We start from the raw sequence: 230686 nt of genomic DNA on the forward strand, positions 1-230686 counted from the left end.
TCGCGGGACTGCGCGGCGACCCGACGTTCGACGGCCTCGCCGGCGTCCTGACCCGGGGGAACTCGGGGTGGGCGCCGCGCTCGGCAGCCCTGATCCTGGTCTGCACCACCGATGACCCCGACGACGCGAAGGCCCACACGTACGGGGCCGTCGACTGTGGACTGGCGGTGGCGCAGATGATCCTGCAGTCCGAGGCCCTCGGCTTCAATGCCCATCCGATGGCCGGTTTCGACGCCGAGGCAGCCCGCGACATCTTCGGGATCCCCGCCGACAAACGACCGCTGGTGCTGCTCGGAGTCGGCGCGCTCGCCGACCCGGCGTCCCTTCCCGAGGAGATCCGCGCCCGCGACGAGAAATCCCGCACCCGGCTCCCGCTGTCCGAGGTCGCGTTCGCGGGCCGCTGGGGACGTCCCGCGTTCCCGGACTCCACAGGCGCCTGACCGGCGAATGTGACGAACGAGGCATATGAGACAGAAGTGACGTGTGGTACTTGTTCTCCATGACTGTCACACCTCAACCTCGAGGACTCCTCCGCCGACTGGGAGCGCACCTCGCGCCCGTCGCCGCCGTCACCGCACTGACAGCCGCGGCAGCACTGTCCGTGCCGGCGGCCGCCCACGCCGACGAGCCGTTCAGCCTCGAATTCGACGGCGCCGCCGGCACTCTCCCGTCGGCGCTGCAGCACGAGACCGGCGCCGGCGGCTGGGGCAACAACGAGGTGCAGAACTACACCGCCGATCGGCTGAACTCGCGGCTCGACGGCAACGGCAACCTGCTCATCGAGGCGCGCCGCGCGGCGACCGGCGGCTGGACGTCGGCCCGGCTCACCACCAAGGACAGCTTCGAGTTCACCTACGGGACGATCTCCGCGCGCATCTCCCTGCCGCAGGGTCGCGGGTTGCACCCGGCGTTCTGGCTGCTGGGGAGCGACATCGACTCCGTCGGGTACCCGGCGGCCGGCGAGGTCGACATCGCCGAGACGACCAACTCCTCCGACTGGGTCCACGTGGGCGTGCACGGCCCGACGGCGCTGGGCACCGCGATGGGATCACTCGATCTCTCGCTCGCCGATCTCCTCCCCGGACTGCCGCTGCCGGGGCCGCTCGCCGGCCGCTGGGAGCGGGGCCACGACCTAACCGGCATCGATCCGGGCGACTTCCACGTCTACGCGGTGACCAAGTCGTCGTCGCAGATCCGTTTCACCATCGACGGGAACGCGGTCTACACGATCAACCGCTCCTCGCTCACCGGCGACGAACGGTGGGTCTTCGACAAGCCGATGTACGCACTGCTCAACGTCGCGGTCGGCGGCATCTGGCCCGGGCGCCCGTCGTCGACGACTCCGAGCCCGGCGACGATGAGGGTCGACTGGTTGCGCTACACCCCGTCCACCCCCGCTGCCTGAGCTGAGGAGCGCCCGTAGCTTGCGGACGGTGGCAACAACTCCGCCCCGAGCCGACCGGCCCGGGGCGGAGTTCTTGTATGCGGTTGCGGGACAGTCGCTTACGCGACCAGCACCTGCTCGTCGTCGGTGACCGACGCCCGCATCGTCTTGTCCTTGGTCTCGACGATCTTGATCGTGCACACGACGCTGAGTGCCGACAGACCGGCGAGCAGGACACCCACCCAGATCGCACCGGGACCCGCGATCAGCGGGGCGGCGATCAGCGGCGGGATCGCCCCACCGAGGATGCCGGCCAGGTTGTAACCCATCCCCGCACCGGTGTAGCGGTACCGCGCCTCGAACAGTTCGGGCAGAAGCGCACCGGCCGGACCGTAGGCGATGCCGAAGATCAGCAGCGTCCCGAAGAGTCCGACCACGAACGCGAAGCCGCCGCCGATCTCGAGGATCGGGAACAGCACCAGCGCCCAGGGGATCGCGACGCTGCACGAGGTGAGGATGACCCGGCGACGACCAACGCGGTCCGACCACACCGCCGACGCCGCGGTCGACAGTCCGAACACCACGGCCGCGCCCATCCCCGCGGTCAGCACGAAGGTCCGCGACAGTTCCAGTGACTTGGTGCCGTAGTTCGTGAGGAACGCCGTGCCCATGTAGAACAGCGAGAACAGGCTCGCCAGCGCGCCGCCGGCGATGAGGATCTCGCGCCACTGGTGGCGGAAGGCGTCGAGGAACGGCAGTGCCGGACCGTCGACCTCGGGACCGCCGATTGTCCCGCGCTGCTGCGCTTCTCGGAACACCGGCGTCTCCGCGACCGCGAGCCGGACCCACAACCCGACGGCGACGAGCGCGAAGGACAGGATGAACGGGATGCGCCAGCCGTAGTCGAGGAACGCCGAACTGGTCTCGCCGAGCGTCAGGCTCGCGATGAGGAACGTCAGGCTCGACAGGAAGAACGCGAAGGCCGGGCCGAGTTGCGGGAACATCGCGTACAGCCCCCGCTTGCCCGGTGGGGCGTACTCGGCGGTGAGAAGCGTTGCGCCCGCCCATTCGCCGCCGACGGCGAAGCCCTGCAGGAACCGCAGGAAGACGAGGAGGATGGGCGCCGCGATGCCGATCCCGGATTCGGCGAAGCCGAACACACCGGTCTCGTAACCGGGGAGAAGACCGATCGCGACCGTCGCCAATCCCATGATGAGCAGGGTCCACACCAGGGTGCGTTTACGGCCGATCCGGTCGCCGAAGTGACCGAAGAGCATCGCGCCGACCGGCCGCGCGAAGAATGCCACGGCGAAGGTGGCAAAGGACGCGATGGTCCCGGTGACCTCGTCGGCGGCCGGGAAGAACACCGTCGGGAACACCAGGGCGGCGGCGGTGCCGTAGATGAAGAAGTCGTAGAACTCGATCGTCGTGCCGATAGAACTCGCGGCGGCCACGCGTCGAAGGCTCGTGCGTTTACCCTCCGGCGGTTCGGTCACCGGCGGTTCGGCGGGGATGGTCGTCACTGGCGTTAGCCCTTTCTGCAGACGGCCGCGTCGGGGTGGCGGCTCGAGATCCCGGGCATCATCGGTCCGGGTGCCCCTGTCCGCCGCTCGGATGATTTGGGTCACTCCGGCTGCGCGGTGAGAGGCATGTCATAGTCTGGAGCCCGTGTCGGTGAGGCGGCACCCCCCGAAGAGGGGGACGTCATGACCCGGCCTCACCTGCAGCTTTGGCCACCTCGTCGCCGGGGAGTACAGTCGAGCGCATGCAGCGCGCACTCCTCCTCGGTTGCCGCGGCGGGGTCTGAAACGACCGGCCCTCCGTCGCGGGGCCTCATCACGCGCCGGTCACTTTCCTTCCACACACGGAGAATGACCACCATGGCACCAGCAGACAGCTTCACTTCCGGCGCCAGCCGAATCGTCGAGCCCGCAGGCCCGATTCCCGCCGGACAACCCTCATGGAACCCGCAGCGCAGCTCCGCGATGCCCGTTCATCGTTATCGCCAGTTCGCCGACGAGGTCGAGAAGGTGGCGGTTCCCGACCGCACCTGGCCCGACAAGGTCATCACCACCGCCCCGATGTGGTGTGCGGTCGACCTGCGCGACGGCAACCAGGCACTCATCGACCCCATGAGCCCGGCACGCAAGCGCCGCATGTTCGACCTCCTCGTCCGGATGGGCTACAAGGAGATCGAGGTCGGCTTCCCGTCGGCCAGCCAGACCGATTACGACTTCGTCCGCGAGATCATCGAAGACGGCGCCATCCCCGACGACGTGACGATCCAGGTGCTGACCCAGTGTCGTGACGAACTGATCGAGCGCACCTTCGACGCCTGCCGCGGGGCGGCCAACGTGATCGTCCACTTCTACAACTCGACGTCGGTCCTGCAGCGTCGAGTCGTGTTCCGCGCGGACAAGGCGGCGATCACCAAAATCGCGACCGACGCCGCGCACAAGGTCCTCGAGGTACAGCAGAACTACCCGGACACCAACTGGCGGTACGAGTACTCGCCGGAGTCCTACACGGGCACCGAGCTGAGCTTCGCCAAGGAGGTGTGCGACGCGGTCACCGAGATCATCGCCCCCACCCCGGAGCGGCCGATGATCATCAATCTGCCCGCGACCGTCGAGATGGCCACTCCCAACGTCTACGCCGACTCGATCGAGTGGATGCACCGCAATCTCGCGCGGCGCGACTCGGTCATCCTGAGCCTGCACCCCCACAACGACCGCGGAACCGCCGTCGCCGCAGCCGAACTGGGCTACCAGGCGGGCGCCGACCGCATCGAGGGATGCCTGTTCGGCAACGGCGAGCGCACCGGCAACGTCTGCCTGGTGACCCTCGGCATGAACATGTTCAGCCGCGGCGTCGACCCGCAGATCAGCTTCTCCGACATCGACGAGATCCGCCGGACGGTCGAGTACTGCAACCAGCTCAACGTCCCCGAGCGTCATCCCTACGGCGGCGACCTGGTCTACACCGCGTTCTCGGGCAGCCACCAGGACGCGATCAACAAGGGCCTCGACCAGATGAAGGTCGACGCCGACAACGCCGACTCCGACGTCGACGACATCATCTGGGCCGTCCCGTATCTGCCGATCGACCCCAAGGACGTCGGCCGCAACTACGAAGCGGTCATCCGCGTCAACAGCCAGTCCGGCAAGGGCGGCGTCGCGTACATCATGAAGGCCGACCACGGCATGAACCTGCCGCGTCGTCTGCAGATCGAGTTCAGCCGGGAGATCCAGAAGATCACCGACGGCGAGGGCGGCGAGGTCAATCCCAAGGAGATGTGGGACGTCTTCGCGGAGAACTACCTGCACCCGATCTGGCCGCTCGAGCGCATCCGGCAGAAGGTGGACGCGGCCGAGGTCGACGGCGGCGACGACCACATCACCGCCGTGGTGAAGGTCGAGGGCAACGAGCGGGAGATCTCCGGCTCCGGCAACGGTCCGCTGGCGGCCTTCGTCGACGCGCTCGGCGCCGTCGGCTACGAGGTACGGGTCCTCGACTACAGCGAGCACGCGCTGACCGCCGGCGGCGACGCCAGCGCAGCGGCGTACGTCGAGACCGAGGTCAACGGCGAGACGGTCTGGGGTGTCGGCATCGCGTCGTCGATCACCACCGCCAGCCTGCGTGCAGTCGTCTCGGCGGTGAACCGCGCTTACCGGGTCACCTCGGTTCCGGTCGCCGACGGCGAGGCAGCCCCGGGCACCTGGGCGCCCTGACCCTCCCCCTTCGAAGACCCGATTCCGTCCCGTCGATCGCGCCGATCGGCGGGACGGAATCGTTCTGACGGGAACAAAACGGACCAGAGTTTCATTTAGAGGGCATGAAGAACATCGGTTTCCTGTCGTTCGGTCACTGGTCGGACGCCCACGGGTCCCAGGTGCGGTCCGGCGCGGACACGCTGCTGCAGTCCATCGACCTCGCGGTGGCCGCCGAGGAGCTCGGCGCCGACGGTGCGTACTTCCGCGTCCATCACTTCGCACGGCAACTCGCATCGCCGTTCCCGCTGCTTGCGGCGATCGGCGCCAAGACCAGTCGCATCGAGATCGGCACCGGCGTCATCGACATGCGCTACGAGAACCCGCTGTACATGGCCGAGGACGCCGGCGCCGCGGATCTCATCTCCGGCGGCCGGCTGCAGCTCGGGATCAGTCGTGGGTCCCCCGAGCAGGTCATCGACGGCTACAAGTACTTCGGCTACGTCCCGCCCGAGGGGTCGACCGATGCGGACATGGCGCGACAGCACACCGAGGTGTTCCTGAAGGTCATCGAGGGCGGCGGTTTCGCCACGCCGAATCCCCGTCCGATGTTCCCCAACCCGCCGGGACTCCTGCCCATCGAGCCGCAGTCCCCCGGCCTGCGGGACCGCATCTGGTGGGGCGCCGGGACCCGGGCGACCGCGGAATGGACTGCCCAGCAGGGCATGAACCTGATGAGTTCGACGCTGCTGACCGAGGACACCGGGGTGCCCTTCCATCAGTTGCAGGCCGAACAGATCCAGCGGTTCCGCAAGGCGTGGGCTGATGCCGGGCACCCGCGCGAGCCACGAGTATCGGTGAGCCGCAGCATCTTCGCAATTGTCGACGACCGCGACCGCGCCTACTTCGGACGTGGTGGTGCTGAATCGGATCAGGTCGGTGTCATCGACAACAGTGTGGCCCGATTCGGACGCAGCTACGCCGACGAGCCGGACAAGCTCATCGAGCAGTTGCGTGAGGACGAGGCGATCGCCGCGGCCGACACACTGCTGCTGACGGTGCCGAATCAGCTCGGCGTGGAGTACAACGCCCACGTGCTCGAGTCGATCCTGACCCACGTCGCACCCGCTCTCGGCTGGCGTTGACCACCAGGTGCTCACCGGCGGCTGACACCAGAACCCTCCGATCAGATCGGCACAGGCATCAATTTGGTCATCGGCTCACCCCCGGTACTCAATTGGCGGGCGGAGCGGTGCCGGTCTGAGCCGTCAAGTGATACCGCTCGGCGAGGGTGGCGAACGCAGCGATGAGTTCGGGAGGCTCGACGACTTCCATGGCCGTTTCGAAACGACCGAACGAGGCGGCCAGCGCCCCCCACGACCAGGATCCGATCTCCAAACTGCACCTGTTCTCGGCGATGACACGAACCGCTCCGTCTCCGGCGAAGGGAAGGACGTCCCGGGCCGGCAGGTCGAGGATGACAGTGCCTCGACACGGCCACTCATTGACGTCTTGCCCTTTGAAGCGTGCGGAAACGAACTCGTGGACGTTGCCGCCGGGGACCTCGCGCGGGGTGAAGCGAGGACCCGTCGGTGCGCGTGGCAGGACTCGGTCGACGCTGAACAGTCGCCAGTCGGCGCGGTCGAGGTCCCACCCGAGGAGGTACCAGCGCCCGTACGAGGTGGCGATGCGATGGGGCTCGACGCGCCTCGGTGGTGTCGTTGAGTCGTCTACTGGCAGGGCGCCGCGGGGCAGGTAGTCGAAGCGGAGCACCTCCTGCGCGCGGATCGTGTTGGTGAGCGTGACAAGGGTGTCGGGTGACACGTCCATCGGTGTGCTGGTGCCGGGGAGATCGCTGATCGCGGTGACATCGAGGGCGTCCAACCGGTGCCGGAGACGTGACGGCAGGACTTGGCGGATTGTCGCGAGGGCGCGGGTGGCTCCCTCCTCGATCCCTGCGCCGGAGGTAGACGCGGTGTGCAGGGCCACGGCGACAGCGATGGTCTGGTCGTCATCGAACAGCAGTGGGGGAAGGTCTTCTCCCGGTACGAGGCGGTAGCCGCCGTCGGGGCCCATGCTTGCCTGGATCGAGTACCCCATCTCGCGAAGTCGATCGATGTCGCGCCGGACGGTCCGGTCGCTGATACCCAGTCTCTCGGCGAGCAACGAGCCCGACCATTCGCGCCGAGTCTGTAGCAGCGAGAGAAGAGTCAGAAGTCGCGTTGTCGTCGTCGTCACAGTTCGAACCCTATGCCGAGTCTAGGACTGATCCCGTCCTACACGGTTGGGACTGTGGTTTCACCGGGCCACCGGAACCGCCCCGGGCCTGAGTAACCACTGCCACCGATGGCGGGAACCAACACGAGGAGCACGAATGAGCATCCAGACCACCACGCATCTGAACTTTCGTGGAGACGCCCGCGCGGCGCTCGACTTCTACCAGTCTGTCTTCGGCGGACACAGCGTCATCAACACCTACGGCGAATTCGGGATGCCGCAGGAACTCCCGGGAGCCGACAAGGTGGTCTTCGGGCTTGTGGTCGCCGAGAACGGGTTCCGCATCATGGGTTACGACATCCCCGGCGAGCAGGGCGGCACCGTCATTGGCGGCACTTCGACACGCCGAGAGAACAACACCACTCTGACCGATCAGGCGTTGTTCGTCTCGATCAACGCAGACACCCTCGATGAGGCGCAGGTCTATTGGGACAAGCTCGGCGACAGCGCCACCATCGTCGAGCCGCTGGCGGCGTCCGAGTGGAGCGCCGGCTTCGGCATGCTCACCGACCGCTTCGGCGTCACCTGGAGCGTGGGCGTCACCACCTCCTGATCCGGCCCCTGGTCAGGCCTCCGCCCGGCCGACTGGACAGTCGTTCGAGCCGGCCGCGAAGCGGGCGGGCTCACCGCCCGCCTCGCGGCGCCAGCCACACTCCACACCACATTCACGCAAAGGAGCCATTGACGCGTTCGGCAACGGATCGTCTTCGGCCGCTATCGGCTACCTGGTCGCGCAGACCCTCACTGTCGCCATCGATCCGAATATCCCGCGGCCGCTCTCTACACCCTCATCAACGCGCCTACTTTGTCGTCTGCACCGTCGTGGCGAGCAGCATCCTCGCCGTGTGGCAGTGACACGAACCAGCGAACACCAAGGAACGGGAGAATTCCGTGAAAACAGGAAGCCTCGGCCGGACCGGCATTCACGTCAGCCGCTATTGCCTCGGCACAATGATGTTCGGCCCCGCAGGCAACGCAGATCCCGACGACTGTCACCGCATCATCCGTCGCGCACTCGACGCGGGCATCAACTTTGTCGATACCGCTGACGTGTACGGCTACTCCGAGACCGAGACCATCGTCGGCAAACCCCTCAAAGGCCGGCGCGACGACGTCGTCCTCGCAACAAAATTCAGCGGCCAGATGGGAGAGGATCCGAACAGGCGAGGAGCTTCGCGGCGGTGAATCATCACTGCCGTCGAGGAGTCATTGCGCAGGCTGCAGGTCGACCACATCGATCTCTATCAGATTCACCACTTCGACCCGGCGACGGACCTGGAAGAAACTCTGTCGGCGCTCTCCGACTTGGTCACCAGCGGCAAGGTTCGCGCCGTCGGCTCATCGAGCTTCCTTGCCTCCGACATCGTCGAGCCCAGTGGGCCAGCGAACGACGCGGCCTCGTGCGACTCCGGACCGAGCAGCCGAGCTACTCCATCCTCTCTCGCGAGATCGAACGGGACGTCCTCCCGGTCTGCGAGCGTTACGGAATGGGGGTGATCACCTGGAGTCCCTTGGCGTGGGGCCTGCTCACCGGGAAGTACCGCGATGGTCAGAACGGGGCCGACTCGCCGAGCCGGGCTCAGTGGGGGCCGCGGCACATGACCGATCCGGACAAGTACGCCGCGGTGGAGAAACTAGCGGATGTCGCCGCGTCCGCCGGGATCTCGATGACCCACATGGCGCTGAGTTTCGTCACCACGCACCCGGCCGTCACCGCGGCCATCATCGGCCCACGGACCACCGAGCAACTCGACGATCTGTTGGCCGCCGCAGATACGGTACTCACCGACGAGGTGCTGGACCGTATTGACGAGATCGCCACGCCGGGAACCAACATCGGATGCACCGACATCGGATACACCCCTTCGTCTTTGACGGTCGCCTCGCAGCGGCGTCGCGCCGCCGCCGACCGATCATCGGCCTGATGTCGGCGAACTGGACGCCGAAGTCCGCGCGTTGCATCGGAAACCATCAGTCGCAACGCTGACAGGACGATGCCGACGGATCCGGTCGCAGACGAGGTCGTCCGTTGGCGAAATTCGGCCTCGTTTCTGCGCGGGGTGCCGAAACCGCCACATCGCGACGACTCGCTGACCTAACGTCACCGGGGTGTCCGATGCCCGAGGGACATCCCGACGAGTAGTCGAGACACACACCAAGCCCCACCGCGAACGGAGAACTCTCATGTCGGAAGTCATCGTCGTCGCCACCATCTCCCCCAAACCCGGCGAGGAACAGGCCGTGCGGGAGGCCCTGCTCGCCGCGATCCCCGAAGTCCACGGCGAGCCGGGATGCGGGAAGTACGCGTTGCACGAGGCCATCGGCGACTCGACCGACCTGGTGATGATCGAGCGCTGGGAATCCACGGAGGCCCTGGCGACGCACGGCTCCGCTCCGGCGCTCACCACGCTCGGCAAGGCGATCGGGGGCCTGCTTTCCGGACCGCTGGACGTCCGGACCTTCACCGCCGTTCCTGCAGGTCAGCCGGACAAAGGCACCATCTGACCCACCGCGACATCTGCCCCCACCCGACCTGTCGGGTGGGGGCTTCGCGCATTTCCGCGGCCAGTGTTGTTGATTCCCCTGCCGGGCGCGTGCTAGACCGGTATAACGATCGTTAGATACAGTACGCCGCGCGAAGCGGTGCGCTGCGCCGTGACCCGCTCCCGAGAGGAACCCACATGCCCGAAGCCGTCATCGTCGACGTCGTCCGCCTCGCGTCTGGAAAGGGCAAGCCCGGTGGCGCGCTGTCGGAGACCAAGCCCGTCGAGCTCCTCGCACAGGTGCTGCGCTCCCTGGTCGAGCGCAACGACCTCGATCCGGCACTCGTCGACGACGTGATCGGCGGCTGCGTCGGTCAGGCCGGCGAGCAGGCCCTGAACATCTCGCGGACCGCGCTGCTGTCCGCCGGCTTCCCCGAATCCGTACCCGCCACCACCGTCGACCGGCAGTGCGGATCGAGCCAGCAGGCCGCCCACTTCGCCGCGCAGGGCATCATCGCCGGCGCCTACGACGTGGTGATCGCCGCCGGCGTGGAATCGATGAGTCGCGTCCCGATGGGCTTCACCACCGCCGGGCGCAGCCCCTACGGCCCGAGCATCGAAGCACGGTACCCGGATGGACTTGTCGGACAGGGCATCTCCGCTGAACTGGTCGCCGCCAAGTGGAAGTTCGACCGCGACACGCTCGACGCCTTCGCCGCGCAGTCCCACCAGCGTGCCGCCGCGGCGGCGGGCGAGGGCTTCTTCGATCGCGAGATCCTGCCCATCGACGTCGCTGACGCCGACGGCAAGACGTTCACGCACAAGACCGACGAGACGGTGCGCGCGACCACCACTCCCGAGGGCTTGTCGGGCCTGAAGCCGTCGTTCTACAGCGAGGACTTCGCGGCTCGCTTCCCGGAGATCAACTGGCACATCACCCCCGGTAACTCGTCGCCGCTGACCGACGGCGCGTCGGGCGCACTGATCATGAGCGACGTCATGGCCTCGAAGCTGGGCCTGACCCCCCGCGCACGGTTCCACTCGTTCTCGGTCGCCGGCGACGATCCGATCTTCATGCTGACCGCTCCCATCCCGGCCACGCACAAGATCCTCGCGCGCTCGGGACTGTCCATCGACGACATCGACGCCTACGAGGTCAACGAAGCCTTCGCCTCCGTGCCCCTGGCCTGGGCCCACGAGTTCGGCGCCGACCCGGCCAAGCTGAACCCGCGGGGCGGCGCGATCGCGCTGGGCCACGCGCTCGGATCGTCGGGCACCCGCCTGCTGGGCACGCTCGTCAACCATCTCGAGGCGACCGGTGGCCGGTACGGCCTGCAGACCATGTGCGAGGGCGCGGGCATGGCCAACGCCACCATCATCGAACGTGTCTGAGCCGGCCCGGGCGGTTCCCGCCCGGAAATTCACGATCGAGACCGACGGTCTGGACTGGCGGCTGCGCGAACAGGTTCCGCTGCCGGCCACTCTCGTCGCGGCGAAACACGCGTTCTATGAACGCGGTTACCACGGCACCTCGATCCGCGACATCGCCTCGCGAGCGGGGGTGTCGCTGCCGACGCTGTACTACCACCACGACAACAAGCTGGGGATCCTGGTCGAACTGCTCGAGGCGGCGATGACCGCTGTGCTCGCGTGGGTGGGTGCGGCCATCGAGTCCGGACGGACGCCGAGCGAGCAGCTGTCCAACGCGATCGAGTCGATCGTCCTGCACATGACCAACGACGTCGAACTCGCCAGCGTGGCAAGCGAGTTCCGCCACCTCGACGTCGAGGATCCGCGACGGGAGACCTACGTCGCGATGCGGACCGAGACCGAGGAGCTGCTCGCCAGTGTCATCGAGCGTGGCGTCGAATCCGGTGAGTTCCACTTCGACGACGACGTGAAAGACGTGCTGCGCTACCTGTTCGGCGCATGCCAGGCGATCACCACCTGGTACCGCCCCTCGGGTGCCCGGACACCGGCCGAGGTCGCGGCGTCGTATGCGCTGCTCTCACTGCGCGTCGTCGGCGCGCGCGACGCCGACCAGAACGACAACTGACCGACCGACAACTCCTGAACGACGATCGAGTAGAGCAGAAAGGCAGAAGCCATGAAACGCACCATCTTCGAAGACGAGCACGAGGCCCTGCGGGAAACCGCGCGGCAGTTCCTGCAGCGCGAATGCGCCCCGTACACCGAGGAGTGGACGCGAGCCGGTCAGGTCGATCGCATCGCATTCAAGAAGGCCGGTGACGCAGGTCTTCTCGGATTCAACATCCCCGAGGAGTACGGCGGCGGCGGTGCCATGGACGACTTCCGGTTCAACGCCGTGGTGGTCGAGGAGTTCGCGAAGTTCGACGGCGCGGCACCCGGCCTCAGCCTGCAGAACGACGTCGTCGCACCGTACTTCGTGCACCTCGCCAACGACGAGCAGAAGAAGCGCTGGATGCCCGGGATCGCCACCGGCGAGACGATCCTCGCCGTCGCGATGACCGAGCCGGGCGCTGGCTCCGACCTGGCGGGCATCAAGACCTCGGCCAAGCTCGAGGGCGATCACTATGTCCTGAACGGCAACAAGACGTTCATCTCGTCGGGCATCAACTCCGACCTCGTGGTGGTGGTCTGCCGGACCAACCCCGATCCCGAGGCGGGCCACAAGGCGTTCTCGCTGCTCGTCGTCGAGCGCGGCATGGAGGGCTTCGAGCGCGGTCGCAAGCTCGACAAGATGGGCCTCAAGGCCCAGGACACCGCCGAGCTGCACTTCAACGACGTGCGCGTCCCGGTCGAGAACCTGCTCGGCCAGGAGGGCATGGGCTTCTACCACCTCATGCAGAACCTGCCGTCGGAGCGGCTGTCGATCGGCATCGGCGCCATCGCCGGTGCGCGTGCGATCTTCGACGAGACCCTGCAGTACACCAAGGATCGCAAGGCCTTCGGCCGTCCGATCGGCACCTTCCAGGCGAACCGCTTCAGCCTCGCCGAGATGGCGACCGAGCTCGACATCGCCGAGGTCTACATCGACCGCTGCCTGCAGGGCGTACTCGATGGTGAACTGAACGCCGTCGACGCCTCGAAGAACAAGTGGTGGTGTACCGAGCTCGCCAAGCGGGTCATCGACAGCTGCCTCCAGCTGCACGGCGGCTACGGCTACATGAACGAGTACCGGGTTGCCCGCGCCTACACCGACGCTCGTATCCAGACGATCTTCGGTGGCACCACCGAGATCATGAAGGACATCGTCGGCAAGAGTCTCGGCGTCTGAGTTCTCGAAATCGTCGACAGCCCGAGGCACAAGCCCCGGGCTGTCGGCGTATCCGGGCCCGCTCAGGTGGCGTCGGGCCGTCAGCCCTGTTCGGCACCCACCGCACGCAGGTGATCGACGACCTGCTGCACGGCCGCCCGCGAACGCGGCCGGGCCAGCGCCTCGTAGACCCGTGCGGCGCGAACTCCTTTGAGCACCAGTCGTTTCACCTCCGGGTGCCGGACCGCGAAACGCGGCATCAGCGCGATGCCGTGGCCGTGGGCCACGAGCGCCTCGATGGTGGTGAAGTCCAGCATCCGCTGTGTCACCCGGGGCGCCACCCCGGTCGCCGCCGAGATCGATTGCAGCACATCGTCGACCGGGAAGCCGCCCTCGACGCTGATCCAGTCGTGATCGGCGAGTTCGGTGACCGCGACCTGGTCGCGCACGGCGAGTTCGCTGCCGGCGGCGACGATCACGTCGACGGGTTCACGCATCAGCTCAGTGACCCGGACCCGCGGGATGTTGATCGCCGGGGTCCGTTCGTCGCGGTGGGTGACCACGATGTCGTGGTCGGCGAGAGCCGGTGCCGCGTCGTGGTATCCGACGTCGAGATGGACCGCATGTACGTCGATGCCCGATGCGGTGGCCCGCTCCAGGACCGCCGGCAGCAGCAGGGTCGCACCGGACGGGAACATCGCCAGCCGGACACGCGCCTTGCCGGACCGGTACGACGACATCTCCTCCTGCGCCCGGTCCACCGCAGCGATCACGTCGTCGGCGCGCAGTACCAGGGCACGTCCCGCCTCCGTCAAGCGGATTCGGCGGCCGTCGGGTTCGAACAGCGCCACGCCCGCCTCGTCGGCCAGGACCTTCAGCTGCTGCGACACCGCCGACGGGGTCATGTGCATCGCGTCGGCGACGGCGCCGATCGATTCCCGATCGGCGAACTCCCGCAGCAGACGCAGACGCCGGACCTCCATGCGACAACGGTACTCAGCCCGGCATCACCGGCCGGCGGTGCCATGGGCCACCGCATTTCGGCCGGTCAGGAATGTCCGGGCCGTTCATACGGTTGTTGGGGGCATGGCATCCCAAGACATCACCCTGGAAACCTTCGAGGACACCATCGCCTCGGACGGCATCGTCCTGCTCGACTTCTGGGCCGGCTGGTGCGGTCCGTGCCGCCAGTTCGCGCCGGTCTTCGAGAAGGCATCCGAAGCACACTCCGACATCGTGTTCGGCAAGATCGACACCGAGGCCGAGCAGCAGCTCGCCGGCAGCCTCGGCATCCGCTCCATCCCCACCCTCATGGCTTTCCGTGACGGCATCCTGCTGTTCAATCAGCCCGGCGCGCTGCCCGCGGCGCAACTCGAGGAACTGATCGGTGCCGTCGAAGGTCTCGACATGGACGAGGTGCGCGCGAAGGTCGCCGCCGCGCAGGAGTGAGGCGCAGAATATTCAGTAAAACTGAATGGTCAATCCGTCTAAATTAGATTGTTCTTCACTTCGACAGCGTTGACCATGGGGCCATGTCCACTCGTGATCGCCTTCTCGCGTTGTTCGTCGTCCTGCTCTGGGGACTGAACTTCATCGCGATCCGAGTCGGGCTGGACCACTTCCCGCCGTTTTTCCTCGCCGCGATGCGATTCGCGGTGATGGCGATACCGGTCATGTTGTTCGTGCGGTTCCCGAAGGTGCGCCTGAAGTGGTTCCTGCTGTACGTCGCCGGCTTCGGCAGCGTGCAGTTCATCATGCTGTTCCTGGCCATGGATCTGGGCATGCCGACCGGGCTCGCCTCGCTGGTCCTCCAGACCTCGGCGCCCTTCACGGTCATGCTCGGCGTGCTGTTCCTCCGCGAACGGATGACGACCGGACAGATCCTCGGCCTGGCGGTCGCGGTCCTCGGCATGGCGGTCATCGCGATCGACCGGATGCGCGGCAGCGACCTCGGCGTGGCCGCTCTGCTCCCGATCGGTCTCACCGTGCTCGGTGGTCTGAGCTGGGCAGCGGGCAACATCGGGGGCAGACTCGCCCGTCCCGACGACTCCTTGCGGATGACGTTGTGGATGGCCGTCGTCGCCACTCCGCCGCTGTATGCGGTGAGCCTGATCGTCGAGGGCCCGTCCGCCGGCTTCGACGCGCTCGCCACGCTCGGTACCGAGAGTGGACTCCGTGCCCTGGGTGGCCTCGCCTACCTCGCGATCTTCGGCACCGTCATCGGTGCGGGTCTGTGGACCACGCTGCTGGGACGCAACGACGCAAGCCGGGTGTCGCCGATGTCGCTGCTCGTGCCCGTGGTTGGGATCTCGGCAGCATTCTTCGTTCTCGGCGAAGTCCCCAGCGTCGGGGAGATCGTCGGTGCGGTCATCGTCGTCGCGGGGTGCGCTGCCGGGGTGATGGCCCGGCCGCGAGCCCGTAGGCGCCCGACCGTTCCAGGTGCCACGCAGAAGCCGGCCGATTCCGTGTCGGCGGTGACGGGCGCTCGGGAGGGCGCCCGAACACCGGTGCGCTCAGGCGGCTGAGCTGGACCCGGCCGGCGGAAGGGCCCCGCGCACCACCGCGCACAGACGGTCGACCGCGGCCCGGGCCCCCGGACTGATCAAGGTCATGTTGACGAACCCGTGGATCATCGCGCCCTCTCGCCGGACCGTGACCGGCACGCCGGCCTCCTCGAGCCTGCGCGCGTACGCGAGGCCCTCGTCACGCAGCGGGTCGAAGCCGGCGACCATGACATGCGCAGGCGGGAGACCGCTGAGATCGTCGGCAAGCAGTGGCGAGCAGCGCGGGTCGCTCCGCTGCGCGGCGTCGGGCAGGTAGCGATCGGTGAACCAGTCGATGCCGTCGGCGGTGAGGAAGTACCCCGACGCGAACTCCCGGCGCGAGGGTGTGTCGGCGGCCTGGTCCGTCACCGGGTAGATGAGCAGCTGGAAAGCCGGGGTGACCGCTTCGCCACGGACCTCCCGGGCGACGACGGTCGCGAGATTTCCGCCCGCGCTGTCACCGGCGACGACGATCCGCGCCGGATCGAGACCCCACCGCGGCGCCACCTCGACAGCGAAGCGCCACGCCGCCACCGCGTCCTCGACGGCCGCGGGGAACGGGGCGTCGGGGGCCAACCGGTAGTCGACGGAGAGCACGTCGAGGCCGGTGCCATGTGCCAGACGCCGGACGAAGGTGTCGTGGCTGATCCGGCTGCCGGTGACGAAGCCGCCGCCGTGGAAGTAGACGAGCAGCCCGGCCGAGTCGGTGGTGGAGCGATACCGGGTGGCCGGGATCGGGCCGGCGGGTCCGTCGATGACGAGGTCCTCCTCCACCGCCATGGGCGGCAGCGCCTCGGCCATGGCGGCGCCGACCTCGTCGGTCTGCGCACGCGACTGCGCCACCTCGCCCTGGAAGGGATTCAGCCCGGGCACGTTGTCATTGGCCCAGCCGATCGCGGCAAGCTCGGGGGCGACCCGCTCACCGTCGGAGTTGACCGGTGCCCGTCGCCCCAGAACGGCCAACGCTCCGGCCGGGATTCGTGCGACGCCGAGCAACAGTCCGCGTTGCACTCGGGCGGGCAGGGACAGGCGCAGATGGGTGTCGCGACTCACAGCCGCCGAGCCTACGCGGCGTCGGCGCACGGCACGACCACTCCCGTCGGATCGGCCTGTGACACACTCGTGCGCATGCCCGACCGACTCTCTTCCGCCGGTTCTGCAACCCGTACGAACACCCGTGTTCCCGCCCGTACCGCCATCGCCCTGGGTGCTGCGGCCGCGGCCCGGTGGGCGTCGCGCACCGCGGGACGGGGCAAGGGGTCGATGATCGGCGGTCTGGTCGCCGCGAAGATCGACCCCCAGATCATGGGTCGGCTCGCCGCGGGCAAACGCACCGCGATCGTCACCGGCACCAACGGGAAGTCGACGACCACACGGATGACCGCGGCCGCGATGGCCGAACTCGGCGAGGTCGCCACCCAGGCCGACGGCGCCAACATGGACGCCGGCATCATCGCGACGCTGACCCTGAGCCGGACGGCGCCGTTCTGCGCGCTCGAGGTCGACGAACTGCACGTCCCGCACGTCAGCGACGCCGTCGACCCCGAGGTCCTCGTGATGCTCAACCTCTCCCGGGATCAGCTCGACCGAGTCGGGGAGATCAACATGATCGAGCGTCGGCTGCGTGAAGGCATCGCACGTCATCCCGAGACCACGGTGATCGCCAACTGCGACGACGTCCTGGTGACGTCGGCCGCCTTCGACGCCCCGGACGTGGTCTGGGTCGCCGCCGGCGCGAGCTGGGTCGGCGATTCCGTCAGCTGCCCCCGTACCGGCGAGCCCATCGTCCGTTCCGAGGAGGGGTGGCGGTCGACCGGCGACGACAACTTCCGCCGCCCCACCCCCGACTGGTGGTTCGACGACGAGAACATCTACGGCCCCGACGGTTTCAGCGCTCCCCTGGAGCTCGCGGTGCCGGGCAGGGCCAACCGCGGCAACGCGACCCAGGCGGTGGCCGCGGCCGTCGCGATGGGCGCCGACCCGCGCAACGCGGTGGCCGCCGTCGGCACCGTCGGCGAGGTCGCCGGCCGGTACGGCATCCACCAGGTCGGAAACCACTCCATCCGAACACTTCTCGCGAAGAACCCGGCCGGATGGCAGGAAGCGATGTCGATGATCGACCAGGACGCCGACGGGCTGGTGATCGCGGTCAACGGCCAGGTGCCCGACGGCGAGGACCTGTCCTGGTTGTGGGACGTGCGCTTCGAGGCATTCGAGACCATGCAGGTCGTCGCGGCCGGCGAGCGCGCCGCCGACCTGTCGGTCCGGCTGCTCTACGCGGGCGCCGAACACACCACCATCCCGGATCCCATGGCCGCCATCGCATCCTGCCCGCCGGGACGCGTCGAGGTCCTGGCGAACTACACGGCGTTCCGCGATCTCGGCACCGCCCTGGAACGCGCAGCACGATCACGGAAGGCGGAGCAGTGAGCGAATCGACCCTGCGGATCGGCCTCGTCCTGCCCGACGTCATGGGTACCTACGGGGACGGTGGGAACGCCCTCGTCCTGAAGCGCCGCGCACTGATGCGTGGCATCGACGCCGAGGTCATCCACATCACCCTCGACGATCCGGTCCCCGACTCGCTCGACGTCTACACCCTCGGTGGCGCCGAGGATTACGCGCAGCGGCTCGCCACCCGGCACCTGACGCGCTACCCGGGTCTGCAGCAGGCGGCGGCGGCCGGACGGCCGGTGCTGGCCATCTGCGCCGCCATCCAGGTGCTCGGCCACTGGTACGAGACATCGGCGGGCGAACGCGTCGACGGCATCTCCCTGTTCGATCTCACGACGGCGCCCCAGGCGGAGCGGAGTATCGGCGAATTGCTCGTCGATCCGACCCTCCCAGGACTGTCACAGTCCCTCACCGGTTTCGAGAACCACCGCGGCGGAACGACTCTCGGGTCCGACGCGGCCCCACTGGGTCGGGTACGGCACGGCGTGGGCAACGGCGTCGGCGACGGCACCGAGGGCGTCGTCCAGGGCAGCGTCATCGGCACCTACATGCACGGTCCGGCACTGGCCCGCAACCCCGAACTCGCCGATCACCTCCTGGCCACCGCGCTCGGCGTCGAATCCCTTGCCCCGCTTGACCTCCCCGAGGTAGACCGGCTCCGCCGGGAACGCCTCGCCGCGGGACGGCGTCGGTAACGTCGACGACGGCCTTCCGCTGACCGAGGGCTCCCTCAAGCACTCTCGATCCCCGCCGACCGCGCCGCCGCGGTGAGTACGTCGACGACCATCTCCACAGTGAGCCGTCCGGTGAAGGTGTTCTGCTGGCTCACGTGGTAGCAGCCGAAGACCTCGAGTTCGGCACCGTCGCGGACGAGGGTGGTGGAGACACCGTGACCGAACTTCGGCATCGGCTTCGGGACCGTCCAGCCGAGCCTCGCGAAGGTACGAAGCGTTGACTGCCAACCGAATCCACCGAGTGTCATCACGGAACGGACCGTCGGCGCGAGCAACTCGAGTTCGGCGTGCAGCCAGTACGAACAGGTGTCGCGCTCTTCGACCGTCGGCTTGTTCTGCGGTGGTGCGCAGTGGACCGGTGCGGTGATCCGCGTGTCGAACAGCTCCAACCCGTCGCCGATCGCGACCGAGAGCGGCTGGCTCGCAAGGCCGGCGCGATACAGCGCCGAGAACAGGACATCGCCGCTTCTGTCACCCGTGAACATGCGCCCGGTCCGATTCCCACCGTGCGCCGCGGGGGCGAGGCCGACGATCAGCAGTCGCGCATCCGCCGGACCGATACCGGCCACCGGCCTCCCCCAGTACTCCTCGTCGGCGTACGCGCGTCGCTTCTCCTGCGCGACCAACTCCCGCCATTCGACGAGGCGCGGGCATGCACGGCACTCGATCAGCTGCGCGTCGAGCTCCGCCAGATCACGGAAGCGTCGTCGGGTGGCCATCCCTCGACACTAACCGCGGCGTCCGCTCGGCATCCCGGTCGGCCGACGGGACCGTCAGTCCGAGACCCCTCAGTCCAAGCCGGCTCAGTCCAGTACGACGCACCGTTCTCGCGTGCGATCCACGCCGAACCAGCCGCGCTCGAACTCCTGCCACGCCTGAAGATGACCTCGCGCGTCCTCGCCGTCGCGGGCGACCGTCCGCTCGAGCCGTTCGCTCGGGGTCCCGCCGTCGAGCCACAGCGCGTGGGACAGGCGGCCGGCGATCCGGCGCCGCGCCGACGACACCCCTTCGATGATCAGGAGCGGCTGCCACTCGATCCACACGCGGGGCCCGGGGGCCGGGACGCCGTCCTGCCACACGCGGGGCCGGTACCGGTAGTCGCGTCGTCGGGTGAAGGGGTGCAGCACATCGGTTTCCAGCTCCGGCCACCACGCAACCGGATCGTCCCACGTCGCGAAGTCGTCGGTGCGGACCAGGGTCACCCCGACTCCCCGAGCGCGCAGGTCCGCGACCAGGAGATCGGCGATCGTCGACTTGCCCGCTCCGGACGGTCCGTCGATCGCGACGATCCCGGCGTCGAGGCGAGCGGCCAGTTCGGTCACACGGGCGCGGGTCTGCGGGCTCACCAGATCAGGGTGGGTCACCGACCGGCCGCCCCGGACGCGAACGCCGAGGGCAACCGGGTGAGCGGAGCCGTGATCGGGGCTTCGGGGACGCGCTGCACCGAGGTCCGGCCGGTGCGGAAGTACTCGACGATGGCGTCGTCGAGTGGCTTGTTGGCGCGACCGAGCTGCGCGTGGTCGCCACCACCGACGGTGATGAGGTGGCTGCGCATGAGTTCACGCATCTTCAGCGACCCGCGATACGGGGTCTGCGGGTCGCCGACGCTCTGGATCTGCAGGGGCGCCACCGCCAGCCCGCGGTTGCGGATCTCGACCGGCCGCGCAAGCGCCGGCGCTCCGGCACACGCGAGGCCGGACTCGTAGGCGAGACCAGGCGCTTCGAACGGATCCCCGGTCACGTAGTTCGCGACGAACGCCTGGAAGCCGAGCGACGGCTGCGCGGGGACCTGGTTCTCGTTGCACAGGACCGCGGCCTGCATGTCCTGCGAGACCTGGGCGGCCTCGAGCGCGGCGGGGCCCGGGGTGGGCAGCTTCCGGCCGGGGGTCGCGGTCATCAGCGCCACCGTCGGCCAGGAGTTGCGATCAGGAGCGAGCGCGCGGGTGAGCACCAGTAGCTGCGACGTCAGCTGTAGCGACCCGGGCCGGAGCAAGGTGAACACCAGGTTCTCGAACCTGGCACGCGCGTCGGCGGTCAGATCGGTTCCCGCGATGTACTGCTGCGCGACCGCCCGCAGGCCCGGCGGCACGTCCCCGACCTGCGCGGGAGGTGCCAGCAGCGATGGCGGCACACCGGCCTCGGCACTGACCCGGTCGCTCCACTTCCGGTACACGGCGAGTGGCGTCGTGCCGAGATGGTAGATCCGGTCGTGGCGCGCGATCCACGCCATCATCTCGTGCACCCGCGCCTTGTAGCCGGGTGTCTGCACGGAGAGAAGGCTGTTCCACACCACGCCCGGGTCGAAACCGGAGTCGAGGACCATCCGGTCGACGCGCTGCGGGAACAGTGTCGCGTACGTCGACATCAGCAGGGTGCCGTACGAGATGCCGTAGAGGCTGACCTTCGGTTCGCCGAGCAGCCGCCGGACGACCTCCATGTCACGGGCGGTGTTCTCGGTGGTGAGCGTCGCCCCGAGGCCCGGCGTACGCGCCTCGCAGCGATCGCGATTCAGCTTGCCCAGCGCCGTCATCAGTTCGGGCTCGTCGCCGGTGATCGGATCGCAGCGCAGCGGTGTGCCCGACACCAGACCACGCGGCTGCACGGCCACCAGATCCCATTCGTCGAGCATGGCCGCCGGCGGGCGCAGCTGACTGAACATCGCGATGCCGTCGCCGCCCGGGCCGCCCGGGTTGCCCATCACGACACCGCGACGCCGGGATTGGTCGCGCGCCTGCATACGGCTCACGCCGATCTCGATGGTCTCGCCGTTCGGCTCGGAGTGGTCGAGCGGAACTTCGACCGTCGCGCACCGGACCGTCGCCGGTACGCCGTGCACCGCGGGGCATGCCTGCCAATCGAGCGCCGGCGCAGCGGATGCTTCGGGCGGCTGCACGCCTTGTACGGCACCCACCAGGCCGCCCGCGACCACCACCGTCAGGCCTGCTGCAACACCCCGGACACGACGACGCCACCCACTACGCGAGATCACCACATGACCCTAGCCGTCCGGTTTGCCGGGTACGACGGCCACCGACCTCACGCCAGGATGCGACGACCCGACAGTGCACGACCCAGGGTGAGTTCGTCGGCGAACTCGAGGTCGCCGCCCATCGGCAGCCCCGACGCGAGCCGGGTGACCGACAGGCCGGGAAAGTCCTTCAGCATGCGCTGGAGGTAGGTCGCGGTCGCCTCGCCCTCGGTGTTCGGGTCGGTCGCGACAATCACCTCGGAGACGTCGACGCCGTCTTCCTGATTGGCCAGCCGACGCAGCAGTTCACGGATACGCAACTGGTCCGGGCCTATCCCGGACAACGGGTCGAGAGCACCACCGAGTACGTGGTAGCGCCCGGTGAACTCCTTGGTCCGTTCGATCGCGTGCACGTCTTTCGGCTCCTCGACGACACAGATCTTGCTGGCGTCGCGGCGGGCGTCCGAACAGATCCGGCACAGCCGATTGGCCGAGACGTTCCCGCACTCCGCGCAGAAGACGACGTCGTCGCGGACCCGTCCCAGCGCGGCGACGAGGCGATCGATGTCGGACTTCTCCCCGGCCAGCAGGTGGAACGCGATGCGCTGGGCGCCCTTCGGACCGAGGCCCGGCTGTTTGGCCAGCTCGTCGATCAGGTCCTGGATCGGTCCCTCATACATGCTGATCTGCGTCCACGGTGTCCGGGATTCCTACTCGTCGTTCGGCGTCGTACGCGGGGTGGGCGTACTCAGCCGCCCAATCCGGGGAGACCACCGCCGAGACCACCGGCGAGCGGCCCCATCTTCTCGCTGGCAAGCTGCTCGCGCTTCTCCGACAGGTCGGCCAACGCACCCAGCAACAGGTCCTGCAGGGTCTCCACGTCGTCGGGATCGACGACCTTCGGATCGATCGACACGGCGGTCACCTCACCGGTGCCGTTGCCGGTCACGGTCACGAGCCCGTTGCCCGCACTACCGACCACCTCCGCCGCCGCGATCTCGTTCTGCGCCGACAGGAGCTTCTCCTGCATCTGCTGCGCCTGGGCCAGCAGTCCGGCCATCGGGTTCTCCCCGCCCTGGCCGCCGCCGAACAACGCGCTGGGATCGAATGGTTGCGTCACCCGGCCCAGGGTAGTCGCAGCGTCAGCGCAGCAACCGATCGACATGCGCGGCGATGTCGTCGACGGTCGACTCCTCGACGGCGGCCACCTCGAAGGACAGGACCTCGTCGCCGAACAGCCGACCGGCGCGCGCGGTGAGCGCGAACTCGAATCGGTCGTCGATGCGACGCCACTGCGTGATCCCGCCGTAGACGGGCGCACTGGCTCCCGTGGTGACGCAGTATTCGTCGGCGCGCGGCCCGCCGACCAGATCGCGCTGGATCTGGAAACAGGCCAGCGACTCGTCGTCGATGAAGACCACGGCCTCGCAGCCCAGGTCGGGATGCCGTTCGTAGGACGCGCGGATGGTCATGGCGCCAGGGTAGATCGTGGCCCTATCCCGACCACCGGGCGTCGGCTCTCGAACCGGCGCTCCTCGCCGGTCAGCGGGTCGGTGAACTCCAGCGCCCGGGCGACCAGGCGTAGCGGCCGGGTGAAGTCCCCGTGATCGGGAAGCGCGGCGAGTCCCGGCCGCACGTCGGGGTAGAGCGGGTCGTCGACGATGGGCACCCCGAGCGACGCCATGTGCAACCGGAGCTGATGGGTGCGGCCGGTGTGCGGCACCATTCGGTAGACGCCGAGGCCGCCGACGACCTCGGTCAGGGTGATGTCGCTGATGGCGTTGACCGGCCCGTCCACCACGAGGGCGCGCAGGTCGCCCGCGGTCTTCTCGATCCGGTCCCGCACGGTCACGGTCGACGCCAGCGCCTCGTCGGCCGGCGCGAGCGCGAGGTACTCCTTGCGGGCGGTCCGGGACGCGAACAGGTCCTGATAGGCCGCGCGCACCTCGGGCCGCAGAGTGAACAGCAGCACCCCGGCGGTGAGGCGGTCCAGGCGGTGCGCCGGCGAGACGGTGTCGGAGCCCAGTTCTCGACGCAGCCGCACCAGCGCGGTCTCGGTCACGTGACGGCCCCGCGGCATCGTGGCGAGGAAGTGCGGCTTGTCCACCACGACGATGTTCTCGTCGTGGTGGATCACCGGCAGGTCGAACGGGACCGCGATCTCGTCGTCGAGGTCGCGGTAGAGGTACAGCGAGACATTGCGGCTCGACGGCGCGGCCAGATCCGCGGGTCGGCCGTCGGCATCGACGATCTCGCCCGCGGCGGCGCGTCGACCCAGATCGTCGGCGGTCAGCCCCGCCAGCACGGGCGCGGCCAGCAGCGCCTGACCGACGGTCAGCTCCGGCCCCGAACGCAACACCACGCGCGTGGCGTCGACGCCGTCGCGCATGGGCAAGGGCGACGGCCTTGCCCGGCCACGGCGGCGCCGGACGGGATCGGTCGATCCCGCGCCGGTCATCGCACGCTGTCGGGTGAGCAGGTCATCGAGCGCCGCGGTCGGAGATGCCGAGCCGTCAGCTCTCGAGGCGCTTCTTCAGGTTGCCGAGGACCTCGGCCTGAATCCGGTTGAGACCCTTCGGCGCAAATGTCTTCTCGAAGAACCCACCGATGCCGCCGGCCCCTTGCCACGTGGTGGTGGTCGTGACGCGCGAACCGCTGCCCGATGCCGCGACGGAGTAGGTGGTCACCATCGTCGAGTTGGCGTCGCGCTCGGTGACGGTGTCCGGGGTGACGCTGACGGTCGCCTGCACGTCGCGCTGCCGCTTCGACGTGGCCTGCAGAATCCAGTGCACGACGGTGCCGTCGCCCTTGCCGCCGCTGATCACCTTGTAGTCGCGGTACTGCTCCGGGAGGATGGCCGGCCGCACGACCTCATAGTCGGCGAGAGCTCCGACCACGGCGTCCGGGGCGGCGGCGATGTCGAGCGACTGCGATGCGGAAACCTGACCCACGATTGGACACTCCTCAGTTACGAAACGATTGGCGGGCGAACTGATCAAGTCCTAGGCTAACCGGGTGACCAACGGGCTCGAGATGGGGGGAGCGGCATTCGACCAGGGGGTTGCCGACCTTCTGGCCAGCTATCGTGCCATCCCGCCGCAGGCAACCGTGCGTCTTGCGAAGAAGACGTCCAACCTCTTTCGTAAGCGCGCCGCCAATCCGCATCCGGGACTGGACGTCTCCGGGCTCGACCGGGTCATCTCGGTGAATCCCGAAGCGCGGACCGCCGACGTCGCCGGCATGTGCACCTACGAGAACCTCGTCGCGGCCACTCTGCCGTACGGCCTCGCACCGCTGGTAGTCCCACAGCTCAAGACGATCACCCTCGGCGGCGCGGTCACCGGACTCGGCATCGAGAGCACGTCCTTCCGCTCCGGACTGCCCCATGAGTCGGTTCTCGAGATCGACATCCTCACCGGCGACGGCGAGATCCTGACCGCGACGCCCACCAACGAACATGCCGACCTCTTCTTCGGTTTCCCGAATTCCTATGGCACGCTCGGCTATTCGGTGCGGTTACGCATCGAGCTGGAGCCGGTGAAGCCGTATGTGGCACTGCGCCATCTTCGGTTCACGAGCATCGTCGACCTCCAGTCGGCGATGGACACGATCGTCACCACGAAGTCGCACGACGGCGAACCGGTCGACTACCTCGACGGAGTCGTGTTCTCCGCCAACGAGTCCTATCTGACGCTCGGCCGCCAGACCGGCGAGGACGGACCGGTCAGCGATTACACCGGGATGGACATCTTCTATCGATCCATCCAACAGAAGACGACCGATAGGTTGACGATCCACGACTACCTCTGGCGCTGGGACACCGACTGGTTCTGGTGCTCACGCGCCTTCGGCGCACAGAATCCGCGAATCCGGCGCTGGTGGCCGAAGCGGTACCTCCGCAGCAGTTTCTACTGGAAGCTGATCGGTCTCGACCAGCGATTCGACATCGGCGACCGGTTGAACGCCCGCAAGGGACTACCGGCGGGTGAACGCGTCGTGCAGGACATCGAGGTTCCCATCGACCGGACCGCCGACTACGTCGAGTGGTTCCTCTCCGAGATTCCCATCGAACCGATCTGGCTGTGCCCCCTCCGGCTTCGCGAGCCCGCCCTCCCCGGCGCCGATCCGGTACGCCCCTGGCCGCTGTATCCCCTTGCCCCGCAACGCACGTACGTCAATGTAGGCTTCTGGTCCGCCGTGCCGGTCACCCCGGGCGATCCCGGGCACACCAACAAGACCATCGAACGCAAGGTCGCCGAACTCGACGGCCACAAGTCGCTGTATTCAGAGAGTTTCTACACGCCGGAGGAGTTCGACGAACTCTACGGCGGAGAGAGTTATCGGCTCCTCAAGAAGCGGTACGACCCGCGGGGTCGTCTGCTGGACCTCTACTCGAAAGCGGTGAAACGCCAATGACCACGTTCAAGGAGAGTTCGGCGTCGAGTGTGGACTCGCACGCCGGCAAGATGACCCTCGCCGAGATCTTCGAAACACTCCTCGGCGGAAACCTGTCGATCCGGATCACCGCCTACGACGGCAGCAGCGCCGGACCCGTCGACGCCCAGTACGGCCTCGACCTGAAGACCCCGCGCGGAACAACGTATCTGGTGACCGCACCCGGCGATCTCGGACTCGCGCGCGCCTACATCGCAGGCGATCTCGAACTCATCGGCGCGCACCCCGGTGATCCGTACCCCGCGCTGAAGGCACTGGCCAGCAACCTGCAGTTCCACCGCCCCTCCCCCCTGTCGCTCGCCCACATCGCGCGGTCGCTGGGCATCGATCACTTCAAGCCGATCGCACCGCCGCCGCAGGAGGCCTTGCCGCGCTGGCGTCGATTTGCGGAAGGACTGCGGCACAGCAAGTCTCGTGATGCCGAGGTCATCCACTACCACTACGACGTCTCGAACACGTTCTACGAGTGGGTGCTCGGACCTTCGATGACGTACACCTGCGCCGTCTACCCGGAACGCGACGCATCGCTGGAAGCCGCGCAGGAGAACAAGTACCGCCTCATCTTCGAGAAGCTCCGCCTCAAGCCCGGCGACCGCCTCCTCGACATCGGATGTGGCTGGGGCGGAATGGTCCGCTATGCCGCGCGTAGGGGTGTCCACGCGATCGGGGCGACGCTGTCCGCCGAACAGGCACAGTGGGCCCAGAAAGCGATCGCCGACGAAGGGCTCGGCGAGTTCGCCGAGGTCCGGCACAGCGACTACCGCGACGTTGCCGAGAGCGGCTTCGACGCGGTGTCGTCCATCGGGCTCACCGAGCACATCGGTGTCCACAACTACCCGTCCTACTTCGGGTTCATGCGCGACAAGCTCCGTCCCGGCGGCATGCTGCTGAATCACTGCATCACGCGCCCCGACAACGCGAGCCGCAGCAAGGCGGGATCGTTCATCGACCGCTACGTCTTCCCCGACGGCGAGCTCACCGGCTCCGGCAAGATCATCTCCAAGCTGCAGGACATCGGCGGCATGGAGGTCATCCACGAGGAGAACTTCCGCGAGCACTACGCGATGACGCTGCGCGACTGGAACATCAACCTCGTCGAGCACTGGGACGAAGCGGTGGCCGAGGTCGGCGAGGGCACCGCGCGGCTGTGGGGCCTCTACATGGCCGGTTGCCGAATTGGCTTCGACCGCAACATCATCCAGCTTCACCACGTGCTCGCCACCAAACTCGACGAGGACGGCGGCCACCAGGTGCCACTCCGGCCGTGGTGGGACGCCTGAGCCCGACCCGCCTCTGAAAACCGCCCTCAGAAATCGGACACGCGGCGTATCGTCGTCGAACCTGTTGCGCGGGGCGGTTTTCAGACAAAGCTTCCCGAGCGCACCCGGTCACTCGAGCGGCCGTGCCCCCAGCTCCGATTTGAGTAGTTCCAGCGCCACCTGGTCGGGGTCGAGCCGCTGCTCGGGGCTGCCGGTGCGTGCATCGGCCACCATCTCCGCGCGTTCGTCGTGCGGGATGTCCTCGTCGGCACGTGGCGGCTCGGGCTCCTCCGGTTCGGCGACCGGCTCCGGTGTGGGGGCCGGCGTCGCCGACTGGTCACGCGCGCGGCTCGGACGTGAGTACGACTGCCGAGCCTTGGCCGCTTGCTTCGTCGGCGGCGCGGTCGACGTGGCGGAGGGTGCGGCGGCGCCCGGCGCCTGGTGCACGGTACGCACGTCGAGTTCGGTGCCGAAGACCTCGGTGAGCGCCTCGCGGATGATCGTCACGGCGTGCGGTGCGGACAACCGCCCGACCAGCACCTCGACCGGATGCGAGAGCACGACGGTCGTCCCGTCGACGTCGGCGATGACCGCCGCCGACAGCATCGGCTCGAGACTCTTCGACCGTTCCCGCACCGCGGCCCGGATGTCCTGATACCGCTTGCGAACCGAGTCGGCGTCGAGCCCGGCGGTCGCCTCGGGCTCGGGCTCCGGTTCGGGCACCGGCTCGGGCTCGGGCCGACGGGCACGGACCGGCATCGCGTCGGGTGGCGGGACGTCGTCCTCGTCGACGGGCTCATCGGGCAGCGGGATGTCGTCGTACGCCGCGGTCGACGCCGGTTCGGCAATCGGTTCCGGTTCGGGCGCGGACGGGGTCCGATGGCGCGACGGCGGTTCGGGCGCGGACGGGGTCCGGTCGGACCGTGCCGGCGGCTGAGTCGGCGGCGTCGGCGGGGCGGGCACCTCGATCAGAGATGCCGTCTCGTCGTCCGATGAGGCGTCAGCGGCCGGCGCCGGTTCGACCTCTGCCGCCTCGGCACTCGGTTGGTCGGCGATCAGTTCGTCGAGCATCGACTCGTCGTCGGCGGGCTCCTCCGCGGGCAGCACGGCCTCCGCCTCGGCCCCCGAACCCGTTGCGACGCCGGTCGAGTCGGGATCAACCGCCTCGGGCGCCGCGTCTGCCGTGACCGCTTCAGCAACGACGGGTTCCGGCGCAGGAGTCTCCACCACCATCTCTGGCGCAACCGGCTCAGACACCACCGGTTCCGGCACCCGGCCGGCGTCGGGTTGCGCGGCGTCGGCCTCGACGGCTTCCGCGGCCGCGCGCTCGGACGCCTCAGCAGCCTTGGCCTCTTCCATCGCCTTGCGCTGCGAGGGTCGAACGAACTTCGGTTCCGGTTCCGGTTCAGCCGGTTTCGCGGGTACCGGGATCGACGTCGTGCCGATCCCCGACTCGAGTCGTTCGAGTCGCTGCAACAGAGCTGCGTCGTCGTCGGAGACCGCGGGCAGCAGCATCCGCGCGCACATCACCTCGAGCAGGAGTCGCGGCGACGTCGTGCCGCGCATCTCCCCGAGCGCGTTGTGCACGATCTCGGCGAACCTGGTCAGCGACGCGGGCCCAAGGGTCTCGATCTGGGCGCGCATGCGGGCGAGCTGGTCACCCGGCGCCTCGACGAGTCCGCGGTCCGCGGCGTCCGGAACAGCCTGCAGCAGAATCAGATCGCGCAGACGTTCCAGCAGGTCGACGGCGAACCGTCGAGGATCGTGCCCGGCGTCGACCACCTTCTCCACCGTGCCGAACAATGCCGAACCGTCGGCGTCGGCGAGAGCGTCGACCGCGGTGTCGATCAGCGCCACGTCGGTGACACCGAGCAGCGCGAGTGCGCGTTCGTAGGCGACACCCTGGTCGTCGGCGCCGGCCAGCAGCTGATCGAGGATCGACAGCGAGTCACGAGGCGAACCGCCACCCGCCCGGATGACGAGCGGGTACACCTCGGACGCGACGGTCACGCCCTCGCGCTCACAGATCGTCTCCAGGAGACCGCGCATGACCGGCGGCGCGAGCAGCCGGAACGGGTAGTGGTGGGTGCGCGACCGGATGGTCGGCAGCACCTTCTCGGGTTCGGTGGTCGCGAACACGAAGATCAGATGCTCCGGCGGCTCCTCGACGATCTTGAGGAGCGCGTTGAATCCCGCGTTCGTCACCATGTGCGCCTCGTCGACGATGAACACGCGGTAGCGCGACTCGGCGGGCGCATAGAAGGCGCGGTCACGCAGCTCGCGGGTGTCGTCGACACCGCCGTGACTGGCGGCATCGAGCTCGATGACGTCGAGGTTGCCCGGACCCCCCGGCGCGAGCGCCACACAGGAGACACACGTTCCGCACGGTGTGGAGGTGGGGCCCTGCACACAGTTCAGCGAACGAGCCAGGATCCGCGCCGACGACGTCTTGCCACAACCGCGGGGACCGGAGAAGAGATACGCGTGATTGATGCGACCGGAATCCAGGGCACGGCTCAACGGATCGGTGACGTGCTCCTGCCCCACGACGTCGGCGAAGGTAGCCGGGCGATAGGTGCGATACAGAGCCACGCGTCGAGACTACCGGCGACCCGTGACAGTCGATGAGTGTGCCTCACACTGGTGCAGCGGGCCCCTGATCGGGTGTCTCGGTGACGGGTTCGCCATCGGTTCCGACCAGGTCATCGGCCATCCCGCGGGTGTCTTCCGAAGGACGCAAAGTGTGCCCGGACGTGCCTCGCGAGTCGCGCGGCCCGGACTCCTCGCCACCCGTGTCCGGCCGTCGTGTGCCCTCACTGCCGGTGCCGCCCGCATCGCCGGTCGGCAGCCCGCCCTCGGCGATCACCGCAGCCGCGACGCCGGGCGGGATGATCGGGTCGGCGGGCGTCGGCGTGGAGTAGCCACGGCTGCCGACCATCCGCAGGCCGACGACCGTCGCGACGAGCACGCCGAGGTAGGCCCACAGATAGGGGCTGACCGTGAACCAGTTGAGCCACGTGATGCGGGTCTTGACGTACAGCCCCGTGTAATAGCCGTCCGGGATCAGCGCCGGTACATGCGTCGGCCACGAGAACGCGAGTAGCACCAGTGCCGCCACGCCCACGCCGGCCCACACCCGCGGTGCCCGCGGCTGCCGGGCGTCGAGAACGAGGTGGATTCCGATGACCAGGATCGGGATGAACCACACCCAGTGGTGGCCCCACGACATCGGCGACACCACGCAGGCGGTCATCCCGACGATGCTGACGGCAAGGAGTTCCTGACCTTTGCGATGGGCGTACGTCGCCACCGCGAAGCCGACCGCCAGCACTGCCAGCACCAGGGCGAGCCAGAGCAGCGTCGGCGGATTGTCGGTGTCGAGGTGGTTGGCCAGCATGCCGCGCAGGGACTGGTTACCGCGCAACTGAGCGGAACCGACCCGGTCGGACTCGAACAGTTTGCCCGTCCAGTACGACCACGAGTCCCCGGGCAAGGCGGCGAACCCGATGAGCATGGTGGTGGCGAAGCCGCCCACCACCCCGGCGAGGGCGCGCCAGTTCCGTTGCACGAGGAAGTAACCGGCGAAGATGAGGGGCGTCAGCTTGATCCCCGCGGCGACTCCGGTCCAGAACCCCTTGAGGCGTCCACCGTCCGGGCGCGCCAGATCGGCCACGATCACGAGCATCAGGAACACATTGATCTGCCCGTACCAGATCGTCGTACGAACCGGCTCGAACAACATCGCCACCGCCACCAGCGACGCCGCGATCACGCGCAACGGCCAGGTCACCGGCCGGCCGAGGCTGCGGAAGCTCAGCATGATCACCAGATAGAGCGCCACGACGATGCCCGCCGACCACAACATGCGGGCGACGTCGAAGGACATCCAGGCCAGCGGACTGAACAGCAAGGCGGAGAACGGCGAGTAGGTGTAGTCCAGGTCGCCGATCATCTTGACGTCGTAGAGACTGACGCCGTTGGCGACCGCCCGGGCACCCGCCTGATACACCGAGAGATCGATCTGGTTGTGCAGCAAACCCCAGAATTGGGCGCCCAGGGGTACGACGACATCCTGGAGTGCCAGTGCGATGACCCCCACGACGGCGAAACCGGTTGCGAGAAGAACCGGCCTGGGCAGATTCACGATTTGAAAGCCTGTCACAAAGTGGCGCGCACGCCAGCGCACTCGCCGGAGAATGAGAGCAATCTAACGCCGGGATCGGCGTGTCGGGTCAGCTGGAGCGGGCGAGCAGGGTCTCCGCCGCGGCCAGCAGCACGCACGTGGACACCCCGTCCATCGCAGCCCGCAGGTCGTCGGTGTTCGGGAACGTCGGTGCGAGTCGGATGTTCTGATCGTGCGGATCGGTCTTGTACGGGAACGCCGATCCGGCGGCGGTGAGCGCGATACCGGCTTCTTTGGCCAGCTCGATGGTGCGTCGGGCCGCGCCGTCGACGACGTCGAGGCTGATGAAGTAGCCGCCCTCCGGCTCCGACCACGACGCCACCTTCGACTCCGTGAGCCGGTCCTCGAGGATGTCGAGCACGAGCTTGAACTTCGGGGCGAGGATCTCCCGGTGGCGGGCCATGTGCGCCCGCACACCGTCGGCGTCGCCGAAGAACTTGAGGTGACGCAGTTGATTGACCTTGTCGGGTCCGATGGTCTTCAGCGACAGGTACTTGCTGAACCAGGCCAGGTTCTCCGGCGACGACCCGAAGAACGAGACGCCGGCGCCGGCGAAGGTGATCTTCGACGTCGAGCCGAGGACGTACACGCGGTTCGGGTGCCCGGCCTGCGCCGCCATCTCCAGGATCGGCAGCGGCGTCGGCGGGGTCTCCACCAGCGTGTGGACGACGTAGGCGTTGTCCCAGTAGATCCGGAAGTCCGGCGCCGCGGACATCTCGAGCAACCCGCGGGTGACCTCCTCGGAGAAGGTGACGCCGGTCGGGTTCGAGTAGGTGGGCACCGCCCACATGCCCTTGATGCTCGGGTCGGCGGCGACGAGTTCGGCGCACACCCGCACGTCGGGACCGTCGGGCAGCATCGGCACCGGGATCATCTCGATGCCGAAGCTCTCGGTGATCGCGAAGTGGCGGTCATAACCGGGCGACGGGCACAGGAACTTGATCGTCTGACGTCCCCACGGCTCGTCGGAGTCGGCGGTGCCGTGCAACAGCCCGAAGACCGTGAGGTCGTGCATGATCTCGAGGCTCGAGTTGCCGAGCGCGAGCAGGTTGTCGGGGTCGACGGCGAGGAGTTCCCCGAAGATGCCGCGCAACTCGGGCAGTCCGTTGAGTCCGCCGTAGTTGCGGGTGTCGGTGCCCGCGCCGTCTCGGAACTCGTCACCGGGCAGCGACAGGAGACCGTTCGAGAGATCGAGTTGCTCGGGGGCCGGCTTGCCGCGGGTGAGGTCGAGCTTGAGACCCAGCGCGCGCAGCGCCTCGTATTGCTTGGTCAGTTCCGTCTGGGTGTTCCGGAGTTGGTCGGCACTCATCGAGTGAAAATTCAACGTTGGCCCTCTCGCGGCTCGACGCCGGTGCGGGTGGCCGACGCCCCTGACCTGAAACTTCGTATCGGGAAAATAGGGGACCCCGCGCACCCGAGAGAGCCCGTTGACCCTTGCTGCCTTCCGGCCCTGGGGGAGTTCACAGGATGCACGCCGCGCGGGATCCGTCGTCCAGTGTAGCGAGGGGTTCCGGCGGCCGGAGCCGGGGTCCTCGAACCGGTCCGCGCGGCTCGATCGCACTCGGCCCGCACGCTCGGGGATACGACGAAGGTCCGCGGTGTCACCCGGAAAGACGGGTGTCACAGCGGACCTTCGGTGGCGGAGGATAGGGGATTCGAACCCCTGAGGGCTGTTAACCCAACCCGCGTTCCAGGCGAGCGCCATAGGCCACTAGGCGAATCCTCCAACGTCGAGATGATAGCCGCCGACGGCGCACTCACCCAAACCGTCCGGCCGTCGAGTGTGACCGCTAGGGTCGACGACATGGCCGATTCCTCCCCTGTCGTTGTCGTCGGAGCCACCGGAGGGCAGGGCGGCGCCGTGCTCGACGCGCTGCTCGAGGCCGGTTTCCCGGTCCGCGCCGTCGTGCGGGACGCGGTGTCGAGCAAGGCGGCACGCCTGGCCGACCGAGGCGTCGAACTCGCCGTCGGCGACATCGTGAGCGGGTCGGGCCTCACCGAGGCGTTCACCGGGTCCGCGGGTGTGTTCGCGCTCACCACCCCGTTCGAATCCGGCGTCGAGGCCGAGATCGGTCAGGGTCGTGCGCTGATCGAAGCCGCCACGTCCGCGTCGATCCCCTACCTCGTGTTCTCCTCGGTGGCCTCGGCCGATCGTCAGACCGGCGTGCCGCATTTCGATTCCAAGTTCGAGGTCGAGCAGATGTTGGCAGCCACCGAGATCCCGCACACGATCGTCGGCCCGGCCTACTTCTTCGACAACCTGCTCGGCGGAGCCGACGCGCTCGCGGCGGGCGTGATGCCGATCGCGATGCCCGCGGACAAGCCGCTGCAACAACTCTCGCGGCGCGACCTCGGCCGACTCGTCGCCACCCTGTTCGCCGCGCCCGACGTCCACGTCGGCCAGCGCATCGACCTCGCGTCCGATCAGCCGACGCCCGAGGAGATGGCGCGCATCATCGGCGACGTTCTCGGCACCACCGTCACGGCGGAGTCCTACGATCCCGAACGTATCGAGTCCGAGGACATGCGGGCGATGTTCACGTTCCTCGGCGACCGCGGGTACGAGGTCGACATCCCGACGCTGCACCGCCGGTTCCCTGATGTGGGCTGGCAGAGTTTCGCGACCTGGGCGGCCGAGGCGCTGCGCCGCTGACCCATACGGAACCCAGGCATCAGCCGTCGGAGCGTCGGTTGCCCTGCTCATCCCAGTGCTCGGCGACCTTCTTGCTCGGCTGTACGCGCGGCGGCTCGCCCGGCATCTTGGGATAGCTGGGCGGATAAGGCATGTCGCCCAGGCCGTTTGCGTCGTCGGCCTGGACCATCTCCAGCAGTTTCTCGACGCCGCGCCGGTGGTCGGCGATGTCGGCCCATGGGTCGCCGCGATCTTCCAGGAGCTTCGGGACGGTCGCGATGGTGCAGTCGTCCGGATCGACGTCGGCGAGTTCGTCCCACGTCACCGGCGTCGACACCCGGGCGCGGGCGCTGCGTCGAACGGAGTACGGGGATGCCATCGTGCGGTCGCGGGCGTTCTGGTTGTAGTCGATGAAGATCCGTTCTCCGCGTTCTTCTTTCCACCACGATGTGGTGACCGCGTCCGGGTCGCGGCGTTCGAGCTCGCGGGCGATCGCGATGACGCAGCGTCGGGTCGCGATGAAGTCCCAGAGCGGCTCGATGGGCACGTACACGTGTACTCCCCGACCGCCCGAGGTCTTCACGAAACCGGTGAACCCGAGTTCGTCGAGCAGCGGCTTCAGTCCTTCGAGCGCGACCCGCCGCACATCCTCGAAGGTCGTGCCGGGTTGCGGATCGAGGTCGATGCGAAGCTGATCGGGATGGTCGTTGTCGGGATGCAGGGTCGGCCAGGTGTGGAAGGTGACGGTGCCCAGGTTCGCGCCCCACACGAGATCCGCGGGCACCGTGGGTCGGATCGCATCGCCAGTTCGCTTGGAGGGGAACACGATCGGGGTGGACCGCACATGCTCCGGCCGCTTCTTCGCGATGTGCTTCTGGTAGATCTCCTCGCCCTCGACGCCGTCGGGGAAGCGCTGCAGAAAGGTCGGGCGGTCGCGGGTGGCGCGCATCAGCGGTCCGTCGCCGCTGTCGTCGGCCCTGCCACCCGTGTCGCCGAGTGCTACGGTGCGGTAGTACCCGACGAGATCGCGCTTGCGGCCGCCGTTCTCGCCGAGTTCGGGGAAGTAGATCTTGTCCGGGTTGCTCATCCGGACGGCGACCCCGTCGACGTCGAGTTCCTCCGCGGGCGAACGAGATGCCATGGTCATTCTCCTTCGAGGACGTCGTGGAGATCGTAGGTCAGCGGGACGTCGAGCTGGTCGTAGCCGCAGCTCCCCGGTTCTCGATCGGGCCGCCAGCGAAGGAATTTCACCGTGTGCCGGAAGCGATGGTTTTCCATCTGGTCATATGCGAACTCCGCGACCAGCTCCGGACGGATCGGGATCCACTCCCCCGATTTCTCCGAACGCCACCGCGTGGGCTCGCCCGGCGACGCCCTCTCCGGGTCCAGCCGCATCGGCTCGAACATCTGCTGCAACTCGATCCGCTTGGCGTCGGAGAAGGCACCCGCCCCACCGACCATCCGCAATTCGCCGTCGTCGCCGTACAGTCCGAGCAGCATCGACCCGATCCCGGTGCCCGACTTGTGGATTCGATACCCGAAGATCACACAGTCCGCGGTCCGTTTGTGTTTGAGCTTCAGCATCTCCCGCTTGTTCTCGACGTACACGCCGTCGAGTCGCTTGGCGACGACACCGTCTAGCCCGGCACCTTCGAAGGCGGAGAACCAGTCCTCGGCGACCGCGGGGTCGCTCGTCACCCGGCTGACATGCACGCGACGGTCCCGCCCGCCCGGACCGACGGCCCGCAGCAGCGCTTCCCGGCGCACCTCGAAGGGTTCGCCCATCACGCTCGTCGACTCCAGCGCCAGCGCGTCGAATCCGATGAAGATCGCCGGTGTCTTCTCCGCGAGCATGGTGACGCGCGATTCCGCCGGATGGATGCGCTGCGCGAGCGAATCCCAGTCGAGCCGATGCGTGTCGCCGATCAGCGCCGGCACCCCGATCTCACCGTCGAGGACCACCTTGTCGGGCAGTTCGTCCTTCACCGCCGCGACGATCTCGGGGAAGTACCGGGCCAGGTCCTTGCCGCCTCGCGATCCGATCGTCACCTCGTCGCCGTCGCGGAAGACCAACGCGCGAAAACCATCCCACTTGGGTTCATACGACCACGCCACCGAACCGTCGGGCTGCGGCGGCACGCTGGTCACCGCCTTGGCCAGCATCGGCGCAACAGGCGGCATGACCGGGAGATCCATGAAACTCATCGTTCCTCACTCGTCGACGGGACCGCAACGCCTACGCGCCGCCGCACACCCGGCGTGTCGTCGTCCGTGCCGTTACAGGCAGACCGGCCGCGGCGCGGATTCTCATCGCCGACCGGTAATCTCGACGCGGTGTCGACGCAGCGAGCGGGCCGGTACGCGCCCTCCCCCTCCGGGGACCTCCACGTCGGCAATCTGCGGACCGCCCTGCTCGCCTGGCTCTTCGCGCGGACCACCGGCCGGCGGTTCCTGATCCGGATGGAGGATCTCGACCGAGCCGTCGAGGGCGCGGATTCCCGGCAGTTGTCCGATCTCGCGGCCCTGGGCCTCGACTGGGACCCGCCCGTCGTCCACCAGACCGACCGGCTCGAGGCATACCGTGCCGTCCTCGACGACCTGCGCGACGCCGGCCGCACCTTCGAGTGTTTCTGCACCCGCCGAGAGATCCTCGACGCGCCGTCCGCACCCCATGCGCCGCAGGGCGCCTACCCGGGCACGTGCCGCGACCTCACCGCCGCCGAACGCGACGAACGCCGTGCCACCCGGCCACCCGCGATCCGGCTGCGGGCCGACGTCCGGGAGTACGGCGTCGATGACCTGCTGCACGGTCCCTACATGGGCGCGGTCGACGACTTCGTGCTGCTGCGCAACGACGGCACCCCGGCCTACAACCTGGCCGTCGTCGTCGACGATGCCGCGCAGGGCGTCGACCAGGTCGTCCGCGGGGACGATCTGTTGTCGTCGGCGCCCCGGCAGGCCTACCTGGCGGCGCTGCTCGGGAAGGCCCCACCGACGTACGCGCACGTCCCGATGGTGCTCAACGCCAACGGAATCCGGCTCAGCAAGCGGGACGGGGCGGTGACCCTGGCCGACCTCGCCGCCGCAGGGGTGGCGACGTCGACCGTGTTGTCCCGCATCGCCCATTCACTGGGGCTCGGCGGCCGGGACGAGCCCGTGCGCGCAGAGCAACTGGCGAACCGGTTCGACCCCGCCGCGCTGCCGGCCGAACCGTGGTTCCTGACGGCCGACGAGTGGACCTAGCGGCCCACCCTGCGCCCCGACCGCCTCCTACGCCGTGGTCGCCAGCAACCGCTGGAGCACGTCGTTGATGGTGATGAGTCCGACCGCGCGGCCCCCATCGGTGACGAGCGCGAGGTGGGCGCGCTGTTCCCGCATGGCGGTGAGCGTCTCGTACACCGGCTGCGCCGACTCGACGCTCAGGACCGGGCGCATGAGATCGGCCGCCGTGGTGCCGGGCGACGCGGCCAGGCTGTCGCGCACATGCACGACACCGCGGACCGGCGCCCCGGACGCATCGTCGCGCACCAGCAGCCGCAGGTGGCCCGAGGTCCGGCCGGCCGTCTGGATCTCATCGGCGTCCGCGGCCGGACCGACCACGGCCAGATGGTCGTTGGGGGTCACGACGTCGCCGACGGTCAACGACTCCAGTTCCAGGGCACTCGTCAGGTGGGCGTGGTACCGCTCGTCGAGTGTGCCCACGGTGGCCGAGTGCTCCACCAGGTGGCGGAGGGCGTCGCTGTCCTGCCCGGTCGCGACCTGGTCCACCGGCTCGACGCCGACGCGCTTGAGGCACCAGTTGGCGAGGTGGTTGAGCTGGACGATGAACGGACGGGTCACCCACATGAAGGCGCGCATCGGGATCGCGAGCATGATCGCCGACTTCTCGGGGTGGGCGATGGCCCACGACTTCGGCGCCATCTCACCGACGACGAGGTGCAGGAACGTCACGATGACGAGGGCGAGGACGAAGCCGATCACGTCGGCCGACCAGTACGGCAGACCCCACCCGGCGAACAGCGGCGTGAGCCAGTGGTGCACAGCGGGTTTCGTGACCGAACCCAGTGCGAGCGTGCACACCGTGATGCCGAGCTGCGACCCGGCGAGCAGCACCGACAGTTCTGATGCGCTGCGCAGAGCTGCGCGGGCGCTGCCGCTGGTCGCAGCCGCGTCTTCGAGCCGGTGCCGACGCGCGGCGATGAGGGCGAACTCGACCGCGACGAAGAAGGCGCTGGACGCGATCAGGGCCACGGTGACAGCCGCGACGACCCACGGGTTATCCATTGTCGCTCTCCTCTCCGTTCTCGGCCGGGTTCTTCTTCTCGCCCCGGTTCGTGTCGTCCGGGCTCTTCTCGCCCGGGTTGTTGTCGTTGTGTGCCACGCTCATCGACAGCAGAGCGGGGACGCGCTTGTCGACTTCGAGGACCGTGGCCCGCACGGTGCGGGGTGGCGCCTCGTCGTCTTCGAGCAGGGTCGACGGATCGGGATCGATCTCGATCGTCACCGTGTCCCCGACCTCCGGGAGTCCGACGAATTCGGCGATCACCAGTCCGGCCATCGTCTCGTAGTCGCCTTCGGGGAGGTCCCAGCCGACGGTCCGGGAGACCTCGTCGACGTGTGCGTCACCCCGCACGCGCCATCCCTCGGGGCTCTCCTCGATCGCGACGGTCGCCTCGGAGTCGTGTTCGTCGTCGATCTCGCCGACCAGTTCCTCGGCGATGTCCTCGGCGGTCACGACCCCGGCGAAGCCGCCGTATTCATCGATGACCACCGCCATCTCGTCATGTGCGTCCGCGAGGGTCTCCAACACCTCGGGCAGCGGGAGCGTCGAGGGCACCACCACCGCGGGACGACACAGGTCTACCGCGGTGGCCGACGAATCAGCCTGCGGCGGTTGTTTTTTCAGCGCGTAGCTCCACTCCAGGAGGTCCTGGAGGTGGATCACGCCGCTTACCTCGTCGTCACCGCCGGCCAGCACGGGGTACCGCGTGTGGCCGGTGCTCATCAGTGTCAGCACCTCACCCGCCGCCAGATCGGCGTCGACATGATCGGTGTTCGGTCGCGGGATCATCGCGTGTTCTGCGGTGCGCGTGGGGAATTCGAGCACACGGTCGAGCAGGACGGACAGCTCGTCGGGCAGGTCACCCGCGTCGCGGGACTCGGCGACGATGTGCTCGAGGTCGCGCACCGACGCCGAATGCTCGACGTCGTGCACGGGCTCGATGCGCAGCGCTCGCAGCAGCAGGTTCGACGACTTGTCGAACAATGCGATGAGCCAACCGAATACGGCCAGGTAGATCGTCGTCGAACGGGCGAGCCACCGTGCGACCGGCTCGGGCCGGGCGATGGCGAGGTTCTTGGGGAACAGCTCACCGAAGACCATCTGCACGACGGTGGAGAAGATGATCGCGATGATCGTGCCGATCGCGACACCCACGCCCACCGGGATACCCACGCCGCCGAGCAGCTCGCCGACGCCGGAACCGATCAGGGGTTCGGCCACGTAGCCGACGAGCAGGCCGGTGACAGTGATGCCCAGCTGGGCGCCGGAGAGCATGAAGGACGTGCGGCGGGTGACCGCGAGCGCGCGTCTCGCGGCGGCGTCACCGGTTTCGGCACGGGCTTTGAGGCGGGACCGGTCGACCGCCATGTAGCCGAATTCCTGGGCCACGAAGTAACCGGTGAGGGCGGTGATCAGGAAGACCACCAGGATTCCGAGTCCGATTCCGAGGAGGGTCAGCATGAGACCGTCCCGGTGTCGGGGCCGGGCGGAACACCCGGGTCATTCAATTCACAACAGGGGGCCGACTGGTGTCGTCGGCGTTTTCGGCGCTTTCCGCGTCTCATCGTCTCTCTCGCTGGTGCTCGGGTGTTTCATACCGGGTGCCGGGAGCAAAGGCATGTGCGTAAATGTCCGGTATGTGGTCCCAACGTACCGAATGCGCTCCGAGTTCCGCGACATGCCCGGCGATCCTTCTCCGCGGAGTGCGGACCGACGCATTCGGCCGATGAGCGACCCGTCGATACGCGACGAGGTCGCCGCAGCCGCTCGACGGCTGGCGGCCGAAGGTCTGCTGATCGGCACCTCCGGCAACGTGTCGGCGCGTGCGGGCGATCACGTCGCGATCACCGGAACCGGGGTCGTGCTCGCGAACTGTGCCGCGACCGACGTGACGGTGGTGTCCCTTGCCGGCGACGTCGTCGACGGGCCGATCGCGCCGTCGTCCGAGCTGGACCTGCACCTCCGCGTCTACGAGGAAACCGGCACACAGGCGATCGTCCACACCCACGCACCCTTCGGGACCGCGGTCGCCTGCGTCAGCGGACTGACCTCGTTACCGGTGCTTCACTACCAACAACTCGGCCTCGGCGGTGCCATCCCGGTCGCGCCGTACGCCACGTTCGGGAGCCCGGAGCTCGCCGGGATCGTCGCCGACGCGCTGGTCGACACCCAGGTCGCGCTGATGGCGAACCACGGTTCGGTGGCACGCGGCTCCAGCCTGGCCCACGCGGTGGAGAACGCCCTGCTGCTGGAGTGGCTCGCGACCCTCTTTCACCGGACCAGCAGCATGGGCCGGCCTCGCGAACTCACCGAGGACCAACAGCAGTCCACTGTCGCCCAGGCGATCCGGCTGGACTACGGGACACCCAAGGAGAACCGGACGTGACACCCTCACCGCGGCTCGAACCGCCGACGATCGCAACCGTGGGCGTCCATGTGCTGGACATCCACGTCGTCGGGATCGAGTCCATCCCGGCGGGGTCCGACGGCGCGCTCGTCCAGTCCATCGGTTTCTCCGCCGCCGGCACCGCGGGCGGAACCGCGCTCGTCCTCAGTCGGCTGGGCGCCACGGTCCGGACCCACGGAGCGATCGGCGACGACACGATCGGGCGTTCGCTGACCGCACTGCTGGACGCCGAAGGCGTCGACACCGGCGGCCTGGTTCCGAAGCCCGGGGTCCAGACGTCGTCATCGGTCATACCCGTGCAACCCAACGGGGACCGTCCCGCGTGGCACTGCATCGGGGCGAATGCGCAGTTCACGCTCGACGACCTGGGTGCAGACGCGCTGACCGGGCTCGACCACCTGCACCTCGGCGGCCCGGAGTTCCTCGGCGGCGCGGTCGCCGCCGTGCTCCTCGGCCGGGCGCGCGACCGCGGGATCACGACGTCGGCCGATCTGCTGTCGGGTGGCGACCCCGGCCTTCTCGAGTGGATCGCCGACGCACTTCCCCACCTCGACTACCTGCTGCCCAACGACGAGCAGACCCGGGGACTGACCGGAACCGACGACCTCACCGACGGCGCACGGGCGCTCCTGGACCGCGGTGTCGGTTGCGTGGCGCTCACCCGCGGCGCCGACGGCGCGCTGGTCGTGACCGGCGACGATGTGGTCACGGTGCCGGCGTTCGAGGTGGACGTCGTGGACACCACTGGTTGCGGCGACTCGTTCTCCGCCGGGTTCTTGACCGGCCGCCTGCGCGGGCTCGGTCTCGCCGACTCCGCCGAACTCGGTTGCGCGGTGGCCGCGCACGTCGCCCAGGGCATCGGGACCGGGGCGAACTCGTACGATCTCGCCGCGATCGAGTCCTTCCGGCAGTCCCGCGCCGCGGGCTGAGCGCGCCTCCTCTCGGTTTGGTGAACCCCGCCTCGGGTAGGCGATCACCATGACAGACAACAAGGAAATCAACGGCTCCACCGTCGTGATCGCCGGCGCGTCGAGCGGATTCGGACGCGGCGCCGCGGTGCGACTCGGAGAACTCGGCGCGAACGTCGTCGTCGCGGCGCGTCGAACCGCGGTCCTCGACGAGGTCGTCGCAGAGATCACCGGCAAGGGCGGGTCGGCGCTGGCGGTGCCCACCGATGTCAGCGATCCGCGTGCCGTCGCCCATCTCGCGTCCGCCGCGCTCGAACGGTTCGGGTCGATCGACGTGTGGGTGAACAACGTCGGCGTCGGCGCGGTCGGATACTTCTGGGACATCCCGATCGAGGACCACGCTCGCCTCGTCGACGTGAACCTGAAGGGCCTGATCTACGGCGCACATGCGGCGCTGCGCGTCTTCCGGTCGCAGGGTCGCGGCACACTCATCAACGTGGGCTCGGTCGACAGCGAGGTACCCATCGCACTCCAGAACACCTACGCCGCAACGAAGGCGGCGGTTCGGAGCCTCGGGCACTCGATCAGCGAAGAGCTGCGCATGGCCGGCGACGACGCCATCAAGGTCGGCACCATCATGCCGTGGGCCGTGGACACCCCATGGTGGGTCCACGCCGCCAACTACACCGGACACGAACCGCGGATGTCCGCGATGGACGATCCGCAGATCGTGGTCGACGCGATCGTGGCAGCCTGCACCGACCCGAAGCTGGACCAACCGGTCGGCTACAAGGCCAAGGCCGCCAACGCTTCTCACCATCTCATGCCCGGGATCACCGAGCGGTCCTCCGCGGCGACGGCGAAGTCCGAGACCGAGAAGGGGACACCGGTCGAGCCGCACGCGGGTGCGATCCACGACCCCAACCCGGACAGCACCGGGGTCGCCGGCGGCATCCGCGAACGGATGGTTGCCGAGGACTCGCGCTGACGCCCGTCCGCCGTCGCTCGTTGTGGTGCGCCGCCCTCTGTTGGTCGAGCACCGCCGCAGTGTCCCGCTGGTCGAGCCGCGTCGAAGTGCCCCGCTGGTCGAGCAGCGCCGCAGTGTCCCGCTGGTCGAGCAGCGTCGACCGAGCGAAGCGAGGACGCCGCGTCCGTCGAGGCCACCGAGGCGACGCGTAACTCCTGTCGGTGCGGCGTGATTCGATTGCCAGACCACCCCGAGAAATCCAGAGACCACCCTTGACTCGCACGTATGTTCGAGTATCGTGGAGGTATGTCATCGGGGGCGGGGGCCGGATTCACATCGGTGGACCCATCGCAGGAGTCGGTCGAGCCGCGCTTTCGTCCCGACCACGAACTCTCCGCTTCTGAACTCGTCGAGGTCCTGAATCACTGCGCGGGCTTGGCAGCAGCGTCCGCGCATCGAATGATGGTCGTTGCCAGCCTCATTCACGACGAACGCGAGATGGATTACGCGCAGCGCCGCGCCGAGACGCACAACGGCGAACTCGACTCCATCGAAGCCTTCGAGCACCTGTCCGCGCGAGTGGCCGCGGGCGAGAACCCCTACGAGCAGTTCGGGCCGAACGGGCTCGAGCAGGCCATCGCCGAAGTCGGTGCCACCCTCACGGTGACGCCGGCCGAGGCGAAAGATCTCATCGAGGCCGGCGACGCACTGCGCTACCGACTCTCCTTTACCGGACACGCACTCGCGTGTGGTCGAATCGACAAGCGCCGCTTCCTCATCGCGCTCAAGCGCACCGATCTCATCACCGACGACGAAGAGATGCAGACCGTGGACGCCCATCTGGCCGAGGCGATCTTCGCCCGCGCACCGATGTCGACGGCGCGGTTCACCGCCATGGTCGATTCCATCGTCGCCAAGTGGGCGCCCGACGCGGTCCGTCGACGCAAGGAACGCGTCAAGGGTGATCGCAAGGTGACGGTGAGCCCCGATCGCTTCACACCCGGGCAGTCCCGGATCTCCGGCACGCTGCCCAATGCTGATGCCGCCGAGTTCGACGCCCGCCTGACGGCGATGGCCACCGCGGTCCACGCCGGTGACCCTCGAAAGTTGGCCAACCGCCGAGTCGACGCTCTGAAAGCGCTCGCCCGGGGTGAAGCCGCCATCACCTGCCTCTGCGACGACTGTGTCATCACCGCAACCGAACCCGACACAGCACCAGACCTCGACGCAGCGACAGTGGATACCGCCGAGCCGCCTACATCAGCTGCTGAGATGGTGGATGCGGACAACGACGTCGACCCGTCAGCCGACGTCGTTGTCGATGACCCGGCCGCGCCGGCCGCCTCGGCGTCGGACTCACCCGCGCCGCGCGCGACTTTCCACATCGTGGTGAACCTGTCGACCCTGATCGGCCTCGACGACGACCCCGCCTTCCTCGACCGCCACGGCATCATCGACGCCGACACCGCCCGAACACTCCTCGCCGAAGCCCGCCGCACCTACATCCATCCCGCACCCGACGCACCCGACGGTTCACCGCCTCCCGACGCGGACAGTTCGACAACGCGATACACCCCCTCGAAGAAGCTGCAGGCGCTGGTGCGCGCCGGCGAACTGTGCTGCACCTTCCCCGGCTGCAACGCCCCGGTCTGGCAGATCGATCTCGACCACACCGAACCCTTCGATCACACCGACCCGCGTCGCGGTGGCCCGACCGATGCGCGCAACCTCAAACCGCTGTGCCGGTTCCATCACCGCATCAAGACCTTCACCAGCTGGCAGGACCACCAAGACGAGTCCCGCACCGCCTGGTTCACCACCCCCACCGGGCACATGTTCGTCGGCAACGCCTTCAGCGGACGCGACCTGTTCAACAAGCTCTTCCCCAGACGGTCACCCGATCACCCCGCCCGAGACAGACTCAACACCCAGCGCGACAACGACTTCCGACGCCACCAACGCGCCGAGAAGCGCTGGAACGACGCCAACCCGCCACCGTTCTGAGCAATGGTCACGCCTACCGGGGACCTCCGTAGTAACGCCGGAGGAACTCGTCGCGGTACTCGGTGTATGTGCCGTTCTCGATGGCCTGGCGGGCCCGGTCGACGAGCGTGACGATGAAGGACACGTTGTGCAGCGTCGCCAGCGTGGGGCCGAGGCCTTCCTTCGCCTTGAACAGATGATGCAGGTAGGCCCGGCTGTACTGCGAGGTGTAGTTCTCGACCTCGGGGTCGAGCGGCCGGAAGTCACTGCGATACTTGGCATTCGTGACGTTGTACCGGCCGTCGAGTGAGTAGATCGCACCGTTGCGGGCGACCCGGGTCGGCGATACGCAGTCGAAGGTGTCGACGCCGTTCTCGATGGCGGTGAAGATGTCGTCGGGTTCACTGATCCCCAAGAGGTGTTTCGGGGAGTCCTCCGGGAGTTCGTCGTTGACCCAGCCGACGATGGTGCCGAGGTTGTCCTTCTCGAGTGCTCCGCCGATGCCGTAGCCGCCGAAGCCCTTTCCGCCGGCCGCGCGGTCCGCCTCGCTCAAGGCGACGAGGTCGCGAGCGGCCTTGCGCCGCAGATCCTCGTACTGGGCGCCCTGGATGACACCCCAGAGCGACTGCTGCGGCCGGTGTGCGCGTTCGACGCTCAGCCGATTGTGTTCGGCGAGACAGCGAATCGCCCACAACCGGGTGCGCTCGAGCGAATTCACCTGGTACTCGCGAGTGTTCATCAGGGTGGTCAGCTCGTCGAAGGCAAAGATGATGTCGGCGCCCAGCTGGTGTTGGATCTGCATCGACACCTCCGGCGTGAAGCGATGCGCCGAACCGTCGAGGTGCGACTTGAAGGTCACCCCGTCGTCGTCGACCCGCGAGAGCCGTTCTTTGCCGTTGGCGGTGAGGTCGTCGTCGGGCGTGCCGGTGGCCTCCATCGAGATGACCTTCTTGAACCCCGCGCCCAGCGACATCACCTGGAAGCCGCCGCTGTCGGTGTACGTGGGCCCCCGCCAGTTCATGAACGCGCCGAGCCCGCCGGCCGCGTCGATGATCTCCGGCCCCGGCTGCAGATACAGGTGGTAGGCGTTGGCGAGCACGGCCTGGGCGCCGAGGGCGGAGACCGATTCCGGGAGGACCGTCTTCACGGTCGCCTTGGTACCGACGGGGATGAACGCGGGGGTGTGGATCTGACCATGCGGTGTGGTGATCGTCCCCGTGCGCCCACGGGTGCCGGCGAGGGTGGTGCCGACGGCGTAGGTGGGGTCGGCGACTTCGGTTCCGGTACTGCTCACGTCCAGCATCTTCGCAGGTCGGGCGCGCCCATCCCAAACCGCCGACCGACACCGGCCACCGGTGCGGTCGACGAGACCGCATTCGCTACCGTGGTGAACCATGTCGCGCAGATCTCGTCCCACCGGTCCCTCCACGAGCCGCTCTCGCCGACCGATCAGGGTCGCGGCGGCGACCCTCGGACTCGCGGCGGCGATGTCGATGCTCGTGGCCTGCGGCGCGGAACAGGACGTGACCACCGCGTCGTCGACCTCTCAGGCCGTTGCCGCGGAGTCGGGATCACCGTCCGCCGAACAACCCGCCACCTCGCCGCCGGTGGTCCCCGGTCGCAAGCCGGTGTCGACGACGACGTCGAGTGCGACCGCGTCCGACGATTCAGACACCACTTGCGGCACCATCCCGGGCCCCGACGGCGCGTTGCGAGTCATGATCCTCGCCGGCGACGTGTCCTGTGATTCGGCGCGGACCATCGCCACCCAGTACGGACCGAAGATCACCACCGGCCAGCAGCAGTCGGTGGCCGGTTGGACCTGCGCACCGTCTCAGCTCGAAGGCGTCCTCGCGGCCTGCCAGAAGGGCACCGCGGTCATCGGTTTCGCGCCGTAGTTCTTCTATGGGGCCCAGATGTTCGACAGCCCCATCGTCCCAATGGCGCATCATCGGCCACACCTCCTGGCGAGCGAGTTCTGTCGCGGTGGTGTCATCGAGCAACGTGTCGAAGGTGATGTGCGCGAGGATGTCCCGGGTGGCCACCACGTACTCGGGACTCATGTAGTTCGGGATACCTTCGCCGAAGTCGATGTTGCCGGGCGCCATTCCTTGCCCTCGGACCGGGTTCACAGGCATCGCCGATCGGTCGAACATCAGCTCGAGTGCCTGATACGCCTTGTCGATGTCGGTGGAGATGGTCGGGTCGGCTTCACGGAGGCTGCTGACGAAGTCGGCGATGTCCCGGGCCGAACCCATCATGTTGATTTCGCGCAGTTCATCGTCGCTGAGCCTGGTGTACGACCGAATGAGTCCCATGAGTACCCCCCTACCGACCAGTGAGCAGTGCCTCTACACGGCGAGCAGCCCGCACAGCGGTCCCTCACCGCAGCGCGGCCACGACCTGGTCGGCCATCGCCTTCTGGCCGCGCGCGTTGGCGTGCATCGCGGGGAAGCTGACCGCACCGAGCGTCGGCTCGACCCATCGCCGTTCGCCCGCGCAGGCGTCGTGGCCCGCGGAGACCTTGGTCATGTCGACGAAGGTCACGCGGGTGGCTGCGGCGGCGCGGCGCATGGCGTCGTTGAGGGCTTTGAAGACACGATGCAGGTACGCGGTGTCCCCGGGCGTCGTGAGCAACGACGCCGAGCAGAGCGCCGAACCCGTGGCCGGGAAGATCTGCGGATATCCGACGAGGACGACGCGTGCGCGCGGCGCTTCGCGGCCGACGAGGCGCAGGGCGTTCACGAGGTCGGGGTAGGTCGAGGATTTGATCTTGTCGACCAACGAGGTACCGAACTCGTCGCGACATGGGGTCGCCGACAGCGGCGCGGCCATCCACGCCCGCTGGCAGGCCGAGGTCGAGTTGCTGAACAGTCCGTTGTTGTTCGCGCCGATCGTGAGGGTGATCAAGCGGGTGGCCGGTCCGATCGCGCTGATCTGGGGTCCTTGCCACCGATACTGCGACTTGGTCAGGTCTTCGGTCGTCGCGCCCGCGCAACTGACATCGACGACCTCGGTCCCGCGTCGTTTGGCAACGAGGCTGGAGTAGTTGATCGCCGAGTTCGAGCAGAAGGTCGCCGCGCTCGTCGCCTGGGGGAACACCGATGCGCCTGCGCTGTAGCTGTCACCGAGATTCACGTATGCGTATCCGTCCGCTGCCTGGGCCCCGCCGGCCGTGACGAGTCCGACGAGGAGAGCGACTACGGTGGCCGCCGCGGTCAACAGGGCTCGGATGCCGAGGCCTCGGCGGGGGCTGCGGCCATACGGCACGGACATGCGGTGACTCCAGATCGTGGTACGCGTGTTACTGATGTTGCAGGTGATATCAACACTATCGGGCTGACGGCCCGAGCTCGGTGCACCCGTACCCTAGTTTCCAATCTGATACACATGTCAAGTTTCTATGACGCCGACGGCATGAGCCGTCCACCGATCGCTCCGCTCGCTTGACCCTCACGCGACGTCAGGCAGCAGGGTTGTCGATGTGAGCGAGGAAAAGCACACTTCGAAGGTGGACACCCGGGAGCTGACCGTCGGTGTCGTCGCCGGCATGGTCGGCGTCAGCATCCGCACGCTGCATCACTACGACCAGATCGGCCTGGTGGTGCCATCCGGTCGGACACCAGCCGGGTACCGCGTCTACGACGACACCGACGTCGAACGTCTCCACCAGGTACTCACCTACCGTGAGCTGGGCTTTTCCCTTGAGCAGATAGCGACCCTGCTCGACGATCCGGACGTGGACCCCATGGGTCACCTCGAGACGCAGCGCGAGCTGCTGACCGAACGGATCGATCGCCTGCTCCGGATGGTCGCCTCACTGGAGGAGATGATGAACGCAAAGAAGGAAGGCATCGCCCTGTCGGCGGCCGAGCAGGCCGAGATCTTCGGCGACCGATGGCCAGGCGAGGAGTACGCCGCCGAGGCCGAGGAACGCTGGGGGAACACCGACGCGTGGAAGCAGAGCCAGAAGCGGACCGGGCAGTTCTCCAAGGAGGACTGGCAGCTCATCAAGGAGGAGACCGACGACCTGGAACGGCGGCTCGCGGACGCGATGCGTCGCGGGGTGACTCCTGGCACCGCCGAGGCGAACTCGCTCGCCGAAGAGCACCGCGCACAGATCGGGCGTTTCTACGACTGTGATCACCACATGCAGGTCTGCCTCGCCGACATGTACGTCGCGGATCCGCGGTTCACCGCACACTACGACGAGCAGGCCCCCGGCCTGGCCGTCTACCTGCGGGAGGTGATCCACGCAAACGCGGGACGAGGGTGAAAGATCGCCACCCGCCGGTCGTCCGGGTCGGATAGGTTCGGTGTCCATGACCACCGACCCGGGCGTCCACAACAAGAGCGGTGGCGCCCGCGCCACCACCAACATCGGCGATGCGATGAACCTGCGCACCGTCTTCAACCGCGACGGCGAGGCCACCGACCTCCCCAAGTTCGCGCTGGGCGACTCGATGTTGTTGCCCGACACGGCTTATCAGATCGTCCACGACGAGGCGATGCTCGACGGGAACGCCCGCCTGAACCTCGCGACCTTCGTGTCGACGTGGATGGACGACGAGGCGAAGAAGTTGTACTCGGAGACCTTCGACAAGAACATGATCGACAAGGACGAGTACCCGCAGACGGCCGCGATCGAGGACCGGTGCTGGCGCATCCTCGCCGACCTGTGGCACAACCCGGACGTCGACAACGCGATCGGTACCTCGACGATCGGCTCGTCGGAGGCCTGCATGCTCGGTGGGCTCGCGCTCAAACGGCACTGGCAGACCCGGCGCCGCGCCGAGGGCAAGTCGACCGAGAATCCCAACATCGTGCTGTCGACGGCGGTCCAGGTGTGCTGGGAGAAGTTCTGCAACTACTTCGAGGTCGAGCCCAAATGGGTACCGATCAGCCCCGACCACCTCGTCCTCGACGGTCACGAGCTCGAGAAGTACGTGGACGAGAACACGATCGGGGTCGTCGCCATCATGGGACAGACCTACACCGGGATGTACGAGCCGGTGACCGCGATCGCGGCCAAGCTCGACGAGATCCAGGCCGACACCGGGCTCGACGTCAAGATCCACATCGACGGCGCGTCGGGTGCGATGATCGCCCCCTTCTGTCAGCCGGACCTCGAATGGGACTTCCGTGTCGACCGTGTCGTCTCGATCAACACCTCGGGCCACAAGTACGGACTGGTCTATCCAGGTGTCGGCTGGATCGTGTGGCGCGACACCGACGCACTGCCCGAGAGCATGGTGTTCCACTGCTCCTACCTCGGCGGCGACATGCCGACCCTGGCACTCAACTTCTCCCGCCCCGGCGCACAGGTCCTGCTGCAGTACTACGTGTTCCTGCGGCTCGGCCGCGCCGGCTTCACCCAGGTCCAGCAGGGTTCTCTCGATGTGGCGCAATGGCTTTCCGGACAGATCGCCCAGATCGACGGCCTCGAATTGGTCAGCAAGGGCGACACGATCCCGGTCTTCGCCTGGAAACTGAAGGCCGGGCACAGCGAGAACTGGAACCTCTACGACCTGTCCGACCGCCTGCGCATGAAGGGCTGGCTGGTTCCCGCATACCCGATGGCCGACGACCTCGCCGACCTGACCGTGCAGCGAATCGTCGTGCGCGCCGGGCTGAGTCACGACCTCGCCCGTGCACTCATCGCCGACATCCGGACCGAGGTCGACTTCCTCAATCGCCTGGAGAGCCCGATGCCACGCGAGGGGGATGGGTCACACTTCCACCACTGAGCTCTCGCCTGCCGAACCCCCTCAGTCCAGCAGCGCCTGCGCCACGCGCTCGAGGGCGGCGACCCGACTCCCCTTGACCAGCACTGCGGTCCCGTCGTCGAGGTCGCCGAGTTCGGCCGACACGCCGTCGACGTCGGAAACGTGCCGAGCGGTGTCACCGTAGTCGGCCTCGGCGACCGCGATGACCTCGATGCCCAGATCCCTGGCCTCCAGTGCGATCGCACGGTGCTGGTCTGGCGAGTCGGCGCCGAGTTCGGCCATGGTGCCGAGAACCGCCACCCGACGCGACGCGGGGAGGGTCGCCAGCGACCGCAGCGCAGCCGACATCGACGTCGGGTTGGCGTTGTAGGCATCGTTGAGGACCGTGACGCCTCGCGACGAGGTGGCGAGTTCCATTCGTAGACCGGACAATTCGGCGGCGAGGAACCCGTCCGCCATCGACTCGACCGGCACCCCGAGCCCGCCGGCGGCGGCCGCCGCCGCCAGCGCGTTGGGGACCTGGTGCTCACCGCGGGCGCCCAGTCGGACCTCCGTCGAACCCCACGGTGTGTGCAGCCGGAACGACGCGCGCAACTCGTCGTCCAGGACGATGTCGGACGCGTACACATCGGCGTCCGGCGAGAGCCCGTAGCGCAGGACACGTGCCGAGGTGCGATCCGCCATCGCCGCGACGTACCGATGGTCGGCATTGAGCACCGCGATCCCGTCGGCCGGGAGCGATTCCACCAGTTCACCCTTCGCGCGCGCGACGGACTCGATGTCACCGAACAGCTCCAGGTGCACGCCCTCGACGCGGGTGATCACGCCGACCGTCGGTTTCGCGATGGAACACAGCAGGTCGATGTGCCCGATGCCGCGGGCGCCCATCTCGAGGACCACCGCCTCCACGTCGTCGGCGGCCGCGGCGAGGGTGATCGGGAGCCCGAGCTCGTTGTTGAACGACTTCTCGCTCGCCGCGGTGCGGTAGGTGGTGCGCAGCACACCCGCGAGCAGATCCTTGGTCGAGGTCTTGCCCACCGAGCCGGTGATGCCCACCACGCGATCGGGGACCCGGGCGCGGACCCCTCGACCGAGGTCGGCGAGGGCGAGCGCGGTGTCGGCGACGCGGATGGCGGTCCCGCCGACCGGGTCGACCCTCGAGGTGAGGTAGGCGGTGGCCCCGGCGTCGAGCGCCGACTTGATGAAATCGTGGCCGTCGCGCTCGGCGACGATCGGCACGAACAGCTGGCCCGGCCGAACACTCCGCGAGTCGATGCTCGCCCCGTCGATCTGCACGTCGGGGCCCAGCAGCTCCCCGCCCACGGCCTCCGCGACCTCGCTTGCTCTGAAATGCACGGTCTCACGCTAGCCGAGTCCCCAGCACACGCCGAGAACCCGATTGCACGGGGCCGTATCGTGACAGGCATGTCTTCTCGGCTGTTGCGTCTGGTGGTTCTCTACGGTGGCGTCTCCGCCGAGCATGATGTGTCGCGGGTCACAGCGGCTCATGTCCTGGCCGCGGCCGACCGGACCAAGTACGACCTGGTCCCCATCGGCATCGCCAAGGACGGGACGTGGTTGCGCAACGACAAGGCGATCGCCGCCATCGCCGACGGCACGCCACTCCCCGACACCCTCGAGGTCGCCGGAACCGCCGTCGACCCGCTGACCGAACTGCGTGGTCACGCGGACCAGGCCATCACGGTCGTCCTTCCCCTTCTCCATGGACCACACGGTGAGGACGGCACCATCCAGGGGATGCTCGAGTTGTTCAAGCTGCCGTATGTGGGCGCGGGTGTGTTGTCGTCCGCGGTGTGCATGGACAAGGCGATGGCCAAGATCGTCGCCGAGCAGGCAGGCATCCCGCAGTGCCGCTGGGTCGAGTTCCGCGACGGTGTCGACGACCCGGAGACGATCACCGCCCGCGCGATCGACGCGCTGGGGCTCCCGGTGTTCGTCAAGCCGGCGAACCTCGGCTCGTCGGTGGGCATCACCAAGGCGCACGACGATGCCGAACTCGACACGGCGGTGAATCTCGCGCTCCGATACGACAACGTGGTCATCATCGAGGAGGCCGTCACCGGGCGCGAGATCGAGGTAGCCGTTCTCGGTGACACGGCGCCCGAGACCTCGGTGCCGGGCGAGATCAAACCCGGGAGCGAGTTCTACGACTACGAGGACAAGTACGTCACCGGCGCCGCCCAGCTGGTCATCCCCGCTGCGGTGTCCGACGCGGCGGCCGCCGAGGTCCGCGAGCTCGCGGCGAGAACGTTCACCGCGATGCGCTGCACCGGCATGGCCCGCGTCGACTTCTTCTACGAGGAGTCCGGCCGTGGCTGGCTGCTCAACGAGGTCAACACCATCCCGGGTTTCACCCCGGGATCGATGTACCCCAAGCTGTGGGAGGCGACCGGCGTGCCCTACCCGGACCTGATCGATCAGCTCGTCACGTTCGCGCTCGAGGTGCACCGCCGTCGCACGGGGTTCTCCACCGAGCACTGAGCGCGGCGCACGCTCGTGACGCCGATGTGCAGACGCGCGCATGTTCCAGGGCTCCACGAGGGTGCCGGGTTGTAGCATGCCAACCGTGACCGACTCCCAGTCTGCGCGGGCCCTGCGGGTGCTGGTCTATTCCGACGACGCGCAGACCCGCGCGCAGGTCATCGGCGCGATCGGAACCCGGCCCGACCCGGGCATCCCACCGGTCAGCTACATCGAGGTCGCCACCGCCCCAATGGTGTTCGCGCAGCTCGACGCCGGTGTCGTCGACGCCGTGATCGCCGACGGGGAAGCCACCCCGGCCGGTGGCATGGGCCTGGCCAAGCAGATGAAAGACGAACTCGATCCCTGTCCACCAGTGCTCGTCCTGCTCGGGCGTGCCGACGACCGGTGGCTCGCGGACTGGTCTCGCGCCGACGCCGTGGCCGTCCTGCCCGTCGATCCGATCACTCTTCCGCGTGCGTTCGTCGACATGATCGGAAACGCCGAACTCTAGAAAACAGTGACTCGCGCCACACACTCACACTAGGCTTGTGTTGCAGCTCACATTCGTACTGCCGGACCAGATCGGCCGACGGCACGGATAGGACGAACACCCGGGCCGGCCGCACCGAACAGATGCACTCCGGTCGCCACAAGCGAGGAGGGGTCCGCGCTTTGAACGCCTACGTCCCGATCATGGTCCTCGGGGCAATCGGCGTGGCGTTTGCCGTTTTCAGCGTCTTCATCGGCATCGCGATCGGTCCGAAACGGTACAACCGCGCCAAACTCGAGCCCTACGAGTGCGGCATCGAGCCGGTCGAACAGAGCCTGCTCTACCCGACGCGACGCACCGCCGGCGGCACGGTGGCAACCGGCTCCATCCAGCGCGTACCGGTCAAGTACTACCTCACCGCGATGCTCTTCATCATCTTCGACATCGAGATCGTGTTCCTCTACCCGTGGGCGGTCGCCTTCGACTCACTCGGGTGGTTCGGTCTCATGGCCATGCTCCTGTTCATCGTCAACGTCTCCGTCGCGTACGCCTACGAGTGGCGTCGTGGCGGACTGAGTTGGGACTGAGCGCTTTTCACCGATCCGATACGGCAAGGAGGTCACCCATGGGACTCGAGGAACGACTCCCCAGCGGATTCCTGCTGAGTACCGTCGAGGATCTGGCCGGGTTCATGCGCAAGGGCTCGCTCTGGCCGGCGACTTTCGGGCTGGCCTGCTGCGCCATCGAGATGATGGCCACCACCTCGGGACGGTACGACCTCGCCCGGTTCGGCATGGAGGCGTTCCGGGCTTCGCCGCGACAGGCCGATCTCATGATCGTCGCCGGCCGCGTCAGCCAGAAGATGGCCCCCGTCCTCCGTCAGATCTACGACCAGATGCCGGAACCCAAATGGGTTCTCGCCATGGGGGTCTGCGCGTCGTCGGGCGGGATGTTCAACAACTACGCGATCGTCCAGGGCGTCGATCATGTGGTCCCTGTCGACATCTACCTGCCGGGCTGTCCGCCACGCCCGGAAATGTTGCTGCACGCCATCCTGAAGCTGCACGAGAAGATCCAGGAGATGCCGCTCGGTGTCAATCGCGAGGAGGCCATCTGGGCGGCCGAACGTGCCGCCCTCCAGGCCACCCCGACGATCGAGCTGAAGGGGTTGCTCCGATGACCACGCCCGCAGGCCATCAGGACCCCGAGAACCCGGCACCCCCTCCGCATGACGCGGAGCAGATCGGCGTCCGGCACGGCCTGTTCGGACCGCCCGGAACCGGCGACACGTCGGGGTACGGCGGCCTGGTCCGGCCGGTCACGCTGCCGCCCAGTACGTCCCGACCCTACGGCGGGTATTTCGACGAGATCGCCGACCGCTTGCTCGACGAGATGGGTGACGGCTACGACGACGCGATCGAGAAGGTCGTGATCTTCCGGGGCGAGATGACCATCCACGTTGTACGACAGCACCTTCCCGCCGTCGCACTGACTCTGCGCAACGCGCCCGCGTTGCGATTCGAACTCTGCCTCGGCGTGAGCGGGGTCCACTATCCCGGCGACCCGGGCCGCGAACTCCATGCCGTCTATCCGCTCGCCTCCCTGACCCACGGGCGTCGCGTCCGCCTCGAGGTCGCGGCGCCCGACGCCGACCCGCACATCCCGAGCATCTGCGACATCTACCCCACCAACGACTGGCACGAACGCGAGACCTACGACTTCTTCGGCATCGTCTTCGACGGCCATCGCTCACTGACCCGGATCGAGATGCCCGACGACTGGGAGGGCCACCCCCAGCGCAAGGACTACCCACTCGGCGGAGTCCCGGTGGAATACAAGGGAACCCGCGTCGACCCGCCGGACCGGAGGAGGTCGTACAACTGATGACCGACACCCACACCCACACCTACACCGTGTCCGGACAGGACTGGGACTCGATCGTGTCCGACGTCCGCACCCGTGCCGAGCAGCAACCGGGAGACGAACGCATCGTCGTCAACATGGGTCCGCAACACCCGTCGACGCACGGCGTCCTGCGCCTGATCCTCGAGATCGAAGGCGAGACCGTCACCGAGGCCCGCTGCGGAATCGGTTACCTACACACCGGGATCGAGAAAAACCTCGAGTACCGCAACTGGACGCAGGGCGTCACGTTCGTCACCCGGATGGACTACTTGTCACCGTTCTTCAACGAGACCGCCTACTGCCTCGGCGTGGAGAAGCTCCTCGGCATCACCGACGACATCCCGGAACGCGCCACCGTCATCCGGGTGATGCTGATGGAGCTCAACCGCATCTCCAGCCATCTCGTCGCGCTGGCCACCGGCGGAATGGAACTCGGTGCCGTGACGGCGATGTTCCTCGGCTTCCGCGAGCGGGAGATGATTCTCGACCTCTTCGAACTCATCACCGGCCTGCGGATGAACCACGCCTACATCCGTCCCGGAGGTGTCGCGCAGGACCTGCCGGAGGATGGCATCGACCGGGTCGCCGAGGTGATCCGACAGCTCCCCGGCCGCCTGGACGAACTCGGAGACCTGCTGAACGACAACTACATCTGGAAGGCGCGGACCCAGGGCGTCGGTTATCTCGACCTGACCGGTTGCATGGCACTCGGGATCACCGGTCCGGTGCTGCGGTCCACCGGTTACCCCCACGACCTGCGCCGCGCCGAGCCGTACTGCGGCTACGAGAACTACGAGTTCGACGTCATCACCGAGGACACGTGCGACTCCTACGGCCGCTACCTGATCCGCGTGCGCGAGATGCGCGAGTCGATCCGCATCGTGGAGCAGTGTCTGGAACGGCTCCGGCCGGGGCCGGTGATGGTCGCCGACCGCAAGCTCGCCTGGCCGGCCGACCTCGCCCTCGGACCGGACGGACTGGGCAACTCGCCCGAGCACATCGCCCGGATCATGGGCACCTCCATGGAAGCCCTCATCCACCACTTCAAACTCGTCACCGAGGGGATGCGCGTCCCGGCCGGCCAGTGCTACGTCGCCGTCGAATCACCGCGCGGCGAGCTCGGCGTGCACATGGTCAGCGACGGCGGCACCCGGCCGTACCGCGTCCACTTCCGCGACCCGTCGTTCACGAATCTGCAGGCGGTCGCGGCGATGTGCGAAGGCGGGATGGTGGCCGACGTCATCACGGCGGTGGCCAGCATCGACCCCGTGATGGGAGGCGTGGACCGATGACCGATCCCGTGTTCGTGGACCTGAGCACCGCACCCCCGCCGGAAGGATCGGCGCCGGCACACGGCACCCCGGTCCCGCCGATCACCTTCGACGGCCCGGCCGGGTATCCCGACGAGGTCATCGAACAGCTGACGGCAGAGGCACTTCCGATCATCGCCCGCTATCCACAGTCACGGTCGGCGCTGCTACCGCTGCTGCACCTGGTGCAATCCCACGACGGCCGTCTCACACGTGCCGGTGTCGAATTCTGTGCCGCACAACTGGATCTGACACCCGCACAGGTGGCCTCGGTCGCCACCTTCTACTCCATGTACCGGCGCACACCCACCGGCGAGTACCTCGTCGGGGTCTGCACGAACACCCTGTGCGCGACCCTGGGTGGCGACGAAATCCTCCGTTCGGTTTGCGAGCACCTGGGCGTGGAACCCGGGGACACGACGGCCGACCACCGCATCACCGTCGAACACGTCGAATGCAATGCGGCCTGCGACTTCGCTCCGGTGGTGATGGTCAACTGGGAGTTCTTCGACGATCAGACCCCGGAGTCGACCATCGAGCTCATCGAGGACCTCCGCGCCGGTGTCGAGGTCACCCCGGCTCGCGGTACCGGCCCCGTGCGATCGTTCCGCGAGACCGAACACGACCTCGCCGGGGTGGCTGCGCCGTCCCCCTCCCCGCTGGCCGAGCCGCCAACTTCTCCGCTGGTTCAGCCCACCCCGCCGCTGGCTGAGCCCACCCCTCCGCTGGTTGAGCCGGCACCCTCCCCGATGGTTGAGCCGACGCCCTCTCCGCTGGTTGAGCCGGCACCTTCTCCGCTGGTTGAGCCGGCACCGAGCGAAGCGAGGCGCCGAGTCGAAGCCACCTCGCAACCACCTTCTCCGCTGGTTGAGCCGGCACCGAGCGAAGCGAGGAGCCGAGTCGAAGCCACCTCGCAACCACCCCCTCCGCTGGTTGAGCCGGCACCGAGCGCAGCGAGGAGCCGAGTCGAAGCCACCTCGCAACCACCACAACCCGACCCCGAACCCGAACCCCCCGAGACCCCGATCCTCTCCCGCCACTGGGACGAACCGCAATCCTGGACCCTGGACAACTATCTGCGCCACAACGGTTATCGAGCGTTGTCGACCGCACTGACCACTCCCCCCGACGACATCATCGAGACGGTCAAGGCCTCCGGTCTCCGTGGCCGAGGCGGCGCGGGCTTCCCGGTCGGGATGAAGTGGTCGTTCATTCCCCAGAAGGATTCCACGCAGACCGACCCGTCGGTCCCGCACTATCTCGTGGTCAACGCCGACGAATCCGAGCCGGGCACGTGCAAGGACATGCCGCTGATGCTCGCGTCGCCCCACACGCTCGTCGAAGGCGTGATCATCGCGGCGTATGCCATCCGCGCGCACCACGCGTTCATCTACGTGCGCGGCGAAGTCGCCTCGGTTCTCCGTCGACTGCGCACCGCCGTCGACGAGGCCTACGCCGCAGGCTATCTCGGCACGGACATCCTGGGATCCGGCTTCGATCTCGAACTGGTTGTCCACGCCGGCGCGGGCGCCTACATCTGCGGCGAGGAAACCGCCCTGCTCGATTCGCTCGAGGGCCGCCGGGGACAGCCGCGTCTGCGCCCGCCCTTCCCGGCGGTTGCCGGACTGTACGCGAGTCCGACGGTCGTGAACAACGTGGAGTCGATCGCGAGCGTCCCGGCGATCATCCGCAACGGCGTCGACTGGTTCCGGTCCATGGGCACCGAGAAGTCACCCGGGTTCACCCTGTACTCGCTGTCGGGGCACGTGACGCGTCCCGGACAATACGAAGCGCCGCTCGGTGTTTCGCTACGCGAGCTACTCGACCGGGCGGGCGGGGTGCGCGCCGGGCACGAGCTGAAGTTCTGGACACCGGGCGGGTCGTCGACGCCACTCCTGACACCGGAGCACCTCGACGTCCCGCTCGACTACGAGGGCGTCGGCGCGGCCGGTTCGATGTTGGGCACCAAGGCCCTGCAGATCTTCGACGAGACGACCTGCGTCGTCGGCGCGGTCCTGCGGTGGACGGAGTTCTACGAACACGAGTCCTGCGGTAAATGCACCCCGTGCCGCGAGGGCACGTACTGGCTGGTGCAACTGCTGCACCGGCTGGAGCACGAGGGCGGAACCGCCGCGGACCTCGACACCCTCGCCGATGTCACCAACAGCATCGTCGGGAAGTCGTTCTGCGCGCTCGGGGACGGAGCGGGCAGCCCGATCGTGTCGTCGCTGAAATACTTCCGCGACGAGTACCTCGCCCACCTCGACCACGGGTGCCCGTTCGACCATTCACGGTCGACCGTCTGGGCAGGAGGCGTCCGATGACACTCACCCACGGGAGCGACCCGGCGGCCGCGACCGACAACCTGGTCGGCATCACCATCGACGGTCGCGCCGTCCGGGTACCCAAGGGCACGTTGGTGATCCGCGCGGCCGAGCAGATCGGCATCATGATCCCGCGCTTCTGCGACCATCCGCTGCTCGAACCGGTCGGTGCCTGCCGGCAGTGTCTGGTCGAGGTCGAGGGGCAGCGAAAGCCGCTCGCGTCGTGCACGACCGTCGCCACCGAAGGAATGGTGGTGCGGACGCAGCTCAGCTCGGAGATCGCGGCGGGAGCGCAACGCGGGGTGATGGAACTCCTCTTGATCAACCACCCGCTGGACTGCCCGGTGTGCGACAAGGGCGGTGAGTGCCCGTTGCAGAATCAGGCGATGTCGGCCGGACGTTCCGAGTCGCGGTTCGACGGCGTCAAGCGGACCTTCACCAAGCCGGTCCCGTTGTCGTCGGAGGTCTTGCTCGACCGGGAGCGATGTGTGCTGTGTGCCCGATGCACCCGATTTTCCACGCAGGTCGCGGGTGATCCGCTCATCGAGCTCGCGGATCGCGGTGCGCTGCAACAGGTCAGCATCTACGCCGACGAACCGTTCGACTCCTACTTCTCCGGGAACACCGTCCAGATCTGCCCGGTCGGTGCGCTGACGGGGGCGCAGTACCGGTTCCGCGCCCGGCCGTTCGACCTGGTTTCGACGCCCAGCGTGTGCGAACACTGTGCGAGTGGATGTGCCCAGCGCACCGATCACCGCCGTGGAAAGGTGCTGCGCCGGCTCGCCGGTGACGACCCCGAGGTCAACTCGGAGTGGAACTGCGACAAGGGGCGATGGGCGTTCGCCTACACGTCGTCGCCCGACCGGATCACCGCCCCACTCGTCCGGGACCGGCACGGCGAACTCCGTGAGGTGTCGTGGGCCGACGCCGTGCGCGCGGCGGCCGAGGGATTGACCCGTTCACCGGGCAACGTCGGTGTACTCACGGGTGGCCGGTTGACCGTGGAGGACGCCTACGCATACTCACGCTTCGCGCGAACCGTGTTGCACACCAACGACATCGACTTCCGCGCCCGAAGCCACAGTACCGAGGAGGCCGCCTTCCTCGCCGCGCGTATCGCCGGTCACGGACTCGCGACCACCTACGACGACCTGTCCGCCGCACCCGCGGTGCTGCTCGCCGGTTTCGAACCCGAGGAAGAGTCCCCGATCGTCTTCCTCCGTCTCCGGCGGGCAGTACGCACCGCCGGGCAGCGCGTCGCGACGGTCGCCCCGTTCGCGAGCCGCGGCGCCACCAAACTCGACGCCGCGGTCTTCCGGTCCGTTCCCGGCAGCGAGGCACAGGTGCTGCAATCGGAGGAGGTGACCGCGCACGTGCGGCCCGCCGGCTCGGTCATCCTCGTCGGTGAACGGCTGGCCACCCGGCCCGGCGCGTTGGCCGCAGTCGCGGCACTGGCCGACCGCACCGGCGCCCGGTTGGCCTGGATTCCGCGCCGCGCCGGCGAACGAGGCGCGCTCGAAGCGGGCGCCTTGCCGGGCCTGCTACCCGGCGGCCGGCCACTCGACGACGAGGACGCCCGTACGGCGGTGTCGGAGATCTGGGGCACCGATCTCGACCCGCGCCCCGGACGCGACACCGCCGGGATCATCGACGCCGCGCGCTATCACGGGCTCTCGCTGGTGATCGGCGGCGTCGACGTCGACGACCTCCCCGACCCCGTCGCGGCGACCGAGGCGCTGACCGCCGCACCGTTCGTCGTCAGCCTCGAGCAACGCCTCAGCGCCGTCACACGCTGCGCGAACGTGGTCTTCCCGGTGGCTGCCGTCGCGGAGAAGGAGGGCACGTTCGTCGACTGGGAGGGCCGCCCGCGGAGCTTCACCACCGCCCTGACGGACTCGGGCCACCTGTCCGACCACCGCATCCTCGACGCGATCGCCCGGCAGATGGGTGTCGACATGCGGTGCGCCGACGTCCCGACCATCCACATCGACCTGCGACGCATCGGCGCATGGTCCGGCCGGCGGGCCCCCATCGACGCCGATGACAGGCCCCAGCCCGACCCGGCTACCGGCCAGGCGGTGCTGGCGGGGTGGCACACGCTGCTCGACGACGGCCGGATGCAAGACGGGGAACCGCACCTCGCCGGCACCGCCCGCCCGCCGGTGGCCCGGCTCGCGCCGTCGACCGCCGCCGAAGCCGGTGTCGGGTCGGGCGACCTCCTGCGCGTCAGCACCGCCGACGGCGCCATCGTTCTGCCTGTGGCGATCACCGACATGCCGGATCGGGTCGTCTGGCTCCCGCTGTTCTCACCCGGCTCGCACGTCCACGCCGCGCTTCGCGCGCAGGAGGGTGACCTCGTGGCCCTCGCGCCGGCCCCGGTCGACACCACCGACGCCGCAGGGGGTGCCGCGTGAACCTCGCCACCGATTTCCCGACCCTCGACGACTTCGGCCAGGACCCGATCTGGCTCGTCGTCGCCAAGGCGCTGGCGGTGTTCGTGTTCCTTGTGCTCAATCCGCTCATCGCCATCCTGCTCGAGCGAAAGATCATGGCACGCATGCAGACCCGCCTCGGGCCGAATCGGGTCGGCCCCAAGGGGATCCTGCAGAGCCTTGCCGACGGCGTGAAACTCGCACTCAAGGAGGGGATCATCCCCACCGGCGTCGACAAGGTGATCTATCTGCTGGCACCGATCATCGCGGTCGTCCCGGCGGTGATGGCCTTTGCGGTCATCCCGTTCGGGCCGATGGTGTCGGTCTTCGGTCACCAGACTCCGTTGCAGCTCACCGATCTCCCCGTCGGGGTGCTGTATGTCCTGGCGGTCACGTCGGTGGGTGTCTACGGGATCGTGCTGGCCGGCTGGTCGTCGGGCTCGACCTATCCGCTGCTCGGCGGACTCCGCTCGACTGCACAGGTCATCTCGTACGAGATTGCGATGGGACTCACCTTCGCCGCGGTGTTCCTCGACGCCGCGACCATGTCGACGTCGGGAATCGTTGCCGCCCAGGAACACCACTGGTACGTGTTGCTGCTGTTGCCCTCGTTCGTCATCTACGCCATCTCGATGGTCGGCGAGACCAACCGCGCGCCTTTCGATCTGCCCGAGGCCGAGGGTGAGCTGGTCGGCGGGTTCCACACCGAGTACTCGTCGTTGAAGTTCGCCATGTTCATGCTCGCCGAGTACATCAACATGGTCACCGTCTCCGCGCTCGCCACCACTCTGTTCCTCGGCGGTTGGCAGGCGCCGTGGCCGCTGAGCACGTTCGACTGGGCGAACTCCGGTTGGTGGCCCGTCCTCTGGTTCACGCTCAAGGTGTGGGCGTTCCTGTTCGTGTTCATCTGGCTGCGAACCAGTCTGCCGCGCTTGCGGTACGACCAGTTCATGAATCTGGGTTGGAAGGTCCTGATCCCCATCTCGCTCACCTGGGTGATGGTCGTCGCGATCATCCGCGCCGCCTTCGCCGGCGAGGACGCCGACCTCACCCGCGCGCTGGTCTCCGCCGGCGCCGGACTCGTCGTCACCGGGCTCATCGCCTACGCGGTGTGGCGGTTGATGCGGGTCCCCGACATCCCGGACCCGACGCAGGACTCCGCAGACCCGTCCGCCGCACCCGACGAGTTCGACCCGATGGCCGGCGGATTCCCCGTGCCGCCGATGCCCAGCACCGTGAGGGAGACCACCGATGCCTGACTTCCTGAAACCGGTGAGCGGATTGCGCGTCACCTTCGGCGGCATGTTCCAACCCACGATCACCGAGCAGTACCCCGAACAGAAACGGCCGACCGCAGCGCGCTATCACGGTCGCCATCAACTGAATCGGCACCCCGACGGTCTCGAGAAGTGCATCGGGTGCGAGCTGTGCGCGTGGGCGTGCCCGGCTGACGCCATCTATGTCGAGGGCGCCGACAACACACCCGACGAGCGCTACTCGCCCGGCGAACGGTACGGGCGCGTCTACCAGATCAACTATCTGCGGTGCATCGGTTGCGGGCTCTGCATCGAGGCGTGCCCCACGCGCGCGCTCACGATGACCAACGACTACGAACTCGCCGATGACAATCGCGCCGACCTCATCTACGAGAAGGACCGTCTGCTGGCCCCGCTGCAACCCGGCGTCGACGCGCCGCCGCACGCGATGGCGCCGGGCTCCACCGAGGAGAACTACTACCGGGGCGAGGTGACCGCCGACGGCCGCGTGACCTTGCCCGATCCGACGGTCCCGACCAAACGCGAGTCGCGGTCATGACTCCCGGTGGCACCCTGTGGCTCGCCGACGAGGTGATGCGCACCTCCACCGGTGAGGCGATCCAGTTCTGGGTTCTCGGGGTCGTCGCGGTTGCCGGTGCGCTGGGTGTCGTCTTCGCCACCAAGGCCGTCTACTCGGCGATCTTCCTGGCCACCACGATGATCGTGCTCGCCGTGTTCTACGTCGCGCAGGGGGCGCTGTTCCTGGGCGTGGTGCAGGTGGTCGTGTACACCGGTGCGGTCATGATGCTGTTCCTGTTCGTCATCATGCTGATCGGCGTCGACTCCTCGGATTCACTACGGGAGACCCTGCGCGGCCAGCGGCTGTCCGCGGTGTTGATCGGTGTCGGCTTCGGAATCCTGTTGATCGCCGGGATCGGCAGCGCCACCGTCGGTGTCGTCACCGGTGCCACCGACCCCGGCGCCGTGGCCGCGCAGAGCGACGCCGGTGTCGAGGCCATCGCCGAGCTGATCTTCGTCCGCTACCTGTGGGCGTTCGAGCTCACCGGCGCCCTCCTCATCGCCGCCACGCTCGGCGCCATGGTGCTCGCGCATCGGGAGCGTTTCGGGCCACGACTCACCCAGAAAGAACTGTCGCAGGCGCGGTTCCGCAGTGGGGTCAACCTGACCCCGCTGCCGACACCCGGGGTCTACGCGCGACACAACGCGGTCGACGTGCCGGCCCGTCTGCCCGACGGGTCGCCGTCGGACCTGTCGGTCAACGCCATCCTGGCCGCGCGGACGCTCCGCACCCGCCCCGCCGACGACCCGGGGACCGACCGGTGAACCCGGAGAACTACCTCTACCTCGCAGCGCTGCTGTTCACCATCGGCGCGGCCGGAGTATTGCTGCGACGCAACGCGATCGTCGTGTTCATGTGCGTCGAGCTCATGCTCAATGCGGCCAACCTTGCCTTCGTCACCTTCGCCCGGATGAACCAGTCGTTCGACGGCCAGGTCATCGCTTTCTTCACCATGGTCGTCGCCGCGGCGGAAGTGGTGGTCGGGCTGGCGATCATCATGACCATCTTCCGATCACGCCGCTCGGCGTCGGTCGACGACGCGGATCTGCTGAAGAGGTAGAGGAGGATTGGTGAACGCCGAACTCACTGCGTCATTGCTCTGGCTGATCCCGGCTCTGCCGCTCCTGGGTGCGGCGATCCTCCTTCTCGGTGGTCGCGCCACCGACCGTTGGGGGCATCTGCTCGGGACGGGCCTCGCGATCGCGTCGTTTGCGGTGGCGCTGATCATGTTCACCGGCATGGTGTCCCGATCTGCTGACGACCGCGTCATGTCGGACGTCCTGTTCAGTTGGGTACCGGTGGGCGAGCTCCAGGTCGACTTCGGGTTTCTCCTCGACCAGCTGTCGATGTGCTTCGTCCTGCTGATCACCGGCGTCGGCTCGCTCATCCACGTCTATTCGATCGGCTACATGCAGCACGATCCAGATCGTCGCCGGTTCTTTGCCTACCTCAACCTGTTTCTCGCGGCCATGCTCGTTCTGGTCCTGGCCGACAACTACCTGGGTCTCTACCTCGGTTGGGAAGGCGTCGGACTCGCGTCGTACCTGCTGATCGGTTTCTGGCAGCACAAGCCGTCGGCGGCCACCGCGGCCAAGAAGGCATTCGTCGTCAACCGGGTCGGCGACATCGGGCTCGCTGTCGCCCTGATGATCATGTTCGCCGCCTTTGGCTCGGTGGCCTTCACCGCGGTGTTCGACGGTGCTTCCCAGGCAGGCGAGACGACACTCACCGCACTGGGTTTCGTGCTGCTTCTCGCCGCATGCGGCAAGTCGGCGCAGGTGCCGCTGCAGTCGTGGCTGGGCGACGCGATGGAGGGCCCGACGCCGGTGTCGGCGCTGATCCACGCCGCGACCATGGTGACCGCCGGCGTCTACCTCATCGTGCGCTCGGGCCCGATCTTCGACCTCGCCCCCGCCGCCCAGGTCGGGGTCGTGGTCGTCGGCGCGGTCACCCTGTTGTTCGGTGCCGTCATCGGTTGCGCGAAGGACGACATCAAGAAGGCGCTCGCCGCGTCGACGATGAGCCAGATCGGGTACATGGTGCTGGCCGCCGGGCTCGGTCCGGCGGGTTATGCGTTCGCCATCATGCACCTCCTCACCCACGGGTTCTTCAAGGCGGGGTTGTTCCTCGGTGCGGGTTCGGTGATGCACGGGATGAACGACGAGACCGACATGCGTCGCTACGGCGGACTGCGCGCCCTCATGCCGATCACGTTCGTCACCTTCGGCGTCGGGTATCTCGCGATCATCGGTGTGCCGCCGTTCGCGGGCTTCTACTCGAAGGATCACATCATCGAGGCCGCGTTCGGAGCGGGTGGAGCGAAAGGTCTGATCCTCGGTGGCGCAGCACTTCTCGGCGCCGGGATCACCGCGTTCTACATGACCCGGGTCATGTTGCTCACCTTCTTCGGCGAGAAGCGTTGGCACGACGGCACGCACGCGCCGGCACCTCACCCGCACGAGTCGCCGCGTGTCATGACCGGCCCGATGATCCTGATCGCGCTCGGCTCCGTTGCATCGGGCGGCCTGCTGGCCATCGGCGGATCGCTGGAGACGTGGCTCGAACCCGTTGTCGGAGAACACACCGAGCACCATCTCGTCCCGGTGTGGGCCATGACGGCGATCATCCTGCTCGTGGTCGCCGTCGGCGTGGCTGTCGCCTACCGTCAGTACGCGACTCGACCGGTGCCGGTGACCGCGCCCGAGGACGTATCCGTGCTCACCGTCGCCGCTCGCCGCGATCTGTACGGCGACGCCGTCAACGAGGAGCTGCTGATGCGGCCGGGTCAGCGGGTCACCGCCGGCCTCGTCGCGGTCGAGTCCGACGGCGTCGACGCGCTCACCAGTGGTGTCGGTGATGCGGTGACCGGCGCGTCGCGTCGAATACGCGGGTGGCAGAACGGTTATGTCCGGTCGTATGCCTTGTCGATGTTCGCGGGTACCACCGTGATCGTGGCCCTGGTGATGGCGGTGAACGTCCTGTGAGCATCCCCTGGTTGACCATCCTCTGGGTTGCGCCCGCCGTCGGCGCGGCCCTTGTCCTCGCGGTCCCGGCGCACCGGGCGACCGCGGCGAGATGGTTCGCGCTCGTGGTGTCCGTGGCTGTCCTCGTCCTCTCGGTCGGTCTCGCGGCCGGTTTCGATCCCGGTGGGGAGCGCTACCAGTTCGTCGAAGACGTCAGCTGGATACCGGCGCTGGGTACGCGGTATGCGCTGGGGCTCGACGGCATCGGACTCGTCCTGGTGCTGCTGACCGCGGCGCTCCTGCCCCTGCTGCTCGTGGCCGGCTGGCGCGATGCCGAGTCGGCGGGCTCGCTGGACAATTCGGGTGGCCGCGCGCAGAAGGGCCCGCACATCTACCTGGCGCTGTTCCTCGCCACCGAGGCGATGGTGCTGATGAGCTTCGTCGCGCTCGACGTGCTGCTGTTCTACATCTTCTTCGAGGCGATGCTCATCCCGATGTACTTCCTGATCGGCGGGTTCGGCACCGGACCCAACCGATCGGCGGCCGCGGTGAAGTTCCTGCTGTACAACCTCTTCGGCGGACTCCTTCTGTTGGCTGCGGTGATCGGACTCTACGTGGTGACCGCCCAGGACGGGGTGGGCCCAGACGGTGGCGGGACGTTCGCGCTGCCGGACATCGCCGCAGCTGTCGCGAGCGGACAGATCGACGACTCGACCGGGTTGGCCAAACTCCTTTTCCTCGGCTTCCTGTTCGCCTTCGCGGTGAAAGCGCCGCTGTGGCCGTTGCATTCGTGGTTGCCCGACGCCGCCGTCGCCGCCACGCCCGCCTCGGCGGTGCTGATGATGGCCGTGATCGACAAGGTCGGGACCTTCGCGATGCTGCGATTCTGCATGCAACTGTTCCCGGACGCATCCCAGTACTTCGCGCCGCTCGTCTGCGGACTCGCGGTCGTCAGCATCGTCTACGGCGCGGTCCTGGCAATCGGCCAGACCGACGTGATGCGGCTCATCGCCTACACCTCCATCTCGCACTTCGGCTTCATCATCCTCGGCATCTTCGCGATGACCGACCAGGGCCAGACCGGGTCGACCCTCTACATGGTCAACCACGGGATCTCCACCGCCGCACTGTTCCTCATCGCCGGCTTCCTCGTATCACGTCGTGGGAGCACCCTGATCGCCGACTACGGCGGCGTGCAGAAGGCCGCGCCCGTCCTCGCCGGCACCTTTCTCGTCGCCGGGCTCGCCACCCTCTCGCTCCCGGGGCTGGCCCCGTTCATCAGCGAGTTCCTGGTTCTCATCGGCACCTTCACCCGCTACCCGGTGGCGGCGGTGATCGCCTGCTCGGCGCTCGTCCTGTCGGCGATCTACATCCTGTGGACGTATCAGCGGATGATGGGCGGACCGACGAAACCGGCCGGCGACCGCTTGTCGTCGATGCGGGACCTGGCGGGTCGCGAACTCGTGGTCGTCGCTCCGCTGCTCGCCCTGCTCATCGCGCTGGGGGTGTATCCGAAGCCGATGATCGACCTGATCGATCCGGCGGTACAGGCAACGCTCACCACTGTCGGCGTCGAGGCGCCGGACCCGGCCGTCGCCGAGTCTGATCCGGAGGGCAACTGATGACATCGACCACCCTCGTCGACGGTCCGATGACGCTGGCCGCCATCGACACCCCCAGCGTCGAATACGCATCTCTCGCACCGATGCTCATCGTCTTCGGCGTGGGGGTCGTCGGGGTCCTGGTCGAGGCCTTCGCGCCGCGCAGACTGCGGTATGCCCTGCAACTCTCGCTCGCACTCGGCGGGTTGGTCGTCGGATTGGGTGCCCTGATCGCGGTGGCGGTCGCGCAGACACACGATGGCGCGAACGGCGAGTTCGCGATGTCGGGTGCGGTCGTGATCGATCGACCGGCGCTGTATCTGCAAGGCCTGCTGCTGATCATCGCCGTCATCGCCGTCGGATTCATGGCCGAGCGCCGACTCGAGCGAGTGGTCGCACCGGTGACTATGCGAAGGCTCGCCGGGGTCGGCGGCGGAGACGACGCGATCACGCGTGGCGGCCCGGGCGGTGGCGGGGTGGACGCCGACATGTTCACCCCCTCGGGTGCCTCGGTACCCAACACCGATGCCGAGTTCGAGGCCACCCGCGCCGGAGCGGTGACGACCGAGGTCTTTCCCCTGGCCTTGCTCGCGGTGGGCGGGATGATGCTGTTCCCGGCGTGTGGGGACCTGCTCACGATGTTCATAGCGCTGGAGGTGTTCTCGCTCCCGCTGTATCTGCTGTGCGGACTGGCCCGGCGTCGGCGCCTCATCTCGCAGGAAGCCTCCCTGAAGTACTTTCTGCTGGGCGCCTTCTCGTCCGCGTTCTTCCTGTTCGGAGCGGCCTTCGTCTACGGCGCCACGGGTTCGCTGAACCTCTCGACGATCGGTGCGTCGATCTCGACGACCGCCGACAGCGGCGGTGACACCACGCTCGCACTCATCGGGCTGGCGCTGCTCGCCGTCGGCCTGCTCTTCAAAGTGGGTGCGGTGCCGTTCCATTCGTGGATTCCGGATGTCTACCAGGGCGCTCCGACGCCCGTCACCTCGTTCATGGCCGCCGCCACCAAGGTCGCCGCTTTCGGCGCGTTGCTCCGGGTCTTCTACGTCGGTTTCCCGGGCCTGCGTGAGCAATGGGAACCCGCGTTGTGGGCGGTGGCCATCGCGTCGATGGTCATCGCCTCGGTCATGGCGGTGACCCAGAACGACGTCAAGCGGATGCTCGCGTACTCGTCCATCGCGCACGCCGGGTTCATCCTGCTCGGCCTGATCGCCTTCGACGAGGCCGGACTCGGCGCCACGCTGTTCTACCTCGCCGCCTACGCGTTCACCACTCTCGGCGCCTTCGCCACCGTCGCCGTCATCCGCGAGCCCGACACCGACTCCAGTCCGTCCGCCCGTACAGTCGCCATCCACGGCACGGCACCGCTGCCGCGAAACCCGCACCTGTCCGGCCGCGAGGCCACCGACCTCACCCAGTGGTCGGGGTTGGGGCGCCGTTACCCGCTGGTGGGCGCCATGTTCTCGGTGTACCTGCTCTCGTTCGCAGGCATCCCGCTGACCAGTGGCTTCATCGCCAAGTTCGACGTCTTCGCCGCAGCAGCCGGTTCCGGCGGCGGCGTCCTAGTGGTCATCGGCGTCATCAGCAGCGCCATCGCCGCCTACGTCTACGTCCGCATCATCGTCGCCATGTTCTTCGACGACGTTCCCACCTCCGGCGCCCCGCACGTGGTGAAACCCAGTGTGCTGACGACGACCGGCATCGCCCTGTGCACTCTGATGACGGTCGCCCTCGGCATCTTTCCGCAACCGCTGCTCGACCTCGCCGACGCGGCAGCGGTGTTCTTGCGCTGACAGATGATCAGGAACGGATCCGTCAACGAAACGTCGACCACTGCGGAGTTGTGCAGGATCGTGCACGGTCACATATCGAGTTGGGGCATTTGGGTCCGGTATGCGACGCAGACTGCCCCCGCGTCAGGCACTATGGTCGCGCTACGTCGTCCAAACGCATCGTCCGACCTGCGGGTCTTCTCTAGCCGATGTCCCGTCTCCGTCAACGCTCAGCAAAAGACCGAGCGGCAACGGATATTGTGAGCGATCCATCAAAATAGGAGCGCCGCCAATGTCTGATCTCGACCCCCTCGGTGAGCGTCTACGCCTAATGGCGGTGTCTCAGGCAAAAGTGACCGATCACCGATCGGTTGCCGGAATCGTTCGGGTGGACGTTGATCACGCGGCGTATCAACGCGACCCAGCAGCGGCACGGTGCGGTCTCCTCGACCGCTACGTCGCCACCGCTCACGCGGACCGTGGCGGTCATGACGCGATTTCTATCGCCCTTACGAGATTCATCGTCGATTCTTCGGTCGACGTGAATGACCTGCTCGACCACGCGTTCGTGGAGTCTCGTGGCCTCCCCGGATGGATCGAGGACCGAGCGGACCGATTCCCGGTCAGCAACCGCACCGAAGGCGGAACCATCCAAGCCGGGCACTGGGTCGGCCCGGACGGACGGTCGCGGTATCTCGCGAACAAGGACGTGCTGTACCAACGAGCGAACGTCGTGTATCTGCTGCAGACTTCTGCAACCACCGCGTCCACCAGCACGACGGTGCAGGCAGGTTTGCAGGACATCGTGGTGTCAGCCCACCTCGAGGATTGAGAGCGACATGGTGACCCGGAACTCCGTTGTGTCCGATCTGGAGTCGGCCATGAACACCGTCATCCACTTCGTCGCCGATCCGGATGATGCCAGCTGGTACATGGGTGACGCCGAGCGACATACTCTCTACCTGCGTATGGGCGATTTCCCTGATGAGGAGGCGTTCTCGCTGTACCTCGGTCACGGCAGATGGGTGGACTTCTCAACTCCTCCGGCCACTTGGACGATCGCGACTCCGACACAATGGCCGCCAACTGCGCGTCCTCGGTTACCCAAAGGCGAGTTCCACGAGTGACACTCGCCCACTTCTCAGCTGAACCCTTCCCGCGTGCAACCATGCCATCCTGGAACCCGTGGATCTGATCAGGCACTTGCGGTTCTTCGTCGCCGTGGCCGAGGAGGGCCACTTCGGCGAGGCCGCTACGCGCCTGGAGATGACGCAGCCGCCGGTTTCTCAGGGTCTGCGTCGCCTGGAGAAGCAGCTGGGACTCCAGCTCATCCGACGCACCACTCGCGGCGCCGAACTCACCGATGCCGGACGCGAACTGCTTCCGCGCGCACGTCTACTCGTCGACGACGCTTCGAGATTCGTCGGCGAGGCCCGTCGGCTCCACGAGCGGACCGAGGTATTGCGTTGGGGTATCCCATCACTGGTCGGCCCGACGATCACGGCCACGCTGGCACGCCGCATCGCCGGGGTCGCGTCCGGACAGGACACGATCAGCTCCTCGACCGTCGATCTCATCGAACAGGTGTCGGCCGGGTCACTAGACCTCGCGGTTGTCGAAGCGCCCTGTGTCACCGGCTCTTTGAGCACCGGCCCGATCGTCGTCCTCAAGCGTTCGGTCGTGGTGCCTGCTTCGCATCCGACAGCGTCCGCCGACCGGCCGCGCCTGCGTCACCTGGCCGGGCTGCGCTTCTGCCACACGCCACGGTCGTTCAACCCGCCTGCGCACGACCAGCTGATCGACCGGCTCCGAGAGTCCGGCCTCGACCCGCAGCTGAATACGGTGACCTCCGCCGACCAACTGCTGGCCGCGGTCGCCGCCGGGCACGCCTTCGCGCTGACCGTCGATCGCGGTGTCCTCGCCGCGGTCGATGCCGTTCGCTGCCTGTCCGTCGGACCGGACGCCACCGCGCTGCGCCTTCGCGTCGTCTACCGCGAACCCGGCCTCAGCGAGGTGGCGGAGGTCGTCACCGCCGCCCTCTACCGGATCGGCAAAGCGACGTGAGCTCGTCGGCGCCCCTGCCCGAGTCGGTCCGCACCGAGCTCGACCGCGCTGTCCACGAGACCTTCGCCGACGCCGGCTGTTCGGGGTGCGTGCATGTTCGGACGATCGGTCCGGCGCCGGTCGAGTACTGCCACGACGCCGACACCCCGGTCGTCCTCGCGTCGGTGTACAAACTCGCGGTGCTGGTCTCCCTGTGCCGGATGGCAGATCGCGGCGACATCGATCTCACGGCGTCGATCACCATCGATCCCACCCGGTGGGCGCAGGGCCCGACCGGGCTCGCACTGTTCTCGGACCCGGTGGCCGTGTCCTGGCGTGACCTGGCCACGTCGATGATGACCGTCTCGGACAATGTCGCCGCCGACGTCATACTCGCCCACATCGGACTGCCGCAGATCCACGACGACCTGGTCGACCTCGGCCTCACGCACACCCGCATCGTCGGTGGTGTCGCCGAATCGCACGCACGTCTGCAGCGGGAGACCGGCACGAGCACCGTTGCCGAGGCGTTCGCCGCCCTGGCCGATCCCGACTTCGACGCCTCGGTCAGCGCCTACGACGCCGCCTACTCCAGTGCCGCGACACCGCGCGACTGCACGACGCTGCTCGACGCAATCTGGACCGATCGCGCAGCGTCCGCGGCGTCGTGCGAGTTCATTCGCCAGACGATGAGGAAACAGGTCTTCACCTCGCGCCTCGCTTCGGGGTTTCCGTTCCGACGGGTGAGCGTCGCGGGAAAGACGGGCACGCTCGTCGCCGTTCGCAACGAGATCGGCGTCATCGAGTTCCCCGGCGAAGTGCCGATCGCGGTCGCGGTGTTCACGATGAGCGCGAGATCCGAGATGGCGCTACCCGAGGTCGACCGCGCCATCGGAGAGGTGGCCCGCGTGATCGTCACCGAACTCCGAAGACCGGACGACTGAGCGGAAACTCGCCCAGGAACAGCGACGATAGCGAACCACTATCGGCCGATCGCGTGCCGAAACTTGGCATCGCTTCGTCCCGATGGGTTGGCTCGGGTCATGCGTCGATGGTGGGCACTGGTGAGTGCATGTGCGGTGATCGTGGGCACGGTGTCGGGTTGCTTCCTGCCCTCAGACTCACCTGAGGACGCGCTACGGTCGTTCGCGGCCGCGCTGCAGGAGGGCGATGCCACCAGGGCCGCGGCCCTCACCGATGATCCGGCCGCGGCAGGCGCGGCGATCACCGCCATGTTCGACGGCATGGGCCGCACGCCCAAGCTCTCGGTCGCGGCCGACCTGGTCGACGGCGAGGAGGTCAGTGGCACACTCGACCATCGCTGGCAGATCCGCGATCGGAGCGTCGGGTATCAGACCTCTGTCGTCCTCGCCGAGGCGGATTCCCACTGGAAGATCCGGTGGCAGCCCTCCGTCCTGCACAGGCAACTCCGTGCCGGAGAATCGTTCTCGTACAGCGATGATCGCGCCTATCGAACGCCGGTTCTCGACACCAACGATCGACCGCTCATGACCTGGCAGGCCGTCACCCTGGTCACTCTGCAACGCGCGCAGCTCGATTCGGCGGAGATGCTCGCCCGCGCCCTCCGACCCGTCGAACCCGGTATGACCGCCGCCGGTATCCGCGCGGCCTTCGCGGGCAACAATGCGCCGCAGCACACGGTGATCCGGCTCCGCGAGTCCGATCTCCGGCGCGTCCAGCGCTCGGTGGAGTCGATTCCGGGTGTCGCGCTCAGCGAGCAAGGCGCGCTGCTCAGCGCCACCAGAGCACTGCATTCGCCGGCGATGTCGGGACTCGAGGAGATCTGGCGCGAGCACATCGACGCCACGGCGGGGTGGTCCGTCCAGATCGTCGGCGCCGACGGCACACCCACGCATCTCGTCGACTCGGCGCAACCCGGTGTCACGCCACCGGTGCGCACGACCCTCGACCGCGATGTCCAGACCCGAGCACAACTCGCCGTCGACGGCGAACGACGCCCTGCCATGGTCGTGGCCATCGAACCGTCGACCGGAGGCATCGTCGCCGTCGCGCAGAACGACGCCGCCGACAGGTCGGGATCGGTCTCGCTGACCGGGCTCTACCCTCCGGGTTCGACGTTCAAGACCATCACAACCGCAGCCGCACTGGACGCCGGAGCCGTGCAACCGACGTCACAGGTCCGCTGTCCTGGCCGCACCACGATCGAAGGTCGGACGATCCCGAACGAAGACGACTTCGACCTCGGGACCGTGGCACTTCCAACAGCTTTCGCGCGCTCGTGCAACACGACGATGGGCGCCCTCGCGAACAGGCTGCCCGACGACGCGCTCACCGCCATGGCACGACGGTTCGGCATCGGCGCGGACTACACCGTTCCGGGCCTGACGACCGTCACCGGTTCGGTACCGAAGGCCGACTCGCCCGCCCTACGTGTCGAGAACGGCATCGGCCAGGGCACGGTGACCGTGAGCCCCTTCGGCCTCGCCCTGGCCGAGGCGAGCCTCGCGCGCGGCGAGACCGTTGTCCCCGGCTTGGTCCGAGGTCGACAGACGACCGGAGACATCACGCCGCAACCCATCTCGGACGACGTCGCCCGAGCGCTCCGAAGCATGATGCGCGACACGGTCACTCGTGGTACGGCCACCGCCCTTCGCGACATTCCCGGCCTCGGGGGCAAGACCGGCACTGCGGAGTACGGCAACAACGAGAACCCGCATGGCTGGTTCGCCGGCATCGTCGGGGACCTCGCGTTCGCGACGCTCGTCGTCGGAGGCGGGTCGTCCGCACCCGCTGTCGAGGTGACAGGAGAGTTCCTGCGGCCGCTGAGCGAGTGAGCAGCTTCCGCAGAGTGCGGGAACGGCACCGGATTCCGGGACGAATCCCGCACTCTGTCAACGGGTCGTCACGACGCCGGCTCGAGGTCCTTTCGGTACAGGGTCTTGCCCGACGCGTCGACCAGATCCACGCTCAGCACCTTGGTCCGACCGTCGATCGTCACCTCGCCGAAGTGTTGAAACCCCTCCGCCGGTGACACATTCGACTCGGTGGGCGCGTGGACGAATTCGTATTCGGCACCGAATGTGCTGTCCAACGGGCTCTCCGGGAACGCACCGGCGTGCAACGGGCCGGCGACGAACTCCCAGAACGGCGCGAAATCCTTGAAGCCGGCGCGGTCTGGCTCGTAGGAGATCGCGGCAGTGTAGTGGACATCGGCGGTCAGGAACACCACGTTCCGAACGTTCTTCGTCTGAGACAAGATGCGAGAGAACGCGATCTCACGACCAAGCGGATCGCCGGCATCACCCTGGGCCACCGCTTCCATTGCCTTCGGACCGTCCGGCGGTGTCGTGTTCTTGTCCGCCACGACGATGCTCAGCGGCAGGTCATTGGCGACGACCTTCCAGGTCGCCGTCGAACCCCGCAGTCCGTCGATGAGCCACTGGGTCTGTTCCGGACCGAGCAAGCCGTCGACGTTGTCCCCTGACCACGCATCGGGGTTCGGGTCCTTGTGGCTGCGCATGTCGAGGATGAAGACGTCGAGCAGCGGACCGTATGACACCCTGCGGTACAGACGATCCGAGGCACCGATCTCGACGGGCTGCCATTCCTGCCACGCCTGACGTCCGTTGCGCGCCAACACGTCGACGCGCATCTCGGTGTATCCCTCGCGGCCCTGCCCCTCGAGGCTCTCCCCGGGGAACCAGTTGTTGACGACCTCGTGGTCGTCCCACTGCACCAGCTGCGGGACTGATCCGACGAAGCGTCGGAAGTGGTCGTCGGTCAGGTTGTACGCGTAGTTTCCACGAAACTGATCGACGGTCTGCGCCACCTGCGCCTTCGCCGGACTGGTGATGTTCCGATAGGTCTTCCCGTCGTTCTGTTCCTGAGTCGCCTCGACCGGATTGTCGGCGTAGATAGCGTCGCCGGAGTGGATGAAGAACTGCGGATCACGGTCGGCCATGGTGGCGAAGATGGTCATCCCGCCCATATCGGGGTTGATGCCCCACCCCTGGCCGACCACGTCGCCGGACCACTGGAACCTGATGTCGCCGTCTCGTACCGGAGCTGTCGTGAAGATTCCGGTCGCCGGTTCGGAGAGCGCGCCGTCATCACCTTCGAAGGTGACGCGATAGTGCACGGTCTGGCCGGGCTCCAGGCCGGCCACCCGTAGTCGGCCGGTCCCGTCGCCGGCGGGCGTCACCTGCGGTCCGTGGAACTTCCGTGCAGCGTCGAAGGACTCGCTCGATGAGGTCTCGACGATCATGGTCGCCGGCCGGTCCGACCGAGCCCACACCAGCGCCCCTCCGCTGGTCACCTCGCCGGTGGCCACCCCGTGGGTGAGGACCGGCCGGTTCCTGACCAGACTCGGCGTCGCCGAACCAGGATTCGACGACCCACAGGCCGCCAGCGCGGGCCCGACCGGGACGAGGAGCGCGCCCGCGGCGGCAGTCCGCAGAATCGTGCGTCGGGACGTGGGACGGTCTGCTCGATGAGGTCGGGTCACGGGCGCCAGGGTGGCGCAGCACTTCCAATGGCTGGTGACAAATGGGTGACGAGAAGGTGTCCGTCTCCGAGCTCGGTGTCATCCGGCACGCGTGCCGCTTGACCGAATATGTCCGGTCGGCTCAGATGGACTGATGAGCGACGAACTGTTCGAGCACAAGACCAAGACCGAACTGACCCGTGAAGAGGCGGCGAAGAGGATCCACGAGCTCGCGGACGCCATCGGCCGTCACAACGAGGTGTCTTTCGTGGAGAACAACAAGACCGTCCGTGTCGACATCCCGGCGAAGGTGCAGCTGAAGATCGAGATCGAGCGGGGCGAAGACGAATCCGAGCTCGAGATCGAGATCACCTGGTAGGCAGCTCTTATCGACTGGGTACGTCAGAATCGGTGGACGCCAATGACGAGGCTGGGTTCGGTGTCTGTAGGGCCGACCGCTCGGTGCGCGTCAATCGCCAAGCGGCCACAGCGAAGGCTGCTTGACTGACGGCGTTGATCGACTGCTCGATCCATTGCAGCGAGAGAGTCTGTTCCTGACCGGCCAGTGGTCCGAGCGTGTAGGTCCCCGCCAGGCACACCGCGAGCAACGCCACCGTGCGCACATCCCGAACGCTCCACGCGTCGCGCGCGAGGGCCACGTAAAGTGCTGTCGCGCCGATGATCACGGCGATCAGAAACCAGCCGGCAATCGATGGGACCACCACTCCGACGACCGAGAGACCGACGAGCCCTAGGGCGAGTGTGAGTCTGCGAACACCCCAGGCCGCGGCGGCCAGGAGCAGGAAACCACAACCCATCAGCGGGAAGAGCGAATCGGCGAGCCGCGGGATGTCGACGATGTCCGTGGCGGCCAGGAACTTCCACGACGCTTTGGCGAAACCTCCGGCAAAGATCAAACCAGCGCCGATATATGCAGGTAGCCAGTCGGTTCGACGCGCGACCAGGAGTGCACCGAGCGCGCCGAACGCGACCGGCACGAAGTCGAACAGCGCCAGGGGGACCGTGACCTGTTCCGCGGGTGTCACCCTCGCCCCGCAGGCCGCGGTCGGCATCGGAGCACGGTCGGAACCCCGAACTTGTTCAGCATGCTGAACAATCTAGCTCGTCCGGCTCACCCGCGCCACCGGCGGGCGAAGCGTTCGTTCTGTACTCGGACGACTGGCCGGACCCGATGACGTCGACGCCCAAGACTTCAACACCACAAAGCACCGGAGAGCCATTCCTCTGAACAAACCAAATCGGTCCGACCTTCTGCGCCGGCAACCCGTGACGCCCTACGGTGCGGGTTCGCAGTTGTGAGCTTTACGGAATCGAGGATCTATGCGCGCCCGACACTTTTCCCTGACTGTTGCTGTCATTGCGATACTCGCGGCCAACTCCGCTTGCAGTCCCGCCGAACAGGAGACGGAGTCGCCAGAGCCCACACGTTCGGTCACCGAGGACGCGCTATCGACAACGACCGAAGTGACGACCTCACTGCTTCCAGGGACTACTGCCGAGCGCACTACCGGTGCTCCTCCGCCGACCGTCGACGAGGCGTCGATCATGCCGAACGTCGTGTGTATGAGTTTGCAGGATGCACAGAATGCTATTCAGTCCGCGGGAGTCTTCTTCTCGCGTAGTGAGGATGCCACCGGTCGCGGGAGGTCGCAGCTGGTCGACAGTAATTGGATCGTTGTCAGTCAAACACCTACCCCCGGTACACCTTTCTCCGAAGGGGAAGCGGTTCTCTCCGCAGTCAAGATCGGCGAACCCAACCCGTGTTGACCAGTGCTGCACACTTGATTCGCCTTACTGCTGTGACCGGACTGGCCCTGCTCGCGTTGACCGGCTGCGCCACCGATCGATCAACGACAGTCGAATCCAGTACACCCACCGCCGTCACGTCGGCGGCTTCCTTGAGTGAAAGCAACTCGCTGGCGCCGCCGCCGTCGCGTTCCCCCGTCTCAACGACCGCCGTCGCCCCAACAATTGCTCCCCCCGTAGTTCCCGTCGTCGCCGAAGGCGCGGAGTGCGGCCCGCGCGGAGCAACCGCGCAGTTCTCGGATGGCGCCATGGCTTACTGTTCACGCCTCGCCGGCACCGACGGTGCCGTTTGGTCTCGCTCGCCCGGTGTCGCACCGAATCCGGGCCTGCCAACGACGCCTGTTGGGCCGTCTGCGGGAGACCGCTGTATCGGCGCGGACACCGGACGCACCGCGATAGACGCTAATGGGAACTCGATCATCTGCGACAACTACCAATGGCGACTCGACACCGGCCAGGAACCCAGCCATCCGTGGGCTGATGAGCAACAGGAATGGGCCGAATGTCTCGAGACGAACAGTGTCGAGCGATGCCGTGAGATCCACGGCAACTGAACCAGTCCTCGTAACCGTTCGACCGGCCCATGCGATCGCGCAGGATGCTCCTCCGCGCCGCAACATCCAAGTGTTCCGCTCACCATGATGCAGAACGTCGTCGTTCTCGATGCTCCTCGCTACCTTCGTCGGCAACCGCACCGTCGAAGGAGCACCATGACCGAGACCGCCACCCGCCTCAACGACGTGGACATTGCCGCCGTCGGCCAACTGGTGGAAGCGATTCAGGACGACGCCGGCAAGGCCCAGACGACGTGGGCCGCGCATGTCCAGTGGAACGGTTCGTTCGCGTCGGCGGCACGGATACGCGACTTCCCGCCGGTCCCGTCCGACGAGCCCGCTGCGCTCGGCGGCGGCGACACGGCACCAAACCCGGTCGAACAGCTCCTCGGCGCGTTGGGCAACTGCCTGGCCGTCGGTTACGCCGCGAACGCCACTGTGGCGGGCATCGAACTCAAGGATCTGCGAGTCGATCTGAAGGGCGACGTCGACCTGCACGTCTTCCTCGGACTGGCGGAGGGACATGCCGGATTCGGATCGATCACCGCGAGAGTCACCATCAATTCCGACGCCCCGCGCGAGAGGCTCGATGAGCTGCACGCCAAGGTCCAGGCCAGTTCACCGGTCGGGCACACCCTCGCGAACGCGGTGCCGGTGGAGATCGTGTTGAACTGACGCCGACCGACGACACAGCAGCCGTAAGCAAGGCACACGCCCCGCCAACAACCGAAGATCTGTGCCAGAAGCGTCGGAGGTTGCCAAACGATCGTTGAAGTCATCGAGGATCACCGAATGCCAACGATGACCGCGCGTCGACTTCTTGCTGGACTCGCCACCGTGCTGGCGCTGACGATTGGTTCATTGCTGACCGGCGCGGCCATCGGGGACGCACCGGCAGGGGCGGACCCGGCCATCCACGAGGTCGACTACAGCTGCGGATCCGGGTGGTACGAGAATTCGGACGGCAACTGCGTCCCAGGGCCGGACAACTCACCCACGGGGATTCGTTGCAAGGACGGAACGTACAGCCACGCGAAGAACCGACAGGGTGCGTGTTCCCGGCACGGGGGAATCGCGGATGGTTCCGGAACAACCGGGGCCGGTAGCGATGAGAGCGGCAGCTCCGAGCTGGGGGTCGGGAGCGCAGTGATCGGCAGTTCCGTGATCGGTGCGGCATTGCTAGGCGCCCTGCTGTTCGGGAGTAGTTGACCTTCTGTCGTATGGTCGCCCCGTGACCGACCGCATCACCGACGAACGACCAGCCGAACACGAGATGACCGGTCACGCGCTACTCGACAACCCGGCTCTCGCGGCCCTCACCGGGCCACATGCGCACTTCGCTCAGCGCCGCGGTGGTGCTGTGCGGTATCACCCCGATGTCTGCCCCATGGCGGCTCTCCCCGACTCTCCGACCGCTCGAGATTGGTCGGACGCTGCCGAACTCATCGGCCCGGGTGGTTCCCTGTTCTTGCCGGTGGTCACGAATCGTCCGCCCGCGGAATGGGATACGACGATGGACCTGCCCGGTGTGCAGATGGTCGACGCCGGCGTCGACATCCGGCCTGACGATGAGGCCGCGCCGTTGACCGCCGCAGATGTGCCGGAGATGACCGACCTGGTCGAACGCACTCGCCCAGGGCCCTTCCGCCCCCGCACGATCGAGATGGGCGCCTACGTCGGAATCCGACGCAACGGCCGCCTCATCGCAATGGGTGGTGAACGGCTGAGACTTCCGGGCTACACCGAGATCAGCGCCGTCTGCACCGATCCCGACCACCGCGGACACGGACTCGCGTCCCGGCTCGTACTCGACCTCGCGCACCGCATCCGACGTCGCGGTGATGTTCCGATCCTCCACGCCGACGCCCGCAACGTCGGCGCCATCCGGCTGTACGAACAACTGGGATTCGTCGTTCGCCGTGAGGTCCTGTTCCAGATCCTGCGGGCGCCTAGCTGAACTCGGACTCAGTCAGTCCCGCGTCAACGACTTCGCCAAGGGCGCGATCTCGTCGAGATAGATCGATGCCAACACGTCCGACTCGTCGGCCATGTGCCGCACCCGATCACCCTCGGCCCGGTCCCATTCGGTGGCGACGGCATGCTCGAAGTCGTCGATTCCACTGACGCGGTCGAGCCACGCCTGCTTCTCCTGGCGCTGTTGGATGCGCGCGACGATCGACTCGTACCCCGCGAACGCCTCGAGGCGCCGCACCAGCTCGTCGAGTCGGCCGGACAGCAGGAGCGACTTCTCGACGAACGTGGACACCACCTGCGGGTCAGTGGCCAGATGACCGGCCGGCTCGGCACCCAGGAGTGCGAGTTGGTCGCGTAGGCCGACGGCAATGGTCGAGATGGCGGTGACCTCCCCCTCGAGGTCGACGCGAACGGCGTGACGGTCGAAGAAGTCGAGCCGCCACGCGGGGAGTGCACTGATGCGGTCCGCCACCGCGGCGGTTGTCCACGCGATCTGGCCGACGGGATCGGACGAGAAACGCTCTAGTTCGCCCCTGCCATGACTACGACGACGGGACAGCGCCGAGACCCCGGTTCCGCTGCCTTCTACGTCTTCGATCGACCGGCCATGCCAGAGGTCGACGGCCAAGGCGACGAAGTCGGCACCCTCGGCATCGCTGTCGACGGCCGCACCGGCATCATCACCCAACTGTTGCCGGATGGCCTTACACAACGCCCAGCGTCTGGCCTGCGCAAGCCGGGTCGTGTCGGCGAGGTCGGCCAGCGGATCGGACGAGGACGTACCGGAACCGGCGGTCGACGACGCTTTCGTCGTCGACCGCGCCGCTGACCTTCGATGCCGGAGGTCGTCGCGCATGCCGGTGAACATCGCCGAGAACGCCCCGATCAGCATGCCGAGCAGCACCACCAGCGCGGCCGCGATCACCACCACGAAAACGGCGATCACGACGTACATCATCTGTCCAGTAGACCACGGTTCACGACGACTGAGGTCGGTTCCTGCGCAGCTCAGCGAGGCGCAACGGAGTCCTTCATCACTGTGGTCCGGACCAATGGACTCACACTCGGGTGATGGACTCCGACCGACGTTCATGGGTCGAGATGAAGTCCATCTGTCGCCGAGGCCCGTGAGTCACTTCGGGTCAGACCCGGCCGGCGAGCCGCCGAGCAACTCGCGGATGTCGTCGGCGTCGATGGCGGCGCCGAAGAGGTCCCCATCGTCGACCACAGCGTCGAACAGGTCGCGCTTACGTTGTTGCAGCGCAACCACCTTCTCTTCGATCGTGTTCGCCGACACCAAGCGATAGACCGTGACCGGACGAGTCTGACCGATGCGATGGGCGCGGTCCACGGCCTGGGCCTCGGCTGCCGGATTCCACCACGGATCGCACACGAAACAGTAGTCCGCCTCGGTCAGGTTCAGCCCGAAACCGCCTGCCTTGAGACTGATCAGGAACACCTTCGACGCCCCGCTCGTGAACTGCTTGATCGCCGCGGTTCGCCGACGCGCGGTCATCGATCCGTCGAGGTAGCTGTATTCGACGCCGGCATCGTCCAGGGCGCGTTCGAGCAATCGGAGGAAGCCGGTGAACTGGCTGAAGATCAGGGCGGAGTGCCCTTCGGCGATGAGCTCGGGAATCTGCTCGACGAGGAACTCGACCTTCGCCGAGTCGATGTCGGTGTGCTTCTCGTCGACGAGCCCGGCGTGCAGGCTCAGTTGCCGGAGCATGGTGAGGGATCGGAAGATCTGGAACCGGTTGCCGTCGAAGTCGTCGAGCAGGCCGAGCACGCTCTGCCGCTCCCGCGTGAGGCGCGTCTGATACAGCTTGTCGTGCTTCGGGTTCAGGCTGATCGACAGCACCTGTTCCTGCTTGGCGGGCAGGTCCGTGGCGACCTGATGCTTCGTGCGCCGCAGCATGATCGGGCGAATTCGTCGTCGTAGCAACGCCAACCGCCCAGGCTCCGAGCCACTTTCGATCGGCTTGCGGAAATACGACGTGAACGTCTTCGCCGACGGGAACAGACCCGGCACGGTCAACGCCATCAGAGACCACAGTTCCATCAGATTGTTCTCCAGCGGCGTGCCGGTGATCGCGATCTTGATCTCGGCATCAAGACGGCGAGCGCACTGATGAGCTTTGCTGGCGTGGTTCTTGACGAACTGTGCCTCGTCGAAGAACACGGCCGACCAACTGGCCGATGTGAACTCGTCGATACCGATGCGCATCAGCGCATACGAGGTGACGACCAGTTGCGCTCCCTCGATCCGATCGGCGAACGCGATCTTCGCCCGCGCGCTCGTCTCGGTCACCGTCGCAATCCTCAGACCGGGCACGAAGCGTTCGGCTTCGACAGCCCAGTTCGAGATCACGCTGGTCGGCGCGACCACGAGAACGCGAGCCTGCGGATCCTCCTCGATGACCTTCGCGACCAGTGCGAGCGACTGGAGGGTCTTGCCCAGACCCATGTCATCGGCCAGAACACCGCCGATCCTGTTCTCCCACAGAAAGTTCAGCCAGTCGAGGCCGGCCCTCTGATAGTCACGCAGGTCCGCATGCAGCCCGGTCGGCACCGGACACGGCACCGGCGGTGTCGCAGCGGCCAGACGCTTCAGCTGGTTCCGCCACTGTGCGAGGTCGTCGACCACGGTGCCGAGTTCGAGCAGCTCGTCCCACAGAGTGGCGTTGTGCGTATCCCGGCGGACCCGCCCGCGGTCGAGTTCTCCCAGGTCGCGAGCCTCGGCCACCAGTTCGGCCAGGCGTTGCAGTTCCGGGGTGTCGAGTACGAAGTAGGCCCCGTCGGGCAACAGCATGTGTGTTGCGCCGTTCGACAGCGCCGTCAGCACCTGGTGCAGCGGCACCGCGACGCCGTCGACCTCGACAGTGATCGACAGGCCGAGCCAGTCGTTGTCATCGGACCGTTCGGCACCGAAACCGATCTCGGGGACGACCTCTGCGGCGCGGTAGTCGGGGAGGTCACCGACGATCTCTACCTCGATCCCGGCAGCCCGCAGCTCCGGGGCGACTTCGGTGACGAAACGCGCAGTGTCGACGGGCGAATAGCGGTAGCGGCGGGTCAGGAGCGCAATCGATGCCGATGCGAGAGCTTCGTCGCGACTCATCTCGGCGAGTTCCGGATCGTCTGCGAACTTGCTTCCCGGAAACCCGGCGACCTGGATCTGCCATCGATCACACACCCGAGCCGCAGCTTCGAGGTGACCACGGAGTTGCTTCCACAGGCGACGTTCGGCCACGTCGTCACCGAACCCCGAGTTCTGGCCTGACGGGAAGAATCGTCTGCTCCCGTTCACGCGGTACACGACACCCCACTCGAGGTGCGCGCCGCCGTCGTCGGCGACCCGAAGCGTGACTGCCGCGTCGGGACCGGTGATCTCCGGTCGGGTCACTGCGCCATCGGCCACGGTCACAGACATCCGACCGGCGAGGTCGGGGAGGACCTCGTCGGCGAACTCCGCGATGTCGGTGTCGGGAATTCTGACCGTCCCGGCGTCGAGCAGTGCCCGGAGGGCTTTCGACGACCCGTCGTCGACGAGCGGCGCCAGGAACATCGTGCCGCCTCGTACCAGGCTCGCTCCGTGAGGCACCGATCCGAACAGCATCAGAGCGTCGTCCTCAGACGGCCCGACGGTCGGGAAGTCGACACCGCCCGACACCACGAGACCCTCGTCGTCGCGATCGACGGTCAACGCGGCCGTCGCCGGTGGAAGCAACTCGACCTTCTTCGCGCCCGTCGACTTGTGCGCCACCAGTACGACACCATCGTCGACCGCCGCCCGTAGAGCGGTCCAGATCTCGGCGGACGCCTGGTCCAGCCGGTGAACCTGGGAGGTTCCGTACAGGTGCTTGTCCCCGGCGCAGAGGTGGATGGCACGGACTCGCGCCAGGTGAACGGGGTCGAAGTACTCAGCTGGATGGTCGGTGGTGGATCTGTAGTACTCGGTCACATATCCCGGCTCGATGGAACTCCACGTGATCCCCGTGCGTACCCAATTGCCCTTCTTGCCGTGGGTCACCAGGCGCAATGTCACCGTCTTCAGGCTCATCCACTCGGGATCGTCGATCTCGACGAGCAGACCGATGGGAGCCGATCCCGGCTCTTTCGGGGTGGCACCGGCGACGAGGTCGCCCAATAACGTCCGCCACGGCGCTGATGCATGCCCAACGTGTCGAGGCAACGCACCGATGAGTCCTGCACGCATCACCCCCAGCGCCAGAGCAACGGTGTGCTTGCAGTTGGCACCGACCGGACAGTCGCATTCAGCGACGCCGACCACATATCCGCGGGCGCCCTCACTGAAAGCGATCTCGAGTGCATACAGTTCGCCACTCGAACCGACGCAGGTCCCGGTCGCCGACATGGATAACGGGTCCCAGTCCTCGAGAGCTACGCGCCCCTGCTGTGCGTATGCCGCACCTCGGCCTATCGTCGCGACGTCGAAATGCAAGAGCAGGCCCGACTCTGCGGGCGATAACTGATCGAACGCTGCCACACGACGAGGCTAGGCCATGCTGCCGGCAGCGGGACGCCACGTCTCCAGCGCACCGGAGGCCATGCGCGTTTCTCCACAGGCTCGCCGAATCGGTACCAAGCAAGCACTTGGTTTGCTACTTTCCGGTCAATGGGATTCCTGAAGCAGACCACGCCGGATATCGACTTCCCGACATGGAGTCAGGGCACGCGTGCGGAGAAGATCAAGCCGATGGCCCGGCACTGGGCCGAGGTCGGGTTCGGGACACCGGTGGCGCTGCACCTGTTCTACGTCGGCAAGATCCTCCTCTACGCCCTTGTCGGCTGGGTCGTCGTGATCAGTACACCCGGGATCGACGGCTTCTTCGACGTCACCGACTGGTACAACGAGCCGATCGTCTTCCAGAAGGTCGTGCTCTACACGATGCTGTTCGAGGTCGTCGGTCTGGGATGCGGGTTCGGTCCGCTGAACAACCGGTTCTTCCCGCCCCTGGGTTCGATCCTCTACTGGCTACGTCCGGAGACGATCCGGCAGCCACCATGGCCACGGATCCCGTTGACTGCCGGCGATTCCCGTAACCCGGTCGACGTCATCCTCTATGGCGCCCTGCTCATCTTGCTGGTCATCGCGCTGTTCAGTCCGGGTAGCGGCGCGATCCCGGAGCTGGACACGACCGTCGGCGTCCTCCCCAGCTGGCAGATCTGGGCCGTCCTGGGTGTGCTCGCGGCGATCGGTCTGCGTGACAAAACCGTCTTTCTCGCGGCGCGCGGTGAGGTGTACGGCGCGTTCACCGTGGCGTTCCTCTTCAGCGGTGTCGACATGATCATCGCCGCGAAGCTGGTCTTCCTCTGCATCTGGCTCGGGGCGGCGACGTCGAAGCTGAACAAGCACTTCCCGTTCGTCATCGCGACGATGATGTCCAACAACCCGATCTGGCGTTCCCCGAAGATCAAACGGAAGTTCTTCGAGAACTTTCCCGACGACCTGCGGCCAGGCCGTCGATCACGATGGATCGCGCACTTCTCCACTGCGGTCGAAGGACTCGTGCCGCTCGTCCTGTTCTTCTCCCACGGCGGGTGGGTGACCGCGGTGGCGGCGACGATCATGCTGATCTTCCATTTCGGCATCCTGTCGTCGATCCCGATGGGCGTCCCGCTGGAGTGGAACGTCTTCATGATGTTCGGCATCCTGGCGATCTTCGTCGGTCACACCGACATCGGACTCGCCGACCTCCAATCACCCTGGCCGATAGTGCTCTTCGCAGTGTCCGCCGGCACGGTGATCATCGGGAACCTGATGCCGCGCAAGGTCTCGTTCCTGCCCGGCTTGCGCTACTACGCCGGCAATTGGGACACCGGCCTGTGGTGCATCAAACCGTCCGCGTCGGCGAAGATCGAACAGGGCATCGTCGCCATCGCGTCCATGCCGGCCGCACAGCTCGAACGGTTCTACGGCAGTCCCGAAGCGGCCCAGATCCCGCTCTACATGGGATATGCGTTCCGCTCGTTCAACAGTCACGGTCGGGCGCTGTTCACGTTGGCGCACCGAGCGATGGCCGGCGCCGGGAGCGGAGCGAGCGGGCCGGAAGAGAACGGCGTTGCGGAGTCGGAGTATGTACTGACCGACGGCGAACGAATCTGCAGCACGGCGATGGGCTGGAACTTCGGCGACGGGCATCTCTCCAACGAGCAGCTCATCGAATCCTTGCAGCGACGTTGTCATTTCGAGCCCGGGGAGGTCCGGATCGTACTGCTCGACGCGCAACCGATCCACCGACAGACGCAGGAGTACCGCCTCGTCGACCCGGCCGTCGGCGAGTTCGAACGCGGATACGTACGCGTTGCCGACCTGGTCACGCGACAGCCGTGGGACGACCAGGTTCCCGTCACGGTGACCTGGCGCGCCGACGACGGCCTGGCAGATCCCACCGGGTGAGTCGGGGCGATTGGGTCCGCCAGGCGAATCACAATGCCCCCACAGCTTCGGCAGCCCGGCGCCGATCACGCACCTCGGTCGACGACTCCGCCCGATTCACGACCCAGGTGGCGCCGCCCGCCATGGCAAGCCCGAGAGCCGTTGCCCACCCGAAGGGTTCGTCGTACATCGCGGTGCCCCACACCGCGGTGACGGGTGGCATCAGGAACATCAGCGTGTTCACCGAGGTGACGCCGGACCGTCGTAGGAGTATCCAGTACAACCCGTAACCGCCGAGCGTCGACAGGATCGACAGCCAGGCGATCGCGAGCCAGAAGGTGCGGTCGGTCGGCGGCACCGCCACCCCCGCGAGAAGGCCTGCCGCGGTGAAGATCACCGCGGAGACGCCGCAGTGGATCGCCAGGATGACCACGGGTGACGGCGGGTCGGCGACGCGTCGTTCGAGGAAGGTGGCGGCAACCAGCGCGGCCATACCGAGCAGCGGCACGAGGTAAGCCCACCACGGCGCGTCCGCCGACGACGTCGCGTCCGACCAGGTGACCAGTACAACCCCGGCCGCCCCGACGAGCAGACCCCACCACTGTCGTCGGTGGGTGACCGCCCCGAGCAACGGACCTGCCAGTGCGGCGACGACGAGCGGTTGGACACCGTCGATGAGTGCGGTCGTCCCGGTACTGACGCCGAGAGCGATCGCCCAGTACACCGTGACCGTGTAGCCGGCTTGCGAGAGCGCACCGATGACGACCTGGGAACCGATCGCTCGCCCGGACATCGGCGCGAGACCCCGCCGACGCCACAGGATGTACACGACAACGCCGAGCAAGAACGCCACCACCAGAAAGCGCCACATGAGGACCGTGAGCACCGGCGCCTCACCCGCGCCCAGCTTCGCGCCGATGAAACCCGACGACCAACAGACGACGAACACCGCCGACATGACAACTGTCACCCATCGCGCTGGTATACCGATCTGTGAAGTTTGCATGCCGCCGACCTTACCGATCGGTGTAGTCTTTGTCCTGTGACTGCCGAGACCACACTCTCGACCGTGGAGTGGACACCCAAGGCCCGACTCATCCTCGACGCGGCCTCGGCACTGTTCTACGAACACGGCATCCACGCCGTTGGCGTCGACTCGATCGCCGCTGCCGCAGGCGTCACCAAACGAACGCTGTATGACCGCTTCGGTTCCAAAGAGCAACTGGTCGTCGAGTATCTGCGTGCCCGCAACGCCGCCTGGCAAGAGTTCCTCCGGTCCCGACTGGACGCCGCCGATGCGTCGCCGAGCGCACAACTCGCCGCGATCTTCGACGCCACGCGGGACTGGTCGGCGGACCGCGGTCACAAGGGGTGCGCGATGATCAACGCGCACGCCGAGATCAGCGATCCCGGGCATCCCGCGTTCTCGATCATCGTCGGCCAGAAACACGAGCTACGGGACCTCTTCGCCTCGATCGCGACGAAGGCCGGCGCGCCCGACCCGCGCACATTGGCACAGCGACTGTTCACCCTCCATGAGGGCGCGCTGGTGACCGCCGGGATGGGGGTCGAGCCGGGAGCTCTCGACGCGGCTCGCGATTTCGCACTCGAGGTCTTCGACGGCCAGCAGTCGAATTGACGAACTCTTAGCGCCCGGATGCGTTCCGCAGCAACATGATGCGGAGTACATCTGATCCGGTGACCTTGTTCGACATACTGCCCTCTCTGAAAGGCGTCACCGTGACCAGATCGTTCGACACCGCGACGTGGGGAACACCGTTACGCACCGTCGGACTGGACGTCGTCGCCGGCGACCTGTCCCTCCGCGCAGAATCGCTGCACCGCAAGATCGCGTTCTACCTCGACGCCGACGGCGGGCCCGTCTGCCAATCCCTGTGCCCGACCGGGGTGTGGTACCCGACGCTGGTCACCCGGATCACGTCTGCAGTCGTCGCCCACGGCCGCGTCGTCGTCTACGTCGACGCCGCCCTCCCACTCCACTCCGCGTTGCTCGATGTCGCTTTCCCGGGGACTCATCTGGCGGGTGCGACCATGCTCGACATCACCGTCGTCGACCTGTCCCGGCATCGTCGCACCCTGTACGCCGAGGCCCCCGCGCATCTCACGGTCACCGGCACCATCGCCCTGGCCCTGTCGCCCGTGATCCCGACGCGGGCAACGGACCCGCGAACCGCCTCCCGGTCGGTAACCGCCTGACACGATCGCACACGGCACGACAACTACTGGGCAAAGAGAAGCCGAAACCGCCGCCACGGCTCATAATCGCCTGATGCAACCGGAAACGGTCTCACGATTCCTGCCCGGATTGGGAGTGCTCCGCAGCTACGAGCGGTCGTGGCTGAAGGGTGACATCGTCGCCGGGATCGTCCTGACGGCGTTGCTCATTCCCGCCGGCATGGGGTACGCCGAAGTCGCCGGGTTGCCGCCGGTCACCGGTCTCTACGCGACGGTCATACCGCTGCTCGTCTACGCCGTCGTCGGACCGTCCCGCATCTTGGTCCTCGGGCCCGACTCGTCGCTCGCCCCGATCATCGCGGCGTCGATCATTCCGCTCGCCGCGTTCGACGCCGAGCGCATCGCCTTGGCCGGCGTGCTCGCCATCGAGGTCGGTCTGGTCCTCCTGATCGGCGGCCTCCTCCGGCTCGGCTTCGTCACCGACCTGCTGTCCAAACCGATCCGCATCGGCTACCTCAACGGGATCGCACTGGTCGTGGTGCTCAGCCAGTTGCCGAAACTGTTGGGCTTCAGCGTCGATGGCGATTCGGTCCTCCAGGAGGCGATCGACATCGTCCGGGGCGTCACGTCCGGCGAGGCCGAGCTGCTGCCGACGGTCATCGGGGTGTCGTGCCTGGTCCTGATCTTCGCACTCAAGTTCTGGCGCAAAGCGATTCCCGGAGTTCTGGTCGCGGTGGTGGCCTCGATCATCGCGGTCGCGGTCTTCGGCTGGTCCGATGACCTGCCGGTCGTCGGAGCGATGCCCCGCGGATTCCCGTCGCCGTCCCTGGAAGGCGTGACCCTCGACGACGTCATCAGCCTGATCGGCCCGGCCGTCGGTATCGCGCTGATCGCGTTCGCGGACACCAGCGTGCTGTCGCGAACATTCGCCGCGCGTGCGGGTGACCAGGTCAACGGCAGCCAGGAGATGGCGGCCATCGGCACCGCGAACATCGCCACCGGCTTCCTGAGCGGCTTCGCGATCTCGGCGTCGTCCTCCCGCACCCCGGTGGCCGAACAGGCCGGCGCCAAATCCCAACTCGCCGCGGTCGTCGGGGCGCTTCTGATCGTCGTGTTCATCTTCGTCGCACCGGGAGTCACCGCCTACCTTCCGTCAGCAGCGCTGGCCGCCGTCGTGATCGCCGCGGCCATCTCGCTGATCGACATCTCCGGCGTGGTGGCGCTGTTCCGCGCAAACTGGGTCGAGGGTGCGCTGTCGATCGCCGCGTTCCTCGGTGTCGCGCTGATCGGTGTCCTGCAAGGCATCCTGGTTGCGATCGGCCTGTCGTTCATCGCCTTCGTGAATCTCGCGTGGCGACCGTACCGGACGGAGTTGGGGCGGGTTCCGGGACTGCGCGGCTACCACGATGTGACCCGCCATCCCGAGGCCGAACGCATCGACGGTGTGCTCATCATCCGATTCGACGCCCCGTTGTTCTTCGCCAACGGCGGCATGTTCGACGACTACGTCCGAGGCAAAGTCCGCGAGGCGAGAACAGCGGGGCGAGAGCTCCACACCGTGATCATCGCCGCCGAACCCATCGTCGACATCGACGCCACCGCCGTCGACGAACTCGTCGAACTGGACGACTATCTCCGTAGCCACGGCATCACCCTTGTCTTCGCGGAGATGAAGGACCCGGTGCGAGACATTCTCCGACGCTATGACCTGCGCGTCGACGGCAGACCCCGGTTCGACGACACGCATTTCGCGCCCACTACCGGCGCGAAGATCGACGAGATCACCGGGCAACCCCGCCGAGACGTCCAGAAGTCGAACGACGGGATCTGACACCGCGACATCGGACGCCCCTCAGTGCGCGAAGATCACCGGCCCGAGGAATTCACACACCGTCAGCGCCAGAGCGAGATCCAGGCGGTCGCGGTCCGCCGGGACCTCGGCGAGCGCCTTGCCGACGCGATACTTCACCGTGTTGCGGTGGAGGTTGAGCCGTTCAGCGGTGTGGAGGTGGCTTTCCTTGGTGGCGAAATACACCGACAGCGTCTCCCGCAGCATGTTCGCGTTCGGGGAGTCCTCGGCGAGTCCGCCGAGGACCTCGTGGACCCACGCCCGCGTCGACTCGAGGTCCTGCGCCAGCAGGGACACCACGGCCACACCTCGGTCGCCGAATCCGATCACCCGACTCGCCGCACCACCCGGCATGGTCGCCACCGAGTAGGCGGCGAGTGCCTGCTCGTGGGTTCTCCGGAAACCCCGTGCCCCGGATGCGGGAAGGCCCACCGCGACTCGGATTCCCGCCGGCACGGTCGAGCGCACCGCGGTCACCGACGAACCGTCGGTGACGTCCCGTCCGACCAGTGGAATCCAGGCCCAGACCGTCGACCGGTCGATCGCGGTGACGATCGGCGGGGAGCCTCCGCCCACCCGGGTACCGAGTTCGCGGGCCGCGTGGGTGAGCGCGACCAGTTCGCGGGGTTCGTCGTCGAATGACCACAGGATGAGCGCGAGGTGCCTGCGGTCGAGCGCGTAACCGGTCTCGGACTCGAAGGCCCGCTCATCGGATTCGGCGCCGTCGAGGAACGAGTGGATGGCCGCTGATTGCACGTTGCCCTCGACGCCGAGCCACCGTCGGCGTTCGTCTTCGTACGCCTCGAACACGTACAGGGAGATCCAGTCGATGTATCCGGACAACACATCGGAGATGTGCCGGGTCAACGCCATCGACTGTCCGGCGCCGAGGTCGAGATCCTCGACCAGTCGGTAACATTCACGCATCACGCTGTTCTGCCCGAGATGGTAGGCCCGCACGAGCGAGTTCGACGGCACGTCCCGTTGCGCCAGACGCAGCGCGTATTCCACTGCGGCGGTGGTCGGTTGCAGGTGTTCGATCGGAATGTCGTTCGCCAGGACGTGGATGATCGTCGAGACGTTGCCGTGCACGCTCGCCTCGAGCAACTCCACGAGCTTGGGATCGGTGTCGAGCTGATCGATCTCCCGGGCCATCATGGCGCTCAACTCGGTGACGATGTCGGACACGTTCTCGTGCAGAGTCTTCGCGATCATGGCCGCCTGCTCGAGCAGCTCGGACCCGGCCGCCGCGGGCACTCCGGCCAACCGGTCGCGCGCGGCGTCCCCCGCCGTCCACAGCGCACGCGACGGTCGCGACGCGGTCATCGTCGCGACCGTGCGTACCGCAACGCCGACTCGGCGGCGTGGTATCCGCACAACCCGTGGATACCGGCACCGGGTGGACTCGCTTGAGAGCAGATGTACACGCCCGGTACGCCGATCGCGTACGGATCGAGCGCGGCACGGGGTCGCAGGACCATCTGCAGGCCGTCGTTCGCTCCGCCGATGATGTCCCCACCCGCGAAGTTGGCGTTCGACGAGTGGAGCTGTTCGGTACCCGTGCTGACCGTCGCCACGATCCGATCACGGAATCCCGGTGCGAATCTCTCGATCTGCGCGACGATCTGCTCGGTGGCATCTCCGTCGAAACCTCGAGGGACATGCGCGTACGCGTAGATCGGATTGACCCCGCCCGCACTGCGACCGGGATCGGCGATGTACTGCTGACCGAGCAGGACGAACGGCCGTGGGACCATCACACCGGCCGCGCGCTGTCGCTCGGTGTGGGCGATCTCCGCGAAACTCCCGCCGAGGTGCACTGTCCCGGCGCGCAGGCAGTCCGGATTCGACCACGGGATGTCCCCGTCGATCGCGAAGTCGACCTTGTAGGCCGACGACCCGATTCGATAACGCCGGTACGAGCGGCGAATTCGAGCCGGCATCTCGTCGCCGAAGATCGAGAGCACCTGCGCCGGGGACAGGTCGAGCAGCGTGATGTCCGCCCGCGGCAGGTCGGCACGCGAGCTCACCCGGACACCGGTCTCGATCTTGCCGCCCGAATCCCGCAGTGCGCCGACGATCGCCGCGGTGATCGCTCCCGAACCGCCCTCGGCCACCGGCCATCCGTAACGATGCCCGCTCGCTGCGATCATGAGCCCGAGTGACGCGGTGAGCGGACGGTCCAACCGGGAGAACAGGTGTGCCGCGATCCCGCCGTACAGCGCACGGGCACGCTCGGTACGGAACCAGCGCGCGAGCACGGTGGCAGGCAGGATGGCTCGCGGGCCGAACGATGCGAGGCGAATCGGGTGACCGGGCACGTGCACGACCGGGCGGAGCAGATCGTCGCCGAGATCGTCGAAATGCTCGGCCAGATCACCGAACATCGCCTGCCAGCGCGATCCGTCGGCGCCCAGTCCCGCCGCCGTGGCACCGATCGACCGGAACAGCAATCCGGCGTCGCCGGAATCGAGAGGGTGCGCGCAGTCGGCGTCGGGCCACTTCCACGCCAGCCCGTACCGCTCGAGACCGACCTCCGCCCAGAACGGCGATCCCACGCCCAGCGGATGGAAGGCCGAACAGTGGTCGTGGATGACGCCCGGGACCGTCAGTTCGCCCGACCGGGCCCCACCACCGACGACCTCGGCCGCCTCCAGGACCTGCACGTCGACACCGTTGCGCGCCAGGTGCAGAGCGGCGGCGAGCCCGTTGGGCCCGCCGCCGACCACGACAGCTGTGGTCACTGCGGCGCCTGATCGGTCAGCCGGACCGTTGTCGCGCTGCGGTCATCGGAGCGCATCTTCGGTTCATGCACCACCTCAGGATCGGTGACGGCGCGGCGAGCGTCAACGTCGAGAGTCCAGTCGACCTGGAACGGGATGGGCCCGTTGGGCAGCCACGGTTGCTCGTTCACCGCGTCGACCACCCGGTAGGTCCCGGTCTCGATGACGCCCAGCGCCGCATCGATCACCTTGAACCGCTGCGTGCCCCGGTGAATCGGCTGGGACTCGATCCAGACCACCGTGAACTCGCCCGGCGCGAAGCCGCACCGCTTCTGCAGCGCCGCGATGAGCCGCTCGTCATGGAGATGCCCGTCACCGAAGTTGAAGGCCACCAACGAGTTACACGAGAACTCCGCCTCCCTCAGCGTGTAGGTGTCGATATCGGACCCGAGATGACGGATCATCAGCGAGTACAGCGCGCGCCCCTGGCTGTGCATCGAACGCCAGGCCAGCAGCTGGTGCATCACGACATCGGCCACCTCGGCCGGGTACGAAGCGAGGAGCTGGGTGCGGGTGTTCTTCGCGGGCCGCACGATGTGCTGGTCGAGCTTCTCCTCGGCACCGGGCGCGAAAGCCCACGTGGCCGACGCCCAGTTCCCCGCGTACTGGCGCATCGACGGGAGGAACGAGACCAGGTCCGGACGGAGGTTGCCGAGCACGGGGAAGAAGCAGAGCGCCGCGGCGATCAGCACCATCGCCCACGGCATCGACGTGTCGGTCAGCGCGTAACCGTCCCAGGCCGGGAATCCGAGGAACAGGAACACCGAGGCGTACGCGAAGAGCAGGTTCCATTCGAGCGGAACGGCCAGTGGGAACGTCGACAGGATGAAGAAGTGGAAGCACACCATGAGGACGACCGCCGCCACGGTGAGCGACTTGCTCGTCGAGAACAGCAAGACCAGCGGGGTGACGACCTCGACGATGGTGCCCAGGACGTGCCCGACGCCGCCAGCCAGCTTCGACGGCCGCATGTCCTCGGGGAAGTCGCGATAGTGCGCCCGCTTGATCTTCTTGCTCGGCAACCACGGGGTGTTCGACAGCATCGGCGGGATCACCATCGAGAAATGATGTCCCAGCTTGGAGATCCCGGCACCGACCCACACCGACACGATGAGCAGTTTGAGCGCCAGGATCATGTCGACGAACGGGAGGACGCCGAAGAAGATCATCGCCGGGAGATACTGCTCGGAGCGAGCCGCGATGAAGATGACCTTGTCCCGCAGGCCGATCACCACGAACAGCGCGATGAGCGGGTACATCAGAACGGGGTTCACCAATCCCTGGTTGTCGGCCACCACCGAGTCAAGCGAGTTCGACGCGATACCCGGGAGCGCTATCGCGACAGCAAGATTCGCGAGAATGAGCGCGTAGACCGCGATGTCGAACGCGGTGCGGGAGTCACCCTTGGTGAAGGGCACCTTGCCGGGCCACGGTGGAAGCCGGATCGTCTGTGGCCGCAGCCAGTACAGGAAGCCGCCGGTCATCGGTTTGAAATGTCCGGCCAGCGGCCCCCACGACCCTCCGATGCCCAGGACCTCCACCAGCACGGTCCACAAGACCAGCTTCTGATAGACGATCGGCTGGTTCCACCACTCGGTCACGTGCAGCGGGTTGAGTCCGGACGTCAGCGTCGCGAGGACGATCCCGACACCGCCGTAGAAGACGAAGACTTTCATCAGATAGATCAGATGAACCATCTTCGGCGTGCCGAAGCCGTGATCGGCCCAGTGGGCTCCCAGCACGCGGATCCGATCGAAGAACGGCCGCTGGAGGAATGTCTCCGGGTCCACTTGGGGAAAGTCTGGTTGGGTGAGTCCCATTGGTGCGCACTCCTTGTCGTGTGAATGGGTCGGTTGAGGTGTGGGTGGGTTGGGTGTGGGACCGGCATCGCCGGTCTCGGCGCGCGGGTCATCGGCTCGGCGTCCGCCGTGGGACGTCGAAATCGGGCCGAATCGGGGGATCAGATGGGCTGCGGACTGTGGAGACCGGAACGCAGCGCCGGTTTGTCGATCTTCCCGACCGGATTGCGCGGCAGTTGGTCGACGACGTGGATTGTGCTCGGCTGCTTGATCTTCGCCAGCCGTCCGGCGAGGTGGTCAGCCAGCTTTCCCGCATCGACCGCACGGTGTGGGTAGGCGACGACGAACGCGACGGGCAACTCGCCGTAGAGTTCGTCCGGTGCTCCCACGACCGCGCACTCGAGCACGTCGGGATGCGTCGCCAGTGCGTTCTCGATCTCCTTGGGGTAGATGTTCTCCCCGCCACGGATGATCATGTCCTTGATGCGGCCCACCAGGGTCAGGTAGCCGTCCTCGTCGAGGCGGCCCACATCCCCGGAGTGCAGCCGGCCGTTGATGACAGTCGACGCGGTCGCCTCCGGCCGGTTCAGGTAGCCGCGCATGACATTCGGCCCGCTGATGACGACTTCACCGATCTCGCCGGTGGGCACCTCCGTGCCCTGTTCGTCGACGATGGAGATCCGCTGCCCCGGAAGCGCCGGGCCCACCGTCCCGAGTTTGCGTACTCCGACGACCGGATTGCAGGCCGACGCACAGGTGCCCTCGGTCAGGCCGTAACCCTCGACGACAGGTATCCCGAAGGCGCCCTCGACCCGGTCGAGCAGTTCTCTCGAGATCGGGGCGGCCCCGCAGACCGCGAACCGGAGAGACCCGGTGGCCCCAGCTGTCAGACCGTCCTGCGACACGAGGAGCGCGTAGATGGTCGGTACGGCGGAGAAGTATGTCGGGGTGAGCCGTGCGACGTCGTCGAAGAACCGTGACGAGGAGAATCTCCCGGTGATGCTCAGCTGCCCGCCCGCGAGCATCGGCGCCAGGAAGCTCACGCAGATGGCGTTCACGTGGAACAGCGGCAGCACCAGGAGGGCATGGTCGGCCGCGGTGAGACCGAAATGCGTGACCATGGTCGACGCCATGTAGTGCAGATTGTCGTGCGACAGTCGGACACCCTTGGGTCTGCCGGTGGAGCCGGAGGTGTAGATCAGCAATGCGTCGTCGCCGGCGGCCGGTGACAGTGAGCCCCGCCAGTCCGCGCTCGGCGCCGTCGCCAGTTCCTCCACGTCGAACCGGGCACGGTCGGACCTCAGTTCTGCTGCGCGGGTCCCGATGACGACCCGTGCTCCCGAATCCGCCAGCTGGTACTCGGCTTCCTCCGGGGTGAATGCCGGGTTGACCGGAGTGGCGACCGCGCCGATCCGCCATGCCGCCATCAACGTGACCAGCAGTTCGATCCGGTTGGGCAGAAAGGTCGCCACGACGTCCCCGGGTCGAACGCCAGCACGGCCCAGTTGTTCGGCGACACCCTCGACGCGACGCGCAAATCCGGCGTAGTCGAGGGCGACCACGTCATCGCGAACACACGGGGCGTCGGCGCGATGGGTCAGGTCCCATGCGAAGTAGGTGCTGGTCACCGGGCTTGCCTCCGAGATCGTCGTGGTTGATGTGATCCAGAACACTATGAAAGCGGGAGCCGAACCGAAACGGTCGCGGAGGCCAGACTTCCTCGAGACCTTTGTGCTCGGGGGACAATCCGACACCGGACGTCGTCGGTCCGGTCGAGCTCTGCGTGCGCGGGGTCCCGGTAGCGTGTGAGGTGCTCTGCGCAGGCCCTCGCGAGCGTTCGGCGAACCCTGGGCGGGCCACCGTTGCACGACGTCACCCGACCGCCGAGGAAGCACCATCCATGACCGCGCACGCCAACGGACCCTTACCGTCGAGACGGTCGCCGGACGACGGACGCGCGCTCGACGCGGTCGCCGCCTTCGACGCCGGACTGTCCGACCAGGAGCGGCGGGTGCTGACCGAGCGCGTCTACGCTGCCAGCCCTCGCACCCAGTCGGAGGTCGCCGACCTTCTCGGGTTGTCCCGCGAGCGAGTCACCCAGATCGATCGCTCCACACGACACCGCCTGCGCTCGTTGATCGAGGCGGACCCGGCCCTCGCCGACCTGTCGGCGATGATCAACCGCCGGGCCGCTCCGGTCGCGGACGCCGCTGCGCTCATGGCCGACTCGACGCTCGCCGGGACTCCGGTGGGCGGCGTCGAGGCCCCGTGCTGGCGGGTGGTGGCCGCGGCGTCGGGTCTGCGCACGAGCGAGAACTGGATCATCCGGGGCAGCCTGCGCTCGGTCGCCGAGTTCACGAAGTCGGCGGTCGAGGCGGCGGCGCGCCCCGGCGAGGCGGCTTCGGTCATCACCATCGCGGATCACCTGGGCCTGTCCGGAGATTCGGCCGCACGGTGGCTACTGCGGGCGGGATACGAACTACTCGACGGCCACGCGATCGCCGCCCGGTCGACGACGGGCGAGATCGTCGTCGCAGCGCTCTCGATCCGCGGCGCGCCGTTGACCTTCGACGACATCATCGACGCGACTTCGGCGATCCCGCGTGCCCACAACAGTATTCGAAACGCGCTCGCCTCGGACGTGCGTATCGTCAGAACCGACCGCACCCGCTACGGCCTTGCCAAATGGGGCCTTCCACGATACGAGCCGGTCCATCTGCAGATCGATGCGATTCTCTCTGACCGCGACGGGGCCGTGCCCCTCGACGACGTCATCGCGACGATCCGCGGTCGTCACGACGTCAGCGAGGCCACAATCCGTTCGTATGCCGGTGCCGGCGAATTCCAGATCCGCGACGGCATCGTCACCCGACGCGAACGACCACATCGGCCGCGGCGGACGCCGGGACGGACGCGCGGACTGTACCGCGAAGACGACGTCGTGCATTGGGCGACGACGATAACTCCCGCGCAGTGTCGCGGAACGGGTTTCAACATACCCAGCGCTCTCGCCGGACTTCTCGGCATCGGCCCGGGTTCACCGGTCACACTCGAGACCGCGCTGGGCACACAGGCTTTCACGTGGGCATCGGTTCAGGCACGATCCGGCTCGATCAAGCGGTTCATCGATGAGCTCGAACTGGAACCGGGTACGCCCGTGTTCCTCGACTTCGGGCCGCACACCTTCACCGTTCGACGGGCCGAGCAGGCAACCGCGTCGTCCGCCGCGGACATCCTGACCCGGATCGGGCGGCAGCCGGCCCGGCTCACCAGAACCCGACTCCTCCAGGTGCTCGCCGAATCACTGTGGTTGCCACCGCAATCCGGAATCAACGACGTCGTCGAGCTCCTCGGCAGGCGTCGCGAGACCGACCTCGCGGACCGGGTCGCGGCCACACTGCGCTGAGCGTCGGGCATCGGTCAGCGAGTGCTCGGGGCACCCCAGTGGGGCTCGCCGTACGGGGCGTCGACCGCGACGCATGCGCCGGCCGACGCGCAGGCGAGGATCCGGACCATGGTGTCGCGAGTACCGAGATCGCCTTCGAAAGACACATACTCGCCACGACGCAGCCCGACGTCCGCCACCATCCGCTCCGCTTCGGCGATGAGTTGGCCGGTGGCGGCTTGTGGTTCGTGTCCGAGGTCGACGAGGCCGCCCTCGTTCCGGAGCATGTCCGCCGTCCGGAGTGCAGCGAGGACGAACTCGTCGCCGACGCGGTACATCTGACGACAGTGGCTCCGGGGCACGGCGGCTTCGACCAGATCCTCGACCTCGGTGCATTGATCGACATGAGCGAGCACGAAACCGATCTCGCACGAATGTGCCGGTTCGTTCGCTGGGCCGAGGACGATCGGAACCGTGACGGCGTCGACCTCCAGCAAGGAATACCAGGCGAGCACGAACTCCCAGCCGGTGCGGATCACGAGACCCACCCGACTGCCCGCGCGGACCCCGCAGGAGACCAGTTGCTCGGCCATCCATTCCACGGACTCGTAGAACCGTTCGAAGTCGATGACGGCGTCACCGGTGCGCACCGCGGGCAGCGAGCCATGGGTGTCGTGGGCGCCGCTCAGCAGCGAACATGAAGCCGACGTCTGACTCACACATCCCCGTATGCGTAGCGAGTTCGTCTGCCGTGCAGCCGAACTCGTGGAACTCGCGGGCGACTCCACCGTCTCGCACCGGCATGAGACCCTCACCTTGCAGAGGTTAGGCTACCTTTACCAAGCGGGTCGGTGTCAACCCCCTACATAGTTTTTCACTCATATCGAGTTTAGGGTACGTTCACCTACGATCCCACCCTGCCGCAGCTGTCGGGTCTCCCCCTGCGATGAGTCCCGACGTTCATGCGACACCCCGTTTCCGAACGGGTTGATGACACGAGGAGAGCACGAGATGACACAACGAACCCTGCGGGCCGTCGGACTGTCCGCACTCATCGGCGGATCGGTGACTGCCGCGCTGCTCGCCGGCGCCGCGTCGGCGGGCGCAGACACATTCGTCCGGCTTCCGGGCGGCACCGCGAAAGGTGAGGGCGTCCAGATCGTCCGATCCGAGGAGAGCGCGCGGGTCTCGACGTCGATGGCTGCCAACGGCGTGTCCAGAACCACCTGGGTCAGCGGCCAGATCACCTTGTACGCACCGAATCTCAAACCGGCGAAGGCAGGACCGAGCGTCGGCGCGGCCGGCGAGACCACCCTGCCCGGAAGCAACGGAACCGCCACGAACGGCGCCGCGGCCACCCTGTCCACCGGCTACATCATCGGGTGCCAGGTGAACATCAAGGGCCTGCAGGGCGGTCTGTCCGGATCGTTGACCCCGACCGCACCCTCCCTGTCGGGGACCCTGACCGTCCCGCTGGCCGCCGGCGACGTCACGTTCGTGGTGTTGAACACCAAGAACATCGAGAAGGCCGGTACTTACCACCTCGGTTACGACGACGCGCAGATCGACGTGCAGAACTGCGGCGGATACGCCCAGGCACGAGCATTCACCACGATCGAGACCACCGGCGAGGTGCACCAGAAGGTGAACCTCTACGGCAAGCCGTTCTCCATCGGCTGACCGCGAACCCGTTGTCCACCACCATGACCCGCCGAATCGGAGCTCCCATGACCGTCACCAAGCGCCGCGCCACGCGCACCCGGATCATCGCGTCCACGACCGCAGTCGCCTGCGCGGCACTGATACCCGTCCTCGATGCCGCACCCGCACACGCCGACACCACCGTCCAACTCCCCGGGCAATCCGTCACGAAGAAGTTGAAAGACGGTACGACGGTGACCATCACGCGCAGCAAAGAGTCCGCGCGGATCACCCCGTCGATGGGCGCCGCGCCCCTGCACCGCAACGCCTGGGTGTCCGGCAAGTATGTGGTGACCACGTCCGACCCGGCCGCGAAGATCGGTGTCGGCGCCGGCTACATCGCCGGCTGCCAGCTGACACTGGGCGGCAACTCGAACAGCAGGGCCGGCGCGACCGCACCCAACTTCGACCTCCAGAGCGCGACCACGACGGCCGAGACCGGCGCCGGCGTGACCATCGGGCCCGGCCAAGCGGTCAACTACGTCATCAACGACCGTGAGTACAAAGACGCGTTCGGTGCGGCCGGCCACTCGTCGTCGATCAGCTTCTCCGGCGGCAAGGGCACACTGGCGTACACCAACGAGACCATGATGGTGAACGGCTGCGCCGGTTACGCGCAGGCCCGGTCGTACGCCAAGGTGAGCATCACCACCGACAACGTGTCGCAGTCGATCGCCGTGTACGGAAAGCCGTTCAGCATGGGCTGACCGACCACCGCTCCCAGAGATGCGAAATGGCCCCCCACCCGTGAGGATGGGGGGCCATTTCTGGCGGTGGCGGAGGGATTTGAACCCTCGGTACGGGGTTACCGCACACAGCATTTCGAGTGCTGCACCTTCGGCCGCTCGGACACGCCACCGCCGAAGACTGTACCGCAGACCCGCGGTCAGACTTAAATCGGCTGCTCAGGCCCACCCCCGCCCCCTGAGGAGCGAGCTTGCGAGCGTCACGAAGGGTCCTCGCAACTCGTCTCGGCAGGCCCCTTCGAGGCTTGTCGCTATCGCTCCTCGCACCTCAGGGAGCAGGGGGCCTAGTGGCCGGTCAGCTTGTCCTTGACGTCGTCGATCTTGCCCTTGACGGCGTCGGCGGCGTCGGTGATCTTCTGCTTGCCCTCGGCCTGCGCCTGGTCGCCCTTGCCCTCGTTCTTGAGGTCCTGATCGTCGGTGAGGCTGCCGGCAGCTTCCTTGCCGCGACCCTTGAGCTCTTCGGCCTTGTTCTTGGCGTCGTCCGTGGTTCCCATGAAGCCTCCTCGGTGAGGTTCGGCGCGGCCGGGTGCCGTCCGATGTGGAAGAACTCGGCGACGACCGACGCGCCGGCTGCTCGACACTGGCGCCGCCTGGGGAGCGGACTCCCGCATCCCACCGTGCCACAGGTGTGCACTGAGCTGCATGACCGCAGGTCAGTGACCTGTCAGCGGCTGTTGAACTTCTGGGACACCTCGTTGATCTTGTCCTTGGCGGTACTGAACGCCTCTTGGACCTTCTCGTTCTCGGCGAGATCGTTGAGCTTGTCCTTGGCGGTGTCCAGCGCATCCTGGACCTGCTTGCTCTCGACGAACTCGTCGATCTTGTCGCGCGCGGTACCCAGCGCCTCCTGGACCTTGCCGCTCTCGGCGAGCTCGTTGATCTTGGCCTTGGCGGTGTCGAAGGCCGCGGTCACCTTGTCGGACGGATCGGTCATGATTACTCCTCGCGGATCGGGGATGCTGACGTCCAATCTGCCAGGACCGCCCGCCGCCGACCACCGGTCTGCACCCTGAGATCTCACCGATCTTGAGTCCTCACGACCCCGAGATGACGACGGTCACGGGTGTCGTCGGGTGGCGAAGAAGTCGACCATGAGTGCGCGGCACTCGGCTTCGAGGACGCCGCCCCTCACCTGGGGGCGATGCGACAGCCGTGGATCGCGGACGACGTCCCACAACGAACCGACGGCACCGGTCTTGGGCTCCCACGCCCCGAAGACAACCGCGTCGACCCGGGACAGCGTGATCGCTCCGGCACACATCGTGCACGGTTCGACGGTCACCGCGATCGTGCATCCCGGGAGCCGCCATCCATCACCGAACGCCCGCGCCGCGGCACGCAGCGCAAGCACCTCGGCGTGGGCCGTCGGATCGGAATCGGCCTCGCGACGGTTGGCGGCCCGGGCCAGTTCGACGCCCTCGGGGTCGAACACGACTGCCCCGATTGGTACGTCGTCGGTCCCTGACAGTGCCGCCGCGTCGAGCGCGGACCGGACCATGGCCTCCCAGGCGGGCGCACTCATCGCGCGGCTTCGTGCGGGCTCAGTGGCCGAGGGAGTCGAGAACCTTGCCCAGCTCGTCGGCGAAACCGAGCCGCGCCGCGATCATGCCGAGCTGTTCGTCGGCGTACAGATCGGTGTCCCCGACGATGATGCTCATGACCGCGTCGGGCAGTCCCAGGTCGGCGAGCAGCCCGAGGTCCCCTTCCTCCCACGGATCGATCTGATCGAGCTCGTCCGGATCGATGTCGGGGACCTCGATGTTGAGGGCATCCAATGCGTCGACCGCGATGTCGTAGTCGACGGAGGCGGTCGCGTCGGAGATCAGCAGACGCGCCCCGGTCGGCGACGGCCGGACGATGATGAAGAACTCGTCATCGACGTCGAGGAGCCCGAAGACCGCGCCCGCCGAACGCAGCTCACGCAACTGGGTCTCGGCGTCCTCGAGATCAGAGAGCGCCGACGGTTTCATCGCGGTGACCTTCCACCCGCTCTCGTCGCGGACGACCGCCACGGCGAAACCGTCGATGTCGTCGTCCACGTCCTGCGCGTTCGACCCCGACTTCCCAAATCCGGCACCGGCCATGCGACAAACCGTAGCCCCTATCACCGGTACTCCCAAGTCCCGGTTCACCGGGCATGACCGGTATGGGAACGTGTCAGGGTGACTGCCGCGCCGTCGTCCCCCGCTGTCGCCCTTCCCACGCCGGTCTGTGTGCTGGGTCTCGGCCTGATCGGCGGCTCGCTGCTGCGGGCCCTGCACGACGCCGGGCACGAAGCGTTCGGCTACAACCGGTCGGCCACGACCGTCGATGCGGCCATCGGCGACGGTTATGACGCGTCCGCGGATCTTGTTGCGACGCTTCGGCGCGCGGCGTCGTCGGACGCGCTGCTCGTGCTCGCGACACCGGTGACGACGATCGGCCCCCTGGTGACGGCCATCGCCGAGAACGCGCCCGGGCTCCTGGTCACCGACGTCATCAGCGTCAAGCAGGAAGTCGAGCGCCTACTCGCCGATCTGCATCCCGGAGGTCGATACGTCGGCGGGCATCCGATGGCGGGGACAAGTTCGTCGGGCTGGGCGGCGACCGACGCCACCCTCTTCGACGGGGCGATGTGGGCGGTCACCACCACCGATCACACCCCAGCCGACGACTGGCTCACGGTGGCCGCGCTGGCCGTGACGGTCGGCTCGCGAGTGGTGCCGGTTGCACCCGACGCGCACGATCGGGCGGTTGCTGCGATCTCGCATCTGCCACACCTGACCGCCGCGGCCACGGCCGCCGTCGGGGCCGGTGAGAGCGACCTCGCCCTGCGCCTGGCCGCCGGCAGCTTCCGGGACGGCACCCGGGTCGCGGGCACCGCACCCGCCCTGCAGCGCGCGATGATCGAGGCCAACGGCATCGCCGTGCTCAACGTCCTCAGCGAGACCATCGACCGACTCACGGCCGTGCGCGACGAACTCCGCGACCACGGAACCGCCGAAGTGCTGGTCGATGACGGGCACCGCGCGCGAAAGGCGTACGAGCAACTGCATTCCGGCGCCGCGGAGGTCATCTCCGGGGTGACGGTCGGCGACGACGGCTGGCAGCAGGAACTACGCCGGCAGGCCCATCAGGGCCGGGTGTGGGTGGGCTGACCGCCGCGCCGTGTCCCTGGGGCCGCCCGCACACGTTAGACCCGGCGTGCGAGACCCGGGTAGTCGACGACGAAGTTGTTCTCGTCGACGGTGATGGTGGTGGTCGCAAGCGGCGACACCACACGGAATCCGTCCGTGCCCGGGGTGTACGACATTGTCGCCGGCTTCACGTCTCCGCTGGGCAGGTACATGTAGGCGACGGGGATCTCGACCGCACCGGGAGTCGCCGCCGAGAGGGCACGTCGCCGGATCGGCAAGGCGTTGAACATCGGCGACAGAGCGAGGTCCACGTCTTCGGCGCCGTCGAAGTCCGAGCGGGTGGTCTCACCATCGGGACGACGGATCAGCCACGTGCCCTCGTCGTCGCGCGTGATGCCGAACTGCGTCTCACCGTCAGTGCGTACCAGGTGAACGGTGAGCCGCTTGACCACACCGGCATCGGTGGTCTGCAGTTCGTAGGACGCGGAGAACGCCTCGTGGTCGGCGGTCGCCGCGGCGATGATCCGTCCATAGGCCTTGAGTCGTGCGCCGGACACGACCAGGCGGACCTGTTCCAGTCGATCGGTGTCTTCGCCTCGCCACGTGAGCATCGTCTTGAACTCGTCGTTGGTGGCGGAGGACTGACCGCTGTCAGGGGCTGTCTGCGGAGAACTCACGTGACCACGGTAGCGAGCAACCGCCCCGATCACACATCGGACGACCTGGTCACCCGACCGATCACCCGGTCCGGGACCCCGAAGATGTAACCGTTCAGGCGATACAGGACGCGGTCCGGCGGGCCGATGACGGCGTCACGGTGTCTTCGACCACCACCTCGCCCGCCACCGTGATAGAGCAACTCACCGAGCTACCCGTTCCCGCGATGACCAGGAGGCGCAGCGGGTTGACCCCGCCGGTGAACTGGACGTTCCACGGATTCGTCGGGGCGAACTCCGAGCGCAGGCCGTTGTCGTCAACGTAGAGGATGGTGGCCTGCCCGTCGATGGTCGCCTCGTAGGTCACCGGTTTGTTCTGCGGATCGATGCGCTCACCAGGTTGGCCCGGAAGCTGCTGTCCCGGGTCGGGCGGGGTGAGGCTGGGTGGTTCGAAGGTGCGTGGGATCGGCATGGTGTCGGTGACCGGCGGCGAGTCGGCGAAGCGGTCCTGCGGTGCCTCCTCCCGCAGCCCGAGGAACCCGACGAAAGCCACCACGAGCAGCACCACCACGCCCAGGGTCAGGATCAGGGTCGCGGTGGGCACCTTGCGAATGCGTGAACCCGGTCGGCCGTCGGCGCTTTCGGCCTCTCGCTCGGCGGCCGCGACGCGTTCAGCCTCGGCACGCTCAGCGCGCTCGGCCATGGTGAGCTCGGTGTTGGTCGGCTGGCCGGGGCGGAACATCGGGGTCCCGTCCGCGGCGTACCCGAGCGGCGGATAGAGCTGCGGTGCGACGGGTTGCCCGTAGAGATCGCGAGGCGACCCGCCGGTCTGGCTGCCGCCTCCGTCGCGGCGTCGAGGGTCGTGAGCGCCGGGGTTCGGCCCCCCGTACGGCTGTCCCATCGTCGGCCTCCGGTCGGATTCTCGAGCGTCGTCGTCGACGCGGCGCGGCCTCAACCGAACCTACGGTTCGGCTCGACGCCGCGCGTCATTCCCTCTCCGACCTTACGGCGCGAAGTCGGGAGCCCACCTCGACGATCGGAAAACCGCAGGCCACGACGATGCCGCGACGACAGCGAACCAGTCGGTCGAATGAGCCCGAACACCGATGACGGAGATGGGGAAACCGTGGCCGCGCTGCCGCCCCACCCCCGTGCCCCTCGGGGGCGGCAGCCCCCTGACAGGCCCCACCGAAAAGAGTTCACCGTAGTGAACTGAAAGTACTTTCACATACAGCACCGCGGGCGGCAACAGCTGCGCGGACGTCCAGGACAAGTGATATCGGGGTCCGTTTCACCTGCGCACCCGCCGATCTCTGCCCCTTTCACCATAAGACCTGGACAGGGGCTTGCCGCAAGCCGCCCTTTCTGGTGCAGAATCGCTGTCTCACCTGCGACGACCACCCCTGCCACCTGCTGATTCGGAGTCATCTCTGTGCCCCCAGTCCCCGAAACCCCAGTCCCCGACACCGCGACGTCAACGTCCACCGCGGTGTTCGCCCTCCCCGACAGCCTGTCCCCGAAGAACGATCCGGCCCTCGTCACCGACGACACCCGACACTTCGCCTCGATCACCACGAACCTTCGACGCAACTTGGCCGACGCAGACGAGCGCCTGCAGCAGCTTTGGCGCGAAGCCGGTGGCAGGGGTCGCCGGGCCGTCGACCGCGACATGGAGATCCACCAGCTCGGCGCACGTATCCGATCGCTGCGGCGGTTCGGTCTCGACCTGTGCCTGGGTCGGCTGGTCCGCGACGGCGGGGAGATCCTTTACATCGGCCGGCTCGGGCTGACCGATGCCGCCGGCGAGACCCTGCTCGTCGACTGGCGCACCCCGCTGGCCGCGCCGTTCTTCGCCGCCACCCGCCGCGACCCGATGGGACTGGTGAGCCGACGCCGCTACCGCTGGACCCACGGCCGGATCACCGACTACTGGGACGAGGTCTTCGTCGACGACCCCGCGGTGCTCACCTCGCACGCGGCGCTCGACGAGCAGTCCGCGTTCCTCGCCGACCTCGGCGCCAGTCGTTCCCCGCGCATGCGAGATGTCCTGGGCACCATCGCCACCGATCAGGACTCGATCATCCGAGCCGACTCGCACGGGACCCTCGTCGTCGACGGCGGGCCGGGAACCGGCAAGACCGTCGTCGGGCTGCATCGTGCCGCCTACCTCGTCTACGCCGATCCGCGCCTCGCCGGTCATCGGGGCGGGTTGCTCGTCGTCGGACCTCATCGGCCGTACCTCGCCTACGTCGCCGATGTGCTGCCGAGCCTCGGCGAGGAGAGCGTCCAGACGTGCACTCTCGCCGACCTCGTCGTCGAAGGTGATTCGGCGACAACCGAAGCCGACGTCGACGTGGCACGGTTGAAGTCGTCGGCTCGGATGGTCGAGGCGGTCGATCCGGCGGTCAAGTTCTACGAACAACCGCCGACGACGCCGTTCGTGGTCGAGACACTCTGGACGGAGACGACTCTGACCGCGGACGACTGGGCGGACGCCTTCGACGCAGCCGAGCGCGGAACCGCACACAACGAGGCGCGGGACGAGGTGTGGGAAGAACTGGTGTCGATCATCGGGTCGCGACACGACGACGACGTGCCCCAGCACGCACTGCGTCGTGCGTTGGCGGCGAATGACGAACTCGCGGCGGCTTTCTCGCGGGCATGGCCGATCCTGGACGCCGCCGAGATCGTCGGTGACCTGTGGTCGGTGCCGGCCTTCCTCCGCATGTGTGCGCCGTGGCTGTCGCCCGGCGAGGTACGCGCACTCCAGCGCAGCGTCCCCGACGCCTGGACCGATGCCGACCTGCCGATCCTCGACCGCGCCCACCGCCGGATCGGGGACCCGGCAGCGTCGGCCCGACGTCGCCGGCAGCGCGCGGACCTGACGAGGGAACGCGAGCACATCGACCAGGTGGTCGACGACCTGATCGCCGCCGAGGTCCACGACGACGGCGAGGGACTCATGACGATGCTCCGGCACGAGAACCTGCGCCACAACCTCGGGGACGGGTTCGTGGGCGAGACCGCCCGCCCACTGTCCGGGCCGTTCGCGCACATCGTCGTCGACGAAGCGCAGGAACTCACCGACGCCCAGTGGCAGATGCTGATCGACCGTTGCCCGTCGAAGAGCTTCACCGTCGTCGGCGACCGCGCGCAGGCACGACGCGGATTCCCCGAGTCATGGGCAGAGCGACTTCGTCGCGTCGGTCTGCGCGACGTCACCTCGGCGGGACTCACGATCAACTACCGCACCCCGGAAGAGATCATGGATGCGGCCGCCCCCGTCATCCGCGCGGCGCTCCCCGACGCGAACGTGCCGACTTCGGTTCGGCGCGCGGGCATTCCGGTCACCTACGGCGACCGCGCGGACCTCGACACCGTGGTCGACGACTGGATCTCGACCCATCGAGACGGAATCGCCTGTGTGATCGGCGAATCCGGCTTCGCCGGGACCGACCGCGTGCGGTCGCTCACCCCCACCCTCGCCAAAGGGCTCGAGTTCGACCTCGTCGTGCTCGTCGACCCCGATGCCTTCGGCGCGGACACCGAGGGCGCGGTCGACCGCTACGTGTCGATGACCCGGGCGACTCAGCAGTTGGTGATCCTCCGCACGTAGACCCCACCACCGATTGGGGTAGTGCCGTACTCGTGTCGACGTCCCGGGCGCCGGCGAGGATGGAAGACAGCACCGGCACCTCGTCCACCCACCCAGGGTTCCGGTGCACACAGAAGAGGCCCGTCACCGGGATCGGTGACGGGCCTCTGTGGTGCGCCCGTAGGGATTCGAACCCCAAACCTTCTGATCCGTAGTCAGATGCTCTATCCGTTGAGCTACGGGCGCGTGCTATTCAGTTGTACCGCCGTCGGCCGACTGCGGTGGCGGAGGCGAGAGGATTTGAACCTCCGGTCCCGTTTTAGCGAGACAACTCATTAGCAGTGAGTCCCATTCGGCCGCTCTGGCACGCCTCCTTGGCGGAGTCCTTTCGAACTGCCGAGTCGAAAGGTTACACACCCTTCGCGTCCACAAGCAAACCGGTTGGTCAGAGCCGGTTTCTGCCTCATCGGGGTCGCGGCCTACATTGGTCGGGTGAGCCTGCGAATCCGCCCCGACCTGGACGACCTTCCCGTATACGTACCGGGCAAGACGTTTCCGGGAGCGGTGAAGCTCGCCAGCAACGAGGTCACCGAAGGTCCGCTGCCGAGCGTCGTCGAGGCGATCGGCGCGGCGGCCGCAGCCGTGAACCGCTACCCCGACAACGGGATGGTGGAGCTGACCGCAGCGCTGGCCAAGAGCCTCGGGGTCACCGAAGACGAGGTCCAGGTGGGATGCGGGTCGGTCATCCTCTGCCAGAATCTCATCCTCGTCACCAGCGGACCAGGCGACGAGGTGGTCTTCGGGTGGCGGTCCTTCGAGACCTATCCCCTGGCGACGCGCGTCGCGGGCGCGACACCGGTCCAGGTCCCGCTCACCGGCGATCTGACCTACGACCTGCGCGCGATGGCCGACGCGATCACCGACCGTACGCGGTTGATCTTCGTGTGCAATCCGAACAACCCGACCGGGACCGTGGTCGAGGCAGCCGACCTGCGGGAGTTCCTGCAGAGCGTGCCGTCCGACGTCATCGTCGCGCTCGACGAGGCGTACTTCGAGTACCTGCGCCTGCCGTCGAGTCAGGCGTACGACGCACTCGAACTCCGAGGCGAGTTCCGCAACCTCGTGGTGCTGCGCACCTTCTCGAAGGCGTACGGGCTGGCCGGGCTGCGCGTGGGTTACGCGATCGCCGATCCGGAGGTCATCACCGCCCTCGGCAAGGTTCACGTTCCGTTCTCGGTCAGCAGCGTCGCCCAGGCCGCCGCGCTCGCCAGCCTCGACGCCGGCGACCAGTTGCTGGCCCGCACCGACGCGGTCGTCGCCGAACGTGCCCGCGTCACCGCACGACTGCGCGGCGCGGGCTACCGGGTCCCCGATTCGCAGGCCAACTTCGTGTGGCTCGACCTGGGAGCGGCGTCGATGGACTTCGCGCGCGCCTGCGTCGACGCCGGGGTGGTGGTCCGCCCGTTCGACGGCGACGGCGTGCGGGTCACCGTCACCAACGCCGCCGAGGACGACGTGTTCCTGCGGTTCGCCGAGGGCTGGGACGGTCCCCGGAGCTGATCCTGGACCGCGAGCCGACCGAGCCGGTCGCCGGTCAGAGCCCCCGGCCGATGGTCGGCCACAGGGCCGCGAGGTCGCGCTCCCAGTACGCCCACGTGTGGGTTCCGATGAGGCGGAAACCGTCGGTGTAGGGCACCCCCGCGGCACGCATCGTGATGGCGAACTCGAGCGAACAGCGGTAGGCACCCAGTTCGAGCGCCGACGAGGATGCCGTGACGACGTCGCGCGGCCCCTCGTCCGGCTCGATCTGACGCTGGAGGTCGAGGGGGCCGATGGCGCCGGACCCGGCGGCGATGAAGATGTTCTTCCCGCGCAACCGGTCGAGATGAAGACTCGGGTCGTGTGCGCGCCAGCCCGCGGAGCCGAACGGGCCCCACATGTTGGTGGCGTCGCCGCCGTCGCGACCGACCGTCGTACGGACGTAGGCCTCGTTGACGGGACCGGACACCGGCGGGCAGCCGCTGAGCGAGGCGACGCCGGTGTACATCTCCGGGTGTCGGATGGCCAGGGAGAACGCGGCCTGCCCACCCATCGACAGCCCGATGACCGCGTTGCGGCCGTTGCCGTCGAACCGGTCGTCGATCAGCGGCGGCAGCTCCTTGGTGAGGAACGTCTCCCACATCGGCTTGCCGAGCGCGGCGTCCTTCTTCTGCCAGTCGGTGTAGAAGGTGCCCTTTCCTCCGGTGGGGAGTACGACGTTGACGTTCTTGTCGGCGAAGAAGCGTCCGGCGCGACCCTTCGTGATCCAGTCGCTGACCTCGCCCTCGGCGCCGGCGCCGTCGAGCATGTAGACCGTCGACCGCGGCGTCGATCCGCCGACCGGGGTGAGGACCGACAGCTTGATCCGCTCGTTCATCGCCGGTGAGAAGACCCAGATGTCGGTACGCAGCGCACTCAGCTTCTCGGATTTGGCGATGCGCGCCACCTGTTTGGGAGCGGCGTCGGCGATGGCCGGGGTCGACAGAATCCCCACCATCAGGCACACCAGACCCGCGATCAATCGCCTTGACATCTCGCCAACTCCCTCACCGACAATCCCCCCGGAGTGCACCCGGGACCTCGTCGTGTCACCACGTGCGAGTCCGCGCCGACCGGATCGGCCCGACGCGGACATCTAGACTTCCAGACTACCCGGCGTTCAGCCGAGTGGAAGGTCGTGACCACGGCATCTCACGGGCACCGGGACCTCCGAGGAAAGTCGACGATGCCCACTTCACCTTCTGTTCACCACGCGCGTTCCCAGCGGCACGAACCACCGTCGACCACGGGACTCGGTCCGAACGACTTCGCCTTCGTCGCCGAGGTCGGGGTGCGCTGGTCGGACATGGACGCGTTCGGACACATCAACCACGCGCGGATGGTCACGCTGATGGAGGAGGCGCGCATCGCGTGGCTGTTGAGCGCCGGCGAGGACTACGCCCCGCTGATCACCAGCGCGATGATCGTGCACGTCGACATCCGATACCAGGCCCAGCTGCGTCACGACGACTCGCCGCTGCGAATCGGGATGTGGATCAAGGGTTTCCGTTCGGTGGACTTCACCATCGGCTACGAGATCCGCAGCGGCGTTGCCGACGACGCCAGTCGGCCGGCATGCGTCGCGAGCACGCAGATGGCCGTCGTCGACATCGAGAAGCACACCCTGCGGCGGCTGTCCCCCACCGAGAAGGACTACCTCAGCACGTGGTCACGACGGTTCGTAGCGGGCGGGTAACTCGCGCGGCACCGCCGGCGAGATCCGCGCGATGTTGCCCTGCAACACATCTCGATAGATGCGCAACTGCTCTTCGCCGCTGCGGACCTGTTCGGTGAGCCGTTTGGCGTTGTCGACGGAGATCTCCCGGTCGCCCGACCGCGCGATCAACGCGTCGATGCGGTCGTCGAGGGTGGCCGCTTTGTTGTACTCGGCGAGGACCTGCAGCTCGACGGCCGCGGATTCGACGACATGCGCGACCTCGCCGAGCGCCTGGACACGGTCGATGAGTTCGGTCCACACCGGTCGCAGTGTCGTCTCACGCTGATCGATCTGCGCGGCGAAGGTGCGGTCGAAGCCGCCGTTGCGCTTGGCCCGGTCGAGGTCGATGCGTACCGCCCGCAACGCGATGACGTCGGCGGCGATCTCGGCGACCTCCGCGTGCAGGTTCACCTGGGTGCGCTGGACCTCGAAATGGTCGGAGCGCCAGGCGGGGTTGCCGAGGATGCGGTCGTAGTAGTGACCGGTGATGAACAGCAGCGTCTCGTAACCGTCGACGAACGCCGCGGTGCGGGGGGCGCCGGCCTGAGTCGCTCCGCCCGGCGCCTCGCACACGCCCGACAGGAACTGGTCCGCCCACTGCCCCGCCTGCGAGTTGCCCGACTTCGCGGCGACCTGCCCCACCACGCCGGCGATCCGGTCGAACGCGGCGGTGCCGGCGCGACGGACATAGCTCGACGCGTTGACGTTGGGGGTCGGGGTGCACAGCAGCCCGGAGAACAACCGGTCTCGTTCCTCGATCTCGAGATAGACGTTCTCCCGCCGCTCGCGTCGGATCGCCCGGGTCCCCGACGCGAACACACCCTTACCGGCGACGATCTGCTTGCGTGCGTCCTCGCGGCGTCGTTGCAGGCCGTTGAGCCGGTTACGCATCACGGCCGCGACCACACCGGGCACCACCGGACTCGACAACTGGTGTTCGATCTGGACGATCGCGCGCTGCAAGCGGCGCAGATCGCCGAAGCCCGCGGACATGGACGGCATCGGCCGACCGGTGGAGATCCGGCGCACCACGATGGCACGACCACCCGGGGTGAGGTATCCGGAGGCGATGAGCAGCGCCGCGGTGTCCGACAGTTCGCGCCGCTCGCCCGGTACCGCCGAACGATCGCACCACTCGCGGATCTGTTCGCTCGTGCGCGCGGGCATCAAGCGATGTCCGCGGGAACTGCTGTCGACCATGCCGCCGCCTTACCTGGAGAATCGGTGTCCGCGCCCGTCCACAGACACCGATTTCGATGCTACCCGCGGGCGACGACCACCCGGTGTGGTCGACGTCTCGCCTGCCTGTCGCACCGACGGAACACCCCCACCGGTGTCACGATGGCCACATGACAGTTCCCTCGGATGTGTCGGGACCTCGCGGCGTCGAACGCATCCGTGGTCAGATCTGGCGGAACGGCGACCCGGTGGACGGCTTCGACCTCGAGGAGATCTCCACCTGTCTCGACAATCCGGAGAAGTTGATCTGGGCGGATCTGGAATGCCCCACCCACGAGACACTGTCCCAGTTGGCGGCCGAACTCGACCTCGACCCGTTCGCGATCGAGGACACGGTCGCGGCGGCCGAACGGGTCAAGACCGTCACCTACACCGGGCACACCTTCGTGATGGTCTACGCGGTGTCGCTGCACGACGGCGAGTCGCCGGCCGACGACCGGGACGACGATGATGACGTCGGCTCCGCGGCCACCGACTTCCGCGCCTCCGCGAACGGTCGGGCGCGGATGTTCGACCTGCACCGCATCTCGATCTTCGTCAAACGGAACGCACTCATCACCGTGCGACCGACCCCGGCGCTCGACATCGACGAGGTCATGCGGCGTTGGTCGGACAGCGGGGCCACGCAATACGGGATCGGCGCGCTCGTGCACGGATTGCTCGATGTCGTCGTGGACGGACACTTCGACGCCGTGCAACGCCTCGACGACGAGATCGAAGACCTCGAGGCACTGCTGTTCGACGAGCGCATCCCCGGCCGCGAACTGCAACGCCGAACCTACGACCTGCGCAAGGACCTCGTCGTCCTGCGACGGGTGGTCCTGCCGATGCGCGAGGTGATCGCCGGCATCCAACGACGGCGGTTCGACAACCACGCGCCGCCGGAACTCGACCCGCATTTCTCCGACCTCTACGACCACGCGCTCCGGGCGTCGGAGTGGACGGAATCGTTGCGCGACATGATCACCACCGTCTTCGAGACCAACCTGACCCTCGCCGACGCGCGACTCAACACCGTCATGAAGAAGCTGACCGCGTGGGCCGCGATCATCGCCGTGCCGACGGCCATCACCGGTTTTTACGGACAGAACGTGCCGTTTCCCGGTTTCGAGCGACTACTCGGCTTCATCACCAGCACGACGCTTATCGTCGTCGTGGTCGTCGGACTCTATCTGTCGTTCCGGAAACGCGACTGGTTGTGACCGCGTCGTCGGATGTGTTGTCCTGCAACGGGTGTGACTCGTACACGGCGGGTTTCGACATGAAAGCGGTTGACCACGTGCGCGTTTGATAGCGTATGGGCCAGCCCACCGACGGAAGGCACCGATGGAGTCACCCGCGATAACGATCGACGGTCTCACCAAGCGATTCGGCAGCCTGACCGCGGTCGACGACCTGTCGTTCACCGTTGCCCCCGGTCGCGTCACCGGGTTTCTCGGACCGAACGGTTCGGGCAAGACCACGACCCTGCGGATGCTCCTGGGCCTGGTCGAACCGACCGCCGGCCGGGCACTCATCGGCGACCGCCCGTTCCGGGAGATCCCGCGACCCGCCCAGCACGTCGGCGCGGCGCTCGAGGCGTCGAGCTTTCACCCCGGGCGCACCGGACTCGGGCACCTGAAGGCACTCGCCCCGCAGGTCGGGGTCCCGACGTCGCGGTGCCGGGAAGTGCTCGACTTCGTCGGACTCGCTCAGGCCGCGGACCGCCGCGTCGGTGGTTACTCGATGGGCATGCGGCAGCGCCTCGGCCTTGCCACCGCGCTGCTCGGCGATCCGCAGATCATCCTGCTCGACGAGCCGGCCAACGGTCTCGACCCCCAGGGCATCGTGTGGCTGCGCGGGCTGCTGCGGTCACTGGCCCACGAGGGTCGAACGGTCCTGGTCTCCAGCCACGTGCTCGCCGAGGTGCGGAGCACCGTCGACGACGTGGTGGTGATCGGCAACGGCAAACTGGTCCGGGCCTCCACGCTCGCCGACTTCGAGGCGCTGGCCGAGCACGCGGTCGTCGTCCGAACTCCGTCGCGCGCGTCGTTCGTCGCACTCGCCGGCGAACGCGGGTGGCACCTCGAGGACACGCACGACGGTTTCCGGGTGCCCGGCGTGAGTGCGGCCACGGTCGGGACGGCCGCCTTCACCGCGGGCATCGAACTGCACCAGCTCGCCGACGTCGGCGCCGACCTCGAGGCGGTCTTCCTGCATCTCACGAAGTCTTCGGACGCACCGACCAGTCATTTCTCCGGCGGGTCAGCCGATCCCGGCCCGAACGGGGCACCGACGTCGCCGGGGGCCGTCCGATGAGGGCCGCCCTGATCGCCGAGTACCGCAAGTTCACCTCCACGCGGATGTGGTGGGTCCTGCTCATCGCCATGGTCGCCTACCTCGGGTTCATCGGTGCGGCCCTGGCGTTCTCGATGACGACCGAGAACGCCATGCAACAACCCACGACCCTCGTCGGCGCTGATCTGGCCCGCTCGATCTACGCCCTCACCAGCCCGATCGGTTACGTGTTCGCCCTGGTGATCGGCAGCCTCGCGGTGACCGGGGAGTTCCGGCACAAGACCATCACGGCGAGCCTGCTCGTCGAACCGAGACGCGGAATCCTGTTGGTGGCCAAGCTGATCGCCGGTATCCCGATGGGTCTCCTCTACGGCGTCCTCGGCACTCTCGCGGTCGTCGCGACGGCGGCACCGATCCTCGCGACGGTCGGGGACGGCGCATTTCTCGGCGACAGCTCCACCCTCGAGGTGATCGGCCTGTCGATGCTGGTGATGGTGCTGTGGACCGCGATGGGGGTGGCGTTCGGCGCTGTGGTGTCCAACCAGGTCGCCGCGATCGTGATCCTGCTGGCCTTCACCCAGCTCGTGGAACCGATCGCACGCATCGCGCTGGCGACCTTCGACGTCACGTCGTCGGTGTCGAAGTTCCTGCCCGGGTCCGCCGCCGACGCCCTCGTCGGCTCCAGCTTCTTCGCCACGATGGGTGGTGGCAGTGACGACCTGCTCCCGCAATGGGCCGGCGCCCTCGTCATGCTCGCCTACATCGCCGCGTTCGCGGTCATCGGTCGCTACACGACGTTCCGCCGGGACATCGCCTGACGGTGCCCGCGGCGCTCACGCCGGTCGCGGGACCGCCGACGAGAGGCTCTGCCCGATCCACGACGGCACGTCTCGTGCCACCTCCGCGGCACCGTGGATCTCGACGCGGTCGGCGGCGAGCGCCAGACGCCAGTCGATGTCGCCCCGCCAGATCTCGGTGAGAGTACGCAGATCGGTCATCACGGTGGCGTCGAGTTCGTAACCGGGGTCGAAGTCGCACACCTGCGCCTCACCACCCGCGACGACCAGCCACCATGTGCTCGCCTTGCCGATGACATCGCGAAAGACGAACTGCACCATGGTGCGTCGTCGCGGCCACCGGTCGACCGGGACGGTGCGGTGCATGTCCCACATGAGCAGATGCGGGTCGAGGTCGGCGTCGCCCAGCTCGCCGATCCAGCGGATTCCCCACGCGCTCAGTGCCTCTACGACCGTGGTGAGCTCCTCGCCCATCGTCGTCAACGTGTACACCGAACGACCGCCGACAACGCTGCGGTTGATCACCCCGGCACGTTCCAGACTGCGTAGGCGCTTGGTGAGCAGAGCCGGCGACATCTTCGGCACCCCGCGTCGCAACTCGTTGAAATGCCGACTGCCCAAAAGCAGTTCGCGGACGATGAGGATCGTCCAGCGCTCGTCGAGCAACTCCATCGCCTTGGCCACCGGACAGAACTGTCCATACGATGTCATCGCAGCCTCCCCACTGCTGGTCGAGCCGGCGCCACCTCTTGCCGGTTGAGCCGGTCGGGTGAGCTACAACCACCGCTGGGTGAGCCGCAGCCGCAACCGCAACCACCGCTGGTTGAGCCGGCACCGAGCGCCAGCGAGGCGCCGAGTCGAAGCCACCCGGCGACCACCATCGATCAGGGACGCGGGAGCCCCGGATCACAGCTCGGCGTACTCGACAACCAGCGGGGCGTGATCGGACAGCCGAAGGTCCGGCGACGCCTCCTTGTCGACCACCACCGAGCGCGCCCGCCGGGCAAGCGCGGGCGAGGCGAGCTGGTGGTCGATGCGCCACCCGACGTCCTTGACGAACGACGCCCCCGCCCAGCTCCACCAGGTGAGCGGTCCGGGACGGTCACCGTGCAGGGCGCGTACGACGTCCACCAGCCGGCGCGGACCGGTGATCTCGCCGAACCAGGCGCGTTCTTCGGGAAGGAAGCCCTCCATCTTGCGGGCCGCGCGCCAGTTGGTGACGTCGTGTTCGAGGTGTGCCACGTTGAGGTCGCCGAGGAGTAGAAACTCTCGGCCGGCGCGGCGGGCGGTGAGCCGGTTGCGCGCGAGCTCACGGGTGAACCCGGCCAGAAAGCGTTGCTTGCGTGCGTATTTGGCGCCGCCGTCGGGCGCCTCGCGCATCGAGCCGGGACGCTGCAACTCGGCCGGGAGTCCACCCTTGGGCAGATAGAGACTGGCGACCGTCAGTGGACGATCGGCGAGATCGACCTCGACGTAGCGACCCTCGTGAGCGAAAGCGGACAGCCCGCGAGCCTTCGGCGGATGGGTCAGCCAGGTGCGCACCGCGGCCGGCTCATTTCTGGTGAGCACCGCGACGCCGTTACGTCCCGCGATGGAGCCGACGTCGACCGCTGCGTGGTAACCGTCGAACTCACCGACGTCGTCGATGCCACACCGCAGTTCCTGTAGTCCGACCACGTCGGGCTGTCGTCCGGCGAGCCAGGCGTCGAACCCCCGACGGCGCGCGGCGCGGATCCCGTTGACATTGAACGACGCAACGGTGAATCCACCGGTGCTCATCATCTTTCTCCTCTGGCCTCGGTGTCGCTCAGTACTCCAGGGCAGTCAGGACGGCATCGCACTGAAAGATCCGGTCGTACCGGCCAGCGGTACGCTGTCGAAGAATTTTCAGGTCCACTAACTTCGCTATCGCAGAGTTCGCTGCTTGGTACGAAACGCCGTACAACTTCGAAGCGAGGGTGGCCGTGATCATTGGGTACCCCACCAAGTCGTCAGCGATGCGCAGTGCGACACCCTTCGACCCGCGCAGTGTCAGCTGGAAGCTCTCGCGCAGGGCGAGTAGCCGATCGACTCGGGCCACAACCTCGAGAGCCTCGGCGTGAATTGCTGCAGACATAAAGCAAATCCACGTGTCCCAGTCCCCCGTCTGTGACACGCGAAGCAATCCGTCTTGATACTCAGAGCGCCTCTGCACAAGCCATGGAGACAAGTTCAGGATGGGGTATCGCAACTCGCCCGCGCACATGAGCTGCAAAGTCGCGACGAGCCGACCCAAGCGACCGTTTCCGTCGTGAAACGGGTGGAGCGTCTCAAACTGGTAGTGAGACACAGCAACACGGATGATCGTGGGCACGTCGTTGACCTCGCGTATCCACGCTTGCCACGCTTCCAAGCCATCGGTCAAACGATGGTCCGCTGGAGGCGGAACGAAGCGGGCCGAATCCACACGCCGGTTGCCGACACCTAAGAAGACCTGAGAGGTGCGCACGCTACCGGCGTGTGCACCGTCACTGGGTGTGCCTCGGAGTAGTTCAACTTGCAGGTCTTCGAGCATTCGGATGGAGATCGATCGGCCTTGACCGATCATCTCGTAAGCGCGCTCCGCTGCGGTTACGTAGTTTCGAACTTCACTGACTGAGCTGGTCATCTCGTCGTTGTCAAGGAAGTCCGCCTCGAACACGTCCGACAGAGCCGCGTAAGTCCCTTCTAGAGCCGACGTGCTGACTGCCTCGCGGCGCGTCGCCGGCCGCGCCAGCAGTGTGGGATTGGGGAGCAGCGAAGAAGCCTGATCTGCTCGGGCGAGCGCTGCGGTCGCTTCGACAACGACCGAGTACGTCGACGCCTGCAACTCGAAACCCGCAGGCAGTCTGTTGGGGACGTAGCCGAAGTACTCGTACTCCTCGTTGAACCGAGGGTCGTGACCCCTGATGGGCACTAGCTCCCCGACCGGGCTGTTTCTCAATCTCTCGAGATCCACTGGGTGATCCAACCTTGAAAACCAACGATGTGATTTCAAGGTTAACGCACTAACCTTGAAATTGGCCCCGTCAATTTCAAGGTTCGCCGCAGCCCTGGAAAGCGGGTCCGGCGAGCACCGATGCAGTGAGGTGAGGCCAACTCGCGGGCCGCATCGACGGTCGCGACAGAGACTGTTGCTCAAACACCCTGATGCAGGTCATGCCGCTGGACGATGATCTGAAGGCCGTCGTCAACGCCGCAGACCGTCAGGCATCTGCCGGCGTCGAGCAGTCAGGGCACGGGTGGCGCGGACTCGGGCGGCTGGCTGCCTGCGCAAACAAGCGCAAACAAGTAACACTTCTGGCGGAAGCGGAGGGATTTGAACCCCCGGTGGTTTTACCCACGCTCGCTTTCAAGGCGAGTGCATTCGGCCGCTCTGCCACGCTTCCCTGACGAGCAAGGTTACACACGAGCGCCGGACCGGACCTCGCCTGGCACTGCGGTGCGCTGTGACACCATCGAAGAGGTGAAAGCCATCGTCGTCGACTCAGAGAACCTGTCCCTGTCAGATGTGCCCGACCCGACTCCCGCGTCCGGCGAGGTCGTGATCGATGTGGTCGCGGCCGGCGTGAATCGCGCCGACATCCTGCAGCGGGCGGGCAACTATCCCCCGCCACCCGGTGCGTCGGACACCCTCGGACTCGAGGTCTCGGGGCGGATCTCGGCCCTCGGCGACGGAGTCAGCGGCTGGTCGGAGGGCGACGAGGTGTGCGCGCTGCTCGCCGGCGGCGGTTACGCCGAGAAGGTGTCGGTCCCGGTCGAGCAGGTCCTCGCGGTGCCCAAGGGCGTCGACCTGGTGTCCGCGGCGGCTCTGCCCGAGGTGGCGTGCACCGTGTCGTCGAACATCTTCGACACCGCGCATCTGACCACCGGCGAGCTGCTGCTCATCCACGGCGGGTCCAGCGGCATCGGCACCCACGCCACCCAGATCGCCCACGCGATGGGCGCTCGCGTCGCGGTGACCGCCCGCACGCAGGACAAGCTCGAGCGCTGCCGCGAGTTCGGCGCCGACATCCTCATCGACTACTCGAGCCAGGACTTCGCCGAGATCCTCCAGGACGCCGGCGGCGCCGACGTCATCCTCGACATCATCGGGGCGAAGTATCTGAAGTCGAACCTGAAGGCGCTGCGTACCGATGGGCGCCTCGTCATCATCGGCATGCAGGGCGGCACCACGACCGAGATCAATCTCGGACATCTACTCGCCAAACGGCTGTCGGTGATGGGTACGACGCTGCGTGCCCGACCCGTGCACGGCCCCGGCGGCAAGGCCGAGGTCGTGGCGTCGACCCTGACCCGGACCTGGCCCTTGATCGAGGCGGGCACGGTCGTACCCGTCGTCGATCGCGTGTTCCCGCTCGCCGACGCCGACGCCGCGCACGACCATCTCAACAGCGGAGACGTGGTCGGGAAGGTGCTGCTGAGCGTCGCGGGCTGAGGGGGCTCAGTCGGAAGCCGCGGGCCCTGCGGCGTCGACGGCCTCCCGGATCTTGCGGAACGCGACGCCGAGGGCGGTGAACTCCTCCGGGGTCATCGCGTCGACGACGAATTGCCGGATCACCTGATCTCGGGCGTTCACATGAATGGCGAGGGTGCGCCGACCGTGATCGGTCAGACGCACGAGTCGGTGTCGGCCGTCGGCCTTGGACTCGAACCGGTGGATGTTGCCGTCGTCGCTGAGCCGGCCGATCATGCGCGACACCGTGCTGACCCGCATGTGCACGGCGTCGGCGACCTCGCTGACGCTCAACTGCCGGTTGGTACAGACCGCTTCGAGAATGCGCAGATCGGATACCGAGAGACCGCGTTTCGCGAACTCGTCGTTGACGCGGGCGAAGAGCGCCCAGCCGCCGTCGACGAGGTTCATCCAGCTCTCGGCCTCCGCAGCGGTGAGCGACCGGGGCGGGCCCTTCTCTGGACCATCAATCGTTTTTGCCGACACAGCATGACAACATACATTGTCGTTAACCCAAACAACACCATAGTGAATTTCGGAAGAGTTGCCGGGCGCTTCAGGCCAATGAACCCAGCGTTCGCACCAGGTGATCGACCTCGTACGGCGTCGAGTACGGGGCCAGCCCGACCGTGACGGCACCGCCGAAGTCGGGTGCACCCATCCGTGCCAGTGCGCGGTTGGGAAGGTCGGCGAGTGCGCAGACACCGTTGTCGGCCAGGCGCCGGACGACCTTGTCGGCACCCACCGACTCCACGGTGAAGCTCGCCAGCGGTATCCGGTTCTCCTCGGTCCCCACCAGGTTCACATGGTTGAGCTGGGACAGCGTCGTGCCAAGGTAATAGTTGAGGCGCTGCAGATACTCGTAGACACCGTCCATCGATGTGACGAGACGCCGCCGACGCTTACCGATCCCGGCCTCGTCGAGTCCCGCGAGATGTTCCACCGACGCGACCAATCCGGCGAGCATCGCGCCCTGATGCGGTTCGGGTTCTAGCCGGGCGGGTCCGCGCGCGGACGGGTTCATGGACATCAGCTTCAGCCGGTCGATCAGGTGGGGTTCGCGGAATGCCATGGCCGCCATGCGCGGACCACCCCACCGCTCGGCCGACACGACGAGGACGTCGGCACCCAGGTCGTGGATGTCCAGGCTGATGTACGGCGCCGCGTTGGTCGCGTCGACGACCAGGAGCGCGCCGGCTTCGCGGACCAGCGGCGCGATCTCGCTGATGTCGGTGACGGCCCCGGTCGTGGACGACGCCAGGGTCACCGCGACGACCTCCGTATCGGGTGTGACGAGATCGCCGAACTGCCAGGCCGGTAGTCCGCCGGTCTCGACGTCGACCTCGGCCCAGCGAACCCGGCCGCCGTAACGATCCGCCGCGCGCAGCCACGGCACGATGTTCGGCTCGTCGTCCTGACGCGTGACGACGACGTCACCCCGCAGCCACGCATGCGGCGCGAGCGCCTCTGCCAGACCGGCCAGCAGCACGTACCGCGACGGTCCGAGCACGACACCCGCGGCGTCTCCGCCGACGAGATCGGCGATCGCGCGCCGGGCACCGTCGACCACCTCCGCGCTCGCGCGAGCCGACGGGTAGACCCCGCCCGGGGCGGCGGACAGGGAGCGGAAACTGGTGGTCACAGCGGTCGCGACCGAATCGGGGATCTGCATCCCCGCCTGCGGGTCGAGGTGGATCCAGCCGTCGCCGAGCGATGGAATCAATCCACGCACGTAGGCGACGTCGAAAGCCATGGGCACGAGGATAGTCGTCGGCCATCTGCCGTTTCGCGGTGTCCGGGCACAATGGGACGCATGGCTATCGAAGGCACTCCAGGACCCGGCCCCACCTCAGGACCGTTCGGCTCGGCCGGCGACTCCGACAACGTGATCGTCGTCGGCGCGGGCACGGATGGGCAGACGAACGGCGAGTCGTCGGAATCGACCAGCGTCGCCGACATGGTCGAGCAACCCGCCAAGGTCATGCGCATCGGCACGATGATCAAGCAGCTCCTCGAAGAGGTCCGTGCGGCTCCTCTCGACGACGCGTCGCGGAACCGCCTGCGTGAGATCCACCAATCGTCGGTGCGTGAACTCGAAGAAGGCCTCGCCCCGGAGCTGCGCGAAGAACTCGAACGTCTCGCACTCCCCTTCTCCGACGAGGGCACCCCGTCGGACGCCGAGCTCCGCATCGCCCAGGCCCAGCTCGTGGGTTGGCTCGAGGGACTCTTCCACGGCATCCAGACCGCGCTGTTCGCCCAGCAGATGGCCGCCCGCGCCCAGCTCGAGCAGATGCGTCAGGGCGCGCTTCCGCCCGGGATGCCCGCGCCCGGCGGTCCAGGTCACAGCACCGGGCAGTACCTCTGACAGCTGTGGGTCGGGTCGAGTGGCTTCGACACGGCTCCTCGACCTCGACGCGCTTCTTGGCCGCTTGCTCGCGCCGGCGGCTGCGCTCGTCGCCTGCTCAACCAGCGGGGAGCAGCAAAGGGGCCGACGGGTACGCTGACTCCTCGTGTCAGCGGTAGTAGACGACGACGCGATTCCCGCGCGTCCCGAGGGGTCCGATTCGCGCAGCTTCGCGCGCGCGGTCAAGGACCTCGGCGACGGTTTCGCAAGCCGCGAGCTGTGGTTCCATCTCGGTTGGCAGGACATCAAGCAGCGTTACCGCCGTTCGGTGCTGGGACCGCTGTGGATCGTCATCGCAACCGGTGTGACCGCCATCGCGATGAGCCTGCTCTACGGCGAGTTGTTCGGCATGGACATCAAGGTGTTCCTGCCGTACGTCGCACTCGGTTTCATCTTCTGGAACTTCATCTCGAGCTCGATCCTCGAGGGTGCGGAAGTCTTCTCGAAGAACGAGGGCCTGATCAAGCAGCTCCCGGCCCCGGTGAGCGTGCACGTCTACCGGGTCGTGTGGCGAGCGCTGATCATCTTCGCCCACAACGTCGTCATCATCGTCATCCTGTTCCTGATCTTTCCGCCGCCGCTCAAATGGACGGTGACGCTGATCGTCCCCGCGCTGGTGCTCTACGTGCTGAACTCGATCTGGGTGACCATCGTCTTCGGTATCTTGTCGACGCGGTTCCGCGACATCGGCCAACTCCTGACCACCGTGGTGCAGCTGGTGTTCTTCATGACGCCGATCATCTGGACCACCCAGAGCCTGGGCAATTCGACGGGCGAGACGTCGTCGCGGCTGAAGCTCGTCGAGCTGAACCCGATGTTCCATTACCTGGAGATCGCACGTGGGCCGCTGCTGGGTGAGCCGGTGGAGTTCTATCACTGGGCCGTCGTCCTGGGCTGCACCGCCGTCGGCTGGGTGCTGGCGATGCTGGTGATGCGCAACTACCGGGCCCGCGTGGCGTACTGGGTGTAGGGACGGAATCGAGATGGCCAAGAACATCAACCCCGTCGACGATCGGGTCCGGGTCGACACGTGGGATGCGTGCGTCGACTTCCCCATCTTCGACGCCAAGACGCGCTCGCTGAAAAAGTCGGTCATCGGCGCCGCCGGCGGCGTGATCGGTTCCACCGAGTCGAACGTGGTGGTCGTCGAGGCGCTCAAGGACATCAACCTGCATCTGAAGCACGGCGACCGGGTCGGCCTGGTCGGACACAACGGCGCAGGCAAGTCGACGCTGCTGCGCCTGCTCTCCGGCATCTACGAACCCACCCGCGGCGCGTGCCGGGTGCACGGCCGCGTCGCACCCGTCTTCGACCTCGGCGTCGGCATGGACCCGGAGATCTCCGGCTACGAGAACATCATCATCCGCGGCATGTTCCTGGGCATGACGCGCAAGGAGATGCTCAAGAAGATCGACGACATCGCGGAGTTCACCGAGCTCGGCGACTACCTGCAGATGCCGCTGCGCACCTACTCCACCGGTATGCGGGTGCGCATCGCACTCGGCGTGGTGACCTCCATCGACCCGGAGATCCTCATCCTCGACGAGGGCATCGGCGCCGTCGACGCCGACTTCATGCGCAAGGCGCGGGGTCGGCTCCAGGCGCTCGTCGAGCGGTCGGGAATCCTGGTGTTCGCCAGCCATTCCAATGAGTTCCTGGCCCAGTTGTGCGACCGCGCCCTGTGGATCGATCACGGACAGGTCCGCATGGAAGGCGGCATCGAAGAGGTCGTCGGCGCGTATGAGGGACCCGACGCCGCGGCGCATGTCCGGAAAGTGATCGCCGACCTCGAGAGGTCCGACGCGCAGGGGAAGCCGGAGTGACCGACGCCGGTGCCGGCCAGAAGGTGATCGCAGTGGTGGTCACCCACCGTCGCGTTGAGTTGCTGGCGGAGTCACTTGCCGTGGTGTCCGGACAGGATCGGCCCGTCGACCACTTGATCGTCGTCGACAACGCCGACGAACCCGAAGTCGCCGAACTCGTTGCGGCGCAGCCCGTTCCGACGACGTACCTGGGATCGGAGCGCAATCTCGGCGGTGCCGGCGGCTTCGCCCTCGGCATGCTGCACGCGCTCGCCCTCGGCGCCGACTGGGTCTGGTGCGCCGACGACGACGGCCGACCCGACGGTCCGACGGTCCTCTCGACGCTGCTCGACTGCGCCGCACGGCATGATCTCGACGAGGTGTCACCGGTGGTCGCCAACCTCGACGACCCGGACACGCTCGCCTTCCCGCTGCGACGCGGACTCGTGTGGCGCCGTAAGCGGTCCGAGCTTTTTGCCGACGGTGAAACCCAGGACGACGATCTGCTGCCCGGCATCGCGTCGCTGTTCAACGGCGCTCTGTTCTCCGCACGGTGCCTCGAGCAGGTGGGCGTGCCGGACCTGCGATTGTTCTTCCGCGGCGACGAGGTGGAGGTGCACCGTCGGTTGGTTCGCTCGGGCGTGCGGTTCGGTACCTGCCTGCGCGCGGGATACCTCCACCCCGACGGCTCGGCGGAATTCCGACCGATCCTGGGCGGTCGCATGCACACCCAGTACCCCGACAACGACACCAAGCGGTTCTTCACCTACCGCAACCGCGGTTACCTGATGAGCCAGCCCGGACTCCGCAGGCTGCTGCCCCAGGAGTACGCCCGGTTCGGCTGGTTCTTCCTTGTGCAGCAACGTGATCCGAAGGGCTTCGCCGAGTGGGTGCGTCTTCGCGGCCTCGGTCGCCGAGAGCGGTTCACGCGGCCCTGAGGGCTTGCTCCTGCTCCACTCCCTGAGGTTGCACTCCTCTCACCTCAGGGAGCACCATGCCGCGGGGTCATCCCCAACGCTGAAACAGCCCCCAGCGCAGCGATTCCCGCGAGAACCCACCACGCGGTCACGAACGACTGGTGCACGTCTGTGTACACGACCGACGTACCGATGATCGCGACCAGCAGGCTGACGCCGAGGGACATGCCGATCTGGCGACTCATGTTCACCACCGCGCTCCCCGTCGCCGCCTGATCAGCGGGTAGGTCGGCGGTCGCCGACGACAGGATCGACGGCAACGCGAATCCCACTCCCACGCCACCGATCAGCCACCCCGGCAGGATCTCCGATGCGAAATCGGGTGTGGCGTCGACCGACAGGGCGACGAGCACGATGCCGAGCCCGAACAATGCGCACCCGATTGCGACGAGCACACCGACCGGCACGCGTGCGCTGAGACGATGGGACACGGCCGCGAAGATCGGGACCATCAGCGGTCCGGTTGACACCGCGAGACCCGTCACGATCGGCGAGAAGCCCCAGACCCGCTGCAACCACAGGATGTTCGCGAGAAGTGCGCCGGCGAAAGGGATGGAGAACAGCAGCATCGTCACGTTCGCCACCGAGAAGGCCCGGATCCGCAGCAGTGCGAGCGAGATCACCGGTTCGGGATGACGCGCCGAACTGAGGACGAAGCCGACTAGGGCGGCCCCGGCGACGATCCACGCACCGGTGATCCGCGGGTCCGTCCAACCCCACTCACTCCCCTGGACCAGACCGAGTGTCAAGGCCCCCACCGAGACGACCAGGAGGAGCGCGCCCAACGCGTCGGGAAAGCCACTGGCCGAGACGTTTTGGGGGCGGGACAGTACGATCGCCCCGGCGACGATCGCCGCCACGCCGACGGGCACGTTGACCAGGAAAACCCAACGCCACGACGCCTCGACGAGAAGACCACCGACGGCCGGTCCGAAGGCCGCGGCCACGGCGCCGGTGGCCGCCCAGATGCGCACCGACCGGGCCCGACGTTCCGGCGGCAACGTCGCCACGACCAGACCCAGACTCGCCGGGGTCAGAATCGCCGCGCCGAGTGCCTGCAGTGCGCGGAATGCCACCAGCCACCAGACGCCCTGCGCCGCGGCACATGCCGCACTCGCCGCGGTGAAGATCGCGAGACCGAGCAGGAAGCCGCCCTTGCGGCCGTACCGATCGACGATCCGGCCCGCCGGAACAAGGAGCGCCGCATACAGGATGGCGTACGCGTTGAGGATCCAGGACATCTGGGACAGGGTCGCGCCGGCGAAGTCGGCGCCGATGTCGTCGAAGGCGACGTTGACGATGAAGACGTCGAGACTGGCCATGAACGCTGCCCCGGACAGGATCAGCAGAACGAGGCCGGGCCGCGCAACAGTCGGCGCCGGCGCTGCCGGGCCGCTTCGAGTGACCGTCATCGGACCGGCCATCCGAGAACCCGGCGACTCTGGCGCGCGGAGGCGAGGAGCCGGCCGCCGCGGTCGCGCAGCGTGGTGTCGTCGACCGACCAGCCGCCGGACGTCGAGGTGTTACGCGTATGGACGAGAATCGGCGCCGGAGTGGCGTCGTCCAGCGGCGCCGTCACATGCATGGAGAAGGCCACCGTCGGAAGGCAAGCGGCGCAGTCAGAATCGGGAAGACGGCGGGCGGTAGGCAATCCGCCAGCAGGGCCAGGTAACCGGCGTCGACGGCCATCGGGGTTCGGGTGGTGATCCATGCCCGCATCCAGGCCTCGTCGGCTCCGGTGAGCGCGAGCGGACCGTCGACCGGTCGCACATCGAGCTGCGCGCCCATCGGCACGATCTCCGGGGGAATCATGAAGGGGTCGAGCCCTTCCGGGCCGGGAACGCCCGCGACCCGGTCGATGACATCGGTGGGTGCGCGTTCCCCGACCCGCCCGGTCGTGACTGATGCCGACGCGATGTCGACACCCGCCTGGGTGACCGTGACGTCGACGACCCTCGTGTACCGACCGACCTCCCGAACCGACGGCGTCAGGAGCAACTCCCCGCCGTCCGGCTTGCCGACAAACCGCAGATCGAGAGCGCGCACCGATACGTCGGGCGCCGCATCGGCACCGACCCGGACGGCCAACGCCGCGATCGCACCGCCGTGCGGACCCGACCTCCCCCACCAGGAGGGGTCGATGGTCGCCGACCAACGGCCATCGCCGGTCGGGGTCGCTCCGAAACTGTCCGACAATCCGTCGTCGACAGGGCTGTGCCTGCTGAGTTGCTTCACGCAACTCATGCAAGCAGGTTGAGTTGCGTCACGCAACCCACTACTCTGGATTTCATGCGCCGCGCCTCGTTCGCCGAGATGAACTGCTCGATCGCCCAGACATTGGAGGTCGTCGGTGAATGGTGGACGCTGCTCATCGTTCGGGACGCGATGTTCGGCGTGAAGCGTTTCGACGAGTTCTCGTCGCGGCTCGGCATCGCGCGCAACGTGTTGACCCAGCGACTGGACACCCTCGTCGAACACGAGATCCTGGCGAAGGAGCCGTACCAGGACAACCCGGTGCGCTACGACTACCGCCTCACCGAGAAGGGCCGGGACCTCTGGACGGTTCTGGCCGCGTTACGTCAGTGGGGTGACCGGTGGACCGCCGAGGACGGCGCACCAGTGGTGTCGACACACTCCTGCGGTCAGACGATGACGGTCGAGCCGACATGCTCGGCATGCGGCGAGCGAATCGGCACCGGCGAACTACGGGTACACCCGGGCCCCGGCGCGACTACGGACAATCCCCTCGCGGGGCTTCGCTGACCCTGGGCCGACACAGCCAACAATTGCCATCCCCCTGCGCGCTGGAGACCTGCGACGATGACGAAGTCCATGTCGAATAACTAGAACGTGTTCTACTGTGGACGGAGTTTCACTGCCGTCCCGAGGAGCATGATGCGGTTCACGTATGCCGAGGCCATGACCGATCCGTCGTACTACGCGTCGCTCGCGCAGGCCGCCGAAGCCGCGGGGTACGCCGGCTTCACCATTCCCGACTCGCTGGCCTATCCGGAGGAATCGGACGCGAAGTATCCGTACACCCCCGACGGCAATCGCGAGTTCCTCGACGGCAAGGCGTTCATCGAGACCTTCATCCAGGCCGCGGCGCTCGGCGCGGTCACCTCGACCATCCGCTTCACCCCGTTCGTGGTGAAGCTGCCGGTCCGCCCGCCCGCGCTGGTCGCCAAGCAGGCCAGCTCGGTGGCGTACCTGACGAACAACCGCTTCGCGATGGGCGTCGGCACGAGTCCGTGGCCCGAGGACTACGACTTCATGGGCGTGGACTTCAAGCGCCGCGGCAAGCGGATGGACGAGTGCATGGACATCATCCGCGGCCTGACCACCGGCGAGTACTTCGAGTTCCACGGCGAGTTCTACGACATCCCCAAGATCAAGATGACGCCCGCGCCCACCGAACCAATCCCGCTACTCGTGGGCGGCCACGCCGACGCCGCGCTGCGTCGTGCGGTCATCCGCGGTGACGGCTGGATGCACGGTGGCGGTCCGCCCGAGGAGCTCGAGACGCTGCTGGACCGGATCAACGAGATCCGCAAGGCCGAGGGAAAGACCAACGATCCGTTCGAGATCCACGTGATCTCCATGGACGCCTACACCGTCGACGGATGTAAGCGGCTGGAAGACAAGGGGATCACCGACGTGATCGTCGGTTTCCGGCTGCCGTATGTCATGGGCGACGACACCGAGCCGCTGCAGACCAAGATCGACCATCTGAACTGGTACGCCGACAACGTGATCGCGAAGGTCAACAGCTGATCCTGTCCTCCTGCCGCAATTTCTCCGTCCGCGGAGGTATGGCACGGTTGCACCACCTGTACCGCTGGGGCACACTGCACAGCAGGGCGCCTCACGCATGCCGTGGCGCGGCCGACGTGCGGTGAGACTCCGAGGCGAACACTCGCCGGGCGGGAGGACAGTGATGACCGATTCGCCGAGCGGGTCGGTGTATTCATCTGTGCGCGAGCAGCTTCCGCCGCGCAGACCCGACGTTCTCGATCGCCGCGGGTTCCTTCGCGTCGCCGGTGTCGCCGGAACCGCCTTGCTGGGCACGTCCGTGCTGGCCGCATGCGGTGGCGGGTCGTCGGACACCGTCAACACCATCAAGGCCGCCATCGCCGGTGAACCCGACCAGCTCGACCCGCAGAAGTCCAGTTCCTACTTCACCTTCGAAGTACTCGAGAACGTCTTCGACACCCTCGTCGAACCCGACGAGCAACTCCAGATGCGGCCGGCACTGGCCGAGAGCTGGGAGGTCAGCCCCGACGGCCTGCAATGGACGTTCACGCTGCGCGACGGGGTCACGTTCCACAACGGCGACCCGCTGACCGCAGCCGATGTCGAATACTCCTTTCGGCGGATCATCGACGAAGAACTGTCCAACGCATACAAACTCGAGGCCATCGCGTCGATCACCGCCCTCGACGACCGTCGGGTCCGGTTCACCGTCAGCGCGCCGACCCCCAATCTGCTGACGAGCATCGGCGGGTTCAAGGGACTGGCCATCGTCAACCGCCGCAACGTCGAATCCGGTGAGATCACGACCAGGCCGATCGGCACCGGGCCGTTCTCGTTCGTCTCCCGGTCGCCGGGCGCATCCATCGTGTTGGCGTCGAATCCCGACTACTGGGGTGGGGCGCCCGCCGTCGACGGCGTGCGCTACAGCTTCATCTCACAGGGAACGACCGCGGTGTCCGCACTACGGTCGGGTGAGATCGATTGGACCGACGCCATTCCCGCCCAGCAGCTCAGCATCCTGCGCCGCGACGACGCACTCGATGTCGGGACCGTGGTCGCCAACGACTACTGGTACGTCACGATGAACTTCGACGCCCCGCCGTTCGACGACACCCGGGTCCGCCAGGCGGTCGCGTATGCGATCGACCGGGACTCGATCGCGCAGGTCGTCGGGTACGGGACCGCGACGCCCAACGAGCTCGCGATCCCCGCGACCAGTCCCTGGTTCGCACCCTACGACCGCTATACCGCCGGACTCGACCGCGACGCCGCCGTCGCGAAGGCCAGAGACCTGCTCCGGCAGGCCGGCATCCGCGGACTCGACATGCGCCTGATGGTGACCACCGAGTATCCCGAGACGGTGACGGCGGCGCAGGTGATCGCGTCGAACCTCGCCGACGTCGGGATCGACGTGCGGATCGAACAACTCGACTTCGGCGCATGGCTCGATCGCCAGGCCGCCGGCGACTTCGACGCCCTGCTGCTCGGTTGGCTGGGCAACATCGACCCAGACGACTTCTACTACGCCCAACACCATTCCGAGGGCACGTCGAACTCGCAGAAGTACTCGAACCCCGAGGTCGACGCCTTGTTGGACCGGGGTCGAACCGAACTCGACGTCGATGCCCGCAAGCGGATCTACGCCGAGGCCGCGAGCATCATCGCCGACGACGTGAGCTACCTCTACCTCTACAACCCGTCGTCGACCCAGGCCTTTGTGACGCAGCTCCGGGAATATGTCGTCCGACCCGACAAGGCCATCCGATTCCGCGATGCCCGGCTGGAGAGGAGCTGAGATGACCGCGTTGCACTCGCCGCTGGCGCGCTTCATCGTCGTGCGCCTGCTCTACACCGTCGCGGTCCTGCTCGGCGTGATCGTCGCGGTGTTCTTCCTGATGCAGGTCGTGCCCGGTGATCCCGTCCGCATCGCGCTCGGCACCCGCTACACCCCGGAATCGTATGAGGCGCTGCGCAGCGCCTCCGGACTCGACCAGCCGCTGGCAGCGCAGCTGGTGAACTATGTCGGCAGTGCCTTCACCGGTGACCTGGGTGTCAGCTTCCGCAACAGCGAACCGGTCACGACGATGCTCTTCGATCGGCTTCCCGCCACGATCACACTCGCGACCGCGGCGATCGTCGTCGCGTTGCTCATCGCCGTGCCACTCGGTTTCTGGGCCGCGCTGCGGGAAGGTCGGCTGGCCGACAACGTCATCCGCGTGGTGAGCCAGTTCGGGATCTCCGTGCCCGACTTCTGGATGGGCATCCTGCTGATCGGTCTCTTCTCCACCGCGCTCGGCTGGTTACCGTCGGCCGGGTATCAGCCCTTCGCCGACGACCCACTCGGTTGGCTCGAACACCTCGTGCTGCCGGCGATCACGGTCGGGGTCGTGACGGGGGCGATCATGACGCGGTACGTGCGCTCGTCGGTGCTCGACGTGGCGAACGCACCGTTCGTGACGACGGCCGAATCGAAAGGGCTGAGCACCAAGCGTGTTCTCCTCGATCACGTCGGACGCAACGCGCTCGTACCCGTGCTGACCATCTCCGGTATCCAGTTCGCAGGTCTGCTCGGCGGTGTCATCGTCGTAGAGGTCGTGTTCGCCTGGCCCGGACTGGGTCTGCTGGTCTACGACTCGGTCGCCGCGCGCGACTACCCGGTCCTACAGGGTGCGATCCTGCTCATCGCGGTGATCTTCCTGGTCGTCAACCTCGTCGTCGACATCCTCTACGCCGTCATCGATCCCAGGATTCGACTGTCATGACCCTCACCTCACCCGACCCGCCGGAGCCCGGTACCGGAGTCGACGACGAACCGGCCGGCACCGAGCTCAACAGCGGAACGTCGACCGATTCGGCCTGGCGATTGCTGCTACGCAACCGCACCTCGGTGATCGGGCTGATCATCATCGCAGTCGTCCTCGTGTGCGCGGTGTTCGGTCCGCTCATCGCTCCATACGGCGCCAACGAGATCGACGTCCCGAATGCGCTGCAGGCACCCAGTTGGTCCCATCTCTTCGGGACCGACGACCTGGGTCGCGACGTCTTCTCCCGGGTGGTGCTCGCCGCGTCGGTGAGCATGCGCGTGGCGGTCATCGCAGTGGCGATCTCCCTCACCGTCGGCGTGATCCTCGGTATGGTCGCCGGTTTCGCCGGTGGCGTCCTCGACACCGCGCTCATGCGGATCGTCGATGTGGTCTTCTCTTTCCCGGTACTGCTGCTCGCGCTGGCCATCGTCGCCATCCTGGGACCGGGAGTCACCTCGGCGATGATCGCGATCGGCGTCGTCTACATACCGATCTTCGCCCGGGTGGCGCGCGCCGACACCCTGCGTGTGCGACAGACCCAGTACGTCCAGGCGTCACGCACGATGGGGGTGGGGACACCGGCCATCCTCATGCGGCATGTGCTGCCCAACATCTCGGGTCCGGTCATCGTCCAGACCTCCATCTCGCTCGCGTTCGCGATCCTGTCGGAGGCGGCGCTGTCGTTCCTCGGTCTGGGCGTCCAGCCGCCGGACCCGTCGTGGGGCCGGATGCTCTTCGACGCACAGGGGTTCATCACCACCGCCTGGTGGATGGGTGTGTTCCCCGGTCTGGCGATCCTCGTGACGGTCTTCGCGTTCAACCTCGTCGGCGACGGCGTACGCGATGTGCTCGACCCGCGCCAGCGCACGCTGCTGCGCAACCGCGGGTACGAACGCAAGTCGCCGACGGTGACCACACCGTCGACCGCGAAACACGTCAGCTCCGACGGATCGGTGCTGCGCGTGGAGGACCTCGTCGTCGGTGTCGGTCCGCGAGAGATCGTGCACGGCATCAGTTTCTCGGTCGCGCCGGGTGAGACGCTCGGGATCGTCGGGGAGAGCGGATCGGGCAAGTCGCTCAGTGTGCTGTCGGCCACCGGTCTCTTCGACGCGCCCAGCGCCTACGTCCGCGGGTCGGCCCGCCTCGGCGACACCGAAATCGTCGGCGCCACACCGGCGAAACTCCGGGCCCTCCACGGTTCGCGCGTCGGATTCGTCTTCCAGGACCCGTCGTCGAGCCTCAATCCCCTGCTCACCGTCGAACAACAACTGACCGAGGGCCCGCGCCGGCATCTCGGCCTCTCGCGGGGCGAGGCGCGCGAACGGGCCCTGGCGCTGCTGCGCGACGTGAACCTGCCCGACCCCGAAAGCCGTTTGCGCGCATACCCGCATCAGTTGTCCGGCGGCCAACGGCAGCGCGTCATGATCGCGATCGCATTGGCCTGCGATCCGGAACTCCTCATCGCCGACGAGGCCACCACCGCACTCGACGTGACCACGCAGGCACAGATCATCGACCTCGTCGCGAAACTACAGCGCGAGCGCGGTATGGCGGTGGTCTGGATCAGCCACGACCTCGGCGTCATCGGGCGGATCGCCGACCGGGTGATGGTGCTGCGATCCGGCCGGATCGTCGAGAGCAATGACGTCACAACGCTGTTCGACGACCCGCACGACGAGTACAGCCGCACGCTGCTCGACTCACGCCCGCTGCTGAGCAAGGTCACCGAACGTGGTGGCGCATCGCCCCTTCAGAAGCGGGTCGACGACGAGCCTCTTTTGAATGTCACCGGGCTGGGCGTCGACTACATGGTCCGCGGCCCGTCGGGGCGCCGGGTGGTGCACGCCGCCGACGGGGTCGACCTGCAGGTCGCTCGTGGCCGGACGCTCGGGATCGTCGGCGAATCGGGATCGGGGAAATCGACCGTGGCCGGCGTCATCACCGGCCTCATCACGTCCGCCCAGGGCACGACGGTGCGGGGCAGCGTGACCGTCACCCTCGACGGCCGGAGGGTCGAGGCCATCGGGGCGCGCGGCGCCGACGAAGCCCTGCTCCGACGCCGCGTCGCCATGGTGTTCCAGGACCCGGCCGCCTCGCTCGATCCGCGGATGACGGTGGCGGCGTCGATCGCCGAACCGCTGCGGACGCACGGCCTCACCGACGGCCGGGACGGCACGCGGAGTCGTGCCGAAGAGTTGCTCGCCGACGTCAGCCTCGACACGTCCTTCCTCGACCGCTATCCGCACGAGATGTCCGGCGGCCAGCGGCAGCGGGTGAGCATCGCCCGCGCGCTGGCGTCCGACCCGGAGGTCCTGATCCTGGACGAGTCGACGGCGTCGCTCGACGTGTCGGTGCAGGCCAGCGTCCTCGACCTGCTCGCCGAACTCCAGCGTCAGAAGGGTCTGACGTACCTGTTCATCGCGCACGACCTGGCCGTCGTCGAGCAGATCAGCGACACCGTCGCGGTGATGCAGGACGGGAAGGTCGTCGAGAGCGGACCGGCGTCGACCATCCTCCACGACCCCGCGACCGACTACACCCGCGCACTCCTCGCGGCCATCCCGCCGGAGGTCCCGCAGCGGGCCTGACCCGTCGACTGTGCGTCGCAACCCCGCCACGCCCGTCGGCACGGTTGCCAGGGCGTCGTCGGCTAGGGTGTCAGCGTGTCTCGACCCGACCCTGGTGACCACGTCCGCGATGACGATGAACCGAGCCACGAGGACTTCGCCACACGCCATGCGCCGATGCCGATCGAGCTGCCCCTCGACGACGAAGAGGCGTCGACGAACGTCGGTCTGAAGACCCAGCTGGTGCGCTTCGTCATCACCGGCGGGTTCTCCGGGCTTCTGGACTTCGGGCTGACGATCCTCCTGCAATACGGTCTGGACGTCCCGTTCTGGCCCGCGAAATCCGCCGGGTTCATCCTCGGCACCACCGTCGCGTACCTGCTGAACCGTCGATGGACATTCCGAGCCGAACCGAGCATGGCGCGGTTCGTGTCGGTCGTCGCGCTCTACGTGGTGACCTACTTCGTCAACGTCGGCATCTACACGCTTCTGTCGCATGCCTGGCAGGAAACGCTGCTGTACAGCTTTGCGGCGTACGTCGTCGCACAAGGCACCGCTACGGTCATCAACTTCGTCGTCCAGCGGATGGTCATCTTCAAGATCCGCTGACCCGAGAACGCACGGTCAACGAAAGCGGACGCCCAGTCGACGGGCGGGTCAGAACTCCTCGTCGACGTCGGAGTCACGGGCGGCGCGCTCGCCGCGGTCGAGGGTGGCGAGTTCGGCCAGGTCGGCGGGGTCGAGAGCGAAGTCGAACAGGTCGGCGTTCTCCACCTGGCGGCCGGTGTGCGACGACTTCGGGACGACGCTGATCCCGTTCTGCACCGACCACCGCAGCGCGACCTGCGTGGGCGACTTGCCGTACTTGCGTGCGATCCGGAGGATGACGGGGTCGGCGAGCAGGCCTTCCTTGCGGCCGGTCGGATGCCACGCCTGAGCATGAATACCCTTGTCGGACATGAACTCCCGCAACTCGGTCCGTGGCAGTGAGGGAGAGCACTGGATTTGATTCAGAACCGGCCAGCGTCCCGTCTCGTCGAAGAGCATCTGCAGGTGGTGCTGTTTGAAGTTCGAGACGCCGGGTGTGCGGACATATCCCTCGTCGGCGAGCGTGACCAACGCTTTCCAGGAATCGACGGTGCGGCCCAGGCTCGGGCACGGCCAGTGGATGAGGTAGACGTCGATATGCGCGACACCGAGCCTGCGGGCGCTCTCCTTGGCGGCGTTGATGGCCTCGTCAAAACCCTGGTCTCCGCCGCTCAACTTGGTCTGCACGACGATCTCCTCGCGCGGGACGCCGGTCCCGTGCAGCCCCATCCCGACACTCAGCTCATTGCTGTACCGGGGCGCGGTGTCGAGGAGGCGGTAACCGGACTTGATCGCCGAGCCGACAGCGCTGACACACGGCCGGCCGAGCATGTTGTAGGTGCCGAGCCCCACCAGGGGGATCGAGGTTCCGTTGCTGAGCTCGACCAAGGGGATGTCCACCGCATCAGGATAGGTCCGCGGACGCCTCGACGACCGGTGACGAGACCAACTGGCAACCGAACGGGGCCCGCGGGGACTCGACCCCCCCCTTCGTGAAGAGAATTCTGCGCTGAGTGTCCTGCGGTGCCCGCCGATCTGGAACGCTGAAACGATGGGCACCGCAGACGACGCGTCGTATGACGACATCGTGGTGGGCGCAGGCCACAACGGCCTGACCGTCGCCGCATACCTCGCCCGCGCCGGACGACGGGTGCTGGTCCTCGAGAAGGCCGACCACGTCGGCGGCGCGACGGTGTCGGCGACGCCATTCGCCGGTCTCTCGGCGCGGCTGTCGCGGTACTCGTACCTGGTGTCGCTCATGCCGCGCGAGATTATCGCCGACCTCGACCTCGACATCTCGCTCATCCGGCGCCGCTACTCGTCGTACACACCGCTGCCGTCTGACCCGGCGCGCGGCATCCTGGTCGACAACCTCGACGACGACGGGACGGCCGCGTCCTTCCGCCGCGTGACGGGCTCCGACATCGGTTTCACCGCATGGCAGTCGTTCTACCGTCGGCTCGGCGTGGTCGCCGACCGCGTGTTCCCGACCATGACCCAGCCCCTGCGCACGGCAGCCGAGATGCACGACCTCGTCGTCGGGACCGACACGTCGACCGCCGAACTGTGGGAGGCGCTCACCACGCTGCCGCTGGGCACACTCCTGGGCCAGTACTTCGACGACAATCTGGTGCGCGGCATCGCCGCCACCGACGGACTCATCGGTACCTTCGCCGACCTCGACGACCCCTCCCTGCGCCAGAACATCTGCTTCCTCTACCACGTGATCGGCGGCGGAACCGGGGACTGGGATGTCCCGGTCGGCGGAATGGGGGCCGTCTCAGGTGCGCTCTATCAGGCGGCGACCTCGGCGGGCGCCGACATCAGAACGGGTGTCGAGATCACCGGCATCGATCCGGCGGACGGGACAGTCGAGACGACGAGCGACACCTTCGGCGGCTCGATGCTGTACTCGGCCTGTGCGCCGCAGGTGTTCAACACATTCCTCGACGGGACGCCCATCCCCTGCGAGCCCGACGTCCGCGGATCGCAGCTGAAGATCAACCTCCTGCTCGACCGGTTACCGCGACTCCGCGACACGTCGGTCTCGCCGGTTGCGGCGTTCGCCGGGACCTTCCACATCAACCAGACCGCCACCCAGCTGCACGACGCGTGGCGGCAAGCGAATCGTGGTGAGGTGCCAGAGGTCCCGCCATGCGAGATCTACTGCCACACCCTCACCGACCCGTCGATCCTCGGACCGGAGCTCGCGGGCAAACACACGCTTACGCTCTTCGGCCTGCACATGCCACCGGAGGTGTTCGACGAGCCCGGTGCCGTCGAGCACGCCGTCGGCGCCACCTTCGCCTCTCTGAACACCGTTCTCGCAGAGCCGATCCAGTCGGTGATCGCACACGACCTCGACGGCCGGCCGTGCATCGAGGCGAAGACACCCCAGGATCTCGAGGACGCCGTCGGTCTGCCCGGCGGGCACATCTTCCACCAGCCGTTGCAGTGGCCATGGGCCGAGACCGCCTCCGAGGTCGGCCGGTGGGGTGTCGAGACCCCGCATCCGCGACTTCTGTTGTGCGGCGCGGGCGCTCGCCGCGGCGGCGGGGTCAGCGGTATCCCCGGCCGTAACGCCGCGGCGGCGGTGCTGGGTGCGGGCGCGCTCGCGTTGCCTCGTTAGACATCACGGCCGGACCTCCACACCCGGTCAGTCACCCTCGATCTTCTGCGCATTCGCCCACCGGCGTCCCGGGTCGCCGCCCCACGCATCCCAGGCCACGCGTCCCGCTGACGGGAAGCCGTCCTCGCCGTTGTTGAACCCGGTCGCGTTCTTGTCCACCTCGTGGCGAGAGAAGTAGTTGCGCATCTTCTTGATCTGGTCGTCGTCGACGTCCTTGCCGTCGGCCAACTGATGGGCCCGATGACGGCCGGTGTCGGTGAACCCCTTACCCGCCTTGCCGTCGTCGATCCATCGCACCGCGCGCTGGGCAGCCTCTTGGACGTCCTTCGGTGGCTTGTGACTCATCTGCCGCGCTCCTGTCGTCGGGTCGTGTGTCCACCGCGTGCCCGTCGGAGCGAGGCGTGAAACCCCGTCGGCGGCATTCCGACGGGACTTTACGCGCGCTCCTCGTCGAGGGACGTTTCTCTCCTACGACGGTCGTCGTAGCCCGACTGATCCTCCCGGAGTAGCGACACGGACGGCGTCGGCCACCAGAACCAGCGACCGGACTCGACTACTTCGACGCCTGCCCACCGGAAGGGCGGCGAGATGGCGTTCCGGTTGTGGTGTCCGCCGCGGTCCCGCCGTCCAACACCTCGATGTCTCCACTCAGCGTCAGATCCCGGTTCGATCCGTGTGCTTGACAGCCAGATCGATGACGTGCGTGCGGTAACGACGCCCGCCTGCAGGATCTGACGGCTCGATCGGAGCCAGGATCGTCACCTCGTCCAGTTCCCAGCGACGGCCGACTCCGGATGTGTCGGGCGTCTTCAGCACAGGCAAACAGGCGGTCCCACTCGTCGAGGACGTCACGAGCGCGTACCGGCTGGGCGAGTTCGGGGTCTGTTGCGACGGAATCGAGTTCGAGGAGGCGACCCGCAGCCGACACAACCGCGCGCTGGGTGCCGCGTATCGACGCAGTACCCAGCGCGAACGGAGGTAGGGGAAGGGAAGAGGTATCCACAGGAGATCGGCTTTCCTTCGAGAATATGATGACAATCACGCTCTCCGGCGGCACCCCATCAGTCAAAGCGATTGTGGTGATACCCCGTATCAGCGCGATCGATGTCCGTCCGGTCGGCGGATACCCCTTCGACGCCCTCGGGTCAGCGTGAAACCCGTTGCGAATCAGTAGCTTTTCGATCCGACAGACCGGCGTTCTCGGCCAGCACCGGACGACGGCTTCGCATCGCGAAGATCGCGGCCGCGCCGGCCAGCAGCGGCAACGCGAACAAGTAGTAGAGCGTTCCCGGCGCCCAGTCCGCGTCGAGCAGCCATCCCGCAACGATCGGAGAGATGATCGCGCCGACGCGGCCGATTCCGATGATCAACCCGACAGCCGTGGCGCGAACTTCGGGTTCGTAGTACATCGGCCCGATGGTGAACATGCCTGCCATCACGGCACTGGTGAGCAGACCGAGTAGCGCGGCCGCTATGTAGGCCGTGGTGAGAGCGTCGACCGACAGGGCATACAGGACGAAAGCGCCACCCGCCAGAGCGAACAAGATGGTCACGGCGCGTCGTACCCCGAGCCGCATGGCGACAGGTCCGAAGATCAGGGCACCGGCGATTCCGCCCGCGCTGAACAGGACGCCGGCCTGGACGCCGTCGGCTGCCGTGAAGCCACTGTCCACCAGTAGCTTCGGCGTCCACGAGTTCGCGAAGTAAAAGGCCGCCATGAGCACGAAGAATGCGAATCCGAGCAGCACGGTGGTGACCAGACTCGGCCCCGACACGATCCCTTTCCACCGAGTCTTCGCGGTGTTGGGAACATCTGACATCTCGGGCATGGCCTCCAGAGCAGGTTGCCGCAGCTTCGCCATGATCTCGTTGATCCTGGTCAGGGCGTCCTTGGGCCGGCGGGAGACCAGGTAGTCCAGCGACTCGGGCAGGACCGCGATGGCCAGCAATGCCACGACGAAGGTGGCGACCGCGCCGAACACGAAGACCGCTCGCCAATCGAACTGCGCGAGAAGCACCCCTGCGATGATTCCACCCACTGTTCCGCCGATGGGCTGTCCGGCGGTGTAGAAACTGATGGCCGTCGAACGGTGCTTCGCCGACGCGTACTCGGCAACCATCACATTGAGGCAAGCCTGCAGCGTTCCGATCGCCAGACCGGTCAGGACGCGGACGACGAGCAAGAAGGTGAAGCCGGTCGAAACGGCGGACAAGGCCATCCCGGCGGACACCATCAGCGCACAGATGATTATGGTCCGACGCCGTCCGATGATGTCGGCGATCTGCGAGACCACCATCGATCCGATAGCCATACCGAGCAACGCCGCACTGAGCAGCAGCCCCAGCTGCGACCCGGACAGCGACCATTCGTCCGAGATATGCGAGGCACTGAATGCCAGTGCCAGCACGTCGAAACCGTCGAGCATGTTGAGCAGCACACAGACAGCGATGACCGCGAACTGGATGGGCTGCATGGGAGACGTGTCGATCTTCTGCTTGATGTCCATCGGTCAGCCCATTCCGTCAGTAGGCACGGCGGCGAACCACCGGCACTGAAAGTTACCTGAATCACAGTTGTTCATGCGGTTGAAAGCTAGGGAGTGTGACACGCGTTCGCCAATCAGATTCCGCTATTTGGAACCCATCCGCACCCTTGCTCAACTACCGAGCGTCACGAGCTTGAGATCCTTCTCGATCTGGGTACGAGCGTCCAGAAGCAGGGGGACGAGAGTTTTGTCCGCCACAGCGGCGAACCGTTCCGTCCGCGTCGACAGCGTCACCGCCCCTACCGCCTCCCCCATCCGGTCGTGAACGGCCGCGCCCACCGCGGCCACCCCGCTCTCGGTTTCCTCGAAGTTGACCGCGAAGCCACGACGGCGAACCGAATCGAGGTCACTGCTCAACTTCGCGTACTCCGCATCGTCCAATACGTGCACACCGTCGGTGGCGTGATCGTGGTACAGCGATCGAACAGCGTCGTCGGACAGCTCGGCCAACAGCGCCTTGCCACCGGATGCGCGATGGGCGGGCATCACGACGCCGTCCCGATAGTTCGTTGCATCGACCGTTCGGGCACGGACGGTGACCAGGAAGCGCACGCTCTTACCGACCCGCACCATCACATTGGCCGACTCCCCGCTTCGTCGGGCGAGGACCTGCAGGTGCGGCAGACAGACCGCCCGGAAATCCTTGGTCCACGCGAGGCGTGCGGGCCCGGCATCCAGAGACGGCCCTGGCAGATACGTGTGGTTGTCGTCCTGGACCGCATAGCCCCGGTACACCAGCGTCTGCAGTAGCCGGTGGGCGCTCGACCGGGAGACGCCGAGGTGTGTCGCGGCATCCATGACGCGGAGGCTGCCGTAATCGCGCAGCAGTTGAAGTAGCCGGAGACCACGGTCGAGTGATCCGACGGCTCCATCGGGACGCTCCGGTAGAGGTGGATTGCGCATGGCGGAATTGTATTCCCCCGCCCATCCTCCTGTCCCTACGTTGCTCGGCATGAGCAAATCTGATCTGGACAACGGTCGGGCGTTTGTCGTGGGTGGTGGCATCGGTGGCCTCGCCACCGCGCTCGGTCTGACCAAATCGGGATGCGAGGTATCCGTAGTCGAGCAGGCCGCGGCTTTCGGCGAGATCGGCGCCGGTCTACAGATCGGGCCCAACGCCACACGCATCCTCGACTCCTGGGGGCTGCTCGACAAGGTCGAGGCCATCGGAGTGCTGCCGAACAACATCGTCATGCGCGACGCGATCTCCGGTGAGGAAGTCGCCCGATTGCCCCTTGGGGAGGAGTTCCGGGAACGCTACGGCGCGCCCTACGTCGTCATCCACCGCACCGATCTGCACGCCATTCTTCTCGAGGCATGTCGCGACGCAGGCGTCGAGATGAGGACCGATGTTCGTATCGAACGGGTGGACATCGGCGACGCGGGCACCACCGCGGTCGCCGCAGACGGCCGGACGTTCGATGCCGACGTCACCATCGGGGCCGATGGACTGCGTTCGGTGCTGCGCCAAACCGTCGTCGGTGACGAGCCCGTGCCCTCGGGTTATGTCGCTTACCGCGGAACGGTTCCGATCGAGAACGTGCCCGAACACGACCGTGAGCTCAACGACGTCGTCGTCTGGGTCGGCCCGGGCTGGCACCTGGTGCAGTATCGCCTTCGAGCCGGCCAAGAGCTCAATCAGGTGGCGGTCTTCGAATCACCGGGCTTCCTCCGCGGCGATTCCGAATTCGGCGGCGTGGACGAGTTCCGCGCAGTGTTCGCCGGATGCCATCCCCGGGTCCGCAGCGCGCTCATGTCGGTGAACACGGACCGCCACTGGCCGCTCTACGACCGTCGCCCGGCGGACTTCTGGGGCAAGGACCGCATGGTGCTCACCGGCGATGCCGCGCACCCGATGTTGCAGTACCTGGCGCAGGGCTGCTGCCAGGCACTCGAGGACGCCAAAACCCTCGAGATCCTGGTGGCCGACGTCGACCACAGCATCGAATGGCCCACGGTGCTGGCGCAATTCAGCGAATCTCGGATCCCGCGCACAGCCGAAGTGCAGACCAAGGCGCGCATGTTCGGCGACATCTGCCATGCGAGCGGCGTCAACCGAGTGCTGCGTAACGAACTGCTTGCGCGGATCAACGGCACCGATCTCTACGACCATGCCGACTGGCTCTACCGCGGCCCGGTCCTCGATCTCCTGCAGTCTCGTTCGCTCACCGGCGTCTGACCTGTACTCCTACTCCACGAAAGTCAACGAGCCCATGCGACTTGCAGTACTGAACGACGACCGTGCCGCGATCATCACCGCTGCCGGCGTCCATGACGTCACCGACCTTCTCCCCACCAGCGCCGGAGCATACGGCGGGCCGTGGTTGCCCTGGCTCGAACAGGGCGGGACCGTCGAACAGCTCAACCGGCTGGATCTGGCGGACTGCCCCACCCTCGCCCTCACCGACGCCGCGCTGCGCGCACCGTTGTCTCGTCCCGGCAAGGTCGTTGCCGCGCCGGTCAATTACCTTGACCACAAGGCCGAGATGCACGAGCAGAAGACCATTGCCGAGTACGGCGTCTTCCTCAAGGCGAACACGTCGGTCATCGGGCCGAACGATGACGTACTGCTTCCGTACACGGACATGCGGACCGATCAGGAAGGCGAACTCGCGATCGTGATCGGACGCACCGCGCGGAACGTCTCCGCGGCTGCGGCGAAGGAGCACGTCTTCGGCTACACCGGCGTCCTCGACATCACGGTTCGCTCGACCGAGGACCGCTCCACGCGAAAATCTTTCGACACCTTCACCCCACTCGGGCCGTGGATCGTCACCGCCGACGAGATCGCCGACCCCGACGCCCTGGGCCTTCGGTGCTGGGTCGGAGACGAGCTCCGTCAGGAGACCAACACCTCCGAACTGATCTTCTCGGTTTCCGAACTGGTCGCCTACGCGAGCTCGGTGATGACCCTGCACCCCGGCGACGTCATCGCCACCGGCACACCGGCGGGTGTCGGCCCGATCACCGACGGGACACGCGTGCGGCTCGAGATCGACGACATCGGAACCCTGGAGGTGGGCGTTTCCGCCCGCGAGGCCATCGCCTACGCCGACCGGCCGGGAGCGCAGCACGACGCGCGCATCCTGCAGCCCCGATGAAGGAGATGGACAAGTGACCGCCGAATCCACCGATACCGCTCCGAACACCCCGATCCCGAGCCCTGAGCTCACGCGGCTCTACGACGACTTCGACGCGAACTCCACTGCACCGCTATGGACTCAGACGTCCGACCTGATGCCGATGGCACCGAAGCCGTCGGCAGTCCCGTACGTGTGGAAATGGTCGGCGCTGCTCGACATCGCGCAGCGCGCGGGCGATCTGGTACCCGTCGGACGCGGTGGCGAGCGCCGGGCGATCGGTCTCGCCAATCCCGGACTGGCGCCAACGGCCTACGCGACGCCGACGTTGTGGTGCGCGATCCAGTGGCTCGGACCACACGAGACCGCCCCCGAACATCGCCACGCGCAGAACGCTTTTCGGTTCGTCATTGAAGGCGAGGGCGTCTGGACGGTCGTGAACGGCGACCCTGTCGCCATGCGGCGCGGCGATCTGTTGATGACGCCGGGCTGGGCTTTCCACGGGCATCACAATGACACCGACCAGCCGATGGCGTGGATCGACGGACTCGATGTCCCGCTTGCCCATGACATCGACCTCGGCTTCTTCGAATTCGGTTCTGAACGCGTCACAGACGAGGCGACAACGGATGTCTCGCGTTCGGAGCGGCTCTGGGCACATCCGGGTCTCACCCCGATGTCCAACCGACAGGCGCAGGTGGCCACGCCGATCGCGGCCTATCGCTGGGAGTACACCGATCGGGCACTGACCGACCAGCTCGCACTCGAGGACGAAGGTCATCCGGCGACCGTCGAGCCCGGTCATGCAGCTGTCAAGTACACCAACCCGACCAACGGTGGCGATGTGCTACCGACCATTCGGTGCGAGTTCCACCGACTCCGCAGCGGGGCCGCGACGCCCACCCGACAAGAAGTCGGATCGTCGGTCTGGCAGGTTTTCGAGGGTTCGGGAAGCGTCGTTCTCGGTGGTGAAACTCGCGATTTGGTCACCGGCGACCTCTTTGTCGTACCTTCCTGGGTCCCGTGGTCGCTGCACGCCGACAGCCAGTTCGACCTGTTCCGATTCTCCGATGCACCGGTGATCGAACGCCTGAACTTCCAACGCACGTACTTTCCGGACACCGGCCGCTTCGGCGCCGGGAGTCGAGGGTGACGCCCACTTCGCCGACGATCGGATCGGAGGCCCCGGGCGCGTTGCTCGCAGCGCGCCGGGGCACCGCGCTCTTCTCCCGTGCTCTGCAAGAACTCACCGACCCGGCACTCGACGAACCATCGACGACGAAGGGCCGTTCGCGCCGGGACGTCGTCGCCTATACCGGATACCACGCTCGACGGATGTCTGCTCTCGTCGCACGTGCCCGATCGTCATCGGCAGGGTTGCGGTGGGAACCTCCCACCACCGCCGAAGTGGATTACGGTGCAACACTATCCGCCTCTGCTCTCCGAAATCTCCACGAGCACAGTGTCGCTCACCTGAATGTCGAGTGGCGCGACCTCGACCCCCGTGCCTGGCGCAGGCCGGTCGACTCCGCGGTCGGCCCGCTCACTCTGGTCGAGCTGGTGTGGGACCGGGCGCACACAGTGTGGTTCGGGGCCGCCCACCTGAGAATCCACTTCGACGAGCGCGTCATCCCGGACGAGGTCCGGTTACGCCTGACGTCCGAGGCGCGCGATCGCCTCGCCGCCCAAGGAGGTCAGGGAATTCAACTTCCTGCGGTACGTGCTCGAGCAGGCGCTCACCGCTGATTTCGCGCTCGTGCACGCGAAAGCCGTTGACACTGCGGAAACTCTGGTGTTCGAGAAGACCACATGAACTTCAACCCGTTGGCTGCCATGGCCGGTCGCATCACCATCGCCCAGGTCGAACAACTGGTGGAACCGGGTTCCATCGATCCGGGCGACGTTCACCTGCCCGGGGTCTTCGTCCAGCGGATCGTTCATACAAGCCAAGGACGCACACCTCCCCGATCACGTGGCAGCCAACCCTGCGGGAGCGGTCCTGGATGAGCGTCAGCGCGCGATCGTCGATCTCACTCTCGCCCTGACCAGGACCCCAGAACTATTCGCGCGCAGCGACATGGCTCGCATCCGGCAAGGGGGGGCTCACCCGACCAGCGGCCCCCCGAGTTTCCAGTAACCGAGGAACGCGACGTGGTTCTTGTCCATGCCGAGCTCATGGGTGAGGTACCGGCGAATCCGGGTCGTCGTGGTTGCCTCACCGGCGATCCAGGCGTAGGCGGCGGGGAGCGTTTCCCGGAAGTCGCCGGCATGCCGGGCGCCCCAGTCCCGCACCGCTGCTTCGAGCCGTCGGCCCGTGTCCCGCCCGCGGATGATGTGCCGTGGCCGAGCAAGCGGATGACCCGCACCCACGATGTCGTCGAGCGGGTCGGCGAGTTCGAGCAACACATCGGTGCGCGTGGTGGACGGGGTGGCGGCGACGATGTTGGCGATGGCCGGCATCGCGGATTCGTCACCGATCAGAAGTAGCCGTTCGGGCGGGCGGGGCGGTTGGTAGTGGATCCCGTAACCGGTGTGCCCGACGCGGACGTCCGGCCCGGTGACCACGAGTCGGTCGCCGACCGAACAGGACAGGGCCCACCGCGAAGCCGGCCCGGCCGGTTCGTGAACGAACACATCGACGTCGATCTCACCCTGGTCGGGACGGATCGCCGACGGCGTATACGTCCGCAGCTCGTTCCTGCGTTCCGCCGGAAGCTCTTTCCAACGGGTGTACCACTGCTTCGGGTGCGGGGTCGGGTCCTCGAGGAGTCCGAAGTCGGGTTCGGTGCCATCCGCCATGGGCAGGACGAGCTTGATGCGTTGGTCGAGGCCCCAGGGAGCGAAATTCGCCAGCGACGCGTCGAGCAGGGTGACGCGGATGAAGTTCGGCGAGATCCGTTGTGTGCCCGCGACTGTCACCGGGAAGGCGCTGTACTCCCACGGTCGGGTCGATTCGATCGACTGCGTCGTTGTGCTGTCTCCTCGTGCGGGATGGATCCGACGGGCATCGGACGGGGTACGACGAGGGGCCCGCCGGTGATGGGGTCGGCGATGACGACGTTGGGCAGGTCGTAGATCTCCTCGACCCGGTTGCTGGTCACCACATCCGCGGGTGGGCCTGCCGCGAGGATCTCGCCGTCGCGCATGGCGATGATGTGGTCGGCGTAACGGGCTGCGTGATTGAGGTCGTGCAGGACCGCGATGATGGTGCGCCCCTGACGATTGAGGTGGGCGAACAGTTCCATGAGTTCGACCTGGTGGGCGATGTCGAGGAACGTCGTCGGCTCATCCAGCAGCAGGAGATCGGTCTCCTGCGCCAGCACCATGGCCACCCAGATGCGTTGGCGTTGCCCGCCGGAGAGCTCGTCGACGCGTCGTGGTGCGAGATCGACAGTCCCCGTTGCCCTGAGCGCGTCGAGGACCGCCTGCTCGTCGGCGCTGCTCCACTGCCGCAGCAGACCCTGGTGCGGATATCGTCCCCGCGCAACGAGATCGGCGACCGTGATCCCGTCCGGGGCGATCGCGGACTGTGGAAGCAGACCGAGTCGCCGCGCCACATCCTTTGCCGGTCGGTTCGAGATCGCCTTGCCGTCGAGGATCACCTGCCCGGAGGTCGGGGCGAGAAGCCGTGACAGGCCACGCAGAAGCGTGGATTTGCCGCACGCGTTCGGCCCGATGATCACAGTGAACGACCGGTCCGGAATCGACGCACTCAGCCCGGCGATGATCGTCTTGCCGTCGTAACCGAGGGTCACGTCGTCGGCACGCAACCGCGCGGATCGCTCCTCCGATGTGTGGGTCGGGTTGCCGGAGGCGGCTGGGTCATGGTCAGGCACGGCGACGGATCTCCTGGATGATGACGACAACGAGGTACACGCCCCCCACCGAGACGGTGACCACACCGACGGGCAGCGTCACGGGCAGGATGTGCTGGGCGATCACATCGGCCGCCAGCAGCAACAGTGCCCCCACGAGAGCCGACACCGTCAGTGACAGATACGGAGTCGCGGACAACCGCCGTGCGATCTGCGGCGCCGCGAGGGCGATGAAGGCGACCGGCCCGATCACCGCGGTCGCCGCGGACACGAGCGTGACGGCGCTGAGCAGTACCACTGTGCGAACGAGGGCGGGGCGGGCACCGGTGGCCGCGGCGACGTCGTCACCGAGGTCGAGCTGCCGCAGCCGCGGCGTCAGGACCGCCAGCACCATCACCGGGACGATCGCCACGCCCGCGGCGCCGATCAAAGGCGTTGCGGTGACACCGTTCAGGCTCCCCGCGCCCCAGGCGGAGGCGAACATCGCGGTGTCCAGTTCGACCTCCAGGAGCATCCACGTGTTGAGGGACGCCAGCATCGCCGCCACCCCGATGCCGGTGACGAGGAGCCGGAAGCCCTGCAATCCGCCCTTGAAGGCGAGCACCCAGATCAGTGCGGCGGTCACCACACCGCCGGCCACCGCTCCGGCTGTCATCTGCGACCAGCTCGCCGAGAACACGACCACCGTCAGCAGCATTCCGGTGAACGCCCCGTTGGACAGACCCAGAATGTCCGGACTGGCCAACGGGTTCCGGGTCACCGTCTGGAAGATCGCGCCGGCCACCGCCAGCAATGCGCCGAGGATGATCGCGGCGAGGGTGCGCGCCAGGCGCCATTCGAAGACCACGGTGCGATCGAGCGCGTCGCCCCCGCCCAGCAAGGTCTCGACGACGGCGAGCGGTGACAACGGATAGGTCCCCAGTCCGAGCGCGACGATGCCGAGGACACCGATGGCCAGACCCAGAGCGACCCCCACGCCCACACTGCGCGTGCGCACCGGCACTGCGCACGCACCGACGCCGATCACACGCCTGCGGTAACCGACGTCGATCAACCCGGTGCCGGTCATGACAGCGTGCTCGCTTTCTGCCGACGGACCAACAGGATCAGTACCGGGGCCCCGACGAACGCCGTGACGATGCCGACCGGGATCTCCGCCGGCGAGATGAGGATTCGACCCAGCACATCGGAGAGGAGAACGAGCACCGGCGCCAGGACCACCGATGCGGCCAGGACCCTGCGCTGGTCCACACCGAACAACCATCGCGCCACATGCGGAACCATCAGTCCCACGAAAGCGATCGGGCCGGCGAGCGCGGTCGCGGTCCCCGCCAGAACCGTCACCGACGCGATGACGCCGATCCGGAGGGCGACCACGTTGGCCCCTTGCGCCCGGGCCACATCCTCGCCCAGCGCAAGCGCATTCAACCCGGCGGCCATCGCGAACGCCGCCAGCAAGGCGACCGCGACGAGCGGCACGGTCGGAATTAACACGTCCAGCCCGCGGCCGACCAGCGAGCCGGCGTTCCACGACCGCATGTGCTCGAAGGCGTCCGGATTGCTCAGCGTCATACCCGTGGTCATGCCAGAGAACACCGCGCTCAGCGCCACGCCGGCCAAGGTGAGGCGCACCGGGTCGGCCGAACCTCGGCCCGACGAACCGATGACGTAGACCGCGACCGTGACCACCAGCGCCCCCAGAAGCGCCAGCCAGACGGAGGTGAGAATGCTCTGCAGCCCGAAGAACGCCACCCCGACCGCAACCGCGAACGCAGCGCCCGCGTTGACTCCCAGAATTCCCGGGTCGGCAAGGGGATTACGGGTGAACGCCTGGATCAGCGCACCGGCGGCGCCGAGTGCCGCCCCCACCACCAGGCCGACGGCCGTGCGCGGGATCCGTAGTTCCATGACCACGTACCGCGCCTCGGGCGAACCATCACCCCGGAGAACCTCGAGTACCGCTGCCGGTGTGATCGAGTTCGACCCGATCATCAGCGACATCGCCACCGCGACAACGAGTAGGAGTGCCACGCCCACCAGGCCGACAGGCGCGCGCAAGGCCCGCAGCGTCCGTTCGGAGACCGCAGGCTGCTCGCTGCCGGTGACGGCAGGTGCGTCGATCAAGGACATCAGGGTTTCTGGAGGAACCGCTCGATGTCGTCGAGAACAAGTGCGCCGCCCTTGAGCCCGACTCCCGAGATCCAGTAACTGGTGTCCACCAAGGTCACCGAAGGAAACGCAGCCCGGTTCTGTGTGATGGCAGCAGGGATCGTCGACGGGTCGTCGACATCACTCGTCGTGACGAACACGTCGTCGGCGACCGCCTGCCGGATGTTCTCCGGCGAGATGTCGGCCTGCAGACCGTCTTCCCATTCGCGGGCGGGGATCGTGTACCCCACACACTGCAGGGTCCCGCCCGCGAAGCTGGTCGGTCCGTACAGGCTCAGCGTCGTCTCGTCGCGAGGCCGGATCAGATTCGCTGTCTCGCCCTCGACGTCATAGGTGTCCTTGATCTGGGCGCACCGCTCGTTGAAGCCGTTCAGCATCTCTTGTGCTTTGTCCTTGCGGCCCAACGCCTGCCCGACCAGGAGGACGTTCTCCTGCCACGGATCCGCCTGCGACGCCATGAAGACCGTCGGCGCGATCGATTCGAGCTGGTCATACAGCTTGGAATGACGCGACTCGGTACCCAGGATCAGGTCCGGCTTCAGGGCGGCGATCGATTCCAGATCGGGTTCCGGCACCGTTCCGACCGGCTCCACCCCACTGACGCCCAGATACTTCGGAATGCCCGCAACGTTGCTGGCCACCGCGGCGCCCACCGGCGTCACCCCGAGCGCGACCGCGGTATCCAGTTCCACCGGCTCGAGCACGACGACTCGCTGCGGATCCGTCGGGACGTCAGCCGTGCCGCGGGCATGCTCCACGCTCTGTGTTCCGCCACCGGTAGCCGAATTGTTGTCGCCGTCCGATTGAGACGAACACCCCGCCAATCCCACGACGATCGCCGCCGCCAGCACCACTCCACGTCTGATCCCGGACGCACGCATGCAACAAGCCCTTTCGCGAATCGGCGCTGCCGAGAGCGGCACCGGTCAACCCCGACCCTGCCAGTTAGCGCATCCTAACCTAACGGATCGTGGCGGCTGAGAGGGGTCCGAGGCGTGCCTCGAGCAGATGCTCGGGCGACCTCGAGTCCGTCAACTCACACACACGGGTGGGACACAATCGCGGACATGCAGAGCCGGCTTGCCCGATCCGACGCCGGACCGCGCCCGAGGTCCGTGAAGCTCTGCTCGTCGCGGCTGTCGCCGAACTCGACGAGGCCAGGCCCCGAGAACGCGAGCCCGCGGGCGATCGCCCGCCGGGTGGGTATCACGCATCAGTCGGTGGCCACCATTTCGCCGATCGCCGTCGCAACCTTCGCCACGGCGCATGGCCTGGCCGCACTGGAGACCGACTTCGCCGACCACTTGCCCGACGGCACCGGCATCGAGGACTTGCTCTCGTTGGTCAACGCCACGATCATCACTCCCCCGCACCAGGATTCGTGATCGCCGGGGACGTTCGGCACCGGCCCGTCAGAGCATGTGCACCTTACGGTAGATCCGCGCCGCGGGCCGGGTGAGCAGACCCACCTCGTCGAGGAAGCTCATCAAGTGCGCGCAACCCGAGCGGACCATCGACTGGAAATGGTGGTTGCGGCGCATCTCTCCGACCGCCCGACGGTGGTCCAGACCGGCGTCGGCGTAGGCCTTCGGGCGGACGAGGCTGGCGAGGATGTAGGACACGGCCATCGCGGTGATCACCGAACTGAGCTGTCGCCGAGTCCAACTGGCTTCCGCCATGGACTGGCGCACCTCTTCACGCGCGAAACGCATGTGGCGAGATTCCTCGAGGACGTGGATCTCGTTGACGGTGCGCACGAGCGGCAGCACCCGATCGTCACGCATGCAGCCACGCTGCAGCACGTCCAGGACTTCCTCGGCGGCAAGGATTCCGGCGTAGGCGACTTCGCTGCCCGCGACCCGCATGAACAACTTGCCGAAGCGACCCAGGCGCGGGTGCGGCGTGTAGCTGGTCCCGGTCAGCTTGTACGACGTCTTGGCGAACATCAGCGAGTGCCGACACTCGTCAGCGACCTCGGTCAGGGCGAATTGGAACTCCGGGCGGTGGTAGTCCCCGAGGTACTGGTCGCGGATCACCATCTCCTGCAGCATCATCTCGAACCAGATGCCGATGCTCATGATCGACGCCGTCTCGTGCCGGGTGAGGGCGATCCGCTGCTGCTCGGTCATCTCATCCCAGTAGGCCGTTCGATAGAGAGTCGACCACTCCGGGCTGCAGCCGTACTTGTCCTTCTCGAGCGGCGTATCCCAATCGATCTCGGTCAGCGCATTGCGCGACAACCGCGCGGCAGATGCCAGCAAGCGCTGCGACACCTCGTCGATTCCGTCGTCGGAACGGGTCACATCTCTGAGCGCTTCCATGCCGGGCTTCTCGTCGTGCGCGGTACTACGTCTGTGATGCATGCCACCACGGATAGTGCCATCAGTCAATGGTGCGTTTCTCGATGGCATCGACGAGCACTTGAGAGTCACGGGTACGACTCCGCGTCCCCGGCATGACGGTCGGTCTGTGAACCCCGCCCAGGTAACCTCTCTAGCGATGTCTACTGAAGAGTTGCTACCGATCACGACCCGCAAGCTGGTGGGCTGGTCTCGCACCACCCCGATCGAGGGTCACGTCTTGTCCACGCCGTACCCCGAGGTCATCGCCGAGGCGGTGGCCCGCGTGGCCGACGACAACGCGGACAAGCCGGACTACCTCAAGCGCGGCGTCATCGCCCGCGGGCTGGGCCGCTCGTACAACGAGTCGGGCCAGAACAGTGGCGGCCTCACGATCGACATGACCCCACTGACCAGGATTTATGCGATCGACGACCAGTCGGCCACGGTCGACGTCGACGCCGGCGTCTCCCTCGACACGCTCATGCAGGCAGCGCTCCCCCACGGCTTGTGGGTCCCGGTGCTCCCGGGTACCCGACAGGTGACGGTGGGCGGCGCGATCGCGCACGACATCCACGGGAAGAACCACCACAGCCAGGGCAGCTTCGGCAACCACGTCGTCGAGATGCAGCTCCTCGTCGCCGACGGCCGCATCCTCACCCTCACCCCGGGCGGCTCGGCCGACGACCCGAACGGCGAACTCTTCTGGGCGACCATCGGCGGCATCGGACTGACGGGCATCGTGCTGCGCGCCAAGATCCAGATGAAGCGCACCGAAAGCGCCTACTTCATCGCCGACACCGCGCGGACCGGCTCGCTGCAGGAGACCCTCGACCTGCATCTCCAGGATGGTTTCGAGGACGGGTACGAGTACGCCTCGGGCTGGTTCGACACCATCAGCGCGCCGCCGAAGCTCGGCCGCGGCACGTTCTCCCGAGGCAATCTCGCCCGCGTCGACGAACTGCCGGAGAAGTACCGCGACAACCCGCTGTCGTTCAACAACAAGCCACTCGTCCGGTTCCCCGACATCTTCCCCCGGGGACTGGCCAACAAGCTCAGCTTCTCTGCGGTCGGCGAGGCGTACTACCGGATCGGGCCGCCCAGTGAGGGCAAGGTCAAAAATCTCGCGCAGTTCTACCACATGCTCGACGTGTTCGGTGACTGGAACAACGCCTACGGACGCGGCGGCGGTTTCTGCCAATACCAGTTCATCGTGCCGACCGGCAACGAGAGCGAATTCACCGCACTCATCGAGGACATCCAGGCGTCTGGCCACGTCAGCTTCCTCAACGTCATCAAGCTCTTCGGCGAGGGCAACCGCGCGCCGCTGAGCTTCCCGTTCAAAGGCTGGAACGTCTGCCTCGACTTCCCGGTCAAGGCCGGCCTCGCCGAGTTCCTCAACGAGCTCGACCGCCGCGTCATGGCGATGGGCGGACGCCTCTACACCGCCAAGGACTCGCGCACCTCGGCCGAGAACTTCCACGCCATGTACCCGGAGATCGACGCCTGGATCGCAACGCGTCGTCGCATCGACCCCAACCGGGTGTTCATGTCGGACATGGGTCGGCGACTCGAACTCGCCTGACCGACAGCCCGTTTCGACGCGCCGCACGCGCACCCGACCTGTACGTCACCGAAAGCGAGTACACAATGATCAACGCCGTCGGCGTCCCACAGTCCATCCTGGTCCTGGGCGGCAGCTCCGAGATCGGGCTCGCCATCACCGCGGAGTACCTCAGCAAGGGCCCCGCGCGGGTCATCCTCGCCACCCTGCCGGGTGACCCCACCGCCGTCGCGGCGGTGGAGAAGGCCAAGAACGCCGGCGCCACCGAGGTCACGCAGATCGACTTCGACGCCCGCGCCACCGACACCCACCGGGCGGTCATCGACAAGGCGTTCGCCGACGGTGACGTCGACGTCGCGATCGTCGCCTTCGGCATCCAGGGCGACGACGAGCAGGCGTGGCAGGACCACGGCCTCGCGGTCGCCGAAGCCGAGATCAATTACACCGCAGCGGTTTCCGTCGGGGTGCTGCTGGGCGAGAAGTTCAAGGCGCAGGGCCACGGACAGATCATCGCGATGAGCTCCGTCGCCGGCGAGCGCGTCCGCCGCAGCAACTTCGTGTACGGCTCCACCAAGGCCGGACTCGACGGCTTCTACCTCGGGCTCGGAGAGGCGCTGCGCCCCTTCGGTGCTCGCGTCCTCGTCATCCGCCCCGGCCAGGTCCGCACCCGGTTGTCGGCGCATGTCAAGGAAGCGCCGCTCACGGTCGACAAGGAGGACGTCGGTCGCCTCGCGGTGGCCGCGGCCACCAAGGGCAAGGAGATCGTCTGGGTGCCCGGGCCGTTCCGCTACATCATGATGGTGCTCCGCCACATCCCGCGTCCGATCTTCCGCAAGCTGCCGATCTGATCGCTGAACCGCCCAACCGCTGAACAGCAGAGTCTGAGTGGACGTGATGAACCGACCTGACCCTTCGAGACGTCCCTCCGCAAGCTCCGGGACTCCTCAGGGAGCGGAAGAGGACTCGCCCTCCGCAAGCTCCGGGACTCCTCAGGGAGCGGAAGAGGACTCGCCCCCCGCAAGCTCCGGGACTTCTCAGGGAGCGGAAGAGGACTCGCCCCCCGCACCGCAGGGTTCGACGGGCTACGGGCGAACGGCTCTGTCATTGCTCATCGCCGTGGTGGCCGGCGGGTTGGTGTCGATGGCGGGACTGACGGCCATCGGGACCGTCGAGTGGCCGGCGTTCAACTCCTCCAACGTGACCCGGTCGCTGACGACCGCCGGACAGGTGCTGGCGATCGCCATCCTGGTGATCGCCGCACTGCTCTACCGCTACGGCAAGGGCCGCCTCCTGGTGCCGGTGCTGTCGGCGGCCGCGATGTCGGGCTTCGTCACGGTGACGATCGGAATGCCGCTGGGCGCAACACGTCTCTACCTCTTCGGACTCTCGGTCGACCAGGAGTTCCGCACCGAGTACCTCACCCGCATGACGTCGAGCCCGCACCTCGCGGACATGACCTACACCGATCTGCCTCCCTACTACCCGGCCGGCTGGTTCTGGTGGGGCGGCCGGTTCGCGAACCTGCTCGGCCAACCCGGCTGGGAGGCCTACAAGACCTGGGCGATCGTGTCGATGGCGGTGGCCGCGGCCGTCGGCGTCATCCTGTTCATCCGCATGTTCGGGGCGGATCGCGGTGTCGCGCTCGGCCTCGCGGTCACCACCGTCACGTTGCTGTACGCCTCGCCGGAGCCGTATGCGGCCATTCTGGTGCTGATCGGCGTACCCATGCTGATCACGCTGACCTACGCGCTGCGCGGACGAACCCGAGCCGCCGACGGACCCGTGGGTCCGCTCGTCGGCGCGACTAGTTGGCCCGCGGTGGCGGCGTCCGGTGTGTTCCTGGGGATCTCGGCCGCGACCTACACGCTATACACCGGACTGTTCGCCCTCACAGCTGTCCTGCTGGCCGGTTACTTCGCCGTCCAGGGCTGGCTGAGCGCGTCGAACAAGGCCACTCCGTCGGCCACCGTGACAAGCCGCCGGCGCGGTGTCGTGCTCGCGGTGATCGGTCGTCTCATCGCCGTCGGGGTCATCTCCGGCCTGATCGCACTGCTGGTGTGGGCGCCCTACCTGTGGGCTCGCCTGACCAACACGCCCGCCAGCGGCGGTACCGCCGAACACTATCTGCCCGAACGTGGTTCGGTGCTGCCGCTGCCGATGTTCGGGCTGAACCTCGTCGGCGCGATCACGATGATCGGTCTCCTCTGGATTCTGCTGCGCTTCCGCACCCGCACCGTCGCACTGGCCATGGGCGTCACGGTGGTCACGGTCTACCTGTTCTGCCTGCTGTCGATGCTGATGACGGCGCTGGGCACGACTCTGCTCTCGTTCCGTCTCGAGCCGATCCTGGTGGCCACACTGAGCGCGGCGGGCGTCTTCGGTGTCGTCGACCTCGCGCATGCGTCGGTACGGCGCTTCGGCGACGTTCGTGTGGTCGTGGGTGCACTCGCCGTCCTCTCGGCAATCGCGATGGCACAGAGCATCCCGGGCCATCTGGGCACCGAGATCACCACCGCCTACACCGACACCGACGGATACGGCGAACGCGCCGACGCCCGCCCGGCCGGCGCCGAGTCGTACTTCGCGGAGCTGGACAAGCTGATCGGTGAACAGACCGGCCGGCCGCGCACCGAGAATGTGGTCCTCACCGCCGACTTCGGTTTCCTGTCGATCTACCCGTACTGGGGATTCCAGGGACTCACCTCGCACTACGCGAACCCGCTGGCCGAATTCGACAAGCGCGCAGCCGCGATCGAGCGTTGGGCGAAGAGCGAGAACGCCGACCAGCTCGTCGACGCGCTCGACCGATCCCCCTGGACCCCGCCGAATGTCTTCCTGTTCCGGTACAGCGCAGACGGTTACACGCTCCGCCTCGCCGAGGACGTCTATCCCAACGATCCGAACGTGAAGCGCTACACGGTCACCTTCGACCCGGCGGTGTTCGACGACCCGCGCTTCGAGGTCACCGAGCGCGGCCCGTTCGTGCTCGTCGTCCGGAAGTGATGACGATGCGACTCCCGTTCCGTACCGCGCGACCGATGACCATCACCCGGGTCGACGGCGATTCGTCGACAACGCATTTCGTCTCCACCGACGTCGTGAACTGGGTGCTTCTGGAGCAGGACGGCGAGCTGACGCTCATCGACGGCGGTTATCCGGGCCAGGCCGCCCAGGTCGTCGAGTCCATCGAACGGATCGGCCGCAAGCCCGAGGACGTACGTGGCGCGCTCCTCACCCATGCTCACGTCGACCACCTGGGTGGTCTCGTCAAGCTGCAGGCGCAGTACGGGTTCGACGTCTACATGGACCCGGTCGAGGTGGATCACGCGCTGCGCCATCACCTCCAGCAGGCGAACGCGCTCGATCTCGCCCCGCAGGTGGCGAATCCCCGCCTGTGGACGTGGCTGGCCAAGGCCATTCCGCTCGGCGTCCTCAGCCGTGCGGGTCTCGCCCATGCGTCGGGGTTCTCCACCGGTGGGCACCAACCGCTCGACCTCCCGGGCGCACCGGTCCCGGTGGCGAGCCCCGGCCACACCGACGGCCACAGCGCCTACCTCGTCGCCGACGGCCGCGCCCTGGTGTCCGGCGACGCACTGGTGAGCGGACACGAGATCTCGTCGATCGTCGGACCGCAGTGCATCCCGTCGCTGTTCCAGCACGATGAGCCCACCGCGCGATGCAGCGTCGAACGGTTCACCGAACTCGACGCCGATGTTCTGCTACCCGGGCACGGTCCGGTCCATCGCGGCGATGTCGCCGCGATGGCACGTGACGCGCTGTCGCGCTGAGTCGGGCGACGAATCGCTTCGACACGATCCGATCGTCATGACGCGGGTAACGATCGCCGCTCGTCCGGCGTTGGACCCCCGCATGAACACTCCCCGAGATGCCCTTGACCCCGATCTGCTGAGAATCGTCGCCGACCATCAGGAGTCGATCCTGATCACGCTACGTCGAGACGGGCGACCACAATCATCCAATGTCGTTCACATCTGGGAACCGGAGACCGCCTCCGCGCTCATCTCCGTCACGGCGCCGCGGGCCAAATCGCGCAACGTCGAACGAGATCCCCGGGTCAGTCTCCACGTCCTCGGCGAAGGCTTCTTCTCGGCCTACGCCGTAGCCGAGGGCACGGGCACATTGAGTCCGGTGGCTGCAGCTCCGAACGATTCGACAGTCGACCTCCTGATCGACTGGTACCGAGCGTTTCGCGGTGAGGACCACCCGAACTGGGACGAGTACCGGGCCGCTATGGTGCGCGAACAGCGGCGGATCCTGCGCGTCCGGGTCGAGCGGCTGTACGGGATGACTCGCCTACCCCAGTGAGCTCCGGCGTGACCGACGCGCGCCGCTATGACTCGAAGCCCACGAAGGTCGCGGCCTCGGCTACCGACTTGCGTTCGGACACCACCGCATTGGCCGGGAAGGTCTCATCCGGCCAGCCGAGCGCGATGCTCTTCATGATCACCTGATCGTCGGGGATGCCGGCGTGCTCGCGAACCACGGGCGACTGCATGATGCCCTGGCTGTTGATGACCGCGCCGAGACCGCGCGACCAGGCGGCGTTGACCAGTGCATTCGAGACCGCGCCGCAATCGAACGGGGTGTCGTCGCTGCCGTCGAGGATGCGGTCGTAGGTCACGATCACGCAGACCGGGGCGTCGAACTGGCGGAACCCCCGCAGCACCCAGTCCTGCCGCATCTCCATGTCCTCGCGGGCGATGCCCATCGCGCCGAACAGTTGCTTCGCAACCTGGACCTGACGGTCGCGGTGCGTTCCGGTGAACTTCTCCGCGCCCGTTCGGAACTCTCGCGAATGGGGAACGCCGGCCAGGTTGCGCTCGGTGTTGCCCGCGCGGATGCGATCCAACGGTTCACCCGTGATCACGTGGAAGTTCCACGGTTGTGTGTTCATCGACGACGGGGCTCGCATGGCGAGGGTGAGGATCTCCTCGATGAGCTCTCGAGGCACGGGGTCGGAGGTGAACCCGCGGGTGCTGCGACGTCCCAGAACCACTTCGTCGTACTGCATCGTCGATCTCTCCTCGCACGCCTCGAACAGCCCCGTCGTCGCGGACGGCGATGCAGCGACCACACCGTCCGACGACCGGTGAACACGTTACCGCCGACCGGCCGGATGTCTCCGCTTCCCGTGTCATGCCCGGCCGACCGGACCGCATCCCCGTGCTCCCACCCCGCTCCGATCGTGCTCCTTCGCACGACTAAGGGTAGGCTTGCCAGGCAAGCTGTCGGGGCCGGAGGAGGGGCCGAGTCCCGCGCGGCGTGGCACCGTTGCCCGGGCTGAGAGTTCCGTGGCCCGTCCATGACCGTCGACGTTTCCCGCCTCCGCGGAAGTTTGAGGACATGAACAGCCATAACCCTCCCGAAGTCCGGGCGACTCCCACCGGCGCCACGGCCGTCACCGACCTTCCGGGCGTCGACGCCGCCGACACCGCCGCGGCCCGATGGCGAGCCGTCGCCGCGGTACGTGGTGAGGCCGTCGCACTCCAGACCCCCGAGCAGTCGATCACGTTCGCCGACGCCGCCTCCCGGGTCGACGACCTCGCGCGCACGATCGTCGCCACCACCGATCCGGGCCGACCCGTGGCGGTGGAGATCGAATCCGACATCGACTCGGTGATCGGGATGCTGGCGGTGCTGTGTTCGGGACGCCCCCTCGTCCTTCTCGACCCGTTCCTGCCGCCGGATCGACGCGACGTCGTGCTCGAACGGTCCGGTGCCCATGTCCTGGACACCGCAGCCGATGCCCGAGAACCAGATCAGTCGCGTATCGCGGACCAGCCCGGCCCGAACGATCCGGCGGTCCTGCTCTTCACGTCGGGCTCGACCGGCACCCCCAAAGGCGTGGTGCTGGCGCAGAAGATGCCGGTCAATCACGCCCGGGACGGCCGTCGCTTCCTCGGCATGCGACCCGACGACCGCGCCGTCGTCCTGCTACCCCTCAGTTTCGGCGGCGGCCTCGACGCGCTCGCGATGAGCTTGCTCAACGGGTCGACCATGCTGCTCTGGGATGTCCGCCGCCGCACCACGACCGGGCTTCGGGACTGGCTTGTCGCACAGGAGGCGACCACCGCGCACTGCACCCCGTCGCTGCTGCGATCCTGGCTGGGTGAGCTGTCGGCCGACGACGCCGTCGAATTCCTGCGACTGCTGTCCACCTGCGGTGAGCCGACGCACCGCGCCGACATCCAGCTGGCCCGCGACACGATCCTGACCGACGGAGTCTTCTGTTGCTGGGCAGGCGCATCGGAGGTCGGCAACCTGGCCTTCAACCTGTTCCCGCCCGAGCGGGACGTCGAGCCCGGCGCCATCCCCGTGGGCGTGCCGGCGTCGGACAAGCACGTCCGGATCGTCGACGCGGACGGCAACGACCTGCCGGTCGGCAGCACGGGCGAGGTCATCGTCGAATCCGCCCATGTAGCGTCCGGTTACCACCAGGATCCAGAGCTGACGGCGACGCGCTTCATCGAGTTGCCCGACGGCCGGACACGATATCGCACCGGCGATCTCGGACGCTTCGACGAGTCCGGCGAACTCGCGCTCCTCGGCCGCAGCGATGACGCGATCAAGATCCGCGGGTACCTCGTCGAACCGCTCGAGGTGGAAGCCGCCATCCGCGCGCTGGCCTGGACCACCGACGCGGTCGTCACCGCCAACCGCGACGAGGCACGGCTCGCCGCCCACGTCGCCGTGGACCCCGAGAAGTGGTCACCCTCCCCGGCCGAGATCCGGCAGGAGCTCGGGAAGACGTTGACCCCGTGGATGATTCCGCGCGACATCATCGTGCTCGCCGAACTCCCGCGCAACGAGCGCGGCAAGGTGGATCGGGCGGCCCTGCCACCTCCGCCCGCACGTCCGGATCACGAACCGCCCCGTGGGATGACCGAGATGGCGCTGCACCGGTTCTGGTGCCAGATCCTCGGACTCGAATCCATCGGCCGCAACGAGGATTTCGTCGAACTCGGCGGCGACTCGCTGGCCGCCGCGAAGATGCTGGCCGAGGTGCAGCATCACCTCCAACTGGACGTCAACACCGCGATGCTCGCCGAGGCGCCGACCATCGCGCTGTTCGCCCAGCGCATCGAGTCGGCCGCGAAGGAGCGGTCGGCGAACGCCTCGGGGGCTACCCTCATCCCGCTGCGGCAGGGCACGGGCCGGCCGATCTTCCTGGTGGCCGGCGCCGGCAGCCTGGCGACCAGCCTCACCCCGGTCGTCCGAGCACTGCAGACCGACCGGCCCATCTACGCGATCCAGTCGCGTGGCGTCGAAAAGCGCGGCCGCGCTGATCATTCCGTGCGGGCGGCGGCACGACGCGCGATCGCCGACATGCGATCGGTCCAGCCCGGCGGCCCGTATCAGGTCGGTGGATACTCGCTCGGCGGGTTCGTCGCGATGGAGGTCGCGGCGCAGCTGACCAAGGCAGGCGAAACATGCGATCCAGTCGTCGTTCTGGACTCGCTCTTCGACCCGGCACTCGCCAAGCGGGTTCGTGGTGAGAAGGTCGGGATCGTCGGACGCCTGCGCGCGCTGGGCGGCGGTGCCCGCGACACCGCCCTGCCCGACCGCACCGGGGACGACCCCACCCCCGCCCGCGAACCACTTCCACAGCGAATCGTGAAAGAGCTCGCTCTGGCCGCCCTCGTCCCCACTGCCGGGATGGTCGAGCTCCCGACGCCGGTGCAGTGGATCGTGTTCTTCCGGTTGGGCACCAGGATGATTCGCCGGTACCGACCCCGGGAGTACGCGGGTCCCTTCGGCGTCATCCGCGCCCGCACCAACCCCGACGACCCGGACCTGTGGCGGCGGATGTCGACCGGTGCCGTGACCTTTCACGACGTCTCCGGCGACCACATCTCGATGATCCGCGCACCCCACGCCGCCGACACCGCCAGGGCGATCGACGAGGTGATCAGCTCCGCCGCTCCCTCCGCTACAGCCGCTCCCTGATCCGAAAGAACGACCCGCCCCCTGCTCCCTGAGCTGAGGAGCGCCCGGAGCATGCGAGCGTCACCCCCTGCTGGCGCGCTCACGGAGCGGGGGTTGGCCGCGCTCAGGGAGCGGGGGGTTGGCGCAGGAAGCGGGGGCTGGCGCAGGAACCAGAGGGTTTGCGGCCGACGGCTCAGCCCTTTTCGGCGCGGAGTTTGATGTCGTTCAGACGGCGGTCCCAACCACGGCCGATGGTGTCGAGCCGATGGGCAACCCGCGACAACTGTGCACCTACGGCTTCGTAACGGATCTCGCGGCCGACACGTGAGGACGTCACCAGTCCCGCCTCGGTGAGGACCCGAAGGTGTTTCGCGATCGCCTGCCTGCTGATCGGGAGTTCGGCCGCGAGATGGGACGCGGACGCGGGTTCCGAACCCAGTCGCGTGAGGATCTGCCATCGGCTCTCGTCGGACAGCGCGGCGAAGACCTCGACGGGAGCGACGTCAGGCATGCACGCCGCCGAGATGTGTTCGGGCCAGCTCGAGTTCGATGGTCCATCCCTCGTTGTTGCCGTCGAACCGTGCGCGTCGCTCCGCTTCCGTTCCCGGCAGCGACGAGAAACCGGACTCCACGACCTTGAGGAGCACGCCGGAGTCCGCCGGCGTGATCCAGAACTCGACGAGCGTCGAATCCGATTGCGGATCAGCGGCATCGGCGAGCCATCGAAACGCCGCGTAACGCGGCTCGTCGAGTTCGACGGTGCGGAAGGTGAAGGCGCCGTGGACCGGGTCGTGGATGGTCGACAGGTCGCCGTCGCGTTCGATCCGGTGCTCGGTGATCGCCTTGTCATTGATGAACCATCCCGGTTCGCTGACCAGAGACCAGACCCGGTCGGCGGGTGCGTCGATCGAGATCTCGCGCTCGATCCGGTCGAACTCGGCTGTCGCCGAGGCGGTCACGTCGTGGGTTTCGGTGTTGTCACTCATCGTTGCTCCCCATGCTGCGGATTTCTTACTGCAACCCAATGGTTGCACTAATGCCTCCCTGGCGCAACGGTTCGGAGCGAACGAAGCGACCTGCTCCGCGGATACGAGATGCGCAGACCGGACTAACTTCCCGTCGACGCCGTTTGCTGTACAGGCTCGGCCGCGAGGTGTTGGACCGGGCAGCCACCCGCGAACGTGCCCAGCTTCTCGATGTCGAAACCGTTCGGGTAGCTGCGAATTCGCTGCATCTCGGACACGTACTGCGGTGTGCGACGGGCCGGCAGGGCCGCCACGACGCGGGCACGCGCCTTGAGTCCACCGATCGACAGCAACCTCGCGACACGTCCGGGCCGCCGGTAACCGAACGACTCGAGCAGCGCGTCATCCATCAGCGATCGACTGAAGATGTCGATCGCCGGCGCGAGCGGCTTGGGATAGAACGACGCGAGCAGGCCCTTGGTGGCATCGGCGACGCGGCGACCACCGTCATCGAAAGCGAAGTGCTCGCTTTCGTAGCCGTCCATCAGGACCTCGAAGGCGTGGTAGTCCTCGGGGATCTCCTTGATCCCCATGTGGCGCCCGAGGGTCCGGTAGTAATTCACCGACGCGGTCACCTCGTCGTCCGTCAGCTTCCGCCAGCCGTAGTCATCGATCCACTGCTTCGGCACGACCACGAACGTCGACAGGACGTAACGCATGTCGTCGTTGGAGATGTCGTACATGCGATGCATCTGGTTGATGCGCCGAATCGCGGACTTGCCCCGACTGCTGTCGAAACCGTCCAGAAGCGGCACCTCCAGCAGAAGCGAGGTGTCGTCGTAGCGCTTCTGGGTCTCGGCCGTGAACGCACGCGTCTCGTCGAGCAACCGGCCGATGCTCGGTACCGCGTACGTGCGGAAGAGGGCGAAGCTGAGTGCCTGATTGATGTCCCACGGGAAGTCGAAGGTCGACAGGTTCCGATAGATCTCGTGAAACTGTGTCTCCGGATCCAGCCCCCGGTTACGTGTCGCCTTACCCATCACATGTCCTCCTCGGTGAGTGCCACGTCACTGTAAGTCAACTTATAGAAATGTGCAAGGGGTCACATTTTGGATATGAGAGCCGCAAGCTTGTGAGCACCCGGACGTCGACCTCGACATTCGTGCAGCACACTGGACCCATGGCCACCGGTAAGAGGGCGCAGCCGTCGGAGTACATCCAACGGCGTTATCTCGACGCTGGGCTGGCCATCCTCACCGACCACGGTCATGCCGGTCTGAAATTGGCGGCGATCTGCGAGGCGACCGGGACAACCACCGGGAGCTTCTATCACGCATTCGGCAACTGGGCCGATTATCGATCCGCTCTCATCCGTCACTGGCGCGACGAACAGAGCCAGCGACTGATCGCCGGTGCTCGCGACATCGCCGACCCACGGGAGCGACTCGACGCCCTCACCGACATCGGTCTGCAGCTGTCACACGCGACCGAGGCCGCGATCCGCGTGTGGGCCGCGCACGATCCCGAGGTGCTCGCCATTCAGCACACCGTGGACCGAGAGCGTCGAGACATCATCGCGGCCACCTACGACGAGGTGCTCCACAACCGCGAGGAGGCCGAGGAGTTCGCCACTGCGGCAATGTATCTGCTGATCGGCTTCGAGAGCGGCACGCTGGATTCGCACCAGGCACTGGTCAGGGGTTTCCGCACGATCCTCGACCGCGCTCTCGAATCATCCTCCGGATCATCATGACTCGACTCGCCTCTAGGCCCCGTCGGCGGTCAAAACGCGCACAGTCGACGAGAAACTGCGCCCAGTCGACGACGCGCCGGGTTGGTCAGCCGACCAGATCGACGAGCCGGCGGATCGCGAACTCATAGCCGCGGATGCCGTAACCGGCGATCACCCCGGCGGCGATCGGTGACACATAGGAGTGATGCCGGAATGCCTCGCGCCGATGGACGTTGCTGATGTGCACCTCGAGGATCGGGACATCGGGGACGACGAGCGCATCGGCGAGGGCGACCGAGGTGTGTGTCCATCCCCCGGGGTTGATGACGATGCCGCTGATCTCGCCGACGGATTCGTGGATCCAGTCGAGCATCTGCCCCTCGTGATTGGTCTGCGCCGCGCGTACACCGAAACCGAGCTCGGCGGCGGTGCGCTCGGCCAGGTCGACCACGTCGGCGAGGGTGTCCGAGCCGTAGACGGCGGGCTCCCGGGTGCCGAGGGTGTTCAGGTTGGGGCCGTTGAGCAGCAGGATCGGCAGACGGTCGGGCACCTCGGCGTCGGACATGGCATTCACCATACTGGCCCTGACCTGGCGATCGGCGGTCATGCGTCGCCGCGGCGCGGCCTTTGACACCCGCCCGTGGTGCCCGCACCGCCGCCCACCGGGGCGGGACATCCCAACGGCTACCATCTCTCTTTGTGCCAGCGCAGACCGTTCGACGAGCGAGGATCGTCGCCATCGTCACCGGTCTGCTCGGGTTCCTGCTCGCTCTCGCGACCCCACTCATGCCGGTGTCGCAGCGAACGGCCGAAATCGACTGGCCGCAGAACGGTCAGATCGGTTCGGTGTCGTCCCCGCTGATCGGTTACACGCCCGTCGACCTCGACGTCTCGATTCCCTGCACTGCCGTGAACGACCTGCCGCCCGGTGGATCGGTGCTGCTGTCCACCACGCCCAAGCAGGCACCGAAGTCCGGTGAGCGCGGCCTGTTCATCCGCAAGACCGGTGCTGCCGATGCGCCCCTGGACCGGCAGGGCGTCGAGGTGGTCATCCGCAACGTCTCGCTCGTGTCGGCGACGCTGCAGGACATGCGCGACCAGGGGTGCCGCGAGATCGTCGTGCACGCCGATTCCGACGCGGTGACCGCCGAGTTCGTCGGCATGACGAGCGGCACCAGGAACGAGGACGGTGAGGACGAACCACTCGCCGGCACGACCGAGGACAAAGAGGCCTTCAAGTACTCGTCCGACCAGCGCCCCCAGGTGACCGGCCTCTTCACCGATCTCGCCGGGCCGGCGGCCGACATCGCGGGACTCGACGCCCACGTCACCATCGATTCGCGCTACAACACTGCGCCGACCATCTCGAAGTGGCTGGTCGTGATCGTCGGAGTGGCGTCGACGCTGCTGGCCCTGTCCGCTCTGGCAGCACTGGACTCGACGGACGGCCGGCGACATCGTCGGATCTTCCCGGCACGGTGGTGGCGGCTGAATGCGCGCGACTATGTGGTGATCGGCGCGCTGATCGTGTGGCACATGATCGGGCCCAACACCTCCGACGACGGTTACCTCCTGACCATGTCGAGGGTGGCTCAGGACAGCGACTACACCGCGAACTACTTCCGCTGGTACGGCGCACCCGAGGCACCGTTCGGCTGGTACTACCAGGTCTTCGGACTGCTCAGCCACGTCTCCGTGGCCAGTCCGTGGATGCGTCTGCCCGCACTGCTGTGCGGAATCCTGGTGTGGCTCATCGTGAGTCACGAAGTTCTTCCCCGCCTGGGACGTGCCGCACTGACCCGCCCGATGGTCGCCTGGACGGCGGCGTTCGCGTTCCTCGCGTGCTGGTTCCCCTTCAACAACGGCCTACGGCCCGAACCGATCATCTGCCTGGGCGCCCTGCTGACCTGGTGTTCGGTCGAACGGGCCATCGCCACCGGTCGCATGCTGCCGGCCGCCGTCGCGTGCCTGATCGGAGCGTTCAGCATCGCCGCCGGCCCGACGGGCCTGCTCGCGGTGGCGGCACTGATCGCCGGCGCACGCCCGATGATCATGGCGCTCATCAAGCGGGCCCGCGTCGTCGCCGAACTGTCCTCAACAGACACCGAATCCGCAGGATCGGCATCCGGCGATCCCGAGACCGCCGACCGCGATCGCAAGCGCTCGCTGCGATGGTCGTTCGTGGCGCTCATCGCGCCGATCCTCGCCGCCGGCACCTTCGTCGTCTTCGTCGTGTTCTCGAACCTGACCCTGCGGTCGTTCGTCGAGGCGTCGAGCATGAAGTCGGCGCTCGGGCCGTCGATGAGCTGGTACAACGAGATCGGTCGTTACTCGGCGCTCTTCGCCTTCTCCGCCGACGGTTCCATCGCCCGTCGGTTCGCGGTACTGGCCATGATCCTGGGGCTGGTCGTCTCGGCGGCAGTGCTCGTCCGCAAGAACCGCATCCCCGGCACCGCCATGGGCCCGACCCGCCGCATCGTCGCGATCACCTTCGCATCGCTGGTGTTCCTCATGTTCACGCCCACCAAATGGACGCACCACTTCGGCGTCTTTGCCGGAATCGCGGCCGCCCTCGCCGCGATCGCGGCCATCGCCGCCAGCCAGCAATCCATGCACTCGAGGCGAAACCGCACCCTGTTCTGCGCGCTCGTCCTGTTCATCGGCGGTCTCGCCTTCACCGCGCCGAACTCGTACTACTACTACTCCGCGTGGGGCATGCCGTGGGGCGTCGAGCAGGTCAAGATCGGCGGCATCATGCTCGGCAGCGTGCTGCTCTACGCCGCGCTCGCTCTGCTGTTGGTCGCGCTGTGGTTCCACTTCCGTGAGCCGTTCACCGGGACCGATCCGCACGTCGAGGAATCCACCGGCGCCGACGCCGCGCATCAGCGGTGGTACCGACGACTGGTCGCCTCGATGGCGGCCGCCCCGCTGGCCTATCTGGCGATGGCGGTGGTCGTCTTCCAGATCGTCACCGCGATCTTCGCCGGAATCCACCAGAGCTCGTCGTACTCGGTACCCCGGTCCAACTTCGCCGCCGTCGCCGGCAACCCGTGCGGGATGGCCGACAAGGTCTGGGTGGAGTCCGACCCCGACCGCGACATGCTCCGCCCGGTCGACCCGACGCTGCCCAACCCTCTCGGCGGACCGCCGCCCGCACCGGGCAGCGCGCCGTCCACCTCGGGATTCTTCCCCAACGGTGTGCCGACAGCACTCGAGTCGACGGCCAGCGAGGGGTCGCTGGGTGTCCTGTCCGGCGACGTCTGGCAGTCCCCCGACATCGTCAACTCCAACCCCGGCGGCACCGGCGGCGGCGAGATCGCCGAACCCGGGATCAACGGCAGCACCGCAGCGCTCCCGTTCTTCCTCGATCCCGGCTCGACCCCGGTCATGGGCAGCTACTCCAAGCTCGACCAGGTCCCGGCCCGCCTCACCTCCGGGTGGTATGCGCTTCCGACGGATTGGCGGGACCGCCCGCTGCTCACGATGTCGGTGGCCGGCGAGTACGACAACCCGAACGTGATGCTCGAGTACACCGCGGACCCCATCGGTCCCGACACCCGCGACGCCGACCTCGAGGCCGCCGGAGAGACCGAACTGATCGATCCCGGCCCACGGCCGTCGTGGCGCAACCTCCGCTACAACACCGACGAGCTGCCGTCGGACACCACCGCCGTGCGGATCGTCGCCACCGACGACAACCTGGCCGAGGACCGGTTCATCGTGCTCACCCCGCCGCGGATCCCGCAGATGGACACCCTGCAGGACGTCGTCGGCAGCACCGACCCGGTCCACATCGACTGGACCTCGGGCCTGGCGTTCCCGTGCCAACGTCCGTTCACCCACGACGTCGGGGTCGCGGAGATCCCGAAGTGGCGCATCAAGCCGGGCTCGGATCTGGCGGCTGCGGTGTCGGCGTGGCAGAACCGCTTCGGCGGCGGTCCGCTCGGCTGGCTCGAGGTCTCCCAGCAGGCGACGGCGGTGCCGACCTATCTGATGGCCGACATCGGACGCGACTGGGGCGCCCTCGAACGCTACGAACCGTACGGCGACGTCGACACGCTCGCCGAGATCGAGACCGGCACCGCCACCCGCAGCGGACTGTGGAGTCCCGCGCCGTTGCGGCACTGACGGTTAGGCGGCCCGGTCGCCGCGGTGGTAGTCGGCGAGGCGATCTGCTTTGCCGTCACCGGTGGTCGGTGAGTATGCGTGCGAGTTCTGCTTCGACCGGGGTCAGCGGTGGGCTGGTGAGGTGCTCCGGCGGTGTTCGCGGATGGACCAGTTCGCGATAAGCGAGTTCGAGACGGAGGCCGCGGTCGCCGTAGCCGACGGCGTCGGGGCGCCCGCTGCTCCCTGAGGAGCGCCCGGAGCTTGCGGAGGGCGCGTCACGAAGGGTCGGGCGTGACTCATCGCCGGGCCTGGTGGCAGGTCCGTGGATGTCGTTGCGCACGGTGTTCAGGTGTTCTGCGAACCGCCGGGGTATGTCGGGTCGGCGGTTGAGGCGCTCGGGGTTGGGCGGTGCGCCAGGTTCGGCGTTCAACCGCCACAGGCAGCGGCCTTCGTCGGGTCCGGACCGGGCGATGCGGGTGGTGTACTGCCCGGGCTGGTCACCGACCATCCGGTTATGTCGCGGGCAGGCCGGGGCGAGGTCGTCGATGTCGGTGAGACCGCCCTTGGCCCAATCCCTGTGGGCGTGATGCATGTCGACCTGGGTGGCGGGCTGATCACACCCGGGTGCCGAGCACACTTCCCCGTCGGGGCGGGCGAAAGAGACGAGGCGCTGTTCGCGGGTGGCCAGACGTCTGCCGCGCCCGAAGTGCAGCGGCACAGTGGTGGCGTCTTTGAAGATCGCCAACCACGGCTGGACGTCACCGGCCATCGCGATCAAGTCCCGGATGGGCAGCAGGGTGCCGGTGGCGGTGGTCGCGAGTCCGGCTTCGCGGACGAGGTCGCCGAGGTCGGCTTTGATGATCAGTTGGACGGGCAGGCCGCGGTGCGAGGTGCCGAGTGCGCCGTCGGCGAAACCTGCGGCGAGTGCCGCGTCGAGCGCGTCGTGATTGGACTGGGCGAGGGTGCGGCCGTCGCGGTCGGCTGCGGTGGCCAGGGCGTCGGGGTCGGCGGCACCGGCCGGCCCGCTGGGCGAGGCGGGGTCGTCGGGGTTGTTGAGTCCGGGTTTGCCCCACACGGCGAACATCATGGTGAGTCGGGCGGCGAGTGCGGGTGTCAGGGTGCCGGAGATCTTGGCGGTGCCATCGGCGCGTTGCCGGCCGATCCACAGGCCGCGGCGTCGTTTCTGGTCGGTGTCGTCGGACAGAGTGCCGTCGGGGTCGAGGTGGGCGAGCAGCCGCGCACCGAGCTGGGTGATCTCGGCGGGGGTGTGGGCTTCGGCGATCTCCGCCATCTGTCGTTCGGCGGCGACCTTGATGTCGTGGTCGATGGTGCCGGGGATGCGGTCGAGGACGTCGAGGGTGGCTTGTACGTGGGCGGTGCCGACTGCGCCTTGTGCGAAAGCTTCGGCGAGGCAGGGGTGTTCGGGTGGGAGGACCTCGCCGCCGAGGCTGGTGCGGGTGGCGGTGGCGTCCATCTGCTTACGGCGGCGCATCGGGTTCGACACCCGCAGCCGGTGCGTCATGAACTGCATCAGGGTGCGGCACCCGGCCTTGCGGGGCAGGTCGCGGGCCTCGACCTGATCGATCTGCCGGTCACCGGCAACGGTCAGACGCGCGATGGCGCGTTCGGTCTCCGCGGCCACCTCAGCGAGTTCGGCATCGGTACACGGCGACAGATCCACGGTCTGCAATTTGTCCAGGGTGCGATGCAGATCAGCCACCAACTCGACCACGCGGGGCGCCTGCGTGTCGGTGCCGTCGACCTGCTGGGAATCGAACATGACGGTCACCTCCCCCGAGAACCCGTGCTGCGAATGTACGTTCGACTGTACACGAAAGACGGGCGGCCCGCAGCTCGAAATGATTTGTCCAACAGGATCTTTGCTGCGCGGAGTCGCCACCGTGGATTGTCGGTGGTTGCTGGTAGTCTCCGCCTGCGGGCAAAAACTGTGCGGTCTTTGCAGCGCGGGACCCTTCGTGACGCGCCCTCCGCAAGCTCCGGCCGCCCCTCAGCAGCTGTGGCCTGACGGCCGTCGTGGACTGCGAAAGAACTGTTGTGCTCGGAGCGGGCCCACTTACTGCTCCCAGCGGGAGACCGGAGCCTGCGGAGGCCGTCACCAACCTCCAGAGCCGCGGGGTGGGCCCTAGGTACCCCGGGGGACGTCGCTTACGATGAGGCACCGTGCCTGTGACAGCCCCGACCTCGCCTGAGGATTCCGCCGAACCGTCCTCGTCGGGGCCGGAATCGTCGGGGCACGGGACCAGGATTTCCGCGGGCACCTCCCGGTGGATCGCGATCGTGGCGGGGATCGCCGGCATCGTGCTGTGTGCCCTCACCCCGCTGCTGCCGGTCAAGGCCGTCGACGCCGGTTTCGAGTGGCCGGCCGGGCAGGATCTGAACGCCGACACGTCGTCGGTGATGGCGCCGCTCATCGCGCAGACCCCGCAGACCCTCGACGCGAGCATCCCGTGCGCGACGCTGACGTCGGCACCGGACGGCGTGGTCCTCGCCACGATGCCGACCAACGCACCACGCTCGAAGTCCTCGTCGCTGTGGGTCACCGCCACCGACGCCGCGATCACCGTGACCTTCCGGAACAGTCTCGCCGCGACCGCCTCCCGCGCCGACCTGAGCCGATGCTCGGAACTGCGCATCTTCTCCGCCCCCACCGGCCCGGGTGCGCAGTTCGTCGGGCTCGGCGAGTCGACGACCCTGCCGCCGGACCGCCGCCCGCAGGTCGACGGCATCTTCAGCAACCTCAGCCCGGAACAGGCACGCGACGCCGCTGGTAACGGCCTGCGCGTGCAGGTGGCCATCGACAACCGGTACGAGTCGTCCCCGTCGATCCTCAAGATCATCGTGATGGTGCTCGCCGCGCTGTCGGTACTCGTCGCCGTCGTCGCGCTCGGGCTGCTCGACCGCATCGGCGGGTACCACCGGCGGATCGGCGCGCGCACCCGCTCGTGGTGGCATTCACTGAAACCCCGGGCCAGCGACTTGGTCGTCACCGCGATCCTGCTGGTTTGGAGCGTCCTCGGGGCCGGTTCGCCCGACGACGGTTACATCCTCAACATGGGCCGTACCGCCGACGGTTTCGGCTACCTCGCCAACTACTACCGCTTCTACGGCATCCCCGAAGCACCGTTCGACTGGTACTACAGCTTCCTCGCGGCGTGGTCGTCGGTCTCGCCGTCCGTGCTGTGGATGCACATCCCGCAACTCGTCGCCGGACTCGTGTCGTGGTTCGTCCTGAGCCGGGTGCTGCTGCCACGCCTCGGCCCCGCGGTACGGCGCAGTTCGTGGGCCATCTGGGCGGGCGCCCTGACGTTCACCGCGTTCTGGTTGCCGTTCTGCAGCGGCTTGCGCAGCGAGGGGATCATCGTCCTCGGTTCGCTACTGACCTGGTGGGCAGCGGAATACGCCATCGCGACCCGGCGGCTCCTGCCCGCGGCACTGGCCGCCCTAGTCGCGGGCTTCACCCTGGCGCTCGCCCCGCACGGCGTCGTCGGCGTGGCCATCCTGCTGGTGGCGGCCCGCTCACTGCTGCACATCCTCATCGACCGACGGAACCGGATGGACGGATCCCGCTGGGCGGCAACGCTCGCCCTCCTCGCGCCGATCGCCGCCGCCGGCATGGTGGTGCTCATCGTGGTGTTCCGCGATCAGACCCTGGCCACCGTCCTCGAAGCGATCAAGCTGCGCTACTCGGTCGGGCCGGTCATCTCCTGGCATCAGGAGTTCCTGCGGTACTACTTCATCTCGGTCGTCACCGACGACGGCGCCCTCACCCGTCGCGTACCGCTGCTCCTGCTGCTCGCCGGCCTGTTCGTCACGGTCGCGGTCATGTTGCGGCGCACGAGGATTCGCGGAGTCGACCCGGGACCCGTCTGGCGTCTCATCGGCGCCGTCGGGGTCACCCTCCTCCTGTTCGCGTTCACGCCGACCAAGTGGACCATCCAGTTCGGCGTGCTCGCCGGGCTGGCGGCGGCGATCGCGGCGGCGGCCACCGTCGCCGTGGCCCAGTCGGCGGCGCGTTCGGCGCGAAACCTGACGGTCTTCGTCTCCGGACTGTTGTTCGCGATGGCCGCCGCGATGGCCGGTTACAACTCGTGGCCGTTCCTCTACGAATACGGCATCTCCTGGTTCGATCGCGCCCCCGTCATCGCCGGCTACCAGGCGTCGACGCTGTTCCTCATCCTCGCCGTGATCGCGGCCGCGGTCGCGGTCTGGCAACACCTGCGGCTGGACTACGTGACCAATCGCGGTCTCGCACATGCCGACACCGGGCCCGGCGAGACCCGAGCCGATCGCCGACGGCTCTTTCTCGCCTCCTCACCACTGGCGGTGATCGCCGGTCTGCTGGTGATCGTGGAGTTACTGCTGTTCGCCAAAGCCGCGGTGACCCGGTACCCGGCGTCGACCGCACTCGCCGAGAACCTGAACACGCTGCGCGGCAACAGCTGTGGCCTCGCCGACGATGTCCTCGTCGAACTCGATCCCAACGCCGGCATGCTCACCCCGGCCGGCGGCGCCACCACGACGCAGGCGCTGCGCGGCGAGAACCCGGTCGGGTTCTCCCCGAACGGGATTCCCGACGACCTCCAGCCCGAGCCGGGTAGCCAGCGCCCCGGACAGATGAACGTGTCGGCGAGTATGGCCCGCCCGTTCGCGATCACCGGCGGGCTGGGCGCCGGGACCACCGGCGGGCGCGGACCGGAGACCGTGAACGGTTCCACCGCCAAGTTGCCGTACGGGCTCGACCCCGCCACCACGCCGGTCCTGGGCAGCTACGGGTATCCGGGCGAGGCCCGGCTCACGACCGGTTGGTACGACCTGCCCGCCGACCGCGCGGCGTCACCGCTGCTGGTGTTCAGCACCGCGGGCGCCGTCTCGACCATCGACACCTTCGGCGTACGCAACTTCGGGCAGAAGATGGTGGTGCAGTTCGGCCGCCCGGGTGCGGACGGGAACTTCGAACAGGTCGGCCCCGACATCCTGCCCATCGACCCCGGTCCCGTGATCCTGAACATGCCCTGGCGCAACATGCGCGTACCGATGTCGGCCGCCCCGCCGCGTGCGACCGTGATGCGATTGTCGCTGCAGGACAACAACCTCGGCGAGAAGCAGTTCATCGGGATCACCCCGCCGCGCGCACCGCGGTTGCAGACGCTGCAGGCGGTCGTCGGCTCGACGGCACCCACCCTCATCGACTTCGGGGTGGCGTCGCACTTCCCGTGCCAGCGGCCGATGGGTGTGTCCCACGGTGTCGCCCAGGTCCCGCAGTGGCGCATCCTGGGTGACTATCCGCTGACCAATTCCCAGTCCAAGACGTGGCAGGCCGGCGTGGACGGCGGGTTGCTGGGGATCTCGGAGGCCACCACGTCCGCATCGGCGGTCTCGACGTACCTGCAGGACGACTGGGTGCGCGACTGGGGCGCACTGGAGAAGCTGACCCCGCTCGTGTCCGACGCACCAGACGCGCGGATCGACACGGCACAGACGACGCAATGGGGCTGGTCACGAGCCGGCTCGATCAGGGTGGAGCCCCAATCCGATGAGTGAGTCCCGTACGCCTCGTACGTCCCGTATGGCGACCAGGGTCAACCCGAAGATCGTCGCGACCGTCACCGGTCTGCTCGGATTCCTGCTGGCGATCCTCACCCCGCTGTTGCCGGTGAATCAGTCAACCGCCGAACTGCAGTGGCCGCAGGGCGGCGACGTCTCCGATGTCGCCGCCCCGCTGGTCTCCTTCGTGCCGATCGACATGGAGACGTCGGTTCCGTGTTCACTCGCCACCCGCCTGCCCGACCAGGGCGGAGTACTGCTGTCGACGATCCCCGAAGGCGGCCAGGACGCCGGGGCCCGCGGGCTCTTCGTCCGGGCGACGTCCGACGCTCTGACCCTCACCGACCGCAACGTCGCCCTGCTGAACACCGATCGAGCGGCCGCGCAATCGAATCCGAACTGTCGCATCGTCTTCCGGGCCGACGGCGAGGGGGTGAGCGGACGATTCGAGGGCCTGCCCGAACCGGCCGCGGACTCCGGCGCCGCGCACGGCTTCGCGCTGGCCGACCACGAGATGCGTCCCCAGATCGTCGGCGTCTACAGCGATCTGCCCGCCGATGTCTCACGTGACGGGTTGTCGCTGCGCGCCACCATCGACACCCGCTACGTCAGCACCCCGACCCTGCTGAAGCTCACCGCGATCGTGCTCGGCATCCTCATGACGATCGTCTCGCTGATCGCGCTCGGCATCCTCGACCGCCGGGACGGCCGCAGCCACAAGCGTTTCCTGCCGTCGGGCTGGTTCACGATCCGGCCGCCCGATGTCGCGGTGTTCGCGATTCTCGCCTTCTGGTGGTTCGCGGGCGCCAACACCTCCGACGACGGCTACAACTTCATCGTCGGCCGGATCACCGGAGACGCCGGGTACGCCGACAACTACTTCCGCTACTTCGGTGTGCCGCAGGACCCGTTCGGCTGGCACTTCCAGGTCATCTCGGCCATGACGGACGTGAGCGTCGCGGCACCGTTCATGCGACTACCGGCCTTCCTCCTCGGGTTGCTGGGCTGGTGGCTCATCAGCCGAGAGGTGATCCCGCGCCTGGGCCGCGCGGTGCGGCACAGCACGCCGGCGGTGTGGTCGGCCGCGTTCGTCTTCCTCGCGATCTGGTTGCCGTTCAACAACGGTCTGCGTCCGGAACCGGCCGAGGCCGTCGGCGCTCTGCTCACCTGGTGCTGCGTGGAACGCGCAATCGCGACCCGCCGACTGCTCCCCTACGCCGTCGCGGTGGTCACCGCCGCCTTCACCCTCGCGCTCGCGCCCGGCGGCCTGATGGCGGTCGCCGCACTGCTGGCCGGGATCCGACCGATCGTGAAGACCCTGGTGTCGCGCCGGTCCCGGGACGGCCTGCTCCCGATGCTCGCCCCCATCCTGGCCGCCGGCACCGCTGTGCTGTTCCAGATCTTCGCCGATCAGCCGCTCGCGCCGTTGATCGCGGGCAACAAGGTCGCCTCCGACGTCGGTCCGACACTCGAGTGGTGGCAGGAGCCGATCCGCTACTACTACCTGATCCTTCCGACAGCCGACGGCACGCTCGCACGACGCTTCGGCGTGCTGGCGATGATCCTTTGCCTCTTCGTCGTACTGCTCCGCCTCCTCCGTCGGGAGCACCCGAACGGCGTTGCGCGCGCGCCGATCTGGCGCCTGGTCGCGGTGACCCTCGGCACCATGTTCTTCATCGCCTTCACACCGACCAAGTGGACCCACCACTTCGGTGTGTACGCGGGTATCGCCGCGGGCCTCGCCGCCGCGGCGGGCGCCATGATGGCGCCGGCGGTGCTGCGATCGCGCCGCAACCGCAGCTTCTTCGCGGCCGCGGTGCTGGCGATCACCGGGATCTCCTTCGCCGGCACCAACGGCTGGTGGTTCGTGGGCAGCTACGGCGTCCCGTGGTGGGACCGCCCACCCACGGTGGGCGGCATCAACATCGCCTGGTTCATCCTCGTCGCCGCGGTCGCCACCGCACTGGCGGGTCTGTGGTTCCACTTCCGCGACGACTTCGTCGACGAGACGACCCGAACCCGGGGCGGCGACAAGTGGTATTCGAAGCTGAAGTTCTCCCCGCTGCCGGTCATCGCCGGGATGATGGTGCTGTTCATGGTCGCCTCGTTCGCGAAAGGCGCCTACGAGCAGCGTGATTCGTGGTCGTGGATGAAGTCCAACGCACGCGCCCTCACCGGCAACTCGTGCGGGCTGGCCAACGACGTCCTCGTGGAGGCCGATCCCACCGCCGGTCTGCTGCGACCCGCGGCCGTCGACGGACGGCCGGCGCCGAGTGTCGCCGCCGCGCTGGCCGGCCCGGACGCCATCGGATTCACCCCCAACGGCGTACCCGGGCGGCTCTCGGTCGACGCGACCGAGAGCACCGAGTCGTCGACCACCTCGGGTGCGCAGAACAGCGCCCAGACCGGTGCGGGTTCCGACGAATCCGCCGACAGCTCATCCGCGCAGGGCGGCACCGAGGGCGGCCAGGGCGCCCGCGGCGTCAACGGATCGACGGTGCGTCTGCCGTTCGGACTCGACCCCGCCGTGACGCCCGTGCTGGGCAGCTACGGCTCGCCGTCGGGCACCGGGTCGCTGACCTCGGACTGGTACCAGCTGCCCGAACGCTCCGAGGACGCCCCGCTGCTGACGATGGCGGTCGCCGGCTCGGTGGAGGCGGTCGACGGCATCGGGGTGGTCCACGCCGGCCAGAAGGTCACGATGCAGTTCGGCCGGGTCGAGACCGACGGTCGGGTGACTGCTCTGGGCCGGATGTTCCCGATCGACATCGGCGAGACCCCGACCTGGCGCAACCTGCGGTTCCCGCTCGCCGATGCGCCGCAGCGGGCGACCGTCGTGCGGGTCGAGGTCGCCGACACCGCGGCCGCACCGTCGGAGTGGGTGGCGGTCACGCCGCCGCGGGTCAGCACCCTGGCCACGCTCAACGACGTGGTCGGTCAGACCGACCCGGTCTTCATCGACTGGCTGCCCGGCATGGTCTTCCCGTGCCAGCAGCCGATGAAGGTGCGCAACGGCGTCCTCGAGGTGCCGCAGTGGCGGATCATGCCCGACGCCGAGGCCACCCGGAAGAACAGCCAGACCTGGATGTCGGGAACCGCGGGCGGCCCGCTCGGCATCACCGAGGCGATGCTGCGTCCGACCCTCCTGCCCACCTACCTCCGTAACAACTGGGGACGTGACTGGGGCGGCCTGCAGAAGTTCACCGAGATCATCCCGGCGCCGGCTGCGGAACTTGACCTCGGGACGGCTCGCCGTTCAGGGTTGTACGACCCCGCGCCGATGCGCTCCAGCGGGTATTGATCTGGTGTCTGACACCGCGCCGACCTGGGGTTTCCCTTTCCCCACGGTCGGTGCGGCAAACACGCTCGAGACCTTCGTTATCTCACTGTGATGTGCTGTCTCGGTTCCGTCACTCATGGCCGGCAGCCCTCGTCACGGCGCCGATACCGGCCTAATTTCGAGACATGCCTTCATTCACCGCACCTGGACTCAGCAACGAAGCCGCCAACGAGGTCGTGGGCATCCTGCAGGAGCGCCTCAGCGCGCTGAACGACCTGCACCTCACCCTCAAGCACATCCACTGGAACGTGGTCGGCGCGAACTTCATCGGCGTGCACGAGATGATCGACCCGCAGGTCGAGCTCGTCCGCGGCTACGCGGACACCATCGCCGAACGCATCGCCACGCTCGGAGCGTCGCCGAAGGGCACCGCCAAGGCGATCGAGAACGACCGCTCGTGGAACGACTACTCCATCGGACGCGACACCGCGCAGGCACACCTCGGCGCGCTCGACCTGGTCTATGACGGGTTCATCACCTCGCACCGCGACGGCATCAAGAAGATCGGCGACATCGATCCGATCACCGAGGACATCCTCATCGGACAGACCGCCGAACTGGAGAAGTTCCAGTGGTTCGTCCGCGCACACCTCGAGAGCTACACCGGTGAGCTCACCCATGCCGGCGCCAGCGGCGAAAAGGCAGCGGCCGACGCAGCCCGCTGACCTGGCGCAACAGACCGAGTAGCGGGTCACCACACCCCCGGACCCGCCCCGGAACCGCGGTCGCGACCTTCCGCCCAGTTGGTCGCGGCCGCGGTAACACCTCTCCGTACCCAACACCTACGAACAGGCACTGACACCCGCACCCGGATTCACAGCCGAATACCTTGCGCCGCTTGGGACCTCAGGGACCAAGGGCTTCTCGACCATGTCCACCGTTCGTGGTTTGTTACGCTGGCCACAGGCTAACGCCGCGAACAGGATGTGAAGCAATCCGCGTCCACCAGATCGATCGGGGCGCTCTTCCGCTCTGACGGGGAGGCACGTGTGTCCGAAACGCGATCATTCACCCTGTTCGATGATCTGGAGCTCCACATGCAGTTCGCGCCGGTCTGCCGGCTGTCCGATGGCGCTCTCGCCGCCGTCGAACTGCAGCTCCGGGGGCCGGCCGGTACCCGGCTCGCCACCGCCGCCGCCCTCAAACGCGCCGCCCGTCTTGTCGAAGAACACCCTGTGCTCGACGAGCGGAAGCGCAAGATGGCCGCGTCCCAACGTGCGCAGTCGCTGGCCAAGATCCTGCCGCTGCTGGTCTCCCTCGATCTCGACCTGATCGACAACCTCGACGACGAGACGGCGCGCAGCCTCGAACGTCACGTCATGGTCATCCTCCCCGACGCCGTCGAACGCAGCCCGCAGCGGACACTCGCCCGCGTCGCCCGCGCCCGGGCGGCCGGCAAGATCATCTGCGTCGACGGGCTCGTCCGCAGCGAGCACGCGGCCACGCTGCTCTCCCTCGTCGAACCCGACATCATCGTCACCGGTGCCGAACTGCTCACGTCGCAGACCAACTCCGACGCCGCGCACCTGGCCCACGCGCTGGCCGCGCACACCGAACGCAGCCATGCCGTCGTCATCGCCGAGGGCGTCGACGACGAGGCCACCCGGATCACCGCCCAGACGATGGGCGCCGCTTTCGGTATCGGCGACCTGTATCCCGCCGTGACCGACCCGTCCGTCCTCGCCAGCCGGACCGTCGTGCCGCTGCCCGAGATGCCGGTGTGGACCACCCCCGGCCCGGACAAGTCGACGCCGTACCGCATCGCGTCGACCTCGATCCCGCCGCGTATGGGCAACAAACGCCTGCTCATCGAGATGAGCAAGGCACTCGAGGAGCAGGCGGCCATCGGTGGCGCCGCGATCGTGTTGGGCACCTTCCAGTTCGCCGAACACTTCACCTCGCGAACCGCCAAGCGGTGGCGGGAGATGTCGGAGAAGACCGGTCTGGCCGGGGTCTACGGAGTCGGGTTGCCCGACATCCGGGACGGGAACGTCCACCGCGCGCCGCTCGACGCGGAGGACGACCTGATCAACGAGTGGAATGTCGCCGTCCTCGGGCCGCATTTCGCGGCGCTGCTCTCGGCGCGCGACCAGCACGACGCCGGTCCCGATCTCGAGCGCACCTTCGAGTTCGTGCAGACCTACGACCGCATGACCGTCACCCAGGCCGTGCACTCGATCCTCATGCGGTTCTCCTGATCCGAGTCGCGCGCGGGACGTGACCTCGACGGACGCGGCGGCCTCGCTGCGCTCGGACGACGCTGCTCGGCCAGCGGGCGGAACTCCGGCGGCCTCGCAGCGCTCGGACGACGCTGCTCGGCCAGCAGGCGGGGAGCCGGCGGCCTCGCAGCGCTCGGACGACGCTGCTCGGCCAGCGGGCGGAACTCCGGCGGTCTCGCTGCACTCGGACGACGCTGCTCGGCCAGCGGGCGGGGAGCCGGCGGTCTCGCCTCTCCCGCTGGTTGAGCAGGTGACGAGCGCAGCGAGGAGCCGTGTCGAAGCCACCCAAGCCACATCGAGCTATCCGGTCAGGGGATTTGGGTTTGTCACAGCATGGCTGACTACGATGCGCCTGTGCCGAAGTCGCCTGAAGTGTCCGCTGGCAACGCCGACACCACCGTTGGAGCTGCTGCCCAGCGTGCGTCCGGCGCACCGCAGTCCCGCACCGTCGCGCTCGTCGCCGCGGTCGCCGGGCTCATCGCCGTCGTCGCCGGCATCCTGACCCCGTTCCTGCCCGTCAGCACCTCGACGGCGTCGATCACGTGGCCACAACAGACCGACACCTCGGCATCGGTCACGGCTCCGCTCGTGGCGCAGACCGCACGGAACGTCGACATCTCGATCCCGTGTCGCGTGCTGTCGACGACCCCCGCCGACTCGTCGACCGTCGTGCTGTCGACGATGCCCGTGGCCGCGGTGAAAGCGCGGGACAACGGGCTGTTCGTCGTCGCCGACGCGAACGGTGTATCCGTCACCAACCGCAACAAGACGCTTGCCTCGGTGCCGCGGGACGCGCTGGCCGGTTGTACCGAACTCCGCATCTTCTCCGACGCCACGACGACCGGCGCACAATTCGTCGGTCTGCCCCCGGGACCGGCGATCGCGGGCGGCGGCGCCATCGGCCTCGCCGAACCGGCGTCGAACCCGCAGATCGCCGGCATCTTCACCGACCTCACGCCCGAACAGCTCCGGGCCGCCCCGGGTGTCGACGTCCGCCTCGAGATCGACGATCGCTTCGACTCGTCGCCGTCGATCCTCAAGTGGGTGGTGATGGTCGTCGGCGTCGGAGCCGCGATCGTCGCGCTCGTGGCCGTCGGACGCCTCGACCGCATCCACGGCTATCATCGACGAGTCGGCCGGCGCCTCCGGTGGCGCCGGGTCCTGCGCCCCGCGCCCACCGACATCGGCGTGACGGTGACGCTGGTGGTCTGGCACTTCCTCGGGGCGGGGTCACCCGACGACGGTTACATCCTCAACATGGGGCGCAACGCCGCCGACACCGGATACCTCGCGAACTACTACCGCTTCTACGGCATCCCCGAAGCGCCGTTCGACTGGTACTACAACTTCCTGGCGTACTGGTCGACCATCTCGACGACCGGCCTGTGGATGCGGCTCCCGTCCCTGTTCGCGGGTCTGGCCGCCTGGTTCATCCTCAGCCGAGTCCTACTGCCCCGCCTGGGTGGCGCCGTGCGGCGGTCACAGTGGGCGATGCTCACCGGCGCGGCGGTCTTCCTCGCGTTCTGGCTCCCGATGTGTTCGGGGCTGCGCAGCGAGGGAATCATCGTCCTCGGCACCCTGGCGACCTGGTGGGCGGTGGAGGTCACGGTCTCGACGCGACGGATGCTGCCGGCCGTCATCGCCGCATTCACTGCCGCGCTGACGCTCGCCCTGGCCCCGCATGGTCTCGTCGCGCTCGCCCTGCTCATCGCGAGCGCCCGGCCCATGCTCCGCATCCTGGTCCGACGCCGCGCCGAAGACGGGCTCCTGCCGCTGCTCGCCCCCCTTCTCGCGGGTGTGGCGCTGGTCGTCATCATCGTCTTCCGCGACCAGACCCTCGCGACCGTCTTCGAGGCCCTGCGGATCCGTTACTCGGTCGGTCCGACGCTGGCGTGGTATCAGGAACTCCTGCGCTACTACTTCCTCGCGGTGAACACCACCGACGGCGCCCTGGCCCGCCGCATCCCGGTGCTCCTGTTCGCCGTGTCCATGTTCGTCGTCCTGGCGATCATGTTGCGCCGCAAGCGGATCGACGGCCTCGATCCGGGTGCGGTGTGGCGCGCACTGGGCGCCTCCCTGCTGACGATCCTGTTCCTGTCGTTCACGCCGACGAAGTGGACCATCCAGTTCGGCATCTTCGCCGGCCTCGGCGCGGCGCTGGCCGCCGTCGCCTGCGTGGCGATCGGGCAGGCGGCGCGCCGCACGCTCCGCAACCTGTCGATCCTGGTCGCCGGGCTGCTGGTGGCGTGCGCGGCCGCAGCGGCGGGCAAGAACGCCTGGCCGTGGCCCTACAACTTCGGCATCGCCTGGTTCGACAAGGCACCTGTCGTCGCCGGGATCCAGGTGTCGACCGTGCTCCTCGCGCTCGCGGTGGTGGCATTGCTGTTCGCCATCTGGCAACACCTCCGGATGGACTTCGTCGACGAGACCGGCCTCGCCCATGACCGCGGTGCCGCGCCCGCCGGCTGGCGCATCGGGGTCGCCTCCGCGCCGATCGCGGTGATCGCCGTCCTCATCGTCGTCAGTGAACTCGCGGTGTTCGCGAAGGCCGCGACCAGCCGCGCGGACACCTTCACGATGCTGTCCGCCAATCTCGACTCCGCGCGCGGAAACACCTGCGCGATGGCCGATTCCGTGCTCGTCGAACCCGATCCCAATCGCGGCATGCTGACGCCGGCGGACGGCGGCACGGCGTCGTCGACGCTGCAGGGTCAGTCCCAGGGATTCCGTCCCGACGGGGTGAAGCCCGATCTGACGCCGCAGGCCGGAGCCCAGAAACCCGGCGCGATGAACACCTCGGCGGACCTGTCGAAGACGTTCATCGTCTACGGCAGCAACCCGGGAACCACCGGCGGCGTCGGGCCTCGCGGCGTCAACGGCAGCACTGCCGCACTGCCGTTCGGTCTCGATCCGGCGACCACACCCGTGCTGGGGAGCCACGAGACCAACAGCGGCCAGGCCACTCTGACCACCGGTTGGTATCGCCTGCCCGCCCGCGACTCCTCGCCGCTGATCGTCATCACCGCCGCCGGCGCGGTTTTCACGCTCGACCGGGACGGCGTCCCGAACTTCGGGCAGGCGTTGGAGGTCCAGTTCGGTAGGGAGTCCGAAGCCGGCGCCGGGAGCGAAGCGAGCGGGCCGAATGTTCCTGCCAACGGACAGTTCGAGGAGGTCGGCGCGCCCGCGATCCCGATCGACCCCGAGCGGACCAACCGCCCGTGGCGAAACCTGCGCATCCCGATGGACCGCGTTCCCGCTGATGCGACCGTGATGCGGATCGTCGCCCGGGACAACAACCTCGACCCGGACCAATGGCTCGCGGTCACCCCGCCGCGGGCCCCGGTGCTGCAGACCCTCCAGACCGTCGTCGGCTCCACCGATCCCGTGCTCATCGACTTCGCCGCCGGCGCGGTGTTCCCGTGCCAGCGTCCGATGACCGCCCACCACGGCGTCTTCGACCTCCCGCAGTGGCGCATCCTGCCCGAGTCGTGGATCGCCAACTCGCAGTCCAAGACCTGGATGGCCACCGAGGACGGCGGACTGCTGGCGCCGGTGGAGGCGCTCACGCGGCCGTCGACCCTCGCCACCTACCTCGACGACGACTGGTACCGCGAGTGGGGCAACCTGCAGCGCCTGACCCCGTTGGTGCCGCAGGCGCGACCCGCGGAGGTGCAGACGGGAACGTCGACCACCTGGGGATGGTCGCGCCCCGGCCCGATCAGGGTGGTGCCCGAAGATGACTGACCCCGACCACTCGCACGCCGAACCGGCGACGCGGCACACCGGAGAGAACCAGGCAGACGTGGCAGACACCGACACTTCTTCCCGAAGTCCCGCCGACACCGCGTCATTCGTGAGTGACCGCCGCCCGGGCTTCGCCGAACGCCACGCCGGCACCGCGCGTATCGTCGCGATGGCCGCGGGCATCGTGGGCATCCTGCTAGCACTGCTCAGCCCGTTCCTGCCGGTCGACTACACGAAGGCCGAACTGACCTGGCCGCAACAGGGTTCGGTGGCGAACGTCGCCGCACCGAACGTGTCGTTCGTCCCGGTCTCGATGGACGTCACGGTTCCGTGTGCACTCGGCGCGTCCTTGCCCGCGTCCGGCGGAGTGCTGTTGTCGACGGTGCCCGAAGGCGGCGCGGAGGCAGGCAAGGTCGGCCTCTTCGTCCGGGCCACCGCTGACTCGCTCCAGGTCGTGCAACGAAACGTCGTGCTGCTCAACACTCCTCGCGCGGCCGCACAGTCGGCGCCGGACTGTCGGATCGTCGTCGAATCCGACACCGAAGGCACGCGGGGGTCGATCCAGGGTCTGCCGGAGAACGCCGCCGGCGCCGGGAGCGGAGGGAGCGGGCCGAATGACGATGAGGCCGGCGCTGTCCGGTCCTTCGATCTGCGGGATCCCAACGCCCGGCCGCAGATCATCGGTGTGTACTCGAGCCTTCCGGCCGACGTCAGCACCGACGGACTCTCCTTCCGGTCGACCATCGACACCCGGTTCGTCTCCACGCCCACGACACTCAAGTTCTGGCTGCTGGTCCTCGGCATCGCGTCGACGATCCTCTCCCTTGCCGCGCTGGCGGTCCTCGACGCCCGCGACGCGCGCGGCCATCACAAGATCTTCCCGGCGGGCTGGTGGCGCGTACGCCCGGTCGACGGAGTCGTCACCCTGGTGCTGCTGATCTGGTTGTTCGTCGGCGGCAACACCGCCGACGACGGATACCAGGTGACGGTCGGCCGGATCGCCGGCGAGGCCGGTTATCTCGACAACTACTACCGCTACTTCGGTGTCCCGCAGGATCCGTTCGGCTGGCACTACCACTACCTGTCGGCGTGGATGGAGATCAGCACCGCGACGCCGTGGTTGCGATTGTTGCCGTTCCTGTTCGCGATGGCGTCGTGGTGGTTGATCAGCCGGGCGGCGATCCCCCGTCTCGGGCGGGCCGTCCGCGAGTCGACGCCGGCGATCTGGGCTGCCGCCCTGGTCTTCCTGGCGGTGTGGATGCCGTACAACAACGGACTGCGCGTCGAGCCGCTCATCGCGCTGGGCACCATCTTCACCTGGGTGTGCGTCGAGCGCGCGATCGCCACCGGCCGGTTCTTCCCGCTGACGATCGGCATCATCTCCGCGGCGTTCACCCTCACCATCCATCCCACCGGCGTCATCGCCTCGATCGCCCTGATCGCCGGCATCCGGCCGCTCATCAAACGTCTCGCGGTGCGCCGCAAGCGCGACGGTCTGTGGCCGTTGCTTCTCCCGATTCTCGCCGCCGGGCTCGCGGTGATGTTCGAGATCTTCGCCGACCAGCCGCTGGCACCGATCCTGGAAGCGGTGTCGGTCAACGGACAGGTCGGCCCCACCAACAAGTGGTGGGAAGAGCCGATGCGCTACTACATGCTGATGAATCCGACCGCCGATGGCGGAATCGCCCGGCGTTTCGGCATTCTCATCGTGTTCACCTGCTTCGTCCTGGTCGTGGTGATGCTGCTCAACCGGCGCCGCCTGCCCGGCATCGCCACCGCACCCACGTGGCGTCTGGTCGCCATGGTCGCCGGCTCGGCCGTGCTGATGGCATTCCTGCCGACCAAGTGGACCCACCAGCTCGGTGTGTACGCCGCGATCGGCGGCGCGCTCGCCGCAGTGGCGACCGCCTGCGCCGATCGCACGATCATGCGTCGTCGCCGCAACCGGACCCTGTTCGCCGCCGCCTGCGCATATGTCCTGGCGCTCGCGTTCTCCGGACGCAACCAGTGGTGGTACGTCGGCAGCTACGGAATCCCCTGGCGGGACGCGGTTCCCGACGTCCGGGGCATCCCGCTCTGGACCGGGATCCTCGCGGTGGCAGTAGCGCTGACCGCCCTCGGTCTGTGGCAGCATTTCCGCGACGACTACGTCGACGACGCCGTCCGGACCGGTGCGTCGCGGTCGGTGTTCGCCCGACTCCGCAGCCCGTCGATCATCGTCGTGTCGACCATCATGTTGCTGTTCACCCTGGTGTCATTCGCGAAAGCGGACTGGACGCAGCGCAATTCGTGGTCGTGGCTGAGCTCGAACGTCAACGCGCTCCAAGGACAGCCGTGCGCACTCGCCGATGCCGTACTGGTGGAGGACGATCCGAACGCCGGACTGCTGTCACCCGCGCGAGTGGCGGGACAGGACAACCCGTCGCCGGGCGCCGCGCTGGCCGGAACCGGGATGGAAGGGTTCGACCCCAACGGAGTGGCGTCGGACCTGTCCGAGGAGACCGAAGAGGAAGCCGAGGAGTCCTCGTCGGGCACCTCGACCGCGGAAGTCGACCGCACCCAGTCCGATCCGACCGAGGACGGCACCGGCGCCGAGACCGACACCACGACCGGTTCCAGCGACACCAGCGGTGGGCAGACCGCCCAGGCCGGCGTCAACGGGTCGACCGTGAAGCTGCCGTTCGGTCTGTCACCGAGCCAGACCCCGGTCCTCGGAACCTACAACTCCCCCAGCGGCACCGGTCGCCTCACGTCCGACTGGTATCAGTTGCCGGAGAACCCCTCCGGCGAGCAGCCGCTCGTCACGATGTCGGTGGCGGGGCAGGTCGAGTACATCGACGACCTCGCCGTCACCCGGCCCGGACAGCGAGTGCGACTGCAGTTCGGCCGCGTCGCGCCGGACGGCACGGTGGCACCGGCCGGTCAGATGGTGCCGCTCGACATCGGTGGTGCCCCCGAGTGGCGCAACCTGCGCTTCCCGATGGACCAGGCGCCCCCGGGCGCGACGGTGGTCCGCGTTCTCGCCGAGGACACCTCGACGCTGCGCGACCAGTGGCTGGCCGTCACCCCGCCGCGCGTCTCGTCGATGGTGACGCTGAATTCGCTGGTGGGCAGCGAGGATCCGGTGCTCATCGACTGGGAGGCCGGTCTCGCCTTCCCGTGCCAGCGTCCCGCCCAGGTGAAGTACGGGGTCCTGGAGACACCGGAGTGGCGGATCTCGCCGGACCGCGAAGGCGAACGGGTCAACTCGCAGCGCTGGATGGCCGGCGACTCCGGCGGCCCGCTCGGCATCATCGAGAACGAGTTGCGGCCGCGCGTGTACCCGTCGTACCTGCGCAACGACTGGGCCAAGGATTGGGGCATGCTTCAGAGCCTGACCCCGATCCTCCCGCAGACCGACGCCGAATTGACCATCACCACCGACACCCACCACGGACTCTGGACCCCGGGACCCATGCGGGCGGTGAAGAACTAGGCAGTCCTGCTACCCGCGCACTACCACGCACTCTGCTCCCCGAGGAGCGCCCGGACCTTGCGGAGGGCGCGTCGTCACGAAGGGGTCTTCGCGACCCGAGTCACCAAGACCCTTCGTGACGCTCGCAAGCTCGCTCCTCAGGGAGCAGGGGATCTGCAACTTTCTCGGATCAGGGAGCGGAGGGCGGTACAGGTAGCGCTCGCACCTCAGAGCGGAGCGAGGCCCGTCGCTAGATCGGCATCAGGAAGTGCTTGCGCGGGGTCTTGAGGACCTCCTTGTCGCGCAACTGCGCCAACGCCTTGCGGAGCTGCAACCGGGTCTCGGCGGGTTCGATGACCGCGTCGACGTAGCCACGCTCGGCGGCGAGGTAAGGGGTGGCCATCATCGTGTTGTAGAAGTCGATGAACTCGCGGCGGATCTTGTCCGCCTCGGCGGCCGAGAGACCTTCGGTCTGGCGTCGGGTCAGCACCGCGGCCGCCGACTCGGCGCCCATCACCGCGATCTTCGCTGTCGGCCAGGCGAAGTTGACGTCGGCACCGAGGTGCTTGCTGCCCATCACCGCGTAGGCGCCGCCGTAAGCCTTGCGCAGCACGACGGTCACCTTGGGGACATCGGCTTCGACGTAGGCGTACAGGAAGCGGCCGGAGCGTCGGATGGTGCCCTTCTGCTCCTCCGCGAGACCCGGGAGGATGCCCGGGGTGTCCACCAGGAACACCAACGGGATGCTGAAGGCGTTGCAGATGCGCACGAAACGCGTTGCCTTCTCCGACGAGTCGGTGTCGAGCACACCCGACATCACGCTCGGCTGATTGGCGACCACACCCACCGACCGGCCGTCGACCCGTGCGTACCCGGTGATGATGTTGGGCGCGAACAACTCTCCCACCTCGTGAAAGGCGCCGTCGTCGAACAGCTTGATGATGATGTCGTGCATGTCGTACCCGGCGTTGTCGTTGTCGGGCATGAAGTCGTTGAGCGACAGATCGGACTCGGTGATCTCCGGCTCGAGACCCGGGTTGACGACGGGCGGCCGCTCGTAGGCACTCGACGGCATGTACTGCAGGTACTCACGGACCCAGTCGAACGCGGACTTCTCGTCGGGGGCGACGTGATGGATGTTGCCCCACCGCGCCTGATTGTGCGCGCTGCCGAGGTCCTCGGCCGAGATCTCCTCGCCGTTCACCTGTTTCAGCACATCGGGTCCGGTCACGAACATGTACGACTTGTCCTCGACGGCCACCAGGATGTCGGTGTTGGCGGGGGTGTAGACCGCGCCGCCGGCGCACTTGCCCAGGATCACCGAGATCTGCGGCGCGAGACCGGAGAGCAGATCGTTGCGGCGACCCATCTCGGCGTACCACGCGAGTGAGGTGACGGCGTCCTGAATCCGCGCGCCGGCCGAGTCGTTGATACCGACCATCGGGCAGCCGATCTTGCCCGCCCACTCCATCAGCGAGGCGACCTTGCGGCCGAACATCTCACCGACGGTTCCGCCGAAGACCGACTGGTCGTGGGAGAATGCCGCCACCGGGCGCCCGTGCACCAGCCCGTGTCCGGTGACCACGCCGTCGCCGTAACCACTCTCGGCCGCACCCGGCATCTTCGCCAGCGCACCGATCTCGACGAAGGTCCCGGGATCGAAGAGCATGCTCAGACGCTCACGCGGAGAACAGATCCCCTTCGCCGCGCGTTTCGCGAGCGCCTTCTCGCCTCCCGGCTCGCGAGCGGCCTCCAATTTCTGACGGAGGTCGGCGAGCTTGCCTGCGGTGGTGTCAGCCACGGTGTCTCACTTTCTACGCGACCACTGATTGACGATGAGCAGCCGTGCCGCTACTGCTCATCGAGCCGTCCGACCCGCGCGGCCAGGTCGTTGCCGATCTTGGCGATGTACGGCTCGTCGACGATCGAGAGGTGGTCACCGCCGACGTGGATGATCTCCAGGTCGTCGACGACCTCACCCCAGCGGCCGTCTTCGTCGATCTCGGCCCACTGCGGTTCGAGTTCGACGGCGCCGGCGTGCATCTTGTCGGCCCGGTACAGCACGACCTTGCCGTCGTAGGGTTCCGGCGCGATGCTGCTCAGCACGCGGTTCTCGATGAACGAGGTCCGCTGGTGTTCGATGATGCCGCCGGGGATCTTGGTGCCCGACATCGACATCATCTCCATGATGATCGCGAACTGCCCCTCGTCGTCGGCCTCGACGAGCCGATCCATCGGGATCGGTACATCGGGGTCGAGGTCGTAGTTGCGGATCGCGAACTCCTTCCAGCGCTCGAGCCGCGCCCGCTTGCTGTCCGGCGTCTCGGTCATGTCCGCGCGAGGGCGCACCACGTCGATGAGGCCCACGAAGGCAACTTCTTCCCCGGCCTCACGCAGGAGTTGCGCGACGCCATAGGCGAGCGCACCGCCGAAGGACCAGCCGACCAGCACGTACGGGCCGTTCGGCTGCAGCTCACGCAGGCGCGGAAGGTATTCGCGCACACGGTCTTCGATCGATCCCTCGACTCCACGGTCGAAGCCGATGACGGGCCGGTCCGCCGGCAGACGCTTCAGCAGCGCCTCGTAGGCGGAGGTGTTCCCGCCCGCGGGATGGAACAGCAGGATCGGCGTCGGATCGCCGGCGGACGGGTCATAGACCTTCTTGCCGTCCGGGACGAGGCGCAGGTAGCGCAGGAACCCGTCGGTCGACGCGCCGGCATCGAGATGCTCGCGCACGTAGTTCGACATCTCCTCGATCGTCTCGGAGTCGAGGATGTCCTCGACGTCGAGATCTCCGCCGGTACGCTCGTTGAGGCGATCGGTGAGCTGCTGGGCCACGTCCTCCGACAGCACCGGCAGCTTGTTGAAGATGCCGCCGGCCGAGGCCTTGGTGACCACCGCGTACGTGCCGAAGGTCAAGCGCTCGGCGGCATCCCGCGGCGGCACGTCCGAGCCGGCCGCCTCGGCGACGGCCCGCTGCGAGGTGATGTCGGTGGCCGGCTTCGGGGTTGCCGCGGGAGCGGCCGACTCCTCGACCGCCTCCTCGCGTGACGACACCTCCGGTTCGGGCGAGTTCGCGACCGCCTGCTCGACGTCGGCCAGATCCTCGGCGATGTGCCACTTCGGCTCCGGCGACTGCTCGCCGGGCTTGTCGGACTGGCCGGCCGGTGCGGAGGCTGCCGACTCACCACCGCCGGCGTTCTGCTCGTCGATGTAGGCATTGAGCGCCGCGGTGTCGAGTTCGCCACCGCCGGCGGCATTCTGGGCGAGATCGTCGAGCTGATCGCGATGCGTCACCGCGAAGTCGACGAACTTCTCGACGTCGGCGAGGTTCGCCTGGCGCATCGCCTGCAGTTGCAGCTGCGGGATGTCGAACTCGTACTCGACGCGGTTCTTGATCCGCACCGCCATCAGCGAGTCGAGACCAAGCTCGATCAGCGGGATCTCGCGCGGCAGGTCCTCGGGGTCGTAGCCCATGGACTCGCCGACGATGATTGCGAGCCGATCACCCACCGTCTCACCGGATTCGGGACTCCATCGGTTGCCGATGTCGTCGACGACGTCGTCCTCGACGACCACCGTGTCATCGGCGAACACCTCGGCACCGGACCGTGCCGGGGCTGCGGGCGCGGCCGTGACCTCGCCTGCGGTGTCGTCGAGGTCACCGGTCACCGCCGCCTCGAACAGCAGCTGGAAGTTCTTGTCCGCCTTGGCGTGCACGGTCACCGCCGCACCGCCGGGATGCGGGCTCAGCGTCGTCGTGAGGGTTCCCGATGCCGGGATGGCGCTGTGCGCGACCGACGCCCCGACAGCCGCATTCGCCAGGACCTGGGCCGCCGCGGCACGCACCAGTTCACGCGGATCGGTGACCGCGGCCGCGTTGACCTCCCAGGCGTGACGGCCGTCGGGCAGTGCCACGTGCGATCCCGGGACCGTGCCGGCCGAGCCGCCCGAGGAGATCTTCGCGGTGAGCCAGAACTCCTTGCGCTCGAAGCGGGTACGCGGAATGGCCGCGTGACCACCGCGACCGAACAGCGACGCGACGTCGACCGGATGTCCGTGCACGTAGAGCTTCATCAGCGCGTTGACGAGTCCGTAGCTCTCGTCCTCCTTACGCCGCAGCGTCTCGATGAGCTCGGCGTCGTGCAGCCCAGCCGAGAAGGTCACCGCGGCAACGGAGATCAGGACGGCCGGGTTCGGCGAGAGCTCCAGGAAGGTGCGGTGGCCGTTCTCCACCGACTTCGCGATCGCCTGGCTGAACCACACGCTGTGGCGCAGACCCTTGGTGAAGTAGTCGATCGTGTGGACGGGTTCGTGACCGGCGCGGTAGAAGACCTCGCGGTCGACCGAGCTGTAGAACCCGGTGGTGGGCCGCAACGGCGTGATACCGGTGAGTTCGTAGGCCAGCTCGCCCAGGAGCGGGTCCATCTGCGAGGTGTGGCTGGCGCCCTTGGTCGCCAGTTTGCGTCCGAGATTGCCCTCCTTCTCGGCACGCTCGACGATGGCGTCGACCTGCGACTCCGGTCCGCCGATGACGGTGTGCGTCGGAGCGGCGTAGACACAGATCTCGAGGTCGGGGTAGTCGGTGAGGACGTCGGTGATGTCCTCGGCGCTGTACTCGACGAGCGCCATCAGGCGGATGTCGTCGCCCTGGAGCATCGACTCGCCCTCGCCCATCAGGCGCGAGCGCTGGCAGATCACCCGGGTCGCGTCTTCGAGCGAGAGACCGCCGCTGATGTACGCGGCCGAGGCCTCGCCCATCGAATGCGGCACGAGCACACCGGGTTCGGCACCGTGGTGCCGCAGGGTGTCGGCGAGCGCGACCTGGATCGTGTAGATGCCGACCTGGCTCTGCTCGATGCCGTAGGTCTGCTCGTCGTCGACGAACATCTCCGCGATCGAGTACCCGAGCTCGTTCTGCACCAGCTCGTCGACCCGGTCGACGTACTTGGCGAAGATCGGGTTCTCGGTGTAGAGCTGCTTGGCCATCTTGCGGTGCTGCGAACCGAAGCCGGAGAGCAGCCAGACCGCGGACGCGGCGTCGGGCGAATCCGACGAGTAGACAAGCGGATTGCTCTTGCCCTCGGCCACCGCACGGACGCCGGTGATCGCGTCGTCGTGCGTACGGGCCATGACGACGGCGCGCGAGCGTCCGTGGTTGCGGTGTGCCAGCGCGCGGCCGATGTCGGCGAGCGGCGTCGACCGTCCCTCGTCGGACTCGAGCCACTCGAGCAGGTCCGCGGCGGTCTTGCGCCGACGCGACGGCAGGAAGCCCGAGATGACCAGCGGCACAACCGAACCCTCGACCGCGCACGGTGCGAAGCCGGCGGCCGGATCCGACGCGGTCTCCTCGATCACCGGATCGACGTTCTTCGCCTGCGCGGCGAGCACGGCACGCTCGGCCTCGGTCAGGTAGACGTCGTCGTCGAGATCGGGTTCGTCGACGAGCGACGCCGACGCCGGCAACTCGGATGCGCCCGCATCGCCTGCGGGCGCGGACGCCGGCGCGAGATCCTCGGGCCTCACCTCGCGGACGACGACGTGCGCGTTGGTGCCGCCGAAACCGAATCCGGAGACACCGGCGACGGCATGACCGGAATAGCGCGGCCACTCGGTGGCCTCCGGGATGACCTTGAGATTGTTGGCGTCGAACTGGATGTACGGGTTGGGGCCGCTGTAGTTCAGCGACGCCGGGATGGTGCCGTGCTGCATCGCGAGCACGACCTTGGCCAGAGCACCCGCGCCCGCGGCCGACTCCATGTGGCCGTAGTTCGTCTTGACCGATCCGAGCAGCATCGGCGAGCCGGGGAGGCGTCCGCGACCGACCACGCGGCCCAGGGCGTCGGCCTCGATCGGATCGCCGAGGATGGTCCCGGTGCCGTGGGCCTCCACGTAGTCGACGGTGCGCGGATCGATCGCGGCGTCGGCATAGGCGTCCCGCAGGACGTCGACCTGCGCCTCGGGGTTCGGGGCCGGCAGGCCGTTCGAGCGACCGTCGCTGTTGACCGCCGAGCCCGCGATGACCGCGAGGACGTCGTCGCCGTCACGACGCGCGTCGGACAGTCGCTTCAGGACGAACAATCCGCCGCCCTCGGCGCGGATGAATCCGTCCGCGTCGGCGGAGAACGCCTTCACGTGTCCGTCCGCCGCCTGGGCGCCGATCTTGTCGAAACCGAGGGTGGCCGCCGGGTTGATGATCATGTTGACGCCGCCGGCCAGCGCGAGGTCGGATTCGCCGGTCCGCAGGCTGCGGACGGCCTGATGAACGGCCACCAGCGACGACGAGCACGCTGTGTCGAGGGCGATCGACGGCCCGCGGAAGTCGTAGAAGTAGGACACCCGGTTCGCGACGATCGCGGTGGAGGTGCCGGTCAGCGCATACGCGGCGGTGTCCTCGGCGCCCTCACTCAGGCCGAGGGTCGCCAGCAGCTGGTAGTCGTTCGTGGAGGAGCCGATGAACACACCGACCGGCGCACCCTTGAGATCGCTCGGCGGGATGTGCGCGTGCTCGAGTGCCTCCCAGGTCAGCTCGAGCGCGAGACGCTGCTGCGGGTCGACCATCTCGACCTCGCGCGGACTCATCTGGAAGAAGTCGGCGTCGAACGTGCGGACGTCGTCGAGATAACCGCCCTTGGTGTTGGCCGCGTCGAGGATCTCGACGAGCCGGGGATCGGACCGGAACTCCGACCACCGATCCGCGGGCAGGTCCGAGACACCGTCGACGCCGGCGATGAGCGCGTCCCACGTCGACTCGGGCGTCGTGCCCGACTTCGGGAACCGGGTCGAGAGCCCGACGATCGCGATGTCGTCGTCCGCGTTGCGCTCGCGCCGCCAGAAGGTGTCCGCATCGCCGTCGGCGCCCTCGTCGGGATCGCCCTCGATGATGCGCTGCGCGAGCGTGGCGATCGTCGGATGGTTGTAGACGACCGTCGCGGTGAGGATCACCCCGGTCTTGTCCTCGACGTCGGCGGCGAGCGCCACGGCGTCGCGAGACGAGAGACCGAGCTCCTCCATGGGACGGTCGACGGCGATCTGCTCGACGGGGAGCCCGGTCGCCTGTGATACCCACTCGCGCAGCCAATCACGAAGCTGGTCGACAGTGAGGTCACCGGCGGTCTCGCCGTCGGTGCCGGCCGCGGCGGAATCGATACTGCGGGCCTCGTCGGTATTCAGTTCAGACATCGCTTCCAGACTACTGATCTCGGGGCACCTGAACTGGTGCCGGGTGCATTATCAGCCCGCGGGGTGTCCGGGCGCGGCAACTCGACGCACTCACCCCGCCCGGGTCCGCAGATTCGCTACTCGGCGTCCGGGAACGCCGTCTGCTTGTAGCCGCCCCGGAGACTGCCGTCGATGTAGGCCGCACGGGTCGCGCGCCGCGCGATCTTGCCCGACGACGTGCGCGGGATCGAGCCGGCCGGAACCAGCAGGACGTCGCGGACCATCACGCCATGACGCTGGGCCACCGCGGCACGCACGGTGTCGGCGACCTCCTGCGGGTCGGCCTTGCGGCCGGGTCCGCGCTCGGCGACGATGACCAGTTGCTCGGACGCGTCGTCGGCGTCGGGCTTCAAACCGCTGCCGGCGAACTCGAACACCTCGCCCGGCAACTGATTGGCCGGCACCGAGAACGCGGCGACGAAGCCGGGGCGCAGCGCGTCGCTGGCTTCCTGCGCGCTGTACTCGAGGTCCTGCGGGTAGTGGTTGCGGCCGTCGACGATCACCAGGTCCTTGACTCGCCCGGTGATGTAGAGCTCACCGTCGAGCCAGACCCCGAAGTCGCCGGTGCGCATCCAGATCGCGTCCGCGGGCGCACCCTCGGCGTGACTGTTCTCCGGGAGCGGGGTGACGAGCTTGTTGTGGAATGTCTCCTCGGTCTCCTCCGGCTTGTTCCAGTAGCCGGCGCCGATGTTCAGACCATGCAACCAGATCTCCCCGACATGGCCGTCGGGCTGTTCGGTCGCCGTCTCGGTGTCGACGATGGTGGCCCACTGGCTCACCGCGACCTGACCACACGACACCTGCGCGACCGCGTTGGGCGCGTCGGAGTCGACGAGGGTGAAACTGCCGGCGTTGAGGTCGTCGCGGTCGACGTAGACGACCTTCGCCTCGTTCTCGCGCTGCGTCGCGGACACGAACAGCGTGGCCTCGGCCATGCCGTAACAGGGCTTGATCGCCGTCTTCGGCAGCCCGTACGGCGCGAACGCCTCGTTGAACTTCTTCATCGAGCTGACCGTGACCGGCTCCGACCCGTTGATCAGACCGATGACGTTGGAGAGGTCGAGCTCCTCGCCCTCCTTCGGCAGACCGCGCGCGGCGGCGTGCTCGAAGGCGAAGTTGGGAGCCGCGGCGAAGGTCTCCGCGCCGTCGGCGGCGGCGGCGAGCTCCTTGATCCAGCGACCGGGACGGCGAACGAAGGCCTGCGGGCTCATGATCGTGATGTAGCGGCCGCCGAGCGCAGGCAGGATCACGGTGAGCAGACCCATGTCGTGGAACATCGGCAGCCAGGTGACGCCGCGGGCCTTGCGATCGATGCCGATGGTGTCGGAGATCTGCAGCACGTTCGCGGCGACCGCCTGATAGGTGATCTCCACACCGGCCGGGACGCGCGTCGAACCCGAGGTGTACTGCAGGTAGGCGACGGTGTCCTTGTTTTTGTCCTGACCGGCGACCGGTGCCACCCAGCTCGACCCGACCGAGTCGGGGACGGCGTCGACGGCGATGACGCGCGGTCGCTCCTTGGCCGGCAGCGGCGCGAAGAAGTCACGCACCGCCTCGGCGGACTTCGTCGAGGTGAGGATCGCGGTCGGCTTGCAGTCGTCGAGGACCGCGTGCAGTCGGTCGGTGTGTCCGGGCTCGTCGGGGGAGAACAGCGGGACGGCGACGTTGCTGGCGTAGAGCGCCGCGAAGAACCCGATCACGTACTCCAGCGACTGGGGCGCGAGGATCGCCACGCGGTCGCCCGGCTTGGTGACCTGCTGCAGACGTGCTGCGACGGCGCGGAGTCGCTTGCCGAACTGCGCCCACGTCAGATCCTGGGGCTCGCCATCGCGTTCGCGGCTGTAGTCGATGAACCGGTAGGCCAGTGTGTCGGCCTGTTCGCGGACGTTCTGCTCGACGTAGTCGACCAGGGTCGCTTCCTCGGTGAAAGAGATGTTCCCGGTCTCATCGAGAAAGTCTTCGAGTTCAGTACTCAGCATTCATTACTCCTGTGCCCCCTCGTGGACTCCCCCACGCGGGCGCAGTTCTCCGGCGAGGTCTTGGCGACACCACCACGCAGTCCTGCTGTCCACGTCCTGTGCCGACCGCGGGATACGGTAGCGCACGTCCAGTTACCCAACGAAAAACTCGCGTTCGTCATGCTCGGCTTCGCATGAGCGCGCGTCGCCCTTCGACGCGCGCCCCCGGGTTCACCGACCCGTCACCTCGCTGTTGACTCGCGAGACCGTCGGCCATCCTACTCCCCCTTCAATTGCGCCAGCACGGGCGCAAAAGCATCCATCTGCGTGGGGAACACCCCTACGTAGGACATGGTGGTGCGGCGGCGCACCTCCCGGATCTGGTCGGCGATCTCGTCGAAGCTCCCGATCGCGATGTACGGCGAGGTCAGCACGTCGTCGACGGTGAACTCGGTGTCGTGCGCGATGTTGGGCGGATAGCCCTGTTCGAGCGCCTTCAGCGCCATCTCGGCGGTGGCGACCCGATCGTCGGTGATGACGATGACAGCGATCGTCCAGTTCAGTTCGAGCTCGTCGAACCGGTCGCCGGCGACCTGCCGGATCCGGTCGACACGCTCGGCGGTCTTCTCGATGGTCATGTCGGACAGCTTCATCTTGCCGTCGGTGGTGGTGCCGGGCGCGACGGAGATGATGTCGGCGTGCTTGGCGGCCAGGGCGAGCATCTTGGGTCCACCGCCGCCGACGGCGATCGGCGGACGCGGTCCCTGCCGCGGCCGTGGACTCCCCTCGAGGCCGTTGATCTGATAGAACTCGCCGTCGAAGTTCACCGTCTCCCCGCGCATCAGGCCGTCGAGGACGGTCAGCGCCTCGTCGAGGCGACGGATGCGGACGCCGGGCGACTCGAATTCGATGCCGGCCTTGTCGAACTCCTCTTTCATCCACCCCGCGCCGATGCCCAACTCGAGTCGTCCCCTGCTCAGGACGTCGATCGTGTTGGCCTCCTTGGCGAGGAGGGCGGGATGACGCCAGCCGTTGGCCAGCACCGAGGTCGCGAGGCGGATCGTGCTGGTGGCCTGCGTCAGCGCGCCGAGGGCCGCGAGCGGACCGACCTGGTTGCCGAGGTGGTCGGGCACCGCGAAGGTGTCGTAACCGTATTCCTCGGCCGTCTGCGCCAGCTTGACGAACTTGCGGGCACCGCCCTCGTCCTTGTTGCCCTCACCACCCGCGCCGAAGCGGAACCTCCGCAATCCGGCCGAGGTGGCACCGGCATCGCTCGGGGGTTGCGTCATCGCTGTCCTCTCATCGTGATCGCCGGCTGGTGAGGTCGCGTGCGGCGTCTGCGGCGCACTGCGGTGTTCCTCGGGCCAGCCCAACACGTTAATGCAGCGTGACGGCGCCGCCAAACGAATCGGCCGCAGCCGCGACAAGAGGTTACCGGCCGGTTAGTTCGACGATGCGGGCGGTCGGGTGAGTCGCGTCTGAAGACGCTTCTATCCGGTCAGCCGTGACCGGCAGGCTGCCGGTCAGTTGTGCTTCGGCTGGGGTGCGTCCTCGATGAGATCCTTGGACCAGTCGTACATCCACTGGGTCGCGGTCTGACCGTCGTTCTCCCAGTAGCGGGTGGTCGCGTACATCGCGTGGACGGGGTTCGACGCCGCGTTCGCCAGCTTCGACACCGCCGCCAGCGGGTTGACGATCGTCGGCGAGTCACAGATGAGATCGCCCGGGGCGCAGATGGATTGAACCCGGTCACGGAGGTCGCCGAAACCGCCGGTGCGCGGGCCGGTCATGGAGATGCCGGGAACGAGGTTGCCCATGCCGCCGAGCGCGATCTCGGCACCCACGCCGTTCGGGCTCGGCTCGATGTCGTTCTGCTCACCCGGTTGGCGCCGACCGTCGGCGATCAGCCCGACGCCCAGCACGAGATCCTGGTCACCGTCCTCGAGGACGCCCCGGCCGTTGCCGATGTTGCTGGCCAGATCGCCGGCGATGACCGCACCCTGACTGAATCCCATGATCACGTAGCTCGTCAGCGGGCAGCGTTCGTTGGTGGAGATGATCTTGCCCGCCGCGCGCTTGTACCCCTGCGTGCGTGACACGTTGTAGTCGGCCTGCCGGTCGGCGAGGTTGGTCGGATTCCGGAACTGCGCCGTGTAGGGAACGGTGTAGATCTCGCTGCGGGACGAGTCGAAGTCATTCGAGAGGGCACGCGACACGCGCAGCATCAACGAGTTCGGATTCGCCGACGGCGCGTACGGATCGTCGTCGGCGCTGGACTCCCAGGTCCCGGGCACGACGACGGTCAGGACGTCCGGGCAGTCCGCCGGCTGTGCATCCGGCCGTTCTTTCGACGGCGGGGTCGTCGACGGCCCGCCGGGGCCGATCGGCGCGGGTCCCGGAGCCAGCCACACCAGGACCAGCACGACGATGAGCACGATCGCGATGACCGCGAGCGCGAGGAGGAGCAGCGCGAAAGCGCCGAGCCGCCGGACGGGACCCTTCCGGGTGCGGCCCGCGGCGTTGCGTCGAGCGGCCACGTCAGCAGTAGTGCTGTTCGGCCGCGCGGATGACCTTGTCGGCCTTCGAGTTCGCTTCCTCGACGTTGTCCGCCCCCGGACCCACGGAGGCGGTGACGAAGGCCTTCACCATGCTCGGGTCGGTGCCCTTCTGCTTGGCACCACAGACGTACTTCGCCATCGTCAGGGCCACTGAATTGTCGTTGTCACCCATGAACGTGACGTCCTGCTGCTTCAACGCGGCGAGATACGCGCGGGCCTTGTCGTCGAGCGGCTGGCCGCTGGGTCCGGGGAAGCTGGCCGGGACCTTCGTGCTGGGGTTCGGTTCGGTCGCCGGCAGCTCCGACGTGCCGCCGGGCGTGGACGGGGTGGTCTCCTCGGATGTAGAACCCGGCGACGCGCTCGTCGAGGGAGCGGCCGAGTACAGCGATGTCGTCGTGACCGGGTTGTTGGTGATCGGCGCACTGGCCGTCGAGTCATCGGCGCAGGCCGACACGGACCCGAGCGCGAGAGCGAGGCCCGTCACGGCCAGCACCAGCCGCACACACTTCGTTGTCATCGCCACTTCCTGCCGAACCTTTCGGGTCGAGATCAACGCACCGCCGGACGGTCTCGTCCGGCGACACTCACGTCCGGCCTGCGGCCGATCGCAACGCAGGGGCACCCTGCATCGCACACCACGTCAGGCTACCGTCCGCGCGGGGCCGTTCCGGCCGCCGCACCAGCACCACCTGCGGTAACGGTCCGATTCCTCAGCGAAGTTTCAGGCCGTACACACGTGGGGTCGAGGTTGGGGCACCGTCGGCGCCCCGCCCCCTCCATCTGACCGTCACTTCAGGACCTTGGTGCCGTCCTTCGCCGTCCAGGTGATCCGGCCGTGCTCGAAGTGGTTGACGCGGCCCTTGCCGTCGCGGGTCGGGAGTTCGTCGGTCGTCGGCTTGCCGAGACGTCCGCTCGGTCCACCGGCAGCGACGTAGGCGCCACCGATCGCGCCGGTGACGATCTTCGGACCCTTCGGGCCGGTGAACATGCGTCCGCCGGCGAAGTCCTGTGCCTTGCCACCGGCAACCGCGTACGACGGGGTGAGGCAGCCCCCGAGCGTCGCCTTGTTGGCGTCCCAGACCTTGCGGAAGGCGCCGTCGACGCGGCATGCGACCGCGTCGCGCGACAGTCCGAGTGCCGCGGCGGCCTGCGGCCACGCCTGCATCATCTCGAACTCCCAGTACGGCCAGGTGTGGGTGCCCGACGGCCGGTAGTTCGCCTGGCCCGGAATCCCCTTGCGGTTCAACTGGATCGCGAACTGTTGCGAGGTCACGCGGCTCAGCATCTCGAGTCCGACGCCGGAATAGTTGGTCGCGAGCATCGGGATGTCCGACGGCTTGTCGTGCGGCCCGACCATGCCGTTGCCCGAGGAGACGTACAGGCTCGTGCCCTGCAGTTTGTCGACCATCAGATAGGGGTCGTGCTCTTTCCACGCCGGATCGGAGGGCGGGCCGAACATCTTCATCGAGTCGTAGCCGCCACCGTCGCGCACCGCGAACTGGATGGCCTGCGGCATGCCGAACGAACTCAGCTGCAGGATCCCCGAGAACGACGCCGCGAACTTGTAGAAGCCGGGATTGCGCGCGGCCAGCATCATGGCCGCGGAGCCACCCATCGACAGGCCCTCGATGCCGCGGACGTCCGTGGAGCGCCAGTCGTTCTCCAGGATGGGCGGCAGTTCCCGCATGAGGAACGTCTCCCACTTGTAGTTCTTGCCGCGGTCAGGTTCCTTCCAGTCGGTGTAGAAGCTCGACTCACCACCGATCGGCAGGATGACGTTGACGTTCTTGTCCTTGTAGAAGTCGACGATCTTGGTGTTGATGATCCAGCCGCTCTGATCGTCCTGCGCGCGCAGGCCGTCGAGCATCGTCAGCTGCGGGAACTTCTCCTTCGGCTTCGCGTGCCAGTCACGGGCCAGCAGGATCTGCACCTGGATGTTGGTGTTCATCGCCGGCGAGTAGACCCACAGGGCCACGCGCCGGTCGGTGTACCAGTAGGTGTTCGTCACCCTCGCCGGCTGGGCGGCCGGCTCCGACGCCGGAGCGACCGGGGCGCGCGAGTTCGGTGGCGCGGGCGCGGGAGCGCTCGGCGACGCCGGGGGCGCGGGCGGGGCCGCGGGGGCAGGCGGGGCCGGAGCGGGCTCGGCGCCGGCGAGACCGTTGCCGATGACCAACACCGCGGCGGTTGCCAGCGCGACCACGGCCGCCGTCACCGGGCGAAGGGTCGCCCGACGACCGGCCGGGCGCGCGTCACCCTGTCCTGCGTCAGCCGGTCGCGCGTCGACCCTGCCTATACCACTGTTTCGCCGCATCACTCTCCAGAACTCCTTCGCCCCTGTACGCCGGCGCCCGCAGCGTCGTGACCGATTCCCCGTCAGTCACACATGCCTCATGAGTATCAAACGCCTCAGGAGTTTCTTACACGGCGCAGCGAGACATGTCCGCACGCCACGCTGTGACACGTGGGATTTTTGTGACAGTTGATATCCCGGCCTGCTCCCTGAGGAGCGCCCGGAGCCTGCGGAGGGCGCGGCTGCTTCTGCTCCCTGAGGAGCGCCCGGAGCCTGCGGAGGGCGCGGCTGCTTCTGCTCCCTGAGGAGCGCCCGGAGCCTGCGGAGGGCGCGGCTGCTTCTGCTCCCTGAGGAGCGCCCGGAGCCTGCGGAGGGCGCGGCTGCTTCTGCTCCCTGAGGAGCGCCCGGAGCCTGCGGAGGGCGCGGCTGCTTCTGCTCCCTGAGGAGCGCCCGGAGCCTGCGGAGGGCGCGTCACGAAGGGTTTGGCGACGTCATCTACCAGGACCCTTCGTGACGGCCTCCGCAAGCTCCGGCCTCCTCAGGGAGCAGTGGTTGGGCTGTCGTGGTGCGAGCTGACACGACGACGCCCCGCCCGGAAACCCGGGCGGGGCGTCGTGTGGCCGGCGAACCGGCGATGTCAGATCAGCGGAAGAACCCGCGGTTCTTGGCGTTCCAGATCATGTCCTGCCAGTAGCCCCAGGCGTGGGTGCCGTTGGCGTAGTAGGTCATCAGCGGGACGCCCTGGACGAAGGCCGCGGCCTCGAAGGCCTTGGACTGCGTGAAGGCGAGCAGCTCGAGGGTCGAACCCTTGAACAGGTCGTCGAACACGTTGGGCAGTGCGTTGTAGCGGCCGAACAGACCGTTACCGGAACCGACGAAGACCTTCATTCCGCGCATCAGGCCGATGTTCCAGAAGGGATCGTTCTGGAACCAGCGGATGCTCCACGGCGGGCCCCACATCGCGTCGATGTTCCACGGCTTCGGGTCGACGTCGAGCATCGCGAGGCGCAGCGCGGTACGCATGCCGGGTGCGCTCAGGAAGTTGTAACCCGAGAGCGAGCCGGCGCGGTCGAAGTGCTGGCGGTTCTGGGCACCGAGGACCAGAGCGGCGTTACCGCCCATGGACAGGCCCATGATGGCGTAGCGCTTCGACGGTCCGACGCGGAAGCCGCGGGCGTCGAGCGCACTGATGAGAGTCCGGCTGATGACACAGTTCCAGCGGTACCGGTAGGGCTGCCGGTTGAAGTTGCTGGGTGCGTCCCAGTCCGTGTAGAAGCTCGCGGGTCCACCGATGGGCTCGACGACGTTGACGCCGGACTTCACCATCTCCTGGACGTTGGTGTTGATCTCCCAGCCGCTGTAGTCGTACTGGGCGCGCATGCCGTCGAGGAGGATGACGGTCTTGTAGTTGCCGGGCTTCTTCCAGGCGCGGACCTTGACGTTCGGCATCCCGCAGCCGTTGACCCAGAACTCCTGCTTGCCGACCTGCGTTCCGCCGATCCGGGCGTTGGCCTGGCCGGCGACGACGCCGGTCAGTCCCACAACTGTCAGGATGGCGACGAAAGCGGCGATCAACCGGTTGCTCATCCGGTTGCGCGCAGGCCTCGGCGCCTCGGTGGCAGCTTCACGCATGTACAGAATCTCCCTCTTCAGCCGATCGGCCGGAACTCATGGTCCCCGGTGGCCTACCGGTCCTTGTGCGTCACACATTTTTCGTCCCCCGGCTCATTGCGCGGCGCGACGTCGTCCACGAGTCGTTCTCGCATGCGATTCACCGTCGGCGAGCCTATTCGATGCCCCCGAACGTGACAAACCATGTGATCGCGATCACAACCCCCGTCACTTCGACGTCCCAGCAGTTCAGAACGCCTCAGTCACGACCTTTCTATCGGCCGCGCCCACGGGGACGTTACCGATCCGAGATGTTCGACGGCAACTCCACAGGTTCGACCCCGCGTTTTCTCGGGATTCTCTTGGTGTCGTGTGGTTGGGTGCCGCGCCCGGGCGCGCGTCACTAGCGCGGGTTCACCGGCGGTGGCATCTCCAGGCCGCAGCGCTGGATCTCGTACTCCGGCTCACGCTGGATGCGATAGCTGTTGAAGATGAACGCCTGACGCAGGTTGTGCTTGAAGCGGTCGAAGGACCACGGCGCCTCGAACGAGGCGAACCGGTCCTTGGTCTCCGGGCACTGCAGCGCCACCTGGGCCTGACGGACCAGGTCCTCGTCGAGATAACCGGGCAGCACGGGGCGGCGCGGGTATGCCCCGGCCTCGGCGACGACCCACTCGCTCGGCAGGATCTTGTCGTGGCCGATGCGGCCGTCCTCGAGACGCTCGGTGTGTGCGGCGAGCGGGTACGCCAGACCCATCTGGTCGATGACGCGCACATCCAGCGGGGCGTTCATGCTCGTCATGCCGAGGTTGAGGAAGTAGACGGTCACCTGCCGCTCGGCACCCTTCGGCATCACGCCGGGAAGTTGCGCCACGTACCACTCGTCGTAGTTGAACGACGGCAGGATGACGCCGCCGTCCTCGCGGTACTCGTCGATCTTCTCGACCATCGCGCTCATGCGCGGATAGTCGAGGTAGTCCTCGGCCGTCACCGGGTTCTCGTTGCCCATGTTGGTGACGTAGAAGCGGCGCTCGTCGACGATGCCGCTGCGTCCGATGTCGATCCCCGCGTTCGGCAGCACGTTGGCGTGGGTGGAGACCGCCCACACGACGACGGTGATCCACATGGCGCTCATGGCGACCGCGCCGACCAGTTGGGCCCGCGCGCGCCGGCGGTCGGCGGGGTCGGGTGCGGTCACCGGTGGAGCGGCGTCGTCCACCGGGTCGGAGATCACGGACTCGGAGTCCGTCGACGGCCGGCGACGGAACGCCGCACCGACGTGGGCGGGAATCGTCACCGGCACGACCATCAAGGGCAACAGGGTGATGAAGATCGGAACGAGCAGCACCCGGCCGTGCATGAAGTCGCCGCCCTGACGCATCCAGTAGACGATCAGCACGATGCCGGCGAGGACCACGACGGTCACGACCGCGGTCGAGGACTGCAGCCGGCGCGACCATCCGGCGAGTCGCGACGGCCGGGTGTCCGTCGTCGAGTCGGCCGTTGCGTCACCCGAATCCGCGGTCGCGTCGGCACCGGTGGCGTCGGCCCTCGTCGACCGCATGCGGCCGCCGACGACCAGCAGCACCCCGGCCACCGCCGCCAGGACGACCGGCAGCACGAGCACGTAGGGGCCGAAGAGGTTGGTCAGGTAGGCGAAGCCCTGGTCCCACTTGGCACCGCTGGCGTCCTTCGCGACCGCGGGGTTGGGAACCAGCAGGGCGTAGTAGCCCATGCGGAAGATCTGGTAGCCGACCGGCAGGGTCCCCGCGACCACGACGACGCCCAGACGCATCTTCCAGCCGAGGGGCGCGAAGAACACCAGCAGCAGGACGAGGCCGCCGAGGATCGCCAGTTCGGGCCGGATCAGCGGCGCCAGACCGGCGGTGAAGGCGAGTACGAGCGTGGCCGCCGCGCTCCTGCGGCTCGTGCGCGGGCCGCGCCGCGCCCAGGCGACGAGCTGGCACCACAGGACGGCCGCCCAGAAGATGCAGAGTCCGTTCTCGAGCCCGCTCGTGGCGAAGTCGCGCGCGGGCGGAATGGCGATGTAGATGACCGCGCCGAACGGCAGCAGCAGGGTCCAGCCGTCGCCGGTGAGCCCGCCGATGCGTGTCCCGAACAGGCGCGCGCTGCCGTACATCGCGATCGGGATCGCGGCGACCGAGCACACCAGCGCCACCCAGAGCGCGACGTACTCGAGTTGACCGTCGGTGATCCACGCCCAGAACCACAGCAGGTAGGTCCAGGCGGTTGACGTGTTCGCCTCGACCCGCTCCCCGGCGTTGAAGACCGGACCGTTGCCGGCGAAGAGGTTGCGCAGCGTCCGCAGGACGATGAGCCCGTCGTCGGCGATCCACCGGCGCTGCCACGCACCGATAGCGAAGAACGTCGTGACGACGGCGGCCCCGACGACGAAACTGACGGCCGCGACCTTGGTGCGGCCGGTCGTCAGCGCCCGGAATCCGGTTGGCGATCCGTCAATTGACTGCATAGACCGCGACACCCACACACACCAGCCACGCCACGGCGAGCAGCTGCAGGACACGATCGCCGAGCGCGATCTCCTCGGGCTCGCCCGCGGCACCCCCGTCGACGTCGACGGCGTAGCGCAGGATCGCCACGGTGAACGGCACCATCGAGATGGCGTACGCGACGTTGGTGTCGTGGTCGGAGCCCTTGTCGAAGGCCCACAGGCCGTAGAAGATCACGACCGCGGTCGCCGACAGGGTCCACACGAAGCGCAGGTAGGTGGTCGTGTAGTACTCGAGGGCCTTGCGGATCTTGGCGCCCGTGCGTTCGGCGAGCTGGAGTTCGGCGTAGCGCTTACCGGCCGCCATGAAGAGCGACCCGAAGGCCATCACGAGCAGGAACCACTGCGACAGCACGATCTCGGCGGCCACACCACCGGCGATGGCGCGCAGCAGGAAGCCCGACGACACGATGCAGATGTCGATGACGGCCTGGTTCTTCAGGCCGAAGCAGTAGCCGAGCTGGATCACCAGGTAGATGGCGATGACGACGGCCGTCTGCCAGTTGGCGAGGAACGCGATGCCGATCGAGCCGACGAGGAGGACGACGGCGAGGACATAGGCCAGGGTCACCGGGACGACGCCGGCCGCGATCGGCCGGAACCGCTTGGTCGGGTGGTTGCGGTCGGACTCGACGTCCATCGCGTCGTTGACCAGGTAGATGCTCGACGCGGCGAGGCAGAAGGCGACGAAGGCGATACCGGCGGAGCCCAGCACCGAGACGTCGGTGATGTTGCCCGCGGCGAGCGGAGCGGCGAGCACCAGGACGTTCTTGACCCACTGCCGCGGCCGGACGGCCTTGATCAGCCCGGACGTCAGGTTCTTCGGCGGTCCGAGAACCTTCCCGTGCTCGATCGGCTCCTCGCTCATGCACTCTCCCTGTGTCGTGTCACCCGCGCGATGACGGGGGACGCGGCAAGACGCAGCGTCCCGCCGGGGACCGCGGCCGTCAGGCCGAGCCGGGCCAGGACGCGCGCCGCGCGGCGGGCACGTCCGGACTCCTGGTCATTCCGGGTGGGTTCGAGCAGCACCTTATCGCCCGCGATGACCGCCGCTGCGCTCGCGGCACCGATCGCGGCACCCGCGGTGACGTCGGTCGGGTAGTGCACGCCCAGCACCAGTCGGGACAGCAGCATCGGCGGGACCAGCACAGCGGGCAGCACCTTCGGGTCCCAGCCGGCGGCGCGGCCGATGAGGATCGCGGCCGCGGTGGTCGAGGTGGCGTGTGAGGACGGGAAACTCAGTTTGCTCGGCGTCGACACCCCGATGGCGATCGCCGGGTGTGCGGGCCGCGGGCGGCGCACGATCCGCTTGATGATCACCGACGCGGCGTGCGCGCCGAAGGCGCCCACTCCCGCCTCGAGCCAGAGCTGTTGCGCCCGTACGTCACCGCGGCGGCGGGCCAGGGCCCAACCGGTCCCCGAGATCGCGAGCCAGCCCAGCGCGTGCTCGCCCACGTGCGACAGTCCGCGCGCGGCCGGGCGGACGCCCGGGCGGGCGCCGAGCCCGGCCTGGATGGCGACCAGCGCCTTCTCCTCGCCGTTCAGGGGACGCGGGGTGTCGTCGGCCGGGACCTTCCCCGTCTCCGCACGGTCCTCCAGGACCGTGTCGCCCCCGCTGCCGATCACCGGACCATCAGATTCCGAAGACACCCGCCCAGCTCTCCTTCGACGTCAGGTCGCGGTGTGCGGACCTGTACTGCTGCTTCATCTCCGGGAACTTGTCCTGCAATTCCTTCACGAGGGCGAAATGTTCCCGGGCGAGCTCGATCATCTTCTCGCGGTCGCGCTGCCGGTAGACGACGCCGCGGCCGTCGGCGGTGGTGACCGTGACACCGTCGACCCGTCCGAGGGAGAACCATCGCGCCTCGATCGGTGGGAAGTTGGCCTGCGGCACCTCGTGATGCCGGGGATCGGCCGGGCGGACATTGTTCACCACCGCGGCGGTCAGCGCCTTGATCTTGCTGATCGGGTTCAGCGGTATCGAGGTCCCGAGATGCGTTGCCTCGCCCGAGGTCCGCGGCAGCTCGGTCGCCGAGGGGAGGACGACCGCGTCCGGATACTGCTTGCGCATCTGCGCGACCTTCGGCAGCGCGGTGGGCAGCAGACTGCGGATGTGATCGGGTCCGGCGAGGAAGTCCCGGATCGCCTCGTTCTGGATCGCGACCGTCGAATACTCCAGGCAGAGGAGGTGTTTCGCGGTCGCCTTGGTCATCGACCGGACGATCCCCTTGATGGGACCGTCGTGGTGGATCGAAGCGACGACGAGCCGGTTGCGCAGGTGGAAGTACGCCTGCCAGTCGATCGCGTCGTCCTTGTCGCTCCAGGCCATGTGCCAGATCGCGATACCCGGCACGGTGGCGGTGGGGTAACCGGCCTTCGACGCGCGGAGTGCGAACTCCCAGTCGTCCCACTTGATGAACAGGGGCATCGGGAGGCCGATCTGCTCCGCACATTCGCGCGGGATCATGCACATCCACCAACCGTTGCCCTCGACGTCGATCCGCCGGTGCAGGTTCTTCGAGTTCTCGCGGTCGCGCAGTGGGTGTTTGGAGAAGTTGTGGTCGTACTCGACGAACGGCGCCGCGGTCCACATGAAGGTGTCGCGCCGGATGACCTCACCCATGCAGTGGAGGTGACTGCGGTCCTGCAGGTTCAGCATCTGACCGCCGACGAGCATGGGCGCCTTCGCGAATCGCGACATGGCCAGCGCCCGCAGGATCGAGTCGGGTTCGATCGCGATGTCGTCGTCCATGTAGAGGACGTAGGGCGAGTCGGTGAGCCGCAGCGCCTCGTACATGATGCGCGCGTACCCGCCCGAGCCGCCGAGGTTGCCCTGGTCGAAGATGTGCAGCCGGTCGCCGAGAGCGGCCGCGGCCTCGGTGTACCCGGGTTCGTCGACGACCTTCTTGGTGCCCTGGTCGGGCATCATCACCGCGTCGATCACCTCGTCGACCATGGGGTCGGAGGTCAACGCGGCCAACGCGTTCACCGCGTCGGTGGGGCGGTTGAAGGTCGGGATGCCCACCGTGACGCGCTTGGTCTCCGCGTCCGGGGTCGGCGCCTCGATGGGCGCGTACCAACCGGCGGAGACGATCTCGGTGTCGGTGTCGGTGGTGACGTCGAACCAGATCCAGCCGCCGTCTTCGAAGGGGCCGAGGTCCAGCTCGAATTCGACTACGCCGCGGCCGGTTTCGTCGGTGTCGACGAGATCACCGCCGATGCCGATACGCGACCCGTCGATCTTGGAGCGGTACAGGTCGACGCGGCAGGTGCCGATCACCTCGACGCGGAGCACCACGGAGTCGAGGATGCTCCAGCGGCGCCAGTAGGCCGCGGCGAAGGCGTTGAAGTAGGTCTCGAAGCTCACCTCGGACTCGGCACCGAGGAGCACCGAGGTCCGGCTGGGGGCGTGCGCCCGGCGGTTGTTGCTCTCGGACTCCACGACGTACAGCGACCGGACGTCGAGGGGTTCGCCTGCGCGCGGGAAGATCACCCGCTGCAGAAGGGCTTTCGCCTTCGACGGCCCCACTCCGGCGTCGGGGATGTCGGAGTGGTTCACGGGAGTCACCCTCATCTATTCGGCTCCTGCGGGGTCGGCCACCAGCGGCGCACCATCACGCAGATGCGGTGCCAGGGTGTTGTCGAACATGGTGAGCGCACTCGCGATCGCCATGTGCATGTCGAGGTACTGATAGGTGCCCAGGCGACCACCGAACAACACTCCGGCACTTGCGGTCTCGGTGCGGGCGAGGTCACGGTAGGTGGTCAGCATCGCCCGGTCCTCGGGTGTGTTGATCGGGTAGTACGGCTCGTCGTCGTTCTCGGCGAACCGGCTGAACTCCCGCATGATGACCGTCTTGTCGTCGGGGTAGGAGTCCCGCTCGGGATGGAAATGTCGGAACTCGTGGATACGGGTGAACGGGACGTCGGCGTCGTTGTAGTTCATCACCGGTGTGCCCTGGAAGTCGCCGGTGTCGAGCACCTCGGTCTCGAAGTCGAGTGTGCGCCAGCCGAGTCGGCCGGCCGAGTATTCGAAGTACCGGTCCACGGGGCCGGTGTAGACGACCGGGGCGTCGGGACTGTCCGCGCGCAATTGCTCACGGACGTCGAACCAGTCGGTGGACAGGCGCACCTCGATGCGGTCGTCGGCCGCCATGTTCTCGAGCCACGCGGTGTAACCGTCGACCGGTAGACCCTCGTAGGTGTCGTTGAAGTAGCGGTTGTCGAAGGTGTAGCGGACCGGAAGCCGGGTGATGTTTCCCGCGGGCAGTTCCTTGGGATCGGTCTGCCACTGCTTGGCGGTGTAGTGCTTGATGAACGCCTCGTAGAGCGGGCGGCCGATCAGGCTGATCGCCTTCTCCTCGAGGTTGCGCGCCTCGGCGGTCTCGATCTCGCTGGCCTGCTCGGCGATCAGCTTCCGCGCCTCGTCGGGACTGAAGTAACGGCCGAAGAACTGGCTGACCAGCCCGAGGCCCATCGGGAACTGGTAGGCCTGCCCGTTGTGCAGGGCGAACACCCGGTGCTGGTAGCCGGTGAAGTCGGTGAACTGGTTGACGTACTCCCACACCCGCTCGTTGGAGGTGTGGAACAGGTGCGCCCCGTACTTGTGGATCTCGATGCCGGTCGTCGGCTCGGCCTCGGAGTACGCGTTGCCACCGAGGTGGTCGCGCCGATCGAGCACGAGGACCCGTTTGCCCAGCTGCGTCGCGGCCCGCTCGGCGACGGTGAGGCCGAAGAATCCGGAGCCGACGACGATCAGGTCATAGCTGCTACTGGTTGCCACGGGTCCTCAGGGTAACGGACCCTCCCTGAGTAATCTCCGAGCAACGTGGCCTGGCACGGAAGCCGGGTATTGTTTCGAACGTCGGCCTGTAGCCCCCGGGCCCCATCCTCTCCTGTGACCAGTTCGGGGTTTGAGTGACGCCGCTGTTCGTACGATCGCCCGACGACCGGGTGTCCCCGACCCTTCGTGACGCCCCTCCGCAGGCTCCGGGGCTCCTCAGGGAGCAGACACAAACACCCCCGCAAGCTCCGGGGCTCCTCAGGGAGCAGACACAAACACCCCCGCAGGCTGAGGGGCTCCCCAGGGAACACCAGGCAACGGCTCCGATCGAGCGCATCGTCGTCGTGGTGCCCGTCCACAACGAGGCCGAGCGACTGCCCGCGTGCCTCGAAGCCCTGCAGGCCGCGGCCACGGCGGTGCCGATCCCCGTGGAGGTGATCGTGGTGCTCGACGCCTGCGACGACGACTCCGCGACGCTGGTCACGGACGAGTTGTCGACCGTGGTGGTCGATGTCCGCTGTGTCGGCGCGGCGCGCGGAGCCGGTTTCGCGTCCGTGGGTCCGTCGTCGTCGGAACCGGCCACCACGTGGTTCGCGACCACCGACGCCGATTCGACGGTTCCGCGCGACTGGCTCGCCGAGCATGTCGCCGCCGCGGCCGCGGGGGCGGACGCGTACGTGGGCACGGTCACCCCGGACGGTTTCGACGAGTGGCCGGCGGGAACCGACGAGATGTACCTGCGGGAGTACGACCCGTCCCCCGGGCACGGTCACGTCCACGGCGCCAATCTCGGCGTCCGCGCCTCGACCTACGCCGACGTCGGCGGTTTCCGCGAGCTCGACACCGACGAGGACGTCGATCTCGTCGACCGCCTGCATGCCGCGGGCGCGGTCATCGAACGGGGTGCGCACGCGCCGGTCCGCACCTCTACGCGACGCGACGGGCGCGCACGGCACGGCTTCGCGGGCTACCTGCGGCAACTGTCCGGGGCCCGGCCCGACGAGGTCGCCGGGTGACGCCCGCACGGGCACGCGCGATCGTCGGCGACCCGTCCTTCACGCTCCCCCGCCCGGGCGGCGGATGCACCCTCGACCGGTTCGCCGCCCTCGTCCGGGCCTGCTCCGACGACATCAGCACGGGTCGCCTCGTCGAGGCGCACGCCGACGCCGACGCCATCCTCGCCGAGATCTGCGACGGCGGCACCTCCCCGGGCGAGTTCTGGGGTGTATGGGCGGCCGAGACCCGCGGGAGCGGCGTCGACGCCCGCCGCGGCGCATACGGCTGGGAACTCAGCGGGACCAAGGAGTGGTGCTCCGGCGCGACGTCGTGCACCCACGCGCTGGTCACCGCGCGCACCGACACCGGCAACCGGTTGTTCGGCGTCGACCTCGGCCACCCGGGGGTGTCCGCGGACAGCTCCGGGTGGGCCAACGCGGGCATGCGCGACTCCGACACCGGGACCGTCACGTTCGACGCCGTGCCCGCCGACGCGATCGGCGAACCGGGCGCATACCTCGACCGGCCGGGATTCTGGCACGGCGGGATCGGGGTCGCGGCATGCTGGTTCGGCGGGGCCCGCAAGGTCGCGGCGCCGCTCTACCGCGCGGCCGCCCGTTCCGACGACCCGCTGCTGCTGATGCACGCCGGCGCGGTCGACGCCCATCTCGCGTCCGGTTGGGCGCATCTGCAGGCCGCGGCACGCGAGATCGACACCGACCCGGGCGCGCCGTCGAAACGACTCGCCTTCGCCGTGCGCTGGTCGGTCGAACAGGTCGCGACCGCGGTGATCGACCGGGTGGGACGCGCGCTCGGTCCCGGCCCGCTGTCCGCCGACGCCGGTCACGCGCAAGCCGTCGCCGATCTCACCGTCTACATCCGGCAGTCCCACGCCGATCGAGACCTCGCAGTCCTCGGTGCTCTGACCGACGGCGTCCCGCCCGGACCGGGATCGGCGGGTCCGTGACCGCCGACGGCTCCCCCTCGGCGCACCGCTTCGGCGCCACCCCCACCTCGGCGGAGGGAACTCCGGAATCGGAATGGCAGCGGTGGTTCGCCGCGCGGGGTCCGTGGCCCGACTTCGAGCCGGGCGTCCGGCGGCTCGTGGTCCTGGCCGCCCATCCCGACGACGAGGTACTCGGGGTCGGCGGGCTGATGGCGGCTGCCCACCGACGTGGCATCGAGGTCGTCGCGCTCTGCCTGTCCGACGGCTCGGCGTCGCACCCTGGTTCGCCCACGCTCTCGCCCACCGAGCTGGCGATCCGACGACGCGCCGAAGTGGACTCCGCGACATCGGTTCTGGGCATCGAACCGACGCGATGGTGCGGGCTCGGCGACGGCACGCTCGCCGACCACGAGGACGAGATCGAGGCCATCGTCGAGCACACCCTCGCCGAGCAGCCCGAGACCCCGACGGCCCTGCTGGCGGTGTGGGCGCACGACGGTCATCCCGACCACGAGGCCGTCGGACGGGGTGCCCGACGCGTCGGCGACCGATGTGGCGTCCCCGTCTGGATGTATCCGATCTGGATGTGGCACTGGGCCACACCCGACGATCCCCACATCCCGTGGGAGCGGATGCGGACCTTCGTCCTCGACGACGATCTCGAGGCCGCCAAACGAGAGGCCGTGCAGGCCTTCGACACCCAGATCCGCCCGCTGTCACCCGCCCCCGAAGACGCCACCGTCCTCGGACGGCACATCCTCGACCGCCTGCTCCGCGATCGGGAGTTCGTCTTCGTGTGAACTCAAGACGCTCACGACATCGGCATCGACGAGGGCCCGGGACGGCAACCGACACCGACGATCATCAGGACGGATGACATGGCCGACGACCACACCGCCGGGAGCCGAGAAGGGCTCGCCGACAACTATTTCCACGACATGTACCGAGACAGCGACGACCCCTGGGGCTTCACGTCGCGGTGGTACGAACAACGAAAGTACGCCCTCAGCCTGGCGGCCTTGAGCTCTCCCCGGTACGGGTCGGTGTTCGAGCCCGGCTGCTCGGTCGGCGTGCTCAGCGCGCAGCTGGCGACGCGCGCCGATCATCTGCTCTGCACGGACGTCAGTCCGCGCGCGGTGGAGCTCGCACGCGAGCGACTCGACGGCCACGACTCCGTCGAGGTGCGCGTCGGCGACATCGTCTCCGACTGGCCGCCCGGCCGGTTCGACCTGATCGTCCTCAGTGAGGTCCTCTATTACCTCGGTGACGCGGATCTCGACGAACTGATCACGCGGTTGCCGGAATGTCTGACCCCGACGGGCGAGGTGCTCGCGGTGCACTGGCGGTGGCGGGTCGATGAGTACCCGCGAACCGGTGACGAGGTGCACGCCGCCCTGCGGTCGTCGGCGTTGCACCCGTCAGCGTCGTACTCGGACACGGACTTCTGCGTCGACGTGATGACTTCGTCACCCATCGGGTCGGTCGCGCAACGAGAAGGACTCGTCACCGTCGCGGACGCGCACCGTACGGCATAATGATCTCTTTGAACACCCGGGGGAGTTCGAAGCCCGCGCTTTGCTGTCGGTCCAGTCGAAGCGCTCTGAACAACGTCTCACGAGGAGGCAGGAGTGACCGAGTTGGCGGACTTCGGGGCTCAGATGACGCGGATCGCAAGCGAGATGCGCAAAGAGAGCGACGACACCGAAGCAGCGCTTCGTTCGATGACCAAATTCGCGGTCGATGCGATCCCGGGAGCGGAGTACGCGACGGTGACCCTCGTCTCGAACGGTGCGATCGACACCCCGGTGATGGTGGGCCACCTCGGCGGCGAGGCGGACCGGTTACAGCGCGAGCTGGGTGAGGGCCCGTGCCTGCGCGCGGCGACCGGCGTCCACACCGTCTGCATCGACGACATGGCCGCCGAGACCCGCTGGCCCGCCTTCGCCGCCGCCGCAGCCGAGTTGGGTATCAGGTCGATGGCCTGTTTCTACCTCTATATCGACGGCGACGACTCGGCCGCGCTGAACCTGCACAGCACCCGGCCCCACGCGTTCACTCAGGACGCCCTGCAGGTCGGTGAGCTGTTCGCAGCCCACGCTGCGACCACCTTCGGAGCCGTGCAGGAGAAGCAGCAGCTGCGCGCCGCGCTCGGCACACGGGACATCATCGGGCAGGCCAAAGGCATGATCATGGAGCGCTACCGGCTCGACGCGGACGAAGCGTTCGCACTGCTCGCCAGGTTGTCGCAGGACACCAACACCAAACTCGTGGAGGTCGCCACTCAGATCGTCGAAGCGGGACCGGAAGGCGACTGAGCGCTCAGCGGAACGCGTCGCGCTTCGGAAAGCCCAGCGCGGGGATGCCGCCGCGAGCCTGGTAGCGCTCGAGCCCCTTGCCGACGAGGACCCGCGGCCCGGTGGCCGGGGTGAAGAACATCATCCCCTTCTCGAAGAGCTGGGTGACGCCCGCGGCGTCGGGGGTCAGGGTCGGCACACCGAGCGCCTGGCCCAGCGGTCCGGTGATCCCGCCCAGGTCAGCGAACCGTCCGTTCATCGCCGACGTCGCCATGTCGAGGAACTTCGACGATCCCGGCAGGATCTGTTCGGCGAGCTGGTTGAGGCTGCCGAAATCGATACCCCCGCCGCCGGGCGACGCCGGGCCGGTGGGCGGTTTGACGATCCGCGGCGGCGAGGGCTGGCCCTGGACCGCGAACCACGACGACTTCAGCTGCAGCTTGGTTCGAGCTTCCTCGCCACTCACCTCCGCGGTCCCGCCGGAGCCGACCGCGCGCACCTTGATCGCGCGTCCGTGTTCGGCGCCCAGGCCGTTGGCCTCGATGACCTCGAAGCTCTGCAGCGCACCGACTCCGAACGCCGATCCGATGCTGCCCGCGCTGACGGTGGCGGTCCAGTTGTGGTTGGGCGAGACCGTGTCGCCCTCGTCGACGACGGCCGGGAAACGTCCGCCGGCCGTGTAGCCGCCGGTCGAGGCGGAGAACTCGGTGAAGGCCGGTTGACCGTTCTGCATCAGGATCTGGCCGGCGGTGGCGTCGGCCGCCGCGTTGGTCCGGCGGTCCTCACCCGAGACACCGCCGTAGACCTGCGAATTCTGGGTGTCGTCGATCTTCTTGCCACCTGCGATCGCCGCGAGTGCGTAGGTGCGGGCCGCCACGGCCTGCGCCTGCAGCGCCGCCGCGCCGCCGGAGTCGCCCCAGGCGGGCAGGCTCTCGCGCGGGATGACGCCCTTGACGTAGTCGTCGATGTGGATGCGATTGACCACGCGCCCGCCTTCGAGGCCCATGGCCCCGCGGTAGGCCTTGTTCGATCCGCAGAATTTGAGGAATTCACCGGCCGGGCGGTTGGGCGCCATGCTCAGGGGTTCGACGAAGGTGGCCGGCACCGACCGCACCGCACCGCCGCCGCACCCGCTGCGGATGGTGGCCGTGCCCCCGGACAGGCTGACCGCCTGCCCGGGAGCCACCGTCTGACCACCGACTCGCATGCCGGCGTCCGCGTGCACATTCACCGAGCCCTGACCCGTGAGGGCCACCAGGATCTCGGGCCTGTCCACCTTCCCCGCGGTGGTGCCACCGTAGTAGTGGCGCAGGATCTGCTGTGCCGTCCAGCCCTTGCGGGCGTAGCCGTACGCTCCCCATTGCCCCATTCCGCGGCCGTGGCCATGACCGTGCCCGATCAGCGTCACCGTCGACCCGACCGAGAGCTCGACCTGTTCGGCCGATTCCGATGAGCTCGCGACAGCGAGTCCACCGGCCAGCAGTGCGGGCGCCAGCCCCGCCGCGGCCCAGGTCAACGCGCGGTTGCGGGCCCGTCCGGGCCGCGCACCGCTCGCCGGCCATCGCGGCAGAAGCCGTGTAGGTCGGGCTTTGGTCACTGCAGAACACATCCTTCGGTCGCGACGACACCAGCCGCGGGCGGCGAACTTCTGCACCGCTCGTAACGCCTGTGACTGATGTGACGATTGGGACTTAAGTGACCCTAGTGAACTCAGATGCCGATCACCAACCCGACGGGATCACAACCGGATCACGAGTTGTCCGGGCCGCCGTGACCTCTGGCGCGGGGGTCAGGTCCCCGGATTCATTGCCACCTCATCGTCGACCATCAACACATCAGTCACATCCATCACACATATAACAAGAACATCACGAGTTACCGATGCGCGGCGTGTGTCGCCGCCGTCGTCGATGCCTGACGGCGACGATGACCGCCGTACCGAGCACAGTCGACGACTTCGAAGTCCTGGTGGCTTCGACGCCGTCGGCTGCGCTGATGTCGACGGCTGAGCGGACCCGACCACACCCCCGGAGCACCAGCGCCGCGGTCCGACCAACCTGCGAGGAGACCTGAGTGCGTTACCCCAGACCGAAACCTTCGATCGCGCTCGCCGCGATCGCCGCCGCGGTCGTCGCGAGCCCGTTCGTGGTGATCGCGAGCCAGTCCGAACCACAGTTGGTGGACAACAAGCAGACGGTCTCCAACACCGAGATCGAGCAGGTCCCGTTACGGGAACTGCCCGCCGCCATCGTCGACGTGGCGACGTCCGGCCTCGCCGCGGCGGGGGTCGAACTGCCGCCGATCGATCCGGACGCGTTCCCGCTGCCGGATCTGACGGTCCCGCTGCCGAAGGGTCTCGTACCGGGAGCCGGCTCATCGTCGAGCACCGATCCCTCTGCCCCGTCGGGATCACCGTCGAGGGAGTCATCGGCAGAATCGTCGCCGTCGGAATCCCCCTCGACAGAATCGTCACCGTCGGAAACCGGCTCGGAGACAACCGAACCCGCCGCCACCCCGACGACCGAGCCGCCCAGCAGCAGCGAGCGGTCGGCACCGTCGACGACGCGGGAACAGCCGGCGCCTCGAGATGACCGGGCACCGGGGACCCCGACCCGATCGAACCCGAGCAGCACGACCCCGGCGACACCCACAATGGCCGACGGCCGCGAGGTCGGGGCGGCGGTCACGCACATCGCGCGCGAGGCGCCGATCAAGATGGTGGCGTTCACCTGGGAGCGACCCGTGGACGTCGACCTCAAGCTGCGTGCGAAGAACCCCGACGGCAAGTGGGGACCGTGGACGGTCCTGGAGCAGATCACCCGCGGACAGGCGCCCAGCGCGAAGAACCCGGTCGGTACCGAACCGGTCTGGGTGGGCGACGCACGTGAGGTGCAGGTCGCCGCGAGCAAGGACGGCCTCGCGATCCCGGCGGCGGAAACCCAGGGCGGCGATCTCGCCCAGCTGGCCGTCGGCACCGCGAGCACGGTGGTGACGGAGTTGGCCACGGTTGCCCTCAATGCGCTGAAGGCGACGCTCATCAGCCCCGAGAGCCTGCTCGGCCTGGGTTCGTCGTTGCTCTCGCCGCTGACCGGCGGACCGCAGGTCGTGGCCCGCCAGGCATGGGGCGCCGACGAGTCCATTCGCTGTTCGCAGCCGGTGTACTCGCCGCAGATGCGCGGTGCGATCGTGCACCACACGGCCGGCAGCAACGACTACACCCCGCAGCAGTCCGCGGAGATCGTCCGGGGCATCTACGCCTATCACGCACGCAGCCTGAACTGGTGCGACATCGGGTACAACGTGCTCATCGACAAGTACGGCCAGATCTTCGAGGGCGCGTTCGGCGGACTCGACCGCAACGTCGAGGGCACGCACACCGGCGGGTTCAACAAGGAGACCCTCGGGGTGTCGATGATCGGCAACCTCGAGGAGGTGCCGCCGACCGCGGCGATGGTGTCGGCGACCGGCAAGTTCCTGCGCTGGCGCCTCGGCAAGGCCGGACTCAACCCGGCGGGCACGGCGACGCTGACCTCAGAGGGGTTCGCGGGCACCAAGTTCGCGGCGGGCACGCAGTCGAACCTGCCGGTCATCTCCGGGCACCGCGACTACAACAGCACCAGCTGTCCGGGAGTCCACGGCTACGCGGCGCTCACCGCGATCCGGGCGCTCGCCGGCGGTGCGCCGCCGGCACCCGAACCGACTCCGCCTGCCGATCCCGCAGCCCCGGCACCTCCGCCGGCCGCACCCGGCGCCCCCGCGCCGCCGGTCGAACCGGGTGCCCCCGCCCCGGTACCGCCGGCGACCTGAGCCGGGTCCCGCGATCCGCGGGGACGGATCAGGTTCCGGCGAACCAGCGCTCGAGCACCTTCGCGACGCCGTCGTCGTTGTTGCCCACGGTGACCTCGTCGGCGGCGTCGAGTGCGGTCGGATGACCGTGTCCCATCGCGACTCCGAGGCCCGCCCAGGTGAGCATCTCGGCGTCGTTGGGCATGTCGCCGAACGCGATCACCGCGTCGACGGGGAGTCCGGCGAGCTCGGCGAGCCGGGCTAGTCCGGACGCCTTGTGTGTGCCCGGTACGGACAGCTCGATGAGTCCGTTGTCGGTGGAGAAGGTCACCTGGGCGAGGTCGCCGACCATCGGCTCCAGACGACGAGCCATCTCGTCGGAGGCCATACCCGGCTTGCGGACGAGGAGTTTCACGGCCGGATCACCGAACACCTCGTCGTCACCGACCTCGACGTGGTCGGGGTTGAGCCATGCGTGTTCGTAGCCGGCGCTCGCGACGAACGGCGCGGTCGCGGCGTCGTGTGCGGAACGGCCCGCCCGCTCGGCCGCGATGCCGCATCCCGGGATCTGCTGGTAGGCGATCTCGCCGAGTTTGACCAGGGCGTCGGGTTCGAGATTGGCCGACCACAGCACGCGGTCGTGCTCGGCGTCGTAGATGATGGCGCCGTTGGCGCACACCGCGTACCGGACGAACGCGTCGGTGCCGGCGAACTGGTCGGTGATCTCGGCGATCCAGCGCGGGGGTCGACCGGTGGCAAGCACGAATTCCGTACCGGCAGCACGGGCGGCGGCGAGCACGGCCAGCGTGCGCGGGGAGACCCGGTTCTCGTCGTCGATGAGGGTTCCGTCCACGTCGCTGGCGATGAGTGTGGGTGGACCGAATGTCATCAGCGTCTGCTTTCTCTCGACCGTGATCTCTCGGCGGCTCGTCTCGCCCGCGCCTCGGCTTTGCGGAGCGCCTCGTCGGCTTCGATCACCGCGGCTTCCTGAGGTGTCGGTGCCGAACCGCCCAGTCGCGACGGAACCCAGAACTCACCCGGCGGGTGGGGACCGTAGGCGTCCTGGACTTCGAGGAGCATCGAGTTCATGGTGTCGCGGAGCCTCAGGGTCTCACGCTCGGGGGACTCGCCCGGAGCTGGGGTGAACGGCAGACCGAACCGGACATGCACCGGCAGCCGGCTCCGGCCGATGTTCCGCAGTCCGCCCTTCGTCCACTGGCGGTGGGCGCCCCACACGATCGCCGGGATAATGGGCACCCCGGTCTCGGCGGCCATCCGGGCCGCACCGCTCTTGAACTCCTTGAGCTCGAAGCTGCGGCTGATCGTCGCCTCCGGATAGACCGCGACGATGTAGCCGTCCCGCAGCCGACCGAGCGCGGCTCGATACGCCTCGGCGCCGCGCGACCGGTCCACCGGGACGGTCTTGGTGTGGTTGACCAGGAACCGCATGATCCCGATGTCCATGACCTCGGACTTGATGAGAAAACGGGTCCGGCGTCCGGCCCGCTGCACCCCGAGCGCGAGCGGCAGGAAGTCGACGTAGCCGGTGTGGTTGACGCACAGCACGGCGCCGCCGGAGTCGGGGATGTTCTCGATGCCGGTGAAGTGCAGGTCGAGAGCCTGCGCCCGGACGATCCCGTTGGCGATCAGCTCCAAGGTGCGATACACCGGCTCGCGGTGTCCGTGCCTGGCTGCGCTCATGGGTCCAGGTTAACGCCGCCTCACCGGCCGACAGTCGATCAGACGACCCCGGGGTCGTCCTTCCGCGGCTCGCGTTTGGCGGCACGTTCGGCCTGCTCCTGGGCGTCCATCCGGTTGGCCTCCTCGAGTGTCGGCGCCGAACCGCCGAGCCGGGCGGGGACCCAGAACTCACCCTTCGGGTGCTCGCCGTAGGCATCCTGCAGTTCGAGGAGTTTCGCACTCATGACCTCGTGCAGCTTGGCCGTGAGGGCGTCGGCGCTGCCCGTGGCCTCGAGGGGCTCGCAGACGCCGATGGAGATCTTGTACCCGGTGCGCCCCAGCTGTTTGGGGTGCCCCTTGGTCCACACGCGCTGCGCACCCCAGATCACCGTGGGGACGATCGGCGCGCCGGATTCGATCGCCATGCGGGCGGCACCGGACTTGAAGGCCTTCAGCTCGAAGCTCCGGCTGATCGTCGCCTCGGGGTAGACCCCGACGAGCTCGCCGCGCTTGAGGTACTCGACCGCGTTGCGGTAGCTGTCCGCACCTTGCGCGCGGTCGACGGGAATGTGCTTGAGCGAACGCATGATCGGCCCGGAGATCTTGTTGTCGAAGACCTCCTTCTTCGCCATGAAGCGGACCTTGCGACGGCCCTGCAGGTAGGCCGGGATACCCGCGTAGGTGAAGTCCAGGTAGCCGGTGTGGTTGATCGCGACGACGCCGGCGCCGTCGGCCGGTACGTGTTCCACACCCGACACCTTGAACTTCAGACCTTCGGCCAGCCACAACAGGCGGGCGGCGGTGATCACGGTGTCGTACACGGGTTCCATGCGAGAGAGCTTAGCCACTGTCCCCGGAGCCCTCGCCGCCGTCGGCAGCCTGGTCGCCGTGACCGGCCGTTCATCACGACGGGACCCGTGAGACTCCTCACGGTGAGCATCCCGCGGGACTCATGGCCCACGCACCAGCCCGGCACGGCTCGATACCCTGGACGTCTGTAGTGCCCTGCCGCGCAGCCCCGCGCACACCATGAAAGGCCCCTTCGTGCAGATCACCAGCATCGGTCATGCCGGTTTCCACATCCAGACCACCGCCGGATCGATCCTCTGCGACCCCTGGGTCAACCCGACGTACTTCGCCTCCTGGGTGCCCTTCCCGGACAACTCCGGACTCGACTGGAAGGCGCTCGGCGACTGCGATTACCTCTACGTCTCGCATCTGCACCGCGATCACTTCGACGAGCGGAACCTGCGCGAGAACGTGAACAAGGACGCCACCGTCCTGCTCCCCGACTACCCGGTGCCGGACCTGCGCCGCGAACTCGAGAAGCTCGGATTCTCCAAGTTCGTGGAAACCACCGACTCGGTCAAGACGACGGTGACGAACGACAAGGGTTCGTTGGACGTCATGATCATCGCGTTGCGGGCGCCCGCCGACGGCCCGATCGGCGACAGTGGACTCATCGTCTCCGACGGCGAGACGGTGTGCTTCAACATGAACGACGCCCGGCCGATCGACCTGGACGTCGTCGACGAGGCGTTCGGGCACGTCGACGTCCACCTGCTGCAGTACTCCGGCGCGATCTGGTACCCGATGGTCTACGACATCCCGCGGAAGTCCAAGGCCAACTTCGCCTCTCAGAAACGACAGCGCGGAATGGACCGTGCGCGTTCCTATATCGAGCAGGTCGGGGCGACGTGGGTGGTGCCGTCGGCCGGACCGCCGATGTTCCTCGACGAGGACCTGTTCTACCTCAACGACTTCGGGTCCGCCGAGACCGCGGACACCACGTCGATCTTCCCGGACCAGGAAACCTTCCTGGAGCAGATGCGCATCCACGGCACCGACGACGGCGAGAAGCACCGCGGCCTGATGATGGTGTCGGGTTCGGTCGCCGACTTCTCGGGACCGACGCTGAACGAGGTGACCCATCCCTACGCGCCCGCCGATGTCTTCGGCGAGAACAAGCGGGCCTACCTCGAGCGGATGAAGGAGAAGTTCGCACCGGTCATCGCCGCGGAGAAGGCCACGTGGGCACCGGCCGAGGGCGAGCCGCTGATCGGCGCCCTCCGCGAGCTGTTCGAGCCGATCATGGCGCAGTCGGATCTGATCTGCGACGGCATCGGCTACCCCGTCGGACTGGTGATGACCCCCGGCGGCGGCCCGGCCAACGACGCCACCGAGACCGTCGTGATCGACTTCCCGAACCGCATCGTGCGCGAGCCCAAGGAAGGAGAGGGCAAGTACCGCTACGGTTTCCGGATCGCCACCGAGCTGGTCCGGACCGTCCTGCGCGACAACGAGCCCGACTGGGTCAACACCATCTTCCTGTCGACGCGGTTCACCACCTGGCGCATCGGCGGTTACAACGAGTTCCTCTACACCTTCTTCAAGTGCCTGACCGACGAACGGATCGCTTACGCCGACGGCTGGTTCGCCGAAGCACACGACGACTCGGCGTCGATCACCAAGGACGGCTGGGAGATCCAGCGGCGCTGCCCGCACCTCAAGGCCGATCTCGGCAAGTTCGGGGTCATCGAGGGCGAGAAGCTGACCTGCAATCTGCACGGATGGCAGTGGGATCTGCCCACGGGACGCTGCCTGACGTCGAAGGGGCATGAACTCCGCGCGTCGAAGCTCGACTCGTAGCCGGATCGCCACCTCGATGACCTCCGAACGCACCTACGGTGGCCGTTCGGTGAGCGACCGGGCCGCCGAACGGCGGCAGCGTTTTCTCGACGCCGCGCTGGCCGAGTTCACCGACACCGGTTACGCGAAGTCATCGGTCACGTCGATCTGCCGGGTGGCCGGGCTGTCGCGACGCCAGTTCTACGCGGAGTTCACCGACCGCGAGGAACTCCTGGTGGCCCTGTACGACACCGTGCAGGGCGCCGCCCGCAGTGCGGTGGCAGAAGCATTGGCCGACTGCCCTTCTCGAGATCTTCGCGATCTGAGCACCGCAGCGATGCGCGCCTATATGGCATCCGTGGGCACCGATCCCCGGCGCGCGGCGGTGTCGTTCGTCCAGATCGTCGGCGTGAGCCCGCGCGTCGAGCAGCACCGCCTCGACGGACGTGAGGAGTGGGTCGAGTTCTTCGTGTCCGCCATGTCGGAGTTCGCCGACCGGCCCGCAACGCCGCGGCAGCGTCACCTCGCGATCGCCTTCGTCGGAGCGCTCACCGGCTTGGTCCATCGCTGGAGCGAGGCGCCCGACCCCGACACCCTCGACGACGTCGTCGCGGTGCTGGCCGACATCCTGCTCGCCTTCACCACCCTCTGACCACCGGGCCATTGTGTCCTCCGACACACCGGGTGTATGTTCTCCCGAAGTGTGAGACACAAACGTCTCACTTTCGGAAGGGTTGCCATGCGGGGATGGAAACGCCACGGATCACGGGGATTCGTGCGCTTGATGGTGGGATTCGGACTTGTGGCGCTCGTCGCCGGCGGGCCGTTCGGGCCGGTCACTGCCTCCGCGGAGCCGTCGTCGGTCCCGGTGGCGCCGGTGCTCCCGTTCCCGGTTCCGCCCGCGATCCCGGAGTTCGACACGGACTTCTACCTGCCACCGCAGGCGGTGGTCGCGGCCAAGAAACCCGGTGAGCTCATCGCCGCGCGACGAGTGCATGTCGCGGCCCTGTCGGTGATCCCGATCAACGTCGACGCCTGGCAGATCTCGTACCGATCGACCAACACCCGGGGCGAGCCGATCCCGGCCGTGGCGACACTGCTCAAACCGAAGGGCCGAGCGAAGCCCGGACCGTCGAAACTCGTGTCGTGGCAGTCCGCGGAGGACTCCACCGCGATGTACTGCGCGCCGTCGTATGCGTTGCAGCAGGGCTCCATTCCGGGACAACTGACCGGCTCGGTGGACTCGAGCCTCGAGGTCCTGCAGATCACCTCGCTGGTCGGCGCCGGATGGTCGGTTGTCATTCCCGACCATCAGGGCCCCGAATCCGCCTTCGCGGCAGGCCCTCTCGCGGGCCGAATCACCCTCGACGGAATCCGGGGCGCGCGGAACTTCGCGCCGTTGGGCCTCGAAGACGACCTGCGTGTGGGCCTGATGGGCTACTCCGGCGGGGCGATCGCCACGGGCTGGGCAGCCGAGCTGGCTTCGCGATACGCCCCGGAGCTGCCGATCGTCGGCGCTGCCGAAGGTGGCGTGCCCGCGGACATCCGCGCTCTGGTCGATCTCGCCGACAAGAACGCGGCGTCGGGCCTGATCATGGCCGGGATCATCGGGGTCAGCCGGGAGTACCCCGAACTCGACCGGTTCCTGCAGCGGCATATCAACCCACTCGGCAGAGCCCTGCTGGCGAGCAAGAATCCGCTGTGCCTCACCTACCAGGCGGCGCTCGCACCGTTCGTGAACATCAAGGGCCTGATCAACCTGCCGGGCGATCCGCTGGACTACCCCGTCCCACGAAAGGTATTGGCAAACCTCCGAATGGGCGGCTCGACACCTGAGTTCCCGATGTTCATCTATCAGTCGAACCCCGACTGGATCGCCCCTGTGGGCCCGGTCAACGAGTTGGTCCGCACCTACTGCGCCGATGGCGCGAGTGTGCGATACGTGCGCGACCACTTCAGCGAACACATCACCCTCGCCGTTGAGGGGTTTGCGCCGGCCATCGTGTGGATGCGGGATCGCCTGGACGGCAAACCGGCACAGACCGGTTGCACCACAAGCGATCAGGGATCGATGGCGCTCGACCCGGCGACGTGGCGCGCGTTCGTCAATCTGGTGGGCAACAATCTCGCCCTGGCCATCAATCAGCAGTTGGGGAATCCGCCGCGGGTGCCGTGACAGAGCCTCTCGAGGAGTGAGGGATTCGTACCGGATTCCGGTACGAATCCCTCACTTCGCAGTCACGGGCGTCATCGACGCGGCACCCATCTTGAAGATCGGCTGCTTCGACGCCGGGTCCCAGTCGGTGATGGTCAGCTCGTTGGCCGCACGGTGGTGCCCGGTGTCGTCGTCTGCGTGGGCGTCCCAGTACCCGTAGTGGAAGGGCACGAACAGCACGCCGCGACGGATGGCGGCGATCCGCACCGTTGCGCTGATTGCGCCGCGCGGGCTGGCGATCTCGACGAGGTCGCCGTCGTGCACACCGCTGCGCGCGGCATCCAGTGCGTTGACCTCCACCCACACCTCCGGCGCCGCCCCGTCGAGTTCGGGTGCTCGCCCCGTCTTGGTGCGGGTGTGGAAGTGGTAGACCGTTCGTCCCGTGATCAGCGCGAAAGGGTGTTCGGCACTGGGACTCTCGGGAGGTGGCAGGTGTGGCGCCGCCTTGATCAGCGCCCGCGCCCCCGGGTTGAGGTCGCGGTACTCATCGGGTTGTAGCGGCTCGCCGGTGAGCAGATCCTTGCCGTACGACTCGCAGTAGTCCGCCGCGCTGTAGAACCGGCCGTCGGCGTAGAGACGCTCGGTGCCCTCGGGAGCGTCCGCGGTGCACGGCCACTGCACGCCACCGCGGGCCCGCAGCAACTCGTACGTCATCCCGCTGTAGTCGCAGGGCCGGCCCGCGCTGCACTCACGCCAGGATTCGAAAGCGGATTCGGCATCCGTCCACGGGGGCAACGGCTTCCCATCCCGGTCACGGAAGTCCATCCGACGGGCGTAGTCGAGAAAGATGTCGAGGTCGGCTCTGGCCTCGCCGGGCGGATCGACGGCCTTCTCCGACAGGTGCACGGTGCGATCGGCGTTGGTGAACGTGCCCGTCTTCTCACCCCATCCAGCTGCCGGGAGTACGACATCGGCGAGTGCGGTCGTCTCATTCGGGAACATGTCCTGCGCCACGACGAACACATCGTCCCGTTCGAGGATCGCGCGGATTCGCCCCAGCTCCGGCAGCGACACGGCGGGATTCGTGGCACTGATCCACAGCATCCGTATCGTCCCCTCTTCGGCGAGGCGGAAGATCTCCATCGCGTGGGTGGGCGGGTTTTCATGCGGGAGCCGGTCTTTCTCGATGTTCCACAGGTCGGCCAGTTCGCGCACGTGCGCGTCGTTCTCCCAGTTGCGGAACCCCGCGAGATCGCCGTCGGCCCCGCACTCTCTGGTGTTCTCGGCGGTGGGCTGGCCGTTCATCTGCAGCAGACCACAACCGGGCCGCCCGAGCATCCCCCGGATGAGGTGGATGTTGTTGACCTGAACCGCCGCGGCGGTCGCCTGGTGCGATTGGTAGAAGCCCTGCAACACCGTCGACACCAGTCGTTCGGCGCTGCCCAACAGACGTGCGGCGTGACGGAGATCGTCGGCCGGGACATCGCAGATCTCGGCGACGCGTTCCGGTGGATAGTCGTCGACCATCCGACGCAGGTCGTCGAAACCGACTGTGTGCGCGTCGATGTAACCGTGGTCGATCCAGTCGTTGGCGATGATTTCGTGCAGCAGCCCGTTCATGAGCGCGACGTTCGTGCCGGGTAGCGGTGCCAGGTGGACGGTGGCATGCCGGGCCACCGGCGTCGTCCGCGGGTCGACGCAGATGATGGCCGGCGGGTGGGGACCCGCGAGTCGGTCGAGGATGCGCATCCACGTGACGCTCTGGGTCTCGGCGATGTTGTGACCGAACAGCGCGATGGTGTCGGCATGGTCGAGGTCGGTGTAGGTGCCGGGCTGACCGTCGCTGGCGAACGAGGCCTTCAGTGCTTCCGCGGCCGTCGCGGTGCACAACCGGGTGTTGCCGTCCACGTGGTCGGTGCCGATGGCTCCGTGGGCGATGACCCCGAGCGTGTAGTACTCCTCCAAGAAGAGCTGTCCGGACGTGTAGAAGCCGATCGCGGCGGGTCCGTGTTCGTCGAGCAGGGACCGGGACCGTTCGACGATGCGTCCCATTGCGTCGTCCCACGTGGCGTTGACCAGGCGTCCGTGCTCGCGGATCAGCGGGCGGGTCAGTCGGTCCCGAGACGAACTGGCCTGCCATCCGTAGAGATCCTTGACGTCGACGCGACCACGGTTGACACGGTCATCGGCCCGGCCGCGGACGCCGACGATCCGGTCGTCGACCACCGCAATGTCGAGGGCGTCGCCGTTGGAATGCAGGACCGACGCCGAGCGAACCCAGCGTTGCACCTCGTCAGGACTGATCCCGTCGCCCAGATGCTGATCGACCCGGGCCGGCCATCGTTCACCCGGCGCATACGGGGTGCGCCCACCCCAGAGGTCATCGATGCGATCGGCCACGATTCCCTCCCCACGACGGCACGACGCCTTCGGACCGTCGGGGTGTACCCAACCGCGTCCGGAGTCATTCGTCGTCCGTGGACCGCGATTCGACGCCGGCCGATTACTCCGACGCGATTGTGGGTAGCCCTCCGGCACGTTCGCTCGCGACCCGTTACCGACCCGTTGCGCGCGACACGATCCGAGCTCGACGACCTCGGCAAGAGGTCCCGGGCGCGGACAGATTTCTACGATGAGGAACAGGGCTCACGGCCGGACACGACGTCGGACCGCGAGTCGCACACAACGACCGTGAGGAGAACATCATGGCCAAGTACCGCGTCATCGATTCGAGCGAGAACGTCGTCGAGGAGAAGGAGTTCGACGACGCCACCGGCGCATACGACTGGTTCAAGACCGTCGCCGCACCGGACGACAGCCTCGGCACCGTCATGCAGGTGCACGACGACGGCGAGTGGAAGAACTTCGAGGTCTCGGACGGGGGCACCAACGCCAGCCCGTCCGCCGACGCCGACTGAACCGCCTCCCCTCGGCAGGACGAGGTCGGCCACCCTTCGCGCCCCGGGTCTCCCGGGGCGCGAAGTCCGTTCTCAGACCCCGAACGCAGCCGGATAGGCGATCGTCCCGCTCGGCACCGGGCGCGCATCGTCGAGCACCAGCGCCATCATCGCCTCGTCCGGGACGTCGAACGGTGCGCGGATTCCGAATCGGGACGCCGGGACGAAACCGAATCTCGGGTAGTACTCGGCATGGCCGAGCACCACCACCACATTCTCGCGGTGCGCGCGGGCAACGTCGAGACCCGCGACGATGGCCGCGGAGCCCGCCCCGGACCGTTGACACGACGGCAACACGGCGCAGGGTCCGAGCGTGAGCGCCGGTGCCGCGTCGACGCGGCACCGCGAATACGACGCGTACCCGACGATCGTGCCGTCGGCGTCGGTCGTGACGATGGAGAGCCCGTCGATCCAGGCGTCGCTGTCGGCCCGCAGCTCATCGACGATCCGCGCCTCGTCGGGGGTCGGGAACGCTGCGAGCACCACGTCGCGGATCGCGTCGGCATCCCCGTCACGCTCGGCGCGGGTCGCCCACCTGCTCACGGGTTGTCCGCACGCCGTCGTGATGCTGTGACGGTCGCTGTCACCGACCGCACCCGCCGGCCGGCTGCCCGGAGAAGCGACTGTTGAGGAAGCCGAACGCCTCGGCGCTCCACGGGATGAACGCCCGGGTGTGGTTCGAGCCGCGGTACTCGGTGAACGTCGTCGGCACCCCGCGGTTGCAGAACGAGCCGGCGAGGCGCGCGACATCGGCCGCGATCATCACACCGTCGCCGGTGCCGTCGACATTGCCGACCCCGAGCATCATGGGGCTGCGCGGAGTGCCGAGCGTCCCCATCACATTCTGCGAGATCGCCTGTCGGACACCGGGAACGTCCAGCAGGCCGCCGACCGTCGACACGAGGAGCTGGTGATCGGTCAGACCCGGGTACTTGTCGGCGAACGCCTCGATGCACTCCCCCGCGACCTGTCCGAGGACCCGCTTGCCCTTCGGGGACAGGTAGGACTGCATGTCGATGCCATAGGTCTCGGCGTACACCGCCATCAGCGCCGGGATCACGCCGGCCCAGTTCTGACTGCCGTTGACGTACCCCAGATTGTTCGCCGGGTTCACCAGCACACCACCCGCGGCGGCCCCGACGATGTTCAGCTCCGGCGCGTAGCGCGGCGCCAGCTCCGCACCGAAGCCGGTGGGGATCGATCCGCCGGAGTAGCCGAACAGTCCGACCGGCGTCCGGGCCGGCGCCCGCAGGTGACCGAGTGCGGCCCGCACGCCGTCCAGCGCGGCGTACCCCGATTCGCGCGCCATCGTCCAGCGCAGCCCGCGGCCCTCGTAGTCGGGGGCGGCGACGGTGTAACCGGCGGCGAGGAGCCCGGAGATGAGCGTGATGTCGATCGGCGCCTCCGCGGCATTACCGCCGCGCAGCGTGTACGACGGGTCGCACTGCGAGCCGAGTGCGTCGTAGAACGAGTGGTACGAGACGATGCGTCGTGGCGCTCCGGCAGCCGCGCCCGGCGGGGAGATGACCGTGGTGACCGTCGCCGTCGGCCTGCCGAACTGGTTCGTCGTCCGGTAGAGGATCTGGGTGGCCGAGATCGGGATACTGGTTCCGCGCCAACCCAACTCGACCTGCCGCGTCCGCAGCGCTGCGCCTGGTGACCGCGATTCGTAGCCCGCGGGCGGATCGTAGAACGGGTCCTGCGACGGCAACTGCCCCGGCGCTGCCGCTGGTACCGGAACGGGCGCCGCCGACACCGTGGGCGCGAGGAGGGACAGGGTCGTCGTCAGCCCGAGGATCGCGGTCAGCGTTCCGAGGCCGCGGGAGAGAAGCCGCATGGATCGTCATCCTGCCCGATATGCGGCGTCTGCTGTGTCGTTCGGTTCCGACTCGGCACGAGACCGCGCCCGGATGTCACACCGAAGGTCACACCCGGGGCGTCAGCCAGGGGTGGCGTCCGGCACCGGGTTCTCGCCGGCCCGCTCGACCGCCTCGACCACCGGCGACATCGCCACCACCACTGCGCCGGCCACGGCAGCGACGAAGGCGATCACGGCGACGGCGCCCCAACCGGCACGCGTGGTGTCGCCGAGCACCAGGATGCCGATGACACCGGGGACGACCGTCTCGCCGACGACCAGAGCGGCCGACGCCGCGCTGACCGACCCCTTCTGCAGGGCGACGGTGAACATGTAGAAGCCACCCGGGCCACACAGGATGATCGCGTAGAGCGCCGGGTCGGTGAGCAGTTCACCGAGATCGAACGGGTCGAGGCCGTCGAGGATGCGCACCGCGACCGCGAGGACCCCGAACAGCACGCCGGCGGAGAGGCCCGCCAGTACCGCGACACGACTCTGCATCCGTGGCAGGATCGCGGCGCCGAGTCCCAGGATCGCTGCTCCCACGACGAGCACCGCCCAGTGCAGCCACCATTCGTGCTCGTGACCCTCGTCGCCGGCCGAGAAGCCCAGCAGGACCAGCGATACGACGACGACCGCGATCGCCGTCCAGTCGCGGACCGACAACCGCGCGTGCAGGAACAGCGTGGCGAGCACGACGGTCACGACGAGGTTCGCACTGACGATCGGTTGTGCCAGGAACAGCGGGATCATGCGGGCGGCGACCATGTTGCCGAGGAATCCGATGCCGTCGAGCGCCGTGCCCGCGAGGAACGACACCGTCAGCATCGCGGTGATCGTCGACCGCAGCGACGGCGCCTCACCCGGCGCGCCGGTGTCCTCGACACTCTGCGCGCCACGCGCCTGCAACACCGACGCGGTGCCGTACGCCAGCGCCGCGAACACCGCCGCGAGGATCCCGATCAGCATGGTCGAACAGTAACCACCGTCGAGCGGTCGTGCGGGACGATGACGATCGCGATCAGTTCGTCGACGCGTCGGCGACGTAGGCGTCGGCGAACTCGCCGATCGCGGGGATCGGCTGGACGCAGTCGAGGAGTACGCCGTCGGGACCTTCGACGATGAAATGCCGCTGACCGAAGTCCTCGTCGCGCAACTCGAGCACCGGACGGAGTCCGTGTTCGTCCGTGAGACGCCGGTAGAGCACGTCGACGTCGTCGACCTCGATGTTGACCAGCAGTCCGGCGGCCGGTCGGCGGTGGCCCTCGGGGATCGTCGGATGAGTCGCGTCCACGAGCGCCAGCTCGAACACGCCCGTGCGCATGCTGACGTACCAGTCCGCAGAGAAGGTGACCTCGAAGCCGAGAACCCGCTGGTAGAAGTCTGCGGCCGCGGCCACGTCGGTGGACATGAGGACCGGGTAGACGCTGGTGACGTTCAT

Annotated in this window: 191 protein-coding genes, 5 tRNA genes, 1 other RNA gene and 4 pseudogenes (1 of these 201 cut by a window edge); 108 read left to right on the forward strand and 93 right to left on the reverse strand. The window is 67.6% G+C overall.

Going from position 1 to position 230686, the window contains the following annotated elements:
• Both B1818_RS01955 and B1818_RS01960 read left to right on the forward strand, forming a co-directional pair.
• Window positions 1–440, forward strand: the 3' portion of a protein-coding gene (locus B1818_RS01955) for a nitroreductase family protein (RefSeq protein ID WP_058251061.1). It extends 139 nt beyond the left edge of the window; the window shows 440 of its 579 coding nt (coding positions 140–579); the start codon falls outside the window, past its left edge; it ends in the stop codon at window positions 438–440.
• Window positions 441–499: 59 nt separating this feature from the next.
• Entirely contained in the window at window positions 500–1405 is a 906-nt protein-coding gene (locus B1818_RS01960; protein WP_058251145.1) for a glycoside hydrolase family 16 protein, read from the forward strand.
• 98 nt (window positions 1406–1503) lie between these two features.
• Here the strand turns inward: B1818_RS01960 and B1818_RS01965 are convergent, their stop codons facing one another.
• Complete coding sequence (locus tag B1818_RS01965) at window positions 1504–2907, reverse strand: MFS transporter (RefSeq protein ID WP_058251060.1); 1404 nt, start codon at window positions 2905–2907, stop codon at window positions 1504–1506.
• A gap of 357 nt (window positions 2908–3264) precedes the next feature.
• Between B1818_RS01965 and leuA the strand changes: the two genes are divergently transcribed.
• Window positions 3265–5115 (forward strand): 2-isopropylmalate synthase, encoded by a 1851-nt coding sequence (leuA, locus tag B1818_RS01970; protein WP_058251144.1) that lies wholly within the window; start codon window positions 3265–3267, stop codon window positions 5113–5115.
• Between the two features lie 104 nt (window positions 5116–5219).
• Window positions 5220–6239 carry an LLM class flavin-dependent oxidoreductase gene (locus B1818_RS01975; RefSeq protein ID WP_058251059.1) on the forward strand — a complete coding sequence of 340 codons (1020 nt, stop codon included), beginning with the start codon at window positions 5220–5222 and terminating at the stop codon, window positions 6237–6239.
• Between the two features lie 88 nt (window positions 6240–6327).
• Here B1818_RS01975 and B1818_RS01980 read toward each other — a convergent pair whose 3' ends face one another.
• Entirely contained in the window at window positions 6328–7332 is a 1005-nt protein-coding gene (locus B1818_RS01980; protein ID WP_078111794.1) for a YafY family protein, read from the reverse strand.
• Between the two features lie 136 nt (window positions 7333–7468).
• Here B1818_RS01980 and B1818_RS01985 point away from each other — a divergent pair, with 136 nt between their 5' ends.
• The 7 genes and pseudogenes from B1818_RS01985 to B1818_RS02010 all read left to right on the forward strand — a co-directional run bounded on the left by B1818_RS01985 (window position 7469) and on the right by B1818_RS02010 (window position 13113).
• Window positions 7469–7924, forward strand: coding sequence for a VOC family protein (locus tag B1818_RS01985; RefSeq protein WP_078111795.1), 456 nt, complete (start codon window positions 7469–7471; stop codon window positions 7922–7924).
• Between the two features lie 401 nt (window positions 7925–8325).
• A pseudogene (locus B1818_RS24700) lies at window positions 8326–8868 on the forward strand (aldo/keto reductase).
• The gene (locus B1818_RS24705; RefSeq protein WP_368275271.1) at window positions 8772–9296 is read left to right on the forward strand and encodes an aldo/keto reductase; all 525 of its coding nucleotides are present in this window, start codon (window positions 8772–8774) and stop codon (window positions 9294–9296) included. Before B1818_RS24700 ends, B1818_RS24705 begins: the two are co-directional and overlap by 97 nt.
• A 259-nt stretch (window positions 9297–9555) precedes the next feature.
• Entirely contained in the window at window positions 9556–9876 is a 321-nt protein-coding gene (locus tag B1818_RS01995) for a putative quinol monooxygenase (RefSeq protein WP_078111796.1), read from the forward strand.
• Between the two features lie 176 nt (window positions 9877–10052).
• Entirely contained in the window at window positions 10053–11246 is a 1194-nt protein-coding gene (locus tag B1818_RS02000) for an acetyl-CoA C-acyltransferase (protein WP_078111797.1), read from the forward strand.
• Window positions 11239–11910, forward strand: a complete 672-nt coding sequence (locus B1818_RS02005) for a TetR/AcrR family transcriptional regulator (protein ID WP_058251056.1) — start codon at window positions 11239–11241, stop codon at window positions 11908–11910. The genes B1818_RS02000 and B1818_RS02005 overlap by 8 nt, the downstream gene beginning before the upstream one ends.
• A gap of 51 nt (window positions 11911–11961) precedes the next feature.
• The gene (locus tag B1818_RS02010) at window positions 11962–13113 is read left to right on the forward strand and encodes an acyl-CoA dehydrogenase family protein (protein ID WP_058251055.1); all 1152 of its coding nucleotides are present in this window, start codon (window positions 11962–11964) and stop codon (window positions 13111–13113) included.
• A gap of 80 nt (window positions 13114–13193) precedes the next feature.
• On the opposite strand, the gene B1818_RS02015 is transcribed toward B1818_RS02010, so the two are convergent.
• On the reverse strand, window positions 13194–14075 hold the full coding sequence (locus B1818_RS02015) for a LysR family transcriptional regulator (RefSeq protein ID WP_078111798.1): 882 nt from the start codon (window positions 14073–14075) through the stop codon (window positions 13194–13196).
• A 103-nt stretch (window positions 14076–14178) separates the two neighbouring features.
• On the opposite strand from B1818_RS02015, the gene trxA reads away from it, so the two are divergent.
• Both trxA and B1818_RS02025 read left to right on the forward strand, forming a co-directional pair.
• Entirely contained in the window at window positions 14179–14541 is a 363-nt protein-coding gene (gene trxA, locus B1818_RS02020) for a thioredoxin (RefSeq protein WP_078111799.1), read from the forward strand.
• Window positions 14542–14624: 83 nt separating this feature from the next.
• A complete protein-coding gene (locus B1818_RS02025) occupies window positions 14625–15617 on the forward strand; it encodes an EamA family transporter (protein WP_078111800.1) in 993 nt (330 codons plus the stop codon).
• On the opposite strand, the gene B1818_RS02030 is transcribed toward B1818_RS02025, so the two are convergent.
• Entirely contained in the window at window positions 15606–16688 is a 1083-nt protein-coding gene (locus B1818_RS02030) for an alpha/beta hydrolase (RefSeq protein ID WP_078111801.1), read from the reverse strand. The two genes, B1818_RS02025 and B1818_RS02030, sit on opposite strands and share 12 nt — an antisense overlap.
• Window positions 16689–16763: 75 nt before the next feature.
• Here B1818_RS02030 and B1818_RS02035 point away from each other — a divergent pair, with 75 nt between their 5' ends.
• Together B1818_RS02035 and B1818_RS02040 are read left to right on the forward strand one after the other, a co-directional pair.
• A complete protein-coding gene (locus tag B1818_RS02035) occupies window positions 16764–18065 on the forward strand; it encodes a MurT ligase domain-containing protein (RefSeq protein ID WP_078111802.1) in 1302 nt (433 codons plus the stop codon).
• Window positions 18062–18784: a type 1 glutamine amidotransferase gene (locus tag B1818_RS02040; protein ID WP_058251049.1), complete on the forward strand. Its 723-nt coding sequence runs from the start codon at window positions 18062–18064 to the stop codon at window positions 18782–18784. Before B1818_RS02035 ends, B1818_RS02040 begins: the two co-directional genes overlap by 4 nt.
• Window positions 18785–18819: 35 nt before the next feature.
• On the opposite strand, the gene B1818_RS02045 is transcribed toward B1818_RS02040, so the two are convergent.
• The 8 genes from B1818_RS02045 to B1818_RS02080 all read right to left on the reverse strand — a co-directional run bounded on the left by B1818_RS02045 (window position 18820) and on the right by B1818_RS02080 (window position 24742).
• Window positions 18820–19542 carry a uracil-DNA glycosylase gene (locus B1818_RS02045; protein ID WP_058251048.1) on the reverse strand — a complete coding sequence of 241 codons (723 nt, stop codon included), beginning with the start codon at window positions 19540–19542 and terminating at the stop codon, window positions 18820–18822.
• Between the two features lie 84 nt (window positions 19543–19626).
• Window positions 19627–20187 carry a uridine kinase gene (locus B1818_RS02050; protein ID WP_058251047.1) on the reverse strand — a complete coding sequence of 187 codons (561 nt, stop codon included), beginning with the start codon at window positions 20185–20187 and terminating at the stop codon, window positions 19627–19629.
• Entirely contained in the window at window positions 20184–21815 is a 1632-nt protein-coding gene (locus B1818_RS02055; RefSeq protein ID WP_078111803.1) for an alpha/beta fold hydrolase, read from the reverse strand. The genes B1818_RS02050 and B1818_RS02055 overlap by 4 nt, the downstream gene beginning before the upstream one ends.
• Before the next feature lie 44 nt (window positions 21816–21859).
• Window positions 21860–22471, reverse strand: a complete 612-nt coding sequence (gene recR, locus B1818_RS02060; protein WP_058251045.1) for a recombination mediator RecR — start codon at window positions 22469–22471, stop codon at window positions 21860–21862.
• Window positions 22472–22539: 68 nt separating this feature from the next.
• Window positions 22540–22911: a YbaB/EbfC family nucleoid-associated protein gene (locus B1818_RS02065; RefSeq protein ID WP_033204544.1), complete on the reverse strand. Its 372-nt coding sequence runs from the start codon at window positions 22909–22911 to the stop codon at window positions 22540–22542.
• A 22-nt stretch (window positions 22912–22933) separates the two neighbouring features.
• The gene (locus tag B1818_RS02070) at window positions 22934–23263 is read right to left on the reverse strand and encodes a hypothetical protein (RefSeq protein ID WP_058251043.1); all 330 of its coding nucleotides are present in this window, start codon (window positions 23261–23263) and stop codon (window positions 22934–22936) included.
• Window positions 23260–24180 carry a pseudouridine synthase gene (locus tag B1818_RS02075; protein WP_189340148.1) on the reverse strand — a complete coding sequence of 307 codons (921 nt, stop codon included), beginning with the start codon at window positions 24178–24180 and terminating at the stop codon, window positions 23260–23262. The genes B1818_RS02070 and B1818_RS02075 overlap by 4 nt, the downstream gene beginning before the upstream one ends.
• Before the next feature lie 124 nt (window positions 24181–24304).
• A complete protein-coding gene (locus tag B1818_RS02080) occupies window positions 24305–24742 on the reverse strand; it encodes an SRPBCC family protein (RefSeq protein WP_058251042.1) in 438 nt (145 codons plus the stop codon).
• A gap of 82 nt (window positions 24743–24824) precedes the next feature.
• On the opposite strand from B1818_RS02080, the gene B1818_RS02085 reads away from it, so the two are divergent.
• Both B1818_RS02085 and B1818_RS02090 read left to right on the forward strand, forming a co-directional pair.
• Window positions 24825–26207, forward strand: a complete 1383-nt coding sequence (locus B1818_RS02085; protein WP_058251142.1) for an FAD-binding oxidoreductase — start codon at window positions 24825–24827, stop codon at window positions 26205–26207.
• Window positions 26204–27526, forward strand: coding sequence for a class I SAM-dependent methyltransferase (locus tag B1818_RS02090; RefSeq protein WP_078111804.1), 1323 nt, complete (start codon window positions 26204–26206; stop codon window positions 27524–27526). The genes B1818_RS02085 and B1818_RS02090 overlap by 4 nt, the downstream gene beginning before the upstream one ends.
• A gap of 108 nt (window positions 27527–27634) precedes the next feature.
• Here B1818_RS02090 and B1818_RS02095 read toward each other — a convergent pair whose 3' ends face one another.
• From B1818_RS02095 to B1818_RS02115, 5 genes are all read right to left on the reverse strand, one after another.
• Window positions 27635–30097 carry a DNA polymerase III subunit gamma and tau gene (locus B1818_RS02095; RefSeq protein WP_078111805.1) on the reverse strand — a complete coding sequence of 821 codons (2463 nt, stop codon included), beginning with the start codon at window positions 30095–30097 and terminating at the stop codon, window positions 27635–27637.
• A 43-nt stretch (window positions 30098–30140) separates the two neighbouring features.
• On the reverse strand, window positions 30141–31649 hold the full coding sequence (locus tag B1818_RS02100) for a glycosyltransferase 87 family protein (RefSeq protein WP_058251039.1): 1509 nt from the start codon (window positions 31647–31649) through the stop codon (window positions 30141–30143).
• Between the two features lie 88 nt (window positions 31650–31737).
• Window positions 31738–33012, reverse strand: a complete 1275-nt coding sequence (locus tag B1818_RS02105) for an aminotransferase class I/II-fold pyridoxal phosphate-dependent enzyme (protein ID WP_058251038.1) — start codon at window positions 33010–33012, stop codon at window positions 31738–31740.
• 71 nt (window positions 33013–33083) lie between these two features.
• Window positions 33084–33178: signal recognition particle sRNA small type (gene ffs, locus B1818_RS02110), an RNA gene on the reverse strand.
• A gap of 147 nt (window positions 33179–33325) precedes the next feature.
• Window positions 33326–33414, reverse strand: a tRNA-Ser gene (locus tag B1818_RS02115).
• Window positions 33415–33492: 78 nt separating this feature from the next.
• Here B1818_RS02115 and B1818_RS02120 point away from each other — a divergent pair.
• Window positions 33493–34341, forward strand: a complete 849-nt coding sequence (locus B1818_RS02120; RefSeq protein ID WP_078111806.1) for an NmrA/HSCARG family protein — start codon at window positions 33493–33495, stop codon at window positions 34339–34341.
• Between the two features lie 19 nt (window positions 34342–34360).
• Here B1818_RS02120 and B1818_RS02125 read toward each other — a convergent pair whose 3' ends face one another.
• Both B1818_RS02125 and B1818_RS02130 read right to left on the reverse strand, forming a co-directional pair.
• Window positions 34361–35461 carry a DNA polymerase domain-containing protein gene (locus B1818_RS02125; protein ID WP_078111807.1) on the reverse strand — a complete coding sequence of 367 codons (1101 nt, stop codon included), beginning with the start codon at window positions 35459–35461 and terminating at the stop codon, window positions 34361–34363.
• A 2-nt stretch (window positions 35462–35463) separates the two neighbouring features.
• Window positions 35464–36516 carry an ATP-dependent DNA ligase gene (locus B1818_RS02130; protein ID WP_078111975.1) on the reverse strand — a complete coding sequence of 351 codons (1053 nt, stop codon included), beginning with the start codon at window positions 36514–36516 and terminating at the stop codon, window positions 35464–35466.
• Window positions 36517–36654: 138 nt separating this feature from the next.
• Between B1818_RS02130 and gluQRS the strand changes: the two genes are divergently transcribed.
• Window positions 36655–37563: a tRNA glutamyl-Q(34) synthetase GluQRS gene (gluQRS, locus tag B1818_RS02135; protein WP_078111808.1), complete on the forward strand. Its 909-nt coding sequence runs from the start codon at window positions 36655–36657 to the stop codon at window positions 37561–37563.
• Between the two features lie 27 nt (window positions 37564–37590).
• On the opposite strand, the gene B1818_RS02140 is transcribed toward gluQRS, so the two are convergent.
• Both B1818_RS02140 and B1818_RS02145 read right to left on the reverse strand, forming a co-directional pair.
• The gene (locus B1818_RS02140; RefSeq protein ID WP_058251034.1) at window positions 37591–38604 is read right to left on the reverse strand and encodes a hemolysin family protein; all 1014 of its coding nucleotides are present in this window, start codon (window positions 38602–38604) and stop codon (window positions 37591–37593) included.
• Window positions 38597–40063: a hemolysin family protein gene (locus B1818_RS02145; protein ID WP_058251033.1), complete on the reverse strand. Its 1467-nt coding sequence runs from the start codon at window positions 40061–40063 to the stop codon at window positions 38597–38599. The genes B1818_RS02140 and B1818_RS02145 overlap by 8 nt, the downstream gene beginning before the upstream one ends.
• 265 nt (window positions 40064–40328) lie before the next feature.
• Between B1818_RS02145 and B1818_RS02150 the strand changes: the two genes are divergently transcribed.
• The 4 genes from B1818_RS02150 to B1818_RS02165 all read left to right on the forward strand — a co-directional run bounded on the left by B1818_RS02150 (window position 40329) and on the right by B1818_RS02165 (window position 44888).
• Window positions 40329–40988, forward strand: a complete 660-nt coding sequence (locus tag B1818_RS02150; protein ID WP_078111809.1) for a class II aldolase/adducin family protein — start codon at window positions 40329–40331, stop codon at window positions 40986–40988.
• The gene (locus tag B1818_RS02155; RefSeq protein WP_078111810.1) at window positions 40985–41938 is read left to right on the forward strand and encodes a carbohydrate kinase family protein; all 954 of its coding nucleotides are present in this window, start codon (window positions 40985–40987) and stop codon (window positions 41936–41938) included. Before B1818_RS02150 ends, B1818_RS02155 begins: the two co-directional genes overlap by 4 nt.
• A 49-nt stretch (window positions 41939–41987) precedes the next feature.
• Window positions 41988–42905 carry an SDR family oxidoreductase gene (locus tag B1818_RS02160; protein ID WP_078111811.1) on the forward strand — a complete coding sequence of 306 codons (918 nt, stop codon included), beginning with the start codon at window positions 41988–41990 and terminating at the stop codon, window positions 42903–42905.
• A gap of 285 nt (window positions 42906–43190) precedes the next feature.
• The gene (locus B1818_RS02165; RefSeq protein ID WP_078111812.1) at window positions 43191–44888 is read left to right on the forward strand and encodes an HNH endonuclease signature motif containing protein; all 1698 of its coding nucleotides are present in this window, start codon (window positions 43191–43193) and stop codon (window positions 44886–44888) included.
• 13 nt (window positions 44889–44901) lie between these two features.
• On the opposite strand, the gene tgt is transcribed toward B1818_RS02165, so the two are convergent.
• A complete protein-coding gene (tgt, locus tag B1818_RS02170; RefSeq protein ID WP_058251139.1) occupies window positions 44902–46170 on the reverse strand; it encodes a tRNA guanosine(34) transglycosylase Tgt in 1269 nt (422 codons plus the stop codon).
• A 91-nt stretch (window positions 46171–46261) separates the two neighbouring features.
• Here tgt and B1818_RS02175 point away from each other — a divergent pair, with 91 nt between their 5' ends.
• On the forward strand, window positions 46262–46765 hold the full coding sequence (locus tag B1818_RS02175) for a hypothetical protein (RefSeq protein WP_078111813.1): 504 nt from the start codon (window positions 46262–46264) through the stop codon (window positions 46763–46765).
• A gap of 30 nt (window positions 46766–46795) precedes the next feature.
• On the opposite strand, the pseudogene B1818_RS24710 reads toward B1818_RS02175, so the two are convergent.
• Window positions 46796–47185, reverse strand: a pseudogene (locus B1818_RS24710) (DUF1877 family protein); the annotation flags it as partial.
• A gap of 64 nt (window positions 47186–47249) precedes the next feature.
• Window positions 47250–48143, reverse strand: coding sequence for an SGNH/GDSL hydrolase family protein (locus tag B1818_RS02185; RefSeq protein WP_078111815.1), 894 nt, complete (start codon window positions 48141–48143; stop codon window positions 47250–47252).
• Window positions 48144–48378: 235 nt separating this feature from the next.
• Here B1818_RS02185 and B1818_RS02190 point away from each other — a divergent pair, with 235 nt between their 5' ends.
• Both B1818_RS02190 and B1818_RS02195 read left to right on the forward strand, forming a co-directional pair.
• Entirely contained in the window at window positions 48379–49143 is a 765-nt protein-coding gene (locus tag B1818_RS02190) for a MerR family transcriptional regulator (protein WP_078111816.1), read from the forward strand.
• Window positions 49144–49189: 46 nt separating this feature from the next.
• Complete coding sequence (locus B1818_RS02195; RefSeq protein ID WP_078111817.1) at window positions 49190–50614, forward strand: glutamate decarboxylase; 1425 nt, start codon at window positions 49190–49192, stop codon at window positions 50612–50614.
• Between the two features lie 21 nt (window positions 50615–50635).
• On the opposite strand, the gene murF is transcribed toward B1818_RS02195, so the two are convergent.
• Window positions 50636–51949 carry a UDP-N-acetylmuramoyl-tripeptide--D-alanyl-D-alanine ligase gene (gene murF, locus B1818_RS02200; RefSeq protein ID WP_176455866.1) on the reverse strand — a complete coding sequence of 438 codons (1314 nt, stop codon included), beginning with the start codon at window positions 51947–51949 and terminating at the stop codon, window positions 50636–50638.
• Between the two features lie 69 nt (window positions 51950–52018).
• Between murF and B1818_RS02205 the strand changes: the two genes are divergently transcribed.
• From B1818_RS02205 to nuoN, 15 genes are all read left to right on the forward strand, one after another.
• A complete protein-coding gene (locus B1818_RS02205; protein WP_078111819.1) occupies window positions 52019–53095 on the forward strand; it encodes a D-alanine--D-alanine ligase family protein in 1077 nt (358 codons plus the stop codon).
• A gap of 85 nt (window positions 53096–53180) precedes the next feature.
• A complete protein-coding gene (locus B1818_RS02210) occupies window positions 53181–53588 on the forward strand; it encodes a hypothetical protein (RefSeq protein ID WP_068972076.1) in 408 nt (135 codons plus the stop codon).
• Between the two features lie 161 nt (window positions 53589–53749).
• Window positions 53750–54154 (forward strand): NADH-quinone oxidoreductase subunit A, encoded by a 405-nt coding sequence (locus B1818_RS02215; protein ID WP_004021559.1) that lies wholly within the window; start codon window positions 53750–53752, stop codon window positions 54152–54154.
• Window positions 54155–54192: 38 nt separating this feature from the next.
• Window positions 54193–54747 carry an NADH-quinone oxidoreductase subunit B family protein gene (locus B1818_RS02220; RefSeq protein ID WP_004021558.1) on the forward strand — a complete coding sequence of 185 codons (555 nt, stop codon included), beginning with the start codon at window positions 54193–54195 and terminating at the stop codon, window positions 54745–54747.
• Window positions 54744–55451 (forward strand): NADH-quinone oxidoreductase subunit C, encoded by a 708-nt coding sequence (locus B1818_RS02225; RefSeq protein WP_078111820.1) that lies wholly within the window; start codon window positions 54744–54746, stop codon window positions 55449–55451. The genes B1818_RS02220 and B1818_RS02225 overlap by 4 nt, the downstream gene beginning before the upstream one ends.
• The gene (gene nuoD / locus B1818_RS02230) at window positions 55451–56764 is read left to right on the forward strand and encodes an NADH dehydrogenase (quinone) subunit D (RefSeq protein ID WP_065631169.1); all 1314 of its coding nucleotides are present in this window, start codon (window positions 55451–55453) and stop codon (window positions 56762–56764) included. Before B1818_RS02225 ends, nuoD begins: the two co-directional genes overlap by 1 nt.
• The gene (gene nuoF, locus B1818_RS24340) at window positions 56761–59106 is read left to right on the forward strand and encodes an NADH-quinone oxidoreductase subunit NuoF (RefSeq protein ID WP_254859520.1); all 2346 of its coding nucleotides are present in this window, start codon (window positions 56761–56763) and stop codon (window positions 59104–59106) included. Before nuoD ends, nuoF begins: the two co-directional genes overlap by 4 nt.
• On the forward strand, window positions 59103–61520 hold the full coding sequence (locus tag B1818_RS02245) for an NADH-quinone oxidoreductase subunit G (protein WP_078111821.1): 2418 nt from the start codon (window positions 59103–59105) through the stop codon (window positions 61518–61520). Before nuoF ends, B1818_RS02245 begins: the two co-directional genes overlap by 4 nt.
• Window positions 61517–62797 (forward strand): NADH-quinone oxidoreductase subunit NuoH, encoded by a 1281-nt coding sequence (gene nuoH, locus B1818_RS02250; protein ID WP_068972607.1) that lies wholly within the window; start codon window positions 61517–61519, stop codon window positions 62795–62797. Before B1818_RS02245 ends, nuoH begins: the two co-directional genes overlap by 4 nt.
• A complete protein-coding gene (nuoI, locus tag B1818_RS02255; protein WP_068972608.1) occupies window positions 62790–63353 on the forward strand; it encodes an NADH-quinone oxidoreductase subunit NuoI in 564 nt (187 codons plus the stop codon). Before nuoH ends, nuoI begins: the two co-directional genes overlap by 8 nt.
• Complete coding sequence (locus tag B1818_RS02260; protein WP_068972609.1) at window positions 63350–64138, forward strand: NADH-quinone oxidoreductase subunit J; 789 nt, start codon at window positions 63350–63352, stop codon at window positions 64136–64138. The genes nuoI and B1818_RS02260 overlap by 4 nt, the downstream gene beginning before the upstream one ends.
• Complete coding sequence (gene nuoK, locus B1818_RS02265) at window positions 64135–64434, forward strand: NADH-quinone oxidoreductase subunit NuoK (protein ID WP_058251017.1); 300 nt, start codon at window positions 64135–64137, stop codon at window positions 64432–64434. Before B1818_RS02260 ends, nuoK begins: the two co-directional genes overlap by 4 nt.
• A gap of 10 nt (window positions 64435–64444) precedes the next feature.
• Complete coding sequence (nuoL, locus tag B1818_RS02270; protein ID WP_078111822.1) at window positions 64445–66358, forward strand: NADH-quinone oxidoreductase subunit L; 1914 nt, start codon at window positions 64445–64447, stop codon at window positions 66356–66358.
• The gene (locus B1818_RS02275; RefSeq protein ID WP_078111823.1) at window positions 66355–67959 is read left to right on the forward strand and encodes an NADH-quinone oxidoreductase subunit M; all 1605 of its coding nucleotides are present in this window, start codon (window positions 66355–66357) and stop codon (window positions 67957–67959) included. The genes nuoL and B1818_RS02275 overlap by 4 nt, the downstream gene beginning before the upstream one ends.
• Window positions 67959–69731, forward strand: a complete 1773-nt coding sequence (gene nuoN / locus B1818_RS02280; RefSeq protein WP_078111824.1) for an NADH-quinone oxidoreductase subunit NuoN — start codon at window positions 67959–67961, stop codon at window positions 69729–69731. The genes B1818_RS02275 and nuoN overlap by 1 nt, the downstream gene beginning before the upstream one ends.
• Before the next feature lie 307 nt (window positions 69732–70038).
• On the opposite strand, the gene B1818_RS24345 is transcribed toward nuoN, so the two are convergent.
• The gene (locus B1818_RS24345; protein WP_240198502.1) at window positions 70039–70200 is read right to left on the reverse strand and encodes a hypothetical protein; all 162 of its coding nucleotides are present in this window, start codon (window positions 70198–70200) and stop codon (window positions 70039–70041) included.
• 12 nt (window positions 70201–70212) lie between these two features.
• Between B1818_RS24345 and B1818_RS24130 the strand changes: the two genes are divergently transcribed.
• The 5 genes from B1818_RS24130 (at window position 70213) to B1818_RS02305 (ending at window position 74569) form a co-directional block, all read left to right on the forward strand.
• The gene (locus B1818_RS24130; protein ID WP_254859543.1) at window positions 70213–70542 is read left to right on the forward strand and encodes an LpqN/LpqT family lipoprotein; all 330 of its coding nucleotides are present in this window, start codon (window positions 70213–70215) and stop codon (window positions 70540–70542) included.
• Window positions 70543–70591: 49 nt separating this feature from the next.
• The gene (locus B1818_RS02290) at window positions 70592–70837 is read left to right on the forward strand and encodes a hypothetical protein (RefSeq protein ID WP_240198446.1); all 246 of its coding nucleotides are present in this window, start codon (window positions 70592–70594) and stop codon (window positions 70835–70837) included.
• A 58-nt stretch (window positions 70838–70895) separates the two neighbouring features.
• On the forward strand, window positions 70896–71774 hold the full coding sequence (locus tag B1818_RS02295; RefSeq protein ID WP_078111827.1) for a LysR family transcriptional regulator: 879 nt from the start codon (window positions 70896–70898) through the stop codon (window positions 71772–71774).
• Window positions 71771–72697, forward strand: a complete 927-nt coding sequence (locus B1818_RS02300; RefSeq protein ID WP_078111828.1) for a serine hydrolase — start codon at window positions 71771–71773, stop codon at window positions 72695–72697. Before B1818_RS02295 ends, B1818_RS02300 begins: the two co-directional genes overlap by 4 nt.
• A gap of 99 nt (window positions 72698–72796) precedes the next feature.
• Entirely contained in the window at window positions 72797–74569 is a 1773-nt protein-coding gene (locus B1818_RS02305; protein WP_078111829.1) for a penicillin-binding transpeptidase domain-containing protein, read from the forward strand.
• Between the two features lie 68 nt (window positions 74570–74637).
• On the opposite strand, the gene B1818_RS02310 is transcribed toward B1818_RS02305, so the two are convergent.
• Complete coding sequence (locus tag B1818_RS02310; RefSeq protein ID WP_078111830.1) at window positions 74638–76239, reverse strand: alkaline phosphatase; 1602 nt, start codon at window positions 76237–76239, stop codon at window positions 74638–74640.
• A gap of 133 nt (window positions 76240–76372) precedes the next feature.
• Here B1818_RS02310 and B1818_RS02315 point away from each other — a divergent pair, with 133 nt between their 5' ends.
• Window positions 76373–76597 carry an amphi-Trp domain-containing protein gene (locus tag B1818_RS02315; protein WP_078111831.1) on the forward strand — a complete coding sequence of 75 codons (225 nt, stop codon included), beginning with the start codon at window positions 76373–76375 and terminating at the stop codon, window positions 76595–76597.
• Between the two features lie 7 nt (window positions 76598–76604).
• Here B1818_RS02315 and B1818_RS02320 read toward each other — a convergent pair whose 3' ends face one another.
• Window positions 76605–77291 carry a hypothetical protein gene (locus tag B1818_RS02320; RefSeq protein WP_139362969.1) on the reverse strand — a complete coding sequence of 229 codons (687 nt, stop codon included), beginning with the start codon at window positions 77289–77291 and terminating at the stop codon, window positions 76605–76607.
• A 493-nt stretch (window positions 77292–77784) separates the two neighbouring features.
• Here B1818_RS02320 and B1818_RS24350 point away from each other — a divergent pair, with 493 nt between their 5' ends.
• From B1818_RS24350 to B1818_RS02340, 5 genes are all read left to right on the forward strand, one after another.
• The gene (locus B1818_RS24350) at window positions 77785–78006 is read left to right on the forward strand and encodes a PASTA domain-containing protein (RefSeq protein WP_265967254.1); all 222 of its coding nucleotides are present in this window, start codon (window positions 77785–77787) and stop codon (window positions 78004–78006) included.
• Between the two features lie 32 nt (window positions 78007–78038).
• A complete protein-coding gene (locus tag B1818_RS23885; protein WP_139362970.1) occupies window positions 78039–78599 on the forward strand; it encodes a hypothetical protein in 561 nt (186 codons plus the stop codon).
• Between the two features lie 156 nt (window positions 78600–78755).
• Complete coding sequence (locus tag B1818_RS02330) at window positions 78756–79274, forward strand: OsmC family protein (protein ID WP_078111834.1); 519 nt, start codon at window positions 78756–78758, stop codon at window positions 79272–79274.
• 126 nt (window positions 79275–79400) lie between these two features.
• Complete coding sequence (locus B1818_RS02335) at window positions 79401–79808, forward strand: DUF3761 domain-containing protein (protein WP_139362971.1); 408 nt, start codon at window positions 79401–79403, stop codon at window positions 79806–79808.
• A gap of 22 nt (window positions 79809–79830) precedes the next feature.
• Complete coding sequence (locus tag B1818_RS02340; protein WP_078111836.1) at window positions 79831–80556, forward strand: GNAT family N-acetyltransferase; 726 nt, start codon at window positions 79831–79833, stop codon at window positions 80554–80556.
• Between the two features lie 12 nt (window positions 80557–80568).
• Here the strand turns inward: B1818_RS02340 and B1818_RS02345 are convergent, their stop codons facing one another.
• A complete protein-coding gene (locus B1818_RS02345) occupies window positions 80569–81531 on the reverse strand; it encodes a hypothetical protein (protein ID WP_078111837.1) in 963 nt (320 codons plus the stop codon).
• Between the two features lie 174 nt (window positions 81532–81705).
• Window positions 81706–84723 (reverse strand): DEAD/DEAH box helicase, encoded by a 3018-nt coding sequence (locus tag B1818_RS02350; protein ID WP_368275282.1) that lies wholly within the window; start codon window positions 84721–84723, stop codon window positions 81706–81708.
• A 489-nt stretch (window positions 84724–85212) separates the two neighbouring features.
• Between B1818_RS02350 and B1818_RS02355 the strand changes: the two genes are divergently transcribed.
• Window positions 85213–86997: a DUF3556 domain-containing protein gene (locus tag B1818_RS02355; protein ID WP_078111839.1), complete on the forward strand. Its 1785-nt coding sequence runs from the start codon at window positions 85213–85215 to the stop codon at window positions 86995–86997.
• 28 nt (window positions 86998–87025) lie between these two features.
• On the opposite strand, the gene B1818_RS02360 is transcribed toward B1818_RS02355, so the two are convergent.
• Window positions 87026–87982, reverse strand: coding sequence for a DMT family transporter (locus B1818_RS02360; RefSeq protein ID WP_078111840.1), 957 nt, complete (start codon window positions 87980–87982; stop codon window positions 87026–87028).
• Window positions 87983–88018: 36 nt separating this feature from the next.
• Here B1818_RS02360 and B1818_RS02365 point away from each other — a divergent pair, with 36 nt between their 5' ends.
• The 3 genes from B1818_RS02365 to B1818_RS02375 all read left to right on the forward strand — a co-directional run bounded on the left by B1818_RS02365 (window position 88019) and on the right by B1818_RS02375 (window position 91003).
• The gene (locus B1818_RS02365) at window positions 88019–88615 is read left to right on the forward strand and encodes a TetR/AcrR family transcriptional regulator (protein ID WP_254859522.1); all 597 of its coding nucleotides are present in this window, start codon (window positions 88019–88021) and stop codon (window positions 88613–88615) included.
• A 101-nt stretch (window positions 88616–88716) separates the two neighbouring features.
• Window positions 88717–89193 carry a hypothetical protein gene (locus tag B1818_RS02370; RefSeq protein WP_254859523.1) on the forward strand — a complete coding sequence of 159 codons (477 nt, stop codon included), beginning with the start codon at window positions 88717–88719 and terminating at the stop codon, window positions 89191–89193.
• A gap of 73 nt (window positions 89194–89266) precedes the next feature.
• Complete coding sequence (locus B1818_RS02375; protein WP_058250996.1) at window positions 89267–91003, forward strand: SulP family inorganic anion transporter; 1737 nt, start codon at window positions 89267–89269, stop codon at window positions 91001–91003.
• A 21-nt stretch (window positions 91004–91024) separates the two neighbouring features.
• On the opposite strand, the gene B1818_RS02380 is transcribed toward B1818_RS02375, so the two are convergent.
• The 4 genes from B1818_RS02380 to B1818_RS02395 form a co-directional block, all read right to left on the reverse strand.
• Window positions 91025–92347, reverse strand: a complete 1323-nt coding sequence (locus tag B1818_RS02380) for a CdaR family transcriptional regulator (protein ID WP_078111842.1) — start codon at window positions 92345–92347, stop codon at window positions 91025–91027.
• Window positions 92344–93765: an NAD(P)/FAD-dependent oxidoreductase gene (locus tag B1818_RS02385; protein ID WP_058250994.1), complete on the reverse strand. Its 1422-nt coding sequence runs from the start codon at window positions 93763–93765 to the stop codon at window positions 92344–92346. The genes B1818_RS02380 and B1818_RS02385 overlap by 4 nt, the downstream gene beginning before the upstream one ends.
• Window positions 93762–95624 carry a DUF3556 domain-containing protein gene (locus B1818_RS02390; RefSeq protein WP_058250993.1) on the reverse strand — a complete coding sequence of 621 codons (1863 nt, stop codon included), beginning with the start codon at window positions 95622–95624 and terminating at the stop codon, window positions 93762–93764. Before B1818_RS02390 ends, B1818_RS02385 begins: the two co-directional genes overlap by 4 nt.
• A gap of 140 nt (window positions 95625–95764) precedes the next feature.
• The gene (locus B1818_RS02395; protein WP_058251137.1) at window positions 95765–97231 is read right to left on the reverse strand and encodes a class I adenylate-forming enzyme family protein; all 1467 of its coding nucleotides are present in this window, start codon (window positions 97229–97231) and stop codon (window positions 95765–95767) included.
• A 272-nt stretch (window positions 97232–97503) separates the two neighbouring features.
• On the opposite strand from B1818_RS02395, the gene B1818_RS02400 reads away from it, so the two are divergent.
• Window positions 97504–99009, forward strand: coding sequence for a sigma factor-like helix-turn-helix DNA-binding protein (locus tag B1818_RS02400; RefSeq protein WP_078111843.1), 1506 nt, complete (start codon window positions 97504–97506; stop codon window positions 99007–99009).
• Window positions 99010–99023: 14 nt separating this feature from the next.
• On the opposite strand, the gene B1818_RS02405 is transcribed toward B1818_RS02400, so the two are convergent.
• A complete protein-coding gene (locus tag B1818_RS02405; RefSeq protein WP_223259072.1) occupies window positions 99024–99707 on the reverse strand; it encodes an AMP-binding protein in 684 nt (227 codons plus the stop codon).
• Window positions 99708–99999: 292 nt separating this feature from the next.
• Between B1818_RS02405 and B1818_RS02410 the strand changes: the two genes are divergently transcribed.
• Window positions 100000–100668, forward strand: a complete 669-nt coding sequence (locus tag B1818_RS02410) for an MspA family porin (RefSeq protein WP_068972621.1) — start codon at window positions 100000–100002, stop codon at window positions 100666–100668.
• Between the two features lie 47 nt (window positions 100669–100715).
• Complete coding sequence (locus B1818_RS02415) at window positions 100716–101396, forward strand: MspA family porin (RefSeq protein ID WP_254859524.1); 681 nt, start codon at window positions 100716–100718, stop codon at window positions 101394–101396.
• 61 nt (window positions 101397–101457) lie between these two features.
• Here B1818_RS02415 and B1818_RS02420 read toward each other — a convergent pair.
• From B1818_RS02420 to B1818_RS02440, 5 genes are all read right to left on the reverse strand, one after another.
• Window positions 101458–101548 (reverse strand) — tRNA-Ser (locus B1818_RS02420).
• 171 nt (window positions 101549–101719) lie between these two features.
• Complete coding sequence (locus B1818_RS02425; RefSeq protein WP_058250988.1) at window positions 101720–101929, reverse strand: CsbD family protein; 210 nt, start codon at window positions 101927–101929, stop codon at window positions 101720–101722.
• Window positions 101930–102099: 170 nt separating this feature from the next.
• Window positions 102100–102369, reverse strand: a complete 270-nt coding sequence (locus B1818_RS02430) for a hypothetical protein (protein ID WP_058250987.1) — start codon at window positions 102367–102369, stop codon at window positions 102100–102102.
• Window positions 102370–102492: 123 nt separating this feature from the next.
• Window positions 102493–102957 (reverse strand): nucleoside deaminase, encoded by a 465-nt coding sequence (locus B1818_RS02435; protein ID WP_176455868.1) that lies wholly within the window; start codon window positions 102955–102957, stop codon window positions 102493–102495.
• A 19-nt stretch (window positions 102958–102976) separates the two neighbouring features.
• On the reverse strand, window positions 102977–103519 hold the full coding sequence (locus B1818_RS02440) for a tRNA adenosine deaminase-associated protein (protein ID WP_058250986.1): 543 nt from the start codon (window positions 103517–103519) through the stop codon (window positions 102977–102979).
• A gap of 78 nt (window positions 103520–103597) precedes the next feature.
• On the opposite strand from B1818_RS02440, the gene B1818_RS02445 reads away from it, so the two are divergent.
• Window positions 103598–104572, forward strand: a complete 975-nt coding sequence (locus B1818_RS02445) for a prephenate dehydrogenase (RefSeq protein WP_078111845.1) — start codon at window positions 103598–103600, stop codon at window positions 104570–104572.
• Window positions 104573–104607: 35 nt separating this feature from the next.
• On the opposite strand, the gene B1818_RS02450 is transcribed toward B1818_RS02445, so the two are convergent.
• Window positions 104608–105162 carry a putative glycolipid-binding domain-containing protein gene (locus B1818_RS02450; RefSeq protein WP_078111979.1) on the reverse strand — a complete coding sequence of 185 codons (555 nt, stop codon included), beginning with the start codon at window positions 105160–105162 and terminating at the stop codon, window positions 104608–104610.
• 160 nt (window positions 105163–105322) lie between these two features.
• Window positions 105323–106108 (reverse strand): hypothetical protein, encoded by a 786-nt coding sequence (locus B1818_RS02455; protein ID WP_078111846.1) that lies wholly within the window; start codon window positions 106106–106108, stop codon window positions 105323–105325.
• Between the two features lie 588 nt (window positions 106109–106696).
• Here B1818_RS02455 and helR point away from each other — a divergent pair.
• The gene (gene helR / locus B1818_RS02460; RefSeq protein ID WP_078111847.1) at window positions 106697–108823 is read left to right on the forward strand and encodes an RNA polymerase recycling motor ATPase HelR; all 2127 of its coding nucleotides are present in this window, start codon (window positions 106697–106699) and stop codon (window positions 108821–108823) included.
• Between the two features lie 149 nt (window positions 108824–108972).
• On the opposite strand, the gene B1818_RS02465 is transcribed toward helR, so the two are convergent.
• Together B1818_RS02465 and B1818_RS02470 are read right to left on the reverse strand one after the other, a co-directional pair.
• Window positions 108973–109048, reverse strand: a tRNA-Arg gene (locus B1818_RS02465).
• A gap of 36 nt (window positions 109049–109084) precedes the next feature.
• Window positions 109085–109176: transfer RNA gene (locus tag B1818_RS02470), tRNA-Ser, on the reverse strand.
• 118 nt (window positions 109177–109294) lie between these two features.
• On the opposite strand from B1818_RS02470, the gene hisC reads away from it, so the two are divergent.
• Window positions 109295–110362 (forward strand): histidinol-phosphate transaminase, encoded by a 1068-nt coding sequence (gene hisC / locus B1818_RS02475; protein WP_058250981.1) that lies wholly within the window; start codon window positions 109295–109297, stop codon window positions 110360–110362.
• A 34-nt stretch (window positions 110363–110396) separates the two neighbouring features.
• Here the strand turns inward: hisC and B1818_RS02480 are convergent, their stop codons facing one another.
• A complete protein-coding gene (locus B1818_RS02480) occupies window positions 110397–111374 on the reverse strand; it encodes an alpha/beta hydrolase family protein (protein ID WP_058250980.1) in 978 nt (325 codons plus the stop codon).
• A gap of 192 nt (window positions 111375–111566) precedes the next feature.
• Here B1818_RS02480 and B1818_RS02485 point away from each other — a divergent pair, with 192 nt between their 5' ends.
• Window positions 111567–112076: a thioesterase family protein gene (locus tag B1818_RS02485; RefSeq protein ID WP_058250979.1), complete on the forward strand. Its 510-nt coding sequence runs from the start codon at window positions 111567–111569 to the stop codon at window positions 112074–112076.
• On the opposite strand, the gene B1818_RS02490 is transcribed toward B1818_RS02485, so the two are convergent.
• Window positions 112050–113297 carry a hypothetical protein gene (locus B1818_RS02490; RefSeq protein WP_058250978.1) on the reverse strand — a complete coding sequence of 416 codons (1248 nt, stop codon included), beginning with the start codon at window positions 113295–113297 and terminating at the stop codon, window positions 112050–112052. The two genes, B1818_RS02485 and B1818_RS02490, sit on opposite strands and share 27 nt — an antisense overlap.
• 149 nt (window positions 113298–113446) lie before the next feature.
• Here B1818_RS02490 and B1818_RS02495 point away from each other — a divergent pair, with 149 nt between their 5' ends.
• The 3 genes from B1818_RS02495 to B1818_RS02505 all read left to right on the forward strand — a co-directional run bounded on the left by B1818_RS02495 (window position 113447) and on the right by B1818_RS02505 (window position 116431).
• A complete protein-coding gene (locus B1818_RS02495) occupies window positions 113447–114538 on the forward strand; it encodes a magnesium transporter CorA family protein (RefSeq protein WP_058250977.1) in 1092 nt (363 codons plus the stop codon).
• A 124-nt stretch (window positions 114539–114662) separates the two neighbouring features.
• Entirely contained in the window at window positions 114663–115634 is a 972-nt protein-coding gene (locus B1818_RS02500) for an ABC transporter ATP-binding protein (protein ID WP_058250976.1), read from the forward strand.
• The gene (locus tag B1818_RS02505) at window positions 115631–116431 is read left to right on the forward strand and encodes an ABC transporter permease subunit (protein WP_058250975.1); all 801 of its coding nucleotides are present in this window, start codon (window positions 115631–115633) and stop codon (window positions 116429–116431) included. The genes B1818_RS02500 and B1818_RS02505 overlap by 4 nt, the downstream gene beginning before the upstream one ends.
• Before the next feature lie 15 nt (window positions 116432–116446).
• On the opposite strand, the gene B1818_RS02510 is transcribed toward B1818_RS02505, so the two are convergent.
• The 4 genes from B1818_RS02510 to B1818_RS02525 form a co-directional block, all read right to left on the reverse strand.
• A complete protein-coding gene (locus tag B1818_RS02510; RefSeq protein WP_078111848.1) occupies window positions 116447–117121 on the reverse strand; it encodes a helix-turn-helix domain-containing protein in 675 nt (224 codons plus the stop codon).
• Window positions 117122–117316: 195 nt separating this feature from the next.
• Window positions 117317–118189: an exodeoxyribonuclease III gene (locus tag B1818_RS02515; protein WP_058251135.1), complete on the reverse strand. Its 873-nt coding sequence runs from the start codon at window positions 118187–118189 to the stop codon at window positions 117317–117319.
• A gap of 28 nt (window positions 118190–118217) precedes the next feature.
• Window positions 118218–119387, reverse strand: a complete 1170-nt coding sequence (locus B1818_RS02520) for a Fic family protein (protein ID WP_058250973.1) — start codon at window positions 119385–119387, stop codon at window positions 118218–118220.
• A gap of 342 nt (window positions 119388–119729) precedes the next feature.
• Window positions 119730–119817: transfer RNA gene (locus tag B1818_RS02525), tRNA-Ser, on the reverse strand.
• A 77-nt stretch (window positions 119818–119894) separates the two neighbouring features.
• On the opposite strand from B1818_RS02525, the gene B1818_RS02530 reads away from it, so the two are divergent.
• Window positions 119895–120866 (forward strand): NAD(P)H-quinone oxidoreductase, encoded by a 972-nt coding sequence (locus B1818_RS02530; RefSeq protein WP_058251134.1) that lies wholly within the window; start codon window positions 119895–119897, stop codon window positions 120864–120866.
• 6 nt (window positions 120867–120872) lie between these two features.
• Here the strand turns inward: B1818_RS02530 and B1818_RS02535 are convergent, their stop codons facing one another.
• Complete coding sequence (locus B1818_RS02535) at window positions 120873–121295, reverse strand: MarR family winged helix-turn-helix transcriptional regulator (RefSeq protein WP_058250972.1); 423 nt, start codon at window positions 121293–121295, stop codon at window positions 120873–120875.
• 145 nt (window positions 121296–121440) lie between these two features.
• On the reverse strand, window positions 121441–122637 hold the full coding sequence (locus B1818_RS02540; RefSeq protein WP_058250971.1) for a cysteine desulfurase-like protein: 1197 nt from the start codon (window positions 122635–122637) through the stop codon (window positions 121441–121443).
• Window positions 122638–122697: 60 nt separating this feature from the next.
• On the opposite strand from B1818_RS02540, the gene B1818_RS02545 reads away from it, so the two are divergent.
• The 4 genes from B1818_RS02545 to B1818_RS02560 all read left to right on the forward strand — a co-directional run bounded on the left by B1818_RS02545 (window position 122698) and on the right by B1818_RS02560 (window position 126028).
• Complete coding sequence (locus B1818_RS02545) at window positions 122698–123249, forward strand: bacterial proteasome activator family protein (RefSeq protein ID WP_058251133.1); 552 nt, start codon at window positions 122698–122700, stop codon at window positions 123247–123249.
• Between the two features lie 145 nt (window positions 123250–123394).
• Entirely contained in the window at window positions 123395–124258 is an 864-nt protein-coding gene (locus B1818_RS02550) for an ABC transporter permease (RefSeq protein WP_058250970.1), read from the forward strand.
• A gap of 13 nt (window positions 124259–124271) precedes the next feature.
• On the forward strand, window positions 124272–125111 hold the full coding sequence (locus B1818_RS02555; protein WP_058250969.1) for an ABC transporter ATP-binding protein: 840 nt from the start codon (window positions 124272–124274) through the stop codon (window positions 125109–125111).
• On the forward strand, window positions 125108–126028 hold the full coding sequence (locus B1818_RS02560; protein WP_058250968.1) for a glycosyltransferase: 921 nt from the start codon (window positions 125108–125110) through the stop codon (window positions 126026–126028). Before B1818_RS02555 ends, B1818_RS02560 begins: the two co-directional genes overlap by 4 nt.
• 44 nt (window positions 126029–126072) lie before the next feature.
• Here the strand turns inward: B1818_RS02560 and B1818_RS02565 are convergent, their stop codons facing one another.
• A complete protein-coding gene (locus tag B1818_RS02565) occupies window positions 126073–127491 on the reverse strand; it encodes a DHA2 family efflux MFS transporter permease subunit (protein WP_078111849.1) in 1419 nt (472 codons plus the stop codon).
• Window positions 127476–128302: pseudogene (locus B1818_RS02570) on the reverse strand (acyl-CoA thioesterase). The gene B1818_RS02565 and the pseudogene B1818_RS02570 overlap by 16 nt, the downstream one beginning before the upstream one ends.
• Before the next feature lie 54 nt (window positions 128303–128356).
• Here B1818_RS02570 and B1818_RS02575 point away from each other — a divergent pair.
• From B1818_RS02575 to B1818_RS02600, 6 genes are all read left to right on the forward strand, one after another.
• Window positions 128357–128830 carry a helix-turn-helix domain-containing protein gene (locus B1818_RS02575; RefSeq protein WP_058250967.1) on the forward strand — a complete coding sequence of 158 codons (474 nt, stop codon included), beginning with the start codon at window positions 128357–128359 and terminating at the stop codon, window positions 128828–128830.
• 132 nt (window positions 128831–128962) lie between these two features.
• Entirely contained in the window at window positions 128963–129841 is an 879-nt protein-coding gene (locus B1818_RS02580; protein ID WP_078111980.1) for a TIGR03619 family F420-dependent LLM class oxidoreductase, read from the forward strand.
• A 163-nt stretch (window positions 129842–130004) separates the two neighbouring features.
• Complete coding sequence (locus B1818_RS02585; RefSeq protein WP_058250966.1) at window positions 130005–131615, forward strand: ABC transporter substrate-binding protein; 1611 nt, start codon at window positions 130005–130007, stop codon at window positions 131613–131615.
• Between the two features lies 1 nt (window position 131616).
• Entirely contained in the window at window positions 131617–132582 is a 966-nt protein-coding gene (locus tag B1818_RS02590; RefSeq protein ID WP_058250965.1) for an ABC transporter permease, read from the forward strand.
• A complete protein-coding gene (locus B1818_RS02595) occupies window positions 132579–135212 on the forward strand; it encodes a dipeptide ABC transporter ATP-binding protein (protein ID WP_078111850.1) in 2634 nt (877 codons plus the stop codon). Before B1818_RS02590 ends, B1818_RS02595 begins: the two co-directional genes overlap by 4 nt.
• 75 nt (window positions 135213–135287) lie before the next feature.
• Window positions 135288–135800: a GtrA family protein gene (locus B1818_RS02600; RefSeq protein ID WP_078111851.1), complete on the forward strand. Its 513-nt coding sequence runs from the start codon at window positions 135288–135290 to the stop codon at window positions 135798–135800.
• Window positions 135801–135848: 48 nt separating this feature from the next.
• Here the strand turns inward: B1818_RS02600 and B1818_RS02605 are convergent, their stop codons facing one another.
• Window positions 135849–136679, reverse strand: a complete 831-nt coding sequence (locus B1818_RS02605) for an aldo/keto reductase (RefSeq protein ID WP_078111852.1) — start codon at window positions 136677–136679, stop codon at window positions 135849–135851.
• A 151-nt stretch (window positions 136680–136830) separates the two neighbouring features.
• Here B1818_RS02605 and B1818_RS02610 point away from each other — a divergent pair, with 151 nt between their 5' ends.
• Window positions 136831–138408 carry an NAD(P)/FAD-dependent oxidoreductase gene (locus B1818_RS02610; protein WP_078111853.1) on the forward strand — a complete coding sequence of 526 codons (1578 nt, stop codon included), beginning with the start codon at window positions 136831–136833 and terminating at the stop codon, window positions 138406–138408.
• A 27-nt stretch (window positions 138409–138435) separates the two neighbouring features.
• Here the strand turns inward: B1818_RS02610 and B1818_RS02615 are convergent, their stop codons facing one another.
• The 3 genes from B1818_RS02615 to B1818_RS02630 all read right to left on the reverse strand — a co-directional run bounded on the left by B1818_RS02615 (window position 138436) and on the right by B1818_RS02630 (window position 141857).
• Window positions 138436–138753 carry a hypothetical protein gene (locus tag B1818_RS02615; RefSeq protein WP_078111854.1) on the reverse strand — a complete coding sequence of 106 codons (318 nt, stop codon included), beginning with the start codon at window positions 138751–138753 and terminating at the stop codon, window positions 138436–138438.
• An 800-nt stretch (window positions 138754–139553) separates the two neighbouring features.
• On the reverse strand, window positions 139554–140915 hold the full coding sequence (locus B1818_RS02625; protein WP_078111856.1) for an MFS transporter: 1362 nt from the start codon (window positions 140913–140915) through the stop codon (window positions 139554–139556).
• 150 nt (window positions 140916–141065) lie between these two features.
• Window positions 141066–141857 carry an IclR family transcriptional regulator gene (locus B1818_RS02630; RefSeq protein ID WP_176455870.1) on the reverse strand — a complete coding sequence of 264 codons (792 nt, stop codon included), beginning with the start codon at window positions 141855–141857 and terminating at the stop codon, window positions 141066–141068.
• Between the two features lie 49 nt (window positions 141858–141906).
• Here B1818_RS02630 and B1818_RS02635 point away from each other — a divergent pair, with 49 nt between their 5' ends.
• The 5 genes and pseudogenes from B1818_RS02635 to B1818_RS02655 all read left to right on the forward strand — a co-directional run.
• Window positions 141907–143133: an FAD-dependent monooxygenase gene (locus tag B1818_RS02635; RefSeq protein ID WP_078111858.1), complete on the forward strand. Its 1227-nt coding sequence runs from the start codon at window positions 141907–141909 to the stop codon at window positions 143131–143133.
• Between the two features lie 34 nt (window positions 143134–143167).
• Window positions 143168–144055 carry a fumarylacetoacetate hydrolase family protein gene (locus tag B1818_RS02640; RefSeq protein ID WP_078111859.1) on the forward strand — a complete coding sequence of 296 codons (888 nt, stop codon included), beginning with the start codon at window positions 143168–143170 and terminating at the stop codon, window positions 144053–144055.
• 52 nt (window positions 144056–144107) lie between these two features.
• On the forward strand, window positions 144108–145187 hold the full coding sequence (locus B1818_RS02645) for a cupin domain-containing protein (RefSeq protein ID WP_254859546.1): 1080 nt from the start codon (window positions 144108–144110) through the stop codon (window positions 145185–145187).
• Window positions 145184–145780 (forward strand): maleylpyruvate isomerase N-terminal domain-containing protein, encoded by a 597-nt coding sequence (locus B1818_RS24715; protein ID WP_176455871.1) that lies wholly within the window; start codon window positions 145184–145186, stop codon window positions 145778–145780. Before B1818_RS02645 ends, B1818_RS24715 begins: the two co-directional genes overlap by 4 nt.
• Window positions 145704–146041 (forward strand): annotated as a pseudogene (locus B1818_RS02655) (CoA transferase subunit A); the annotation flags it as partial. The gene B1818_RS24715 and the pseudogene B1818_RS02655, both read left to right, overlap by 77 nt.
• Before the next feature lie 96 nt (window positions 146042–146137).
• On the opposite strand, the gene B1818_RS02665 reads toward B1818_RS02655, so the two are convergent.
• Genes B1818_RS02665 through B1818_RS02685 form a run of 5 tightly spaced genes read right to left on the reverse strand, consistent with a single transcriptional unit; the run spans window position 146138 to window position 150899 of the window.
• Window positions 146138–146953, reverse strand: a complete 816-nt coding sequence (locus tag B1818_RS02665; protein WP_254859526.1) for a siderophore-interacting protein — start codon at window positions 146951–146953, stop codon at window positions 146138–146140.
• A complete protein-coding gene (locus B1818_RS02670) occupies window positions 146950–147804 on the reverse strand; it encodes an ABC transporter ATP-binding protein (protein ID WP_139362986.1) in 855 nt (284 codons plus the stop codon). Before B1818_RS02670 ends, B1818_RS02665 begins: the two co-directional genes overlap by 4 nt.
• 58 nt (window positions 147805–147862) lie before the next feature.
• Entirely contained in the window at window positions 147863–148918 is a 1056-nt protein-coding gene (locus B1818_RS02675; protein WP_078111862.1) for an iron chelate uptake ABC transporter family permease subunit, read from the reverse strand.
• The gene (locus B1818_RS02680) at window positions 148915–149979 is read right to left on the reverse strand and encodes an iron ABC transporter permease (protein WP_078111863.1); all 1065 of its coding nucleotides are present in this window, start codon (window positions 149977–149979) and stop codon (window positions 148915–148917) included. Before B1818_RS02680 ends, B1818_RS02675 begins: the two co-directional genes overlap by 4 nt.
• Window positions 149979–150899, reverse strand: coding sequence for an ABC transporter substrate-binding protein (locus B1818_RS02685; RefSeq protein WP_078111864.1), 921 nt, complete (start codon window positions 150897–150899; stop codon window positions 149979–149981). The genes B1818_RS02680 and B1818_RS02685 overlap by 1 nt, the downstream gene beginning before the upstream one ends.
• A 339-nt stretch (window positions 150900–151238) precedes the next feature.
• On the opposite strand from B1818_RS02685, the gene B1818_RS24355 reads away from it, so the two are divergent.
• Entirely contained in the window at window positions 151239–151403 is a 165-nt protein-coding gene (locus B1818_RS24355) for a hypothetical protein (RefSeq protein ID WP_254859528.1), read from the forward strand.
• 27 nt (window positions 151404–151430) lie between these two features.
• Here the strand turns inward: B1818_RS24355 and B1818_RS02695 are convergent, their stop codons facing one another.
• A complete protein-coding gene (locus tag B1818_RS02695; RefSeq protein WP_078111865.1) occupies window positions 151431–152339 on the reverse strand; it encodes a diiron oxygenase in 909 nt (302 codons plus the stop codon).
• A 178-nt stretch (window positions 152340–152517) separates the two neighbouring features.
• Between B1818_RS02695 and B1818_RS02700 the strand changes: the two genes are divergently transcribed.
• The 5 genes from B1818_RS02700 to B1818_RS02720 all read left to right on the forward strand — a co-directional run bounded on the left by B1818_RS02700 (window position 152518) and on the right by B1818_RS02720 (window position 158247).
• Window positions 152518–153942 (forward strand): FAD-binding oxidoreductase, encoded by a 1425-nt coding sequence (locus B1818_RS02700; protein WP_078111866.1) that lies wholly within the window; start codon window positions 152518–152520, stop codon window positions 153940–153942.
• A gap of 65 nt (window positions 153943–154007) precedes the next feature.
• On the forward strand, window positions 154008–154769 hold the full coding sequence (locus tag B1818_RS02705) for a decaprenylphospho-beta-D-erythro-pentofuranosid-2-ulose 2-reductase (protein ID WP_078111867.1): 762 nt from the start codon (window positions 154008–154010) through the stop codon (window positions 154767–154769).
• A gap of 250 nt (window positions 154770–155019) precedes the next feature.
• A complete protein-coding gene (locus B1818_RS02710; protein ID WP_265967304.1) occupies window positions 155020–156924 on the forward strand; it encodes a galactan 5-O-arabinofuranosyltransferase in 1905 nt (634 codons plus the stop codon).
• Window positions 156925–156929: 5 nt separating this feature from the next.
• Entirely contained in the window at window positions 156930–157709 is a 780-nt protein-coding gene (locus B1818_RS02715; RefSeq protein ID WP_078111984.1) for an MBL fold metallo-hydrolase, read from the forward strand.
• Between the two features lie 82 nt (window positions 157710–157791).
• On the forward strand, window positions 157792–158247 hold the full coding sequence (locus B1818_RS02720; RefSeq protein WP_078111868.1) for a PPOX class F420-dependent oxidoreductase: 456 nt from the start codon (window positions 157792–157794) through the stop codon (window positions 158245–158247).
• Between the two features lie 25 nt (window positions 158248–158272).
• Here the strand turns inward: B1818_RS02720 and B1818_RS02725 are convergent, their stop codons facing one another.
• Entirely contained in the window at window positions 158273–158953 is a 681-nt protein-coding gene (locus B1818_RS02725) for a nitroreductase (RefSeq protein WP_078111985.1), read from the reverse strand.
• A gap of 332 nt (window positions 158954–159285) precedes the next feature.
• On the opposite strand from B1818_RS02725, the gene B1818_RS02730 reads away from it, so the two are divergent.
• The gene (locus tag B1818_RS02730; protein WP_078111869.1) at window positions 159286–161889 is read left to right on the forward strand and encodes an AMP-binding protein; all 2604 of its coding nucleotides are present in this window, start codon (window positions 159286–159288) and stop codon (window positions 161887–161889) included.
• A gap of 172 nt (window positions 161890–162061) precedes the next feature.
• Here the strand turns inward: B1818_RS02730 and B1818_RS02735 are convergent, their stop codons facing one another.
• From B1818_RS02735 to B1818_RS02745, 3 genes are all read right to left on the reverse strand, one after another.
• Window positions 162062–162379, reverse strand: coding sequence for a metalloregulator ArsR/SmtB family transcription factor (locus tag B1818_RS02735; protein ID WP_078111870.1), 318 nt, complete (start codon window positions 162377–162379; stop codon window positions 162062–162064).
• The gene (locus B1818_RS02740; protein WP_078111871.1) at window positions 162372–162854 is read right to left on the reverse strand and encodes an SRPBCC domain-containing protein; all 483 of its coding nucleotides are present in this window, start codon (window positions 162852–162854) and stop codon (window positions 162372–162374) included. The genes B1818_RS02735 and B1818_RS02740 overlap by 8 nt, the downstream gene beginning before the upstream one ends.
• Window positions 162855–162976: 122 nt before the next feature.
• Entirely contained in the window at window positions 162977–163873 is an 897-nt protein-coding gene (locus tag B1818_RS02745) for an oxygenase MpaB family protein (protein WP_078111872.1), read from the reverse strand.
• Window positions 163874–164013: 140 nt separating this feature from the next.
• Between B1818_RS02745 and B1818_RS02750 the strand changes: the two genes are divergently transcribed.
• Entirely contained in the window at window positions 164014–164586 is a 573-nt protein-coding gene (locus B1818_RS02750; RefSeq protein WP_176455872.1) for a TetR/AcrR family transcriptional regulator, read from the forward strand.
• Window positions 164587–164671: 85 nt separating this feature from the next.
• Here the strand turns inward: B1818_RS02750 and aroQ are convergent, their stop codons facing one another.
• Window positions 164672–165130 carry a type II 3-dehydroquinate dehydratase gene (gene aroQ, locus B1818_RS02755; RefSeq protein ID WP_058251126.1) on the reverse strand — a complete coding sequence of 153 codons (459 nt, stop codon included), beginning with the start codon at window positions 165128–165130 and terminating at the stop codon, window positions 164672–164674.
• Window positions 165131–165264: 134 nt separating this feature from the next.
• On the opposite strand from aroQ, the gene B1818_RS02760 reads away from it, so the two are divergent.
• Window positions 165265–168693, forward strand: coding sequence for an arabinosyltransferase domain-containing protein (locus B1818_RS02760; RefSeq protein ID WP_078111874.1), 3429 nt, complete (start codon window positions 165265–165267; stop codon window positions 168691–168693).
• A 55-nt stretch (window positions 168694–168748) separates the two neighbouring features.
• On the opposite strand, the gene B1818_RS02765 is transcribed toward B1818_RS02760, so the two are convergent.
• Window positions 168749–170452: an HNH endonuclease signature motif containing protein gene (locus tag B1818_RS02765; protein ID WP_058251125.1), complete on the reverse strand. Its 1704-nt coding sequence runs from the start codon at window positions 170450–170452 to the stop codon at window positions 168749–168751.
• A 401-nt stretch (window positions 170453–170853) separates the two neighbouring features.
• Between B1818_RS02765 and B1818_RS02770 the strand changes: the two genes are divergently transcribed.
• The 6 genes from B1818_RS02770 (at window position 170854) to B1818_RS02795 (ending at window position 187015) form a co-directional block, all read left to right on the forward strand.
• Entirely contained in the window at window positions 170854–174234 is a 3381-nt protein-coding gene (locus B1818_RS02770) for an arabinosyltransferase domain-containing protein (RefSeq protein WP_197414678.1), read from the forward strand.
• A complete protein-coding gene (locus tag B1818_RS02775; RefSeq protein WP_078111875.1) occupies window positions 174227–177538 on the forward strand; it encodes an arabinosyltransferase domain-containing protein in 3312 nt (1103 codons plus the stop codon). The genes B1818_RS02770 and B1818_RS02775 overlap by 8 nt, the downstream gene beginning before the upstream one ends.
• Window positions 177539–177702: 164 nt before the next feature.
• A complete protein-coding gene (locus B1818_RS02780) occupies window positions 177703–178242 on the forward strand; it encodes a Dps family protein (RefSeq protein WP_058250943.1) in 540 nt (179 codons plus the stop codon).
• A gap of 324 nt (window positions 178243–178566) precedes the next feature.
• The gene (locus B1818_RS02785) at window positions 178567–179775 is read left to right on the forward strand and encodes a DICT sensory domain-containing protein (protein ID WP_078111876.1); all 1209 of its coding nucleotides are present in this window, start codon (window positions 178567–178569) and stop codon (window positions 179773–179775) included.
• A gap of 354 nt (window positions 179776–180129) precedes the next feature.
• Window positions 180130–183540, forward strand: coding sequence for an arabinosyltransferase domain-containing protein (locus B1818_RS02790; RefSeq protein ID WP_078111877.1), 3411 nt, complete (start codon window positions 180130–180132; stop codon window positions 183538–183540).
• Window positions 183533–187015 (forward strand): arabinosyltransferase domain-containing protein, encoded by a 3483-nt coding sequence (locus tag B1818_RS02795; protein ID WP_058250941.1) that lies wholly within the window; start codon window positions 183533–183535, stop codon window positions 187013–187015. Before B1818_RS02790 ends, B1818_RS02795 begins: the two co-directional genes overlap by 8 nt.
• A 229-nt stretch (window positions 187016–187244) precedes the next feature.
• Here the strand turns inward: B1818_RS02795 and B1818_RS02800 are convergent, their stop codons facing one another.
• The 13 genes from B1818_RS02800 to glf all read right to left on the reverse strand — a co-directional run bounded on the left by B1818_RS02800 (window position 187245) and on the right by glf (window position 209945).
• Entirely contained in the window at window positions 187245–188795 is a 1551-nt protein-coding gene (locus B1818_RS02800) for an acyl-CoA carboxylase subunit beta (RefSeq protein ID WP_058250940.1), read from the reverse strand.
• A 50-nt stretch (window positions 188796–188845) separates the two neighbouring features.
• Window positions 188846–194176, reverse strand: a complete 5331-nt coding sequence (gene pks13 / locus B1818_RS02805) for a polyketide synthase Pks13 (protein WP_078111878.1) — start codon at window positions 194174–194176, stop codon at window positions 188846–188848.
• Between the two features lie 116 nt (window positions 194177–194292).
• Complete coding sequence (fadD32, locus tag B1818_RS02810; protein ID WP_058250938.1) at window positions 194293–196194, reverse strand: long-chain-fatty-acid--AMP ligase FadD32; 1902 nt, start codon at window positions 196192–196194, stop codon at window positions 194293–194295.
• A 257-nt stretch (window positions 196195–196451) separates the two neighbouring features.
• Complete coding sequence (locus B1818_RS02815) at window positions 196452–197462, reverse strand: LLM class F420-dependent oxidoreductase (RefSeq protein ID WP_058250937.1); 1011 nt, start codon at window positions 197460–197462, stop codon at window positions 196452–196454.
• Window positions 197463–197696: 234 nt separating this feature from the next.
• Entirely contained in the window at window positions 197697–198710 is a 1014-nt protein-coding gene (locus B1818_RS02820; protein WP_058250936.1) for a cutinase family protein, read from the reverse strand.
• 1 nt (window position 198711) lies between these two features.
• Window positions 198712–199248, reverse strand: coding sequence for a DUF732 domain-containing protein (locus tag B1818_RS02825; protein WP_058251122.1), 537 nt, complete (start codon window positions 199246–199248; stop codon window positions 198712–198714).
• Window positions 199249–199518: 270 nt separating this feature from the next.
• A complete protein-coding gene (locus B1818_RS02830; protein WP_058250935.1) occupies window positions 199519–201042 on the reverse strand; it encodes an alpha/beta hydrolase-fold protein in 1524 nt (507 codons plus the stop codon).
• Between the two features lie 621 nt (window positions 201043–201663).
• A complete protein-coding gene (locus B1818_RS02835; protein WP_004021369.1) occupies window positions 201664–202653 on the reverse strand; it encodes an alpha/beta hydrolase family protein in 990 nt (329 codons plus the stop codon).
• A 382-nt stretch (window positions 202654–203035) separates the two neighbouring features.
• Entirely contained in the window at window positions 203036–205123 is a 2088-nt protein-coding gene (gene zomB / locus B1818_RS02840; RefSeq protein WP_058250934.1) for a flagellar motor control protein ZomB, read from the reverse strand.
• Window positions 205110–206030, reverse strand: a complete 921-nt coding sequence (locus tag B1818_RS02845) for a decaprenyl-phosphate phosphoribosyltransferase (protein ID WP_058250933.1) — start codon at window positions 206028–206030, stop codon at window positions 205110–205112. The genes zomB and B1818_RS02845 overlap by 14 nt, the downstream gene beginning before the upstream one ends.
• Window positions 206027–206761, reverse strand: coding sequence for a phosphatase PAP2 family protein (locus B1818_RS02850; RefSeq protein WP_175404293.1), 735 nt, complete (start codon window positions 206759–206761; stop codon window positions 206027–206029). The genes B1818_RS02845 and B1818_RS02850 overlap by 4 nt, the downstream gene beginning before the upstream one ends.
• 34 nt (window positions 206762–206795) lie before the next feature.
• Window positions 206796–208736, reverse strand: coding sequence for a glycosyltransferase (locus B1818_RS02855; protein ID WP_078111879.1), 1941 nt, complete (start codon window positions 208734–208736; stop codon window positions 206796–206798).
• Window positions 208737–209945, reverse strand: coding sequence for a UDP-galactopyranose mutase (glf, locus tag B1818_RS02860; protein ID WP_058250931.1), 1209 nt, complete (start codon window positions 209943–209945; stop codon window positions 208737–208739).
• A gap of 347 nt (window positions 209946–210292) precedes the next feature.
• On the opposite strand from glf, the gene B1818_RS02865 reads away from it, so the two are divergent.
• The 5 genes from B1818_RS02865 to B1818_RS02885 all read left to right on the forward strand — a co-directional run bounded on the left by B1818_RS02865 (window position 210293) and on the right by B1818_RS02885 (window position 214202).
• Complete coding sequence (locus tag B1818_RS02865; RefSeq protein WP_331456748.1) at window positions 210293–210961, forward strand: glycosyltransferase; 669 nt, start codon at window positions 210293–210295, stop codon at window positions 210959–210961.
• The gene (locus B1818_RS02870; protein ID WP_058250930.1) at window positions 210958–211908 is read left to right on the forward strand and encodes an acyl-CoA dehydrogenase family protein; all 951 of its coding nucleotides are present in this window, start codon (window positions 210958–210960) and stop codon (window positions 211906–211908) included. The genes B1818_RS02865 and B1818_RS02870 overlap by 4 nt, the downstream gene beginning before the upstream one ends.
• The gene (locus tag B1818_RS02875) at window positions 211905–212687 is read left to right on the forward strand and encodes a PIG-L deacetylase family protein (RefSeq protein WP_058250929.1); all 783 of its coding nucleotides are present in this window, start codon (window positions 211905–211907) and stop codon (window positions 212685–212687) included. The genes B1818_RS02870 and B1818_RS02875 overlap by 4 nt, the downstream gene beginning before the upstream one ends.
• Window positions 212688–212765: 78 nt before the next feature.
• Window positions 212766–213422, forward strand: a complete 657-nt coding sequence (locus B1818_RS02880; protein ID WP_078111881.1) for a class I SAM-dependent methyltransferase — start codon at window positions 212766–212768, stop codon at window positions 213420–213422.
• Window positions 213423–213515: 93 nt separating this feature from the next.
• A complete protein-coding gene (locus B1818_RS02885) occupies window positions 213516–214202 on the forward strand; it encodes a GAF and ANTAR domain-containing protein (protein ID WP_078111882.1) in 687 nt (228 codons plus the stop codon).
• A 4-nt stretch (window positions 214203–214206) separates the two neighbouring features.
• Here B1818_RS02885 and B1818_RS02890 read toward each other — a convergent pair whose 3' ends face one another.
• Window positions 214207–215790, reverse strand: a complete 1584-nt coding sequence (locus B1818_RS02890; protein WP_254859532.1) for a SpoIID/LytB domain-containing protein — start codon at window positions 215788–215790, stop codon at window positions 214207–214209.
• Window positions 215791–216254: 464 nt separating this feature from the next.
• On the opposite strand from B1818_RS02890, the gene B1818_RS02895 reads away from it, so the two are divergent.
• Complete coding sequence (locus tag B1818_RS02895; protein WP_078111883.1) at window positions 216255–217988, forward strand: N-acetylmuramoyl-L-alanine amidase; 1734 nt, start codon at window positions 216255–216257, stop codon at window positions 217986–217988.
• A gap of 28 nt (window positions 217989–218016) precedes the next feature.
• Here B1818_RS02895 and B1818_RS02900 read toward each other — a convergent pair whose 3' ends face one another.
• From B1818_RS02900 to B1818_RS02910, 3 genes are read right to left on the reverse strand one after another with little or no spacing between them, the layout of a single operon-like run.
• Complete coding sequence (locus B1818_RS02900; RefSeq protein WP_058250926.1) at window positions 218017–218856, reverse strand: Cof-type HAD-IIB family hydrolase; 840 nt, start codon at window positions 218854–218856, stop codon at window positions 218017–218019.
• Window positions 218856–219668 (reverse strand): 1-acyl-sn-glycerol-3-phosphate acyltransferase, encoded by an 813-nt coding sequence (locus B1818_RS02905; protein WP_058250925.1) that lies wholly within the window; start codon window positions 219666–219668, stop codon window positions 218856–218858. Before B1818_RS02905 ends, B1818_RS02900 begins: the two co-directional genes overlap by 1 nt.
• Window positions 219669–219706: 38 nt before the next feature.
• Window positions 219707–220477 carry a 1-acyl-sn-glycerol-3-phosphate acyltransferase gene (locus B1818_RS02910; RefSeq protein ID WP_078111884.1) on the reverse strand — a complete coding sequence of 257 codons (771 nt, stop codon included), beginning with the start codon at window positions 220475–220477 and terminating at the stop codon, window positions 219707–219709.
• Window positions 220478–220691: 214 nt separating this feature from the next.
• On the opposite strand from B1818_RS02910, the gene B1818_RS02915 reads away from it, so the two are divergent.
• The 3 genes from B1818_RS02915 (at window position 220692) to B1818_RS02925 (ending at window position 224451) form a co-directional block, all read left to right on the forward strand.
• Window positions 220692–222296, forward strand: coding sequence for a Rieske 2Fe-2S domain-containing protein (locus B1818_RS02915; RefSeq protein WP_078111988.1), 1605 nt, complete (start codon window positions 220692–220694; stop codon window positions 222294–222296).
• 16 nt (window positions 222297–222312) lie between these two features.
• On the forward strand, window positions 222313–222927 hold the full coding sequence (locus tag B1818_RS02920; protein ID WP_058250923.1) for a TetR/AcrR family transcriptional regulator: 615 nt from the start codon (window positions 222313–222315) through the stop codon (window positions 222925–222927).
• A gap of 132 nt (window positions 222928–223059) precedes the next feature.
• Window positions 223060–224451 (forward strand): lipase family protein, encoded by a 1392-nt coding sequence (locus tag B1818_RS02925; RefSeq protein ID WP_231742330.1) that lies wholly within the window; start codon window positions 223060–223062, stop codon window positions 224449–224451.
• 51 nt (window positions 224452–224502) lie between these two features.
• On the opposite strand, the gene B1818_RS02930 is transcribed toward B1818_RS02925, so the two are convergent.
• Window positions 224503–226833 carry a molybdopterin oxidoreductase family protein gene (locus B1818_RS02930; RefSeq protein WP_078111989.1) on the reverse strand — a complete coding sequence of 777 codons (2331 nt, stop codon included), beginning with the start codon at window positions 226831–226833 and terminating at the stop codon, window positions 224503–224505.
• A gap of 302 nt (window positions 226834–227135) precedes the next feature.
• Here B1818_RS02930 and B1818_RS02935 point away from each other — a divergent pair, with 302 nt between their 5' ends.
• Entirely contained in the window at window positions 227136–227348 is a 213-nt protein-coding gene (locus B1818_RS02935) for a hypothetical protein (protein ID WP_058250921.1), read from the forward strand.
• 72 nt (window positions 227349–227420) lie between these two features.
• On the opposite strand, the gene B1818_RS02940 is transcribed toward B1818_RS02935, so the two are convergent.
• From B1818_RS02940 to B1818_RS02955, 4 genes are all read right to left on the reverse strand, one after another.
• On the reverse strand, window positions 227421–227930 hold the full coding sequence (locus B1818_RS02940) for a GNAT family N-acetyltransferase (RefSeq protein WP_058250920.1): 510 nt from the start codon (window positions 227928–227930) through the stop codon (window positions 227421–227423).
• A gap of 40 nt (window positions 227931–227970) precedes the next feature.
• Window positions 227971–229224 carry a lipase family protein gene (locus B1818_RS02945; RefSeq protein WP_058250919.1) on the reverse strand — a complete coding sequence of 418 codons (1254 nt, stop codon included), beginning with the start codon at window positions 229222–229224 and terminating at the stop codon, window positions 227971–227973.
• A 102-nt stretch (window positions 229225–229326) separates the two neighbouring features.
• Window positions 229327–230214, reverse strand: a complete 888-nt coding sequence (locus B1818_RS02950; protein ID WP_058250918.1) for a DMT family transporter — start codon at window positions 230212–230214, stop codon at window positions 229327–229329.
• 52 nt (window positions 230215–230266) lie between these two features.
• The gene (locus B1818_RS02955) at window positions 230267–230686 is read right to left on the reverse strand and encodes a VOC family protein (protein WP_078111885.1); all 420 of its coding nucleotides are present in this window, start codon (window positions 230684–230686) and stop codon (window positions 230267–230269) included.

Source organism: Gordonia sp. IITR100, assembly GCF_002009645.1.
In the GTDB taxonomy this organism is placed as follows: Bacteria; Actinomycetota; Actinomycetes; order Mycobacteriales; family Mycobacteriaceae; genus Gordonia; species Gordonia hongkongensis.

Excerpts from the sequence above, each read along its gene's own strand:
- B1818_RS02125 (WP_078111807.1), bottom strand. The coding sequence starts at position 35,461 with ATGGCATCTCGTTCGCCCGCGGAGGAACTCGACGTCGACGGGGTCGCC.
- B1818_RS02830 (WP_058250935.1), bottom strand. The coding sequence starts at position 201,042 with ATGCGGCGAAACAGTGGTATAGGCAGGGTCGACGCGCGACCGGCTGAC.
- B1818_RS02780 (WP_058250943.1), top strand. The coding sequence starts at position 177,703 with ATGCCTTCATTCACCGCACCTGGACTCAGCAACGAAGCCGCCAACGAG.
- B1818_RS02935 (WP_058250921.1), top strand. The coding sequence starts at position 227,136 with ATGGCCAAGTACCGCGTCATCGATTCGAGCGAGAACGTCGTCGAGGAG.
- B1818_RS01985 (WP_078111795.1), top strand. The coding sequence starts at position 7,469 with ATGAGCATCCAGACCACCACGCATCTGAACTTTCGTGGAGACGCCCGC.
- B1818_RS02160 (WP_078111811.1), top strand. The coding sequence starts at position 41,988 with ATGACAGACAACAAGGAAATCAACGGCTCCACCGTCGTGATCGCCGGC.
- B1818_RS02825 (WP_058251122.1), bottom strand. The coding sequence starts at position 199,248 with ATGACAACGAAGTGTGTGCGGCTGGTGCTGGCCGTGACGGGCCTCGCT.
- B1818_RS02590 (WP_058250965.1), top strand. The coding sequence starts at position 131,617 with ATGACCGCGTTGCACTCGCCGCTGGCGCGCTTCATCGTCGTGCGCCTG.
- B1818_RS02045 (WP_058251048.1), bottom strand. The coding sequence starts at position 19,542 with ATGGCCACCCGACGACGCTTCCGTGATCTGGCGGAGCTCGACGCGCAG.
- B1818_RS02480 (WP_058250980.1), bottom strand. The coding sequence starts at position 111,374 with ATGTCAAGGCGATTGATCGCGGGTCTGGTGTGCCTGATGGTGGGGATT.
- zomB (WP_058250934.1), bottom strand. The coding sequence starts at position 205,123 with ATGCAGTCAATTGACGGATCGCCAACCGGATTCCGGGCGCTGACGACC.
- B1818_RS02375 (WP_058250996.1), top strand. The coding sequence starts at position 89,267 with ATGCAACCGGAAACGGTCTCACGATTCCTGCCCGGATTGGGAGTGCTC.
- B1818_RS02355 (WP_078111839.1), top strand. The coding sequence starts at position 85,213 with ATGGGATTCCTGAAGCAGACCACGCCGGATATCGACTTCCCGACATGG.
- B1818_RS02495 (WP_058250977.1), top strand. The coding sequence starts at position 113,447 with ATGACAGTTCCCTCGGATGTGTCGGGACCTCGCGGCGTCGAACGCATC.
- leuA (WP_058251144.1), top strand. The coding sequence starts at position 3,265 with ATGGCACCAGCAGACAGCTTCACTTCCGGCGCCAGCCGAATCGTCGAG.
- B1818_RS02010 (WP_058251055.1), top strand. The coding sequence starts at position 11,962 with ATGAAACGCACCATCTTCGAAGACGAGCACGAGGCCCTGCGGGAAACC.
- B1818_RS02555 (WP_058250969.1), top strand. The coding sequence starts at position 124,272 with ATGGCCAAGAACATCAACCCCGTCGACGATCGGGTCCGGGTCGACACG.
- B1818_RS02505 (WP_058250975.1), top strand. The coding sequence starts at position 115,631 with ATGAGGGCCGCCCTGATCGCCGAGTACCGCAAGTTCACCTCCACGCGG.
- B1818_RS02205 (WP_078111819.1), top strand. The coding sequence starts at position 52,019 with ATGTCTTCTCGGCTGTTGCGTCTGGTGGTTCTCTACGGTGGCGTCTCC.
- B1818_RS02795 (WP_058250941.1), top strand. The coding sequence starts at position 183,533 with ATGACTGACCCCGACCACTCGCACGCCGAACCGGCGACGCGGCACACC.
- B1818_RS02380 (WP_078111842.1), bottom strand. The coding sequence starts at position 92,347 with ATGACCGCGTCGCGACCGTCGCGTGCGCTGTGGACGGCGGGGGACGCC.
- B1818_RS02120 (WP_078111806.1), top strand. The coding sequence starts at position 33,493 with ATGGCCGATTCCTCCCCTGTCGTTGTCGTCGGAGCCACCGGAGGGCAG.
- B1818_RS01960 (WP_058251145.1), top strand. The coding sequence starts at position 500 with ATGACTGTCACACCTCAACCTCGAGGACTCCTCCGCCGACTGGGAGCG.
- B1818_RS02490 (WP_058250978.1), bottom strand. The coding sequence starts at position 113,297 with ATGGTCGACAGCAGTTCCCGCGGACATCGCTTGATGCCCGCGCGCACG.
- B1818_RS02035 (WP_078111802.1), top strand. The coding sequence starts at position 16,764 with ATGCCCGACCGACTCTCTTCCGCCGGTTCTGCAACCCGTACGAACACC.
- B1818_RS02485 (WP_058250979.1), top strand. The coding sequence starts at position 111,567 with ATGCCCACTTCACCTTCTGTTCACCACGCGCGTTCCCAGCGGCACGAA.
- B1818_RS02945 (WP_058250919.1), bottom strand. The coding sequence starts at position 229,224 with ATGCGGCTTCTCTCCCGCGGCCTCGGAACGCTGACCGCGATCCTCGGG.
- B1818_RS02700 (WP_078111866.1), top strand. The coding sequence starts at position 152,518 with ATGTCTACTGAAGAGTTGCTACCGATCACGACCCGCAAGCTGGTGGGC.
- B1818_RS02715 (WP_078111984.1), top strand. The coding sequence starts at position 156,930 with ATGCGACTCCCGTTCCGTACCGCGCGACCGATGACCATCACCCGGGTC.
- B1818_RS02725 (WP_078111985.1), bottom strand. The coding sequence starts at position 158,953 with ATGCAGTACGACGAAGTGGTTCTGGGACGTCGCAGCACCCGCGGGTTC.
- B1818_RS24345 (WP_240198502.1), bottom strand. The coding sequence starts at position 70,200 with ATGACCGCCACGGTCCGCGTGAGCGGTGGCGACGTAGCGGTCGAGGAG.
- B1818_RS02535 (WP_058250972.1), bottom strand. The coding sequence starts at position 121,295 with ATGAACCTCGTCGACGGCGGCTGGGCGCTCTTCGCCCGCGTCAACGAC.
- B1818_RS02675 (WP_078111862.1), bottom strand. The coding sequence starts at position 148,918 with ATGACCGGCACCGGGTTGATCGACGTCGGTTACCGCAGGCGTGTGATC.
- B1818_RS02610 (WP_078111853.1), top strand. The coding sequence starts at position 136,831 with ATGGGCACCGCAGACGACGCGTCGTATGACGACATCGTGGTGGGCGCA.
- B1818_RS02815 (WP_058250937.1), bottom strand. The coding sequence starts at position 197,462 with ATGACGCAACCCCCGAGCGATGCCGGTGCCACCTCGGCCGGATTGCGG.
- nuoF (WP_254859520.1), top strand. The coding sequence starts at position 56,761 with ATGACCGATCCCGTGTTCGTGGACCTGAGCACCGCACCCCCGCCGGAA.
- B1818_RS02025 (WP_078111800.1), top strand. The coding sequence starts at position 14,625 with ATGTCCACTCGTGATCGCCTTCTCGCGTTGTTCGTCGTCCTGCTCTGG.
- B1818_RS02845 (WP_058250933.1), bottom strand. The coding sequence starts at position 206,030 with ATGAGCGAGGAGCCGATCGAGCACGGGAAGGTTCTCGGACCGCCGAAG.
- B1818_RS02735 (WP_078111870.1), bottom strand. The coding sequence starts at position 162,379 with ATGCCTGACGTCGCTCCCGTCGAGGTCTTCGCCGCGCTGTCCGACGAG.
- nuoN (WP_078111824.1), top strand. The coding sequence starts at position 67,959 with ATGACATCGACCACCCTCGTCGACGGTCCGATGACGCTGGCCGCCATC.
- B1818_RS02835 (WP_004021369.1), bottom strand. The coding sequence starts at position 202,653 with ATGCGTGAAGCTGCCACCGAGGCGCCGAGGCCTGCGCGCAACCGGATG.
- B1818_RS02580 (WP_078111980.1), top strand. The coding sequence starts at position 128,963 with ATGCGGTTCACGTATGCCGAGGCCATGACCGATCCGTCGTACTACGCG.
- B1818_RS02175 (WP_078111813.1), top strand. The coding sequence starts at position 46,262 with ATGTCGCGCAGATCTCGTCCCACCGGTCCCTCCACGAGCCGCTCTCGC.
- B1818_RS02450 (WP_078111979.1), bottom strand. The coding sequence starts at position 105,162 with ATGCTCACGTGGCGAGGCGAAGACACCGATCGACTGGAACAGGTCCGC.
- B1818_RS01975 (WP_058251059.1), top strand. The coding sequence starts at position 5,220 with ATGAAGAACATCGGTTTCCTGTCGTTCGGTCACTGGTCGGACGCCCAC.
- B1818_RS02595 (WP_078111850.1), top strand. The coding sequence starts at position 132,579 with ATGACCCTCACCTCACCCGACCCGCCGGAGCCCGGTACCGGAGTCGAC.
- B1818_RS02565 (WP_078111849.1), bottom strand. The coding sequence starts at position 127,491 with ATGGCCGGTCCGATGACGGTCACTCGAAGCGGCCCGGCAGCGCCGGCG.
- B1818_RS02015 (WP_078111798.1), bottom strand. The coding sequence starts at position 14,075 with ATGGAGGTCCGGCGTCTGCGTCTGCTGCGGGAGTTCGCCGATCGGGAA.
- B1818_RS02410 (WP_068972621.1), top strand. The coding sequence starts at position 100,000 with ATGACACAACGAACCCTGCGGGCCGTCGGACTGTCCGCACTCATCGGC.
- B1818_RS02150 (WP_078111809.1), top strand. The coding sequence starts at position 40,329 with ATGAGCGACCCGTCGATACGCGACGAGGTCGCCGCAGCCGCTCGACGG.
- B1818_RS02720 (WP_078111868.1), top strand. The coding sequence starts at position 157,792 with ATGAACACTCCCCGAGATGCCCTTGACCCCGATCTGCTGAGAATCGTC.
- B1818_RS02130 (WP_078111975.1), bottom strand. The coding sequence starts at position 36,516 with ATGGATCTCCCGGTCATGCCGCCTGTTGCGCCGATGCTGGCCAAGGCG.
- B1818_RS02220 (WP_004021558.1), top strand. The coding sequence starts at position 54,193 with ATGGGACTCGAGGAACGACTCCCCAGCGGATTCCTGCTGAGTACCGTC.
- aroQ (WP_058251126.1), bottom strand. The coding sequence starts at position 165,130 with ATGTCCGACGCCGAGGTGCCCGACCGTCTGCCGATCCTGCTGCTCAAC.
- B1818_RS02260 (WP_068972609.1), top strand. The coding sequence starts at position 63,350 with ATGACTCCCGGTGGCACCCTGTGGCTCGCCGACGAGGTGATGCGCACC.
- B1818_RS02575 (WP_058250967.1), top strand. The coding sequence starts at position 128,357 with ATGCGCCGCGCCTCGTTCGCCGAGATGAACTGCTCGATCGCCCAGACA.
- B1818_RS02455 (WP_078111846.1), bottom strand. The coding sequence starts at position 106,108 with ATGGGACAGCCGTACGGGGGGCCGAACCCCGGCGCTCACGACCCTCGA.
- B1818_RS02245 (WP_078111821.1), top strand. The coding sequence starts at position 59,103 with ATGACACTCACCCACGGGAGCGACCCGGCGGCCGCGACCGACAACCTG.
- B1818_RS02430 (WP_058250987.1), bottom strand. The coding sequence starts at position 102,369 with ATGACCGATCCGTCCGACAAGGTGACCGCGGCCTTCGACACCGCCAAG.
- B1818_RS02615 (WP_078111854.1), bottom strand. The coding sequence starts at position 138,753 with ATGAGTCACAAGCCACCGAAGGACGTCCAAGAGGCTGCCCAGCGCGCG.
- B1818_RS02745 (WP_078111872.1), bottom strand. The coding sequence starts at position 163,873 with ATGGGTAAGGCGACACGTAACCGGGGGCTGGATCCGGAGACACAGTTT.
- B1818_RS02625 (WP_078111856.1), bottom strand. The coding sequence starts at position 140,915 with ATGGACATCAAGCAGAAGATCGACACGTCTCCCATGCAGCCCATCCAG.
- B1818_RS02585 (WP_058250966.1), top strand. The coding sequence starts at position 130,005 with ATGACCGATTCGCCGAGCGGGTCGGTGTATTCATCTGTGCGCGAGCAG.
- B1818_RS02630 (WP_176455870.1), bottom strand. The coding sequence starts at position 141,857 with ATGCGCAATCCACCTCTACCGGAGCGTCCCGATGGAGCCGTCGGATCA.
- pks13 (WP_078111878.1), bottom strand. The coding sequence starts at position 194,176 with ATGTCTGAACTGAATACCGACGAGGCCCGCAGTATCGATTCCGCCGCG.
- B1818_RS02195 (WP_078111817.1), top strand. The coding sequence starts at position 49,190 with ATGACCACCGACCCGGGCGTCCACAACAAGAGCGGTGGCGCCCGCGCC.
- B1818_RS02900 (WP_058250926.1), bottom strand. The coding sequence starts at position 218,856 with ATGACATTCGGTCCACCCACACTCATCGCCAGCGACGTGGACGGAACC.
- B1818_RS02540 (WP_058250971.1), bottom strand. The coding sequence starts at position 122,637 with ATGGCTTTCGACGTCGCCTACGTGCGTGGATTGATTCCATCGCTCGGC.
- B1818_RS02925 (WP_231742330.1), top strand. The coding sequence starts at position 223,060 with ATGGTGGGATTCGGACTTGTGGCGCTCGTCGCCGGCGGGCCGTTCGGG.
- B1818_RS02740 (WP_078111871.1), bottom strand. The coding sequence starts at position 162,854 with ATGAGTGACAACACCGAAACCCACGACGTGACCGCCTCGGCGACAGCC.
- fadD32 (WP_058250938.1), bottom strand. The coding sequence starts at position 196,194 with ATGCTGAGTACTGAACTCGAAGACTTTCTCGATGAGACCGGGAACATC.
- B1818_RS02185 (WP_078111815.1), bottom strand. The coding sequence starts at position 48,143 with ATGTCCGTGCCGTATGGCCGCAGCCCCCGCCGAGGCCTCGGCATCCGA.
- B1818_RS02390 (WP_058250993.1), bottom strand. The coding sequence starts at position 95,624 with ATGGGACTCACCCAACCAGACTTTCCCCAAGTGGACCCGGAGACATTC.
- B1818_RS02070 (WP_058251043.1), bottom strand. The coding sequence starts at position 23,263 with ATGACCATCCGCGCGTCCTACGAACGGCATCCCGACCTGGGCTGCGAG.
- B1818_RS02085 (WP_058251142.1), top strand. The coding sequence starts at position 24,825 with ATGGGGGGAGCGGCATTCGACCAGGGGGTTGCCGACCTTCTGGCCAGC.
- B1818_RS02950 (WP_058250918.1), bottom strand. The coding sequence starts at position 230,214 with ATGCTGATCGGGATCCTCGCGGCGGTGTTCGCGGCGCTGGCGTACGGC.
- B1818_RS02880 (WP_078111881.1), top strand. The coding sequence starts at position 212,766 with ATGGCCGACGACCACACCGCCGGGAGCCGAGAAGGGCTCGCCGACAAC.
- B1818_RS02360 (WP_078111840.1), bottom strand. The coding sequence starts at position 87,982 with ATGCAAACTTCACAGATCGGTATACCAGCGCGATGGGTGACAGTTGTC.
- B1818_RS02750 (WP_176455872.1), top strand. The coding sequence starts at position 164,014 with ATGGCCACCGGTAAGAGGGCGCAGCCGTCGGAGTACATCCAACGGCGT.
- B1818_RS02855 (WP_078111879.1), bottom strand. The coding sequence starts at position 208,736 with ATGAGGGTGACTCCCGTGAACCACTCCGACATCCCCGACGCCGGAGTG.
- B1818_RS02320 (WP_139362969.1), bottom strand. The coding sequence starts at position 77,291 with ATGCCGACCGCGGCCTGCGGGGCGAGGGTGACACCCGCGGAACAGGTC.
- B1818_RS02435 (WP_176455868.1), bottom strand. The coding sequence starts at position 102,957 with ATGAGTGCGCCCGCCTGGGAGGCCATGGTCCGGTCCGCGCTCGACGCG.
- B1818_RS02905 (WP_058250925.1), bottom strand. The coding sequence starts at position 219,668 with ATGAGCGCAGCCAGGCACGGACACCGCGAGCCGGTGTATCGCACCTTG.
- B1818_RS02765 (WP_058251125.1), bottom strand. The coding sequence starts at position 170,452 with ATGTTCGATTCCCAGCAGGTCGACGGCACCGACACGCAGGCGCCCCGC.
- B1818_RS24350 (WP_265967254.1), top strand. The coding sequence starts at position 77,785 with ATGCCGAACGTCGTGTGTATGAGTTTGCAGGATGCACAGAATGCTATT.
- B1818_RS02140 (WP_058251034.1), bottom strand. The coding sequence starts at position 38,604 with ATGGATAACCCGTGGGTCGTCGCGGCTGTCACCGTGGCCCTGATCGCG.
- B1818_RS02955 (WP_078111885.1), bottom strand. The coding sequence starts at position 230,686 with ATGAACGTCACCAGCGTCTACCCGGTCCTCATGTCCACCGACGTGGCC.
- B1818_RS02075 (WP_189340148.1), bottom strand. The coding sequence starts at position 24,180 with ATGCGCGACGGCGTCGACGCCACGCGCGTGGTGTTGCGTTCGGGGCCG.
- B1818_RS02545 (WP_058251133.1), top strand. The coding sequence starts at position 122,698 with ATGGCTATCGAAGGCACTCCAGGACCCGGCCCCACCTCAGGACCGTTC.
- B1818_RS02510 (WP_078111848.1), bottom strand. The coding sequence starts at position 117,121 with ATGACATCGTATGGACAGTTCTGTCCGGTGGCCAAGGCGATGGAGTTG.
- B1818_RS02335 (WP_139362971.1), top strand. The coding sequence starts at position 79,401 with ATGACCGCGCGTCGACTTCTTGCTGGACTCGCCACCGTGCTGGCGCTG.
- B1818_RS02315 (WP_078111831.1), top strand. The coding sequence starts at position 76,373 with ATGAGCGACGAACTGTTCGAGCACAAGACCAAGACCGAACTGACCCGT.
- B1818_RS02225 (WP_078111820.1), top strand. The coding sequence starts at position 54,744 with ATGACCACGCCCGCAGGCCATCAGGACCCCGAGAACCCGGCACCCCCT.
- B1818_RS02305 (WP_078111829.1), top strand. The coding sequence starts at position 72,797 with ATGCGTCGATGGTGGGCACTGGTGAGTGCATGTGCGGTGATCGTGGGC.
- B1818_RS02330 (WP_078111834.1), top strand. The coding sequence starts at position 78,756 with ATGACCGAGACCGCCACCCGCCTCAACGACGTGGACATTGCCGCCGTC.
- B1818_RS02640 (WP_078111859.1), top strand. The coding sequence starts at position 143,168 with ATGCGACTTGCAGTACTGAACGACGACCGTGCCGCGATCATCACCGCT.
- nuoI (WP_068972608.1), top strand. The coding sequence starts at position 62,790 with ATGCCTGACTTCCTGAAACCGGTGAGCGGATTGCGCGTCACCTTCGGC.
- B1818_RS02920 (WP_058250923.1), top strand. The coding sequence starts at position 222,313 with ATGACCTCCGAACGCACCTACGGTGGCCGTTCGGTGAGCGACCGGGCC.
- B1818_RS02400 (WP_078111843.1), top strand. The coding sequence starts at position 97,504 with ATGACCGCGCACGCCAACGGACCCTTACCGTCGAGACGGTCGCCGGAC.
- B1818_RS02705 (WP_078111867.1), top strand. The coding sequence starts at position 154,008 with ATGATCAACGCCGTCGGCGTCCCACAGTCCATCCTGGTCCTGGGCGGC.
- B1818_RS02515 (WP_058251135.1), bottom strand. The coding sequence starts at position 118,189 with ATGAGCACCGGTGGATTCACCGTTGCGTCGTTCAATGTCAACGGGATC.
- B1818_RS02345 (WP_078111837.1), bottom strand. The coding sequence starts at position 81,531 with ATGATGTACGTCGTGATCGCCGTTTTCGTGGTGGTGATCGCGGCCGCG.
- B1818_RS02790 (WP_078111877.1), top strand. The coding sequence starts at position 180,130 with ATGGCTGACTACGATGCGCCTGTGCCGAAGTCGCCTGAAGTGTCCGCT.
- B1818_RS02775 (WP_078111875.1), top strand. The coding sequence starts at position 174,227 with ATGAGTGAGTCCCGTACGCCTCGTACGTCCCGTATGGCGACCAGGGTC.
- B1818_RS02730 (WP_078111869.1), top strand. The coding sequence starts at position 159,286 with ATGAACAGCCATAACCCTCCCGAAGTCCGGGCGACTCCCACCGGCGCC.
- B1818_RS02685 (WP_078111864.1), bottom strand. The coding sequence starts at position 150,899 with ATGCGTGCGTCCGGGATCAGACGTGGAGTGGTGCTGGCGGCGGCGATC.
- B1818_RS02910 (WP_078111884.1), bottom strand. The coding sequence starts at position 220,477 with ATGGAACCCGTGTACGACACCGTGATCACCGCCGCCCGCCTGTTGTGG.
- B1818_RS02890 (WP_254859532.1), bottom strand. The coding sequence starts at position 215,790 with ATGTGTTCTGCAGTGACCAAAGCCCGACCTACACGGCTTCTGCCGCGA.
- tgt (WP_058251139.1), bottom strand. The coding sequence starts at position 46,170 with ATGCTGGACGTGAGCAGTACCGGAACCGAAGTCGCCGACCCCACCTAC.
- B1818_RS02145 (WP_058251033.1), bottom strand. The coding sequence starts at position 40,063 with ATGCTGACCCTCCTCGGAATCGGACTCGGAATCCTGGTGGTCTTCCTG.
- recR (WP_058251045.1), bottom strand. The coding sequence starts at position 22,471 with ATGTATGAGGGACCGATCCAGGACCTGATCGACGAGCTGGCCAAACAG.
- B1818_RS02695 (WP_078111865.1), bottom strand. The coding sequence starts at position 152,339 with ATGGAAGCGCTCAGAGATGTGACCCGTTCCGACGACGGAATCGACGAG.
- nuoD (WP_065631169.1), top strand. The coding sequence starts at position 55,451 with ATGACCGACACCCACACCCACACCTACACCGTGTCCGGACAGGACTGG.
- B1818_RS01995 (WP_078111796.1), top strand. The coding sequence starts at position 9,556 with ATGTCGGAAGTCATCGTCGTCGCCACCATCTCCCCCAAACCCGGCGAG.
- B1818_RS02165 (WP_078111812.1), top strand. The coding sequence starts at position 43,191 with ATGTCATCGGGGGCGGGGGCCGGATTCACATCGGTGGACCCATCGCAG.
- B1818_RS02500 (WP_058250976.1), top strand. The coding sequence starts at position 114,663 with ATGGAGTCACCCGCGATAACGATCGACGGTCTCACCAAGCGATTCGGC.
- B1818_RS02290 (WP_240198446.1), top strand. The coding sequence starts at position 70,592 with ATGAACACCGTCATCCACTTCGTCGCCGATCCGGATGATGCCAGCTGG.
- B1818_RS02415 (WP_254859524.1), top strand. The coding sequence starts at position 100,716 with ATGACCGTCACCAAGCGCCGCGCCACGCGCACCCGGATCATCGCGTCC.
- B1818_RS02000 (WP_078111797.1), top strand. The coding sequence starts at position 10,053 with ATGCCCGAAGCCGTCATCGTCGACGTCGTCCGCCTCGCGTCTGGAAAG.
- B1818_RS02440 (WP_058250986.1), bottom strand. The coding sequence starts at position 103,519 with ATGGCCGGTGCCGGATTTGGGAAGTCGGGGTCGAACGCGCAGGACGTG.
- B1818_RS02425 (WP_058250988.1), bottom strand. The coding sequence starts at position 101,929 with ATGGGAACCACGGACGACGCCAAGAACAAGGCCGAAGAGCTCAAGGGT.
- B1818_RS02090 (WP_078111804.1), top strand. The coding sequence starts at position 26,204 with ATGACCACGTTCAAGGAGAGTTCGGCGTCGAGTGTGGACTCGCACGCC.
- B1818_RS02635 (WP_078111858.1), top strand. The coding sequence starts at position 141,907 with ATGAGCAAATCTGATCTGGACAACGGTCGGGCGTTTGTCGTGGGTGGT.
- B1818_RS02680 (WP_078111863.1), bottom strand. The coding sequence starts at position 149,979 with ATGTCCTTGATCGACGCACCTGCCGTCACCGGCAGCGAGCAGCCTGCG.
- trxA (WP_078111799.1), top strand. The coding sequence starts at position 14,179 with ATGGCATCCCAAGACATCACCCTGGAAACCTTCGAGGACACCATCGCC.